Below are 230,686 nucleotides of genomic sequence, written 5' to 3'. Positions count from 1 at the left end.
GCCGGCTTCCGTGAATACGGCCATGGCTGAGGCGCTGCGGAAGGCGGGGCTGGGCAAATAGCCCGGCGCGTAGCTTGACGTCTATCGTGCGGTTGTGGCCTGGTAGTTGATGCCTAGGCCAGCGACAGCACGAACGCCAGGACGAATCCCGCTGCCGTGCTTAGGGCGACGGCCGGGCCACCGTGTTCGTAGGCTTCGGGCATCAGGGTGTCAGCGAGGGACGCGATCACCGCGCCGGCGGCAAAGGCCAGCGGCACCGAAATCGTCTCAGGGTCGGTTCCGGACAGGGGTCCCGCTCCCACCACCACCGCGATAACGAGCAGGGCCGCACACGCCAGCCACAGTCCGAGGATGCTGCCCGTCGACCGGCCCTGGCTGCGCATCGACGCGGAACCTACCAGAGCTTCCGGGAAGTTGGAGACGAAGATGGCTGCAAGGAGCGCCAAGCCGCCGGTTCCTTCTCCCAGCGAAATTCCGAGTGCAACGTTCTCCGGCACGCCATCCAAAGTGACTGCAGCCAAAAGTGCCAGCCCGGCCGCTCCACGTGTTGAGGCAGAGGTGGCAGCTTTATCGCTGGCCGCGGCATCGGTGTCAAGCTTTGCGCTGCCCTGGAACTCATCGGCCGGTGTTGCATGCTTTTGTTCTCCTGCCTGGGCCCACCGGTCCAGCAGTGCGCTGAGGACTGTGAACACCACCGCGCCGCCTATCAGGCCAACCGCTGCACGGATGATGCCGCCACGTTCGTAGGCGTCCTCGAACAATTCGAAGGCGAGGGCGGTGATGAGCGAACCCGCGGCGAAAGCCAGCAGCATGGCTAAAAGCCGCTTGGGAAGTTCGAAGCGAACGCCTATGAATGCACCCATCACCAAAGCGCTGGATGCTATGACGCCAAACCACAGCGACATCATCATTCCGCAAGTATAGGAGTGCGCCGTTGACGTGGGAATACGTCATTGCCCTGACCTCTGGGCGCACTTTCGATGGCGATGGGTTTCTGCAAAGGTGGATTCATGACTTATTTCCTGGAGTACACCATCCCTGCCGCCGCCAACGATGCCGAGTTTGAGTTCCCGCACGACGAAATCAACTCCGGCACTACCATCCCGCTGACCCAGACAGGTGCGGAGGTGGTGCACACCGCTGAGCTCCCGGCGCGCACCGGCATCATTGGCGCCACGGTTCCGGAGGCGAAACTGGAAGCGGAGCAGCTCATCACCCACAGCCGTGCTTCTGAGGCGTCCCTGTATTTCGACCCGTCCAACTCCCTCAACGCTGGAGTCGGAACCCTCGTGGCCACCTTCAGTGAGGGCCGCGGCTGGCAGGACGTCTAGGCCACTGCGCTTCGGGCCCAGTTAGTGCCCGAGGAAGTGGGGCCGGCCAAATTGGGTCCGGACACCGGGGGAGTACAGAACGGACTCCGGCGGGCCGTCCACTGTGATCCCCGCGGCTCCCATCAATTCATCGTTCAGTTCGAGTAGGTCCGCCGCATAAAGGGGCCACGGTTCGTGCGTGTTGGGGATGTAGATGGTTTGGCCCCTGAAAACGCTGTGCAGCCCGAACCGGGCAGTTAGATGCGTCGATAAGGGATCATCCACGGGCACGTCACGATGGGGCGCAGCACGAAAAATGCTGTGGGTGCCGCGCCGGAACCTGCGGACGGAGTAGCTGGTGACCCAAGGCTGGGACGAACTCGCCTCGTAACGCGTCTGCGACCAGACGTACGGGATGGCGGCCGCCCGGGCGGCAAGGACCACAGGCAGCCGGTTAGCATCCAGACTCAGAAATACGACACCTCGGGTTCCGTCGGGTTCCCTGGAGTACAGGCGGACGTTGACTTCATTAAAGCTGCCCAGGTACGGGATGCCGGGTCCGCGGCCGATCCCTGCACCCTTCATGCGGAAGCCGATGAGGCCAGCCCAGGAGCTTCCGTCGAAGGTGTCTGGCTGCACGCCCCGGGGCATAAAGCGGGCAGCAACAGATTCCGGAATGCGCCAGTGGAGGAAGATGGCGTCCATCCAGCGCTGATCCATGATGACAGGGCGAGGTAGTTCCTCTGGCAGCGGCCATCGTGCCCCGTCCTGGTGCTGATCCACTGCCCGCTCCTGCTAATTCAGGGCGCGGGTACCGGCGGGAAGCTCCCCGCCGCCCAGAAGGGTGGCAGCGGCGTCCGCCAGTGCTGTGAGTGCAACCCGTTGCGTCCATGGGCCATAAGAGATTCGTGCGACACCCAGTTCCTGCAGTTTGGCTGGGGGCAGGGAACCCGGGACGTTGATAACAGAAACCTTGTTCCAGCCGATTCCGTCCACCAGCGCAACCACCGAGGCTTCGTCGAGCAGGCCGGGTACAAAGACGTTGGTGGCACCAACATCAAGGAATGCCCTGCCGCGTTCGATGGCGTCGGTGAGTACGTGGGCGGGATCGCGGTCTTTGCCCTTGAGGAAAGCATCTGTTCGGGCGTTCAACACGAAGTCGATTCCTTCGGATGCTCCAGCTTTAACTACGGCCGCCATCTGTTCCACAGCGTCCTTGAGCGGGCGCATCTGATCTTCGATGTTCGCACCAACAACGCCTACGCCGATAGCCTTGCGGGTTGTCTCGCCCGGGTTGCCGTAGCCGGATTCAAGGTCGGCGCTGACCGGCAGGTGGGTAGAAGCAGCGATGCGGCCCACCGCACCAATCATTTCGTTCACGGGAATGTTCTCACCATCCGGGTAACCCAGCGAAGCCGCAATGGAATGGCTTGCCGTTGCCAATGCCGCGGTGCCCGGGACGTCGGTGATGACCCTGGCTGTGATGGCATCCCAGACGTTGATCACCTGGAGGATCTCATCTGATTGGTGGAGTCGGAGAAGCTCGGCGGCCTTGGCACTGGTGGTTTGAGTCATGCTGTGAAGCCTAACGGAGCCCGTCGGAAAGCAGCAGGCCACTCCGCGGACGGAAGCCTTGTTCAACGCAGAGTGCTGGGCAACGCGTCTCACTGGTTTCAGCCTTTTCGTCCACTCATTCCTGGGGTGGGGGTGGTGGTTTGAAGTAGGTGTTTTGTTGGGGTTTTTGGTGGGGGTCGAGGTGTTTTGGGGGTGTGTACCAGGGGGTGTTGTTGATGGTGGTGATGGTCCATTGTTCTTTGTGGATGAGGTGGTGGTGGGCTGAGCAGAGGAGTGTGCCGTTGTTCGGGGTGGTGGGGCCGCCGTGGGACCAGTAGGTGATGTGGTGGGCTTCGCACCAGGGGGCGGGGATGGTGCAGTTGGGGAAGGTGCAGCCTTGGTCGCGGGCGGTGAGGGCTTGGCGTTGGGTGGGGGTGAAGAGCCGGGTTTTGCGGCCGAGGTCCAGGATTTCGCTGTGGGTGCCGAGGAGGGCGGGGATGATGTCGGCGTCGCAGGCGATTTTGCGGATTGTGGCGGCGGTGACGGGGCCGGTGAAGGCGAAGTTCCCGGTGCCGGTTTCCGGGGGAGTGTGTCGGGGGTGGGGGAGGAGGTCCTGGTAGTTGATGGTGGCGATGATTTGGGGGCGGTTGCCGCCGGTGGTGGGCAGGGTGTTGGTGGTCAGGGCGGTTTTGACGGCGCCGATGATTCCGTCGAGTTGTTTCTGGGGCCTTGTGCGCTGGTCCAGGTCCACGTCACCGTCCGGCAAGGAGTCCTGGCCGGTGCCGTTGCCGGGGGCACCGCCTGCACCAGCACGAGCATCGGCGCTGGTGGTGGTGGTGGTGCGGGGGTTGGTGGCGGTGTTCATGACGGTGAGGAGGTGTTCGTATTGGTCGGTGGTGGCGAAGATTTCGAGGTGGTGCAGGCCGTGGCGGGGTTTGCGGATGAAGGCGCCTTGGGTGTGGCGGAGGGCTTCTTCGCTGGGTTCGGTGCCGTCGGCGTCGATGGTGTCGGCCCAGCGGCGGGCGAGGCGGGTAAGGAAGTCCGGGTCCGTGGTCGCGGCGGTGGTGGTGAGGTTCTCCTCGATCAGGGCCAGCCGCTCTGGTGTGACGAGGTGGCGGAGCCGGTTCAGGGTCAGGGCGATGATGGTCCCGGCCCGGGAGGAAACAACCGGGCTGGTAGCGGCCCCGCTAGTTGGCGTGTCCTCGTCCTCGACGTTGCTGCCGGCGGGTGCGGGTGGGGGTGTGGGTGTGAGGGCGGCGGCGAGGTGTTCGCGGGTGGCGGGGAGGATGTCGCCGGTGAGGGTGTTGGTGGGCAGGATGTCCGCTGCGAGGGCGAGGCGGCGGTGGGCTTCGCTTTTGCCGATCCGCAGCCGCAGCCGCAGGAACTCCGCGGTGTTGGCGCACCCGTCATCAGCCGGCGAGGTGATGACCGGGTTGGAACGGTCTGAGCCCATCTGGCTCCCGGGAGCACTGGCCGTTAAACCGCTGGTCCCGGTGTCTTCTGGCCAGGCGGTGTCGGTTTCGTTCAGGGTTTCTGCGCCGTTGTGCCAGCCGGTGACCCAGCCCTTGCCTGTGCGCGACCGGCCGGCCCGGGCGGCGTCCGCCGCGGCAATAGCGTGTGTGCGGGTCCGGTCAACGATCCCGGCGGAGAGGATCTGCAGGTACTCCACGGACCGGGAGAGGTCCTCGACCTGCCCGGTAAAATCGGCGGCCTCGACGTAGTCCGCACCGGCAAGCCTTGATGGTGCTGCGGCAGCGGCAGCAGCCAGGAGCCCGCCAATCTCGCTCAGGCTAAGCGGCTCATCAGCACCGGCCGGGTTGCCAGTCGGGAGCGGCGCCGCAGCAAGCGGCTGAGCCAAGCTGGACGGGTTGTCCACGGGAGGCAACTCAGCAGGAAGCGGCGCAGCAGGAAGGGGCCCAGCCGCGTCGGTCGCGGGCAGGCCGGGAACGGCCTGGAGCCGGCCCGCAAAACCGACGCCGGGACCACCGTCGGACGCCCCTGAACCACGGAAGGAAACACTGCCGGCCCGGGTCAGCACAGCGGTAGAACCGCAGTACTCCGCAATCTGCTCCCCAATGGCTTCCATAGCCCCACTCTGCCAAAGACCACTGACAAAAGCGCCGGCCAAAGCAGCTATGTGGATAACCTATATGGCGACCGCACTAAGGAATCAGCGCGCTGGTGCTCCAGCGGAATCCGAGGTGCGCGGCTCCTTTTGCCACGGCCACCGGCCCGTAATTTCCAGCTCCAACGAAAAGCTAAGGAAGGTCCGGATCAGCACAATGATGGCCAGAACCCCGACGCTCTCGAACGTAGGAGTGACAGCCACGGTGCGGATGATGTCGGCGGCCACCAGGAGTTCCAGGCCCAGCAGGATGGACCTGCCCAGCAGCTGCCGGTAGAGACGGTAAACGCTGAGGTTTTCAGCCCCCGCGGGCAAGTTACGAGGCTGGTACCCGCGGAGTGCCAGAGGAATGGAAACCAAGGCACCAATGACCATGACGGCCACCCCGGCAAAGTCGACGAACTCTCCGACCGTCTCAATGATGTGCCGAAAATCCACGGTTCCCTGCCTCGCTCGCGTCGGGTCCAAGTTGCTGCCGTCCAGGGGAAAGCCTAAGCGCTGGCAACCTCGGGAACGACCTTCGGGCTATGGGTGGCGTACCCCGTTGCCGGCGAGAATGTCCCGGTAACCCTCACGGAACGACGGAAAGATGAACTCGAAACTAGTGCTGTGAAGGAGATCGTTTCGGCAGCGCTTGTTGCCCCCGCGGGCCGGACCTGCATCTCCAACTGGGGGCTCAACCAGACCCATCTCGGCCGCCAGAAAGCGGAGCACGGCGCCGAGGTCGGCGGGGTCGTCGTCCACACCGATGTAAGCGGGTGCCGGCTCCGAAGGCATGGTGGCCAGATGGACGATGGCAGCAGCAGCGTCGTCGCGATGGATGCGGTTTGTGTAGCGGGTATCTTCCGGGATGATGGCAGAACCGCTGCGTACCTGGTCGATCAACCGGGTCCTGCCGGGACCGTAGATGCCGCCAAGACGCAGCGCTACCGTCTTGGTTCCCGTCCCAGCAAACCTGGCGTGCAGGAGTTCCTCAGCCTCCAGAAGGACCCGCCCGGAGAAGCCGCCGGGAACCGCCGTCGTACCCTCATCAACCCAGCCGCCGCCGGCGTCGCCGTAAATAGCGGTGGAGGAGACGAAGAGCACCCGCTCCGGCGTCACGCCGTCGCGCTCCAAGGCGTTAAGGACATTGGCGAGGCCCTGCACATACGCGGAGCGGTAGGCGTCCTCCGTTGGTGAGTCGGCCGCTACGGCTATGACGACGGCGGTGGTGTCCGCCGGGACCGGCGGCAGGTCGGGTGCGCTGAGGTCAGCCGCCGCACCTTCGATAGCGGCCGGCAGCTTCTGGGGCGAGCGGCGCCAGCCAACCACATGGTGGCCTTGGGCAGCGAAACGTAATCCGGCTTCGGTTCCGAGATCGCCACAACCTGCCAGGAGGATTGTCATGGCTGACAGTCTGCCATTCCCACTGCCTCGACTCGTATTTCGCCGGGCCCGCTCAGGGCGCCGGAAGGGTCGAGACTACCGCGGGTGGAGGAACCGGGGCCCTTTGCGGCTGGGGTGAAAGTTGCGAAAGCACATTAAGTAGCACTCCGAGGGCGAAGATGATCAGTGCCAAACGGAAGAACACCCCAACGCAGCCCAATTGTTTCCTGCGTGCAGTCCTGCTCTGGGGTATATCGGGAGGGCGGATGGTGCGCGGGTCGTCTGCGGGATCACGGGCCGTGCGCCACTGCGCCAAGGACGCGGCTGGGCCAGAGGCGTGGGCGAAATCGGCCGACCCAGTGGGTACGTTTCCTGTGGTTAGCAGCGAGGGACTCGTACTGCCGGCGAGCAGGTTGGTGAGGTAGTGGTGGATCGCCCCGATTGTGTTCAGATCGAGCACGGGCGGGAGTGCGGCTACGGCGTCACGCAAAGTATCAATTCCCTGGATCCGTGCACCGGTGGCGGTTGTCCCTTGAAGGACCGGCTGCCCGACCATGCACAGCCACGCCTGGACATAGCGGCGGTGTTCCGGCTCAAGGAGCGCGGCGACTGCTGCTCCCTGCTGCAGCACGCCGCCAACTTCCCGCTCCCGGGAGTAGCGGTTCTGGCGGAGGACGCCGTTGCGAAGTTGCACGTCCCCTGACCAGTTTTTCGCATCGACAACAATGACGCCGCCGGGTCCAATCAGGACATGGTCCAGGTTCGCTTTCGGCCGACCGGGCCAGTGGACGTCGTGCAGGATCAGCCAGCCTTGTGATTGAAGCGTCTCGAGGATAGCGGCAACCCGGGCTTCACCAGCGGCTCCCGCCGCCCAAGCCCGCTCGGACCGTTCTGCATAATCCAGCTGCCGCCGAAGCTTAGCTGCGCGTTCAGCCGCTATTCTCGCCTGCTCAGCAGCGCCGCCGCCTGCACCCATATTCTGCCCCCATGCTGATGGTGCGGTCACACGCACTCTGGGCACTACTGTATGCGATCAGCTGATGCACGAAAGGTCTTTTACGGTGCCTCCACCGGGAAGAACACGCGTGGGTCCTGCAGGAGTGCCGGATAGGCGAAAGCGGACCGGTCAATGATCTCCGTGACCGTGAAGTTCCGCCCAAACCTGCCGTCGTCCAGCGTGATGGGCCGGCCCACCACCTGCCCCACGGCAAATTTGGCCCCGTGTTCGAACGGGACGGCCACGGGCGTCTTTCCGGGCAACGTGGAGAAGGCCTCCTCCTGCGCCAGGCGCTTGCGGGTGGGCTTCTTCACCAGCTGCTTCGGCGGGGCCTTCCGGGGCTGCTTAGACGGGCGGCGGGATCCGTCCTCAATGTAGACGGGGGTGTAGTCGTCATCGGAATCAGCAGCCACGGCAGCGGTAAAACCATGCACGGGAGGCAGGGCCACGGTGTCCAGCGTCTGGGGATCGACCTCGGCATGCGGCGAACGGAGGATCCAGAGAATGTCACCTTCGGGTTCATGCGGCAGGAACTCGTGCTTGGGTTCGGGCCAGAGATAATCCATGTCCGGCACCGCATCAGTAAAGACGGAGCTGTAGAACTTGGGTTCCTTGCGCACCAGCTTGGAGCGGTGGCTGAGGTGGAAGTCCGGATCTCCAAGCCACGGCGGCATGGGTATTTTCGAGGCGTAGTCCGGGTGGGCCGCCTGTGGGGCGAACTCAGTAATGTTTTCGCGGGTGTTGTCCGGGTGTCCGCGCTTGGTCCACTCGTCCACCATCGCCAGGCCGTACATCGTCAGGGCGGGCACGTAGCCCATCCACATCCGGATCGCCGGGTGGGTTTGCCAGCCGTATCCGGGAATCACCAGGGACCGGAGCGTCTGCAGCGCTTCGACGCGCTGCTTGCCGAGCCGGGCAGTATCCAAGGCGGCGGCACTCTGCCAGAAATCGGGGTACGGGAGGAAAGTTTGCATCCCTTCAGTCTGACGGCAGCGGGCGGATGTGCCAATTGCAGTGCCCGGCGCCACAGGCCCGGCATTCAAATGTTCACATAGTGGACCTATGCATACACCGGGTGGACGAAACCACTAAGATCACCGCAACCACCCCAGCGTTTTGGAAGCCCTCTCATGACATCTTCAGTTGAAAATCCCGCCGGAATGACCCACTCCTTCGTGCCCCGCTATGGGCAGATGCTGAGTCCGGAATCAAAGGGCATCCTGGTCCTTGACGAATTCACCCTGGACGCAGAGGCGGCGCGCAAGGAGCAGCACGGCTTCCGTGCCGGCATGGCCGCCGTCGCCACCACAATGCGCCGCATTGCAGCTGCGCGCGTCGTCATCGCGATCGTTGCCATCGCCAATCTGCCGCTCTTCCTGCTCTCCAGCGGATGGTGGATTTATGCCGTTTCGCTCGCCCTCGTGGTCGGAGTTCACGCCGCAGTCACCTGGCTGAACCGCCACGAGCCGCGGCTCAAGCAGAAGTCGGCGCTGGAGCTGCACCTGCACCGCGAACGCAGCGCCAACTACCGCAAGGTCCGCGACGCCGTGAAGTACATGATCGACACCCCCAGCCGGATGAACGAGCACCTCTACCTGGAGCTCCTAGCCGCCAAACGCGTCGCCCTCAACCTGGCCCACGGCACCGTTGCCCTCCTGGACACCAGCGACGACGCCGCCTGGAAAGTCAGGATCGTCCGGGAACTGCCCGTGGCCCGCTAGGGCGTCCGGCTACAACAACATAAAGTACGACGCCGGCCCGCCCCTTGTGGGAGCGTGCCGGCGTCGTTCTGTGGTCAACGGAATTTGTCTATCGCCGACCGAATAGGGAGCCCCGTGCGGGGCTCAGGCACTAACGTGCCGTCGCTTACGCGGGAAGCTGGATGACCTGTCCCTCAAAGACGAGGTTCGGGTCAGAAATGGTGTCCAGGTTCGCGTCGGCAAGGTGCTGCCAGCCGCCGTCGACACCCAGCTTCTCAGCCACGATGCTCAAAGTGTCGCCAGCCTGCAGAGTGTACGTCTCGCCGCTCAGGGCAACTGCAGTGACGTGCTTGGCAGCCGGCGCCTGAACAGCCGGCGCCTGAACAGCGGGCGCCTGGACAGGCGGAGCCGGGGTGACGGGCGCTGCCTGGACTGGCGCGGACTGGACCGGCGCGCTCTGGACGGGAACGCTTTGCGGTGCAACGCCGGTGGCGCCTCCGCTCAGGCCGAGTTGCGCGGCGCAGGACGGCCAGGCACCCCACCCCTGCGACGCCTGGACCTGCTCGGCCACGGCGATCTGCTGTTCGCGGCTGGCGTCAGCGGCTGATCCGGTGCCGCCGTAAGCTGCCCAAGTGCTCGGGCTGAACTGAAGGCCGCCGCTGTAGCCGTTGCCCGTGTTGATGGCCCAGTTGCCGCCGCTCTCGCACTGGGCAAGGGCATCCCAGGTGGACGTGCTGGTGGCGGCGTTGGCCCCGGTGGCGGAAAGGGCGATGCCTGCAGCCGAAATAGCGGCCACGGTGGCTCCACGGCGTGCGGCAGTACGGAAAGTGGTGTTTTTCATGATGGTGATGCTCCTGAAGGCCACCTGCGCTGGTTCCGTCCCCGGAGATCATCGCGCCACTGCCCACCCCTGACGAATAGAGGTCAAGTTCGGTGGCTGCCAGCTGGGCAGTTCTGGTGGAGGCAGCACCGGGCATTCATGCGCCCACGTTCGCGGGCTTGCACTTCACGCTAGGACATCACCCGGCCGTTATCAAATCGAGATTTTTCTGGGCGTTGGCTGGTGTTTCCCTGACCGAGGGCGGCGGCCAGATACGGGGCAGTGCGGCTTTCCAGGGAGTGCGCGACGGCGGCGGGGGTGCCCGTAGCCATGATCTGCCCGCCTTTGTCCCCGCCTGAAGGCCCCAGATCGATCACCCAGTCGGCACCGGCGACCACTGCCATCTCGTGCTCAACAACCACCACCGAGTTTCCGGCATCCACCAGTCCGTGGAGCTGGGCCATCAACAATTCCACGTCGGCGGGGTGCAGGCCGGTGGTGGGCTCATCCAACAGGTACAGGGTGTGGCCGCGCTGCGCCCGCTGAAGCTCCGTGGCCAGTTTGATGCGCTGCGCCTCCCCGCCCGAGAGCTCCGTGGCCGGCTGCCCGAGCCGGAGGTAGCCAAGCCCCACGTCCTGGAGGCTTTTCAGGCTCCGCGCGGCGGCAGGGACGTGGGCCAGGAACTTCGCGGCGATGTCCACCGTCATGGCCAGCACGTCCGCCACGTTTTTGCCCCGGTACTCCACCTCGAGCGTTTCCGGGTTATAGCGTGACCCGGCGCATTCCGGGCATGGGCCGTAACTCCCGGGCAGGAAAAGCAGTTCCACTGCCACAAAGCCCTCGCCCTGGCAGGTCTCGCAGCGCCCGCCTGCCACATTGAACGAAAACCGGCCGGCACCGAAGCCGCGGAGCCTGGCTTGTTCGGTGGCAGCAAATTCCTTGCGGACAGCGTCAAAAAGTCCCGTATAGGTAGCCAGGTTGGAGCGCGGCGTCCGCCCGATGGGCTTCTGGTCCACAGTCACCAGGCGGTCAATATGGTCGTTTCCCGTGACGGTTCCCAGCTCCAGGGGCTCCCCGGACTCCTCAAGCTCCACGGCTGCCCTGAGTCCGGAGCCCACCACCTCGCCGAGCACCCGGCTGACAAGGGTGGACTTTCCCGAGCCCGAGACGCCGGTCACGGCAGTAAGGACACCAAGGGGAAAACGGGCATCCAGTCCCCGCAGGTTGTGCCGGCTGACATCCGTCAGCTCCAGCCATCCAGCCGGCTCCCTTGTCTGCACCTTGCGCGCAACACCGGGCACTTGCGGCATGGCGTCCCTAAACAGGAACGGCCTGGTGACGGAGGCCTCGATATCCGTGAGACCAACCACCGGCCCGCTGTAGAGCACCTCGCCGCCGCCCCCACCCGCCCGCGGGCCCACGTCCACCAGCCAATCAGCCCGGCGGACCACGTCCATGTTGTGCTCCACCACGAACACCGAGTTGCCGGAGGCCTTCAGTTGCTCCAGGACGTCCAGGAGGGGCTCGGCGTCGGCCGGATGAAGTCCGGCTGACGGTTCGTCCAGCACGTATATCACGCCGAAGAGGCCGGAGCGCAGTTGGGTGGCGATACGCAGCCGCTGCATCTCACCCGGCGACAGCGTGGGCGTGGCGCGGCCCAGGGCGAGGTAGCCGAGCCCGAGGTCCAGCAGGACGGTGATGCGTTGGAGCAGATCCCTGGTGATCGCAACGGCAACCTCGTTCGACTCGCCGGAAACGTGCGTGCGGGAGGCCGTCCCGGCGTCGTGCAACTCCGACGTCGGGCGGACGATCTCCGCAAGGTCCGCCATGGGGAGGCGGTTGAGTTCCGCGATGGTCCTGCCGGCAAACGTCACGGCCAGTGCTTCCGGCGTCAGGCCGGTGCCGGAACAGCGCGGGCACGGCCCGGACTGCATAAACGCCAGCACCCGTTCCCGCATGGCGGCGCTTTGTGAATCCGCCAGCGTATGCAGGACATAGCTGCGGGCACTCCAGAACCGCCCTTTGTACGGTTTGGCCACACGGTCGCGCTGGGGAGTCACCTCCACCACGGGCTGTTCCTCCGTGAAGAGGATCCAGTCGCGGTGCTTCTTTGGCAGTTTGCGCCACGGGACGTCGACGTCGTAACCCAGGTGCGCAAGGATGTCCCGCAGGTTCTTTCCCTGCCACGCGCCCGGCCAGGCAGCGATCGCGCCATCACGGATGCTCAATGACGGGTCCGGGACCAGCGAGGATTCGGTGACGGTGTGCGCGATGCCCAGGCCGTGGCATTCCCGGCAGGCTCCGGCGGGTGTATTGGGAGAAAAGGCGTCCGAGTCCAGCTGTGTGCTGCCGGCGGGGTAAGTGCCCGCGCGGGAAAAGAGCATGCGCAGGGAATTGGAGAGCGTGGTGACCGTTCCCACCGTGGACCGGCTGCTGGGTGCGCCGCGGCGCTGTTGAAGCGCGACGGCGGGCGGCAGGCCGCTGATCAGCTCCACCTTGGGATTGTGCCCCTGCTGAATGAGGCGGCGGGCGTACGGGGCTACGGATTCGAAGTAGCGGCGCTGGGCCTCGGCGTAGATTGTGCCAAAAGCAAGTGATGACTTCCCGGAGCCGGAAACCCCGGTGAAAGCCACGATTGCATCGCGCGGAACATCGACGTCCACGTTCCGGAGATTGTTCTCGCGGGCTCCGCGCACCCGGACAAAGCCGTCAGTTGCGTGGGCAGGAGGCGGATACTGCAGGTCATCAGCGTGCTTGGTGTTCTGCATTGGTTCGACTCTAGTGGCGAATCCGGTGCAGGGCATTATCCTGACCGGATGGAAAACTTTGCGGCCGGTGCTGCCGCGCCTGAAACCGAACCCGTCGCAGCTGAGCCTGAGGTCCCTGCCAGGCTCCTTCCGGTGGCGGAACTGCACCTCCACATTGAAGGGACACTCCAGCCGGAGTTAATCTTTGCGCTCGCGGAGCGAAATGGCATCGTGTTGCCGTACAGCGGCCTGGACGAACTGCGGGAAAAGTACGAGTTCACGGACCTGCAATCGTTCCTTGACCTGTACTACGCCAACATGGCGGTCCTGCAGACGGAACAGGATTTCGCCGATATGACCCGTGCGTACCTTGAGCGTGCCGCCGCTGCCGGGGTGCGGCATGCCGAAATCATGATGGACCCCCAGGCGCACACCTCCCGCGGCGTCCCCCTCGAAACCTGCGTCAACGGAGTGGCTTCGGTCCTGGCGACCTCCGAGCAGGACTACGGGATCTCCACCATGCTGATCGCGGCCTTCCTGCGGGATCTGCCAGAGGAGTCAGCGCTGGAAATCCTTGGCAGGCTCCTGGCCATGAACGCGCCGATCGGTGCGATCGGACTGGACTCGGCGGAGGTGGGCAACCCGCCGTCGAAGTTTGAGCGGCTTTACGACAAGGCACGCGAAGCGGGCCTTCGGCTGACCGCCCACGCAGGGGAGGAGGGGCCGGCGTCGTACATCATTGAAGCCCTGGACATCCTCGGCGTAGAGCGGATCGACCACGGCATCCGCTGCATGGACGATCCGGAACTCGTGGAGCGCCTCGTTGACGCGCGGATCCCGCTGACCGTGTGCCCGTTGTCCAACGTGCGGCTGCGCGCCGTGGACACCCTTGCCGACCACCCGCTGCCCGCCATGCTCGCGGCGGGGCTCAACGTCTCGGTCAACTCGGACGATCCCGCCTACTTCGGTGGCTACGTGGATGACAACTTCGCCCAGCTGGAAACGGTGTTCGAACTCTCTGATTTCGATAAGGCCCGGCTGGCAGCAAACTCCATCCATTCGTCGTTCGCTTCGGAGGAGCGGAAGGCGGAGTTGCTGGACGAATTGAACGGCGGCGAAGCAACGCACTGATGCCTGCTGTGTCTCACGCAACGTCCTTGCCCTGATACCGCTAAACTTGGTGCCGCAGGCGTATCTGGGAAGGCGCGGAGCGGCACCCATGCCAGCGCTACGGGGTTGTGCAGTCAGCCCTTTACCCGATACTCCAGACTCACTTGGTGGAATGTCCGCTTCATAGTCGGTCACGACACGCAGAGTTAACCATTTCAAGTCGCGCGATTTAACGGGCAGTTGGCATGATGCCTAAGACCGATCGCTTTATAAAAGGGGAATCATGGCCAAGTCCACCGCAGAAAACACCTTCCTTCGACTCAAGACCGTGCTGGATGTCCTGACCGAAGGCGTGTGGTCCGGTGATGCACTGAACGCGGGCCAGGTCCTCGCTGAGGCTACCGCCCGCGTGCCGTTCAATGATCACGAGCGCGAACTGCTCAGCGGCGGCATTCCCCGCGGCCACAAGACGCTGACTTCAGCCACGGCGAAGCTGGTCAAGGCCGGCTGGCTGGTCAAGGGCCGCTCCGGCTGGACCATCACCGAAGACGGCATGCGGGCCACGGTGGCTTTCCCGGATCCGGTGTCCTTCGCCTCCGCGCTCGACGCCGGCACCCCTGTTCCTGCCGAGACCCCGGTACCCACGGCTCCCGCAGGATTCGTGCGCCCCGCCTTCGCAACCGCCGGAACCACGGTGCCGGCGGAGGCAGCCGCCAAGACGGAGACCAAGAAGCCTGCGAAGAAGACCCCTGCCAAGAAGGCCGCTGCAGCCGTAGGCAAGGCAGCCAAGGTGCTCGAAGACGCCGTCGAGCCGGTGGTAAAGGCTGTGCGCAAGGGCAAGGCTCCGGCCGCGACCGGGGAGACGGAAGCGCCCGCGGCTGTCGGTTCCTTCGAGGACCCGGACGTCGAGACGCACCCGCAGCCCGAAGCGGTGGCCGTCGCGGGCGATTTCAACACCATCCTTGGTGCACCCGAGAACTGGGCTCCGCAGTACGACGAAGCGCAGATGCAGTTCGACTTCCTGGACCAGCTCTGGAAGAAGAGCGCCGAGCTGCCGGCAGGCCACTACACTTTCAAGATCGCGCTGAACCGGTCCTGGGACGAGAACTACGGCGCGTTCGGCACGTTCGACGGTCCCAACCACGAACTGCACCACGACGGCGGCACGGTGACCATCCGTTACGACCACCGCACCCGCGACATCACCATCAACTAGGCGCCACCACCAGCCCAACTGGGTCGCAATTAACGTCGTCAAAACCCGTTTTCGGAGCGTTAATTGCGACCTGGTTGGGAAAGTGGCCGCGAAGCAGTTGGGCGCTGACAGAGGGGAGCCCCGATGACTGGCAGGGAAGCTTCGTCAGATACTTCCGATGCGTCCGATCCTTCGGACGCAGGGGCCGTGCGGCTGACTGCCCGGGTTTTCGGCGTCGTCCAGGGGGTCGGCTTCCGCTTCTGGACCATGGGCAAGGCGGAAGAGCTGGGCCTTACAGGTGAGGTGAAGAACCTCGACGACGGTTCGGTTGCGCTGGTGGCCGAGGGCCCCCAGTGGAAGATCCACGAGCTCCGCGCGTGGCTGAACTCCGACGCCACGCCCGGCCGGGTGGAGCGCGTGGAGGACTCGATGTCACCCGCTGAAGGCAGCTTCCGCAGTTTCAGGGCCCGCTGACCGGCCTGCAGGCCTGCTCGTCCCTCACGGGATTGCCTTTCCCTGTTACCTCACTCCCGCGGGCTGAGACCGATGAAGGCGCCGAGCTCCTCCAACGCGGCGGGCCGGTGCGGCATGTAGCTGGCCAGCTCGGGGGAGCGAATGATGACCGCCCGCCACTGCCCGCGCGATACCGCCACGTTGATCCGGTTCCTGTTCAGCAGGAACTCCGCCCCGCGGGGTGCCTCGGCGACAGCCGAACACGCCATCGAAACAAGCACCACGGGTGCTTCCTGGCCTTGGAACTTGTCTACTGTCCCCACCCGAACCCCGGTGAGGCCTTCCTCTTCGAGGGATTTCCGTATCAGGTGAACCTGCGCGTTGTATGCGGCCACCACCAGGAGGTCTTCCTGTCCAAGGGGCCGTGACTCTGCATCCGCGCAGGGAGTCCACTTCAGCCCTAGATGCCGCCGCGCCTGGCGCACAACCTCGGCAGCTTCCTCCTTCGACGCGGTGGTGTTGCCCGTGTGGCTGACGAAGGCCGTCTCAACCCCTGCGGGCAATCCCTCAAGCTGGCGCTGCAAAGCAGCAGGGGCAGCCTGAAGCTTCCCTTCGTAGCTCAACCGGGAGATTGCACGGCACAAATCCGGGTGCATCCGCCAGCTGTCGGCCAGGAAATAACCAAGGTTGGCAGGCAGGGTGGCGTGCCCTGCGGCGAGCCAGCCCAAAGCTGATTCATCCACCGGCTCCGGGTGCGCGCCCTGCGAGACCTGCGGCAGCTGCTGCGGATCGCCGAGCAGGAGAAGCCGTTTGGCCGCGCGGGAGACAGCCAGTGTGTTGGCCAGCGAGAACTGCCCCGCCTCGTCAATGACCAGCAGATCCAGGGAGCCGGCCGGAACTTCCTTGCCCGTCATGGTCCAGGCGGTGCCGCCCACGAGGCAGCCGCCGGGAGAAGCCAACAGCCTGGCGACGTCGCCGTCGGCGGAGGACTCCCATGGAACGTCATGCGGCGACGCAAGTTTCTTGGCCACAACAGCCGGATCCACGCCGCCGGTTTTGATGGCGCAGCAGAGCAGATTTTCGACCACGTTGTGCGACTGGCCGACCACGCCGACCTTCCAGCCTTCACCAATGAGCCGGGCGATCACATGGGCGCCAACGTACGTCTTTCCCGTCCCGGGCGGTCCCTGGACTGCGAGGTAGGAACGGTCGAGGTCGCGGACGGAATCGGTGATCGCGGCGGCGTAATCCGCGGAACCGTCCGGCCCGTGCGGGACTTCCACGGGCTCCTGGCGGGTGCGGAAACGCGGCGGCTGTTTGCGCAGGATGTCCAGTCCTGGCTGGGCAGGCAGGTGCGGCACGGAAGCGCCGACGCTGCCAGCGATTTCTGCGATGGCAGCTTCGATGCTGGCGGTCGCCAGGGGCTGGTCCTCCGTGAGGGCAACGGGAAGGTGCGGGTAGGCAGCAACCTTTCCCGACTCACGCTCGGCGATGGTGATGATGGTGTGCTCCGGGTTGTCCGGCGCCGGCACAACCTCGCTGATCCTGGTCCCGAATGTGAATGCCCGGGTGCCGGGAGCGGCGTCGGGATCGGCCATGCCGTCCGGCGGCGGCGCATCGTAGAGCCGGCACCAGCTGGAGTCCGCCCGAAAGTCCGATCCCTCCGTCATGGTGCCGCGAAGCCGCAGTATCCGGGTGCGCATCCGTTCCCGCGGCTTGGCAAGGGCCCACTCGGACGTCACTTCCGCTGAAGACACCACAAACACATTCCGCTGGTCGGACCAGTTCTCGATCGGCGCTTCCACCCTGTCGAAGTGTTGCCACCAGAACTGCTTGCGTTCCCGGCGGTGGTATCCGGTAGCGGCTGCCACCATGGCGATGGCGCGTTCGTCGTCCGTCCAAAAACGGTTGTCCGGCAGCCCGGCGAGGTATTCGCGCAGCCTGGACTCCTCGGGAGTTTCTTCCGGGGCCGCCGGGCGTTCCGCCGGTACGGTGGCGGGGCGCTGTCCCGTATCTGCCTCCAGGGCGGCCCCGGCAGCAGGCTGACCGGCCACCTCCAGGAGCCAATCGCGCAGGCGGAGGGTGGAAAGGCAGTCGTACTGGTTGTAGTCCGAAATCGAGGTGAGGATCTTTTCCGCCTCGGCGGCGTTCCCCGCATCCCGGGCTGCACAGTATGCGGCGTAGGCGACAACGGAGGCCCCCGCGTCCTTGACGTCCCCGGAGCGGAGGTTGCTGCCCATGTATAGCGGTTCGAGCTTTTTGATGGAGTACGACGCTTCGGAAATGCGCAAGGACTGCCGGACCGTGGCGTAAAGGTCTACGAGCAGGCCTTCCCTGAGCCAGGCGTCCACCGTTTCCTCCCCGGCCTGATGGGCAAGGGAGAGGTTTCGCAGCGCCGTCTTTTCGTAGGAAGCGTAGTGGTAGACGTGCATGTCCGGGTAGCGTGCCCGCCGCTCCTCCACGTATTCCAGGAAGTCCAGGAAGGCGCGCCGTTCCTGGGACCGTGAGTGGGCCCAGAACGGGCGGAAAACAGGACTACCGGAATCACCTGGATCCGTGGCCTCAATCACGCCGAACAGGTACTCGATGCCCCAGGCTCCGGTGGCAGGGTCCTGCCAGAGCGGGTCGCCCTCGAAGTCAAAAAAGATATCGCCAGGGCTGGGAGCGGGAAGGGATTCGATGGTGTTCTCCGGCAGCACCGTGAACGAGACCGTGTGCGGCTGACCGTCCTTCGTGAAGGTCCGGGATCCGGCCGGAGCATCCAGGCCTAGCTGCATCCGAGCCTGGGCACGCAGCCGGACCACCGAATTTCTGGCTTCCTCCGCGGGCATTGCCGCCAACTGGTCGATGGTGCGAATGCCAACAGCATTCAGCTTCCTGCGCTGCACCACGGACATGCCGGCCACCATCAACAGGTCCCGGTTGACCTGAACCTGCTCGGCGCAGTAGTCACATCGGCCGCAGTGGACGATTCCGGGCTGCTGCCACTGCACGGCGGTACTGGCCGCCCGGTGGTGCGCCGTCAACTCGCGGAAGCGCCGCCGCCGTTCCCGGAAAACCGGCAACAAATCCGGAAGCGAATGGCTGCTGCGGAGCCAGTCGTCACCCACGCGGGTGCCGAGCACCAAGGTGACTGTGGGGGAGGGCTCGAGCCCCATCCCAAGAAGCTGGTCCCCGTACGCCGCCAGCTGCAGCAGGGCGCCCACTTTGGCGTGCCGGGCCAGCTTGGTGTCCCAGACTTCGTAACGCCCGGGGCTGCCGGAGCCGGCAGCTTCGTTGACGAGGAAGTCCGCGTACCCAAGGAATTCGCCGTCGAAGAAGGTGGCCTGGAAAACGACGTCGGCACCGGAGCGGAGGGCGAGCTCGGTTTCGGCGTGCTTTGCCTGCAGGTCCCCGCGCAGGTTCTGTCCCCGGTCCAGGGAGTAGACGCCTGCACCGCGGCTGGCGTCCCATTTTCCGTACCTGGCGATCAGGCTGGCCAGGACGGTTTGCTCGTGCTTGTCACCGAGCTCACCGGCACGGACCTGCATCTCGTCAGCCTCGAATTCGGCCTTCGGCGCGCGGCCCAGTTTTTCGTCCAGGATCCGGAGCGTGCGGTACTCGCACTCGCTTGCCGCCACCAGGTCGCTGGCGGAAAACACCAGGTCCGGCGGCGCGCCAGCCTCTGCAGGTTCGAGCAAAAACACGGGGCCTCCCCATCGACAGCCGGGCTGTGATCATCAGCCAAGGAGGGTTTCCCCGGCCATGAACCAAACCTAGCAAGAGGCCCTGACAATGCGGCCGGGTCAGCCCTTCGCGTCCGCGCGCACCTGGGCTTTGTCGTGCTCGATGTGGGCCTTCCGCAGCAGGTCCATGAACTGGGTCTCGTTCCGGATGAGCTTCTTGTACTTCACTGGCAGCTTGCGGATCTGGTCCTCCTCGCGGCACATCTTTGCGAAGATCTTGTCCCGCTCCACCATGTCCGTCTCGTAGTTGAGATCCAGGTATTCGTTGGCGTGGCGCCTGGCGCCACTCACAGCGTTCTTGGCCTTGCCCTTGGGGCTGAAGATGGATGCCAGGACCGTGACCAGCAGGACGCCGAGGATTACGCTCAGGGAGACCTGGGTGCTGACTTCCACCACGTTGACGTGCTGGCCGTCGTTGATGAACGGAAGTGTGTTCTCGTGGAGGGCGTGCAGGATGAGCTTTACGCCGATGAAGCCAAGGATTGCTGCCAGGCCGTAGGAAAGGAAGATCAGCCGGTCCAGCAGGCCGTCAATCAGGAAGAACAGCTGCCGCAGGCCCATCAGGGAGAAAGCGGTGGCGGTGAAGACGATAAAGACGTTCTGGGTCAGGCCGAAGATCGCCGGAATGGAATCAAGGGCAAAGAGGATGTCCGTGCCGCCGATGGCAACCATTACCAGGAGCATTGGCGTGAGGACGCGCTTGCCGTTCTCGATGGTGAAGAGCTTGTCGCCATCGTAGTGTTCCGACGCGGGCAGGAACTTCTTGGCGAGCCGGACCACCAGCCCTTCAGACTCGTCGTCGTGGGCGTTCGGGCGGAGCAGGTTGCCGGCGGTGACGAGCAGGATGAGTCCGAAGATGTAGAACACCCAGGCGAAGCTGTTGATCAGCGCGGCTCCCAAAAAGATGAACGCGGTGCGGGCGATCAGCGAGAAGACGATGCCGAACAGCAGCACCTTCTGCTGGTCCGCACGCGGCACCTTGAAGCTGGCCATGATGATGAGGAACACAAACAGGTTGTCGACGGACAAAGCCTTCTCCGTCACGTATCCCGCGAAGTACTCCGTGCCCATGGTCGGACCGCCGAAAACCAGCACACCCAGCCCGAACAGCAGCGCAATACCCACATAGATGGCAGACCACGTGGCGGATTCCTTGAGCGACGGCGTGTGTGCCTTGCGCACGTGGAAAAAGAAGTCGAAGGCCAGCAGGCCAACAATTCCTGCGATGGTCAGGGTCCAGACATAAGAAGGTACTTCCACGCGGCGGGCCTTTCGTCGTCAGTGTCCTTCCAGCGTACCTAAGCGGGCAGCACCTAAGCAGGCTTCAGGAGTTCATGCTCCACGACGGCGGTACGGGACAGCGTCTTGTAGCCCTCCTGTTCGAACAGGACGGTGATGACGTCGTCCTCGTGCCGCATCACCAGCCCCGGACCCCACTCCTTGTGGACCACGGCCGATTGGAGGGGGAACGGATCTGCGGCACCTGAGGCGGCTGGTTCCGCGGACGCCGGCCCGCCGTCGTCGTGCTTCCCGGTTTCCAGGCCACGAGCATCCGCGCGGCCCGCAGCATCCGCGCAGGCATCGCAATTGCCGCACGGTTCCGGCAGGTCCTCGCCGAAGTAGGACAACAGGAACTGCCGCCGGCAGCTGTCCGTCTCTGCGTAGGCGCGCATCATGGTGAGCCGTGACTGGTCAACGCGCTGCCGGGCTTCGGCCATGTCGACGGCGCGGTCCACCAGAGCGGGCAGCTTGGCTTTGGAGGTGAGGCGGATGCCCCGCTTGCCGGTGGCTGCCGCCCCCGCCTCCTCCAACTGGTTCACGAGCCCCGTGACGCGCCGGACCGGGAATCCGGTGAGCTCCGCCAGGGAGGTTTTGGGTGTGGGTGCCCCGGCGGACTTGAGGACCTTCAACACGGCCAGCAGCGAGTCCGGATCCGGGGAGTGGGTACCGAAGAACTTGCGCAGGCCAAGGTCCTCGGCACGGTAGTGCAGCACTGCGGAAGCGGGGCCGCCGTCACGGCCCGCCCTGCCGATCTCCTGGTAGTACGCGTCCAACGATTCCGGGATGTCCGCGTGGACCACAAACCTCACGTTGGGTTTGTCGATGCCCATGCCGAAGGCTGTGGTGGCAACCACAACATCCAGCTGGTCGTCCAGGAACTGCTCGTGGATGCGCTCGCGGTCTCCTGCGGACCGGCCCGCGTGGTACGCCTCCGCACGCAGGCCTTCCTTGTCGAGCCTGGCGGCATACTTCTCTGTGTCCTTGCGGGTGGCGGCGTACAGCAGCCCCTGCCCGTCATCCCGGGCCAGCGCCGCAACCTGCTCCAGCACGGCCTTGCGCTTGCCCCTGTCCTCCTGGTGGCGGACCACGTCGAGGGAGATGTTGGGACGGTCGAAGCCATGGACCAGGACCAGCGGGTCCTCCATGCCCAGCCGTTCCGCGATCTCGTCCCGCACGGGTGGAGAGGCAGTGGCGGTCAGGGCAGCAACTGGCGGGTTGCCCAGCCGTTGGCGGACGTTGCCGAGGTTGAGGTAGTCGGGCCGGAAGTCGTGGCCCCACGAGGAGACGCAGTGGGCTTCGTCCACCACGAACATGGAGACGTCCAGTTTGGCGATGCGGTCCACCGTTTCCTGCTTGGCCAGCTGCTCGGGCGCGAGGAACAGGAAGGTTGCCCCGCCGGTCTCAGCAGTCTGCCAGGCGGCCTCCACCTCGGCGTCGCTGCGGGAGGAATTGACGGCGACGGCGGCCCCTTCGCCCAGCTCGTCGGCCAACCCGTCCAGCTGGTCCTCTTGGAGGGCAATGAGCGGGGAAACCACAACGGCGGGGCGGCCTGTCGTGGTGTGAAGATGCCGGGCGGCCACTTGGTAGATGGCGGATTTGCCGTAGCCGGTGGGCATCACGGCCAGGACATCGCGGCCTTCGGCAAGGGCGCGGATTCCGTCCAGCTGGCCGTCGCGCAGGTGGGGTAAGGAAAAGGAGGACGCCGCAAGGGCGCTGAGGGCAAGATCGTCGGACATTTGGGAGCGGCTCCGCACAGTGGGTCCTGCGGCCGCTTGCTTCAGCCGAGGTATCAAGCCTAGCGCGGGCCGGGACCCGGCGTCGTCCCGGTCCATCTGCCATGTGGACAAACCGGCACTCCGGTTTTCCCGTTGTCCACCAACGGGGCGCCCCATCCTTGACTTCCCAGCCACCCTGAACAACTGTGGAAGGAACTGGTCCGCCGGCGTGTGCCGTGGCTTGTGGGGACCAGGAACAGCCAAGGAGTGTGCAGCGTGACGCGGAAGAACCCGAAGGTCGAAGAAGCCGACGAGTCCGAGCTTGAGGTGACCGGACACCCCAAGTCCTGGGCGGCCGGAGTGCCCGGCGTCTACTACTCCATGCAGCCTGCACTGAAGCATATGGGCGTGGACAGGACGCGGAAAACCCTGTTGGCGTTGAACCAGAAGGACGGCTTTGACTGCATGAGTTGCGCGTGGCCGGACCCGGGCCACCGCAAGACGTTTGAATTCTGTGAGAACGGTGCCAAGGCAGTCACCTGGGAGGCCACCCCTGTGGTGGTCAGTTCGGAGTTCTGGGCGGAGCATCCGGTCTCCGAGCTAAGGGAGCGGTCCGAGTACTGGCTGGGCATGCAGGGCCGCCTGACCGAACCCGTGTACAAGAAGGCGGGGGAGGACCACTACCGGCCGGTCAGCTGGGATCAGGCCTTCGGCATCATCGCCGACAAGCTGAAGTCCCTTCCGGATCCCAACCAGGCCGCGTTCTACACCAGCGGCCGGACGTCCAACGAGGCCGCCTTCCTCTACCAGCTGTTCATCCGCGCCTACGGCACCAACAACCTGCCGGACTGCTCCAACATGTGCCACGAGTCGTCCGGCTGGGGCATGGGGCAGACCATCGGCGTGGGTAAGGCCACGGTTTCCTATGACGACTTCGCCAAGGCGGACCTGATCATCATCATGGGCCAGAACCCGGGCACCAACCATCCGCGGATGCTCACCGCGCTGGAGGAGGCGAAGGAGGCCGGGGCGAACATTGTCGCCGTGAATCCGCTGCCGGAGGCCGGCCTGATGCGGTACAAGAACCCGCAGAAGGTGAAGGGCATCATCGGGCACGGCACGGACCTGGCAGACCAGTTCCTGCAGGTGCGGATCGGCGGCGATATGGCGCTGCTGCAGGCCGTCTCGAAGCGCGTCCTTGACGCCGAGGCAGCCAACCCCGGGACCGTGCTGGACCATGAGTTCCTGGCGGAGCACTGCGACGGGCTGGAGGAACTCAAGGCCCACCTCTCCCGGCTGGACGAGTCCGCCGTCCTGGAGGCTACCGGGCTGCGCACAGAGGAGATCGACGAGCTTGCTTCCCGCTACCTGGCCGCGGACAAGGTGATCATCACCTGGGCCATGGGCATCACGCAGCAGAAGAAGGGCGTAGCCACCATCAAGGAGATGATCAACCTCCTGCTGCTCCGGGGCAACATCGGCAAGCCGGGTGCCGGCGCCTCGCCCATCCGCGGGCACAGCAACGTGCAGGGCGACAGGACCATGGGCATTTGGGAACAGATGCCGCCGGCCTTCCTGGACGCCCTGGGGCGGGAGTTCGATTTTGAACCGCCGCGTGACCACGGGCTGGACGCCGTCCAGACGGTCCGGGCAATGCGCGACGGCGGCATCAAGGCTTTTATCGCCCTCGGCGGCAATTTCGTGGGAGCCATTTCGGACACGCATGCAGCTGAAGCAGCGATGGAAAAAACGGAGCTGTCGGTCCAGATCTCCACCAAGCTCAACCACTCGCATGGCGTGACCGGGGCCGAGGCGCTGATACTGCCCACGCTGGGCCGGACCGAGATCGACCGGCAGGAATCCGGACCGCAGTTCGTTTCGGTGGAGGACACCGTCTGTGCGGTGCACGCCTCACACGGCACCGTTGAGCCGGTGGCGCCGGGGCTGTTGTCCGAGGTAGCCATCGTCTGCCGGCTTGCCGCGGCCACGCTGGGGGACCGGACGTCGGCCGACTGGGCCGGCTTCGAAAAGAACTACGACCTGATCCGGGAGCACATTTCGCACGTGGTGGTGGGCTGCGAGGACTACAACCGGAAGATCCGGCAGGAGGGCGGCTTCGTCCTGCCCAACGGGCCGCGCGACTCCCGCACCTTCAACACACCAACTGGAAAGGCCATCCTCACGGTTAACGAACTGGAGCATGTGGAACGCCCCGCGGGGAGCCTCATCCTGCAGACCATGCGCTCGCACGACCAGTTCAACACCACCATTTACGGGCACAACGACAGGTACCGCGGCATCAAGAAGGGCCGCGAAGTGGTGTTCGTAAACCCCGCGGACCTCACCGAGCTGGGCCTTGAGGACGGGCAGCACGTAGACATCCACGGCGTGTATTCGGACGGTGTGGACCGGGTGCTGCGGAACTACCGGGTGGTCTCCTACCCGTCCGCCAGAGGATGCGCCGCGGCGTACTATCCGGAAGCCAACGTCCTGGTGCCGCTGGAAAGCGTGGCGGAGGGAAGCCAGACGCCGGCGTCCAAGGCCGTGATCGTCCGGCTGGAGCCCGTTCCCGTACTTGAAGAGGAGCCGACGGCGGCGGGATAGCTACTGCGCGGTGTCAGCTACTGGGAAGTGCCTAGCTACTGCGCGGTGTCGGCCCAGCCCTTGCTGGCGGGGCCGCCGTCGTGCCCGTCGTCGCAGAGCCCGAAAGCAACGCCGGCAGCCCTGGCTACCGCAGCGCTTGACGCCTCCCGGGTCCCGGCGCTGCCGGTACCAGCTTCCAGTCCGGCGGCATAACCCACCAGGAAGGTGGTGACCGGGGCGGCCGGGTGGATTATCGAGTCCGCTGACCTGCGGGCCAGGTCAAGGAGTAACTCGTTGTCCACGTCCAAATCCAAAATTTGCAGCGCCTGGGCAAGCCGGTTGCTCCACTGGTCCAGTACCCGTGCTTCTTCGTCACTGACTGCCATGAGTTTGCTCCTGTCGTGAGGGCCATTGCTGCGTACCTGCATTCCGGTGCCGACACTACAAGGCTTGGCAACGGAAGTCATGGGGTTCCTAAAACCCCTAATCCAAAACAGGGTAGCTGCCTATCACTACTGGCTCTGGAACTGCCTTCCGGCCACGCCTAGACTGGCCGAACCTCAGCCCAGGAGCATCCAAGCCCGATCACGTGGCACCAAGGAAGGCGCATTGTGATCAGGCCCGGCCCTGCCTGAAGGGGTACTACACCTACCCGGAACCACGGCTGCCCCACCGGGCCGGCCTGACTACAGGAGAAACTGATGACAGGGAACAAAGCAGTTGCCTACAAAGCGCCAGGCAAGGTTGAACTTATTGACATCGACTACCCCACCTTTGAACTCAAGGACGGCCCGGGCGTCAACCCGGCGAATGTGGGGCGGGCGGTCAACCATGGCGTCATCCTCAAAACAGTGGCCACCAACATCTGCGGCTCCGACCAGCACATGGTGCGCGGCCGCACCACAGCCCCACCCAACCTCGTGCTGGGCCACGAGATCACCGGCGAGGTGGTGGAAGTGGGCCGCGACGTGGAGTTCATCAAAGTCGGTGACCTCTGTTCGGTGCCGTTCAACATTGCCTGCGGCCGCTGCAGGAACTGCAAGGAACGCAAAACCGGCATCTGCCTGAACGTGAATCCGGACCGTCCGGGCAGCGCCTACGGATACGTGGACATGGGCGGCTGGGTGGGCGGACAGGCCAACTATGTGCTGGTTCCGTACGCCGACTGGAACCTGCTGAAGTTCCCGGACAAGGACCGGGCCATGGAAAAAATCCTGGACCTGGCCATGCTCTCGGATATTTTCCCCACGGGGTTCCATGGCGCCGTGAGTGCCGGGGTTGGTGTCGGTTCCTCTGTGTACGTGGCAGGCGCCGGTCCGGTAGGCCTCGCAGCGGCAACAAGCGCGCAGTTGCTGGGCGCCGCCGTCGTCATTGTTGGCGACCTCAACGAGGACCGACTGGCGCAGGCCCGAAGCTTTGGCTGCGAAACAGTGGACCTCACGAAGGGCGGCCCGGCGGAGCAGATCGAACAGATCCTCGGCGTGCCGGAAGTGGACTGCGGCGTGGACGCCGTCGGCTTCGAGGCGCGGGGACACGGACATGGAAAGAACGCAGAGGAGGCGCCGGCTACGGTGCTGAACTCGCTGATGGACATCACCGCGGCGGGCGGCGCCCTGGGCATCCCAGGCCTCTACGTCACCGGTGACCCGGGCGGGATTGACGAGGCCGCAAAGAAGGGCGCCCTGAGCCTCAGCCTGGGCACCGGCTGGGCCAAGTCGCTGAGCTTCACCACGGGGCAGTGCCCGGTGATGAAGTACAACCGGCAACTGATGATGGCCATCCTGCACGACAGGGTGAGCATCGCCAAGAACGTCAACGCCAAGCCCATCACCCTGGAAGAGGCACCACAGGGTTACGCCGAATTCGATGCCGGCGCAGCCACGAAGTATGTCCTCAACCCGAATGGATACCTGAACTAGGGCGTCAACGGCGGGCGGTGGTCCAGCCGGGAATGGATGCGGAAATAAGGGCTGCCCGGCCCGGGTTAGGCTTTGCAGGGGCAGCACAGTCACCGCATCGAAGGAGTTCCCTTGAGCCAGATCACCGTCCGCCACAACCCCGACCGCCAGCGCTTCGAAATCCTCGACGCCGGCAACGTGATCGGCAAGGCAGCGTACAAGGATTACGACGGCGGCGCCTCACCCCAGCGGATTTTCTACCACACCGTCATCAATGAGGAATACGGCGGCCAGGGCCTGGCAGGCCAGCTCGCCACGGCGGCCTTGGATGAAACCGTGAGTGCCGGGCGGGGCATCGTTCCCGTTTGTCCCTACATCAAGAAGTTCCTTACGAAGCACCCTGAGTACGATGGCAAGACGGTCCGCACGGCTCCGGCCCATCTCGAGTTCCTGGACACAGCGCTCTCCGCCCGCACCCCCTGACAGGCAGGGGCGTTCAGGCAGCGCCCAAGATCATGTGATTTAATCAGGCTCCTTAGCATCGGTGTGCGCTGGGCACCCGATGCGATCTTATGATCATCGAGCTTGCAGGAGTTCTATGTCTGCGGACCCAGCGCTGCGCCCGGCCGGGCGGCACTTCCGAGCGCCCCGGAACGGTCGAAGGATTCTGCTGCTGGCGCTGTTGTTCTCAGCCGTCGCACTCGTCATTGGAGCCAGCCTCGTCTTCGCCTCCGTCCGGTCCGGGCCGTTAACCGGCGTAGCCGGCCCAGTTCCCGCCGCTGTCCCCGAAGCCCCAGTGGCTGTGGCCCCGGCTGCACTCAAGGACCGCATCGATTCCGTCCTGGAGCGATACGATGACTACCGGATCGGCGTGGCTTTGGCGGACGTGTCCGGCGATGCCGCACTGACCTTCGGCGACCAGGAAGCCTTCACAGCCGCCAGCACCGCGAAAATCATCACCGCGGCCGCCTACTACCACTTGGTGGAAACCGGCGAGGCGGCGCTGGACGAGCCGTTGGGCGATTATGACGCGGCGTTCCAGCTCGAGGCCATGGTGAACGATAGCAACAACGATTCCTGGCTGCTGCTGATGGATGCGGTGGGATACCCCCAGCTGACCGAATACGCCGCCTCGATCGGCGTCGCCTACGATCCGGAGGAGAATCTCCTGACTCCTGCTGAGATGGCCCTGGTCCTTAAACAGCTCTACACCGGGGACCTGCTTAACGCGGAGAACACGGCGCGGTTGCTCGGCTCCATGCAGGACACCAACAACGAGGAACTGATTCCAGCGGGGTCGCAAGCCGGCGTCGAGGTGTTCCACAAGTACGGGGAATTTGGCGGCGAACTTCATGACGCTGCAGTCCTGACGTACCGCGGATCCTCTTTTGTGCTGGTGATCTACACCGAGAACCCCGAGGGCGTTGAAGAGCCCCGGCAGGCTGAGGCCATCCGCGAGCTCACTGGCCTCGTTGAAGAATCGCTGTTCCCGCCCGTGCAGGCCGGCGGCCAGGCACGTTAGTTCATCAAAGTCGCGCATGCCGGTTCGGGTGCACCAGACTGTTTCCGTGAGCAACAAACCCCGGACTGCCTTGGCCGTCGCCGGCCTCAGCCTGGGCACGGCACTGAATCCCTTGAACTCTTCAATGATCGCCGTGGCCCTTGTGGTGCTCCGCGCCGACTTCGGGCTCGACGTCGCGGCTGTCACGTGGGTGGTCACGTCCTTTTACCTCGCCTCGGCGGCCGGGCAACCGGTGATGGGCCGGCTGGCCGACAGGTTCGGACCGCGCCGGATGTTCATGCTGGGCATGGCACTGGTTGCCCTCACCTGCGCGCTGGCGCCGCTGGCACCGAACTTCGCCCTGCTCTGCGTGGCGCGGGCCGTGATGGCACTGGGCACAGCCACCGCCTATCCAAGTGCGGTGGTGATGGTGGGGGCGATAGCGCACCGGGCAAACGTCGATTCCGCGCGCCCGCTGGGCCGGCTCCAGATGGCCAACACGTCGGCGGCGGCAGTGGGCCCGGTGGTGGGCGGTCTCCTGGTGAGTTTTGTGGGCTGGGAGGCGTTGTTCCTGATCAACGTCCCCCTGGCGTTGGCAGCATTGCTGATCGTCCGGCAGGCGGCACCGCGGGACGGGACGCGGGAACGCGGCAGCGTCGCCGAGCTTGTCAGGGACTCGGACATCCCGGGAATCCTGGGTTTCGTGTCCGCCCTGCTCCTGGTGATGATGGCCGCGCTGAACGTAGCGCCCGGCTACCGCTGGTGGATGCTGGCCGCCGGAACTGTGATTGCAGCCTTGTTCGCCTGGCGTGAGCTGCGTTTCAACCGGCCGTTCCTGGACCTGCGGCTGCTGGGCCGCAACCGGCCGCTGATGCTGGTCTACCTGGGCTTCGCGGTGTTCAGCAGCGTCTACTACTTTGTGTTCTTCGGCCTGCCCCAGCTGCTGCAGGAAGCGGGCGGCTACGATCCCGGCGTGGTGGGCCTGCTGATGCTGCCGCTGGCCGCGATGTCCGTGGTAGCTACGCCGTGGGCAGTCAGTGGGATAGGAAAGTTCGGCGTGCGGCGGGTGCTGATTGCCGGCGTCGTGCTCCTGACCGCGGCGGCCGCGCTCATGTGGCTGCTGACCGGCACGCTCGTGATCCCGCTGGTGGTGGTGCTGACAGCCCTGATGGGCGTTCCTTACGGAACGGTGAGCATTGCCACGAACCAGGGCATGTTTGTCTCCACCCGGCCGCAGGAGCGGGGTGTTGCGGCAGGAATTTACCAGACCTGCAGGTACGTCGGCGCGATCACCGCCACCGTGATGATCGGTGTTTTCGCGGCCAGCGGTGTGGACCAGGAAAGCTGGGAACGCATGGTGCTCGCCATGCTGGTCCTGTGCCTGGTCACGTTCGGCGTGTGCCTCATGTGGAGGCAGCGTACGGAGTAAAGCGCTCCGAAGGCCGCTGCGGCCATCACCAGCGAGGTTTATCGTGGAGCTATGGACAATCCAAAGGTGCAGCTGTACCTGGATATCACCGCGAAAGGCCTGTGCATTCTCGGCGCCGCGTTGATGATCTTCGGCCGGGGCGGATGGTTCTATGTGGGCGTCGCCACCGTGGTCCTGGGGGTGCTGTTCATCGGCGGTTCGCTGGTGGCCACGCGCAACCTGCGGCGCAGGGGCTGGGACGGCACCAACCGGCCGCCGGCCGGATAGCGCACCCCAGCCCGTTTCCGCTGCCGACAATCTTCGGTCGGCGACCCTCAGGTGTACATCAGTGAGCCGGGCGTGGTGAGCTTCTCGCCCGTTTCCAGCCAGGTCTTCAGGCCGGAGAGGATCATGGGCCAGCCGCCGTAGAGCTGGTCGTTGGCACCTTCGCGGAGATCGCTGTGGGTCACGGTGAGGCGGCAGGAATCGCCCACCGGCTCGATGTCCCAGGTGACCTTCGAGGTTCCCTCGGCCTTGACGTCCTCGCCCCACAGGGCGCGCATGGTCTGAACGAGCCGGCGCGGCGGGTCCACTTCCAGGTTCTCGCCTTCGCCAAGCGGTGCGCCGGCTTTGGCGTTGTTCATGGTGAAGCTGCCGCCCGGAGTCCAGTCCGATTCGATGGTGTTTCCGAACTGGTATTTGCTGCGGATCTCGCTGTCCGTGATGGCCTCCCAGAGCCGTTCCGGCGTGGTCTTGATGTAGATTTCGAAGATTTTTTCCATGGGACTTTCCAATCTGGATTTGAGGTCGCTGAGGCCAGCGGCCCATGGTTCTGCATATTTGCTCACCCAGCGGTCGTGGACGAGCCGGATGGGGACCGGGTTCAGGAAGTGCAGCTTTTCACGCCCCCGACGCCGGGTTACCACCAGCCCGGCCTCCTCCAGGATCTTGAGGTGCTTGGCGATCCCGAATCGGGTCATGTCGAAGCGTCCTTCGAGGGCACCCAGGGTTTGGCCGTCCTCGCGGAACAGCTCGTCGAGCAGGTCCCGGCGGGTGGGGTCGGAGAGCGCCTTGAACACGGCATCCATAGGAACAATGATAGGTGACCATATGGTCACGTATCAAGGGGTTTTTTAGTTCCTTGAGGCCAGCGTCTGGTCCCGGTCCTGGAACACATCCTCGCCGGGACCAGTAAAGGCCCGAGAGCGTTGTACAGCTTCGATCGACCCGGTGAAAAGTTGCGATTCCTGTGGCTCAGCCAGAGTCCTCGAGCCGTCCCGGGCAGAGGCGCCCAGCATGCGCACTGGCTGCTGACGGCGGTTGGAGGTGCCGCCGTCGGACGCTGCCGCAGTCCAGCGCTGCTGGGGAAGGGCCTCGGGATGGCCCTGCTGCAGGAAGCTGACCATGGCCTCGCGGATGAGGCAGCGCAGGTCGAACAGTGCGGCGCTGTCCGCAGCGCTGACCAGGATGCGGACCCGCACAAATCCGCCGGTGGCGTCGGTGATCTGCAGGATGCCCACGCGCTCGTCCCACAGCTCCGTGCCGGCAAGGACGGTGCGCAGTTCGGCGCGCATGTCTTCCACGGGGCGCGCCAGTCGAGGTCGAACTCCACGGTGCCCATCACCTCCGACTGGCGGCGGGTCCAGTTCTCGAAGGGCGTGGTGGTGAAGTAGGTGGAGGGGAGAATGAGGCGGCGGTCGTCCCAGATGTGGACCACCACGTAGGTGAGGGTGATTTCCTCGATCCGGCCCCATTCCTTCTGGACCACCACGACGTCGTCCACGCGGATGGCGTCCGTGAAGGCCAGCTGCATACCGGCGAAGACGTTCACCAGGGAGGTCTGGGCGGCCAGGCCTGCCACGATGGAGATCACGCCGGCTGAGGCCAGCAGCCCGGCGCCGAGGGCCTGGATGGCGGGGAAGGTGAGCATCACCGAGCCGACGGCGAGCACCACCACCAGCGCCACCCCGATCCGCCGGGCCAGGATCATCTGCGTCCGAAGCCGGCGTGCCCGCCGGTTGTCCGCGACGTCCACGCTGTACCGGCCCAGGACCACCGCTTCGATGATCAGCAGCACTGCCACTGCCAGCCATGCCAGGGAACCGACGAGGGCAATCAGGAGCAAATGGTCGACGGCGGGAAGCCAGCTTTCGGCGGCGGCGGTCAGTCCCAGCGCGGTGCGGACGCCGATGAGGCACAGTGCCAAACGCAACGGCTGCCGGGCCACCCGGGAGGTGGCCTGGAGCTCCGGACGCCTGCGGTTGAGGCGCAGGACGAGCTTGCGCAGCAGCCAGGACAGGACCAGACCTGCGGCCACGGCCAGCGTGACGGCAATGAGGGGCATGGCGGGATTCAGTAGGTCTTGCATTTATTAACCCGTATCAAGTTCCGGAGGAGGGGCGGAATTTGACGCGGGCCCGGCGTGGTGCGTGGCAGGATGGTCAACATGCTGCCGCTGAGTCAAATCGCCGCGTTGCGAACCACCGTCGACGACGAGTGGCGGTCTGCGGTGGCGGACGCGGTTGGCCGGCCTTGGGGCATTCCCGCCGGTGGCTTGCGGTACTGGCGGTCCTCGGCAGCGCACGTGTTTGTTGTCCCGCCTGGCGGTGACGTCCGTGGAGTCCTCTACGCGCGCTTCGCTCCGGCCGGGTCCACGGCAGGAGCGCGCCTGCAGCGCGGAGCGCAGCTGCATGCCCGGCTCAGCGAGGCCGGGGCGCCCGTGGCGGAACTGGTGAGGTCAGGCGCGGGCCGGGCGGTGGAGCTCATCAAAACGCCTCTCGGTGAGATGGCCGCGTCTGTGGTGCGAAGGATTGACGGGGACGAGTTGGACGTGGATGGGCTCGACGCCGGCGCTGCCGCCGCCTGGGGTGCTGCCCTCGGGCGGTTCCACCAGGCCGCTGGGCGGGTGGAATCCGTGGGCGGCCAGGAACAGGTGGACGTGTTTGCCCGCCTGGTTGGACACCCTGACCAGGACCTCGCGGACGCTGCCCGGGCCCTGAAGATTTTGCCTGAACGCCGGGAGCCGGGTCCCCTCGTGGTGGGCCATGGGGACTTTGAGCTCGACAACCTCCGATGGTCGCAAGGTAAAGCAACCTGCTTCGATCTCGACGAATCCGGCGTGATGCCCGCGGCCGCCGACGTCGCCTCGGCGATCCGTGACCTCATCGGCACCTGTCCGGGCACGCCGGAGCACCCTGAACTCCTCGAAGTGTTCCTGGCGGGCTACGGGCGGGAATCGGGGCTGGCGGTAGGTATGGGGGACTTGCTGCTGCACGGTGCGGCGCTTGCCGCGCAGCAAATCCTCGAGGCCCGAGCAGTCTTTGACCTGGACGGAACTCTCCTCGAATCCAGGGGCAACGACTGGCTCGAGGAGCTGACGGGCTCCCTAACCGGCCATTACGCAGGTCAGCGGGACATCGTCCTGGCAACGGCCCGGGTGCTGGCGTAAAGCGGGCTGGTGAGAGCAGTCATGTAACTGCTCTTCTGCCGGACAGCCCACTAGGATCACCTTTATGACTTCCTCACTCAAGCTCGTGGTGCCCGCATGAGCCGGCCGCTGCGGGTGTGCCTGCCCAGCAAGGAACTGTTGGATGCGCTGGAGCCGATCGACGGCGTCGACTTCGTTCTCTGGGACCTGACCGGCCCTGCTCCGGAGGGCCGCCTCGACCTGTTGGTTCCGGCCTACATGGGCAAGTCGACGGCGTTGGCCGCCTTGGAGGGCGTGGATGTTGGGTTGGTCCAGAGCCAGTCCATCGGCTACGACGGCGTCGCGGATGTCCTGCCCAAGGGTTGCGTTTTCGCCAACGCGGCGGCGGTCCACGAGACCTCGACGGCGGAACTGGCCTTGGGCATGATGATCGCCAGCCAGCGCGGGATGGCCGATTTCGTCCGGAACCAGGCCAGCGGGACGTGGGACAACAGCCAGCGGCCCAGCCTGGCGGACCGGCGCGTGCTGCTGGTGGGCTACGGGGGAGTGGGCAAGGCGATTGAGGCGCGGCTGCTGCCGTTCGAGGTACACGTGACCCGGATGGCCAGCCGCGAACGCGAGGACCCGGCCGGGAAGATTTTTGGAATCGACTCGCTGTATGAACAGCTGCCGCTGCACGAGATTGTGGTGGTGACCGTGCCCCTGAGCGAGCAGACGCAGCAGCTGGTGGACGCGAAATTCCTGGCTGCGATGCGCGATGGTGCCCTGCTGGTCAACGTGGCCCGCGGCCCGGTGGCGGACACCGACGCCTTGCTGGCCGAGACGTCATCCGGCCGCCTGCGTGCCGCTTTGGACGTCACGGACCCCGAGCCGCTGCCGGCCGATCATCCGCTGTGGACTACCCCCGGAGTGCTGATTACGCCGCATGTGGGCGGGGCCAGCTCGGCGATGTTCCCCCGGATGGTCCGGCTGGTCCGGCAGCAGATCGGGCTGATGCTCGAAGGCAGGGAACCGGTGAACGTGGTGCTGGGCGGGGCGTCCCAAAGCTAGGTACCGAAGAGCGCCGATATCAGGCGGGCGGTCTACACCGCCGGCTCGCGGCGCCTGCCGAACACGATTCGCAGGTTGTCGCGGAATGTTAGCTGGTTCCGCCGGCTGACCACGATCACTGCGGACAGGGCGGCCACTAAAACGACTGCACCGCCGGCAGCCACGGACCAGCGCGCGCCGAACTCGGAGCCGATCCAGCCCATCAGCGGCGCCCCCACGGCCGTCCCGCCCTGCAGGACCGCCAGGTACAGCGCCAGCACGCGCCCCCGGAACTGGGGCTCCACCGAGAGCTGGATGCTGGTGTTGCAGCTGTTCAGGAAGGTGATGGACGCCAAGCCAACGGGTATCAGCACGGCGGCATAGAGCCAGAACGACGGCGACATGCTGCCAAGGAGCGTAAAGAACCCGAGCCCGAGCGCCCCGCCCAGCAGGTACCGCAGCCGCGGCCCGGCCCGCCGTGCCGCGAGCAGCGCGCCGGCCAGTGTTCCCACTGCCATGATGGAACCGAGGAGCCCGAATTCGCTGGGACCCACACCGAACTCGGTGGTGGTCATCAGCGCGTTGATGATGGGAAAGTTCATGCCAAAGGCGCCGAGGATGCCCACCAGGACCATAATCAGCACCAGGTCCGGCCTCTGGCGGACATAGCGGATGCCTTCGGCCACCTGATGTTTGCCGCGGCCTGCCTGGGCAGCCGGGGCCAGCTCCGAAATGCGGATCAGGAACAGCGAGATGATGACGGCGGCGTAGCTGGCAGCGTTGAGCAGGAAGACGGGGCCGGTGCCCACCCAGGCGATGAGAACACCGGCGACGGCGGGCCCCGTCAGCCGGGCGGTGTTGAAGGATGCGGAGTTCAACGCCACCGCGTTGGAGATGTTGTCCTGCCCCACAAGCTCCGAGACGAAGGACTGGCGCGCCGGGGCATCGATGGCGCTGGCGATGCCCAGGCAAAGGGCGGCCAGGTAGGCGTGCCACAGTTGCGCGGTGCCGGTCACCACCAGCAGTCCCAGCGCCAGTCCGGTGAGGCCCATGGCCACCTGCGTCCACAGCAGGATCACCCGCTTCCGGTAGCGGTCCGCCAGCACCCCGCCGTAGGGGCCGAGCAGCAGCATGGGAAGGAACTGCAGCGCGGTGGTGATACCGACGGCGGCGCCCGAGTGGTTGGTGAGGACGGTCAGGACCAGCCAGTCCTGGGCCACCCGCTGCATCCAGGTGCCGACGTTGGACACCAGCGCACCGCCTGCCCAGATCCGGTAGTTGCGGTTTTCCAGAGCCCGGAACATCGCACTCATTTGCCGCTCATCTCCTGCATGATGTGAGCGGCCCGGCTCAGCACCAGCCGGTCCTCTTCGCTCAACCCCGCCACGCGCTGGGCCAGCCAGGCAGTCCGCTGGTTCCTTGCCTCTGCCAAGACGGCCCGGCCGGCGTCGGTGATGTCCACGTGGACCTGCCGCCCGTCGTCGGGATTGGCGGCCCTGGACACAAAACCCTGCTCGGCCAGGGCATTGACGATCCGGGTCATGGACGGAGCCTGCACATGCTCCCGCTCGGCGAGGGTGCGGAGGGTCTGTGCCCCGTTCCCGTTGAGCTGGGCCAGGACGGTGTACTGGCCCGGGGTGATGACGTCTCCCGTTGCCTCGACGCGGAGCCGGCGGGATGTGCGCATCACGGCCGTGCGGAGGTCTATGGCCAAGCTGTCTGGACTGATGGGTTCCGTTGTTTCAGTGTTCTCGGTGTTGGTGGTGGTCACGCTTGCGTTGCGCCTCCTGAAGATGCTTAGCAATGCTAATTAGTCCTGCTAATAAGTATGCTGCGGTCCCTCCGGAAGGGCAAGGCCGAGGAGGTTGATGTGCATCACCAGACGACGCGGGAGCCCTGTTGTGCTGCGGACGGTGGCAGGGCATGGTCCTGGTTAGGCTGAAGCATGGACTATCAGCTGCGCCAAGCCACCCCGGACGACGCCGAGGCGGTGGTGCTGATGCACACGCTGTCGCACGAGGAGTGCTACCCCCACCTGCTGTCCCCGCAGTTCTTCGCCGCCCGCCGGGACGCTATTCCGGAACGGGTGGAACGCCGCCGGAAGCACCTGGACGGTCCTGACCCGCGGATCATCGCCGTGGATTCCAGCAGTGATGTGGTGGGATTTGCCGACGCCGGTCCAGGCCGCGAGGAGGATGGGCCCGTTCCGCTGGAGCTTTACTCGATCTACATCCTGAGCGGGGCCCAGGGGATGGGTTTAGGAGCGGCCTTACTGCACGCCGCGATCGGGGACTCGCCGGCGTACCTCTGGGTGCTGGAGGACAACCCAAGGGCCCAGGCCTTCTACCGCCGGCACGGCTTCCGGCAGGACGGCAAGCGGGGCCTGCTTCCGCCTGAGTGGGAAAGCGTGCCCGAGATGCGGATGGTCCGGGTAGCGCAGCAAGCGGAGCGGCCGTTCGGCGATTAACCGGATGCGGCCGGTTCCGTCACCAACAGGTCGCCATCCTTCGACAGGACTACAGATCGTTCCGCACCACCGCCCCCTGCGCCACCACGACGCGGACCTTTTCCAAGGCAGACGCGTCAGCCAGCGGATCGGCATCCACCACTACGGCGTCGGCGAGGCCACCGCGGACCAACCGCCCGGCGTCGTTCCGTCCAATCAGGCGCGCTGCGTGGATGGTGGCCGACTGCAGGGCCTCCAGCAGGGACAGTCCGGCCTCCGCGAGGAGCCGTGCTTCGGTGCCGATAGGGGTGACGTCGGTGCCGAAGGAATCAGTGCCGGCCACGATGGTCACTCCGGCCTCCTTCGCTGCACGGACCGCGGCCTGCAGGACAGGCGTGTACTCCCGGCCGCGGGCCGCGAGGACCGGGTTGGGGGACGTTGCCAGGCTGGTCACGGCGTCCATAGTGGGCGTGAAGTAGGTACCGCGGCGGGCCATCTCGGCGATGGTGGCTTCGGAAACGAAGACGCCGTGTTCGATGCTGCGCACCCCGGCCCGGACGGCGCCGTCGATGCCCTCTGCGCTGTACGCGTGGCAGAGGACCCCGGCCCCGTTCGCAGCCCTCACCACCGCGGACAGCTGCTCCTGGTTGTAGACCAGTTCGCGCGGATCCTGCTCCGGCAGCCCGGCGCGCGGGTTGGCGCGCGTCTTGATGACCTCAGCGCCGCGCTTGAGGTTGACGCGGGTGAGGTAGGCCAGGTCCGAGGTTTCGGTGACACCGCCGGGCAGGGTGGCGAGCGGTGCCAGGTCCGGGTCGGCCAGGAGCGAGTCACCGAGATCCGGTGAGATGAACAGTCCCGCGGGGGTCATGCGCGGGGAAACGCCGGGCGCCCAGCCAGGGAGCGCGGCGAGCGCCACATCCTGGTAGAAGGTGCTCGAGCCGCTGCGGACGCTGGTGGCGCCGCCTTGCAGAAGTGCGCGGGCGTCGGCAAGTGCGTTTGCGTGGACGTGGACGTCCACCAGCCCCGGGAGTACCCACTTTCCCGAGGCGTTCAGGACCTGGGCGCGGCCGGCTACGGCGGCCACAGCCCTGCGTGTCTGGTCGCGGGTTCCGGCGGCGGTGACCTTGCCGCCGTCGAGCACCAGCACGCCATCTTCGATAGCGTCTCCGGTCGCGGGATCGACGATGGTGCCGCCTTCAATGATCAGCGGCGAAGCGACGAGGGGGCTGCCGTGGAAGTTCGGGCCGGACTGGTTGCCGGTTGCCTGTGCGGCGGGAGCGGTGCCGAGGTGGGCGGCGACGCTGGCGACTGAGATTCCGGCGAGGGCTGCAGCGCCGGCCAGGATTCCGCGGCGGGAAAGGTTGGCCGGGGGTGTCGGGGCAGACATGTGGTCATGAAGGCACATCATTGACTCCTTTGTCGGACTCGCCCGGACCGAACGCGGGCTCCGATGATGCTACTTGCCTACCAGCGGGTACTGAATGGTCCGTCTGGGATTCCAGCCAAAGGAAAATCCGGGACACAACCTGGCTGCCGGTGCCATCCTGCTGTTGCACCTATCCACGGAACGGTGCGGGCTATGGCTGCCCCACCCGGCTGGATCTCACCCTCCGGGAGGCACTACAAAAGCGAACACCCTGACTGGGAACCACCGCACTGGCCCGGGGAACTGAACACCCGGCAGATCCGGAACTGAAACGGGAGGTGACCCGAAACTGACAACAGGCGGGCATGTCGGCGGTCTGTTACTGTCCAGCCTTGATCTTCCGCCAGCCGCCCGCGCGGTTGTTGGCGATAATGGCGCGGAACATCTCGACGAGGGCGTCACCGTTAAGTGGTTCGCCTTCGTAGTATGAAATCATCCGGCCGGTCTTGTTGCCCTGGCCTCCAGTGATGATGTTGTTCGGGTCCGGAGTGATGCCGCCGTCGTACAGGAAAACGTTGACGTGGTCCTTCGCCGCGAGCAGCGCGCAGATGTTGCCCTGCAGGACGAAGTACGGCTGGATGGTTCGTTTGATGGTTTCCTCGACGGCGGGATCGGCGGCGTGGACCAGGTCCCGCACCTGCCGGCAGATGTCCTGCTGCCAGGGCGGGAGCGCGTCGATGTAGTGGTCAACCCGGGGATCCTTTTCGTAGCTCATCGGTGAACTCCTTTTCCAAGGCCTATGGTTCCCCGTTCCGGCCGGGAGGGGAAGGGGCCATCCCCGCAGGCGATGCGTGTGGGCAGTACCCCGCACCCAAACCGAGGCCGGGGGAGGAATCCGGGTCCCGACGTCGGACGCCCCTGCAGGACTAAGATGACCCCATGGGTGCCGTTGGCGATTCCCTTGCCGCAATGTCGGAGGCGGACCGAGCCTGCCTGCAGCGCGTCGTTGAAATAGCGCGGGACATGTCCCCGGATGCGGAAGAAGGAATGAGCTACGGGATGCCGGCTCTGAAACTGGACGGCAAGCCCCTCATCGGAGTGGTGGCGGCTGCCAGGCACCTGTCCATCTTTCCGTTCTCGCCCGCCGTGGTGGACGCCGTCGCACCCAAGCTTGAAGGCCATTCCCTGTCCAAGGGGACCGTCCGGTTCACGCCGGACCATCCCGTTCCCGATGATGTGGTGGAAGAGATGGTCCGGCTGCGACGGGCGGAAATCCGGAAGTAACCGCTGGAGCTGCGCCGGGCCCAGGGGCAGGGGAGTGAGCGGCTGGTCATTCGCTACGCCGGGCGCGGCATTTCCTGCCGCCGCGGGCATCCCTGAGGTTCCGAGGGAGGGTCTGGGCCTGTTGCCTTGCGATGCGGTGTGAGACCATCCGGTATGGCTGAAAACAACAAACCGGACGAGGCCGCTGTGCCTGTAACCGGGGTAAATGACCATGCGTGGGAGCGGGAGCACCGCCATCCCACCGCTGAGCAGGCCCGGTCCATCGGCTACCGCCGGAGGGATGCAGAGGCCAAGTTGGAGCAGCATCTGCGCGAGGCCCGCGACAAGTCAGACGAGGAAATCGGCGGCCAAGAGAAGTAGGCGGCGGTCTGCCGGCAGGGCCCTGCGATCACCGCAGAACCGTTGAAAGGGGTAGCCACGTGCTGACGAACAGCAGGGCATACAGCGGTCTCGCCGTCCGTGATCTTCAGGAGGCGCGGCGTTTCTACGCCGAAACACTCGGCTTAAAAATTACGGAGGAGTATGGCCTGATGTGGTTGAACCTCGCAGGGGGCCGGGACACCCTCGTTTACGAACAGGCCGGCGCCGTCCCCGCCAGCTTCACTATCCTCAACTTTGAAGTTGACGACATTGAGGAGGAGGTGGCCGGCCTGGCTGCTCGCGGCGTCCGCTTCGAGCGCTATGACGGCCTGTCCCAGGACGAAAAGGGCATCTTCCGTGATGAAGGGCCTTACATTGCCTGGTTCAAGGACCCCTCCGGGAATGTGCTGTCGGTTTTGCAGGAAAAGTAGTCAGTTCGGCGCTCAAGCGTTCCGGCTGAATTCGGACCATCAGTCGAAACTCTAAACACTGGAACGCGCGCCAAATAAAACGCCGGAATAGAATAGGCGCCACAGGGCCGCAGGGGTTGCACGGAAACCCGGGAGCAGGCCCGAACCGGCGAAGGGGCACCAATACCAAATGAAATCCAACGAACTGCTCCTGGACTCCTTTGGCAGGATCAGGGAAACAGTGGAAGCCACGCTGAAAGGGCTCGACGACGGGTCCCTGGTCCGGCGGCCGGGCGGCACTGGGAACTCGATCGCATGGCTGATCTGGCACCTGGCCCGCGTGGAAGATGTGCAGGTGGCCGACGCGGGCGGACTGGAACAAGTGTGGACGGCGCAGGACTTCGTAGGCCGCTTCGGCCTTCCTCTGGCAAGGAACGATACCGGCTACGGCCACTCGAGCGGCCAGGTGGATGCCGTGCAGGCAGCGCCGGAACTGCTGTTGGATTACTACGACGCTGTCCACCGGCAGACGGTGGAGTTTGTGCAGTCACTCAACGATGGGGACTTGGACCGCGTAGTGGACACCCGCTGGGACCCACCGGTGACCCTGGGCGTTCGGCTGGTGAGCACCATCGCGGACTGCCTGCAGCACGTAGGGCAGGCCGCGTACGCCAAGGGCTTGAAGCAGGCATAGCGGAAAACGAATTGCCTATTTCCGTTCAGGGAATTCGCTTCCATAATGGCCACGTAGGCGTCGGGGGACTCCTGCGGTGATTATTGCTGGGGGGCGCAGCAGGGGTCCCAAATGGCCGGCCCGGTGATGGCGGAACGGACGGCCACGCGCTCCCGGAATAGGGATTTGCCCGGGAACGTCAGAGGGGGAGAGCATCCCCGCCAACGCGAATAATGCACAAAGGAATTCATCATGCTCAAGGACTCGGCAATCATGGCTGTCCTGCCTGCGAAGGACATTAATCGGGCCAAAGATTTTTATCGGGACAAGCTGGGGCTGGAACCCTCAGGCTCCATGGAGGAGGACAGCCTGATGTACCGCTGCGGCAGCGGGACGGGTTTCCTTATCTACCAAACAGACAATGCCGGTACAGCCAAGAACACCCAAATGGGATGGGAAACGGACAACTTCGACGCCGAGATGGAGGAGTTGCGGCGCCGAGGTGTCGTATTTGAGGATTACGACCAGCCCGGCCTGAAGACGGAAAACGGCGTTGCCTCTTCGGATTGGGGGAAGTCTGCCTGGTTCCTTGACAGCGAGGGGAACATTCTCAATATCACGCAGCGCGCGTAGCCGCCCCACCTGGATGGATGGTGACTCCGATGGCGTGGCCTGCGGGCGCTAATCGACTGCGGTAACCAAGGCCGTGGATACCTCCGTTTGGGAGGTATCCACGGCTTCCTAAACTAGACGGGTGTCGCCGCCTTTCAGTGTGACGTCATTTCAGGTATCAGTCCGAGCTGTGCCCCCAGGCAACTTTCAACGAGCCGGGACTAGCCCTAGAACGGCAACGCCATCAGCGCAATGAGGGCCGGAACGGTGGCGCCCAGGGTCCCCGGGATGCTGTCGCCCTTCTTCGGGTAGTGGCCCTGCATGTCCGCCAGGAACATGGCCGGACCGGTCAGCACCATGTTCGTGCAGCAGTAGATCACCAGGGTGTAGCCCACCACCAGGTAGCCCAGGTTCACTGCGACCACCCCGGCGAGGACTCCCAGGCCGATCACCAGGTTTCGGAACCCGGTGGGAATGGACCACATCATCACGGCCGGAACGTTCTGCGGTGGCGTGCTCAGGAACTTCTGCGCCCCCGGCCGGTGCATCAGGAAACTCTCCAGAGGGAACACCACGATGTAGATCACGGCGGCGAGTACCGCGAAAATCTGGGATACGGCGTTCATGAAGGAAGAGTACGACGGCGGTGTGCCCCGGCCCCATCCCCCGCGAGGGGGTTCCGGGGTGCTTGAAGAACCCCCACTTTGGGGGATTGCGGTACCGCCCCCCGGGCGGATACTGGAGCTATGTGGGAGGAGCGCGCCGAGCGTGCCCGGCGGGAAATTGCCGCCTTTGCCGCCAGCGGAATGAGTCTGGCTGACCTTTATCCGTCGGCGCTCGCCGTGGTGCAGCAGGAGGTGCCGTTCGAGCAGGGCTGCTGGGCCGGCGTCGACCCCGACTCCCTGGTGATGACGTCCGTTACCAATTACCGGCCGTGGCCGGTGGGGAAGGACGGGTATGAGGAGTACGGCCTCCGCTTCGCCGAATCCGAATATACGGGCCAGGAACCGAACACGTTCGCTGAGCTTTTGCGGTGGCCACGACCATCTGAAGTCGCTCTTCGAGAAGGTGGGCGTGGGCAGCCGCGGGGAGCTCGTGGCCAAGCTGGTGGCGTGAGAGCGGAAGGAGCCATGCAATGGTCAGCTACTGGTTCATTACCCACTGGAAGTTTGACCTGCCGATAGAAAAAGTATGGGCTGCCGTCGGCGACTTTTCGACTTATCCGAAGTGGTTCTCCTACGTCAGGCAGGTCACGCGGATCCGGCAGGGCAACGATGCTGGTGGTGCCGGATCCGTGCTGGAGATCAGGGTGAAGACCAAGTTGCCGTTCACGCTGGCATTCGTCGTGGAGACGGTCCGCCGGGAGCCGCCTCGTTTAATTGAAGTGAGGTCGCGGGGTGATCTCGCTGGCATGGGCCGCTGGGAACTGTCCGAAGAACAGGGCGTCACAACAGCTGTCTACCGCTGGAACGTGCAAACGACGAAACGCTGGATGAACCTGAGCGCCCCACTGCTTCGGCCGGCTTTCGCGTGGAACCACAAAAAGATGATGGACGACGCCGGGCGGCAGTTGGCCCGTTACCTGGCCGCGCGGGTGCTTGTGAACGAGTCGCATGAGGAGAAGCCGGCGAACGTCGCTTGAGTGGGGCGACCGCCACCTTCGTGCAGTTCCCGCAACGGGAACGGAACAACTAGCTCTTTGCGGGTCCGTCCATAGGGGTCACCCGGATCCGTGCGATCCGCAGCCGGTCCATCGCCGTCACCGTCAGGACGTGACCTTCCGCCTCCACGCTGTCGCCCGTCCGCGGCAGCCTCCCCAGCCGGTCGATGACGAACCCGGCCACCGTCTCGTAGTGGCCCTCCGGCAGTTCGATTCCGGACACGGAAGCGAACTCCTGAAGGATCAGTCCGCCAACGACGTCAACTGAACCGTTCGCCCTGGTGACACGGTCCTCGGGGTCGGCGCCGGCGTCGTACTCGTCGTAGATTTCACCCACCAGCTCCTCCACCAGGTCCTCCAGGGTGACGATGCCGTCCGTCCCGCCGTACTCGTCCACCACCAGCGCGATGTGCTGGCCCAGCCTGCGCATCCGCTGCAGCGACGGCACCACTTTGTTGGTTCCCGGTAGCGGAAGGATTTCCCGCACGATGTCCCGCACCTGCCCGTCGTCGTGCTTTCCGTCCCGGGGCACAAGGTCACGGACGTGGATAAAGCCCAGGACGTCGTCCGGCGCCTTGTCCATCACCGGATAGCGCGAATACGGGCCATCCCTGACCATGCTGAACGCCTCGGCGATGCTGAGGTTGCCGTTGATGAAGGTCACTTCCGTGCGGGGGCGCATCACCTCCTGCAGCGAGCGGTTCCCGGCCCCGAAAACGTCCGAGAGGATGGTGCGGCTGTGCTCCTCCAACATGTCGCTCTCGGCCACCATGTCCCACAGTTCCTCGGAGCTGACGCTTTCCTGCTTGGCGTTCGGATCACCGCCGAACAGCTTTACGACGGCGTCCGTGGACACGGACAGCAGCCAGACGGCGGGCCGCATGACTTCGGAGAGGACGCCCAGGGGAGGGGCCAGGACTTTGGTAAAGCCGACGGCGCTTTGCATGGCAAGCCTCTTGGGCACGAGTTCGCCAAGCACCAGGGATAGATACGCCACCAGCAGCGTCATGCCGATGAAGGCGACGGGTTCAGCCGCGGCGCCGAAGCCGATGCCTTCGAGGAGGGGTTCCACGTCTGGCGCGATCGTGGAGGCGCCGTAGGCCGCCGAGAAGAAGCCGGACAACGTCACGCCGATCTGGACCGTGGAGAGGAAGCGGTTGGGGTTGCCTGCCAACGCCGCGATCCGGGCGCCGCGCTTCCCTGATTTCTCCATCCGCCGCACCTGGCTCTCGCGGAGGGACACCAGCGCCATTTCCGTGCCGGCAAACACCCCGCCCAGCAGCACAAAAAAGAGGACCAACAGGAAATTGAGCAGGGTGTCGCTGTCCATGAACTGACACTACCGAATGGGAAAGCCCGGCAGCAGCTTGGGGAAGCGGCCGCCGGGCCGGACACGCAGGGGGAGTCAGCCCTTGACTTCGTAAGCCTTCGGCAGCTTCAGGCCCCGCTCCTCCATGAGGGTGCGCAGGCGGGTGGGGTAGTCGGTGATGATGCCGTTCACGCCCAGGTCCATCAGGTGCTCCATATCGGCGGTGGTGTTCACGGTCCACGGGATAACGGGCAGGCCCAGTTCGTGGGCTTCGGCGATCATCTTGGGGGTGACGGAGCGGAACGTGGGGGAGACGACGTCGTACCCCTGGGCAGCTGCGGCCTTGGGCAGGGAACCGTCGTAGTCGTCGATGTCGATGCCGCCCAGGTTGCGGCTGGCGCCGGGCTGGCCCACGCCCATCCAGGCATCACCGCTGGAGAGCGCCACCAGCGGAAGCTCCGGTGCGATCTCCTTGGTGAGGTTCAGCGAGGACCAGTCGAAGGACTGCAGGGTGGTCCGGTCCGCCATGCCCGAGGCCTGGATCTCTGCCACCACGGCCCGGGTGAGGGACTCCATTCCGGCGCCGCCGATCTCGCTGCTCTCCACCTTGGTCTCCACGTTGAAGCGGACCTTCGCGGCCTTGGTGTCACGGACCAGCTGGTAGACTTCCTTGAGCTCGCCGATCCGGTTGCCCTCGATGACGTCCTGCTCCGGGTACCCGGGCAACTGCACGAAGCCGCAGTCGAGCGTCTTCACCTGGGCCAGCGACAGTTCGGCCACACGGTCGCCCACGTACGGGAACTCGGGGTCGCCTGCGGTGGCGGGTGCAGTGTCGGTGCACTTGGCGGCCTGGATGGTGTCATCGTGCCAGACGGTCACCTTGCCGTCCTCGGTCAGGTGCGTGTCCAGTTCCAGGGTGGTCACGCCCAGCGCCAGGGAGTTGGTGAACGCGGCCAGGGACTCCTCGGTCCACTCGCCGCGGCCGCCGCGGTGGCTTTGCAGGTCGAAGGAGCCGTTGCGCTCGTTCGTCTTGATCAGGCTTGTTGTCGCCGTTGGGACCGTCCCCGAAGCGTTCGACGACGGCGCGCCGGCTTCTTTCTCAGGGGCGGCGACGGCGGGGCTCGCCATGGCGGCGATCAGGGCGGCGGCTGCCGCAGCAGTCAGGACTGTGCGCATGGATAAATCCTCCTGGGATGACGGGGGACCGGCTGTTCGCCGGTGACCCGCCAACGCTAGGGAGGGCAGGTTGCGTGTTTGGTGCGGGGAGTTGGAGGGCGGGTTAACGGCCTTGATCCAGGCGTTAACTTTGAGGGCTGCAGGCAGCCTTGACACCCTTTCCGGCGCTGAGGAACATCGAACATGCCGGTGCACCTGGCGCACTCCCAGGGTCCAGCTGTGGTCCGGCGTCTTGAAGGGGTTGAGATGCGGCCAGGGCGTTTCCCGTTGTTCCGCACCGCGGCCGCAGCCCTCGTGTTGTTTGCGGTGGGCGGCTGCACCAGCGCGCCTGACCCGCCGGACCAGCAAACCCGGACGGGGACCTCGGCCGCCGCAGCCACTGCCTCTGCCACAGCAACGACGCCATCCTTTGCCGCCGTCCTCAAGAAGTACAGCGAGGACGTCCGCGCCGGGGGAGCCACCGCCGTCGTCATCCAAATAAAGTCCCGGCTTGGCGAGTGGTCCTCGGCGGAGGGAGTCCGGAACCTGGAAACCAATGAGCCCGTGCAGCTGACCGACCAGACACACGTTGGCGACATCACCATGACCATGGTGGCGGTGTCCGTCATGAAGCTGGTGGAGGAAGGCAAAATCCGACTCGACGACCCTGTCCAAAAGCACCTTCCGGATTTCGAGGGCATCATCAAACCACCCGGACCCATCGACATCCGCAGCCTGCTCAGTCACCGGTCCGGCATGCCGCACTACTGGGAAAACCTGCCCAACGTGGGCGATCCGGGGGACAGGAAGCGGACCCACAAGGAACGCCTGGCCGCGGCCGCGGCGAAGCCTTGGACGGGAGGATCAGGGAGCCTGTTCAGCTACTCAAACACCAACTACTTAGCCTTGGCACTGCTGGTGGAAAAGTTGCGCGGCCAGGACATCGGGACGGTCATCCGCGCGGACACCATAGAGCCGCTGGGGCTTAAGGACACCTCCATGACGGGTGACGGGCCCGCTCCGCAGAACCTGGTTCACGGGTACACGAAGACGGCAAGCGGTGAACTGGTGGACAACGCCCTCGCTCCGTTCCACAGCGGTTCCCCGGACACCGGAATGATCTCCACTGTCCCCGAGCTCAACACGTTTTTCGCCGCACTTCAGAAAGGGACCCTGCTGGCTCCCCGGAGCGTGGAAGAGATGCACCATCCCAAGTACGAGCAATTCGGGCTAGGTGTCCTCCGCCGCTATGACTCCTGCTCCAACAATGACTACTTCGGCCACATGGGTGTGGTCCGGGGATACGTTGCGCTGGCGCTGATCAGTGCTGACGGATCGCGGCAGATTGCCATGGCCGTGGCGCGGGCCCCGAAGCCTGATGTGATTGGCTTTGAGGATCCGGAATCGCTCGAGATGTCAGACGTGGCGGTGAACGCGCTCAGTCAGGCCTGCTGAGAGCAGCTGCCTGAAAAGGAACCGGATCGCGGATCAGTGTGTGCTCTCGCGCTCGGCGACGGGCCGGGGCCGCTTCCACGTGGATTCACGCGGGCCCGGAGGATAAGCCGCCTTCCGGCCGGCGTACGTGATGACCAGTGCCGCGATCACCGGGAGGGCTGCGGCGGCGGGGACCAGCAGAGGGCCGGCCACCACCAGGGCGGCCGAGCCGTAGAGGGCGCCGATGGTGATGCCCAGCTGGATCGTGAGGACCGTGAGCCCGTTCGCGGCGTCCTTGTTCTCCCGGCCGGCGCGGAGGATTGCCGACTGGTTGTAGATGCCGATGGCTCCCATTCCCGCGCCCCATACGGTCATCAGCGCCAGGGCGAAGGGCAGGCTGCCGCCCACGAAAGGCAACAGGAGCAGTGACACGGCGATTGCCGCCGTCGTCATCAGCAGCGAACGCCGCGGGTGCGAGTCCACGGTGAGTCCTGCGATCCAGATGCCCACCAGGCCCGAGACGCCCAAAACCGTGAGCGAGAGGCTGATGGCGTAGTCGGGCAGGCCGGCGTCGCGGATGTACGGGGCAATATAGGTGAAGAGTGCGAAGTGGGCCAGGATCAGCAGCGGCCAGGCGATGGCAACGGGCTTGACGCCGGGCTGGCCGATGGCAGCGCGCATGGAGGGACGTGTTTCGCCGGCGCCGCGCCGGACGGACGGCAGGAACAAAAAGCCCAGAACCGCCAGGAGCACGCCGAAGCCGGCAAGGGCGAGGAACGCCGCACGCCAGCCGAGGACCGTGCCCAGCGCGGTACCGATCGGGGCACCAATGGCCAGGCCCAGGCTGTTGCCGCTGAAGACGATGGCCAGGGCCTTGCCCACCTTGTCAGCCGGGACCACACGTGTGACATACGGGGCCATGGTGGTCCAGAGCAGTCCGTGCGCCAGGCCGCCCACGAGCCGCGCCACCATCGCGAACGTAAAATCGGGCGCGAGGCCCACCAGGGCGTTGCTGAGCGCGAAGGTAAGCACGAGTGCCACCAGCAACGGCCGCTTGGGCACGTTGGCCAGCAGCCGCGCGGCAGGCACCACGGTGACCACAATGACGGCGGCGTAGGCGGCGGCGAGGTAACCCGCTACCGGCTCGGAGACATTGAGTGCCGTGCTGATCTGCGGGAGCAGGCCGGACGGCAACAGTTCAGTAGTGATGGCCGTGAAGGCGATGGTGGCCAAAACCATCATGGCGGCCAGCGGGAAACGCTGGGGTGCCGGCGCGGAAATCGCGGAGGACATTAAGAGAAGTTCCATTCAAGGGGGAGGGGAGTGGAACCGGGCGCTGCTGGCCGAACAATTCCTCCAATTAGTTTACCTGATGAATTTACTCGCCGGTAGGAACCCCTTGGGATGGACAGCTTCTATCCGATACCTGCGCTCCCTCGAAGCCGGGACGACATGAGAACCACGTACACCTATGGCAGCCGTTAAGTGCACACGCCATGCCCAAGGGTCCATAGAGTCGGAGGAACAGCGGAAAAGCGGGTGGTCCGCCCTCCAGTGATGGAGGGCGGACCATCCGCAGTGTTCAGCCGGGCCGGAGGTCCCGTTTGGGGTAGGACTTAGCGGTTGGTGCGGCCGTCGTCGTCGAGTTCGATGTTTTCCTTGCGGACTTCCTCGGTGACGGTGTGTTCCTCGGTGACGGTTTCCTTGTCCAGGCGGACGCGCTCGACGGGGACGGTTTCCTTCTGAACGACGGGGCGTTCCTCGTGGAGGATCACTTCGTGTTCTTCCTCGCTGATGTCCGGACCACTGGTAGCTGCACCGATGTTGGCGTCGGTGATGGGTTCGCGTTCGATCCGGACTTCTTCACGCTGGACCGGGACGGTCTTGGTGACGTTCTCGGTGACGACGTACTTGCGCAGCCGTGCCCGGCCGGTAGCTTGCTTTTCGGTGCCGACATGGAGCTGCTCTTCCGAGCGGGTCATCGCGTCATCAGTGGTGGGACCTGAAGTGTCCCGGCCAACGGTGCCCCGGGCCGAAACGTCGTCGGTGGTGTCCCGATCAGTGGTGGTGGTCCGGTCCGTGCCGGTATATGCGGCGCCGCCCGAGCGTTCGTAGTAGGTGTAGAGCTGGTCTTCTTCTTCGGGTTCCAGGTGGCCGTCGGGGGCGACGCGGGGTGCGTCCTTGACCTTGTCCTTGGTGTAGGGGACGACGATGTCGTTGCCGTCCTGGGTGGCAGAGTCCAGCGGAACGAAGGACTCTGAGGTCCCGAAAAGACCGGTTTTGACCGTGACCCAGGTGGGTTCCGAGGTGTCGTCATCGGCGTAAATCTGTCCAATGGAGCCGATCTTGGTCCCGTCGGAGCTGACGACGTTGCCGCCACCGGTGGCAAGTGCAGAAAGGTTTTCAGTGTTGAGCATGATCTTTTCCTTTTTGTGCTGGGTTTCGTGCTGGGTGGGGATCAGCGCGGGGGAGTAAGTGGTGGGCTTCGCTCGGCTGGCTTAGCGCCGTGTTGAACCGGCGGTGCGCGTGGTGCTGCGGGAGAGCAGAATGGCCAGGGCGATCATGGCGATGCCCAGGATCAGGTGCAGCCAGTTGTCGGCGCTGTTGACGGGCACGAAGTTGGCGGCGGTGTCGTGGCCGATGATGGTTCCGTAGAGCCAGAGGATGAGGTAGATGACGCCGCCGTAGAGCAGGTAGTTCCGTGCCTGTGTGTTGGTGCGGGACATCAGGATGCCCGCAACGCCGAAGAGCAGGTGGACGATATTGTGCAGGATCGAGACCTGGAAGATGCCCAGCAGGAGCGCTTCGGAGCCGTGCCCGGCGAAGGACAGCGCTTCGTAATTGCTGGTAATGCCCGGGATGAACCCCAAAACTCCCACCAGCAGGAAGACGGCCCCTACTGCCTGGGCTGCCTTTTGTAGGTTTGTTTTGGCTCCGGTAGCCCGGTTTGTTGTAGCCATAGGGTTGCTCCTGTCTCTTTGAGGTGTGGTGTTCGCGGTTCCTGCCTGTGGCCGGAGCCGGTGGTGTGCTGCGGCTGCCGGTTCTTGGCCGGATGCCGTGTGATCGTGTTGAGCTCGGCCTTCCTGAGATCGCGGATGTGTTGTTCCAGCTGGCGGCGAAACAACACATCATCTTTTCCCTCAGCTCCCGTCCCGTCACTGATGAGGTCTTCAGCGGCGGACAGGACTTCATGTCCTTCCGGGGTGAGGCGGAGGTCCGCGCTTCTGCCGTCGCGGGCCGGTTCCTTTGTCAGGAAACCCAGGCTCTGAAGCCGCCGCAGTACTTTGCCCATGCTTTGCCGGCTGACACAAAGTGTTGCGGCGAGATCGGTGACTGTGGTGGGTTCGAGGGCTGCTGCTGTCTCCAGCGCATCCAGTGCGGATGTGGTAAGTCCGAGTTTGGCCAAGCGGCGGTTGAGGCGTAGTTCGTTAAGTCGGGTCGCGATGCTGAGGAGCCGGTGGGTAGTCCATTGTTCCGGGGCCGGGCCGTGACGTGACGTCATGTGCCGCGGTCCGCCCACGAGTGGTTGTTGGTCCTGGTCCGATGGCCGCCCCGCGGGGTCGCGGGGCGGCTTGGGGACCCTGTCCTGGCCGCTCACGTGTTTTGGACGTTGTCCTTGGCGTCTGCGGCGCGGTCTTTGACGTCGGTGACGGCGCCTTGGCCTTCGGCTTTGACGTTCTGGACGGCGTCGGTCGCGGTGGCTTTGACGCTGTCCATGGCTTCCTGCGCCGGTTCTTTCAGGTCCTGGACCATGTCCTTAGCGGCGTCGGTGACCTGCGTTGCGAGCGGTTCGGCGGCGGTTTTGAGCTGCTGGGCTGCTTCGCGTTCCTTGGTGCTGGCCGGGATCAGGGACGAGATGAGCATCCCGGCGCCGAAGGCGATCAGGCCCGCTGCCAGCGGATTGCCTTGGGCCTGGGCTTTCACCTGTGCCGGGGCGTGGGAGATTGCGGTGCCGGCATCAGAGAGTTTGGCCGAGACGGTGTCCTTGGCCCCGTGCAGGCTCTCCCCGGTGGAGTGCAGGGCGCCGCCGGTGCTGCTGGTGCCCGAGGAGACCTTGTCCTGGACAGTGGAAACCTTGTCCTGGACGGTGGAGACCTTGTCTCCGACTGTGGAGGTAGCCGAATCCGCGACTCCCATCACCTTCTCCTTCACACCTGTGACGGCGTCCTTGACGCTGCCCTTGACCTTGTCGGTCTGGTGCTGCACGACATTGGCCGGGGTGACCTTGTCAGCGAGGGCGTCCACGTTGGTGCCAAGCCGTGCGCGGGTTTCTTCAATTTCTGAACGGATTGCATCCGGGTTATCGCTCATCGGTTTACCTCACCTGGTTTTAGGGTTGGGGGGATTTCAGAAAGTGTCTCGCTGGTCTGCGGGATGCCCTTGATTTGCTTGAGTTCCTTGCGGCCGATCGAGGCCAGGACCGCGGCGATGATGCCCCAGATCACGGCGACGATCACGGCGGCCCAGCCCAGCGGCATCAGGGCGCCCAGGGCGAACATCAGCGCCAGGGAAAGGAACAACAACACGAAGTGCCCTGCCACACCGGCTCCGGCGAGCATGCCCGCGCCCTTGCCGGCCTTGGTGGCGGACTGCTTCGCTTCAGCCTTGGCCAGTTCGACTTCCTGGCGCATCAGGGTGGACAGGTCACGGGTCACATCACCGAGCAGATCACCCAACGAGGTGTTGTCCGCCTTCATATGCGCCTCGCTCGGAGGCGGCTCAGGAATAGAACTGCTCACAGCTGGCGTCCTTCCTTCGACTGGTAGGGGTCATCCTCGAACCGCAGGGGAGTGTCTTCAGTCGTGCCCGAGGGCAGGGCCGAAGTGGATACCGGAGCACCGCCGGCTACAACGGGCTCCTCGTAAAAATCGGTGGCGCTGCCGGAAGCAAATACAGCCTCAGTGCGGACCGGGGCTCCCACCGTCCGCTGGGTTTGCCCTGAAGCGAGGGTCTGCGGGGCAGTGGAACCCTGGGATGCCGGGGCTCCTGCCTGGAGACCGCGGCCGAGCCGGCCAACGAGGATGCCAGCCCCTGCTGCCAACAGCAAGAAGGTTCCCGGGCGGTTACGGGCAAACCTTTGGACCTCGCCAAGCAGATCGCCGGGCTCCTTGTTCTCGATCCAAGAAGCCACAGATTCGCTGCGCTGCGCCGCCTGCCGAATCAGGTCACTGGCCATGCCCTGCTGCTCGGGCGCCTCGGCCATGGTCTGCAGCTGGCTGGAAATGGTCCGGATGCCCTCGGCAGCCTTCTGCTGCTGGGTACCGGCCTGGCTGGACAGGCCTGACTTGGCCTGGGACAGCAGGTCCTTAGCGCTGGACTTCGCCTCGGACGCTACGTTGGCAACCTCTTCCTTCGCGGTCTGGGCGACCCCCTGCGCGGCGCCGGCGGCATGCCCGGCGACGTTCGATGCTTCTTCCTTTACGGCCTCCTTTTTGGAAGGGGGACCGTCCTTGGCTGCCGGCGTAACTGCCGGGGTTGTTTCCACCGTCATGATCTCGGTGTCCTGCGAGGAGGACCCCGAAATGTTGGTCCACTGATTTTCAGTCATCATTGCTCTCTTTCCGTCAGGTCAGGTGCTGTTGATGCGCATCACCACTGACGCAATAGTAAGCATGTTTACTAATAAATAGTAAGTACCCTTGCTAATTGATGTTTGGATGGCAATCGTCGGACTGTGAGTGACACTCCTGCGCGGCGCACTTGCCGGCGCGGATTGGGATGGAAGTTTGTCACGGCCGGGGAAGCCTGTATCTGTGGCGCCACCCGCCGTAGGCTATGGGCATCCATAACACCCAGGAGGCAGCATGCGCACGGCACATTCCACGACCGAAACTGAGCAGGTCCACCGTCTTTCTGAAAACCTCATGGCCCACCTGGCCAAGGGCAGGGAATGGGCCACCCCTGGGGTACAGATTGCACTGCAAAGAGCGGCGGCCGGTCTTGATACGGGCATCGAAACTGCATCCCCCCGCCTGCAGGCGTTGGTGCGGCAGCTCGCTGACGAGCTTGCGGGCGGAGTGGAGACATTGACTCCCCGGGTCCAGGAACGCCTGAAGCGGGTGGCACCGAAGGCTTATTCGGGCATCGTAGATGATCCTGTTGAGGCTGGGCCGCGCACGTCGAGGAAGGCATGGTGGGTCGCCGGTCTGCTGACAGTTGTTGGGTTGGGCGTCCTGCGCTCACTAAGGAAAGTCAGCGATGTGCCCATGTCCTCGCCCCGTACGCAGGACCAGGGCGCTGAGGAGTTCGATGCCCCGGACCTTGCTGCCGGTCGGATATAAAAGGCCCCGCGCAGCGGCCACCACGCACCAAGAGGTTACTGCCACGCCCGCTCCCGGGCGGCGGGTGTGGCTGCCCAAATCGTAGCGAGCAGCCAGACCGTCCGCGGGATGGACCAGATGACAGCGAGCCCGAGCACGGGAATCAGTGAGACGCCGACGTCGGGAAACTGGCGGATGATCACCAAGAGATCAGTATCGAACCTGGCGGGTGCGTAGCTGAGGCACAACCACAGGGCGAAGACGTCGAGCGCCAGCGTGCCACCGGCCCACACCAGGTTGGCCCCGCGCTTGCCGGCACCGAACCGGCCGTGGAGCAGGACCGAGAGCACCAGCCATAGACTGAGCAGTTCGGCCAGCAGCAGCGCCAGCGAGACCGCCCAGCTGTAGCGCTGCAGCCAGTCCTCATGCACAACGGCGGGCACCGGGGACTGTCCGTGGAGGATCCGCAGGATGTTGGTGTCGATGGCCTTGAGCCGGGAGGGGGCGGCGGTGTCGTTGCCGTTGATGACCAGGGCGACGCCGAGGCCGGACTCCGGAACCATGGCCAGGTAAGTGTGGCTGTTGCCCCATTCCCCCTGGTGCTCCAGGAGCTCCGGCAGGTCCCCAGCCGGAGCGGGGCCAGCGGGATCCAGGGACTCCACGAGCGGCCGGATGTACCAGCCCATCGCATAGCCCTTCGCCTCGTCCACCCGGGTCCGGGCCTCGAGCATTTCCGCAATGCTCCCGGGCTCCAGGATCCGGGCATCACCGTATGAGCCGCCGTTCAGCAGTGCAGTCAGTTCGCGGCCCAGGTCCTCGGCTGAGGAGTACATGGTGCTGGAGGGCATCCCGGCGATGGGTGACGGGACGTCGGTTTGGAGCCAGAAGGAGCTGAACCAGCGGGAATACCCCGCAGCCGCGCTGTCCTCCCTGGCCGCAGCCGCCGTCGGATGGCTGTGGACCATCTCCAATGGACCGAAAACGTGCTGCTTCAGATAGTCCCCGAAGGGCTGGTTGGCGACGGTCTGCACCAGGACGCCCAGGACGTTGTAGTTGGCACTGGCATAGTGAAAGCGCTGCCCCGGTTCTCCCGCAAGCGGGGAGCCCGCCAGTGCGCGCACCGCTTCTTCAAGGGCTTCCGGGTCTTGAGCCAGGGACGCTTCGAAGGCCGTGTCTTTGGCTGACATGCCACTTGTTTGATGGAGCAGGTGCCGGACGGTGATGGCCGACGAACGGGGGTCATCCAGGGTGAACCAGGGCAGGTAGGTCTGGACCGGCTCATCCAGCCGCAGGCGCCCGGCCTCCACCTGCTGCATCACGGCGATGGCCGTTAGCGACTTGCTGGTGGAGGCGAGCAGTACCGGAGTCTGGGCCGTCATCGGCCGCCCGGAGGGGTCCGCGCGGCCGAAAGCGGCGGCGTGAACCTGGGTTCCATCCCGTACGACGGCGACCGCGGCACCGGGGATCCCCAGGGTTTCGAGCTGTTCCCGCAGGAAGGAGTCCACAGCTGCGTAGGTTTGGGCAGGGTCCGCGGGGCCAGTGGGAGCATCTGTGGGCAGGGCTGCCATCGCGGCAGCGGAGCCGGTAAGGATCCCGGCCAGGAGCAAGGGCAACAGCAGGCAGTGCCGTAACCACGAGATAGTCCGCATGGCTGCACCTGCTTCGGCCGACCGTCCCTTCACGGTATTGCCCCGACCACCGGAAAACAAACACTTGCAGTTGTCATGGGAAAACCGAAACGAAGTTCCGTGAGATCACCCACCTTATTGTGAGTTGCTCACATTAGTTCCGTAGACTTGTTGGCAGGCCGCCGAAGCCCTTAAGTGCTGCCGCAGGGTTAACGTCCCAGCGTGCCGGCAGTCGGCCGCCGCGTCTGACTGCCCGTGCTTGCGCCCCCTTCTCAGATGACGTGCGGGCGGCACTGCAACAGCATCGGTGACGCCGCCAAGCCCCACAACCACAGGAGATCACATGACTCTGCAGTCCGAACTGGCCGTAACTCAGGAAACACAAACGACCGTCAGGAACAGCATCCCGCGTGGCGGCAGCTACGTCAGCCTCCCGGCCGACCGGGAAGTTCCGCTCCGCCGCGTCGAGGGAAACTACGTTTCGATTCCCGGCGTCCTTCCCGGCAATGCGAACAAAGCCCAGGGCACGTACGTGACGCTTCACTCGGCTCCTGCGGGAAAGACGGAAATCAGTTACACCCGCGTCGGCTAACTCACGCAAAAGACAACAAAGCGCCTGCTGCCCTTTCCGGAAGAAAGGGGCGGCAGGCGCTTTTTGGTGTGGGCAGCTAAGCCGGCCCCGGCTGGAACTTACTCCCTAACAGCCACCGGAGTCGATTCGCCGACGCGCACAGCAGGAGTACTGCGACGGCGCCAGTAGGCCGCCAGGACAGCGCCTGAAACGTTGTGCCAAACGGAGAAAATAGCGCCAGGCAGGGCGGCTTCGGGAGTCAGGTACTGTCGAGCCAGCCCTGCTGCAAGGCCTGAATTCTGCATGCCGACCTCGATCGCAGTAGTACGCCTGGAGGGGATCGGCAGCCGGAACAAGCGGGCCGCTGCGTAACCGAGGGCGTAGCCCAGGCCGTTGTGAAGGATGACAGCGGCGAGAACCAGCAGTCCGGCTGCGAAGATGGCCTTGGCGCTGCCGGAAACCACGGCGATCACTACAACAGTGATGGCGAGTACCGAAATCCAGGGAAGGGCGGGCAGGGCCTTGTCGACGAGGCGCGGCAGGAAGAGGCGGACCACCAATCCGAGCAGCACAGGGAACAGAACGATCTGGACGATGGACCAGGCCATGGAACCTGCGTCCACCGGCATGTACTGACCGGCGAGCCACAGTGCCAGCACCGGGGTCAGCAGCGGAGCGATCAGAGTGGAAACGGTGGTCATCGCCACAGACAAGGCCACGTCGCCCTTCGCCAGGTAAGAGACCACGTTGGAGGCAGTTCCACCGGGGCAGCAGCCCACCAGGATGACGCCCGCGGCCAGTGCCGGAGGCAGTCCCAGCGCTGCCGCGACCAGCCAGCCGAGGAACGGCATGATGGCGTACTGCGCCACGACGCCGATCACCACCGGGACAGGACGTTTGGCAATGATGGCGAAGTCAGGGGGCGTGAGTGTCAGCCCCATCCCGAACATGATGACGCCCAAAAGGGGGTTGATCCAGGGGCCCAGCCCGGTGAAGGCTGCCGGCGCGGCAAGCGCTACGGCTCCTCCGGCCAGGATCAGCACGGGAAAAAGGGTGACGGCGATGCGGGCGCTGCGTTCTTCGGCGTTTGATGCCGGCGTGGGCGTTTGGGATAAAGAAGACATACCTACCGGATTATCACAGCGAAGCTCAGCTGCAGGAATCAGCGTGGATTGATGACGGACGCGCGGCTGGGGCCGGGTCTGCCGAATCTGGTCAGGGCCGAACGGCTCCGGCATAAGGAGACGCGGATGCCGCTGTGGCTGGTACCCGCGGGGCACAATCTGCGCCAGACTGGAATTCGGCCCCCACAACGAAAGCAGAATCCCATGATTACTCTCCAGCAGGATGCAGAAGGCTTTATCCGGATGAACCGGCACTACCCCGCCAGCGTCCGCATCCGGATCACCTTCACCGACGGCAGCACCGGTGAGTTCACGGGCCTGACGCTCAACAACGCCTACGATGCGGCTCTCGCGGAATTCCGGGCGAAGAACGACCTCGACGCGCGGGGATACTCGAGGACCACAGCAGGCCGAACGAACTCCGGCAACAAAATTGACTTTGTTCCGGTGCATCCCGGAATGGGGGAGTAGACCGCCGCCTTAGAGCGGGAGGCCGGCCCTGATCTGGATGAGGGTGAGGTCCAACAACGGCGTCGGGACGTCAAAGTTCCGGGCCCGGCGGGCGAGGTCACCGAGGATGTGCTCGGCTTCCGAGGGAAGCCCGGCGCGGAGGTCCCGGTACAGGGAGGACGTGAAGGCCGATCCCGGCTCGGTGAGGATTCCGACTGCTTGTGCATGACCGGCGTCGGAAACGGGATGTCCTGCTGCGGCCGCCACCCCTTCTGTTTCAGCGATGGCCTCCAGGATCTTTGACCGGCCGCCGGCACTGATGATCCGGCCAACCGGCGCTTGGAACAGGCAATTGACGATTCCTGCGGCAGCGATGAATGCCCACTTCTCCCACAGCGCGCCCAATACGTCCTCGGCTACCGAGAAGTCGACGCCGGGCACGTCCAGGGCCCTGGAAATTTCCGCGGGGACAGTGTTGCCAGTAAGCCCGCCCACCGTAAGGGAGGTGATGGCCACCTGCTGGCGGACCACATCGCCGTCAAGGGTGGCCACGATCCGGGCCAGGCCGCCGAGCACCTGACCCGGGTACAGCTGCTCAAGGCGGTCCACATGGGCCATGCCGTTGAGAATGGGAATGATGGCGGTTCCAGGCCCGACGAAAGCGCCGAGCTCACCCAACACGCCATCGATCGCGGTGGCTTTGACCGTGACGAGGATCAGGTCGAACGTCCCGGACCCGTCCTGGGCGGTGATGGTTTTCACGGGATGAGTACGGTCAGCGGCGGGGGAGATGAAGCGTAGCCCGTCACGGCGAAGAGCCGCCTGCCTACGCGGCCGCACCAGATATGTGATATCCCGTCCCGCTTCCTGCAGAAGCGTGCCGAAGGCCCCGCCTGTGGCTCCGGCTCCGACGACGAGTATCCGCATGAGTGCGTTCCTTTCCGGGGTGTGTCCAAGGGGAGTGACCGGGCAGAGGAACCAGCGCATGGGGCTCTATGTCCGATGCTCCAAGGCTAGGGGGTGTCACCAGGACCTCGCACCCGGGGCACCTGAACGTCCAGGCCGGAAGAGGGGCCGTAGACTCGGAGCCATGTCAGCTCTTGGGGGGATGCCGGCGCGGCGCGGGGTAGTCCTGTCCGCTGCGGCCGCTTTGGTCATGTCAATTGCCGCGTGTGAGTACAGCGGCCCGGCCGAGCAACCGGCTCAACCATCCCCGCCGGCGGCATCACCGCAACCCCGGTCCTTCGAGGAAAACGTCGATGAAGTGGCGCGTTTGCTGGAGGCTTCTCCAGCCGACCCGGGCATGCCATCAGGGGCGGAGCCTGCCGGGAAGCTGGCCCTGGATCTGGCGCCTGGAGACTACATGGTCACAGGAGCCTGTGCCGGGGTGTACGGGGCCAAGCTCACCATTGTGAAGGCGGACGGCGTTCCGGAGGCGGCGGGCTTTGAGTGCACCTCCACGCTGGACCGCTTCGTCAGGCACGACGGCGGGCCCATCACCATCAGCGCCGTTCCGCCGACGGGCAAACCTTCCGCCACAGGCGTCAAAGTGCAGACCAACCCAGACCGCAGGGCTTCGGAGCTGGAAGACTTGTCGGAGTGGTCGGCACAGCAGCTGCAGCCGCGCCTGCCCGGTGAACTACGTGGCACCAGCAGCGCGGCAACAACCACCACGGCAAGCCTGACGGCCGAACCGGGCCAGTACGAGCTGCACTTCGTCTGCGCCGGACTGCCGGTGGCTGAGCTTTCCGTCTCCGCCTGGGGTGGTGCTCAAGTTCTCGCCCCCGTGCAGGTCCCATGCAGTGGGCAGGTGTTCAAGGCGCCTGTGCTGCTGCCCACCGAAGGGGTAGACCTCAGGATGGGCCCCGGTGGCCTGGACAGCCGCTTCGCCTACAGGTTCGTTCCAACCGGCACGTCTACGCAGGCTGGATAGCGGGGCGGCGTTTTTGTGCTGATCCATGTGCCCGCCGGTAGATAAAGTACTCGGCCACCGCCAGGCTCAGCACCCATGATGCCCCGATCAGCAGGGCCCGGGTCAGCTCGTCCACCGGTCCCACCAGGACAATCCAGGGGATGGTCACCACAACGATGGTTCCCTGCGCGATGCCGATGGCGTACGCCCGGGACATCCACTCGCTGTGCCGGACGTAGTTACGGCGGCGTACGGCGATGAATCCCAGGACGATGAACGCCACCATCGCGGACCCGAACACCAGCCGGAGGATGAGCAGCAGCGTCCCATCCAAAGGCGGGAGATCATAGAAAACGGCCATCCACAAACCCGACAGGGCAGCCAGCAAACCGGTGGGGGCGAGGATGCGTCCGGCAATTTTGTGCCAGCTTGCCCTGCCCGGCTTGCCGCGGCGGAGCGAGGGAACGAACTGGAACGCGCCCAGCACCAAGTACACGGTGACTGTGGGGATATGGATCAGCACGGGGACAGGCGCATCAAAGAACCGCGCGTTATCGGGGGTTACTTGGCCTCCCGTGAGGTCGGCCAGGCGGACAGCCCCGGCGATGATCGGCACGAGGCTGAGGAAAATCAGGGCGGCGGGCACGAGCCACCGGGCCCTGGAGTTCGGGCGGGAGCGGGGAATGGTTGCAGATGTCATGAGTTTGCTTTTCTGAAATGGCTGAGCTTTTGCCCGCGAGGACATCATTGTTCATGCCTGGCTGGCGGTGTGGGTCCAAACGGTGGTGGCCGGAATGACAGTGCCCAGCAGCACCTACTCGTACGACGTACGCTCAACGTACTCCACTTGGTTATGGCAAGCGATAGGCAAGAGGTCCGTTGGGTGGGGCAATCTCGGAAGGCCTTGAAGATGGAACGGCGGCGGCCCATCCTTGCAGGAAACGCTCAGCCCAAACAGCCGAGGTGCGTATGTTCGAGCTTGCCCCAGGGGTCCGTCAGCTGGCCGGGTTTCCCCGCAACCAGATCAACGTCTACCTCGTGGAAGACATCCGGGTGGACGCAGGAACTGTGGCGGCGAGGCGCCGCATCCTGCGTCAGATGCGCGGGGTCACTCTGAAAGCGAACCTGGTTACGCACGCCCACCCTGACCACTTCGGTTCGTCGCGCGCCATCTGCACCAGCCTCGACATTCCGCTCTGGGCCGGGGCATTGGACGCCCCGTCCGTCCGATCAGGCAAAGCAGTCACAGGGCCGGGCCGGCTGTCCCGGCTCATGGGAAAGTACAAAATGGCGCCGGGGCACCAGGTGGACCGGTTGCTGAAGGAGGGCGACGAGGTCGCCGGCTTCACTGTCCTGGATGTCCCGGGGCACACCCCTGGACACATCGCCCTGTGGCGTGAAGCGGACGGGGTGCTGATCTGCGGGGACGTCTTCTTCAATCTCCGCCGCCTTTCAACGCCGCCGGGCATCCTGACGTGGTCGCCGGAGCGCAACAGGGAATCCATGCGCCGCCTGGCAGACCTCCGGCCACGGCTTGTCCTCTTCGGTCACGGCAGGCCGGCTTGGTACGGCCCCACAGAACGCATGGACTTCTAAGAGCTGACCACAGCCGCCAGCCGCGCCGAACTGTTAGGCGCCGACGACGTCCCCTCCCGGCGTGGCATCCGCACCGGCCTGCCGCTCGATGGTGACCGTGCCGGCGTCGCCATCCACGAGGACCTGCTGGCCGGTGGCAAGGCGCTGCGTGGCCACCCCGGTGCCGAGGACGGCGGGAATGCCGTACTCGCGGGCCACGATGGAGCTGTGGCTGAGCGGGCCGCCCACATCAGTCACCACGGCGGAGGCCATCGCGAAAAGCGATGTCCAGGCGGGAGTGGTGACCCGGGCCACCAGCACGTCTCCGGGCTTCATCTGGCCGAAGTCCTGCGGCCCGGCCAGGACGCGGGCGGGAGCGCTGACCCGGCCGGAACTGGCCCCCACGCCCTTGATAACGTCGCCGCGCTGGTGCTGCGAGCCGGCCGGCATCATCGACCCGAAGGCCCGTTCCATCCACCGGCGCTCGGGAAGCATTTGCGGGGCAGCAGCCTTCACCTGCCCCCGCCACAGCATCCTGCGCTCCTCGACGGCGGCGGCGCGCACAGGCCGGTCAGCACCGGAAATAACGACGGCGGCCCGCGCCCCAGGCGCGGCGAGGCCAAACTCGACGGCGCTGCGCAGCTCCTGGTAGCGCAGCCAGAACACGTCATCCGGTGAAGCGACGACGCCGGAATCCACCAGCCGCCGGCCGAGTTCGAGCAGCATCTGCCGCAGCAGTGGCCAGGCCAGTCCGACATCGGCCAGCGCGTCCTCGCGGATCGGTGCCGTGTCCTGGGCCCACCGGAGCAGCCGGAGGAAGGCTGCCCGGCGGCGCGGCCCGAGCCGGCCGGCCATCTGGTCTGTGAGCGACTCCCGGCGCTCGGTCAGCTCCCGCTGCCGCTCATGCGGGTCGGTGCCTTGCCCGCGCAGGTAGAACTTCACCGTTTCCAAGAGGGCGGATGGGTCGTCCGCCGCCACCGGGCTGGCGAAATCAAGGTTGTAGACCGCGTGGCCGAAGAGGTCCAGATGCTCCTGGAAGGCGAATCGCCATTCCTGCCACAGCGCATTGTCCACACCGGCGGGCGGGGAGCCGGTGCGCTGGGACTCGGCGAGCACCGCCGTCGGCCTCTCCAGCAGGCCCGATGTCAGCCCGGGGTCGCTGCGGGCCCATACGGCCAGGTCGTACAGTGACTTCTCCGCCCGGATCGGTTCGTTGTCGTAGCCAAGGAGGAACGTCTGGGCCGGGGGATCGCCGTCGCGCCGCACCAGCTTCTCGTAGAACGCGCGGAAGGAGAGCTCGCTGGTGGCGGCGAGCGGAATGATGGACTGCACGGCGGTGTAGTACACGGTGCCGGCGTCCAGCAGCACCTGCACTCCCTCCAGCAGTTCCTCACCGGTGAGCTCGGCCGGGGGCTTCGCCTGCCAGTCCTTGATCACGCGTTCGTAGCGGGGGTGCGAAAACCCGCGCCAGCCGGCCACTCCCATGTGCGCCTTGCCGCGGGCCAGCGCGCCTACGGCGGCCAGCGCCTTGCCTGTCATCCGCCACATGCCGGAGGTGCGGTAATAGTAGTAGGCGTAGCCGTTGATGGTGGGCATTCTGACGTCGCCGTCGCGGATGACGTTCCTGCCCAGGGCCTCGGTCAGCAAGGCCGTCAGCGACCTCGCTACGGAGCCATCAACCATGTCGGCGAACAGCGGCGAGAGCGGGTCGGGCAGCTGTTCCACGATGCTCGCCCGGAAGTAGAGCCCCTTCGGGTAGGGGAGTGGCCACGTCTCCGGGACGTCGGCGGCGGGTTCGGGCAGCGCCGTGATGGGGCGGGACTGCAGGATGAAGAACCTGCCTCCGGCGCGCGCCCACTCGATGTCCTGCGGTGCCCCGAAATGATCCGCGATCCGCTTCCCGTAACCGGCCAGCTCCGCCGCAGCCCGGTCATCCAGCACCGGCTCACGACGGCGGGCTGCCGCCACCGGCTGTTCCCGGGTTCCGTTCTCCGCGTAGACCGTCATCACTTCCTTGTCGGCTGTCTGCCGCGACACTACGGTGCCCGACCCCGCGTGGACCACCACGTCATCGGTGGTGACCGTCCCGCTGACCACGGATTCGCCCAGGCCCCAGGCGGCGCTGATTGCTGTCTCGTTGCGCCGGCCATTGGAGGGGTTCGCGGTAAACATCACCCCGGCCGCGCCGGCCTCCACCATCACTTGGACGACGACGGCGAGGCGTACCTCCTCCGGCCCCACGCCTTCCCGGGCGCGGTAGGCCATGGCTCGCGCCGTCCACAGGGAAGCCCAGCAGTCGATTACAGCGGCGGCAAGTGCCTCCGTGCCGCGGATGTTCAGGTAGCTGTCCTGCTGGCCGGCAAAGCTGGCTGAGGCGAGGTCTTCGGCCGTGGCGGAGGAACGCACCGCCACCGGTGCGTCACCGCCGCCGAGACGCCCGTAGGCGGTGGTGAGCTCCGCTGCGATCCCGGCGGGCATGGTGCCGGTCTTGAACAGCGCGCGGATCCGCTCCGAGGCAGCGTCATAGTCCTGCGGGGCTGCCTGCGGTGTCAGCGTGGCCAGTTCCTGGATGGCTGCCGCGAGGTGGTTTTCCCTGACGAAATCCGAATAGGCGGCGGTAGTGAGGACGAACCCCGGCGGGACCGGCAGCCCGGCGTGGATCACGCCACCGAGTCCAGCGGCCTTGCCGCCCGCCACGGCGACGTCACCAGGACCCACGTCGCCTAAGTCGCTGATATAGGTCATGACCGCACGCCCTTGCTGCCCGGGACCGGGCGCCTGGAGGGAACTGGTGCTCAACATACTGGCACTGCCGTGGACAGGAGGCCACAGCCTCGAAGCCCTCCACCAGGACCAGTTCCGCGGGATACCCACCCCGGCCGTCAAGGTTAGGTGGGACGAGCCGGGCCAAGTCCTGTAACATACCCTAAGCATGCTTACCATCGCGTTCGAGGTCAGTCGGCTAACGTACTGTCAGCGCATGGCTGCAGGACGGACACGAACAGGGGCTTGAATTGGCAGGAAATGCAACATTCCGGCACAGCAACACCGCGCTGCTTTCGGTAAGCAGCGTCGAGGCTCCGAGGATCGTGAGCTCCACGGATTTCGACCGCAGGCTGGCTTCGACCCTGCAGCGGTTGAAGTTCCCGCCCCGGCTGCTGGAGCGCGTAGCCGGCGTCACGCACCGCCGCTGGTGGGCGGCCGGGACGTCCTTTGATGATGCTGCCGCCGAAGCGGGCGCGAAGGCCCTGGCCGAGGCGGGTGTCGAAGCCTCCGAGGTCGGCCTGCTGATCAACACCTCCGTCACGCGGCGCAACCTTGAACCGTCCGTCGCGGTGAAGATCCACCACGGACTGGGCCTGCCGTCGTCGGCCATGAACTTCGACCTCGCCAATGCCTGCCTGGGCTTCGTGAACGGCCTGACCCTGGCGGCCAACATGATCGACTCCGGCCAGATCAAGTACGCCATGATCGTCAACGCCGAGGACGCCGAGGCCACACAGGAGGCCACGCTCGCCCGCCTTCAGCGGCCCGAGACCACGCGTGAGGACTTCAACCGGGAGTTCGCCACCCTCACTTTGGGCTCCGGGGCTGCTGCCGCCGTCCTCGGCCCCGCCGACCAGCACCCCGGCGCGCACCGGATCGTCGGCGGTGTGATGCGCGCCGGCACCGAACACCATGAGTTGTGCGTGGGCGGCATTGACGGCATGGCCACCGACACAAAGGGACTGCTCGACGGCGGCCTCCAGCTCGTCGTCGACGCCTGGCATGAAGCCCGGCCGGAGTGGGACTGGGCGGACATGGACCGGTACGTCACGCACCAGGTGAGTAACGCGTACACGCAGGCCATCATCGACGCCATCGACCTGGATCCTGCCAAGGTGCCCATCACGTTCCCGCACTGGGGCAACGTTGGTCCGGCCTCCCTCCCTATGACCCTGGCCGCCGAAGCGCAATCCCTGGAAGCGGGGGACCGGGTGCTCTGCATGGGTGTGGGATCCGGCCTGAACACCGCCATGATGGAAATCGTTTGGTAATCGCGGACTGGCCCGGCGTGGACCCGGAATGGTCACGAGAGATCGATGTGCCCTCCACGTCCGACGCCGATGCGCCGGGCACATCGCGCCGCTGGCACCTGCTGGACAACGGCGCCCGGCTCTCCCGCCTGGGCCTGGTTCCCGCCGGTACCCTGCTGTGCGTGCACGGCAACCCCACCTGGTCCTATCTGTGGCGGACGCTGCTGGCCGCCGGATCGGATCCGGCCCACCCGTGGCGCGTTGTGGCGGTGGACCAGCTGGACATGGGCTACTCGGAGCGCACCGGCGCCTTCCGGCGGCTGGCCGACCGGATCAACGATCTCGGTGACCTGACGGATGCACTGGGCCTGGACGGGCCGGTAGTGACGGTGGGCCACGACTGGGGCGGTGTGATCAGCCTGGGCTGGGCCCTGGCGCACCCGCAGCTCCTTACCGGTGTGGTGCTGACCAACACCGCCGTCCACCAGCCCTCCGGTTCGGGCATCCCGCCCGCCCTGCGCCTTGCCCTGCACCCCGCCGTGCACCAGTGGGGGACCACGACGTCGGACGCCTTTCTCCGGGTGACGCACTCCCTGGCCCATCCGCCGCTGCCCGCCGACATCCGGAACGCCTACATGGCGCCCTACCGCGGAGCCGACCGCCGGGCAGGGGTGGGGAACTTTGTCGCGGACATTCCGGTGGACGCCTCCCACCCGAGCTTCCCGGCGCTTACGGATGTGGCAGAAGGACTGCGCGGGTTGACGGTCCCGGCGCTGATGCTTTGGGGTCCCCGGGATCCCATTTTTTCGGACCGGTACCTCAAGGACCTCGTCAGCCGGCTTCCGCAGGCCGATGTGCACCGCTTCGAAGGCGCCGGCCACCTTGTGGCGGAGGACCGGAACATTGCCGCACCGGTTTTCCAGTGGCTCGCGGAGAACCTTGGTGCCGGCGGCAGTGCAGCCGAAGTGAAGAACCTAACGCCCGGCCATGGGCTAACGGATGCGCCCGAGCCGGAGCAGCCGGAATTCCGGCCCCTGTGGCACCTGCTCGGCGAGCAGGCGGCAGGGCCGAAGGGAGGCGAGACCGCGGTCGCGGAAATGGCGCCGGACGGCACGGTGGCCCGCTCGCTCAGCTGGCAGGAGCTGGACGGGAACATCCTGGACCTCGCCGCGGGGCTGCAGGAAGCCGGAGTAGGAACCGGCAGCCGCGTGAGCCTGATGGTTCCGCCCGGGGTGGACCTGACGGTAGCCCTCTACGCCTGTTTGCGGCTGGGCGCGGTGGTGGTGGTGGCCGACGCCGGACTGGGAACCAAGGGCCTGAGCCGCGCCGTGAAAGGCGCCACCCCGGACTTCCTCATCGGGATCGACAAAGCGCTCGCAGCTGCCTCCGTACTCGGCTGGCCGGGACGGCGGATCAGCGTACGGGAGCTCCCCGCCGCCCGCCGCCGGGTGCTTGGAGTGGAGGCCTCTCTCGAGGCCCTGGTCCGTTCCGGTGCCGCACACACATCCGAACAGCTGACGGAAAGCGTGGATCCGGACGCCCGGGCCGCCGTCCTCTTCACCTCGGGTTCCACCGGCCCCGCCAAAGGTGTGCTCTATACGCACCGGCAGCTGGCCGCAATGCGGGACACGGTGGCCGCAACCTTCGGGATCCGTTCCGATGCAGGGCTGGTGGCAGGCTTCGCACCGTTTGCCTTGCTGGGAGCAGCGCTCGGAGCGGTGTCGGTGACGCCGGCCATGGACGTCTCCGCGCCCCGCACCTTGACCGCGACCGCGCTCGCCGATGCCGCCGCGGCGATAGACGCTACGGTGGTCTTCGCCTCGCCGGCCGCGTTGCGCAATGTCCTCGCCACGCAGGATGCCTTGACGGCTGCAGGGCAACAGGCGTTGGAAGGCGTCGAATTGCTGCTCTCTGCCGGCGCGCCCGTCCCGGAACCGCTGCTGGCCGAGGTGCAGCGGCTGCTGCCCCGGGCCTCGCTGCACACCCCGTACGGGATGACGGAGGCGCTGCCGGTCACCGACATCAGCCTCGTACAGATCCAGGCTGCCGACGCCGACGCTGCCGCCGGTGCTGAGACTTCTGCCGGCACGGTGGCGGGAGCAGGCAACGGCGTGTGCGTGGGGTGGCCGGTGCATGGCGCCCGCGTGGCCATCGTCTCGCTGGCCGAAGATGGCTCCGCGCCCGGGTCCCATTTCGCGACCGAGCCCGGTGTGACCGGGGAGATCCTGGTCAGCGCCCCGCACGCCAAGGAAGCGTACGACCGGCTGTGGCTGACCCAGCAGGAGAGCGCCAGCCTGCCCGGATGGCACCGCACCGGTGATATTGGGCATTTCGACGGCGCCGGCCGGCTGTGGGTGGAGGGCCGGCTCGTGCATGTTGTGACGGCGCCCGGTGCAGTGGTGACGCCGGTGGGCGCGGAACAGGCGATCGAACGCCTGGACTCTGTCCGGCTGGCGGCGATCACAGGCGTCGGACCGGCGGGCACCCAAGCCGTGGTCGCCGTCGTCGAGACCGTTCCGCCCGCACGGAAAGCCGGCCCTGCGGCGCCGCAGCTTGCCGGGGATGTCCGCAAGGCGGCCCTCGAGGCCGGCGTCCAGGTCTCCGCTGTGCTTGAAGTCCCTGGGCAGCCCACGGATATCCGGCACAACGCCAAGATCGACAGGAGCCGCCTGTCCCGCTGGGCATCGCGGGTGCTGGCCGGCGGGCGGCCAGGAAAGCCGTGAGGGTCCTCGTCACGGGCGCCAGTGGGCTGCTAGGGGGAGAAGTGGCCCGGCTGCTGGTGCGCCAGGGCCATGACGTGGCCACCTTCCAGCGCCGGCCGTCAGGGGTCGACGGCGCCATGGACTTCTCCGGGTCCGTCACGGACAGTGAGGCGCTCCGGGGAGCAGCCGAGGGCGCCGAAGGAGTCATCCACTTGGCCGCGAAGGTTTCCTTTACGGGCCGGGCCGCCGAGTTCGATGAGGTGAACGTCGAAGGGACCCGCCTCCTGCTTCAGACTGCCCGGGCAGCCGGGGTCCGGGACATGGTGTTTGTCTCCTCCCCGTCGGTGGCCAATTCCGGTGCGGCCATCGCCGGGCTGGGTGCGGAGCCGGCAGACCCCCAGCACGCGCACGGGGACTACTCCCGCACCAAGGCCGAGGCGGAACTCCTGGCACTGGCGGCGGACGCTTCGGAATTCCGGGTCGCATCGGTGCGCCCCCACATCGTCTGGGGCCCGGGGGACACCCAGCTGGTGGAACGGGTCCTGTCACGCGCCAGCCAGGGACGCCTACCGTTGCTCGATGCCGGCGCGGCACTGATCGACACCACCTACGTGGACAACGCTGCCGCGGCCATCGTTGCGGCGCTGCACCGGATGGAATATGTCCACGGCAAAGCGGTGGTGGTGAGCAACGGCGAGCCCCGGCCGGTGGGCGAGCTGCTGGCGGGCATCTGCGCCGCGGGAGGCGTCCCGGCGCCGTCGTGGTCTGTGCCGGGTGCGGTGGCGCGGGCGGCGGGAGCGGTAGTGGAGAAGCTCTGGACCCGGGCCGGGCGGGAAGAGGAGCCGCCGATGACCAGGTTCCTCGCCGAGCAGCTCTCCACCGCGCACTGGTTCGACCAGCGTGAGACCCGGGAACTCCTCAACTGGACGCCCGCCGTCTCGATCGATGAGGGGCTGGCGAGGCTGGCGGAGCACTATCGGTCCCATTCAGGAGCGAGGGTTTACAATCGTTTACCAATGTCGTCCAATAGGGCGAGCAATATCTGAATATTTGCCTTTGGGGAGCGATGACTGGGACATCAGCCGTGAACCCGAAGGCAACCGAGAAAGCCGGGTCTATGGAATCGGGTCGCGGCCCTGGGCAGGAAGCTACGTACAGTCTCATCGAGAACCCAGGGAAGCTGGATCACCTGGTGTGTTGCCGGGACGTGGAGTGGCGCCGGGCCCTGTGCGGCTACATCGCGCAAGACCCGTCACTGCTGCACGACTCGGATACCGGGTGCACGAGGTGCATCGAGGCTGCCGGGAGCATGGGTGGCGGTGCGGGGGACCAGCAGTGCCCTGTCGACAACCAGCCGTGTCCGGATGAGGCCGAAATGCAGCGGATGATGAATGAGCGCCTCTCCGGTACTTATGGCACTACCTAGGGTTTTTCCAACCTCCGGCTTGAATCATGATGTGGGATCTCACCAGCGCAAACGGTTTCCGTGCAACCTGCTTCCCCAACCCCAGCTGCGTATCCGCTGAACAGTTTTTGCGTAGCCGTGCCCCCAAGTAAGTACTCGGCGGAAAGTCGCCGTTAAAGAAGCGAGTACCGAGCACTGTGGTCTGTGTGTTTACCTGCCAGTTCAATGGGAACCACAAAGCACCAAGCTACTGGGGGTACCACCGTGATTACCTTGGAACTGCCGAACACCACCGGCCGGGCAGGCCGTGTTTCCGAAGTGTCGCCGCAGACGCCGGCGCTTCAGATTTCGGTTTTCGGCCCGTTGACCATCCGCCGCGGAGACATCGAGCTCAGCGCCAACGATCTTGGCGGGCCCAAGCCCCGCCAGGTCCTCGAAATTCTGCTGATGAATTTTGGCTCAGCAGTTTCCAAGACCCGGCTGATGGACCTGCTGTGGGGCGGCAACCACCCGGCCGTTGCACTGCCCACCCTTGAAAGCTATGTCAGCGTCCTTCGGCGCCACCTGCAGCCCGGCACCGGACGGACAGGCCCCCTGAAGACGGTCACTGGCGGCTACGCCATCGACCGGTCACTGGTCGAACTGGACCTGGACCGCTTCGAGACACTGACCAGGAAGGCCGCCAAGGCCGAGCCCCGCGAAGCGCTTGCGCTGCTGACGGAAGCACTCGACCTGGCCTCAGCTCCGCTGCTCGGGGACGAACTGCTGCCCGCCTGGGCAGAGGAGGAGCGGGCCGCGCACGCAGCGCAGGTGGGCCTGGCCCGCGTTGCAGCTGCGGAAGCCGCACTCGCGGTGGGGGAAGTGGGCAGGGCTATTGCCTGGGGCGGGGCTGCGGTCAAGGAGGATCCCCTCAATGAACGGGCGTGGACCGCGTTGATCCTCGGGCTAGAGCAAAACGGCGAGAATACGGAAGCCTTGCGGGCTTATGACCGCTGCCGGAGGGTCATGGATGAGGAACTGGGCTGCGCCCCCGCTCCCGCGCTGAGGGAGGCTCAGGCGAGACTCCTGAGGAGCACCGCCTCTTCAGGGCCTGCGGAATTCCGGGCTCCCCGTCCCGTGGCCACGAAGAGCCGTCTTGTTGCTCCGGTGGCCTCCCAGGAAACAGGGCGCCTGCGAATCCTGATCATTGATGACCACACCACCTTTGCCGATCTTTTGGCGGGGGCGCTGGACCGTGAGCCGGACCTGCAGAGCGTAGGAGCGGCGAAGTCCGTTGCAACTGCGGTGACCATGTTCCGGGACCTCCGGCCCGACGTCGTCATCATGGATTTGCATCTCCCCGACGGCTCCGGACTCGAAGCTGCCGGGCGCATCCTGGCGGAGGCCCCGGAAACGCGGATCATCATGCTGACGGGAAATCCGTCGCAGGAAGCGCTGCGTGAGGCCGCGCGCACGGGCATCTGCGGTTTCCTTCCGAAGGACGGCTCCCTGGGAGCCATGCTGGACACCCTGCGGCATGCCCACACCGGCAGCATGATTGTGACTCCGTCCCTGCTGGCCGGCTGGGGCAGCACCGCAGACTCCGTGCCAGTGCCTTCAGCGGCGTGACCTGACGGCTAACCTTCCCGGAAGCGGAGCCCGGACGGGCTGCGCGTAGGGTGGGAGGTGGACGAAAGGAGCACTTCATGAAGAAAATCCTCATGGTACTGACCAGCGTTTCCGAGATCGGCGATACGGGAGAGAAGACCGGCTACAACGTGGCCGAGGCTGCGCACCCGTGGAAGGTGTTCAAGGATTCCGGGCATTTCGTCGACTTTGCGTCCATCCAGGGCGGCCAGCCGCCGCGTGACGAGGTGGACACAAAGGATCCCATCCAGGTCGCGTTTACCGAGGATGAGACCACGCGCGCCGGCCTCTACAACACAGCCCGGGTGGACGTGGTTGATCCGCGCCAGTACGACGGCGTCTACCTCGTGGGCGGCCACGGCACCATGTGGGACTTCCCGGACAGTGAAGGCCTGCAGAACCTCGTGGCCAGCGTCTACAACAACGGCGGACTGGTGGGCGCGGTCTGCCACGGACCAGCCGGACTGCTGAACGTGGAACTGGAGAACGGGCTTCGCCTCGTCGAGGGCCGGAGGGTTGCCGCCTTCACCAATGACGAGGAGGTTGCCGCAGGGAAGGACAAGGTCATCCCGTTCTTCCTGGCAGACCGGCTGGAGGAACAGGGTGCCACCCACGTCCCGGCTGATGTATTCGAGGAAAAAGTCGTGGTTGACGACCGGCTGGTGACCGGGCAAAACCCGGCGTCAGCCGCCGGCGTGGCCAAGGAGATGGAAAAGCTCTTCGCAACGGTCATCCACCAGGAAAAAGCCGAGGAACAGCACGACGCCGAGGCCCTGCGCGCCGAGAAGGACGCCATCAAGGCTGCTGCCGCCGTGGAAGGGGAGCAGTAACCCGCGTAGCGCACTAAGACTGGCGGCCACCCCGGCTAAGGGGTGGCCGCCAGTATTCTGTACGTGCGGCGACATACGGGGTGCAGCATAGGGTTGGCCTATGTCTACTGATGATGAGAAGGACCCTCCCTTGCCCGCTGACGTTGAGGGAAAGATCCCAAAAAAGGTTCACGACAAGCCAGGCGCAGATGATGGTGAGGTACGGGCCGAGGAACCCAACGACTAACCAGTCCGGACTGAAGGAGCTTACGGACCGGACGATTGTGACGTGCCCTGGAGGACTCGTCTCCAAGGTCGTCAGGGACAATGATGCGGTGAACACCTTCCTCAGCCCTCGTCCGTTCAGCGAGAAGGGGGCGCCGTGGGTCTGGGGACCCCCGGGCTCGAAGTCACTCATGGACCAGCCTGGACATCCAGGAGAGGTCAGGGTCAGGCGAGCGGTAAAGAGCCCGGCCACAGCGTCTGCCCTGTTCCTCTGGCTGTGCCAGCTTCGCCGGGCCCCCTACAGCTACGACTGGATCGACAACTTCGGGAAACGCAGCCCGCGCGTGCCTGACAGGGGTCTGGTTGATCTTGCCGTCGGCCAGGAGTTCATGACCATCTTCACCCTGGTCAATTTCGCCGACGGACAGTTCGTCACGCTAAGGATGAAACCCGGCTTTCCCGCAAAGGTCTTCGGTGACATTCGGCTGACGTATGCGGTAGAGGAAGCCGGAACCGGCGGCACGTTTCTCCATGTAGAGATGTGGATTCCTTTGGTGGGAAGGCTCCTACCCAGGCTGAGGCGATACCTCTTTGTGTGGGGCGACCTGATCATGATGAGGAAGCAACTCAAGGTCATCAGCGACCTCGCCTCCAGGGAAGGACAGGGCACCTGAACGATCGGGTGCAGGACGCCAAAGGCGGGGTCCCATGGACCCCGCCTTGCACACTTGTCAGCGGACCCCTGTCAGGTCCTCATCCTTGGGTGCGTCCAGGTTAACGCTGGCCTGCTTCTTGATAAAGAACAGGACCAGGCCGACGGCCAGGAATTCGACGGCGGCGATCAGGTAGAGTCCGCCCGTGTAGTCGCCCGTGGAGGCTTTGATTCCGCCCAGGACCTGGGGTGCGAAGTAGCCTGCCAGGTTGGCGATGGAGTTGATGACAGCGAGTCCGGCGACGAGGGCCGTGCCGGACATGAAGCGGGCCGGCAGGTTCCAGAACACCGGTATGGCGCCCATGGTGCCGGCGGCCGACAGGGCCAGGGCAAAGATGACGCCGAGCGTGCTGCCCTGGTTCAGGAAGAATGCGGCCAGGACGAGGCCGGTTGCGCCCAGCCCTGCTGCGAAGGCGGTGTGCCAGCGTGATTCGTGGTTGCGGTCCGAGAGCCAGCCGTTGCCGACCATGCCGATCCAGCCGCAGGCGTAGATGCCGGACATGACCCAGCCCAACGTGGTGATGTCCGTGATGCCGACGGCTTTGACCAGGCTGGGGCCGTAGAAGGTGAGGGTGGCGTTGCCGGCAACGATGCAGAAGAAGGTGAGGATCAGTACCCAGGTGCTGGGCTTGCGGAGCGAGGACCAGAAGTTGTGGTCGCGGTTGCCGAGGGTGGTGTCTTCAACAGCGAGTTCGTAGGCGACGTGCTCTTTTTCCTGCGGGGAGAGCCACTTGGCGTTGATTGGCTTGTTGGTCAGGATGAAGACCGCGGCGATGCCCACCACCACCGACGGGATGCCTTCGATGATGAAGAGCCACTGCCAGCCGGCCAGATCCAGGGAGCCGTTGAAGGTGTCCATGATGAATCCGGCCAGTGGGGACCCAATCATCAGGGACATCGCTGAGGCGGACATGAAGATCGCCATCGCCTTGCCGCGGCGGTGCGCCGGCAACCAGAAGGTCAGGAACAGGATCACACCTGGCTGCAGTCCGGCCTCGAAGGCTCCGAGCAGGAACCGCAGAGTGTAGAACTGCCATTCCTCCTGGACGAACGCCATCAGGATGGAGACGACACCCCAGCCCAAAGCGATCCGCATGATGGTTTTCGGTGCGCCGATCTTCTGAAGCAGCAGGTTGCTCGGGACTTCAAAGAAGAAATAGCCGATAAAGAAGATGCCGGCTCCGGCACCGTAAACGACTTCGGTCCACTGCAGGTCATCCATCATCGTCAGTTTCGCGAACCCGATGTTGACCCTGTCAATCCAGGCCAGGAACCAAACCAGCGTCAGGAACGGGATGAGGCGGAAAACGACGCGCCGGAAGGTGCGGTTTCTCTCCTCAAGAGTTGATGTTGTCGATGGGGGATGGCCGGTCGATTGCGTTTCCATGATGCCTCCAAGGGTTCTCGTCCGGCACCTCGTTGTGCACGGATCGAAAGTAGTCCGCATTATGGAAGTAGATATCCGCAATGAGGAATGTGAGCTAGGTTACGTTCGGCTCAGGGGGCGGTCAAGGAATTCCCTTGTTCGCCGATTGTGACCGGGAGGGCATTCCGGATCGTGGAGTTTTGGCTGGTCAAACCCGTGTAAACCGCAACCGTTGTTGCCCTGGTCCGGCAGTGGGAAGATGAACGGAATGCTGGGCCGCTGCCGGTCAGGGGGGTAAGAAGGACGACGACGTGTGCCCGGCTTGATGAGCGAGGCGCGGTGAGCGGGCCATGACACAACACAGCGGGCAGAAGCGGCGGTTGCAGGTATCCGACGTCAATGTGGTCAACCGCCGGACGCTGCGGAAGGCGCTTGGCGGGACCATCGTAGGTAACACGATGGAATGGTACGACGTCGGGGTGTTCGGCTACCTCATCACCACCATGGGGCCGGTGTTCCTGCCCGAGGCGGACAGGGCGGTGCAGAACCTGTTCCTGCTGGGGACCTTCGGCGCCACGTTCATCGCCCGGCCCCTGGGCGGCATCTTCTTCGGCTGGCTGGGCGACAGGATCGGCCGCCAGAAGGTGCTGGCCATGACGCTGATGCTGATGGCCGTGGCGACGTTCGCCGTCGGCCTGCTTCCCGGGTACGCGGTGCTGGGCATCTGGGCGGCGGTGCTGCTGGTAGTCCTCAAGCTGGTGCAGGGCTTTTCGACCGGCGGCGAGTACTCGGGCGCCACCACGTTCGTGTGCGAGCATTCACCGGACCGCCGCCGGGGCTTCTACGTCAGTTTCCTGGACATGGGCAGCTACCTCGGGTTCGCGGCGGGTGCGGCGGTGGTGTCCGCCCTGCAGCTGACGCTGGGCCAAGAGCAGATGGAGGCGTGGGGCTGGCGGATCCCGTTCCTGATCTCCGGTCCGCTGGGTATCGTTGCCGTCTACTTCCGGATGAAGATCGAGGAGTCGGCCGCCTTCAAGGCCACGATGGAGGCTGAAGCCGTGGCGGCCAAGCATCCAGAGACCGGGGAGGAGCTCCGCCCCGTGGGCCCGATCGGGATCCTGAAGGCACACTGGCGGCCCATCGTGCTGGCCATGATCCTGGCGGCGGCCGCCAACACCGTGGCCTATGCCCTCACGTCCTACATGCCCACGTACCTGACCAGCAACAAGGGCTACAGCGAGGTGGAGGGGACGATGCTGACCATCCCGGTCCTGGTGGCCATGGCGTTGTGCATCCCGTTTACCGGGCTGCTTTCGGACCGGATCGGCCGCCGCCGCGTGCTGTGGATCGGGGCCTTCAGTACGGTGGTGTTCGCGGTGCCGGCGTTCCTGGCGATAGCGGTGGGCAGCGTCCCCATGACTTTGCTGGGCCTTGCCCTGCTCGCCTTCCCGGTGGCGTTTTCGGTGCCGAACCTGGCGTCGGCGCTGCCGGCGCTGTTCCCCACCGAGCACCGGTACTCTGCCATGGGCATCGCGTACAACCTCGCGGTGGCCATCTTCGGCGGGACGGCACCGTTTATCATTGCGGCCCTGATCGAGCTGACAGGCGACGACATGGTGATTGCGTACTATCTCATCGCTGTGGCCGCCATTGCCGCCGTGGCCATCCGGTTTCTGCCCGAATCGGCCGGGCGGCACCTGCCCGGGTCCATGCCCAGCGTGGAGTCGGAGGACGCCGCCCGCAAGCTGGTGGCCGCGCAGGACAACAACCCGCTGCTGGACGTGGACTCGCTGCCGTTTGAGAGCAGCTTCGAGATCGCACGGGCGGAGCACAAGGGGCGGCCCGGAAAGCCGACGGTGATGTAAAGCGGGAAGGTGCGACGGCGGCAGCTGCCTGTTAGGAGTTCTGGTCCACGGCAACGACGATCTTGCCGCGGGTATGGCCCTCCATATTGCTGCGGAAGGCATCCGCGGCCTCCTCCAGTGCGAAGACTCCGGCAACTTCCACGCGGATCTTCCGGCTGTCCACCAGTTCGGCGAGTTCCTGCAGGTCGGCGCCCACCGGGTTGACCCACATCCAGTCCCCGCCGTGCTGTTCGACGTCACTGTCGGCGATGGAGGCGTGCCGGCCTCCTTCGGCCAGTACGGCCAGCGTTGCCTCGAGGTTTCCGCCCACGAAGTCGGCAACCACGTGCACACCGTCAGGACGCAGTGCGCGGACGCGGTCTGCGAGCCCGTCGCCGTAGGCAACCGGCTCGGCGCCCAGGGAGCGGAGGAAGTCGTGGTTCTTTTCCGAGGCGGTGGCAATGACGCTGGCGCCCATGGCCACGGCGATCTGGATGCCAAGCGAGCCCACGCCTCCGGCGCCACCGTGAATCAGGACAGTTTCACCGGCTTTGAGGCCCAGCCGGTTGAGGACCTGGTAGGCGGTCAGGCCGGCGAGCGGCAGGCCCGCTGACTCGTTCCACCCAAGCGAGGCAGGCTTCCGCGCCAGGAGCCGCTCCGGCAGCGCGATGTACTCCGCGAAGCTGCCGCCGTGGACGTAGTCCTTGCGGGCATAGGCAATGACCTCGTCGCCCGGCGTGAACTGCCGGGCGTCGATTCCCACGGACTCCACGACGCCGGCTACGTCCCAGCCGGGGATGGCGGGAAACTGCAGGTCCATGACGGCGTCCAGTCCGCCGGCCATGATCTTCCAGTCCACCGGGTTCACTGCCGCCGCCTTGACCTTGACCAGGACCATGCCGGGCCCGACCTTTGGCATCGGCTGATCGCCGTATTCGAGGACGTCCGGGTTTCCGTATGCGTTGTAAGTGATTGCCTTCATGCCTTCCACAACGGCATGGCCGAGCATCGCTATTCCGGATCAGGCCACCAAGTGGCGCATCGCACGGGCAGATAGTTCCGGTAACGGCTAGCTGGTTCTGGGGGCGAGGAGGATCTGCACGGCCTCGATCCGTTTGCCCAGACCGGACGTGCCTGCCGTTCCGCCGTCGGCCACCCATGCCTGCCAGCCCACATCCTGCACGTGGGCGCGGTAGTAGATCCTGTAATGGTTCGCCAGCTCACCGGTCAGCCTGATTTCAAACGCTTCCAATCGAAGCCCTTGCCCGGTGGTGCCGATGGCTTGGGCTGAGGATGACATCGGCTGCCAGCCGATGTTTTGCACATGCCCCCGCCACGCGATGTCTCCGGAATAGGCCGTGCTGGACACGTTGAGGCGCAACGCCTCGAGCCGAAGGGCCTGGCCTGTGGTCCCGGCGACGGTCCCATCCGAAACGTTCGCCATCCAGCCGAGGTTCTGGGCATGGGCGGCGTACACGGCAGTAAATGCCGGTGCGGCCTTCGGAACCAACTCGATGGTGACTGCCTCTATCCGCAGGCCCTGCCCGACGGTGCCGGCCGTCGCTCCGTCGATCGAATAGGGCTGCCAGCCGACGTTCTGCACGTGGGCGCGGTACCGGATGCTGTACTGCGAGGCGAGGTCCCCGGTCAGCCGCAGGTCGAAAGCCTCCAGGCGCAGACCGACGCCGGTGGTCCCAATGGGGGACGCCGCCGTCGTCCATGGCTGCCAGCCGATGTTCTGCACATGCCCCCGCCACAAAATGTCGCCGGACAGGCGGTCTCCTGCCACGGACAAGCGCAACGCCTCCAGTGGCAGTGACCGGCCGGTGGTTCCTGCGGTGGCGCCGTCCGAGACGCTCGACTGCCAGCCGATCGTGGCGACGTGGGCCTGGTAAACCCCGATGCACGTCATGTTGTAGTCGTAGGTGCCGTCGGTCCATTGCGCCAGGTGGACGGTGCCGCCGGAGAAGCTGGGATTCACACAGAGGTCGGATGCTTCACTGGCGAAATCGAGACGCCCTGCCGGTGACCAGACGGGCACATCGGGAACCTGCCACGATCCGGTGATGGCTTCCCACGCGCTCGCATACGAGTAGATGCCGTGCGGATACCCGGCGTCCGCCAGTGCAGCCAGGAGCCCGGAGATGACGTACCGGTTCTCCTGCCGCTCCGCTGCTGTTGAGCTGGGCCAGGGCTGTTGCGGGCGGGGTTCGACGTCGACCCAGATTCTCTCCGGCCGCCATCCCACCCGTTCGAGGGACGAGAGAGCCGCACGGCCCTCGGCGTACCCGACGTTGCGCAACCGGTCCGGCCGGGTGCTTGCGGGGAAGGGGCCGTCGTCGCCGTAGGTGTCGTATTGCGCGGTGGTGGGGAACGTGGCCATGGCGTAGGCCTGAGCCCGGACGCCGCGGTCAAGCACCCACTGGTACTGCTGCGCCAGGCAGGGGTTTTCGGTGAAGGCGAGTCCGCGCGTCAGCCCCACCACCAGGAACTCCGTGTTGTCCGGCGGCATTGGCAGACCGCCCGGACACTGCGGCCACGATACGTCATGTCCATAATCGACTGCCCTGGCGGGCGGAGCGAACAGCACACCGAGTGCGAGTACAAGCAAAACCGCCAGGAGCCGGGGCGCGGACGCCCGGGAGCGGCGGCCGGGTCGAAGAGCACCAAGGCCGGCCATGATGGCCCCTCCTGTTCGAAGGATGACCACATTATCCCACCGGGTTTGCCTCGCTGCCAGCGCAGCTCAGGGAAACCGGCTCTGTCCGCGATTCAGAGGCCGTCTTGGGGAATCAACCTGCCACGGGAGCCTTCGCCCCTTCCTTGGCGTTCATCCACTCGGTCAGCCACGGCGCCCGGACGCTCGACGTGATCCGGCAGTCGGCCACGAAGGTTCCTTTGGCACCGGCGTCGATCCACTCCGTCAGCGCGGACAGGTCCGCCAGCGATCGGATGACTGCCGACTCAGCTCCCAGTGCCCGGGCGACACCGCTGAAGTCCACCTCGGGGATCAGCATCGGCTTTTCGGTCAGGCCTTGGGAACCGTACTGATGGATCTCGGCCCCGTAGGCGGCATCGTTGTAGATCACCACGACGGCGCTGCTTGCCGTACCGATGAGCGATTCGAGGTCGGGCAGGCCCATCAGGAAACCGCCGTCGCCGGACGCCAGCACCAGGGTGCGGCCGTCCTCCAATGCACGGGCCGCCCCGACGGCGCTCGCAAGTCCCAGCCCAATGGACTGGAAAGCGGTCCCCACCATCACCAGGTCCTGCGGCCGCGGGATGTTCCAGTACATGGGTGCCCAGCCGATGAAGTGCCCGCCGTCCTGAACCACCGTGCGGCGCTCCGGCAGCACGGCATTCAGCGCGGTGGCGAGGGAGCGCGGATCCAGCCGGCCGTCCTCGGTCACATCGGAACCGGGGCTGTGGGCCGGTCCTTCGGCCAGGCGTTTGCGGGCTTCCGCACGCCACCCTTCCGCCGCCGCCTCACCATCCAGCAATGTCAGGAGACGTTCCGCGGCGGACTTCGCGTCCGCGCTGACGAAGAGGTCCACCCGCTGGTTGGTCGGCTGCAGGGCGGTGTCGATCTGGATGACCGTGCTGTCCGGGCCGAGCAGGTGCCCGAACCGCATGGTGAAGGGGCTCAGGCTCGCCCCAACCACCAGGACCACGTCGGCCTCGCCCATGAGCCCGGCCGCGGTGTCGGTGCCGAAACCGCCGGCCACGCCCAGGTACCCCTCGCCATTGAGGAGGTTGAGCGCCAGGGCGGTTCCGGCAGCCAGTGCGCCGAGCCGGTCGGCGAGTTTGCGGAGTTCCGGGCCGGCGCCGGCGAGGTGTGCGCCCCGGCCAGCCAGGATCAGCGGCCGCCTGGCTCCGGCGAGCAGGCGGGCCACCTGTCCAAGGTCGGCGCCGCCGTCGTGCGCTGCCTGGGGTGTGGCCGCCGGCGGAAGTTCCTCGTCCGCAGCCTCCAGTGCCGCGAGGTCGTAGGGAATGGCAATAACGACGGCGGTGCGCTTCGTGAGTGCGTACTCCACCGCCTGCCGGGTGATGGAGCCCGCGGTTTCCCGGGTGACGGTGAAGGTGGCAGCGCCGAGGCCGGCGGCAATGGCCGCCTGGTCCACGTCCTGCGGCCGGACGCCACTGCTCGGTGCGTCTCCGGTGACGAGCACTACGGGGATCTGCGCCTGGACTGCCTCGGCGAGGGCGGTGAGGGCGTTGGTGTAGCCGGGGCCGTAGGTGGTGGTGCCGGCTGCGAGACGTCCCGACGTGCGGTACTAGGCGTCGGCGGCGGCAATGGCGGCGCCTTCGTGCCGGACGGGGGAGAAGCGCAGTCCCAGCTTTTCCGCGGCGTCCAGGAAGTAGACGTTGCCGTTCCCCATAACGCCGAAGACGTCGCTGAGGTAGCTGCTGAGAACCTGTGCCACGCGGCCGGAGACAGTGAGAGTGGTCATGCAGGAAGCTTGCGAGCCTGCGGTCAGATAAGCAACAGGAGCGGGCTGGAGTGGGATTTTTGGCAGCAGGCAGCAGGAGGAACTGAAAATATTCCTACTTGTGGCGCGCGTCACCCGCTGTTTCATCTGCAGCCTGGGATTCCTGCTGGGACAGCCGGGCCAGGAGGCCGTCGTAACGGGGCGGCATCAGTTCAACCACGGAAATGGCGGTGCTGGTCCGCTGGATCCCGTCGATGGCCAGGATCTGATTGGTGATGCGGTAGAGGTCGGCCGTGCTCCGGGCCACCACCTTGGCCATCAGGTCCGCGTCCCCGGTGGTGGCGTGCACCTCGATCACCTCCGGGATGGCCGCGAGTCCGTCTTCCACCGCCCCCGCCCGCGTCTGGCTGATGGCCAGTGAGAGGAAGGCCATCAGGTCATAACCGAGGGCGGCAGGGTCCAGCCTGCGGCTGAAGGAGCGAAGGGCGCCGCTGCGCTCGAGCCGTGCCAGCCGGGCATGGACGGTGTTGCGTGCGACGCCGAGGGTCCGGGAGAGTGCCAGCGCACTGGCTTCGGGGTCCTTGTCGAGGGCGAGGATGATCCTGCCGTCGAGGGAATCCAGGGTGCGAGAGTTCGCGATGGTCATATTTTCACCACATGCAGTAGGAGTTGAGCAGAAGTCCCAATGGCATGAGCGTATCTTGCAATGTGCCCCGGGTCACAATCATGATCGGTCCTCATGACCATCACTCAGTTCCGGACTTCACCGGATACCGCGCGCCCCACCCTCCGCGACGCGGTGACCGGCCTTCCGTCCTACGTCCCGGGCAGGCGCGGCACCGGCACGGACATCGCAGCCCTTGCCAGCAACGAAAGCCATTACGAGCCGCTGCCCGCTGCCGCCGCTGCGGTGGCAGCCGCGGCCGGTACCATGAACCGCTACCCTGACGCGGCCGCCGTCGGACTCCGCGAACGTATCGCCAGCCACCTCGGCGTCACGGCAGGGGAAGTGGCGGTGGGATCTGGCAGCGTCGGCGTCCTCCAGCAGATCATCACCGGCCTGTGCGACGCCGGGGATGAAGTGATCTTCGCGTGGCGCTCCTTCGAGGCCTACCCCATCCTGGTGGAGCTGGCAGGCGCCCGGCCGGTCCGCATCCCGCTGGACGACGCCGAGGGCCATGACCTCGATGCCATGGCCGCTGCCGTCACCGAGCGCACCAAAGTCATCCTGCTCTGCACTCCCAACAATCCCACCGGCGTGCCGATCAGCCACGGACGCATTGATGCCTTCCTGCGCGCCGTCCGCTCCGACATCCTCGTGGTGATCGACGAGGCCTACGTGGAGTACGCCGAAGCGGGCAGCGGGCCCGATTCCTTGGAGCTCTACCACGAGTACCCGAACGTCTGCATCCTGCGGACCTTCTCCAAGGCCTACGGACTCGCCGGCCTGCGCGTCGGCTATGCCGTGGCGGCGCCGGCCATCGCCGAGGGGCTACGCCGGACCGCCCTGCCCTTCTCGGTGAGCGCGCTGGCCCAGAAGGCAGCCATCGCGTCGCTTGACGCGGGGGAGGAGATGGAGGCGCGGGTCGCCGTCGTGAAGCAGGAGCGCGGACGGATGGCCGCGCAGCTGGAATCCCAGGGCTGGAAGCTGCAGGCGAGCCAGGGCAATTTCTTGTGGATTCGTGCGGATGACGAGCTTCGGGCGAGGCTCGTGGAGGCGTTCGACGGCGCGGGCATCCTGGTGCGGGCGTACCAGGGTGACGGCGTGCGGATCACCGTTGCCGACCCCGGCTCCAACGACCGCGTGCTTCGGCTCCTGGCAGCCCACGCGGCCTGATCATTCTCTGATCCCTTACTACTCCGTTCCGCCTACTAACTAGAGGAATTCCCATGGAACAACAGACAAAGACGTCTGCCCGCGCCCTCGGCGCGGCCCTCAAACCACGCCAGCTCACGATGATGGGCCTCGGAAGCGCCATCGGCGCTGGCCTCTTCATCGGCTCCGGGGCCGGCATCCAGGCGGCCGGTCCAGCCGTGCTGATCTCCTACCTCGTGGCCGGCACGCTCATCATCCTGGTGATGTGGGCGCTCGGCGAGATGGCCGCCGCCAATCCGGACAGCGGGGCCTTCTCCGTCTACACCGCGAAGGCCTACGGGCCGGTGGCCGGTGCCACGGTGGGCTGGCTTTGGTGGATCCAGCTCGTGGTGGTCATCGCAGCGGAAGCGCTCGGTGCGGCCGGCCTGCTGGCCACCATCTTCCCGGCCCTGCCGGTGTGGCTGATGGCCTTCGTGTTCATCGTGGTGCTCACCGCGGTGAACCTGACGAGTGTGAAGAACTTCGGCGAATTCGAGTTCTGGTTCGCCCTGCTCAAGGTGGCAGCGATCGTCGCGTTCCTGGCTGTCGGCGCTGCCCTGCTCTTCGGCTGGCTTCCGGGCGTCCAGTCGCCGGGCCTGTCCAACTTCATGGGCGATGGCTTCGCGCCCAGTGGTTTCGCCGGGATCGCGACGGCGCTGTTTGTGGTGGCGTTCGCGTTTGGCGGCACCGAGATTGTGTCCGTGGCGGCAGCAGAAACCGCTGAGCCGGCCCGGAGCGTGAAGAAGGCAGTCCGCACGGTGCTGTGGCGCATCCTGGTGTTCTACATCGGCGCCATCTTCATCATCGCGGCTGTGGTTCCGCTCGGTTCTGAAGGGCTGAAGAGCCCCTTCGCCGCGGTGTTGGAGGCCGCCGGCATGCCCGGTGCGGCCACCGCCATCACCCTTGTGGCTGTCGCAGCGCTGCTTTCCGCCCTCAACGCAAACCTCTATGGCGCGTCCCGCATGGCGTACTCCCTGGCCGAGCGGGGCGAAGCACCCCGCCTGCTCGCTTCCGTGTCCAAAGCCCGGGTGCCGGTGGTCGCAGTCCTGGCAAGCGTCGCTTTCGGCGTTGTCACGGTTGTGCTGGAGCTGGCGTTCCCCGAGATGGTCCTTGGCGTCCTGCTCAACATCGTGGGCTCCACCTGCCTGCTGGTGTGGACGTCCGCGCTCCTCGCCCAGCTCGCACTGCGCCTCCGCGCAGACCGCGACGGAACGGAGCTTCCCCTGCGGATGCCCGGGTTCCCGTGGCTCACATGCTTTGGCCTGCTCATCCTCGCGGCGATCTTCACGGTGGGCTTCATAGGCGAGGACTCCCGCCCCCAGCTCCTGAGCACCTTCGCGCTCGTGGCGGTTCTGGCGGTGGGGTGCTGGCTGAACCACCGGAAGCGGGACGCTCAGCCCAGTGTGGAATCGACGTACGGTGGCAAGCAGCCCGTGCTCATCGACTGAATCAACCGCCGTGAGCCCTTGCTAGGGTCCGTGTGACACGAAGGCGCGTCCGGCTTTACCGGGCGCGCCTTTTCGTGATTAGTGCCCGGCTAACGCACGGACTGCCACCGTGTTGAACCACTTGAATTCACAACACGCGAAGCGGCCCCAAAGCCGTTTGTTTGATACCACGAGAAAGCATTAGCGTCTGGCATATGGACTCACTTCTGGGCGGATGTAACAGCAGAAGACTGAGCATGACGTTAGCGCGTTCAACCCTTCGCCGTCCGGGCTTGCACTCACCTTCCTGCAATGCGGGTCGTCGTGACCAACGAGAATCTAAACCGAGGCAAGCTGCTCACCAATTCCAGGCGACTAGTCGTCGGCTAAGGATGAGAACATGAGATGGATCTCAGCGTCCTCCGGCTCTGAGGAAAAGGCGGTGCCACTATAGCCCTCGTCGTAACCCTCAGCCTCCCGTTCCGCTTCCTCCACGGCAATCGCGGCCGTCATGTAAGCACCCGGCTCGTCCACGCCAAGTTCGTCTAATAAATCTCTCCAACTGTCAACTTCTTCGCGCAACTCGTGGAGGTTATCCTTTCCATATATACCCTCCCACTCCATGATTGCCGCATCTTTGGCCAGCTGTTGCACCGTCTGCAAGGTAAGCGGCTCTGAGTGGACGGCGTATACGGTAAGGCTTCCCAGCTCGAAGAGATTCGTTAAAGCGATCATGGCGTAAAAATCGGCTGGAGTATTATTAGGCGACTCCGCTATGAAAGTTACGGCGGCATCGACAAGCCGTTGCCGCTCCTCGTCTTTCAGCATGTCATCATTCTCAAGCAAGAGTGCCAAAAGCTCTGATGCATGACTTTTCGCGCCTCTCTCCTGAGCCCAACTGTCGATCAGAGCGATGACGAGCTTATCGAAGCCAACTTCCTCGCTGACACCTGGATCCGCATAACGGCACATGATTAGCAGATTTAAAAGTTGTTCTTCATCAACTCCCTCACGTTTCCATAATGCTTCAACTCCCGGAATTAGTTGCGGAATATATTCTGCTATCAGCGAGTCGACAACCATTTGCAGGGAGGGTCTGCTTGATTCGCTCGAGCGGGTAGTCATATGTGGCGTGAACCAAAGCCGGTAACGACGTCTTTGCTTTTGTCCCGAATCATCGTTGGCATGGTTCCAGAGCACAAGGCAGCGTTCGTAACCGCTGCCACCGATAAGCGGTCGAAGCACACTTTTCATCGGCAATACGTGGTCGAGTACTGCATCTTCTACTCCGGGGTTAGTGAATACCACGGAATCAACGCCTCTAATCTCGCGAAGTTCAATCGCGGAGCCTTCCAACCCGCGCATAGCACTATCAAAAGATTGCGCTTCTTGCAGTGAGCCCTCAGCAGAAAGATAGAACCGCTCGAGCTTCTCCTTATCGGTAGCGCCCCCTTCCAACGCAAGAAAAGCCAGGATAACTCGTTGTTGGTGCGATATCTGAGCCGTGAGTTGTCCACGCCAAAGCTCACTGGGATTTTCGATAGAATCCACAAGAAACTGTGAAACATCTTTCGGGGCTACCGAGTTTTTGAGTGCAAAAGCAATGGCCGATTCTACAGCGCGAGGTGTGAAGTTATCACTCGCCACCATCTCCGGGTAGAGCCTTGACTCGACAATTTCCTGCTTATGAGCGCGCGAGAGAGAAGAAAAGTACAAGTGGTTGTATAGGATGTGCGCCTTGTTCGACTTCGAGTAAGCCTTCATCTTGAAAAAGTATTCTGCCTGTTTGACGTGCGGCCTTTCCAACGGTTCGTGAACGACCGTTGCTTGTTCAAGGATATACTGGCGAGTCGTCATGAGCAGACGTTTAGAAGGGCTACGCCCTATTGCTCGGATGAAGTTTGCAATCCGGTCATCTTCACTCTTGCCCAACTTGTCCAGGCCTGTGGTTCGCCCGAGGAAGTCGTCGTATAAGAATATCTGCTTACTTTCTTTAGAGTAGACCCGCTGTACCTCCGAGAAGTTCTCACTCGCCACAACCGGTTCAAAGCCCTGTCCGACATAGTAGATAAGCATCATGTTTGCCAATGTGGTCTTGCCTACACCGGCAGGGCCAGTAATAATACAAACATGCTGCTTTTCCAGCATGTCTTGAACGTCCGCAACACCACTATGGTCGACAAAAGTCTTGGCCGTCTGTTCGAGCTCTTCAAGGTACACGTCTGTTTGTGCGAAGATGTCGTTGTGCAGGACCTTTTCCAGTACTGCGGTGCTATTCAGCCAAAGCCGGAAATGACTCTTCTCAACTTGCGGATGGTCGCGTATAAGTGAATCGATGTCACTCTGGGAGTAGATGTCAGATTCGGAGGATATCAGAGGATGCAACTCATTCAGGAGCGACGACTTATTCTCGGGCGTCATTGTAGCAGTTGTCGCAAGTATATATCTCTTCGCGCCAAGACCGAGCGCTTTCTCTTTCTCCGCCAGCATTTTTGACCTAAGCGCGGTGAAACCGCTGCGCTCATAGTGTTTACATTGGATTATGACTTCGGGATCTTTTTTCGTACCATTCCCGATGTACCGAATGTCAATTCCGCCGTCACGACCCGTGGCAAAGGTCTCAAAATGAACACCTTCTTTAGCTGTGAATAAATCACGGCAAAGGCTTTCAAAGTCGTACGGAGATAGGTTTTCGTACTTGCTCAAATTTTGTCCTTGACTTCTTAGTGGCTGCCGCGCAATGTCAGGAGCTGGCGCCGAGTAAATTGCGCATTCGGAGCACCACGGACGATTCCCCTTGACTGAATGTGTTTTGCATCAAGTGCATTCTATCTACCAAGGCCACGATCTTTCCTACCGGACAGGCTCGTTGCGTTAGGCTCCGTCTGCTAAGGGTCCTTGCCTGAAAGATGGCCCTGCCTAGGATATGCGCTGTGCATGGAGAAGAAGCTGACTAGGAGTGGTCATTACCCGGTCTTTCGTCTCCAGTGGTATGGCGAGTCAGTTTACTTCGGGCGGCCAGCAGGGAGAAAGCCGGGGTAGCACGTATTCGATCGGTTGTTGCGGCCTAGACCCCGCCCTGAGTCAGCCCCATAAACATCGTCCGGTGCAGGATGTCCACGTGCTTCCGTGCGACCTCCACGGCGTCCTCAACGTCACCGGCACGGAGGGCTGCCACGAGAGCGACGTGGTCGCGGTTCGACTTGTGCAGCTTCTCAATGGGGTAGGGGATGAAGTAGTCGTAGAGCTCAGCGAGCGTCTCGTGGTACACCTCGACTGCGGTGCCCATCCCTGACGCCGTACCCACCAGCTGATGGAAACGCTCGTCCGCCTGATGGTAGACGGACCAGTCGATAGCCTTCGCCATATCCCGGGTCAGCTGCTCCAGCTCATCCAACTGCGAAGCGGTAGCGTTCACCGCCGCATAGTGCGTCACCGCGCACTCGAACAAAAGCCGCCGGTCCACCAGCCTGTTAACAGCCTGGGACTCCGCAGGTGAAGCTGAGAGCTCGGCCAAAACATCCGGAGGCGGCGAATCCGCCACAAACGTTCCGCCAGCCCGGCCGCGCCGGCGCACCACCACGCCCTGCTCCGCAAGGCTCGCCAAAGCACGCCGTGCCGTAATCGGGCTGACCGACAGGCCCAGAGCCACATCTTCCTGGTCCGGCAACCGCTCGCCCGGCTTTAAGAGTCCCAGCGAAATTGCCATCCCGATCCGCATCCGCACCGCGTCCATGGCGCTGCGGCGCTCCATTCCGGGCATCCTGCCGGCACCAAGGCGCGGGGGGTCGAGGGTGTCCTCCAGCTGACGGGTCATATCCGCTACCTTACGGCCCATGCCGCCCCCTTTCCTTTATTAGTTCATTCTGATCTAATATAACCCGGATCACACCCCAACGCGGAGACAAACCCATGCAACGCACCCTTCCCCTCATCGCTGCCCAGGCCCGGCCGCGGCTCATCGGCGAACCCGTCTCGGCCTTCGCCGACGAGGTCAAGAAAGCCCTCGAAGCCCAGCCGCACAGCAAGCTGGTCGTCTTCCCCGAGCTCCACCTGTTCGGCGACGAAGACCCGGACCTGCAGCGCACCGAAATGCTGCAGGCATCCGCAGAACCCCTGGACGGCCCACGGGTCAAAGAACTCAAAAAGCTCGCCAAAGACCTCAACATCTGGCTGGTCCCCGGCAGCGTCTGCGAACGCGGCCCGGAAGGCCAGCTGTTCAACACCCAGCTGGTCCTGTCCCCGGAAGGCGAGCTCGCCGGCTACTACCGGAAGATCTTCCCCTGGCGCCCGTTCGAGCCCTACGATCCCGGCGACAAGTTCACCACCGTGGACCTGCCCGGCACCGGCAGGCTCGGACTGAACATCTGCTACGACGCCTGGTACCCGGAGGTCTCCCGCCAGCTCGCCTGGATGGGCGCCGACGTGATCCTCAACGTCGTCAAAACCACCACCCCGGACCGCAAACAGGAACTGATCCTCGCCAAGGCCAACGCCATCGTGAACCAGGTGTTTATGGTCAGCGTCAACTGCGCGGGCCCCACCGGCCAGGGAAAGAGCATCATCGTGGACCCGGAGGGCAACACCCTCGCCGAGGCCCCGGACGATCAACCGCAGCTGCTCACCGCGGAACTGGACCTCGCCGCCGTCGACCGCGTCCGCACCCACGGCACGGAGAACCTCAACCGCCCCTGGTCGCAGTTCCGCCAGGGGGAGCCCGCCGTCGAACTTTCCGTCTACCAAGGCCGGATCAATCCGGCCACCTGGACACCGCCGTCCTACAAGCCTAAGGAAACACCGTGACAACCACCCTCACCCGCACGCTGAAGCTGCCCTCGCTGGTCCTGTTCGGGCTGGCGTACCTGACCCCGATCATCGTCCTGGGGATCTTCGGCATCATCGCCGAAACCACCGGCGGCGCCGCGCCCGCCGCGTACCTCGTGGCGCTTGTGGCCATGCTGTTCACCGCGCACAGCTACGGCCGGATGGCCATCGCCTACCCCGTCGCTGGCTCCGCCTACACCTACGTCCGCCGCTCCATCGATCCCCGGGTCGGGTTCCTGGTGGGCTGGGCCGTGCTGCTCGACTACCTCTTCCTGCCCATGGTCATCTGGCTGATCGGCGGCTCCTACCTGAGCGCCCAGTTCCCCGGCATTCCCATCGGCGTCTGGATCGTGGGATTCATCGTCATCACCACGCTGCTGAACATCCTCGGCATAAAGGTGGCGGACAAGGCCAACTACGTGCTGATGGCCTTCCAGCTGCTGGTCCTGGTGTTCTTTGTGGCGCTGGCCATCGGCAGCGTGGTGTCCGCCAACGGCGCCGGGGGACTGGCCAGCGGGCAGCCGTTCTTCAACAGCACCGCCAGCTTCGCAACGATCTCCGCCGGCGCCGCCATCGCCGCGTACTCGTTCCTGGGGTTCGACGCCGTCACCACCCTCACCGAGGAAACCATCAACCCACGCCGGACCGTGCCGCGCGCCATCATGCTCGTGGCCCTGATCGGCGGCGGCATCTTCGTGGCCGTGTCCTACGTGACCCAGCTGGTCCACCCCGGCGGCCTATTCGAGGACTCGGCCTCCGCGGCCAGCTCCATCGCCCTGCAGATCGGCGGGCAGCTGTTCGGCGCCGTGTTCCTGGCCGGCCTGGTGGTGGCGCAGTTCGCCTCCGGCCTCGCCGCGCAGGCCAGCGCCTCCCGCCTGCTGTACGCGATGGGCCGCGACTCCGTCCTGCCCAAGGCGGTCTTCGGCCGGCTCAGCGAGAAGTTCCACACCCCGGTGGCGAACCTGGTGGTCACCGGCGTCGTGGGCCTGATCGCGATCTTCCTGGACGTGGCCACGTCCACGTCGTTCATCAACTTCGGTGCCTTCACCGCCTTCACGCTGGTGAACGCCTCGGTGGTGTTCCACTACGTGCGCCAGCGCCGGGCCGGGCAGCAGCTGAACCCGGTGTCCTACGTGGTGGTCCCGGTGATCGGCGCGATCATCTGCGCCTACCTGCTCTCCCGGCTGGACAGCAACGCCATTACGCTGGGGGTGTCCTGGCTGGTGCTGGGCGTGGTGGTCCTGGCCCTGATCACCCGCGGGTTCAAAGCGTCGCCGCCGGAGATGACCGCCACCGAGAAGGCGACGGTCGAGGCAGCCGCCTGACACTCGCCAGTTTGTAGTGTGGCCGGTGGGCCGAGGGAAGGAACGGCTATGAGGATAGCGCTGGGGCAGCTGGAGTCGGGCGCCGACATCCGGGCCAACCTCGCCGCGATCGACCGGTTCGCCGCCGCGGCAGCGCGCGACGGCGCCGCGCTGGTCGCCTTCCCGGAGTACGCCACCTACGAGAAGAAGAAGGTGGACGCGACCTTCCCGGCGGTGGCCGAGCCGCTGGACGGACCTGTGTGCCGGAAGCTCGGAGATATCGCCCGCCGCCACCGCATCGCGCTGGTGGCGGGCGTGGTGGAGACCTCTGACGAGCCGGGAAGGGCCTACAACACGCTGGTGGCTTTCGGGCCCGACGGCGGCCGGCTGGCTTTTTACCGGAAGATCCACCTTTTCGACGCGCAGGGCTTCGGGGAGTCGACGTTCATCAAGCCGGGCCCGTCCACCGACCCGGTGGTATTCGAGCACGGGGGAGTGCGGTTCGGCCTGATGACCTGCTATGACCTGCGGTTCCCGGAGCTGGCCAGGTCGCTGGCCGACGCCGGCGCGCAGGTCCTGCTGGTTTACTCGTCCTGGGTGCCGGGCGAGCACAAGACGGAGCAGTGGCTCGCGTTGAACGCGGCACGGGCGATCGAGAACAGCGTGTACGTGGCCGCTGTGTGCCAGGCGCCGCCCATATCCGTGGGGCGGAGCGTGCTGGTGGACCCGATGGGAGTTGTTGAGGCGGACCTGGGGCTGGCTGCTGATGTCCGGACAGTGGAGGTTTCGCTGGAGACGGTGGACCGGGTGCGGGAGTCGTTCCCGATGTTCCGGCAAAGAAGACTGTGACACTCCCCGGCGCGCAAGTCCTGCTGCTCTGCTCGTCACGGGGTGCCGGGCAAACACATGACGGAGCAGTAGATGGCGCTGCACACGGCGCGGGCACGTTGCTAAGCCACTGAAATACTCTTACATCCCATACGTCCTGAGTGCACTTAGGCTTCGTTTCAAGAACGTCCTCCTAATGATCTGTCCTAAACTTGCGTCGGACTCGAAGGTTGACCTAGTTGAACTCGGACTGAAGTTGGTCGAAGGTTTGATGATGGACTTTCATATTCAGGAGCGTTTCGTTATTGCTCAATCATGGTGGATCGCTACGGAATTAGTTAGACGGAACACCCAGTTGCGTATCTTGGAATGGCATCCGGGCGGGGGGCAATACGATGCCCTGGGTGTGCTTGATGAGACCGGTGGAAAAGTTCTTGTTTCTTTGAACCGGAGAGGTGGGCGAATTCATGTTGAAGAGTCCGCCGACTTTACTCCGATCGAATGGGCGGAGGTATTTGCCAGTGCACCTCACGCGATCGTAAAGAGGATCGAAAGGGGCGCGGGCCTCACGCCTCCCGCTCGCACGCCTCCTACCGGAAAGGCGGCTCTTACATACAGAGTCCTAACGTCGATCCTGGCGCAGATGGTGAATTCTAAGAATATGTGGGACGTAAGGAGCGCGTTCGTCGATACTTCTGGCTACGGTGGCGGACCTACCGAGAGCCTTTTTGCACGCTTTCCTAGCGCTGCGAGGCAAAGGGAAGCTGCCGAAAGGCCCGCCGCTCTCGGTGACGCAGCGGCGGGGTTCTGGTCGTTGAACCGAAACGGGGTTGCAGTTGCCGTTCTCGATCAGTGGGGACTATTACACCAGCAAGAGGGTGAACCTACCGATCTCATGCGGCACTTTATAGCGAATCAGCGCAGTCTCTCAGCAACAATCGGTCAGTCTCTTGGAGAGATTCTAAAGTAGTGCTCAGCCCCGGACCTGTCGCCAATTGAAGCCGTCACCACGCTCACCAAGGAAACCGTCAACCCGCGCCGCACCGTGCCGCACGCCATCATGCTGGTGGCCCTGATCGGCGGTGGCATCTTCGTAGCACTGTCCTAGTCACCCGGCTGGTGCACTCGGGGGCGTCTTCGAGGACGCGGCCTTCGCAGCCAGCTCCTCTGCAGATCGGCGGGCAGCTGTTCGGTGCCGTGTTCCTGGCCAGCCTGGGTGACGCAGTTGGCCTCGGTCCTCGTCGCGGAGGCCAGCGTCTCCCCCGACAGGTGCCCGGCCGGTCCGCGTCCCGCTGGATCACCTTGAGGGCCACGACCTCGATGCCATGGCCGCGGCCGTCACCGGGCGCAGCAAGGTCATCCTGCTCTGCACCCCCAACAATCCCACCGGCGTGCGGATCAGCCACGGCCGCATCGAGGCCTTCCTGCAGTCCGTCCGCTCCGACGTCTTGGTGGTGATCGACGAGGCCTACCTGGAATACGCCGACGCCGGCAGCGGCCCCGATTCCCTGGCGCTCTACCGCGGGTACCCGAACGTCTGCATCCTGCGCACCTTCTCCAAGACCTACGGGCTCGCGGGCCTGCGGTTCGGGTATGCAATTACGACGGCGGCAATTGCCGAGGGTTTGCGCCGCACCACCCTGCCCTTCGCCGTGAGCGCGCTGGCCCAGACAGCCGCCATCGCGTCGCTGGACGCGGGGGAGGAGATGGAAACCCCCGTCGCCGCCGTCAGGCAGGAGCGCGCACGGATGGCGGTGCAGTTGGAGGCCCAGGGCTGGAAACTGCAGCCGAACCAGGGCAACTTCCTGTGGATCCGGGCCGTTGACCGCCTGGCGACGCTGAAGGACGCATTCGACGGCGCCGGCATCATGGTCCGCGCGTACCAGGGCGACGGCGTGCGGATCACCGTTGCCGATGCCGCCTCCAACGACCGGGTGCTCCGGCTCCTCGAAGCCCACGCGGCCTGACGGACTGACTCCAAATCCCCAACACCATTCCACCTACTAACTAAGAGGAATCCCCATGGAACAACAGACAAAGACGTCTGCCCGCGCCCTCGGCGCGGCCCTCGAACCCCGCCAGCTCACCATGATTGGCCTCGGAAGCGCCATCGGCGCGGGCCTGTTGCTCCGGCGCGGGCATCCAGGCGACCGGCCCCGGCGGTGCTGATCTCCTACCTCGTGGCCGGCACCCTCATCATCCTGGTGATGTGGGCGCTCGGAGAGATGGCCGCCGCCAACCCGGACAGCGGCGCCTTCTCCGTCTACACCGCCAAGGCCTACGGGCCGGTGGCCGGTGCCACCGTGGGCTGGCTCTGGTGGCTGCAGCTCGTGGTGGTGATCGCGGCCGAAGCGCTCGGTGCGGCAGGCCTGCTGGCCACCATCTTCCCGGGCCTGCCGGTGTGGTTGATGGCCTTCGTGTTCATCGTGGTGCTCACCGCCGAGAACCTGACCAGCGTGAAGAACTTCGGTGAGTTCGAGTTCTGGTTCGCCCTGCTCAAGGTGGCAGCAATTGTGGCGTTCCTGGCTGTGGGCGCTGCCCTTCTCTTCGGCTGGCTGCCGGGTGTCCAGTCGCCGGGCCTGTCCAACTTCATGGGCGACGGCTTCGCGCCCAGTGGTTTCGCCGGCATTGCCACGGCGCTCTTCGTTGTGGCGTTCGCCTTCGGCGGCACCGAGATTGTGTCCGTGGCGGCAGCTGAGACCGCTGAGCCGGCCCGGAGCGTAAAGAAGGCAGTCCGCACGGTGCTGTGGCGCATCCTGGGGTTCTACATCGGTGCCATCTTCATCATCGCGGCTGTGGTTCCCGTGGGTTCTGAAGGTTTGAAGAGCCCGTTCGCGGCAGTGTTGGAAGCGGCCGGGATGCCGGGTGCGGCCACGGCCATCACCCTGGTAGCCGTCGCGGCACTGCTTTCCGCGCTCAACGCCAACCTCTACGGCGCCTCCCGGATGGCGTACTCCCTCGCCGAGCGGGGTGAAGCATCTCGCGTGCTTGCTGCGGTGTCCAAGGCGCGTGTTCCGGTGGTCGCAGTCCTCGCCAGCGTTGCTTTCGGCGTTGTCACGGTGGTGCTGGAGCTGGCGTTCCCCGAGATGGTCCTTGCCGTCCTGTTGAACATTGTGGGCTCAACCTGCCTGCTGGTGTGGACATCAGCGCTCCTCGCTCAGCTGGCGCTGCGCCTCCGCGCCGACCGCGAGGGGACGGCCCTTCCGCTGCGGATGCCCGGGTTCCCGTGGCTCACGTGCTTTGGTCTGCTCATCCTCGCGGCGATCTTCACGGTGGGCTTCATCGGCGAGGAATCCCGTCCGCAGCTCCTGAGCACGTTCGGTCTTGTGGCTGTTCTTGCAGTGGGCTGCTGGATGAACCAGCGGTCCAGGAAAGTTGCGGTCGCCGTTGAATCGTCGGATGGTGCTAAGGAGCCGGTGCTCGTTGACTAAATCCGCGGCTTAGACTACTTCGCGGTTTCCGTTCATGCTGAGGGCACGCCTGGCTTTGGCATGGCGCGCCCTCAGTGCTGCATGCCAAGACCTATGCCAGCATGGCCTGGGCCTCAAGACTGGGCTGACCCTGTCCGAAAGATTCCGGCAATTAGTGGACCTTTGTCACAACTGGCCGTCGTGAGACCCGCAGTCTTCGATTCAGTCGAACGAAGCCAGGAGTTTGATCACGCAGCCCATGCGAATGCCGTTGCAGCTGCTGGAAGCATGAAGCGTTGCCACTCCGCTGATTCGAGGGCGCCCCGAAGGCTGGCAGGAAGCGGTGAAGCCCTCGAAGTTACTTTCCTGCACGGCGCTGCGGCCGTGAAACATAATCCGTTGGCGCGGCCATCGCGGCGTACTCGTTCCTGGGGTTCGACGCCGTCACCACCCTCACCGAGGAAACCATCAACCCGCGCCGCACCGTGCCGCGTGCCATCGTGCTCGTGGCACTGATCGGCGGCGGCATCTTTGTGCCCGCCGACATCGGATCACGCTGGTGGCGGGCACAGTGGAAACGTCGGACGGTCCGGACCGGGCGTACAACACGTTGGTGGCTTTGGGCCTGACGGCGACCGGCTGGCTTCCTTCCGGAAGATCCACCTTTTCGATGCGCAGGGCTTCGGGGAGCCCACGTGCATCAAGCGGGTCCGTCCACCGATTCTGCGGTTTTTGAGTACGGGAGAGTGCGGTTCGGGCTGATGACCTGTTACGCCCTGTGGTTCCTCGAGCTCGCCAGGTCGCTGGCCGATGGCGGCGGGCAGGTCCTGCGGGCCTGCTCGTCCTGGTGCCTGGGAGCATAAGTCGGAGCAGTGGCTGGCCGTGAACGCGGCCCGGGCAATCGAGAACAACGTACGGGGCGGGGGTGTTCGCGGCGTGAATCCCAGCGTGAAGAACTGCGTTCAACCTTGCTTCAGCTGGCGGCCATCATCGGGTTCCTCCTAATGATGGCCGCGCCGCAGCTGCGATGCGGAACCGGCGCGCAAGCGAGCGGAAAGCAGTCGGCACGAGTACGTGGCGCATCTTGGGGCGACCGCGCACTCGCGGTGTTCGCACCATCGTTGCGGCCACGGTAGCTCGCCGGATAAGGCAATATTGGGAGAATGACGGAACGAGCCGGCGGGAAAGCTGCCCGCATGGAGGAAACGGCCCGCCTACTTAAGCAGGGTGCGCCCAAGGAAGACATTGCAAGTGAGTTAGGAGTTAGCGTTTCCACCATCAGGAAGTATGTTGCTGAATTAGAAGGTCGCATAACCAAAGCTGCCCCAGTGACAAAAAAACCTACCAGCGAGACCAGACGATGGTTCGAGTCAATTCAAGAGGAGATAGCACGAGATTACTCTGATGCTCAGTCAGCTCACACAGTGGATATCCAACGGTCGGGGCATGAAGGAGAATCTACGTGGGCGGACCTCCTAGCTAAGTGGCTCCCGCCTGCATATGGGGTGGGGCTGAGAAAATACATCATCGGAAAGGACGATAGAGTCCAGCCGTTCGAAACGGACATTGTTGTCTTCGAACCTGGCTACCCGCAACACCTTCGTTATAGAGCCAAGGTTCATGTGGGTGGGGTAGCGGCAGCATTTTCCGTGAAGCTCACCGCCCGAAAGAAGCACTATAAAGAAATAGCAGATTGGGCGGCCGCGCTTGCTAATTTGAGTAACGTCGACAAAACAACAGTCGAAGGGCAACTCCTGCCAGGCATCCCCACAGGGTTCCTCGCCCATTCTCACGTTCTTGGCGAAGATCCAGTCCTAGCGCTTGCTGAGGGTTTCGATCGCAGAGCGGAGCTTGCGGCACACCCTCGAGACCTTGTGGATCTCGTCTGCATCGCGGACGCGGGAACCCTGACGTGCAAGCGAGTGTCCTATATCCCTATGTCTGGGCTTCAACCAGCAGCGGAGGACTTCACGATGTCGTCGTACCTGACCATGAATGACTCGCTGCAATATGGGGCCGTGGCTCATTTTGTCGTCGCGCTCTATACGGCATTAGGGCGACGTGACCCTTCTCTCAACAAGCTTGCCGTCGAACTTGCTCACGCAACGGGAACAGGCGAAGGACAAGGGACGATTCGCAAATGGGACCCCAAAATCGTTTACGAGGAGGATTTCTTGAATACCCGTTTTCAAAAGCTTTTCCTAGATGGGAACCCTCGCCATTTCTGAAAGTTTCGGCTCTCTCGGAACCCCGATTCCTGACTATTGATTGCAACTTGTCTGCATCCAAGGCCAGCTGGACATATTTAGACCTGAGAGCGTAGGCATCCAGGTTGAACCGGTTCACGAATCCCAAGGTCTTCAGGATTCCCAGTTCGTAAAGGTGGGAGGCTCGGGCGAGTCGGTGCACGTGATGGCACCCACGACGGCAGACTCCCTTGTCATCGCGAAGTCGGGGAGTACCCGCCATGGATGTCCTTCCTCTTTCAACGAGACACTGTGAAGCTGGGATAGCGAGCTTGGGCTGCGCCGCTTCAATGTGGGTCTCCTCTCGGGCGAGCGCAGAGTCGGTGATCGTTGAGGCCTTACTGGGCAGCGTGAACTGGGTCCGGAGTGGTTCACTATTTTCCGGCAACAGGACTATCAAGGCGTCGGCGTCAGGGTGCCGCCCCTTTTCGTCCCTGGTCCGTCACTAAGGGTAAGGGGCGACGAGTCGGGTACAAGTCAGTGCCGCCGATGGCGCAGGCGTGGATTTCGGTGACGACAAGGCGGGTGAGGGAGCGCATGCTCTTGTTCTCGGACTGTCATCCGTAGCCCTAGTTAGTAGCCTTGATCGGGGCCAGTGACAATCACGTATTGCGGTCGCCGGGCTCGCCGGCCCACAATGGTGAACGCCAGCGCGCCTGCTCGGTCTCATGGCAGCGGAAATGCACCGCAGGTCAGCACGCTGCTCTGAACCCGAGCTAGCTGGTGCCTACCGCCGCTTTGGGGTTGTCGGCATACCCGCCCTGTTTGAGGACCTGGTACTCGTGCCACAGTGCGCCGATCTTACGGCCGTCGGGCAGAGCCCAAGCATCCCATCCGTCTTGGGCTTCGATTCCGGCGGCCTCCTTGGCTGCTCGAGACGGCGTATCAAATAGCCGCCCGTCTTCCAATAAGATTTGGCCCTGAGCAGTCACTGAAGCTTGATGCACTTCACCCACACGAGGTCTCTTCCATACGAGTCTCGTATCAGCTTCGAGTAATCCTGCCGCTAGAAGAGCCACGAGGGTTACACGTCGGTCGACTGGACTAGAGCCGCGTGAGGGCTCATTTGTGGAAGCGAGCTCATTTTCGGAAAGCCGCGCTAGGTTCATACCGGAACTATCGCGCCCGATGTCCCAAGCCTTAGCGAGAGTTTCTACAAGCTGCGTTTGTCTGGTCTCCAGCAGTTCCGGTGTCCAGGACGGGGAATCGATAACCCCCATCGTGAGCGCGAAGGGGGTTATGCCAGTAGTGGATCTGAAGTAGCGCTTCTTCTTCTCGTCGAAGTCATAATTTTGAGCCTCTGAATTCTTCTTCTTGTCGAGAAGGACCAAGTTTGCCAAGCGGTGGACCCAATACTCCCGGTCTTCGTCGCTGAAGTCATGCATCCATTTCGAGTCATGGCGAGGAGTCTGCGGCAACACGTGCTCGACTGTGACTATTTTTGGATTGAACGTGACAGGGGCGCTGGCGAGCAGTTCATTGAGACGGAGAAGCACGTACCTCCGAACTGGGGCCATGTCGTAGATCGGTCCAACGAGTTGGAGCAGGGCTGACCGCTTGTCTTGATCGGAAACCGCAAACTCTGGTGCGTCGGTTCCGTAGCCAGCATCGAGACTCTTGAGCAGGTTTGCGTACCGAGTGCTCCGGGGAGTCTGGTAAGCGCGCCGAATGAGCATGATTGATGCGATGCGTTCCAGCTTCATCAGCATTGCGGCAAGCCGCGCTGGGTCCGTCTTGAAGTTATGCAGCAGCCATAGGGCAACTGGCTTCCAATCGTTGTTGTCAATTTGATTTAGGCGCCTGAGCCATGCATTGACCTCGGTGGCGCCGTGGGGCCACACGTAGCTTTCATTTTCGATCGTCGCATAGGCATCGGCATAAGGAAGGAGCACCTCGTCCACGAAAGCTGCTGCCCTGTCAGGGAGGAACTGGTCAAGGACCTGCACGGGAAACTCCTGCAGAATTTCTTTCTGGGCACGGGTCTTGGCATAGATAGTTCGGATGTGGAGAAACAGGTCTTGGAAGGCCTGACGGCCGAGGCCATCTTCGGCGTCTTCCCATTTCGTCGCGTAAAGCTCCGATTCTGCCTTGGGAAGGGCACCGATCACTCGAGACTTGAAGATGTCTGCGGCCGACAGATCCAGGCCGCGTGAATTCATTACATTGAAGATGCGGTGGGCGCTAACGAGATCAGTAGTCGCTACGGCAACGAGGAAAGTGCGGTTCCCAAGGAGCCTTGAAAACTCGGTGCGCCTTGCGTCCGTCCACGTGGCTAGTTCATCGTATATTGCCTTGGCATTGTCGCGGATGTTCCGTTGGGCATCGGTCTTCAGACTACCGTCCGGCAGGGCGAACAAGTCGGATAGATGACCGTCCTGAACGTAGTGGCGATAGAACTCTCTGTCGCGCGACCGGAGGCGTAGACGGGGCTGCTCTAGGCGCTCAAGAAGCTCATCCCCGGGTTCGCTGATCATCGCCTCAAACGATGTCCTAAGCCCTGCCGATTCCGTGAGGCTGCGGAGAACAGCGAGGAGCATTGTTACGGTTGTAAGTCGCTGCTGACCGTCAATCACTTCCGCAGCTGAGTCATCTATGTTTTTCACCAAGACTATGGAACCTAAGAAATAGGGTTCGGACTTGGATTCTCTGTCGAGCGCGTTCGTCAGATCCTCAAGTAGCTGAAGTGACTGTTCCGTTGTCCAGGAGTAAGGACGCTGATAATCGGGGATCGAGAATTGGTACTGGGCACTGAAGATTTTGGACAGGGGCTCTTCATGCGCTGACAGACGACTCATTCCCCAAGTATGCAGGGGGCAACTCCGACATCCCTAAATCGACACGAGGCTGGTCATCGCATCATTGGTCGAGACTGTGCCTCAGGGTCAGAGTGGCATAACCAGATTCAATCGGTGAGGCAGCCTCATGCAGTGCTGAAGCCAGCGTAGTTTGCTCAAACACAAGAGAGTGCCCGCTCGAACAGGAGCGGGCACTCTCTAGAAATTCAATTAGGCGTTTTCTAACACGAGCGATGAAATTTCGGCCTCGAACTCACTACCGCTGGCGCTATACATCTTTCCCTTAGAGGACCGAGCATTTGAAAGCCATTCGCGCACCGTCAATCCTCCCGGAACATCCACTGATTCATGTGAAGCCGAAGCCCTGTAATGGCCTTCGAAAGTGGTGATGGTCAGCTTTCCGTCTATCTCGGTTACTAAGGTCGCATGTCTTTCACCCACGGTTTCCATCCTATGGATGGTAACGACTGCAGATTCGAAGTCAGCTGCGACGATCACGGTGTACTCTCCGTTCGAGTCCGTCGGCAGGTTCTTTGCTGGCGCGGCCAGAAAGTCCTGCTGCCGCATCAAGATGCTGAACTTGGCGGCGATCCGCGCGCGAGACTTCAGTGTTTCTTTGTTCGCCACTCTTCCCTCCAATCAACCGCTCCGCCGACGATGTTCACCGTCGACTCGTTGTAGGCCTTGTTCGCTTGCTCCTCATTGTCCAGTGTCCCGAAGGATTTGGAAACCTTTGGATTTTTTGGGCGTAAGTAGTCGCCGCGATGTAGGTGGTAGTTGGCATGGGCAGAGCACGCGCGCACGACGTGCTCCATACATTTCGTGACGGAGTGACTAGCCATCAACCCTACGCTGAAGTTCCACACGTACTGTCCGCAAGATATGTGTCTGTCTATCGCTATGAGTGGATCTTCGTCGTCTATGTGTATCCGTAGGGCAGGACGCGTCTCCTTGCAGTTGTCGCACTTTTCGTGGTGCAGGAGGCCCTGTTCCAATTGCCCATGGGATATGTCGCTCACGCCAAGACTCTAGTCCATGGAGCACCCGCTCTTGAACTCAGAGTTCTCCTGCCGGTTCCAAGAGTACTCAAGAGCGACTCGCTAGTGGCTACCCTCCGGAGTGCCCGTGATAGTGACGGGAGTCTGCGCCTCGCTAGAAAGCCGATTCTACAAATGCTTGTGGGACTCCTGATTCGTTTTGCGATAGAAGAGGCGCAACTCCTGCTCTGGGAAGTGCCGAATCGCCATGCCAGACGCGTTCCCGGACATAATGGCATGGAAGGGGCTGCTGCCGATGCTGCAGCGGATCCTTCTTATGGGGAAGCAACAAGCACAGGAGCAGGTCTTGACAGTTACAGCCGAAAACCGGGAACTCAACGTCGCACCCGGTTCGGTGGTCCACGTCCGTGATGAGGAGTGGCTGGTCACCAGCCTCGAGAAGTCCGTGGACGGCACACTCGTCAGGGTCCAAGGCCTCAGCGAGCTAGTAAGGGACACCACAGCGGCCTTCTACTCCGCCCTCGACGACATCGAGGTCGTGGACCCGGCCAAGTCCAAGGTCGTCGCGGACGACACCCCGAACTACCGCAAAGCACGGCTGTTCCTGGAGACGACGCTCCGCAAGACCCCCACACCGCAGTCCGCCGAGCACCTCACAGTCTCGACCCTAATGCTGTCTCGCAATCTGAAGTACCAGCAGATCGCCGTCGCAAAAGCCCTGGACACCAAGAACATCAGGCCCCGCATCCTCATCGCGGACGCCGTCGGCCTGGGCAAGACCCTCGAGATCGGCATGATCCTCAGCGAGCTGGTCAAGCGCGGCCGCGGCGAACGCATCCTGGTGGTTACGCCGCGCCACGTCCTGGAGCAGATGCAGCACGAACTCTGGTGCCGCTTCGCCCTCCCCTTCGTCCGCCTTGACTCCGCCGGCATCCAGAAGGTGCGCCAAAAACTGCCGGCCACGCGCAACCCTTTCACCTACTACAAGCGCGCCATCATCTCCATCGATACCCTCAAGAGCGCCCGATACCGAGCTCACCTCGGAAAGTTGAAATGGGACGCCGTTGTCATCGATGAATCCCACAACCTCACCAACACCGGAACCCTCAACAATGAGCTCGCCCGCATCCTCGCGCCCAACACTGAAGCGCTGATCCTTGCGTCGGCCACCCCGCACAACGGCCGCAACGAGTCCTTCGCCGAGCTCCTTCGCCTCCTCGACCCTACGGCCGTCCGCCCCGATGGGACCTTCGATCCCAAACAGGTGGAGAACCTCATCATCCGCAGGCACCGCCACAGCCCCGAGGTCGCCCAGGAAGTCGGTGCAGACTGGGCGGAACGAGAAGAACCGGACAACCGCCTCGTCGCCGCTTCTGCAGCCGAGAACGCCATCGCCGAGGAGCTCTCCGATACCTGGCTCTACCCTGAGGGCCGTCCCTCCCCGTACTCGGGACAGAACGGCTCCTTGTTCTCTTGGACCCTCGCGAAAGCCTTCCTTTCCAGTCCCGCCGCGCTGCTGGAGACGGTTACGGAGCGTCTGAAAAAGCTCGACGCCGATGCTTCCACCGAGGCCGGAGAGACTGAGGCGTTGGGTCGCCTCCGCCAGCTTGCAGAAAAGGCAAACACCGGCGAATCAGGCAAGTACAACGAACTCGTCAGCTACCTCAAAAAGATTGGCGTCGGCAAGGGATCACCAACAAGGGCCGTAGTCTTCGCGGAACGCGTCGCCACGCTCAAGTGGCTCCAGGAGACCCTGCCCAAGGCCCTCGGCCTGAAGCCCGAAAACGTCGGTCTCCTTCACGGCGGCCTCAGCGACGTCGAACAGCAGAGCATCGTGGACCAATTCAAACGCGGCAACAGCCCGCTCCGGGTCCTGGTCACGGGAGACGTCGCCTCCGAAGGCGTCAACCTGCACGCCGAATGTCACCACCTGATTCACTTCGATATCCCGTGGAGCCTCATCCGGATCGAGCAGCGCAACGGACGCATCGACCGCTTCGGCCAGCGACACAAACCGCAGATCACCACCCTTCTGCTGAACCCGAGCAACACCCGCTTCTCAGGTGACATCAAGGTGCTCACCCGGCTCATGGAACGCGAGCACGAAGCCCACGCCGTGCTGAATGACGTTGCCTCCCTTATGGGGAAGTACAGCGTCAAGCAGGAGGAGGACGCCATTCTGGATGTCCTCCTCGGCAAGAAGGAGTTCGAAGACACCGTCGGCGAGCCAGCCCCGGACCCCGAGTCAGGCGACGTCTGGGACTTCCTAGACTTTGAAGCCCTCAACCAGGATGGACCCAGCGACGGCGTACCGGTGGAGAAGCCGTCCGGCCTCTACGCCACGGACCTGGACTTTCTTGACGAGGCCCTGAACGAGGCCTTTGGCGAACCCCAGAAGAAACTCGGTTGGACCATCCACCCAGGCCACGGCCTCGCCGAGCTGAACCCGCCCGCCGATCTCCAGCACCGCCTCGGCTACCTTCCACAGGACTACCTCTCCGAACGCAAGGTCACCGAGCGCCTCAAGCTCGCCACCACCGTGGAAGCCGGCACCAGGGAACTGGACCGGGCCCGCGAATCCGATGACATGAGCTGGCCCGAGGCCCACTACCTCGGCCCGCTCCACCCCGTCCTGGACTGGGCCAGCGACCGCGCCCTGGGCTCGATGTCCCGCAGCGAAGTGCTCGCCGTCCGCGGCGACGTCGACGCCCCGCAGGTTCTCCTCATGGGCACGCTCATGAACCGCCGCGGCCAAGTCGTGTCGAAGGCGTTCATCGCCGTCGAGTTCCCCGATCCCAGCAATCCCAACTTCTGCATGGACCAGCCCCTCGAGGACCTAGGGGACCACCTGGCAGCTATCGGCGTGCACAACAAGACCACCAATCCCGGCCCCGTCAGCTTGGACGGTCTGCAGGCCCTCCTCCCACGCGCTGTGGAAAACGCCAGGCAGACCATGCAGATGACGTTCGAGTCCGCGGCCGCGGCGGCCGAGCAGCGACTGCAGTCATGGACGGACCGTGCCACCGGCTGGACCCAGCTGTCCTTCGAACTCACACAGCGGGTGGAGGTCAGGAAACAGCGGGAGCGGGTCACCGAGGAGCAGCTCATCGCCGAGTCGCTCGCGCCGGCCCAGCGCCTGGTCCGCCCGCTTCTGATCGTCGTTCCCCGCAATACCCCTGCCGCCGTACCGGAAGGTGCTGACCAGTAATGCCGTCCTTTGATTCGATCGTTGTCGGTGAAGACTGGATCAGCGAACACTTTTTCACCACGGATTCCACCAAAGAGTCCTTCCAGGCCGAAGTCATCAAGCTCCGGAAGTCCTGGGACGAACAAGCCAAGGAAGGCCACCCCACCACCCTGACCCGCTTCTCCGAAGCCCGCGGCCGGCTGCAGATCCTGCTCGCCGGGCTGGCCGAGGACCCTGCGGGCGCTCGCGAGGCATACGCCCTCCTGCGCACCGCGCTCGGGTTCAAAGGTACGACGGCGGCGGTAATCTTTGAGCGCAGCGGCACGGAGACCTTGGTTCCCGGCGTGTGGATGACGGACAACGCCGACGTCGTGTTTCTTGAGGCCGATGCCGCCGACGCTGCTGAAGATGTTTTGTCATCGGTAAAGCCGCTCGGCCGCGTGCTCGTCGACGGCAAGGAGATGCCGTCCCTGACGCTGGCCAGGGTCGTCTCGGAAATTTACCTTGCGGAACGCTCGCCCAAGTACGTCGTCGTCATGGCGGGGCGTTGGCTGGTGCTGACGGAGCAGGAGCGCTGGGCCGAGGGCCGCTATCTTGCCGCTGACGCCCTGCTCGTTGCCGACCGAAATGACACCCGAAAGCATTCGGAAACCGATCGCTTCCTCGCTATCTTTGGCCGGGACTCGGTCATGCCAAATCCCGACGGATCTATCTGGTGGGACGACGTCCTGGCGGCCTCTGTCAAACATACGGTAGGCGTTTCCCAGGACTTGCGGGAGGGCATCCGCCGCTCTATCGAAATCATCGCTAATGACGTGCTCAACAGGCGAGCCGCTCGCGGGTTCCCAGTGGACGATGTCGACGGTCAGGACCTGGCCCGCCAATCCCTGCGGTTCCTTTACCGCATACTGTTCCTGCTTTACGCGGAGGCTTCACCCGAGATGGGTGTGTTGCCCATTGGTGCGGGTGAATACAACGAAGGCTACGGCCTGGACCGGCTCCGGGAACTGACACTCGTGGACGTTGACTCATTCAACTCACAAGTCAAAGACGGGACTCATATCTACGAGTCCTTGGAACGGCTTTTTAAGCTCGTCGACAGGGGCCATCGACCGCAGCAAGACACGTCTGCCTCTCAGGACGCATCCGGGGATAACGAAGGGCTGGTCTTTCGGCCACTTAGGGCCGACCTTTTTAGGAACACGGCAACATCTCTCATCAATGACGTAAAACTTGGCAACTCGGCGCTTCATCGGGTTTTAAGACACCTCCTGCAGACCAAGGAAACTCCCGGAAAAGACCGCGGGTTCATCTCGTATGCAGAGCTCGGCATCAACCAGTTGGGAGCTGTCTACGAGGGACTCATGTCCTACACAGGATTCATCGCCGAAACCGACTTGTTAGAGGTAGCAAGGGATGGAGACCCGGAAAAAGGCTCCTGGGTGGTTCCCGTGGAGCGCGCAGAGTCCATTGAGCCCCGACATCTCGTAAAGGAGAAAGATGATCGGACGGGAGATTGGCGCCCGGTACGGCATTTGACGGGATCTTTCGTCTTTCGCCTTGCTGGCCGCGAGCGTCAGCAGTCTGCCTCCTACTACACTCCCGAGGTGCTGACTAAGTTCGTCGTGTCGCAGGCCCTTGAGGAGCTGTTGGATCAGGATGGCACCAACACTGCGGCAGATGACGTCCTGAGATTGACTGTCTGCGAGCCCGCACTCGGTTCAGGGGCCTTCGCCATTGAGGCCGTGCGACAACTGGCCGACGAATACCTAAAGCGCAAGCAAAAAGAGCTCGACCAGCAGATCCCAGCCGACGAATACCCGCAGGAACTGCAGAAGGTCAAAGCACAGATCGCCCTGCATCAGGTCCACGGAGTTGACCTGAATTCGACGGCGGTCGAACTTGCCGAAGTCTCACTGTGGCTTGACACCATGGTCAAGGACCTCCAGGCTCCGTGGTTCGGGCTGCGTCTGCGGCGAGGAAATTCGCTCATCGGTTCGAGAAGGGCCACGTACTCGCGTCAGTCGGTGAACGACAAAACATGGCTGAAGTCTGAGCCGGGCGAGGCCCCGCTCACTGGTCTCGTTGCGGCAATGGTGGACGGCTCGGATGACCCTAACGTTGTCAGCCGCATCCACCACTTCCTGTTGCCGGCGGAAGGCTGGGGCGCAGCCGCCGACTCCAAGGAAGTCAAAGACCAGACGGGCGAAGCACAGAAGAAGCTGAAGGCCTGGCGGACCAAGGTCAAGGTTAAGCCGAGCAAGACGCAGCTGGATCGCCTTGTCGCTTTGGGCAGCCGAGTGGAATCGCTGTGGCAGCTGACGCTCCGTCGTCTGCAGGTCGCTGAGGCTGAGGCGCGCCGAGAAATCGATTACTTCGGCAAGTCAACACAACCCGCCGTAGACGCCAATTCGGTGGTTGATCTTGTTGAAACCCCTGCCGTCGCACGCGAACAAATCGAGCGGTCGCTCAACGATGAAAACGGCTCCTATCAGCGCTTGCGCAGGGTCATGGATGCGTGGAACGCGCTTTGGTTCTGGCCGTCGACGGAACGCGCGACCGGCGGAGTTCAGCCTCCATCGCTCGACGAATGGATCTCCGCGCTCGAAGGTATCCTCGGGATCGAAGCGTCCGCAAGAAAGGCGTCACGGAAATACGGCTACGTCGAAGGCCAGACATCGGTGCTCTCCATGGCGTCATGGGGCGAACTGGAAGCGATTGAATCTTTCGACCACAGCACATCGCAGGTGAAGCCAATTGGCTCCGTTAAAGCGGGGCATCGCTGGCTCGACGTGTGCGAACGGGTCGCCAGGGATCAGGGATTCTTCCACTGGGAACTCGACTTCGCATCGGTCTTTGGCCGTGGCGGCTTTGATCTCCAAGTCGGTAACCCGCCGTGGGTGCGTCCTCGATCGGATGAGGCAGCACTGCTTGCTGAAGGTGATCCATGGTGGCAACTCGTAGACAAGCCGACTCAGGCGCAGGTGAAAGCAAAACGAGAGGAGACGCTCGCGCACGCGGGCATGCGTGATCTATTTATCGAAGGCGCCGTACCCACGGCCGTCGTCGCCGAGTTCCTGGCATCACCGGCTGACTACTCACTTCTGACGGGGTTGCAGCCGGACCTTTATCGGGCGTTCATGGTCCGTGCATGGCGTTCTGGCTCCACAACTGGTGTAGTGGCTCTGGTCCATCCGGAGTCGCACTTCACTGAAAAGAAGGCCGCCCATCTGCGTGCCGAAACGTACAGGCGCATTCGCAGGCATTGGCAGTTCATCAACGAGCTCTGCCTATTTGAGATCCATCACTTGGTGACCTACGGAATTCATGTTTACGGTGCTCGCCACGAATCACCGCACTTCAAGATGGCGGCGTCGCTCTACCACCCCGACACGGTCGCTCGCTCGGAGATCCATGACGGCTCAGGGGAGGTCCCTGGACTGAAGGATGCCGACGGCTCCTGGGACACCCGGCCGCATGCAGAGCGCATCATCGAAGTCGACGAAACCGTGCTGAAGGTCTGGGCTGGCATCCTTGATGAACCGGGAACGCCTGCCATCCAAGCGAGGATGGTCTATCCAGTCAATCGTGCAAGTTCCGCTGTTCTTGAAAAACTGAGCTTGGCACCTCGAGTCAGGGAACTTGGGTTGCAGTATTCGCGGGGCTGGGACGAATCCATTGACCGCAAAAAGGGCTACTTCGAAGTCGGATCCGCTGTGTCAGAATCCTGGGACGACGTCATTTTGCAGGGGCCGCACTTCACAGTCGCAAACCCGTTTGCGAAGGAGCCGAACCCGACTATGAAAAACAACCTCGATTGGAGCGAAATCGATCTCGAAGCGCTTCCCGAAGACTTCGTCCCGCGCACCAGCTACCAGCCCGCAGGTAGCACGGGCTCATACGCCTCGAGCTTTGGTAACTGGGTAGGCATTGACGGAAGACCTGTTCGGCAACGTCGTGAGTACCGGATGGTGTGGCGCCGGATGGCGGCGGTAACGGGGGCAAGGACGCTTCACGCATCGATCGTCCCTCCCGGAACCGCCCATGTGGACAATGTCTACGCCGCGGGAAGTCTTGCGGCGGGAGATGCGAGGGCGCTCGTCACTGTCGCTGGAATATCCTCCACAATTGTTGCCGACTTTCTCATGAAAGTCGTTGGAGCTTCAAAGATCTCAGGCGATGACATTGGGCGGCTTCCAATCGAGATGCAGTCCAGTGCTTCTGAAATGATTGTGGAGAGGTTCCTGCGGCTCATCTCCCTCACAAAGGCATTTGAACCGCTCTGTGCGGATGCAGGATTTGCTGACGCTGCTCAGCATGCGGCGCGCAAGGCAGGAGAGAGGCGGGCCCTCCTAGTAGAACTAGATGTCCTCGCCGCCATGTCGCTGGGGGTGACGATAGATGAGCTTTGCACAATATACCGAACACAATTTTCAGTACTTCGGGGTTACGAGCAATCCGATATTTACGACGCCAATGGACGGAAGGTTCCTGGAGAGCTGAACCGGCTTTATCGGCAGCGTGGTAAAGACCTTTCCAGCGATGATCGAACCTGGACGCACCCGCAGAGCGGTGTTAAGTACCTGTTTGAATTCCCGTTCCAGAGCTTCGACCGTGAAGAGGACATGCGTAAGGCTTACGCGCACTTCTCGAGCCTGCTGGGAGAACACTCCTGATGCCGGAACTGCTGCCTACGAGCCAAGCGGGCGATCTTCGCCGAGGTCTTTCGGACTACCTGGCCACGACCTTTGCTCTGACTGACGGCAATGCGCAAGCTGCAATCAAGGATTTCCTCGCAGACCCAGATCAGGGTCTCTTCAAGGGCGGGTACGTTCGTTTGCGATTGCCATTCGAAACGGCCGAATCCGGTTGGCGGGACTGCCTGGAGTGGTACGAGGGGTTCGAACCCTACGGTCATCAGGCCCGGGCGTTTCAGCGGCTGAGCAGCAAGGCCGTCGACCGCAAGGGTGCCAGGGCCAATCGGCGCCCCGAGCCCACCCTTGTCACGACGGGAACGGGCTCCGGCAAGACCGAGGCCTTCCTCTATCCCATTTTGGATCACGTTCTCCGAGCAAAGCGTGATGGTGTCACGGGCATGAAAGCGCTCATCCTCTACCCAATGAACGCCCTGGCCAATGACCAGGCCAAGCGCCTAGCCGAGATACTGACCACCTACTCTGAACTCTCAGGGATCAGTGCGGGCATCTACACTGGACAACAGGACACCAGCCGCACCAAGGTCGCCAAGGACGGGCTCATCAATGACCGGCAGGTATTCCGCGAAGATCCGCCGGACATACTGCTGACCAACTACAAAATGTTGGACATGCTCCTGCTCCGCCAAGAGGACGCGCCCCTCTGGCAGAAGTCGGCGACAAGCCTGCAGTACGTCGTACTGGACGAATTTCATACGTACGATGGCGCTCAAGGCACCGACGTTGCCATGCTGCTGCGCCGGCTCGGGCTGTCAATGAAGAGCTACTGGCCGGAAGACATCACCGACCGTCCAAACGGGCTGACGGAGGACGACCGGGCCCGGCCGCTCGGCCGCGTTACTCCCGTCGCCACTTCCGCCACCCTCGGCAGCAAGGGCGACCCCGAAGCAATGCTGCGGTTCGCCGAGACTGTCTTCGGCGAAGCTTTCCCTCATGAGGCCGTTGTCACCGAGTCCAGGCTGAGCTCTGAAGACTGGTCGGCGCTCGGCTCCGGCACAGCCCGGGCGAAGGATCTGCACGCCGTTGCACTAAATATCTCCGAAACGAACTCGGCCGTAGCGGCAATGCGGGAAGCCGGCGACGCTCCGGAAAACGTGGTTGAACCCATTCTCAAAGCACTCTTCGAGCAACGGCCTACGGACCTGCTTGACGCGATGCGTACGCATCCGCTCACCGCAGCCCTCCTCAGCCACGCAACAGTCGCCGTCGAGCTCGCCAAACTCTCACAGACAATTTTCCCGGCGCATGCCCTGCCGGAGGGCGTGAATGCTTCAGACGCCGAAGAATTCCTGTCCCATGTCATCGCGCTGCTCAGCCACATCCGTGCCAAGCATGGCCGAGAAGCCCTGACTGTCGAAACCCACCTTTGGATCCGCGAAATGTCCAGGGTGGATGCCGCTGTTGACACCGTTCCACGGTTCCGTTGGTCTGATGATGGCGTTGACCAGTCGAACGACATGTTCCTGCCCGCGGTCTATTGCCGGCACTGCGGCCGGTCTGGCTGGGGCGCCGTCCTGGCACCTACAGGCCTGGACCTGGAGCTAGACGACTCCAAGATTCGCGAGGCCCGCCTGGCGAACAACCCGAGGTTCAGAACTCTTATTTCCGCCGCCGCCGAGGCGGACATCATCGAGTTCCGTCAAGACGGCGCGGAGCAGGTCCAGGGACTGCACTGGCTGCATACAGTCAACCGGGGACTTTCAAAGACTCCTCCCGCGGCGGACAGTGCAGACCTGGCCGAAGGCCGCGTCATTCCTGTGCTGATGCTTACTGGCCAGGACGCCGACGACCAGTCCAAGCGGGACGTCTGCCCGTCCTGCCTGGCCAAGGAGGGCATCGCCTTTATGGGCAGTGCCATCGCCACGATGCTCTCCGTGAGCATCTCCAACCTCTTCGGGGCTGAGGGCCTGGACGAAGGTGAGAAGAAGGCTCTGGTCTTCACCGACAGCGTGCAGGACGCGGCCCACCGGGCCGGGTACGTCCAGTCCCGCTCGCACACCATGACGCTCCGCACGGCACTGCGCCGTGCCCTGGGCGAGAACACTGCGACACTCTCAGAGGTTGTCGACGCTGCCATTGCCAATGCAAAGTCGCCCGCAGAGCGTTATCAGCTGGTGGCACCCGAATACGTGGACCGGCAGAGTTTCCGGCAGTTCTGGAACCCGAAAGCGACACCTGCGGAACAGGCGCGCGGACGCCGGTTCGCCAGGCGCCGCCTGCAGTTCGACGCCCTGCTGGAGCTCGGCCTGCAATCCCGCACCGGCCGGACGCTGGAGCTCACCGGTTCTCTCGCCGTCGAGACGGATGCAGGCAGCGCCACACGCATGCTCGCCGTCGCCCGCCGGGCGTACGACTCGGTGCAGCACCAGACGATGGTGGGGGACGCTCCGCCTACCGACCAGCAGTTGCTGCAGTGGATCCGCGGCAGCGTTGAGCGGATCCGCCTCCAAGGCGGCATCAACCACGAGTGGCTCAAGGGATACATCGCCACGGACGGCAAACGGTGGCAGATCTGGGGAGGCCGGCCCAAAGGGGAAGGCATGCCTGCTTTCCCGTCCGGGCGACCCGCGCCGGCGTTCCCGCGGATCGGCCGCGCGGACGCCTCAACCGACAACCTGGACACCGTTACGCCATCGACGTCGTGGTATTCCCGGTGGACAGCGCGCTGCCTCGGCATTGCGCCGTCGGACAGCGGTTATCTTTCCAGGGCTCTGATGACCGCGCTGGAAGAGGACGGTGTGCTGGGCAAGACCAGCACCAACTCCGGAGCTGACGTCTACTGGCTGGATCCCGCAAAGATCATGCTCTCCGTTCCAGCCGTGGACGACCTCGAGTCCGGCCGCCATGTCCTTGCCTGCAAGGTTTGCAAGGCCGTGACTCCGGGGAGCCTAACCGTCATCGACCAGCTCGACGGCGCCCCGTGCACTCTGGTCCGGTGCAGCGGCAGGCTGGAACGCCAAGCGGGCGACTCCCGGAACTTCTACCGGGACCTTTACTCGTCGCGGGAAAGCAAACGCGTGGTTGCTCGTGAGCATACGTCCCTCCTGGACGACAAAACTCGTATCACCTACGAGACCCAGTTCAAGTCGGGATCTGACAATCCGCAGGCGCCCAACGTCCTGGTGGCCACTCCCACGCTGGAGATGGGCATTGATATCGGCGACCTCTCCTGCGTCATGCTTGCCTCGCTACCCACCTCAGTCGCGTCCTACCTGCAGCGCGTCGGCCGTGCCGGCCGTCTCACCGGCAACTCGCTGGTGCTCGCTTTCGTGCGGGGCCGCGGCGAGCATCTGCCCAAGCTGCATGACCCGCTGTCTGTCATTAACGGTGAGGTCCGTCCGCCTGCAACTTACCTGGACGCAGAGGAGATTTTGGGGCGCCAGTATGCGGCCCACGTGGCGGACCGGTTCGCCCGGACCGCGGGCCGCCCGCACCCGCGTGACGCGGTCCAGGCGCTCGGAAGCGTTGCATTGGGCTCGTTCATCGGGGACCTGATCCAGGACGCCACGGCGAATGCAAAGACGTACCTGGCTGAGTTCCTGGGCCAGTTCGGCGAAAGGGTTTCCGAGGGAAGCCGTCAGCGGCTGATTGCCTGGGCCTCCGAGCACGACGACGGCGAGCCCAGCGGTCTCGCCCGCCACCTCGTCCGGGCGGCAGGGGAGTGGAAAGCCGACATCGACGAGCTGGAGGCCCGCCGCAAGGAAATCGAGAAGGCTCTCGCGGAACTGGAGGCTGCCGCCAAAGAAGCAGAGCGGTTGGACGACAAGTCGTCTGATGCAGTTCAGGCCCTCCGCACTGCTAAAGCGACGCTCCGCATGATCGGCGACCAGCTCAAACAGCTCCGCGGCGACTATTGGATTTCCGTGCTGGAAGCGTACGGCGTCCTGCCCAACTACACCTTGCTGGACGATTCCGTGAGCCTGGACGTGGGGCTGTCGTGGAAGGATGCCGACACGCAGGAGTTCGTCACTGACACCGTGACGTACAACCGCGGCGCCTCCATAGCGCTTAGCGAGTTCGCTCCGGGTGCGACGTTTTACGCCCAGGGCATGGAGATCCTGATTGATGCCGTGGATCTCGGGCCGCAGCAGAGCCACGTTCAGAAATGGCAGGTGTGCCCACAGTGCGGCTGGATCAAGACAGACGTGGGCACCAGCGCCCCGGTCATCAGCTGCGTCAGGTGTACGACGGCGGCAATCGCCGACATGGGTCAGATCTTCGACGTCGTGGTCATGAAAAAGGTCTCCGCTGAAGTCCGTCGGGACGAGGCTGCCATCAATGACCGCCGCGATAACCGCGTCCGTGAACGATTTACGATCGCAGCCGCAGCTGATATTGACCAGCAGCACCTGCAAAAGCGCTGGTTCGTGGAAGGGTATGAGTTCGGAGCGGAGTACTTCAACCGGGTGGACATCCGGTGGATCAACACAGGACGGACCGCGTCCAACGGCGGGGTACGGACGATTGCCGGCGACGACGTCCGCACACCGATGTTCCGGCTGTGTTCCTACTGCGGCCAGCTGGACCAGTCAGCTAAAGAGAACCGGCCGAACGAGCACCGGTTCTGGTGCAAATTCAGGAAGGAAACCCAGGAGAGCATCAAGGAAGTAGTCCTGGCGCGCGAGCTCAATACCCAGGGTGTTGTGCTGCACCTTCCACTGGACGTGACGTATGGCGACGATTTCTCGGTGCCGAGTCTTCAGGCCGCGCTGCTCATGGGTCTCCAGAAAGTCCTGGGCGGTGCACCTGACCACCTCGGGGTGCTGAAGATTAACGATCCCGCGCATGGCGGTGGCCGCATCGCCCTCATGCTCCACGACAAGGTGCCCGGAGGCACGGGATACCTGGCAGAGTTCGCTGATTCAAAGCGGGTCTGGGAAATGCTCCACGCAGCGTGGGAGACGGTTCGCGACTGCAGCTGCCGGTTCGAGGAACGCCTTGCCTGCCACCACTGCCTCCTGCCGCACGCCGAGCCATGGCAGGTTGATAAGGTGGCGCGGGCAAGTGCCGAGCGGCTGCTTGGTCTCCTGCTGCGCTCCGGGCAGAAGGCCGCCGACGGTGAGGCCCCGCCGTCGTACTCGGACTGGACCGTAACCAAAGAAGCGCCCAGCGTCGAAAGTTCCATCGAATCGCTGCTGGAAAAGCGGTTCCGGAAAGCCTGGATGGATCGGCTCAAAGCAGTGGGCGCGCACACTAAGGTCACCCCCGGTGCACTCGCCGACACTATTACCTTCCGCATCCCCGGTCAGAACTTCCAGTGGCAGCTTCTGCCGCAGGTTGATGTTGCCGGCACACGGCCGGACTTCCTGCTGAAAGGGCCGCCGGATCCGAACTTTCCGGTGTTGGCGATTTACACCGACGGTTTCGCATTCCACGCGTCGCCGGAGCATAACCGGATCGCGGACGACGCCGAGAAGCGCGACAAGCTTCGGCACACCTCGGAGCTGTCTTCGGCTGTGGTTCCTTGGGCCGTCACATGGGAGGACGTGACTGCGTTTGAGGCGGGTCCGGCAGCGCCGGTTGCGCTGCCGTCCTGGGCAAATGCCAAGTTGAACGCACAGCTGATGGCCAAGTTTCCTGTGGACGCGTCCATCATGGGTGTGCTGGGGCGGGATGCCATGAGCATGCTCTGGCAGTGGGTCAACAAGCCGGATCCTGAAGCCTGGACCAAGTTCTCGGAATTGGTGCCGCTGATGCTCATGCAGGAGAAGCCACAGCCTTCGGACGCGGACGCTGTTTACGGGCACGCTGTGGCCTTGGCCCGTGGAGAAGAGCCACCGCTGCCCACCGGCAGTGTGACCGCCTGGACGTGCAGATCCGGCAGCGTCGGCTTTGCTGCCGCGGGCTCGCCTAACAGCCTGTCCACGATCGCCGTCGGCCTATGCCTTGATGATCGGCAGGATGCACTGGCTGCGTCTTCGCACGAAGCCTCTTGGCGTCTTTGGCTGCAGCTCTCGAACCTCCTGGCATTCAAACCCATAGGTTTGACCATCGGATCCGTAGCTTCCGACGTGAGCGCCGGCGGCTCGGTTGCTGCAGAAGTCGCGCGCCAGGAAATGGCGGATGAGGTCGGACCCGCGTGGAAGCCACTGTTGGATCAGGCAACTGAATTCGAAAAGACACTGCTGTTGCAGCTTGCCACTGCAGGTCTGGATATTTTGCCGGAGCTCGGATATGAGGTGGACGGCGTGCCAGTTTCAATCGCCTGGCCGGACCATCGCCTTGCCGTTGTATTCGACGGTGATGAACGTGAAGGGTTGGAAGCCTCGGGATGGACCACGGTGGGAATTGACGTTGATGAAATACGCGAACTGCTGAAGGCAAAGGGGGCTTGACGTGGCACTGGTGACATGGATCAAGCAGAAGGACAAGATCGACGGCGCAATGAAGGCCAAGGTCTACTCCTTCTTTGAAAAGTTGCAGAGAGATGACACTGCACCGGGCCTCCACATCGAACCGATGCATACGCCTGCCGACCCCCGCGTCCGCACGGGCCGTATCGATTTGAACTACCGCGCCGTGCTGTTCAAAGTTGCTTTCGAGAACATCCCGCATTACTTCTACTACGGTGCATGGCCCCACGACCAGGCAATCGACATCGCCCGGTCTAGCGTGCTGCAGGTGAACTCTGTCAACGGTGTCCTCGAGGTGGTGCGGGCGTCAACTCCGGCTGCCGTGCCGCCGTCAGACACTGAGGCCGAGGAGCCAGTCGAGGTGATCGAGCCGGAGGCTCCCGAGGAGGAGGTAGAGCCCGAATCACCACAGCTCTGGACGAACCCGCTCTCAACGTGCGGGATGGATCAGGGCGAGTTGGTGGCAAACCTTGGTCTCGCTGCCGATCTCGTGAGCAGGGCCTTCGCTGCTTCATCTGATGAGGAGCTTCTGGATGTACTGGGTGATGCCCCGGAGTGGCAGGCCACAGCGTTGCTGGAGCTTGCCGCTGGGACATCCGTTTCAGAGGTGCGGGACAAACTGGCCCTGAGCCGCTATGTCGACGACCCGGAGGAGTCCGAAGAGGACAAGATCAAGCGGGCGCTGGAGCATCCGGCAACCAAGATGCAGTTCACCTTTGTCGGGGACAACTCAGAGGAGCTGAAGAAGGTCATCGAAGGCGGCGACTTCGACTCCTGGCGTACCTTCCTCCACCCCGAACAGCGTATCTACGCTGAACGGCGCTACAGCGGATCCTTCAGGCTCTCGGGCGGCGCCGGCACAGGCAAAACTGTTGTGCTGCTGCACCGGGCACGGGCGCTTGCTCTCGCCGAGCCTTCTTCTCGCATAGTGCTGACAACGTATACCACCACCCTTGCTGAGTCGATTGAGAGCGGACTGGCAAAGCTCGACGCCGCGCTTCCTCGTGCGTCCAGGCCTGGTGAATCGGGAATCCATGTCGCCGGTGTGGATTCGCTTGTCAATAAGGTCTTCCGCGCCGCTTCCGAAGTGGAACAGCGGCAGTCGATGAAGGATCTGTTTGGCCTTGAGGCTGCAGCTCCGGGCAAGATACTAGAGGCCGATCGAGCGCGCCAACAATGGGAATCCGCGCTTAGCGACGTGGAACACGAACTCGAGTCTGAGCTCGCCAACCCCACATTCCTACAGCAGGAATACGAGACCGTCGTGCTGCCAAACTTCATTACGGGTAAAGACGAGTATCTCAAGGTTCCCCGCGCGGGGCGCGGCACGGCACTCAACCGCGCCAAGAGGCTGGCCGTGTGGAAGGTCATCGAGGGCTACAGGTACTACAACCGGATCGACATGCATGCCTCCTTTGTTGAGATGGCACACCTCGCAGCGTTGGTGCTCCGGCACCGTAGTGCGAATGGCATGATGCGGATGGCGGACCACGTGCTCATCGATGAGGCCCAGGACCTGCACGCCGGTCACTGGCTCTTCCTCCGGGAACTGGTTCAGCAACGTTCGGACGACTTGTTCATTGCAGAAGACTCACACCAGCGCATCTACGGACAAAAGGTGCCGCTGTCCCGGTTTGGAATCAGCATTGTCGGCAGGTCTCGGCGGCTGACGCTCAACTACCGCACCACACAGCAGAACCTGGCGTACGCCGTCGGACTGCTGAAAGGTATTCCGGTCACGGACATCGAGGGCGCCGATGAATCCGTCAACGGATATACCTCTTCCCGGGTGGGACCGAAGCCGCAGGAGCACGCGGCAACGTCTTATGTGGAGGAGCTGGACAACCTCGCCCAGACGTTGCGGGTATGGCAGGAGGAAGGCGTGCCGCTTGAAACAGTCGGCATCCTGGTTCGCGCGAACTTCCAGATCGGCAAGGTGATCAGTGGACTCAACGAACGGGGAATTGAGTCCCGTATCGCAGGATCCTCGGCCGCTTCCAGCGTGCCGTCTGTGATGACCATGCACCGGTCAAAGGGAATGGAATTCACCCGAGTTGTTCTGTTCGGTATGTCGGATCAGTCGATGCCGGCCGCGTACCAGCTGCAGAATCTGGCTCCCGCCGAACAAGCGGATGCGCTTCTGCGGGAGCGTTCGCTCCTCTACGTGGCTGCTACGAGGGCGCGGGACGGGCTTGTTGTGTCATGGAGCGGCAAACCGTCAGAGCTGCTTGGTACAAAGTAGTTTCGATACATCAACGGTGATTGGGGGAGAAATGGTGGCAGGAACGGCGGCGAAGAAGTCCCGATGGTGGGACGGGGACGCCAAGCAGCGGTACTGGATGGAACTGGTCAATGTGGACACGTGGGGGAGTGAACTCATTGCACCCGATACACCACGTTATGACTTGATGCGGGATGTTCGCGTTGGAGATGTTGTTCTCCATTGGGTGGGCAAGAACAACCCGATGCGCTTCAAATCCGGTATGTACGGCGCGTCGATCGTAGCGGGGGAGCTTCAGCCCCGCGCGGGCGATTGGTATGGAAAACCTGCAAACACGATTCCCCTGACGGATTACACGCCCCTGCCTCGCCCCTATCTGCTGACTGATCTCCGTGCAGATCATCAGTCCGACATTCTTGGCATCAAAAGCGAACTTGAACGTGATTACTCCGGGCGCGGCAAATTCACCATCTATTTCCCATTTCAGGAGCACCCGACAAGCGGGCTGAAGCCCAACCAGGGGTATCTGTTCAAGCTTCCGGCGGAGGTCATCCACGCCGCGCCGGACCTACTGCCGGACAGCGATTGGGGTGGCTTTGACCGGCCTCTCGTTGCACCTCCTGTGAGTGGGCAAAACGGTGTGCGCCAGCGGTACGCTGGCTTCTGCGCGGATCCGGTCCTTAAGAAAGCCATCGAGGTGCAGGCCGTGCGGCAGGCGATCATTCATTACGAAGCTGCGGGTTACGCCGTCGAGGATGTCGGAGCCTTTCGGTCCTACGACCTCGAAGCAGTGCGCGGGGACGAAGTTCGTCGCGTCGAAGTGAAGGGCTCTCAAGGTCACGTTGAGAAGGTCATCCTCACCCGCAATGAGGTGACAAATGCCAACGAGTTCGCCCAAACAGACTTAGTTGTGGTTGCGGAGATTCAATGGGAGCGCGATCTGGATGGCAAGATCACTACCGCAGACGGGCTGATGAATGTGTATTCGGACTGGAAGCCATCACCTGAAAATCTTGTGCCCTTGAGCTACGAGTACTTCCTGGATTAGAACCCCTTGCGAGGTGGGTGGGGGTCGGACTCCCGACCCCCACCCATCTGGCCCTAGTAAACCTTGTCCGCCAGCTTGTCCGCGAGATCAGAAGGCGCAAAGTCCTTCGTGTGATATGTGGTCCACTCCTGCTCCGCAAGCCAGTCGTCCCGTTCGTCGTCGCGATCCACGAGTACTGCCACTCGAGAGGAAGGCCACAATAGATCTACCTGCCACTGGTTGTCTGGGCCGATGTCGGCCCCCCAGTCTCCGAGCTCTACCTCGACTTCTACAAGTTCGGGGATCAGTTCCTTCAAGTCGGGACCGGATTCGGCAAAGACGGTCAGCCAGGCGCTCTGTCGAATGCTCTCCGGAATGCCCTGCTCTTCGGCGTCTGCCGATTTCCCTGTAGCCACTGCGCCAAGAGTCCCTAGTGGATTCAACTTTGCCCATTCAAGAAAACCGAGCCCAATCTGCCCGTGCACGCCGAACAGACTGCCCCGGTCCAGATTGGAATTGAACAGCTCGCAGCTGGTTTCCGGGACGAGGACGCAGCAATGGCAGGCTGCGAGGTTTCGCGCATCCGTTCCCGAACCTCGCGACTCGATGCAGACAGGGTCGGCCGAGCACCACGATGTACGGAACAAGCCTTCATCCAGGGCAGGACCAAGCCGCTTCGGGCTCGCTTGCGCTGCGATGCCGCCCAGGCTGCCAGCCGAGTCCGATGATGCCGTGTAAAGAAGCACTCCGACCTGATCCTGACCCACATAGAGACGTTCCCGGATCGAAGATGCCGGGTAGCCTGCGTCGAGAGAAAGCTGGTCGATGATGATGTGGGACAGTGTGTGGACCAGAGTCTCCACAATGCTCACAGGGGCGGGGTCCAGCCCCCGTTGCTTCGCTGCACGCTTGGCGTTGATCCACAAGGTATTTTCCCGGCCTGCGGCGAAGTCAGTTTTTGCCCACGCTTCAACTTGTGACCTGTCCAGGGCTACGAAGAGTCCCTCGCCGAGCGTCTCGATTGCGGGCAGCCAGTTCTGCCGGTCGTCGTCAGGGGAGAGCGGTGACAGCTTTGCGTCCGGCTTGTCCTCGCCTCTCGGTTGCAGGCGGCTGAACCCGTAGAGTGCCCGGACTTCCCTTAGCCGGGTGATTTTTCGTCCGGCCTTGATCCAATGCTGGTGGGCGGTCGGTACGGCTACTTTCTCAGCGACAAAGTCCGTGTCCGGGCTGTCCTTCCGGCCGTTCATCAGCGCAAGGAACTCTTGCTCACGAAGCTGGTCTTCCGAGAGCTCTGTCTCTTCACTGCCGTGGAACTGGCGTCTAATTTCCGCCCGCAGCTCGTCGACAGAGAAGCGCCCATCAAACTCCTGAACAACGCCCTCCAAAACCCACGCGGACGTCGGTTCAAGTGCCTGTGGTTGGCTGAGCTGTGAAGCCTTCGACGTCACGACCTTCGCCAGGAACTCCGAGTACGGCGGAATCGAGATTGCAGATCTGACTACTGGAAACCAGACGTTAGATGCACCACGCTGCACCGTCTTTGGAGGCTTACCGCATTCACGCTCCCGGTATCCCCAGCCGAGCCACGGCCGGTTTCCCTGGCATTTCATCTCCTTCAAGGCGATGGAGTTGAAGGCGTCGGCCATTGTCCGGGATTTTCCGCATGAACACCGGACCACCATGTCGGCCAGGGATGATGTCCGGCCTTCCGAGGCAAGCGAAAGCAAGTGGTTGGCATCCTCTGTCGGGGTGAAGCCATGAACCCAATAGGAATAGGGAAAGTCATCGATATGTCCGTCCTCGCATGCGACGACGAATCGCGATGGAGTCAGTGGTGCAAGCGACTTACATAGGCCGCACTTGGGATCCTCGTAGGACGCCTGTAACTGCTGGACCCTCCCGATGCGGTTGCAATTCGGACAAACAAGCATCTGCGGGAAACGAACTACCGGGATCTTCCCCCGGGCTCCTGCAGGGGGCAGCAGGAGCTCAGATACTTTCAAGCTTCTGGCCAGACGTGGCTCACTGACTGGCTTCAGATGCTTCCGGTCCCACTGATCAATGCTGGTGATCATGAAGCTGTTGTTTTCGGCAGGGAACAGGCTGCCGACTCCGAACGTGGAGATCAACTGACTGCGCCGGGCCGCATAGGTCTTTTTAGCCAAGGGTGGCATCCTTCCTCATAGGGGCCGGCCGGAGGGCGGTTTCTGCGTCAACGTCACGCATGCTGCGGGGCGTAGGCCACGGAACGGTGCTTGTGCTGTAGACGAAATCCGGATCTTCAAGGGCTTTGCTGGAATCGATGAGCAGCGAACGGGGTGAATTGCGCTTGCCTTCATATGGCAAATCAGCGTCCGCGAGGGCTGCTTTCCGCCATATATTGAGAAGTCGCTCTAGTTCCTCGCCTGTGGCTACTGATTCCTCCGGGTCAACAGACGCCACACGGTTGGCTATCCAGGTCATAACTTCGTCTACTGCGGGGGATTCGTCTCGGACATGCCCCGCTGTGCCACGCAGCTCGGGGACAAGCATCCTCAGTGCAGAGACCAGCGTTGCATGAAGCCCGCGGTCCCGCGACCGGGCAGCGAATGGCGTGGCACTGGTTGCTTCAACGGCCCGATACAGAGCTCCATGGAAGTCGTTAAAGGATTCGTAGTGTGAGCGGTCCCGTGTGCGCGCTGCGTTGAAGATGGTTACCACCAACCCCGGGTGCTGTCGCCCGACGCGGCTCGTGGCCTGAATGTACTCAGCGCTTGACTGAGGCTGTCCCATGACTGCCATCAGACCCAGACGATCGACGTCCAAGCCAACTGAGATCATGTTCGTGGCCAATACGACGTCTTCAGGTACCTGGCTACTCATCAAGCTCTTCTCCAAGGACTTGAGTGCCTCTGGAATTCTGTGGTTTTCCACGCGGCTTGTCAGCTCACTCAGTTGAATTCCACGCCCCTCCAGCCTGCCGTCGCGTTTCGCCAGTAGATTAAGGCGGGCCCGGACGTCGTCGTATACCTGAAGGTAAGCCGAGCCAAGAACACGGAGACTGTTGAAGTACCCGATGAGCGTCCAGTAGGGGTCACGGTCTTCGGCCGTTGCCCCCTCAATAATGTTGGCCGAGTGCAACAACGAGGCGTAGGTGCGGACCATCAGCGTCGCATGACTGGTGCCGGACGCGAGCACTCCAACGTATTGGCGAGTCCCGAATTGGTCGGAGGGGGCCTTCTGGGCAAAGAAGGAATCGTCAGGATCAAGTCCCGGGGGCGGGAATAGGCTGGATTGGCGGTTGAAGACGGACCGAATCTGGTCCTCAGCCCTTCGAATCGTAGCCGTGGAGGCAACGATCTTTGGCTTTCTGGCTTCTGAACCCCCTTCACGCCCGATGCCGCTGGCGGCCAGGTCAACAGCAGTTTCAAATAAGCCCACCGTGGAACCCAGGGGGCCGGAAATAAGGTGTAGCTCATCCTGGATGATCAGGTCCGGGCCGAGATCAGTGGGGGAGAGGCGTCCAAAAAGGGTTGCAATTTCGCCCCGCCAGGACATGCCGGCGAACTTGTCGACAGTGCCGATCACGAGCTCCGGGCGCTCCCTATAGACATCCGTGTCGACTATATGAACTGGAAGGCCGCCAGCGAAGTCGCATGAGCGATTGGAGCACGTCACAGTCATGCGATCTGTCGGTACCTTGGTGATCCGGTAGTCGTCGACTGAGAGTCGGGTGCCACACCAAGGGCATGCTTCTATCTGTTTTGGATTGCCCTCGATGACTTCCTGGTTGCTCCTGAGCTTCCCGAGGTTCGTCCGTGCCGTCGCAAGGTCGTTCGGTGTCGCGCCTCCGCCAACCCAGAGGCCGATGCTGAATGGTGCTTCACCTATGCGGCTCTCGTTGTCCAGCCGCACGGATTCAAGAGAGCAAATGAGCATAGCAGCGCGCTCGAACTGCTGGATGGTCAGAAGCCGCAGCGTGTAGCGCATAATCACGGCAACGCCGCGAACGTTGCTGTCCCGAAGCCGTCGAAGTAGTAGAAGGTATGCGATAAGCCCGAGATACGCTTCGGTTTTTCCACCACCGGTGGGAAACCAAAGGAGATCGGCTATGTCCCTTTCCTCGTGTTGGTCGTCCGTTAGCGACGGCAGATTGATGAGGATAAAAGCGATCTGGAACGGGCGCCAACCCTGCTCGCCAAGTGTGAAATCGCCCTTGGCTCCTTTTCGTACCCAGTCCTGGCGGGAACGCTGCATGTGCATTGCTTTGTTCGCCAGCTGAAATGCCTCGAAGGCCTTGGTATCCTCAGCAAGCAATTTGATTCCAGCCTTGATGCGACTGTGGGCGAGCCCCGCCTGCTTCATGTGTTCGTCCGCGACCTCACGTAGGTGGGGTGGCACGTACGCAGGCCCGTCCTGTGTTGCGGATGCAGTGGATGCCGCAATCCAGGACGAGTAATCCTGTGCGAGGCGGTTAAGTTCGGCAACAACTTCGTTGCGAGAGGCTGTTGCCATGAAAGGCAGCGACAGATTGGCGGCACTGCCGCCGGCCATAGATCTGTGGACGTCTTCCCGGGGGATAAACGTTGACGAGACTCGTTGGCAAAGCCGCCCGTCGACGTCGGCCTCCTGTACTTCAATAGCGCACCCGTGGCCTGCGCCGAAGACCATGTGGTTGCGGTAGAGAAGCTCCGAGGACGCCAAATCGGGGTCGGACGGGACGCTGGTGCGGAGCTTGGAACGGTCCACTAGTGCCGGGACTGGAGTGTGGACTGAAACGCCTGTTTGGAACCAGCACGCCACATCCTTGTCGGAGGTCGGGTCCGGCTTGGGCTGCGTGTTCCGGAGAACAACGGTGACAGTAACAACAGCATCTTCCGGGGGACGCACTAAGGCATACAGTTCCAATGCGCCGCCCTCAAGCAGGTGGCGCTGCGGACCAGCTGCCGCGAGATCTACCTCGATCTCGGCCATATCAGCCGCAGCTCGCTGCCAGTCATAAGTATCATGCCGTTTGCTGCCACTATCCCGGACAGTAGGTACTGGCGTATACCGCGCTGCCGTTGGCGAAACTGCCAGAGACGTTGAACGCTCCGTATCCACGGAGACGGTGACGCCCACACTGCTGGGGTAGGTCAGCCGGGCGTTCGCGACGGAGCTGTCCACGGAAGCCTCGCCGGAAGCTGCAGCAACTGATTCGGGCTCATCAGGGGCTTCAACATAGGTGTCGTCAGCTGCGGGCCAAAGCACGCCCGTCACATAGCGCTCCAGCGGACGTTCCGTTATCAACTCGTCCGGGTCCCCCGGTCCGTAAAGGTCGGTCTCGAGGCGGTCCACCATTTCACGGCGGAAGGTGTACTTGGCATCCAATATCGACACTTATTGCTCCTAGTTCTTCGTCCGCGTGATCAAACCGGTCAGCCGAGGGACCAACCACATGCCCGAGGAGCCCAGCCCCGTCAGCTTCGTCTCTTCAGGGTGGCCGGTAGCGCATTCGATGGACGTGACGCGCGCGCCGGTGAATCCTGCGGGCCATTCGTCCCTGCGGTGAGTCTTGAATGCAAAGTTCTTCTTCAGTGCGTACGCGAAGGATGGGCTGGTTCGCCCGATAACCTTGCCTTCACTGGTCGTCAATACATAGCGGGGCACTTCGCCGGGCTCCGGCTCGGATTGTAGGGAGCCAGACACTACCTGGCCCAAGAGGTCCTCCAATACGAGGTTGTCCTGGATCGCCTGGGCGTCGCCGTCTTCGGGGTAGTAAGGGGAGACGTCATCGATGTCCGAGTTTAGGAACTCCATCCGGGCGTTGTACGCGCCATACTTTCCGTAGGCCTTTTCCAACCAGCGCCCAGTTGATCCGTCGGCGCGCTGAAGCAGCTTCTTCGGCAACTTCGTGGAAATGATCTCTTCCCGTGCGCGGGTCAGCGCAACGTATTTTTGCTTGAGCGTTGCCTCGTTCTGCTCAGCGGCCGGCGATCCAAACTCGGGCTGCAGATAGAGGACGTTGGTGAACTCAAGCCCCTTGGCTCGGTGAACGGTGGAGACTATAAGGCTGGCAGTATCTGCCACTGTCAGAGTTAACGGGATTGAACGGCTGCGGAGTCGCTGACTCAGCTGGGGAACATTCAAGGAATTGTAAGCCGTGAAATTCCCTTCAGCCGTCTTTAGCGCAAGCCATAGGCCAGCTGCTGAGTCGCCAAAGAGAGCGGTAAGGCGTGACTTGATCTCGTCCGCATCGTACGTTCGATCTTCGAGGTCTTTGAAGACCTGGTGAACCCAAGGCGCAACACTCATGTCCTGAGCTTTGCGACGAACCAGATGCGGGTAGCCGTTCTGCCACAGAAGTTCGCTCGCGATTAGCACCTCGTAGTTTGTCGAACAGAGGAGGGCAGTCGTCTCCCCGGCATTCGGGCTTAGGGCCCCCGACTCATTTAACACCGAGGTGCTGGACACTTGCCTTCGGAAGTGGTCAAGAAGTCCGTGTGCTGTCTCTGAACCTGAATCATCGAGCTCACCGAGGCTCCGTATTTCGTCACCCACAGAAATGAGGTCCCGGGTACGGTCAGTGACCGCCCGATAATGCCTGGCCAGTTTCTGGTGTTCAGCACCAAAATCGTTTTTTAGCTTCTCGATAAGCTCTCCAGAGGTCAGCTGCGAGGCTGACTCTTCCAGCTGGAAATCGTATATACCTTGCAGTGGATCCCCGAGCACAGTGAAGCCTAGGTCCTCGCCTATAGCGGCGAACAAGGCCAAGACAAGTTCCGCGCGGTCTCCCACGAGGTCCTGGGCTTCATCAATCAGAATGTGCTTTAAGTGCAAGATGCGGTCGGGCGTCTCTTCGCTGGCAATGTAATGCGTCGCTTTCCTGATCCGCGCATCGAAGCTGTCACCGAGAGTATCTTCGTCCATGTCGATCAGTATTTGCGCGGCAAAGGAGTCGAACGTCCTGATCTGCAAGCCGTCCAGGTCATGCACGCGAGCACGTTTCCGTACTGCTTCGACGGCGGCTCTTGAAAAACTCAGCACAAGAATCTCGTCGGCCGGATTCAGACCGTCTTCTACGAGTGTTTTCACTCGGGCCAGAAGCACCTCGGTCTTGCCTTGCCCCGCCGCGGCCGTGACAAAAAGCCTGTCCTCTGGTTCCGCTTCCGCTACCGCCCGCTGACTCTCGTCCAGCTCAATCTCAGCGAGCACTTATTGCCTCGTTCCTCCAAAGGTAGTCCAGCTGCGTGAAAGCGAGCTGGTGCCCATACTGATCCAAGTTGTCCTTCACATTCACAATCAAAACTTCTTCGCTGCCGCCGTTCAACGGACCACGAAGGCCCCGCCCAATCATCTGTATGTACTTATTGGGGGAGAAAGTGGGACGGCAAACGTATACGGCATCCACCTTGGGTGCGTCGAAGCCCTGGGTGAGTACGTCGAAGTTAGTCAGAACGCGAATTCTTCCGTTTCGGAAGTCTTCAATGATGGAACGTCTGTGACCAAGATCGGTTTTACCCGATATTGCGGCTGCGGGAATGCCTTCCACCGTGAGGACGGCGGCGAGAGCTTCGGCGTGTTCCACGGAGGCCGCAAAGACAAGAGTTGGTCCTTTCGTGTCCGATGCCTTGATGTGGTCAAGAATGGCCTCATTGCGTTGCGTGTTGTCTGCTACGTGCTGGAGGTCGATACGGGCCTCGAGCATTGCACTTTGTGAATCCTGGTCCCGGGCTGAGGGCATATCTTTGAGTTTGAGTTCGATGCCCTTCAGCTCCCGATGCTTCACCCGGGCCAAAACACCCATTTCCTGGAGATACTCGTGGGCGTTTTCCGCGCTGAACTCATCGGGCTCGATGAGATTGCGTCCAAATCGGGCCACGAGTCGCTCGGTCTCCTTTTCGTTGGTGCCCCGATAGGGTGTGGCCGAAAGGCCAAGCAGCGATCGTGACTTTTCCATGAATGAGCGGCCGAACCAGGAAAGGACGGGTGTGTAGGAAGTTGCCGTCGCCCCGTGGGCCTCATCGATGATCACGAGGTCTGGATCAGACATCCATTCATACATAGATCGACGTGTCTGTTGGATGCTGGCAAGTGTTTGGATTGTCGCAACGACCAGGTGGAGTTTGGTTTCCTCTCGAACGGCGCTGTTGCCGCCCCAGAGCCTACTAACTGCCATCCGTTCACCGGGAGCTCCTGCTGCTTGCCACACGTAGGTCCAGGTTTCGATGGCCTGCTCGCAGAGTTCCTCGGATTGAGCGATCCAGATGACTAAGCGATGTTCTTCCTTTGGCGCTTTTTTGATCTCACGGATCACGGATTCAACGGCTACACGGGTCTTGCCGGCTCCCGTGGGCAACTGAACCAGGCCACGGCTGTGCTTTGTGTCTCCCGCCAGGAGGTCGACGATTTTCTTGCTGGTTGTCTCCTGGTACGGGTGAAGTGGGTTCAAACCCACAGGTCCGACGAACTCCTCGCGCTCCGGTTTCTTCTTGATGGATTCACCGGCCATTGCGGGGGAGAACCCGAGCTCTTTGACGAACTCTTGGGCCGTTTTGCCGCCACGGAACTGATCCGGGGTCTCGATACCTGCCTCTGACAGTGCGGGCTTGAGTACCTTGAGGAGACTGCTCCCGTGCAAGTTGCTAACGATCTCGAACATGCGCTCGTCAGTCAGCTGCAGACCCCTGGCCTCCAGCATGTTTGTAACTGCGTCGGGAATAAGTCTCCGGAGGGTGTCGCGGCCGACGAGCTCAGCAATCTTCCCGGCATCTGTTTTTTGCTTGTTGACCCGTCCGATGCGAGCCTGGGCTTCGTCGTCTTTCTTAAGCTGTCGCATTGCCTGCATTACTTGCAAAGTGGATCGTTTGCTTCCAAAGGCTCCCAGGATTGTCGTCAGCAACGCCTGATCGCCCTGAGGTGCCCGGTAGTACAGCATCCCATCATGCAAGTATGAAGCTCTGGGAGTTGCCAGTGAGTGGGAGTCGTAGCTATTAGTCTGGACTTCGTTTACTGACATGCAGGGGACACACAGAGTCTGCACCGTGACTTCACTGGCCACCCGCTTGAGGTAGGGGAAAAGCGACTTAATACTCTTCGGTTCTTCGCCTTCTACGGGTACGGCATCAGCCGACTTTAAGAATTCGATAGCTATCCGCTTAATCCCCCAGTTCTCTTCCAACGCCTCATCCAGTTCCGGATGACCTGTGTAGAGCGCTGGAGCGCTGGCGGTCTCTACTAAATGCTCCCGAGATGCGAGATTGGAAGCGAGGACCACGTCCTTGGTCAAGTATCGAGTGTTCCGCCCTCCGCTGAAAGGGGTGAGAAGTTCCTTTGGCGGACGTACTTCGAGGGCGGCCAGTGCGCCGTATAGTTCGTGCAGTTGTTGCATGGGCAACTGATGCTCAGCCAAGGAAAGGACGAGGGCCCATTTAATTCGGGCGGGATCGGATGGGAAACCTAGCGCTGCTGCTGCTTCTTCTCCGGGGAAGGGCAGATAGTCCGAGGGAATCCCTTCGACTTTTCCAACGCACTGCTGGGCATCCACTGTTCCAAGCGGCGTTTCGAAGGCGCCGTACTTCTTGACCCACCAGAGATCGGGCCCGTCTATCGTTTCTGCCGGTCGAAAACCGCTGCTGAATTCAACCTTCGAGGGATACTGTGGCCGCCCCAGAATCGTCCGTGTCACCTTGGCTCGAGTCGTGGCTGACGCATCGATGAGAAGGTGAAGGCCCCCCGTCGTAAGGGCCTGGTTGAAGCGTATCCCGGCCTCGGAAAGGGGCGCGGGGCCGTTACGAGATGCATCGGCAAGACGGCTTGCCTCAGAGTGCTTCCAGAGTTCGTAGGTTTCACCGGCGCGCGTCATCTTGGCGTCTACGAGCAAGGTCCTCGCGCCGAGGTTCTTGAGGAGAGCGAGGTCGTTGGCGTGGAACTGGTCGTCCACTACAAGATGCTCATCGCCAATACTGTTTTGGGCGAATAGTCCACCTGCGAGCCACACGTTGCCCAACTGACGCCACTGATGATCCCGGCAACGAACCAAAATTTTCGCAGGGTCTGTTCTCTCGTTGATAACGGCCAGACTCTCGGGGACTGCTATCGATCGAGTAAGCCTCCACAAAGACTGCGCGAGCTCGATGTCCGAGTAGTCTTGACCGACTTCGCTGGCGACTCGGCTGACGATGCCGCGGCCGTCTTGTGCTTGGAGGTCAAGGGCACGAAGGTAGCTGTTCGCGTTGCCATGATGCATCAAGTCATAAGACACGACACTGGCTGACTCGTCGTCGGCGCTCATGGGAAGAAACACTCTTGACGTGATCGGCGCCTCCACGCCGCCGTCAGACATTAGAACAATACGGCTTCGGCGCATCGCTGGTCGGTAATCCGCATAGGACTTGTCAATCATGGCGGCTAGCTGCAAAGCATTCTCGTAATCCTGGAGCTCGCCTCCTGCAACAACTTCTTCCAGCCATTCCTCAAGGGACGCGCGCTTAAAGTTCGCTTCCTTCAGAATTCGCATGACTTGGGATTCTCGTCTTAAGGCAGACGAGTGTAACCATAGCCGGTCCGCAGGGACCCAGGACTCCCACAACGCGATAAGGCGGGTTGCTTCTTCTAGCGCAGGCTGCACTTTTATTTCACTGGGGAGCCTGAGGACGCCTGATCTATCCGGTAGGCAGGGCGCAAACGGCAAAATTTCGAAGATCGGTTTGTTGATCACGGAGTCTGCCCAGGAGCTTGACTCTTTGTCACGCGAGGGAAGAATATCCAAAAACAGTGCCGGATCTCCGGGTGTTCTGAGGTCGCTCAGCGCACTTGCCACCATGCGCGGTATTGTGCGGGTAAGGATTTCCCGATTGTAGAGCGTCTCAAGCATGCTGTGGCGGTCTTCGTTCATCTTGAAAGCCGCATTAACGATGCCGCGAAGCGAGGTCTCGTGCTGAGTGGGAAAGTAGTTCCAGAATCTGCCCAACTTTCGGCGCTGATTGTCCGTCAACGGGACCGCCCAAGTTACATCTACTTGCTTGCGCGCGACGATGCTCCCAGCCTCGATGGCTGCCTGGCTACTGACGACATGTTTGTCCCGGAAGATGCGCCATTCATTTGTTGCGGTGCCGTCACTGAGGTTGACGCGGTTACCGTCCCTGTCAGCGGACCAGGTGAGTGAAGACCTTTCGACCCGGTCCTCGAACTCCAGAGATCCAATCTTCTCGGAGAAAAGAAGAAACTCCCCGGGGAATTTCGCAATCTCATCGGACAGCCAGGAGACATTACCTGTCAGAGGCAGTTTCACAACGGTAGAGGCCCAGGGGAAGAGCTCGGCGAGAACACCGTCGTCGGCTGCTGCGATGTCCGGGTCTACGGGCGTGGCTAGTCGAAGAATTGGGTAGGTTTCGAGGTTCGGGTACAGGCCCTGGAGAAGCTCCCGGCTTCGGGTCTGGCTCCACGAGACGGAGCCGCTCCGGCTGTAGATCTTTGGATCAGAGGTTATTTGGATAACCGACTTGAACCCTAGCCCAAAACGACCAATCTCATCGTCACGCTTTTCAGATGAGTGGGAGAGCATTAGAGTCCGAAAGCCCGCCTCCGAAAAGGCCTGGCCCTCGTTGGCGCAGTAAAGCGCATCCTCCGTCAAGACCACTTTGATGCGACCCCCGGCATCCTTGATGGCGTCGGCCGCGTTCTGTATAAGTTCGTTTAGCTGCTTCCGGCCGTAGCCGCCTTGGGAGATAGCAGCTTCAATGTTGCTGTGTTCGCGGACAAGGTCAGGACGGGCCCTGTAAGCGTTAAGTGCGCTCTGTGTTTCAGCCGCAACAAACTTGCTGAGCGGCGAAGTCACGCCGGCCCATGAATCCCGAACCGTCATCGGTTCTGTCCCCCATATCGAGATCACTGCTATCGGCCCACGCCGAAGTCTTCTCGACAATATTTACCACCAAGATGCGACTTTTTCCCGCAGACTCTTGATACAGCGAGGCCTCTCAGAGGTGCTACACGAGTTAACGGGCTATGGCACTACCTAGGGCTGTGGGGACCGCGGCGTTGGGTTGGTTCATGAGTGACCGTCATCAGTCCCAGTGATTCACGACGCGAGGTATGACAAACGAACACATTTGGGAAGAGAAATTCTGGAGTGACGGTCACTCAGATTTGCGACGATACGAGGCTGGGGGCCCGCCGGGTACGTCCGCCGATTGGTCGTGCCGGCACCGGTCCAGTCCTCGGCACAGGATAGTTGTGGGAACCCTCGTTGTTTTGTGGTGCAGTTTCGCGAGCCGTGTCGGTCCACCGTTTTCTTATCATCGTGTCGAAAAAATTTGCGTCAAGATCTCGACCGAGAGCTGCTGCCAGGACGTGGGCAGCAAGTCGCGGTGGAATGGCGTTACCAATCTGTTGCGAGACGTCCTTGCCCGACCACGGGTAATCGGCGGGGAACGTCTGGAGCTGGCCAGCCTCCGCAAGTGTGAGGCGGTCGAGTTCGTTCCCGTTGAAGAACAACCGGTTCCGGGAAACCTTTCCAGTGACCGTGAAAGCCGGTTCCTTCGAAGTGCGCTGACCTCGGGCCTTTGGGTCCCCGCCGGTTCCATAATTGGAGATCATCACGAAGGGCTCCACCCGGCCTAACGTTTCGCCGATGCTCAGGCAGGGCAGCAACGAAGGCCGGCTCGTAAAGGCTTTCACCTCTTTTTTCCTGAATCGGTGATGCGTGGGTGCGGGAAGTACGGGGGTGCGGTGACGGCTCGCGATCAGGATCGCGCGACGGCGCGTCTGCGGCACCCCGTACTCATCTGCGTGGAGTACGCCAGTCACCGTCCCATAACCCAGTGGTTCCAATACCTTTGCCATGGCCTCCCACACGGGCAGAACCGCAGGCACCTGCTCCAACACAATAACCTCGTAGGCGTTCCCCGCCTTATGGGCCTCCAATGCCCATCGCAGCGGCTGCAGCACTAGCCCGGTCCGCTCATCATCCAACCTGGCTAGCTCAGTTGTGACGTCGTCCTCGTCGGCCATGCGCGTAATGAAGGACAGGACCCGGTCCAATGCCTTACGACCAGCACCTGCCCCGGCAACGGTGTACGTCTGACACGGCGGCCCCCCGGCGAGAATCGTCGCATGGGGAAACTCGGCGGGACCATGATCCCGTACGTCACCTTGCACGGTTCCAAGCCCGGCAGCCCGCCTGGTGGCGCAAGCATTTTCGTCCCACTCAATGCCGGCTACAGACAATCCCAGCCAGCGTGCAGCGACATCCAGTCCACCAGGACCGGCGAAGAGATCCACCATTTCAGCGTCAGAAAGAGGTGGGTCCGATTGCGCGAAGGTCATGGGACACAATCTTATCGGGCGACGGATCACCGATGGGCCAGCATCCTTCCTGTCGACCGCCTTCGAACTCAACAAGGTGAACGGGCAGCGGGCAAGCTTCGTGCTCGGCGTCCTTGATAGCTCTGCCCACTCCCGCGACGCGGACGGCTTCAGCTGGGATGTCTCGGTCGACAGGGAAAGGTGGGATCAATTCCGGCCGAATGGAGCTGATGTGACCAGGAAGCCTGAACACATCAGCGTGGTCGAGCTTCGGAACGCCATGGTTGAGGTTGTCCGCACGACAGGCGGCATCACCGTGGACGAGCTGCACCGGGAAACCATCCGGACGTTCGGCGCGAAGCGCCTGACTGCAGGAGTAGCCACCCGCCTAAATCAAGGCTTGCAATACGGTAGACACTGGGCGGCTGGAACTGCGCGGCGAGTTCCCGCTAACTGGCCAGTTAGCGGGAACGCACCCCAAATGGAGGCAGCAGAAGGTCGCCCTGGCTATTTCTTCCGCAATTTATTAATAACTTCGGCTGCTTGCCGGTAGGCTTCTTTTGCCTCGGGGCTTATTGCTGCCCGATACAACTTCTTGCCGTCCTCAAAAAGCTCACCGGCCTTCGCCTGCACTTCGGGGTCCCTCGCGAGCGCGTAGGCCTTGGCGGCGGTAGCCTTCACTTTCTGCCCGCCGATCTTATGAGCGGCAGCGGCTTTGTCTGTTCTTCCGGCCATTATTTGCTCCGTATCGTTGGGTTGTGCTGCTTCCGTAGTCGGCAATTACGCAGCGATCGCAGGGAAGACGACGAGTGATCCGTCGCTGTTTCGCTCCATCTCGATGGCGACATCGCCTTGGTGACTATCGGTGTGAAGACCGTCTCCCAGTGCACGAAGGCGATAGGCGGCTTGAAGTAGTTGGTCTACCTCTCCCGGTGTAAAGGCTGGAAGCCGGAATCCGCCGTCGCGCTTCAACTCAAGATTGGCCAGTCGGTGCAAAACCTCGGTGATGCCGGACTCCAATTCGTCGGTGCTGCGCCCGTCGTCGCGCAGTGTTCCGATGAAGCTCGTAAACGGGTTGCTAGTATCCTGCTGGGCGTGATCGACCGCCTGCAGCACGAGCACCCGCCGTTTGAGAGCGATGGCAAGCCTCGCGATTTCCAAGTGTGCTCGGAAGGTGCCGCCTTCCTCGGTGACGCCGGGGAACGACTTCTTCAGTTCGCTCACTTCGACTGCGCCGTCAGGCAGGGCATCTAGCGCGGCTTCCCACTTCTTCAGCCGCCTTCGGGTGGCAGCGATGGCAGTGTTAATCCCGTGCACGGAGGAATCCAAGCCAAGGGAGAAGCCTATTTTTCCCTTGTCAAGGAGAATGGAAGTGGCCTTATCGATCGCTTCGCGAGAACCGTCGAGTTCGTTACGCTCCTTATCGAGGGCGTCCTCGTGCAACTGCTCCAAGAGGTCAGTGATGCGCTCGATGGCTTCCTGACGTTGTTGTTCGGCGTGCGCGCTGACGCCGACGGCCACTGCCATCAGCACGAGCGGCGCCGCTACAGTCAAAGCGCCGGCGCTAGCTACCGCTACACCAGCTGTCGCGGCCGAACCAGTTGCCGCCCCGGCCGCACTGGCACCCACAGCTGAGGCTTTACTACAAGCCACAGGGACAAAAGTAGCGTTGGCTACGATACCGTGCGAGTCGCGCAGCGCGCTGTGGACGCCTCCTGCAACTGTCTTGGACACCATCGGAGTGACGAGACCGCTGCCCACCTGGGACGCAACTTTCGCCGGTACCACCATTGTATAAAGCACTTCGCCTGTCTCGGCGAGATTCAGCTTCTGCGGAGCAGATTTAGCCGTTTGTGATACAAGTTGTGCCAGCTGCGTAGCGAGCGGGCTTGCAGCATCAAGCGGGATCCCACCCTTCCGATTGCGTGCTGGAGGCATCGGATGCATCTCAAGCGTGGCGATGGGGGAATCTGCCAGTGCTGCCAACACCGTCCTTAGCTCAGAAAGGCGAGCAGGCGTGAGGCCTTCGCTGCCGAGCACGTCAGTCACGCTAACTTCGGTTGTCGCAAGTGTCCATACCGGCACGAGCGCGTTGTTCTTGTTTGTCATGTGATGTCCCCTCCCAGACCAAGTTCCGCCTAGGCGGGTGACCCGGCAGCCAGCAGGATTTTGAAGCCCCCGCGTTTCGCTACCGTTCGATCGATATCGTCCCACACAGAGATCCGCAATCACGAAAGTGTCGCGCCCGTGTCTGTCTGCCTCTCTCGTTACACTGAAGCTGCATCCAGCACTCCAGCCCAGCTGGGGGTTAACCAACAGGAACGGAACCTATGCCGTTCAAGGCAGATGGGGTCCGATGTCCAGAGTTAGATCGTTCAAGTCCTTCGCGGTGGTGGCGTCCCTGACGGCCGCAGTTCTGGCCGCACTTCTCGTAGCAACGATGCTTGGAGTTGGCCCGTTGATGAGCAATAGCGAGCGCAACCAGACCGCTCTCCTGAAGTCGGTTAAGGATGTAAGCCAGTACCATGCCGCAGTCGGAAACTTCGAGCTTGTTTTAGACGAGCGAGAAGGAGCTGGGGGGCTGCCAGATTTCATAGCGGGGCGACGCACGCTCTTCGTAGCCGCCGGAACGGTAAATGCCTATGTGGATCTTGCAGGTCTCGCCGAGGACGACCTCACGTTGTCAGCCGATGGCAAGTCAGTAACGCTGCGACTGCCCGAGCCACAGCTCGACAAGCCCAATATCGATCATGAACGGACCTACGAGTACAGCCACGATCGAGGCATTGCCGATCGCGTCGTAGACGCCTTTACGGCACCCCAGCAGGCCGAGCTCTATGTCCTCGCCGAGGCCGATATGGCTGAGGCTGCTGAAAAATCCGAGTTGCGGCAGCGCGCAGCGGAAAATACCAAGACGATGCTGACAGGTCTGTTTAGTTCGCTTGGATACGAGGTCATCTTTAAGGACGGCGCATCTAGCTAGGGACGGTCTTCCCCGAAGCGCCAGTGGTTTCTGGGTACCCGCGGGAGGAATCAGGCCGTAATGACCTCATCAGCGGTACACCTTTATCCCCACCTACGGCCGCGCACACCTCAACTGCACATTTGAATGCGCATTCAGCCGCTAAGCTGCGAGTGTTCACGGGACATAAAACTGATGGGGACGGAAAGCCGAATAGCTGATAACGACGAGCAGTATGAGTTTGATTAAATGCGTGCGATACGCGCCACCAGCGCCAGGACGATAAGAAAGTGGCAGGACTCCGGCTGGGCGCCCATTTCACGCCGCAGCGCGCTCTATCAGAAGGGATTGGGCCCCGCGGCGGTGGTTAGGTATGTCCGGAGTTATGGCCCGGTTATTGAGTTCTGTGCCGCCCGTGGGGTGCGGACCGAAAAACCAAGGGGATGGTTTGTCGGGAATGCCGAAGTCACGCCGCCGGCCAGAAACATCGCTTGCGCCGCGATTTCCGGAATTGGCGGCGCAGCGGGACCCAGACTTTAATGGCGATTGACACCCACGACGGGAGCCCCTATCTCAATCAACGAGTGTGGTCACTTTGCCCCAACGGACATTCGAGTCACGACACGCCGAACGCCCGGTCGCGGGGAAGGGTATGCCAGGAGGGCCTAGGGCGCGGACGCGCAGATCAGCCGGCGTCCACAGAGGAAGTAGCATGCAGCAGTAGGTCGTCGCCGTACACATTCGTAGACAGACTCCCGCAGCGGCCAAATCACAGCCTGCGCGCCAGCGTCAAAGGGCCACCACCACAAGTTTTGTACACACGTTTCGATTAATTGCGTTCGTGACCGTGTGCCGGATGTGGGCCAGGAACCGCGAGACCAGCATCCCATCGTGGAAGAGAGTTCACGAACGCTCCCGAAACCGATAGATTCAGCGATTCAGGACCGGGACAGCAGTCATCGACATATCACCCTGCCACGATAGATAGTCTTTCGCGCTCCGCTGCCACCACACGTCGTGCAAGCTCGACCTCAGATACGTCAACCGCATCGGGAGCCTGCTTTGCGATAACACTGTCCCGCGCGAACTCGTCAAAGAGCTGCCTCTTGTCTTTCAGAATGTCGCGGATGCGCTCGTCAACGCTGTCTTCCGTAAGCAGACGGTGCACCTGGACAGTGTCGGTCTGACCCATGCGGTGAGCTCTCGCGATCGCCTGTGACTCCATCGTGGGTTTGATCTGCGGCTCACAGATCACAACGACCGACGCCGACTGGATGTTCAAGCCGACACCGCCCGCGGTTATTTGCGCAACGAGAACGGCCCCGTGCCCGGCCTGTGAGAAGCGGTCAACGAGCTTCTGTCGGTCCGCCGCAGCGATGGACCCAGTGAGGGGGCCGAAGACCTGACCGGGTAGTAGGCGAGTGACCTGGTTCAGGACTTCTCGGAAGTATGAAAAGACGATGACCCGTCGGCCGTTAGCTTCGGCTTCTCCTGCAATTTCTAGCAGTCGGCTGACCTTCATGGATTGTTCCGACATCATGGCGGCGCGTCGCATTAACATAAACTGGCCCTCCCTTACCGCTCGGCCGTATACCAGCTCATCAGAATGCGACATCCCCATCCACTCGTCTATCTCGACCACTTCGGGAAGCTCTGTGAGCACATCCTCCTGGTTACGGCGTAGGTAGGCTGGCGCGACATGCTTGCGAAAAGCCTTGGCGAGAAATTCAGGCGCTTCCTCCGCGAGGTCGGGGCGGATATAGCTGATCAGATTGCGGAACTCGGCGACACTGTTCTCCAACGGCGTGCCAGTCATCAAGATTGCATACTTCGTGGAATTGATGATCTCCGCCGCCGCGAGCGAGCGCTTTGCCCTGGGATTCTTGATGTAGTGCGCCTCATCGAGAATGACGCACCCCAGATCGACTCCGCTCAAGTGCTCCTCTATCCACGGCAGGAGATCATACGTGGTGACGGCGACGCCGCCGTTCTTTACCCACGCCTTTGCCGCGTGGTTTCGCTCCCATAATGGGCCGTGGAGGCGTAAAGCCCTTAACTTGGTGTGCTTTGCTGTCTCGCGAGTCCAGTTACTAACGACCGCGGCCGGACAGACGACGAGGAAATGCGACTGACCGCGCGCACGGAGATGGGCGAGAACGGCAAGGGCTTCAACTGTCTTACCCAGCCCCATTTCGTCTCCGATGATCACCTTTTCTTGCACGAGGGCGAATCGCGCACCGAAGCTCTGATAAGCACGAAGCGAGGCGGTGAGGTAATCCCGTCTAAGTTCCTTGGCGCGCACTGCTCCAACGATCTCTTCCGGGAGATCGCCGTGCATGCTCTTCTCATCCTCGGTCATGAAGCCAAGTTCAGTAAGCATGCCGAAATAGTCAGCCGGTCGGGAGAGGAAATCGGTCCAAATGCTCGCAGTACCGAGAGGAAGAACGACGCGATTCAACGCGTCATTCAACACAGCTGAAACGGCGGTGGGGCTTTTAGGAAGCTTTCCTTTTACGATCGCCAGAACCCCGAGCGGCGTAGAGCTACTCTTCTTCTTGACGAGTCGAGATAGACCGCTTGCCAGCGCCACTTCGTCCTCAGTCGGGCTGAACTTCCGTGCGTTGTCCCAGCGCGCGAGCGACTCCAGTAGCGCGGTAGTAGCCTTTCCCTTCCGCTTTACGTCGATACGGACGGGGGTTTCCTCTCGCACAGCCTCGAAAAGACGCAGCGACGCCTGGGCGATAGGCCACGCGGAGGCTTCGCCGAGACCGGGCAGGGATTTTAGTGAATATTCGTCTTGGAAGCGCAGTACGTCCCAAACGTTGTTCAGCTCGTAGTCCTGCAACGGAGCTGTCCGAAGCTGCCGCTGTGGAGCTGCTTTGCGTAAGACTTCGAGATCCATCGCCTTCAGCGCATCGGAAACGTCTCCGGCTCGGACTTTGTCGGCCGCTGCACGTGCCTCAATCGCTGCCTCTTCCGCGGCGTTGTCTGCGTTAGTGATGAGCGGGAGCTTGCCCCACGCGCCCCTCAGTAAGTTGAAAGGGAGAGCCTCGGCGATCGTGTAATTCGCGGGCAGATAGGCTTCCAGCCCAAGGGAGGGATCGAGTAACTGATTGGAGTCAGTCGGCGTATTCTGAAGGTTTACAGACAGTCGGGCCAGCTGCGCTTTGACGAAGTCGGCGGCCTCAAAGGCTTCCAGGACAACTTGGTGAGCAGAGTCACATTTTCCTCCAGCCTCGCATTCCCACTCGGGGTTGAAGCCGTCACCAACCACCGCGGCGACCCGGCCAGCCAGCGCTGCGGTTTCAGTCAGGAACTCGTTGTCTCTTTGAGTGAGTGCGGCGTCCCGAAGCACAGAGAGGCTGGCAACCAAGACTTCACTGCTCTCGTGCAGCGGGAGCAACCTTATGGCTGTGCGGCTGATCTTAATTGAGGCCGAGTCGTCAATCAGTTGCTGGACGATGGCTTTTGCGTTGGCTAATGCATCCTTGCGAGTGGCGTGAATTTGTTGCACCAATTCCGGCCAACCTAGGACATCCTGGTAGAGAACTGCGACCTTCAGTCGCTCGTCCTTAAGCAGATTCCCTACCCGATCACAGGCCGCTACGACTGCTTGCCCCTCGTCCGATGCCAACAGATCCGCATGACCCTGACCTAGCAGAGACGCAGATTCATGGGCACCATGGCAGCCGTCCCCATCGCATGAGCTCGGGTCGAGGAGGCGCCGGGCTTCCGGGCTATGCGCCTCGCGGAGGTCTCGGACCCTCGCCACAGCAGTGCGCTCGAATTCTGAGAGAGCGCCGGTCCGTGTCAGAGGCAGATGTTCGGCCTCGATCAACGCGAGTGACGCTGCCATCCCCCACTCTTCAAGGTCATCTAAAGCGGTGCGCAATCGCGCCCGCTCATCCTCCATCTGTTCCTGTATGCAGGCGCTGGCCGCCACAACTGCTTGCCCGCCGCCCGATGTGAGCAAATCCACATACGCCTCATATAAGAGCGCACCGGCTCGGTGAAGGCCACAACAATGCCCAGATTCACACGAGGCGGGGTCAAGGAGCTGACGTATCTCAACACTGTGTTCAGCTAACACTTCTCGAATGGTGACCGCCGCCGTTCGCTCTCCTTCGGTAAGAGCGTATGTCCTCGTTAGGGGCAGATGTGCGGAGCGGCTCAAGACGAGTGAGGCTGACCTATCCCAGTCCTCGAGGTCATCCAACGCCGCGCGAAGCCGCTCCCACTCATCCGATCGCGCTGCCTGGAGCCGTCCGGCCACGCTAAGTATGGGGTGATTCGTTCCGTGCGCGGTGAGTGAGGCGTGCAAAGCTGCCAGTCGTGCTGATGTTTCGTGGGTCTGCGAGCACGACTTGCTGCTACAACTCATCGCCGCTGCAACAACGTTAGCTGTACCAGCATCTGTATCGTAGGTCTGGATGAGAGTCTGAATGGCATTCGATTCAGACTCCGACAGCACCCCTGCAGGATTGATTGGCATGTGCTCCGCGGCGAACTCGGCCTGCTGCGCGGCCGCTCGCCAGGTCGCCAAATCTTTAAAGATCTGAGGCAGTCGGGATCGCTCGAGCGAAAGTTGAGCTGACACGCGGGTCGCGGCAGCACTTATCCGCTCTGCGGTCCCGCCCTTGCGTCCCATGATCCACGCTTCGTGCAGAATGCGGGTGGATGCGTGGGCCTTAGCGCAGGCGCCTGCCGCGCACCAGGACGGATCGAGAAGCTTCATCGACTCATCGTGGTGCTCATTAAGAAGGTCGATGAGTGTTAGGCCAGCACTACGTTCGTCATCTCGGAGGGACCGGTCTCGGGTGATTGGCAGATGAAAGGCCTCATCGAGCATCTGTGACGCCTTGCTTCCCGTTTCGGTTAGGGAGCTCAGAATGTCGGCGAGGGCGTCGCGTTCAGCGACTCCGCGTGCTGTCAGCTCATTCTGGAGTTGCTCGAGACGTTGTGGGGCGCCGATCGAACAGTACCAATCCCGGAAGTGAGCAAGTCGGGCAGCGGCGTCATGCGCGGGTCGGAGTCTCTTGCCACTCGTGAGCCAGGTTGTCTGTGTCAGACGGTCGGCTTCGTAGGGGTCGCCAGACGCAGCTGCTTCCTCAACCCTGACCAAGAGATTCCGGTCATCGTCCGCTAAGTTGGCTGGGCCTGAAAGCGGCAAGTGCGCAGCAAGTTGCCGGACTTCTTCGACTGTCTGGATCCAACCCCGCACTTGTTCGATAAGCACGCTTAATTGTTGGCGCTCGGCGCGCTTCATCGAGCCCCCTTGGCAGTATTCTTCAAGATGGTTGAAGGTCCGACGCGAAGTGGGCCGGCTGGATAGAATCGTACGCGAAGCTGGAGAAAATCAATTGAAGTTAGAGGACTTGGCGCCGGGCCTGCAGATTACTGGCGTCGTGCCTCATGAGGTAGTGCAGGTGATTTTCGGTCAGCCTCATGGCCGGGACGCAGTTGAGCTGACGTACAAGACATCGTCGGGTGGCTTGGGACAGCGCGTGATGTTCCGGCGTGACGAGGATTCGCTTGCGGTCTCAACTTCGGGAAGCCGTCCATTCGATGCTTCTTCCATCGACTATAAAACCGTCGCTGAGGCGCAGAGAATCAAGCTCGCAGGTCTGTATGATCCGATGCTCGCCGTCGCGACGAGTAACGTTCAGCCGCTTCCTCACCAGATCCGTGCCGTATACGGCGACTTGTTGCCGCGCACCCCCTTGCGATTCCTGTTGGCGGATGACCCGGGGGCAGGAAAAACGATCATGGCGGGGCTCTTCATCAAGGAGCTGATCCTTCGTGAAGACGTGCAAAGGTGTCTCATAGTTGCGCCAGGCGGTCTGGTTGAACAGTGGCAGGACGAGTTGTTATTCAAGTTCGGTCTGTCATTCGAGATCCTCACAACGCAGATGATTGATACAAGTCCGGGCAACGACGTGTTTGAGAATCATCATCTGCTTATTGCGCGCATGGACCAGCTCGCACGCAACGAGGACCTCCAGCAGCGGCTACGGAATAGCCACTGGGACTTAGCGATTGTAGACGAGGCGCATCGAATGGGTGCGCACTACTTCGGCAATAAGTTGGAAAAAACCAAACGGTTCCAACTCGGTGAGCTGATCGGCGAGGTATCTCGGCACTTCCTCCTCATGACCGCGACGCCACACTCAGGTAAAGAGGAAGACTTTCAGCTTTTTCTTAGTTTGCTCGATAAAGACCGCTTCGCGGGTAAAAACGGTGTCTCCGTCGACACCAGTGACGTCATGCGCCGAATGGTAAAAGAAGACCTTTTAACGTTTGAGGGTCGCAAGCTCTTTCCGGAAAGGATTGCCGAGTCTATCCCCTATGAGCTCACCGAGCTGGAGAATGACCTCTACCAGCAGGTGACCGACTACGTTCGTAACGGCATGAATCGAGCAGCCAAGCTCGATGGCAAACGTCGAAACACCGTCGGTTTTGCGTTGACTGTCTTGCAGCGGAGGCTTGCTTCGAGCCCAGAGGCTATTCACCGTAGTCTGGTTCGTCGCGCGCAGCGGTTGGACCTCACTAAGCGTGGCATTGAGAACGGCACCTATCGCGAGGATCGCGATGTCCTCAGGCCCGAGCGCTACAAGTACATAACTTCGGACATCGATATAGTCGAGGTGTCCGCCGAAGATCTTGAGGAGTTCGAAGAGAACGTAGTTGACGCTGCGACGGCCGCAGAAACGATTGTCGAGCTGGAATCAGAAATCCTCGAGCTTGCGTCATTAGCGGAGGTCGCGAGGGAAGTACGCGACCGAGGGGAGGACAAGAAGTGGTCAGAGCTTCGCTTGATCCTTGAGGACAACGTCATGCCGCTGGATTCCAATGGGAAGCCACGCAAGCTCATCATCTTCACTGAGCACCGAGACACCTTGAGTTATCTCATGGAGCGCATAACGCACCTGATTGGCCGCCCGAAGGCTGTCGTCGCGATCCACGGTGGCATTCGCAGGAACGATCGCCGTGCCATAACCGAGGAGTTCACTAAGAATCCGGACTGCCAGATAATGTTGGCAACGGACGCAGCGGGCGAGGGTTTGAATCTCCAAGCCGCACATCTGATGGTCAATTACGACTTGCCTTGGAATCCAAACCGCATCGAGCAACGCTTCGGGCGTATTCATCGCATCGGGCAGACGGAGGTTTGCCGGCTATGGAACCTCGTCGCCGCTAATACGCGGGAGGGCGAAGTCTTCACAGCGCTGCTTAATAAGATTGAGGAGCAGCGCAAAGCCTACGGTGGCAATGTTTTCGATGTCCTAGGTTCGGCTTTTGCAGATACGCCCCTCCGGGATCTGCTGATTGAGGCGATTCGCTATGGTGAACTACCTGAAACCAAGGCACGTATGCACCAGGTTATCGACCGAAGCGTGTCCGAGGGGTTGGAAGAACTGCTCAACGAACGCGCCCTAGCCAGCGAGCACCTGTCCGATGCCGATCTTGCCAGCCTCCGAGCTTCGATGGATGAAGCTCGTGCTCGTCGTCTTCAGCCCCATTACATTGAGTTGGCTTTTAAGGAGGCCTTCACACGGTTCGGCGGCAAAATAGTAAGGCGAGAGAAGGGCCGCTACGAGATTGGTCATGTGCCGTCCACGCTTCGCAACGGCAAGTACGGTCCCGTCGCCACAAGATATGAACGCGTGACTTTCGACCTCAGCCTCGTACACGATGAAGGGGGAACCAGCGCGGACTTGCTGGCACCAGGTCATCCTCTCCATGATTCGGTGATGGACCATGCAGTTACCACTCTGGCCGGAGTCCTCAACCGGGGCACCGTGCTTGTCTCCGCGAGAATCGAGTCGCCCTGCCTACTGGTAGGGGTAGTCGAAGAAATCGTTGACTCGTTGGGCGCTTCGGTCGCGCGCAGATTCGGTTACGCCTATGTGAGCGAGGACGGCGCAGTGACCGACGCCGGTCCGGCTCCCTACCTTGACTGCACGTCGGCGCCTGACGTTGCCTCCGTTCGACAGGCGAAGGCACTTCCGTGGTTGCACAGTGCAGAATCAAATGCGGTGAGCTGGATTATCGAGAACGAATTGCCCAGCTACCTCACTTCTATCCAGCCTCGCCGGTCGGCCGAACTCGACAAACAACGCGGGTTAGTCGAGGCACGTCTCAAATATGAAATTGAACGACTTCTCTCGGAGGCGGTGGCCGCAGCCGAGCGGGAGAACCTTGGGGAGAAGCTCAAGGAATCCTCGGAGAGCTTGAGCCGAAGGGCGACGGACCTTCATATGCGACTCGACCGTCGGCTCGAACTCATAGACCAACAGGGCAAGATGTCCACCAAATCGCCGCTAATCGTCACAGCGGCGCTTGTTCTTCCTGCTGTGATGCTTGATTCCGATGTTCCTATCGATAGCAGGCCGATGAACGGGGTGCCATCGATGTCCGTTCAGCGTCGCAGCATTGAGCTTGTGCTCGCACAGGAGCGCGCAATTGGCCGGATCCCAGAACTGCAAGTGGGCGACACTCATGGCTACGACATCCTGTCGACCGACCCTGTGTCCGGTCAGACCTACCGCATCAAGGTCGTCGCACATGTTGCTGAAATGGCCGACTTCTGGGTCACACACAATGAGGTTGTTACGGGGAAGAATGCTAAACCCCACTATCGCCTTGCTCTCGTTCGGCTTGATTCAGGTCACTTCAGGGGCGGTGACGTCCGCTACCTTGACAACCCCTTCGCAAACGTTGAAATGACCGATTTTCAGGCCACAGGGTATGCGGGGAACTGGAACCATAGTTGGACGCGCGGGAAGGCGCCTTTCTGACACCTGGATATAGCGACTGCAACGGCCGCCCTGCTTCACACGCGGGAACCGTTACTTGTAGCGCTTTCTGTTCAGCTCTCTGGCCCGACTACCACTCCAAAAGTAACCGGGAGCCCAGCACGGCCGGGACCTCCACCGCCACCACGGCGGTCGCGGCCGCACGACTGTCGGCTCCGGTTTCGACGACCAACGGCACGGCACGGGTCGGCTCAACCCTGACAGCGGTCCCGGGATACAACCGTGAACAGATCGAGGCTGCCGATATTGTTCTTTCGAGGCGGAACTCCTTCGAGGGCTTCAGCGAATAATGGCCCGCCGCGGCCGACACTGCGCCGGACCAGGCAACCGCGCCTTTAGCGAGGACAACCGGCGGATCAGCCGTGCCTATAACTCTGTCGCTTAAGGTGTCTCTCCGACAGCCTCAAAATCTCCCCGAACCATCCTGCCACTGGCGGCGCTCCGCCCGCAGCCTGGGGAAGCTAAGCAAGAGGGTGGGGCAGGAACCGGAGCAGGACCCGCGCCAGCAAGCAGCCACCATCAAGTCGGCTAGTTCCTCGTGAAGCGCCGCGATCTGCCGGTGGCTTGCACTGATCCGCTGTACGACGTCGGCGTTCCCCACCGGGCGCTCACGGGCCAAACGGGCCTTTGAAAAAGTCCTGGGCTTCCAATCCATTTCCGTATAACAGGGCTGGAAGCCCAGCGACTCGTACAAGCCGTGCGCCCGTTCCATAAACTTGGCGCTGGTGATGCTGATCGCCCCGATGCCGGGCAGTTGCCGGGCGTACTGCACTATCTCGCTAACCACTGCCCGGCCCACGCCGCCGCCCTGGCACGCGGGGTCCACGGCCAGCATCCGGAACTCCAGCTCCCCGTCGGTGGCGATCTCGCTGTACGGCTGGCCGGCGAATGTCAGGGCCACCGCCGCCACCACCCGCCCGGCGGTTTCCGCCACCCACACCTGCGCATGCTCGGCGCGGTGCTCCACATCCTCCAACACACTCATGTACGGATGGTCCGCGGCAAAGTGGCCGGCCCGCAGGTAGGCGTCGCGGGTGATCCGGCGGACCTCCGGAAAGTCCGATGGCACCGCCTGCCTGAACACGATCGTCATCGGGCCCCAGCAGTCGCAGTGGTCCGCTCGACGTAGTAACCCAGCGGTGCCAAATCCGGCTGCGACGATGGATCGCCCACGGCGTCACCGCCTACCGCGTTCGCCGCCGCCAGCGCGTGATCATAGTCCAGCCCTTTCCGCAGCACCAGGACCAGGGCGGCGCAGAACGCGTCGCCTGCGCCCACCGTGTTTGCCACCGTCACCGCAGCGGACGGTGCCTCGGCCACCTTCCGGCCGTGCTGGAACATCGCCGCGCCGTCGCCGCCGTAGGTCACCGCCACCAGTTTCGCCTCGACGAGGGCCGGGATCAGGGCGTACTCGCTCTCGTTGACGATCACCAGGTCGCAGCGCTCCAGCAGCTCCGCCGGCAAATCCATGGCCGGCGCCGCGTTCAACACGAAGAACCCGGTGTGCCGCCGGGCGGCCTCCAACACCACCGGCAGGCCCACCTCCAGCTGACACAGCACCGTCTCCTCCGGGTCGAACTCCACCCCGTCCAGGGACAGGTGCGAGTTGGCGCCCGGGCACACCACGATCTGGTTCTCGCCGTCGCGGTCCACCACGATCAGGGCCGTCCCGGTCGGCTCCGGTAGGACGGCCACGTCCGCAGTATCGACGCCGACCGCCGCCAGCGCGTCCAGCATCCGCTGTCCCTGAGCGTCGTTGCCCACGGTGCCAATCATCCGGGCGCTCCCGCCCAGCCGTGCGGCTGCCGCGGCCTGGTTGGCGCCCTTGCCGCCGGGCTGCTCGGACAACGCCGCGCCGCCGATGGTTTCGCCGGCGGTGGGCAGCCGCTCTGCGGTGGCGATCAGGTCCAGGTTGATGCTGCCGACAACGGTGACGGCAGGAGGTCGTGTGCTCATGGAAGGTCCTAACGGGGGAGGGGCCGGAAGCGGCCGGGTTGAGAAATAGTGTAGACCATGGTTGTACTTGTGCGTCATACATGGTTGTATAACAACTCACATCCCAAGCGCAGGACCCGCCTGCAGAACAAAGGAGTTTGATGTGAACACCCCAACCCCGGCGGCCGCCACGCCTTCCGCGGAAGCCGCCTCCGCCGTCGTACTTCCCGACGACCAAGCCAAATTTGCCGGCCGCCGCGCCGCCCTGCTGATCTCCACCCTGCTGCTGGGCGTGCTGTCCTTCCAGCTCAACGCCAGCATGGTCACCCCTGCACTGCCGCAGATCGCCGCCGAGTTCGGCCAGGGTGCGGACAGCGCCGCCCCCGTCCAGTCCATGTTCTTCCTGGCCGGCGCCATCGCCGGGCCCGTGATCGGCCGGTGGAGCGACTTCATCGGCCGCCGCGCCGCCCTTCTCCTGGTCCTCGGGATCATGGGCGCCGGCACCATCCTCTGCATCGCGGCCCCCACCCTGCCGCTGCTGGTCACCGGCCGGTTCCTGCAGGGCGTCTCCAGCGCCGTCTTCGCCCTCGCCTACATCGTGCTCAGCGAAAACCTGCACGCCAAGGTCTTCGGCACCTCCGTGGGCATCATCGCCGCCATCAACGGGGGAGTGGGCGGCGTGGACGGCTACGTGGGAGGGCTCATGGCCGAAACCCTCGGCTTCCGGTCCATCTTCGTCGTCGTGCTCGTCCTCACCGCCATCGCCGCCGCATGCATCATCAAAATCGTCCCCGCCGGCCGGCCGCAGGGCGTGCTCGGCGCCATGGACTGGTGGGGCGCCAGCTCCCTCTCGCTGTTCCTGGTGTTCACCACCTACTTCGTCTCCGGCGGCTCGGCCGCCGGCTGGACCGCACCCGGCACCCTGGCCCTGCTGGCCGGCACCATCGCGTCCTTCGCCGCCTTCTGGATGATCGAAAAACGCCGCAGCCACCCGCTGATAGCCGTCCACCACCTGCGCTCCCGCCAGGTCTGGCCGGTCATCGCCACCACCGTCCTCACCCTGGCCGGCATCTTCGCCATCATCAACTTCACCGTGGTGCTGCTCAGCCAGGACCCCGACGGCGGCTTCGGGCTCACCGCCTCCATCTCGGCGCTGCTGTTCCTCACCCCCGCCGCACTCATCGGCGTGTTCGCCGCACCACTGGCCGGCTGGCTGGCCGACCGCCGCGGCTGGATCAAGACCCTCCGGTTCGGCACCGGGCTCAGCCTGGCCTGCGCCATCGCCGCCGCCACCTTCTCGGACAACCAGATTGCGGTGCTGATCGCCGTCGCGGCCCTGGGCATCTTCTACAACGGCTTCTTCCTCACCGCCATCAACGGGCTCTCGGTGCTCCTCTCACCCAAGGAAGCCCCGGCTGCCCTGCCCGGCATCAACGGTGCCTCCTTCGGCATCGGGGCGAGCCTCGGCGTCGTCCTCGTGGCACCGTTCGCCGCCCAGGTCACCGCCGCCGGGTACGCCACCGCCCTCTGGATCTCGGTGGCCATCACCGCCGCCGCGTTCATCGTCAGCCTCTTCGTCGCCGCCCCCAAGGGCGAGACCGTCTAACCCCTTTTACCGTAGGAGAACCACCATGACCACGCCCTCCCCGTTCTACCTGGACTGCGACACCGGCATCGACGACGCCCTCGCCCTGGCCTACCTGCTGGCCTCGCCCTTTGCTTCCGTGGAGGGGATCGGGACCGTCAGCGGTAACGTTAGTGCCGCCGCCGGCGCCCGCAACACCCTGGACCTGCTGGCGCTTGCCGGCTCCGATGATGTTCCGGTGGCCCTTGGGGCGCACCACCCCCTTGCCGGTTCCTTCGGCGGCGGGGCGCCATGGGTGCACGGGGAGAACGGGATCGGTGGGGTTTCGCTTCCGACGGCGCCTGCTTCCGTTGTGGAGGAGTCCGCGGCGGAGATGCTGGTGCGGCTGGCCCGTACGTACCCGGGCACGTTGAAGGTGCTGGCAATCGGCCCGCTCACCAACATCGCCGAGGCGCTCCGGCTGGAACCTTCCCTGCCGTCTTTGGTGCAGTCGGTGACCCTGATGGGCGGGGCGGCCCTCGCGCCGGGGAACATCACCCCGGTGGCCGAGGCCAACATCTTCAACGACCCCGAGGCCGCCGCCCTGGTGCTGGCCGCCGACTGGGATGTGACCCTGGTGCCGCTGGACGTGACCATGACGTCCGTCCTGGAGGAGAGGCACCGGCAGTCGCTGCTGGCGTCTTCGTCGCCGGTGGCGCGGGCGCTGGGCGAGATGCTGGGCTACTACTTCCGGTTCTACGAGGACATCTACGGCCGGCCCTGCTCCGCCATGCACGACCCTTTGGCTGCGGCGCTCGCGGTCGGTGCTGTGAAGGCCGCCGTGGCGCCGGTGGTGCGTGCCGCCGTCGACATCTCTGACGGGCCGGGCCGCGGGCAGACCATCTGCGACCTCCGCGGGCTGTATGCGGGCTACCCTCCGGTGAACGGGGCGCGGTGCCGCGTGGTGCTCTCGCTCGAGGAGGACTTCGTCCCGCACCTGGTGGAGACGCTGCTTGGCCTCGAGCAGCGCACGACGGCGGCGCTCGCCTCAGCAGGGTCGGCCGCCTGACGACCCGCCCACCCACTAAGATTTTTTGTCCAGCTACGCAGGGTTCCGGACGGTTCAAGTCGGCATAGCTGGACAAAAACCCGGGGCACAGCCCGTCTCGGTTGGCTGAGCCCTTCTCGGCGGCTCCTTCTCGATCTGCGGTTACGAGTCGGGCGCGAGCAGCCCTGCTACAACAAGCAGACTCAGCAGAAGAGCAATGATGCCGATCGCCGCTACAACCCAAATCCAACCCGATCGTCCCTTCGGCGCCCGCCAGATCGCAATCACCGCCGCCAGGAGCAGCCCGATGGCCACCGGAATAAACGCCAGTTGGCGCGGCTGAGTATTGAGGGGCAGCAGCCGGTCAGCTCCGTACAATGCCAAAACGAGGGCCGGAATTCCCAACCCGAGCGATACCACCGCGGCAAGGGTATTGAACGCCGATTGGCCGTCTGCCTCCCTCGAGTTTGAGACGCTGGCGGCTGCAGCCATGAGATTCCTGGCCGAACCCGCCTCGGCGTCCAACTGCTTGCGCATTTCCATGCACTGCCGGACGCCAGCGTCGTGAAGCCGCATCCAAGGGCGGGTGGCAGAGGTGGCGGGCTCGGCCGCATTGATGATGGAAGGATCCTGCAGGCGCCGATAGGAATGGTACGCGCTGGAATCCGAAAGGTGGAGCCACAGGCCTTCGCGTACCGCTTCCCGGGCTTCGTCCGCGGCCCGTCCGCAGATAATGCTCAGTTCGAGCAGGGACGCGACAATCGGCGTGCTACTCGACGTCGGAAGGCCGTTGCTGCTGAATTGGGCTAAGCGATGTTCCAGGTCGTAGCGGATTTCCCTCACGCTGTGAACGGCGACAAGGCTGTGGCCGACTACAACGACACGCCGTCCTTTTCGTCCCGCCACGTGAAGAAGTGGCACAACGCGCAGGATGCAGGGCCCGTCATTTGCACCGCGCAGACCTGCCCGGGCGAAGGCCACCATATCTGCATGGACAAGGACATGGGGCCCGAGCCGCGTCGTGACGGTTGCAGAAGGGGTTGACGCTACATCAGGGGCGGAGGAAGCCGGCATGGCCCCATCCTAATGACGCCAGCCACGAAACCGGCGCAATGACGTAGCGACCCAAACTGCAACAGGTCTCTATCAAGACTGGAGTTTTTGGGCGGACTCTAGGATTGCAGCGACTGCATCACCGAGAGGTGCCCCGCCCTGGCGGCGATCAGGCATTTGGCCAGGTAGAAGGGCTGGTTGCCGTAGCGAACGTACTGGGTGAGGACCAGCACGGGATCGGACGGGCGCAGGTCCAGCAGCTTGGCGCGGCTGGGGCCCACCTGGCTGAGGCTGATCTGGCACTCGCCGGGGCCGGGCAGCCGGCCCAGCTGGGTGTTGAGCGCGGCAAGCAAGGTGGCACCGCCGTCGTCCTTTATGTCAAGGGGCGCCGCGGCGTTCTTGGCGAGGCTGACAGGCTGGGCCGAGATGTTTTCCTGCAGGTGGGCGATGGCCTCGCCGTCGCGGATCAGGACCGATTCCCAGAGCCAGCAGTCGGTGCCAGGTTCGACGCCGACGCCGGGAGCGGCGAACTCGGACGCGGGCTGTCGTACCACCTGGATGCGCTTGACCTCGAGCTGCTGCCCGGGGCTGCCGAGGACTTCCTCAAAGGGGCGGATGCGTTCGATGCCGATGCGGGGGAGCGTGTCCGAGACGAAGCGCCCGACGCCGCGCCGCGCCCTGATGAGCCCGTCCTCCTCGAGCAGCATGAGGGCTTCACGGACCACCGTGCGGCTGACTTTCATGTCGGCACCGAGTTCGGTTTCGGTGGGGATCATGGAGCCGGGCGTGAGGAAGCCGTTGCGAATGGCCTCGGCAATCCGGGAGTACACCGCGACGCGGAGGGGTGAGCCGGCCTGGGTGGCCACCGGCTGGGACAGGAACCGGGCGGCGTCCTGGTGCACGTTATGCCTCGCTCGTTGTCGTTGGTCCGGGGATTTCCAGCCTACTTCAACGTCCGACGAGTTTGTTGGACAAGCGGCCCGTTTACCCTGCCCCGACGCTGGGAACCGCTGTCGCCAAGTACCTTAGTCCCGTCTTCCGCCCAGCACGTCCACGTGTACATGGTCGAGGTGACGGAGGATCTCGTTGCCGGGTTCGGGTGCGTCGTAGTCTCCCCATCGTCCACGCGAGCTGTGGGCGCTCCAGAACCGGTCGTCGAAGATGACGTACTGGATGTCCAGGTTTTCGGCGTGAGCAACGAGCCAGTGCGCGAGTATCCACCCCTTTCGCCGGTTCTCCTCGGTGACGGGGCGGAAGAAGATGTCGATCGCCCGGCCATCGTAGTGCGTCGAGTTAGCTCCATGCCCCTGATCCACGCCTCCCGGGGCGAACCCGCCTAGGCTTTGCTCGCCGAACACCTCTGTCATGGCCCCGCGCAACTGCTCGGCGCGCGGTGTCAGACCGGTGGCACTCGCCTGCTGTTCCTGGAGATCACTGGCCGCGGACCCGCGGCAGGCCAGAACAGGGCCGGCGTCTCCGGGCGGCCCGTCGGCCAACCGCTGTAAGACCGCCGCGTCGATGCCGGTGGTATCCGGAGCTGCCATCCCGCGGGAGAGGAGCGCCACCGCTGTGGTGGCCCGTTTCGCTTGGTCACGATCGAGTCCCACCTCGCCCTCCGAGGTTTCGACCACGCACTCCGGGCGTAACACCAGCGAGCCATCTGCAGTGCGCAATCCATTAAGTAAGCCGGGACCGAGGAATGCCAGCACGGACGCGAGCGCTCCGAGCAGGACAAGACCCAAGAACAGCCGGCGGGCGCGGTGCTGGCCCCGACGTCCTTGGTCGTGGCTCATCGTGACGTGCCCTTCGGTTGCTGGATGCTGGCTTGTTCATTATTTCAAACCAGCGCGCAGCTAAAGGGTCCCGGGGACCGGACGCGGGAGGCCCCGCCATGGACGAGATCGGCAAGGTTGACCCATGGGAAGACCTGTGGTTCTACACGAACCCCATCTTCGTGGAGGTCAGCGACTAGGCAGTCGTGAGCCTGTCAGGGCAACGGCTGCCGTTCGCCGACGCTGACGGAGGACGACGGCGGAAGGTAGTTCCGCCGTCGTCGTTCCATCCGCTGCTGCTGGCCGGGCGAGGGGATGTTGGCACGCTTGGCGCGGTTGCACCGGGCGCAGGCTGCGACGAAGTTTTGCAGGCTGGTGGAGCCGCCCTTGGACCACGGGTAGAAGTGGTCGCCGTGCTCGGCGGGGCGGGAGCAGCGCCGCCCGAAACCGGCCTCCAACTCACACCGTCCGCCGGCCCGGGCCATCCCTTCGCGGCGCTGCTGCCGGGTGAAACGCCGCACCGGGTCCCGCCGCCGGACATCCTGCGCAGTGATGACGGCGGCGACGATGAACATCACGATGACGGCCAGTCCGGGGAGCGTGACCGCGGCGGCGACGCCCTCGACCAGGCCGCGCAATACCTCCGCGGGGGAGGACGGCCTTGCACCAGCGACAGGTGCTGCCTTGGGCATGAGTGCGGTCATCACCGAGATGGCGAGCCATACCATCACCGCCGAGTACGCCAGGCGAAGGCCCTGACGTGTCCAGTAAATCCGGCTTAGTTCCTGCATCGATTCCCCAAAGTTTTCGTCCGCCGGAAGCGCGGGGCCCCGGATATCCAGGGGAATCGTATCTGCCGGAGGCAGGTTGCCGGCCCAAGTTTTGCTCAGTTTTTGCCGAGCTTTCCGGCTTGGGCACCTCAGTCTGCCGGGCGGGCAAAAATGCGTCTAGCCCACGGCGACAACCTTCCCTATGGCAGTACCCCGGTGACCCGCCAATATCCTTCTGTGGTGTGGGTGGCAGGCATACAGTTTTTAGAAGGGCCTGCGAAGGTCCTTCTAGGGAGGCAGGACCATGACGCGTCTGCGAACCGCCTGGGGGCATCGGCAGCGCCGGTTTACTGGATGGGCTCGTCGTCACCGATCAGTGGTGGGGTTTGGCGGCGCGGCTGCTGCTTCGGGCATGACCACACTATGGCTGGTGGTCGTACCCGAGAAAGCTGATCAAACCGCCGGGCTGCAGGAACTCGCCATCCGTTGGGGGCACCCTTTCTGCTGGGCGTTCCTCGCCGCAGCAGGCATCCTCTTCGCCCTGGACGCCCCCAAGCGGATCATCGACGCCGCCTTCTTCGCCGCGGCCGGCTGCTATGCGGCCTTTTTGGCCGGGATAGTGCTGTAGCGACTAAAATACGGCGGCCTCCAGCCGTGTCTGGGATGCAGGGCTTCTCTTCACGAGCGGTGCAGCCTTAAAAGACGTCATTGGTCGACGATGCCATCGCATACTAACTGCGGCACCTGATGTCTTGCTGCGGGAGAAGCGGCGTCCAGGGGCATCTCGTGTTCCCGCCCCCTTGTAGGCGGAGTGTCCGGGGCGCCCGCCCTGCAGGTTTTAGCGGCTTGGGGTGCATCCGGGGTGTGTGCCCCGACATTTGTAGGTTCCGCCGGGCTGTAGTTCGATTGCGGCAAAGAGTTGGGGCAGGGTCACTGGGTAGTAGCCGTGGCTTTTGAGCTGGGTAATTAGTTCGTCCTGGCCATCGACAGTGGTGGCGTGGACGTCGTGTAGAAGGATGATGGAACCGGGCTTTACCAGGCTCATGATCCGTGGAATGAAGATGTCTTTGTTCCGGGACTGCCAGTCCTGTGAGTCGATGTCCCAGCTGACCTGCGGCAGTCCCACCAGGGCGGAAACAGTGGCATTGGTTGCCCCGTAGGGAGGGCGGATGAAAGCCGGTGTCACGCCGGCGGCTTGTTCGATTGCGCTTTGGGTTTCCTGTACTTCCCGGACGATGCTGTTTGCTGACAGCTGCGTCAGGTATGGGTGGGTCATCGTGTGGTTGCCGAGGGTGTGGCCGGCGGCGGCGACCGAGGCGGCAATGTGCGGGTTGGAGGTGACGTAACCACCTTGCTGGAAGAACGTAGCCGGCACGTTGTGCTTTTCGAGGATCTCCAGGAGCCTTGTGGTTTCGGCATTCGGGCCGTCATCGTATGTCAGCGCAACACAGGCAACGATGTCACAGTTGACAGGCTTGCTTCCGGCCGGACTGGGTTCCGGAGTCCTGAAAACCGCGCCGGTGATAATGGATTGCCGGATTGCCTCACCGGCTGGTGACAAGACGTCCCATGTGGCTTTCGGGCTGAGAGTCACGGTCACGGAAGTCTCCAGCGCCGAACCGTTCTCAGGGTGCCGGGTAATGATTACGCTGATGTCCCCGGTTTCCGTGAACGAGATTGCGGAGAGCAGTTCAGCATCAGGTATGGGTCCATCGCTCGGTGTGCGGTTGCTCGTTGGCGCGTGGGCCGGAGAGGCTGATGGTGCGGGACTTGGTGCGAGGCTTGGGACGGAGATTTCCACCTCGCGGAGCATCTCGCGCAACGTCCCTGTTTTTTCAGCGCTGATTAGCGTGGCACTGGGTGTCACGAGGCCCGTGTCGAGATCTTCGTAGGTTATCTCTTCAAGGTGCCCCTGCCGGACGCCGCCAGTCACGGCGGTCTGCACGAACCGGGTACCTACGATGTTTCCGGTTGCCAGAATTACCTCGTGGGTAATGGAAGCGTTGGTGTCCTCGCTTTGGATACTTGCAGTTGTATGCGCAGATGGCTCATGGCGGCCACCGGGCCGGGCATCCAACACGCTTAAGAGGCGTTCGTCGAGCTTTGTGTTAAAGGCCGTTGCGCCGTCGATGTACTGCCATGTTGCGGTCATGGGGGAGGTGCCTGAAGTCCGTGTTTTCATCTCGACGACGGGCAGAGCGCCGATGACTATTTTTGCCGGGGCGCTATCGGTGACGTCGTGGACGGGCGATTTAGCGTTGATCGGCCCCGACCCCGGGTTTTCGAAGAATCCCAGGGTATGGGTACATCCGGAGATCACCAGACAGCACACCATCAGCAAGCCAACAAGTGGTAACCGAACGTATCTAGTCCTCATCAGTTTCCCCTAGTAAGAGGCGACGCCGCATGAATGCCGTAATTACGATGCGGCCACGTTAGGCGACGACATCTCAGAACGACCGCAAGCGCGCCGCGAGTCACCAAGAGAGGGGACCCCTAAAAAACGAAGGAAAGGAAAACCGGCAAGGCAGGCCCCAGCACATGTCCGGTTGGTCGGCTAGGGTCGTTGGCGCCGGCGCTGCCTGCCGTATTCGTGCCAGGTCAGGAGTACGACCAGGGCATCAAAGATGGTCAGGGCGGCCAGGCCTGCCGTCGGCGCGACCGCAAACTGGTAAAGCTGGTAGGCAATGAAGGCAAGGAGCACCCCGATCATCCACGGGTAGGCCCAGAGCCTGTTCATCAGCAGAGCTACTACGAGAACCACCTTTACCGCGCCGTGAGCGAGGAGGTATAGCGCCGCGTAGAAGGCGGTGCTACCGGTCAGGGCGTCGGCAGCGTGTAACAGATGAACGGCAAAGAAGTCCTTCGGGTGCGCGGACAGCTCCGGCTGCGCGAGGCGTAAGACAAAGCGGTGAATCCGTGCAGGTTCCAGCAACAGCAGCAACAATCCGCCGGTCAGTTCCGCCAGGCCGTCGACTCCCTTGAGAACAACCGCGATAGCGAAGAACCGGTCCCACCAATCGCGGGGTCTCAGGCGTCCCATGGCTCCCTCACTTCGTCGGCCAAAGACTAGGCAGATTTGTGGTGCTGGGCAACCTTTCCTAGGCTGGCAGAGCATGCTAAGCACGCTTAGTATTTTCGGTCATTGCCCGAGGACTGCCAGTTTTGCCCATCCTGAGGAGAAAAATTCGTGCCAGAAGAGAGCAACATCCAGATCCCCGGAGTCCCCGCAAGCGAGCCTGCCAGCCTGGAAGAACCGACAAACCCACGCGAGCCGCTGCCCCCAAAGCCGGACCAGCGAGGACCTGAGGCGGTCTCTCCCACGGGAAGCCCAACTGGGGCACCGGCCACGGCGCGGGCTCAGTCCGGTCAGTACCTGACCACTGCCCAGGGGCTTCGCCTTCGGGATACGGACCACTCCCTGAAAGCTGGTTCGCGCGGGCCTATTCTGTTGCAGGACCACCACCTGCGGGAAAAGATCACGCACTTTGACCACGAGCGCATTCCCGAGCGCGTAGTCCACGCCCGTGGCGCAGGAGCCCATGGCGTGTTCCGCTCCTACGGGACTGCAGCCAATATCACCCGCGCAGGCTTCCTGGCCAAGGACGTGGAGACTCCCGTCTTCGTGCGCTTTTCCACCGTGCTGGGTTCCCGCGGCTCTGCCGATACAGTCCGTGATACCCGGGGGTTCTCCACCAAGTTCTACACCGACGAGGGCACGTACGATCTGGTGGGCAACAACATCCCGGTCTTTTTCGTCCAGGACGGCATCAAGTTCCCGGACATCGTGCACGCGGCCAAGCCGCACCCGGACCGGGAAATTCCCCAGGCGCAGAGCGCCCATGACACGTTCTGGGACTTCGTTTCCCTGCACACCGAGGCCCAGGCGCACACAATGTGGAACATGTCCGACCGGGGCATCCCGCGTTCCTACCGGACCATGGAAGGCTTCGGCGTGCACACCTTCCGGTTCATCAACGCGGAAGGCCAAACCACCTTGGTGAAGTTCCACTGGAAGCCAAAGCAGGGCGTCCACTCGTTGGTGTGGGAAGAAGCGCAGATCATCAACGGCATGGATCCGGACTTCCACCGCCGGGACCTCGCCGACGCCATCGAAGCAGGCGCCTACCCCGAGTGGGAGCTCGGCGTCCAGACGTTCCCGGACACCGAGGACCAGATGTTCGAGGGCATTGACCTGCTCGATCCCACCAAGTTCGTTCCGGAAGAACTCGCTCCGGTCCAGCCCATTGGCGTCATGACCCTGAACGCGAACCCCACCAACTTCTTCGCTGAAACTGAACAGGTGGCGTTCCACCCCGGCCACCTCGTCCCAGGAATCGACGTCACCAACGATCCTCTGCTCCAGGTACGCCTCTTCTCCTACCTTGATACCCAGATCTCCCGGCTGGGCGGACCCAACTTCGGCCAGATCCCCATCAACCGCCCGCAGGCCCCGGTCAACGACATGCTGCGGGACGGCATGCACCAGCAGGCGGTCCATGGGGGAGTGGCTCCCTACCAGCCGAACTCGCTCGACGGCGGCTGCCCGTTCCTCGCCGGACAGGATCTTGGCGCCTTTATCGACGTGCCGGGGGAAGTGGCTGCTTCTATCAAGGAGCGGAAGAACCCGGCATCCTTCGATGACCACTACAGCCAGGTGGGCCTCTTCTTCCGCAGCCTGAGCCCGGTGGAGCAGGATCACGTGATCCAGGCCTACACCTTCGAGCTGGGCAAGTGCTACGAAAAGTCCATCCGCGAACGGCAGCTGGCAGCCCTGGCCAACGTGGACGCGGGCCTGTGCGCCGCCGTGGCCCAAGGCCTGGGCCTTCCGGCGCCGCAAGCGACTGAGCAGGTCCCGGAGTCCGACCCCAGCCCTGCCTTGTCACAGGTAGGCAGGACCTGGCCGGTTGCCGGCCGGATTGTCGGGATCCTGGCCGATGAGAACAGCGACCTTGCTGCCATAAACGCAGCACGGAAGGCCTTGGACGCCGAGGGCATCGTCCCCCTGGTCATCGCCCCGGCGGGCGGATACCTGGGGACAGAAAGCGACGGTGGCGTTCCTGTGCAGCGGACCTACCTCACCGCCCGCTCCACCGAGTTTGACGCCGTCATCGTTGCTGCTGCTGCCGCTCCGGCTCCCGACGCCGCACCTGGGCTCGACGCCAAAGCCGGTGCCCCCGGGGATGCATTGGACCCACGGGCCGTATTGCTGCTGACTGAAGCATTCCGCCATGCCAAGGCCATTGCCTCCCTGGGCGCCGACTCCGCGGTCTTGACGGCGGCGGGCCTGCCCCTTGATGCTCCGGGCATCGTCTCGGGCAAGGAGCCTGAATCCTTGGTCCAGGAATTGACCGGGCTGTTGGCAGCACACCGGGTGTGGGAGCGGTTCCCGGCAGCCTCGGCCTAGAGGCTACCTGCACAGTCGCCGATGGGAAGGGGTGAAACCCTTCCCATCGGCGCAGCTGGCGCGGTGTTCCGGTCAGTCAGGGGCTCACCCGCCGACTTGCGCCACCTCAACCGCAACCCCCGCGTCCCGGAACTTCTGCACCTGCCCGGGGTCGGCGCCGTCGTCCGTCACCAAAGTCCAGGGGAGAGCCAACCTTGCCCAGGCGTGGAAGGGCCGCAACCCCAGTTTGGACGAGTCGGCCAGCACGTACACGTCCCGGCCGCGCCGGGCCATGAGCTCCTTGAGGCGGGTCTGGGCGTGGTCCGCTTCGCAGATGCCGTCCTCGGCGGTGACGGCGTCGGCGCCCAGGAACACCCGGTCAAAGCTCATCCGCTCCAGCGCGGCCTCGGCCAGCGGCCCCACAAAGCTCTGCGACAGACTCCGCAGCCGCCCGCCCAGGCAGTCCACCTCGATGCCCTCCGAATCGGCGAGCTCCTGCATGGTGTTGATGCCCGGCGTGGTCACGGACAGCTTCTCGAACCCGCGCAATTCATGCGCCAGCGCACCCACGGTGGAGCCGGCGTCGAGCAGGATGTTCTCCCCGGGGACGATCACGGACGCGGCCCAGCGGGCGATGGAGTGCTTCTGCTCGAACGCCTCTCCGGTGCGCTGCCGCAGCGACGCTTCCGGGTGCGCGCCCAGCGCCATGGCGCCGCCGTAGGTGCGGGCCAGCCGGCCCTGCCCGTTCAGCAGCGCCAGGTCGCGGCGGATGGTGGACGCGGTCACCTCGAACCGGGCGGAGAGTTCCTCCACGGAGGCGAGGCCGGTGGTTACGGCAAGGTGGTAGATCTCCTCGCGCCGCGCGTTTGCGCTGAGCATTCCCGGTCTCCTTCCCGTGGCAGTGCTAACCATGCTAGTTCCGGCCCCCGCCCAGTCCCCGCAGCAACGCCTACACGGCCACGGCAGGCCGGGTGGCCATCTCCGCCGCCTGGTGCAGTGCCTCCACCATGGACCGCGAATCGGCGATCGCCTTGCCGGCGATGTCGAACGCGGTGCCGTGGTCCACGGAGGTGCGGATCACCGGCAGGCCCACCGTGATGTTCACGCCGGCCTCGATGCCCAGCACCTTCACCGGGCCGTGCCCCTGGTCGTGGTACATGGCCACCACCAGGTCGTAATCGCCCCGGCCGGCCAGGAAGAACAGGGTGTCCGCCGGCAGCGGGCCCACCGCGTTGATCCCGGCAGCCTGCGCGGCCTTCACGCCCGGCTCGATCTTCTCCGCTTCCTCGCCCTGCCCGAACAGGCCGTTCTCGCCGGCGTGGGGATTGATGGCGCACACACCGATCTTGGGGTTGGGGATGCCCGCACGGACCAGCGCCTCGTGGCCGCGGCGGATGGTGCGCTCCACCAGGTCCGGGTTGATCTTGCGGATCGCATCCATCAGCCCGATGTGCGTGGTCACGTGGATCACCCGGATCTTGGGCGTGGAGAGCATCATGGACACTTCCTCCGTGCCGGTCAGGTGTGCCAGCAGCTCGGTGTGCCCGGGGAAGATGTGACCGGCCGAGTGCAGCGCCTCCTTGTTCAGCGGCGCGGTGCAGATGGCCTGCACCTTGCCGGCCATCGCCAGCTCGCTGGCCACCCGAATGTACTCGTACGCGGCGTGCCCGGCCACGGGGGAGAGCTGCCCCCACGCCAGGTCCTCCGGCAGCAGCGCCAGGTCGATCACGTTCACCCGGCCCGGCGTAAACACCGCGTCCTCCACGTTCTCGATGCTCTGGATGTCCGCCTCGATCCCCAGGACGTCCGCGGCCTGGCGCAGTCGCAGCGCATCGCCGATCACCACCGGCCGGCACTCGGCGTTGCTCTGCGGATCCAGCACGGCGGCCACCACCACCTCCGGCCCCACCCCGGCGCCGTCGCCCATGGTCACGGCCACGTAGGGGAGGGCGGTCTGCTCGGTCTTGCTTGCTTCGGTTGTCATGTCTGCTCCAAATCGTTCGGAAGTCTTGCGGGGAAGGGTGTTGGCGGGAATCTGCGCGGACCGGCCGCGACGCTCCCGGATTTCGTCGTAAAGCTGTAAGAGGGCGAGGTCATCGCCGAAGCTGCCGGGCTTGGTGCCCACCAGCGTCCCGTCTTCGGCGCGGCCGAGCACCGCGCCGTGCTGCACGGCCGCGAGCGGCACCAGGCTGTGGTGGCCGACGGCGTCCAGGACTTCCCGGGCCGTCTCACCGCCGGTGAGGATCAGGTCTGCTTCCAGTCCTTCTGCTGCCTTGGCTGCGAAGGTGGAGAGGGCCTGCACGATGCTGGCGGCGCGTGCCGGGTCCACTTTTCCTGCGGCCAGGGTGACGGCCAGGTTGGTGCCGGCGGCCAAAGCCACCCGTGCTTCCTGCAGCTGCGGTCCGTACGCACCAGTGGCGCCGGCGTACTGCGGATGAAGCCTGATGACTTCGAAGCCGCGGCCCTCCAGTGCGGCCAGCTGCGCCTGGGCAGTTCCAGACGCGGAGCCGACGACGGCGAGCACCGGTACGGCGCTTCCCTGCCGTTTCTCGCTGGCTGCTTCAGCTTGTGCCTTAACTTGCGCATTTCGCGCAACTTGTGCAGCCAGGCGCTGCGCTGCAATTCGTCCGGCCAGGACGTCCGCCGTACCGCCCGTGCCGACGAGCACGATGCGGCGGTTGCCGGACTGGAAGTCCAACTCGAGCAGGGCGTCCACAACCTGCTCCAGGTCCTGGACGGTTTCGCCGTCCGCCACCACCAGGGTGGGCTGGTCGGAGTCCAGTAGCGCGGACAGTTTTGCGGCGAGCGAGCCCGAGCGGATCTCTTCGAGATCCAGTGTCCGTACGGAGGACGGATCCTCCGGGCGGAGGAGCGACGGAATGTCAGCCGGTGGGGCCGACTGTTCGGCCTGCCACAGGTCCGTCTCCGCCAGGGGAGTGTTTGCCACCAGAGGTCGGCCGTCCACGACAGAACGCTGCAACTGGGGGAGTGCGCCCGCAACAACGGCGTGGAAACCAAGGCCTGTCAGTGCGGCAACTTCCGCGCGCACGTTCCCGCGCCATAGCGAGTCGATCTTCTTGAACACCACCTGCCTACCCGCAACTTGAGGGCCGGAGAAGGCTTCCTTGGCCAAAGCCTTGGCATCGGATTCGGAAAGTCCCCGTGAATGCGTATCGGCAACCACCACGTCGGTGACGGGCCCTACGAAGGAGGCATCGCCGTCGTGCCTTGCTGAAGCACTGCCCGTTCCGAGCAGGACCTGCGCGGAGAGCCCATGCTGCACAAAGCAGTAGCCAACCTCGGCGGCGCCGGAGAAATCGTCGGCCTGCACAAATACGGAAGCCACGTTGCTCCTCTCGTCCGTAGTCGGCTCGAACCCCGCTCAAGTGCGGGATGCTTTCAAACATTCTGACACGGCTGCGCGGATCACGCTAGAGGGGTTGCGCAATTTGCGCAGGAGTGGCAAAGTGATGGACACAACATTCGGCGCAGCCATCCGGCCGGCAGCCGTCCCCCGATCTACCGAGAGGTCAACGATGACCGTTCTTCCTCAAGGAAGTGAGATTTCCCGCCGCCGCCTCCTGCAGTTTGGCGCCGCGGCAGGGTTTCTGCTGGGCACCGGCAGCCTCGCCGGCTGTGCCGGCCCCACCGGCTTGCCGGGACCCAGCACGCTGACCCTGGCCCTCAACCGGTCGCTGGTCAGCCTGGACAACAAGCTCAACCAGTTTGACGCCGCCGTCACCGTCCAGCGCGCCGTCCGCCAGGGCCTCACCGCCATCGGCCCGGAAACCAAACCCGTGCTGGTCCTGGCCGAGCGCTTTGAGATGACCGGCCCCACCGAATGGACCGTCACGCTCCGCGAAGGCATCCGCTACTCGGACAACAGCCCGGTGCAGGTGGAGGATATTGCCACCGCCCTGAAGATGTACCAGCAGGTGCAGGGCTCCTTCGTGGCCGGCTTCTTCCCCGAGTTCCCCGACGTGGTTCCCGTGGATGACCGCACCTTCAAGATGGTGTCCAAGAAGCCCATCCCCATCCTGGACTCGCTCATGAGCATGATCCTGATTACCCCGGCCGCGCAGAACAAGCCGGAAGAACTGCAGGAAGGCGTGGGGACGGGCCCGTACGTGGTCACCAAGTTCAACCGCGGCGCCGGCACCTACAGCCTGGAGCGCAACAAGAACTACTGGGGCCCGGCACCCGAGGTGGACAACGTGGAAGTCCGGTTCCTCCCCGAGGAATCCAGCCGCGTGATTGCCCTGCGCAGCGGCGAGGTGGACGTCATCGACTCGATCACGCCCGACTCCCGGGAACAGCTCGCCGGACTTCCCGGCGTCGAACTCCAGGAAGCGTCCAGCCTCCGCCTGAACCAGATCTTCTTCAACTTCCGCAAGCCCGCCGGCCACCCGCTGGCCGATCCCCGCGTCCGCCAGGCACTGAGCATGGCCATCGACGGCGAAGCCCTGGTCCGCGACGTGCTGGTGGACTCCGTCACCCAGGCCGAAGGCGTCACACCCTCCAGCCTCACCGGCTACTACAAGACCGGCGAATACGTTTACGATCCCGAGAAGGCCAAGGCCACCCTCGCCGAGCTCGGCGTGAAGGACCTCACTTTGAAGATCATCTGGGAAACGGGCGAGTTCGCCTCCGACACCTCCGTGATGGAAGCCCTGGTGGAAATGTTCGGCAACATCGGCGTGAAGGCCGAGTTGCAGCAGTTCGAGCCCGGCGGCAACATCCTGGCCTGGCGCCAGGGCAAGCAGGGCGACTGGGACCTCCTCGGCAACGGTTACCCCAGCCCCACCGGCCTGGCCATCACCATGCTGCAGGGCATGTACTCCGGCACCCCGGAGAAGGAAGCCACCCGCGACACCTACCAGGGCTACGTGATCCCCGAGGTCACCGCCAAGATCCAGGCCGCCTCCGCCGAAGCGGACCCGGCCCGCCGGACGGAACTGCTGAACGAAGCACAGCAGGCTGTGTGGGACACCTGGCCCTGCGCCTGGGCGTTCGTTCCCAAGTCCGTCCTCGCCCACCGGGAGCGGGTGTCCAACATCAACCTGGCGCCCACCAACTCCTACCCCCTCGTTGATGTCCGGCTGGAGGCCTAAGCCATGACGAACTACATCCTGAAGCGCCTGGGACAGGGCCTGCTGACCGTGTTCCTCACGGTGTCCACCGTGTTCATCCTGATCCGCATGGCCCCCGGCGATCCCGCCGTTTCCTATGCCGGCCCGCTGGCCACCTCGGAGCAGCTCGCGAAGGTGCGGGAGCAGTTCGGACTGGACCGGCCCGTGCTGGAGCAGTACTGGATCTTCCTGCAGCAGCTGTTCACCGGCAACCTGGGCCAGTCCTACTCCTTCCAGGCCCCGGCCATGCAGGTGGTGGCCGAGCGGATGCCGTACACGCTGACCCTCGCGACGGCGTCCATCCTCCTCACCGCCGTGGTCGCCATCCCGCTGGGCGTGTGGATGTCCCGCCGCCCGGACACCGGCAAGGAACTCGGCGTTAACGTGCTTACCATCGCCGGGCAGTCCATGCCCGACTTCTGGACCGGCATCATGCTCCTCACCGGCTTCGCCGTCCTGATCCCGATCTTCCCGGCCTCCGGCTTCGCCACCTGGGGCGGACTGGTCCTCCCCACCATCACCATCGCCATCCTGCAGATCGCCCTGATCTCCCGCATGGTCCGGCGGGAAATGACCAACAACCTCGCAGCCCCGTTCCTCACGGTGGCCCGCTCCCGCGGCGTCCGCAGCTCCGCCCTCACCTGGCGCTACGCCATGGGCAACTCCGCCATCCCCGTCTTCACCGCCCTGGGCACCCGCTTCGCCGCGATGCTCAACGGCGTGGTGGTGGTGGAAGTGGTGTTCGCCTGGCCCGGCGTCGGCTCCCTGATTGTCCGGGCACTCGAAACCCGCGACTACCCCCTCATCCAGGCCACGGTCCTCCTCACCGCGCTGCTGGCGGTTGCTGTCCAGCTGCTCATCGACCTCGCCTACCCGCTCCTTGATCCCCGCGTTCGTCTTGGAAAGGCGGCAACAGCATGAGCCTCGACACCGCAACCCCTACTGCAGCGCAACCGGCCCGGCAGCCGAGCCCCAGCGCCGTCACCAAGGCGGACATCGCCAAGGCAGGCGCCACCCGCCGTCGTAATGCCGCCAAATGGAAGCTCATCGTGGGCACCATCTGCACCCTCCTGGTGATCATCCCGATCATCCTCGCCCAGGTGCTCCCGCTGCCGGACGCCAACTTCCAGGACCTCGGTGCCCGGCGCCTGCCGCCGCTCACCGACGGGCACCTGTTCGGCACCGACCAGCTGGGCCGCGACCTCCTGTCCCGCGTGCTGCACGGCGGCCAGGTCTCGCTGACCATCGGCCTGCTGGCGGTGCTGGTTTCCGGCGCCATCGGCATCATCCTCGGCGCGGTCGCCGGCTACTTCGGCGGGTGGGTGGACACCATCGTCTCCCGCCTCCTCGAAGCCCAGATGTCCCTGCCGCTGCTCATGATGCTGCTGCTGGTGGTGGCCCTGTTCGGCCCCTCCATCCCGGTGATCACGTTCGTGATCGCCATCGCCCAATGGCCCGAGGTTGCCCGCCTGACACGCTCCATGGTGCTGGTGGAACGCGAGAAGCCCTACGTCTCCGCCGCCCGGATCTTGGGCCTGCACAAGATCCAGATCCTGATCCAGCACATCATCCCCAACGTCATCAAGCAGGCAACCCTGGTGGTCCTGCTCCTGCTGGCCCAGGCCGTGCTGCTCGAGTCCGCCTTGTCCTTCCTGGGTGCCGGCCCGCAGCGGCCCTTCGCCACCTGGGGCCGGATCATCTCCGACGGCCAGGACTACATCACCACCTCCTGGTGGATGGTCACCCTGCCCGGCCTGGTGATCGTGCTCATGGTGGTGGGCGTCAACCTGCTGGGCGACGGCCTCCGCGACCGTCCCCGCCGCAAGAAGAAGGGTGCCTGACATGACTACTGCTACCTCTTTCAAGGAGCAGCCGCTGCTGGAGGTCCGCGACTTCCAGGTGGAACTGATCACCGATGCCGGCATTATCCGCGCCGTTGACTCCGTCAGCTTCAGCATCCACCGGGGCGAGACGGTCACCATCATCGGTGAGTCCGGCTCAGGCAAGTCCACGACGGCGATGGGCATCCTCCGCCTGCTGCCCGAGGACCTGGCGGTACTGTCCGGCACCGTGATGATCGACGGCGTCGACATCAGCGCCGATCCCAAGGCCATCGACAAGGTGCGCGGCAAGACCCTGGCGCTGATCCCGCAGGACCCCATGACGGCGCTGAGCCCGGTGCACTCGATCGGCAGCCAGCTGTTCGAGGCCATCCGGATTGCCGGTGCCGCCTCCGCCAAGGACAAGGGCGCGCTGCAGGCCCGGGCCATCCGGCTGCTGGAGCAGGTGCACATCCCCACCCCGGAGAAGCAGCTGAAGAAGTACCCGCACCAGCTCTCCGGCGCATGCTGCAGCGCGTGCTGATCGCCATCGCGCTGGCCAGCGAGCCGCAGCTGCTGGTGGCGGACGAGCCGACGTCGGCCCTAGACGTCACCGTGCAGGGCGGCATCCTGGACCTGCTCCTGGAACTGCAGGAGCAGCGCGGCATCGGCATCCTGATGATCACGCACGATCTCGGCGTTGCCCGGCTGATCTCGGACCGCATCCACGTCATGAAGGACGGCTCGTTCGTGGAGTCCGGCGAGGTCCAGCAGATCGTGGACCACCCCGCCACCGAGTACACCCGCACCCTGCTGGCCGCCGTGCCGGTGCTGGGCCCGTGGGACGAGACACCTGCCGCTTCCCCCGGCCGTCCCCGCGGGGCGCACGCCGCCGCGGGTTCGTCCGCCACCGCCGGAAGCAGCGCCACTACTGACCCAGCCCTCACCCAAACCGGAGCAAAGCCATGACGAAGCCGTTCCTCGCCGTCGAAAACCTGGTGGTGGACTACCACGTGCCGGGCGGCACCTTCCGGGCCGTGGACGACGTCTCGTTCTCGGTGGACAAAGGCCAGACGATCGCCGTGGTAGGTGAATCCGGCTGCGGCAAGTCCACCGTTGCCAAGGCGCTGATGCGGCTGGTGACGCCCACCAGCGGGCGGATCGAGCTGGACGGGACGGACATCGCCGGGATGAGCGAGTCGAAGCTGCGGCCGATGCGCTCCAAGTTCCAGATGGTGTTCCAGGATCCGTACGGCTCGCTGGACCCGCACATGACGGCGCAGGAGATCGTGGCCGAGCCGCTGAAGCTGCAGGGCGTCCGGTCCAAGGCCGAACGGCACAAGGCGGCCGCGAAGCTGATCGACCAGGTGGGTCTGCCCGTCCGGTCCCTGGACAAGCACCCGGGGGAGTTCTCCGGCGGGCAGCGCCAGCGCATCGGGATCGCCCGGGCGCTCGCCTCCAAGCCCGAACTGCTGGTCTGCGACGAGGCCACCAGCGCGCTGGACGTCTCCGTGCAGGCGCAGGTGCTGCGGCTGCTGAAGTCCATCCAGGACGAAACCGGCATCACCTACGTGTTCATCTCGCACAACCTTGGCGTGGTGCAGGAGATCAGCGATAGCGTCATGGTGATGCAGCGCGGCAAGCTGGTGGAACACGGCTCCACCGCGTCCGTCCTGACCGCCCCCAAGGAGGACTACACCCGCAAACTCCGCCGCGCGGCGCTGGACCCCTCCACCATGACGGGCCTCAAGCCACGGCACCTGGTCCGCTCCCTGGCGCTCGCCAACCAGGCTTAGTCCCCATTGAATGACGCAACCACGAGGAATCAACGCATGAGCACTCAGCCCGAAGGCGCCCAGGTGGACGGCCTGAAACTTCCCATCTCCCGGCTGGTCCTGGGAACCATGACGTTCGGCGACACCGTCGACGAGGCCACCGCGGGGCGGATGGTGGAGGAGGCGCTCGACGCCGGCATCACCACCATCGACACCGCCAACGCCTACGTGGGCGGTGTGACAGAGGAGATGCTTGCCCGCCTTCTGAAGGGAAGGCGCGACGGCGTCATCCTGGCTTCCAAGGCCGGCATGCCGCACGCCGACGCCGGCGGGAACCCGCCGCTGTCCCCGGCGGCCCTGCGCGCCAGCGTTGAGGGGAGCCTGCGCCGGCTGGGCGTGGACAGCATCGACCTGTTCTACCTGCACCAGCCGGACCGGGCCACCCCGCTTTCTGACACCTTGTCCACCGTGGCCGAACTGGTTGGGGAGGGGAAGATCGGCGCGCTGGGCGTGTCCAACTTCGCCGCCTGGCAGATCACCGACGTTATTCATACGGCGCGTGAAGTCGGGGCGCCGCAGCCCGTCGTCGCGCAGCAGCTGTACAACCTGGTGGCCCGCCGGCTGGAGGAGGAGTACCTCGAGTTCGCCGCCACCCACAACGTGCACACCATGGTCTACAACCCGCTGGGCGGAGGCCTGCTCACGGGCAAGCACAGCTTCGAGGCCAAGCCCACCGAGGGCCGCTACGGCGATTCCAAGCTTGCCGCGATGTACACGCAGCGGTACTGGGACAAGCAGCTGTTCGACGCCATTGAGGAGCTGTCCCGCATCGCTTCGGACGCCGGGGTTTCCTTGGCGGAGTTGTCGCTGCGCTGGCTTGCCTACCGTCCCGGGGTTGGTTCGATGCTGCTGGGCGGGTCCAAGGTGGAACAGCTGCGTTCCAACATCGCTGCCGTGGCCAACGGGCCGCTGCCGGCCGACGTGGTGGAAGCCTGCGACGCCGTGGGCACCTCGCTGCGCGGCCCGATGCCCGCCTACAACCGCTGACCCTCTTCTTACTGACTGAACCGACTTCTTTCCTGACCGACACTGACTGAAGGACTCTGATGACCTCCGACCTGGCCCTCGAATTCGCCCGCAAGATCCGCGCCCGTGAGCAGGCGGTGGGCTACTGGGCAGTGCTGGACGCGCCCGTGGCCACCGAACGCATCGGCCGGCTCGGCTATGACTACGTGGCGCTGGACGCGCAGCACGGACTGCTCGGCTACTCGGGCGTGCTCAACGGGCTGATGGCCATCGACGCGGGTCACACCGCCGTCGGCATGGTCCGGGTGGAGGCCAATGATTTCACCGCGATCGGCAAGGCACTCGACGCCGGCGCCGTGGGCGTCATTGTCCCGCTCATCAATAACGCCGAGGACGCCGCCGCCGCCGTGGCCGCCGCCAAGTACCCGCCGCTGGGCGGCCGCTCGTACGGGCCGATGCGCTCCGCCCTGCGGATCGGTCCGAAGCCGGCCGACGCCAACGCCACCACCTTGGTGTTCGCCATGATCGAGACGCCCGAGGGGCTGGCCAACGTCAAGGAAATCTGCGCGACTCCGGGCCTGGACGGCATCTACGTCGGACCGTCTGACCTGTCGATCGCCGTGGGCGGGGCGTTCCCCGGGGATCCCGCCGTCGACGCCGAATTCAACGCCGCACTGGAGTCCATTGCCGAGGCCGCCGGCTCCGCCGGGATCGCCGCAGGCATCCACACCCCCGCCGGCACGGTTGCCAACCAGCGGCTGAAGCAGGGCTACACGTTCACCACCATCGCCTCGGACCTGACGCACCTGGAACAGATTGCCAAGTCTCATCTGGATGCCGCCCACCTCGACGCTGCTACTTCCAAGGACCAGTAACCATGACGAAGACCACCACCGACGCGTACAGCACCATCACCCCGGACGGCCAGGTGAAGCGGGCTGACGGCGCCGACTACGCCTACCTGCCGGCCCCCACCGTGCAGAGCCACGCCGCCAACCTGCTCACGCTACCGGACGGCCGCCTGGGCTGCGTCTGGTTCGGCGGCACCCAGGAAGGCGTGCCGGACATCTCCATCTGGTTCTCCGCGCTGGAGCCGGGCAGCAGCCAGTGGTCCGAACCGCAGCAGCTCTCCGACGACTCCACACGCTCCGAGCAGAACCCCATCCTCTTCACCGCCCCGGACCAGACGCTGTGGCTGCTGTACACCGCGCAGAAGGCGGGCAACCAGGACACCGCCGAGGTCCGCCGTCGTATTTCCACGGACAGCGGCCGCACCTGGGGTGACGTGGAAACACTCTTCCCCGCCAACGAAACGGGCGGCGTGTTTGTCCGCCAGCTGCCTGTGGTGCTGCCGTCCGGACGCCTGATGGTCCCGATTTTCCGCTGCATCACCGTGCCGGGGGAGAAGTGGGTGGGCAACAGCGACGACAGCGCCGTGATGATTTCCGACGACGCCGGCGCCACCTGGACCGAGCACGTCCTGCCGGGGAGCCTGGGCTGCGTCCACATGAACATCCAGCCCGTGGCCGACGGCTCGCTGCTGGCCCTGTTCCGCAGCCGCTGGGCCGACTCGATCTACGAATCGCGCTCAACCGACGACGGCTCCACCTGGAGCGAGCCCGTCCCCACCGAGCTGCCCAACAACAACTCCTCCATCCAGTTCACTGCGCTCGCCGACGGCCGCCTGGCCCTGGTGTACAACCACAGCCGGGCGGGGGAGAACACCGAGCGCCGGCTGTCCCTCTACGACGAAATTGACGACGACGGCCTGGCCGAGGAACAGGGCCAGCTGGCTGAGCCGGATGCGGCTGCTGTTGTTGACGACGGTTCGCGTAAGGCTTTCTGGGGGACGCCGCGCTCTCCCATGACGCTGGCCATCTCCGAGGACTCCGGCCGTTCCTGGCCCATCCGCCGCAACCTGGATGTAGGGGATGGGTACTGCCTGTCCAACAATTCCCGCGACGGACTCAACCGCGAATACTCCTACCCGTCCATCCACCAGGGTCCGGACGGTTCCCTGAACATCGCGTACACGTATTTCCGGCAGGCCATCAAGTTCGTCCGGGTTGACCCGCAGTGGGCGTACGAGGGCACCGCTACTCCTGGTGGGGACGAATGACCGGAGCCTCAGTGCCTGAACAACTGCACGCCGTCGTCACCGGCACAAGCTCGGGTATCGGCAAGGCGATCGCTGAACGGTTACTCGCCGACGGGTGGCGGGTAACCGGGCTCAGCCGCACGGAGTCGTCGCTGGACGGGAAGTTCGAGTGGCTGCAGGCTGACCTTTCACAACCGGAATTATTGGGTGACGTTGTAGAGGCCCTCGCCCCGGCTGACGCCCTGGTCCACGCGGCCGGCTTCCAGCGGACCGCGCCGCTGGGGAAGTTGGATCCCACGGCGTTTGCCGGGATGTTCGCGGTGCATGTGGCAGCTGCTTCCGTCCTGGCCAACGCCCTGGTGCCGTCCATGCCCGACGGCGGCCGGATCGTTTTGCTGGGCAGCCGCACCTCGACTGGGTCGCCGGGCAAGAGCCAGTACGCCGCCACCAAGGCCGCGCTGATGGGACTGGGCCGGACGTGGGCGCAGGAGCTCGCACCGCGGGGGATCACGGTCAATGTGCTGTCCCCGGGTCCGACCGATACTCCGATGCTGAACGATCCCGGCCGGGCGGCAACCCCGGTGCGGATGCCGGCGCTGGGAGCACTGGTAGACCCGGAGGACGTAGCCGCCCTGGCCGCGTTCCTCCTGGGCCCGCACGGTAAGTCGATCACGGGCCAGAACTACGTGATCTGCGGAGGCGCCTCCCTCTAATCCCACCCCCATGGGACGCTCTCTCACTTAATGGGCATTTTCTCAAAACGCTCTCTCACTTGATGTGGCTTTTCTGGGAACGCTCCGTCACCTCTGACGTGCGGAAACTACGGACACAAGTCCGACGGCGGACGGCCGGCACCAAAGCCAGCCGTCCGCCGTCGGACGTTCCACCCAACCCTGCGGGGATGCAAGGCGAGGGCTACATGATGCCCGTGGGCACCAGCAGCGCCCACGCAAGAACCGGGGCGGCCAGGACGATGGCCCCGGCGTAGAACATGAGCTGCCGGTACACGCGCTGCCGGTCCGCTTCCGGCGCGTTGGCCACCACCAGCGCGCCGTCGGTGGAGAAGGGGGAAACGTCGACGACGGTCGCGGCGATGGCCAGGGCGGCGACGGTTCCGGAGGCGCTGAGGCTGCTGGTGGCAAGGAGGGGTCCGGCCAGCGGGATAAACGCGGTGAGCAGTGCAGTGGAGGAGGCGAAGGCAGAACCGATGCCAATCACGTAGCAGAGGACAAGGGCGATCAGCAGCGGAGCCCCGAGGGCGAGGGCCTGCTCGGCGAGCATGTCGATGACGCCCACATGCTGGAGCAACGACACGTAGGTGATCATGCCGGCCACCAGCAGGACCGTGGACCAGGAAATGCCACCGATGAAGGTCTGGTGCTCCTTGATGTTGATCAGTGCCAGCAGGAGCCCGGCGGAGAGGGCGACGAAGCCGATCGGCATGTGGAAGCCCAGGGTGCACACGAGCATGGTCAGGATCAGCACCAGGGTGAGGATTTGCTGCCCGTGGGGACGGGTGGTCTTCGAAATATCCAGGTCAATGAGCTGCCCGCTGCCACCCTCGCGCAGCCGTCCCAGCAGGGCGAACACCACGATCGTGAGGACGGACAGGATGAAGTTAACGGCGAAGCTGGCGACGAAGAGTCCGCCCTGGGAAATGGGAAAACCGTTCTCCTCGGCGATGTTGTGCACCAGCACACCGGCCACGGACAACGGGGAAAAGCCGCCGGCGTGGGCTCCGTTGATGATGAACGCACCCATTACCACAGGGTGGATGCGGGATTCGTAGGCGAAGCCGATGGCCGCAGGCGCAAGCAGCGCGACGGCGGCGGGCGAGAAAGTGCCCAGCGACGTCAGCGCGGCGGCCAGCAGGAAGAACACCCAGGGCAGCACCATGGTCTTGCCCCTGACCAGGCGGACACAGGACTGGACGATGATGTCGATGGTGCCGTTCTTCTGGGCCATGCTGAAGAAGTAGGTGACACCGATGATTGTCAGCACGATGCTGGCGGGGAAGTCTGCGAGGATTTCCCGGTCGGTCATCCCGAGCATGAAGTAGCCGACGCCGAAGGATGCCACCAGGCCCATCACGCCAATGTTCAACGGCCACTTGGTGGCAATGATGAACATCAGGACGAGGATCACGAGCGGGATGATCTGGGTGGCGGTCAAGGTCGGCTCCGAGGTCGTGGCGGCCGCCGGGGTGAAGAGGCTCCCTCCCAGCACGAGGGCGACCAGACTCAGGATCACAAAAGCGGCCACCGCAATGAGTAGGATACGGCGGCGCGGACTGCGCGGGGGAGATTGCTTCGTGGTCCCGGCGTCGGAGGCCGTGGTGCCTTGTGCTGTTTTCGTCATTGCTTTCCTCGGTGTTCAGGATTTGGGAAGGAGGCAGGGGGACCGCGGGGTTCCCCTGCCTCCTTCTTGTGCGTGGTCCCGTCCCGCGCCCGTCCTTCGGGGTTCCTGTTGCGATGGAATGCGGGTTGGACACGCCTGCCGGCGGAGGCCGGCAGCCACAGCGGGACCAGGGCAGATCCGGTCCCGCTGGGTGGCTAGTTGAGCCGGTCCGGCCGGACCGCGAGGACCGGGCAGGTGGCGTCAAGCAGGATGCGCTGCACGGTGCTTCCCAGGATGAGTTTCCCCACCATGGAGCGGTGCCGCAGGCCGACGACGATCATGTCCACGTTCCGGTCCTGTGCGATCTGGATCACCGCATCACCGGGGTCCGCGAGGATGGAGGACTCGATGGTCAGTTGGCGCCCTGCTGCCTGCAGTTGGTTTTCGATGTCCCTCATTTCTGCGGGCTCGAGGCCGTGGTGGCCGCGGCCGACGTTCACGATCAGGAGGTCCGAGGTCCGAAGGACTGCTTCGGTGATGCCCTGGGCCAAGGCTTCGCGGCCCTCGGGCGAGGGGACGTAGGCGACGAGAACCGTCATGGTTTTGCTTCTTTCCTGTGGGTCCTGTGGTTCCGGTAGTGTTCGGGCGAGGCCGCCGATTGCCTAGACAAGCGTGTTCAGCCAGCCCTGCGGCAAGTCGATGGGCAGCAGCGACGGGAGCGCGAGAAGCACGATGTACAGGGCGGCGGTGTAGATGATGGCCACCTTGAGCCGGGCCCTGGCGACGATGAGCAGGAAGGCCGGGATAAAGACGGTCACGGCGATGAGGTAGCCGAAAGCTGCGGTGAGGGCGAGGAAGGCTGTCATCCACAGGAAGGTCTTCATCGCGAAGCCGGCATCGAGGGTCCAGCGGGCCGAGGCTGTCCTGGCTCGGAGCCGTGTCCGGATTTCCGTGAAGAGCAGGATCCCGGAGAAGACCAGCCCGCCGATGCTCACCAGTTGCGGCACCAGGCGTGCCTCCGGTGAGAATTGCGCGGAGGAGATCAGGGCGGCAGCAAAGGCGACGGCGAAGATTCCGGCGGCAGCCAGGGACCATACGGAGTTTTTCAGGGGGCTCTCGTCGTCTTCCGGGCGCTCGTTGCGGTGGCCGTCGTCGAGGTTGGTGTTCCGGCGGGCACGGATGAACTTGATGAAGGCCCAGAGGATGGGCAGGACCAGGATCGCGAGGAAGACCAGCACGCCGGGGCGGGCCATCCAGTCCAGCCCGTTGTAGAGGCTGTCCGTCAGGAAGTAGTAGCGTTCCAGCGGGATGGCCAGGACGAATCCGATCAGGAACGGGGCCCGGGGGAATCCGGTGGACTTCAGGAGCCAGCCGAAGACGCCGAGGATGATCATGACCCAGAGGTCCCCGAGCTGGCCGCCTTCCTGGAAGGAGCCGAGCAGCATCACGGCCACGAGGCCTGCGGCCAGGACGGCGAAGGGGACTTTGGTGAGCTTGGCGAGCTGCTTGACGCTGAGGAAGCACAGCAGGGCGCCCAGGACCGAAGCGATCGCGAAGGACCAGACGATCAGGTACATCAGGTCCAGGTGTTCGGTGATGATGGAGGGGCCCGGCTGGATTCCGTAGGTGAGCAGCATGCCCAGGAGCATCGCCGAAGGGACGCCGCCGGGGATGCCGAACAGGAGGGTGGGGATGAGGTCGCCGGCTTCCACGGAGTTGTTGGCGCTTTCGGGACCCACGATGCCGCGGGGGTCGCCCTTGCCGAACTTGCGCTTGTCCTTGGCCGTGGCCACTGCCTGTCCGTAGGCCAGCCACGTTCCAGCGGTGGCGCCGACTCCGGGCAGGACTCCTGCCCAGATACCGATGAGCGCGCCGCGGATCACCTGGGTCCAGTGGGACAGCCATTCACGGATGCCCTTGCCCCAGCCGCCGCCGAGGGTGATGTTTTCCGTCTGGCCGCGCCGCTGGCTGGCACGGGACGCGATTTCAGCCAGGCCGAAGATGCCCAGGGCCACGGCCACCAGTGAGAGGCCGTCGCCCAGGAACAGGCTGCCGAAGGTGAATCGCTCCTCGGCCGTTGTCGGCGAAGTGCCCACCATGCCGAGGACCAGGCCGAGCAGGCCGGCCGACACGCCCTTGATGATGTTGCCGCGGGAGAGGACGGCGGCGAGGGCGACGCCGAGGACTGTCAGCATAAACAGTTCCGGGCTCGCGAAGGACAGCACCAAGGGGCGGGCCAGCGGGATGGCGAGCGTCAGCCCGATGGCGCCGATGATGCCGCCGGCCATCGACGACAGGAAGGCGAGTGTCAGTGCTCTGGCGGCCTGGCCCTTTTTGGCCATTGAGTAGCCGTCCAGCATTGTCACGCTTGCGGAGGCTGAACCGGGGGCGCCGAGCAGGACCGCCGAGACAGTGTCTGAGGTATGGACCACGGCGAGGGCGCCGATGAGGAGCGCCAGGGCCTGCGGCGGTTCCATGCCGAAGGTGATGGGCAGCAGGATGGCGACGGCACCGGTGCCGCCGAGGCCGGGGATGAGGCCCATGACCAGACCGGCGACCGTGCCGATCAGGAGCATAAGGAGCAGGGACGGGTCAGCGAGTGATGCCAGCGCTGCCATAGCGGAATCAAGCATGATGGTCCTTATTCAACGTGGATGTTGTATTTGCTCTCGAGCAGTTCCTTCACGTAGGACCTGACGGAGTTGCTGACGGTGTAGGCGTCCCGCACGCGGTCGGCCATGCCGGCGTCCGCTACGAGGGGGTAGCCGCCGAGGACTTTGGCGGCCTTGGTTTGGAATTCCGTGTCTGCGCCGAGCTTCTCGCTTGATTCACGCAGCAGTGTCACGGCTTTTTCAGCCGTTTCCTGCGGGACCCAGAGGCCTTTCTGGTAGGTGTAGGTCAGTCCGAGCAGCGTCTTGTACGCCTCGAACTTCTCACCGGAGGGCTTCTTGCCGTGCAGCTGCTCGTAGGCCTCTGCAACCGTGGGGATGTCGGGGAAGTTGGGATCGCGGACCACATCCCCTGACCCGTCCAGCTGCCCGAAGGACATCAGGACGGTGGCTTTGCCCTCCTTGGCGATGCCCTCGACGGCGGAGCCGTAGGCGGAGGTGGTTTGGTAGTCCAGGTCGATTTCGCCGCGCTGGAGCGCCAGGTTGACCGGGCCGCGCCCTTCGAAGCCGAAGGTGGACGTGACGCTGGCTTCGAGCAGGTCGAAGGCCACGAGGGTGGTGATGTCCAGGCCGGTGGCGCTGATGCCGCCGAATTCGAGGGGCTTGTCCCTGTTGATGAGGTCACCGATGCCGTTGACGCCGGCTTCGGTGCGGGCGTAGATGACTCCGCCGGTGCCGTTGACCACCACGGGTTTCAGGTCCTCGAACGAGTACTTGACCGCGGAGCGGCCCAGGACCCACGGAACCACGGTGGAGGCGGTTCCCACCAGGATTTCCGTGCCGTCGGTTGTGGCGGAACGGGCGAACTTGTTGGTGCCCGAGATGCCCTCGCCGCCGGGTTCGTTCACCGGGGCGAAGCCGGGACGGCCCGGAATGTAGTTGGTCAGTTCGGTGCCGATGAAGCGCGCCCAGGTGTCCGTACCGCCACCTGATGCCAGCGGAATCAGGAACTCAAGGGTTTCACCGCTGAAGTTCCCGTCTTCGGTGCTGGAGGGCGGGTTGAGGAGCCCTTCGCCCAGAACTGTGGTGGCCAGGCCCAGGACGGCGAAGGAGGCGACTGCGCCCAGCACCGTCCGTCGGGTGTGTTGCGGCGGGTCAGGCAATTCGGAAGCCGCTGTATCGTCAATGCCCAGGGGAGGCTCGAGGGAAGACTTTTGACTCGTCATTGAGGTGTCCTTCGTTTGTGCCGTCCCGGTCTACGGGTGTCGCCGGGACGGCAGGGTTTGGGGTGGCGCTACCAGACGTCCGGCAGCAGGAGTTCAGCGTCGGCCAACCGCCGCGCACTACGCAGGGCGCCGACCACCGGGGTTCCGTCACTGGTCTCGGACCAGGTCTGAACCAGGCCCGCCGGCGTCCGCAGGGTCACTCCGGAGGCGACGTCGCCCGTGATCAGGTCAGCCACCACCGTTCCCTGATGCTGGGCGGCCATGGTCAGGGCAACACTGCCGGTGATGGCCAGGGCGGGGTGCAACCTGCCCATGGAGAGCATGCGGACCACCACGTCGGCGTCGTCGTCATCATCGGCTTTCGCCACCAGGGCCAGCTTAGGGATGGCTCGTTCGGCGTCCGCCCGGCTTTCCGCCAGGCCCATGCTCACGGCGGCGTCCCTGCGGACATCGTCAAGGTGCACCAGCAGGTCTGCTCGGCTGTCGATCTCCGCTGCCGTCTCGTGCCCGGTCAGGCCAACAGCTTCAGCCTCCAGCACGATGACGGGCGCACCGGCGTCGATCAGGGTGGCAGGCACCTGGCGACCGTCAAACGTCACCTTGTCCATCGGGTCGCCGGTGGGGAAGAGCTTGCCCGTGGTCTTGCCGGCGGGGTCAAAAAAGCCCATTCCCACTGCGAGGCCGGGGAAGGGAACGCCCGGGATCATCTGGTCCCCGGCGTCGGCCAGCACACCGCCGGGGGTAGCCACCTTCTGCAGGATGAGCTGGTTGGTGTTGGTGTTCAGCGCCCGGACGGCAGTACTTTCCTCGCCGGGGGTCACCCAGCCTCGCTGGATGGCATAAGGCGCGACGACGGCTGAACAGTTTCCGCAGTTACTGCCCCAGTCCACGCGCTGTTCCTCAATGCCCACTTGGGCGAAGGTGTAGTCCACGTCGGCTTCGTCCGAGATGGAGCGGGAAAGAATGACGGCTTTGCTGGTAGTGGACGTACCACCGCCAACGCCGTCGATCTGGCGGTTGTCCGGGCTGCCGAACAGACGCAGGAGAACCTCATCCACGGTCTTTCCGGGGACCTGCAGGCTGTCCCATTCAAAGACCCAGCACTTGCTGGTTCCTCCACGCATCCAGGTGGCGGGGATCTTTAACATGATTGCTTCAACACCTTTCCCGGGGGCCTCGTCGGGGGTCACTGGCGGCCTCGGATAACCCAGTGTGATGCCCATCCCAGATGAATTACAAACGCCAAAAAATGCATGTCCATGCACTTTTGCTTCAAACGCTCGTGCGGTTTTTGGCGGTTGACGCGGCGTCAGAGGAGGAGCGCGGGAAAACCGTAGTGCCAGTGTCCCGGTATGGCGCGGTTATTGAAGCCATTGCATAGAATCGTGAGGGGGTATTAAGGAAAGCTTCAAGGAGGCAAGGGCTATGCTGAACGTCAGAAGGCTGGAACTGCTGTTGGACGTGGTGGAACTTGGTTCGATCACGGCCGCGGCGGACAAGCACGTCTATTCACCCTCGGGTGTTTCGCAGCAGCTTCGGCGGCTCGAGGCGGAGGTGGGGCAGCCGCTCCTGCAGCGCACGGCCCGGGGGATGGTGCCCACAGACGCCGGGCATGTCCTCACAGCCCACACGCGCAGGATCCTCCGCCAGATGGCAGCGGCCGAAGCGGACCTGGCCGAGATTGCCGGCCTCAACCGGGGAAGCCTGACCATGGGGACTTTTCCCACACTGGGCGGATCATTCCTCCCGTTGGTGATCAGCAGGTTCAAGGCCCAGTACCCGGCGATAGACCTGCACGTGCGCAGCAGCCGGTTCAACGACCTGATCGAGATGCTCGAAAACGGACAGGTGGGGATGTCCCTGCTGTGGGATTACGAGTGGAACCGGATAAGCCCCGAGAACTTCGCCCTCACCACGGTCTTTGAAGATGCCACAGCTTTGATCGTGGGCAAGGACCACAGGTTTGCCCGGCGCAAACAGGTGGACATGGCAGACCTGGCCAACGAGGAGTGGATTGTCCGGGAAGAAGAACACCCCGTGGTCGAGGTGCTGCACCGCAGCGCCAGGGCCGCAGGTTTTTCACCCCGCATCTCATTCCACGCCAACGACTACCAGGAAGCCCAGGCCATGGTCAGTGTTGGATTGGGCGTTGCACTGGCCCCGCGGACCGCTGTGGTCAACAAGCACCCGGGTGTCAGCATCGTCTCCCTGGGCTCCAGCGCCCCATCCCGCCGGGTGTTGCTGGCGCACCGGCATGACCGGGTCCGTGCCGCTGCTGAAATTGCCTTTCAAGCCACGCTTCTTGAGGTAGCGACAGACAGAAGCGTCGATTTTCGCTGACAGCCCACACAACAATGGCCCCGGCGGCAGCGGAAGCTGCGGCCGGGGCCAATGCTGTAGTTCGGCGGGCATCCGCCGGGGGAGTGCCTTAGGCGCGTGCCTTGGCGCGGCCCTTGGTGAGGATCAGGGCCAGCGCCACCATGCCTACGCCGAGCAGCAGGTGCAGGATGTTGTCAGCGCCGTTCACCGGGACGAAGTTTCCGGCGGTGTCCTGGGGGATTACCAGGCCGTAGACGAAGAGGACCAGGTAGATGATGCCGCCGTAGAGCAGGAACGAGCGGGCGCCTGCCGCAGTCTTGGCCAGGACGATGCCGGCAACGCCGAAGAGCAGGTGGACGACGTTGTGCAGGGCCGAGACCTGGAAGAGGCCCAGCAGCAGGGCCTCGGAGTGGTGGCCGGCGAAGTGCAGCTGGTCAAAGTTGGCCGTGATTCCCGGAACGAAACCCAGGATGCCGACCAGCAGGAACACTGCGCCCACAGCCATCGATGCCTTCTGCACGTTGGTGCGGGTTGCCCTGCCGGTGTTGGTGTGTGTTGCCATGATGATCTCCTGAATGCGATATGCGTCGATGGACCAGCAAACTGTCGCCTGCAGACCCAAAGGGTTACGCCAGCAATTCGGGTGCTATCGCATGCCGGATGGGTGCGTTGGGGGAAAAATTTACAATGGGCGGTTCGCCTGGAAACTACGCAGGTGCGCTTCGAACGTGCGCGGTACTGATTTCTTCCGCCCCTCCCAGTGCCGCCGGAGCAACTCAGCCAGCCGCCCAGGCTCAATCCGATGCGGCGGATCGAAATGGTGGCGCTTGGGAAACACCTCCAGATGGAAGTCCGGGAAAAAGACCCTTGCCAGGCGGCTGGCCATCTCACCGTAATCATCCGGGTTGCTCAGGCCGCCGAGGGCGAAGAACACTGGCTGGGGAAAGGCAGCTAAACGCTCCCTGTCCAGATCAAAGTTTTTGAAGGTTTGCAGGAAGGCTTTGATGCCCGCGGGCCGTTTGGCCATCCATGGCGGCGGGGGACCCGGCGGTGGCGGCGGAAGGACGACGTCGGGCTTGACTCCCAGCCTCATGAAGGCGGGTATGAACTGCTCCGGAGGGAGTGTTTCCAATTGGTCGTACTTCTTCCGGAACTCCGTGTGGGCAGGGCTCCAGTCCCAGTTCCCGGCCCAGGCCGGCTCTAGCAGCGCCAGGCTCAGCAGCCTGCCAGGGTGCTTGGCGGCGAACGCCAGCGCCGCTGCGCCGCCACCGGAGTATCCGACGAGGTGGAATGTCTCCCAACCGAGGGCATCGGCGTCGCGCAGGACGCCGGCGATCTCCGTGTCCAGGCTCCAGCGTGGGGGAGGCTCGTCGTCCGCGTAGAGCTCCAGGTCCTTGGCGATGGCCTGTACCTCCGGTCCCAGGGCTTCAATCAGATCGCCATAGGCCAGCCGGGCCGGGAGAATGGCGCCCGGAAGCAGAACGGTTCGAATCCGATCCATGGGAAAACGCTACGCCTGCGGTTGGACGGGCTCAACCAGCGGTCCCGGCGGCCGGTGGTAATTGGTGCTCCAAATCTCCTGTAGGGTTGATCCTGTTGTTGTGTTTATGCAGTTGGTAGTTCAGGCAGTACGCGGGGTCGAAAGTCCCCGTTCTTCTGAAGTAGCGGTTTTGAACACCCCACACCGGAGGACCCGAAAGTCGGGACTTTTCCTCCACCTTCACGAAGGACAAAAATAATGGCTACTGGTACCGTCAAATGGTTTAACGCTGAAAAGGGCTTCGGCTTCATTTCCCCCGATGACTCCTCACAGGACGTTTTCGCACACTACTCTGCGATCGCTTCCTCCGGCTTCCGCTCACTCGAAGAGAACCAGAAGGTCTCCTTCGAAACCGAGCAGGGCCCCAAGGGTCCCCAGGCCGTAAACATCCAGTCCCTCTAATTTCCTAGAGAAACTGGGGCCTCCGGGTTTCAAAGTTTGAAAGCAGGGCCGGTCACTGACCGGTCCTGCTTTTGCTTAACCGACTGCGCTGGCCCGGCCGGCTCAGACCTGGTGCCGCTGCGCCAGCCACACACACCAAGCAGCAAAAAGGCGGGGCCGGTCAACGACCGGCCCTGCCTTTTGTTCAGCCCACCCGTGCTTTTTTGAGCGGGCCCACTGCCCAACTGACCAGCCCGCATACCAACGCGATGACTAACACGGCTGCCAGCGTGGACAATGCAGGATTCACCCAGCCCGGAACGATGTCGTAGGTGGCGTTGCATCTGTTGTGCAACGGGAAGTACAGGCTCCCGTCGTGCTCATGCAAGAGGCGGAAGTTCCGGTCCAGCACCAGGCCGGCGCCCTCACACACCTCATCGAGGTCCCTGCTCGCGGCGATGCTGTACTGGATCAAAAACACGGAGACCAGCAGAACGGCGGACGTCAGAGCCAGCCAAAGCCAGACAAGCGAGGCCTTTGTCCGCCGCATAGTGTCACCTTCAATGGGTCATCAGCAGCACGGGTTCCTGTGAGCCCGGAGCGTCAGACCAGTTAGGCCAACTTTAGTCCTCCTCACCCCGAAATTCGCTGGGAATTGGGTCAAGATCGGCGCCTCCCCGGCCCGGTTTCACCCGGGAAACAGCAATTCGCTAGTGCAGCCCCATTGCGTTCCGCACCTCGTCGAGGATGTGGTGCATCGCGTTCTCGGCAGCAACAGCGTCCCCGCCGGCGACGGCAGCAGCAACGTCCTCGTGCGCCTGCAGTGCTTTGTTCCGCGGCTTGAAGGGCATGAGCCCCTGCTTGGTGCGGCTGGTGAGCACCTCGGCCACCATGCCCTCAAGGGCAAGGAACATCTCATTGCCGCAGCTCTCCAGCAGCAGGCAGTGGAATTCGATGTCTGCCGCCAGGAATGCCTCAAGCTCCCCGGCCTCGCCGAGCCGCCGCAGATCCGCCGCGAGCGACGTCAGCTTTGCCCGCTCGGCGGCGCTCGCCCGGCGCGCGGCGCCGGCAGCAGCAATAGGTTCGACGGCGATGCGCAGCTCCGTGAGGCTGCTGTACTGGATCTCGCGCCGGTCCGAGGCCAGCCGCCAGCGCACCAGCTTGGGGTCAAAGACATTCCAGAGCCGGCGCTCCTGCACCACGATGCCCACCCGCCTGCGCGAGTACACCAGGTTCATGGACTCAAGGACCTTCATGGTGTCGCGGGCTACGGTGCGGGAAATGCCGTATTCCTGCTGGATCCCCTCCAGGGTGAGCCGGCTTCCGGGCGGTAAGACGCCGGAAGCAATGGCAACGCCAACCGCCTCCAAAACACGTTCGTGCATGGCGGGGGAGGCCCCGCCGTCGTGCGCGTGGTCCGCGTCCTGTGGTGTCGCCGTCGACATCTTTCCTGCCTTCCTCTGCGCCTGCGCGCACTTCCAGCTTACTCAAAAAGAAGCAAAAGGTATGACTTGTGACGCGAATAGATAGTATCTGTTTGACCGAAAGGTGCTACCTTATTTCCAGCGCACCTCCTCAAAGGATGCGCGAAGAGCTTTCTTCACTAAGCCAACGGCGTCTTCTTCGGAGGTAAACATGCAGTATCCCGCCACGCACCTGGTGGTGATGGGTGTTGCCGGTTCCGGCAAGTCCACCATTGCGGCAGCTCTCTCCCAGCAGCTGGGCTGGGCCTGCGCCGAAGCGGACGAGTTCCATCCGCAGTCCAACATCCAGAAAATGAGCCAGGGCATTCCCCTGCAGGACGAGGACCGCTGGCCCTGGCTGCAGGAGATCCAGAACTGGATGACCACCCAGTCCAGGGCCGGCAAAAGCACGGTGCTCACCTGCTCCGCCCTCAAGCAGAGCTACCGGCAGCTGCTCGCCCAGGCGGAGGGCCGCGTCCTGTTCCTGCACCTTCACGGTGAAGCGGACCTGATTGGCCAGCGCATGCAGGGCCGGGAAGGGCACTTTATGCCGCCCACGCTCCTGCCCAGCCAGCTGGCAACCCTGGAACCGCTGAGCGACGACGAACTCGCTGCCGGAAGCCTCCGCCTGGACATCTCCAAATCCCCGGAAGAGCTGGTGCGAACCATCATCACTTCACTGAAGCTTTCCGCAAACCGGCCCTAAACACTTTCGTTTCCCCGAAACCCCAACAAAACCCTGTTTCAAAGGAGAACCATGACCATCGAAGGATGGACTCAAACGATGGGTGCGGGCCCCCTGCTGCTCATCGCCGCAGCCGCGATCGGCGCGCTGCTGTTCCTGATCATCAAGCTGCGCATGCACGCGCTGCTCGCCCTGATCGTGATCAGCCTCGCCACCGCCTTCGCCACCGGTATCCCCGCCAACCAGGTGGTGCCCGTACTGATCAACGGCTTCGGCACAACCCTGGGCACCGTGGCACTCCTCGTGGGCCTGGGCGCAATGCTCGGCCGCATCGTCGAAACCAGCGGCGGCGCCAAAGTCCTGGCCGACTACCTCATCGGCATCTTCGGTGAGAAGCGCGCCCCCTTCGCCCTGGGCCTGGCCTCCCTGATCTTCGGCTTCCCCATCTTCTTCGACGCCGGCCTGGTGGTTATGCTGCCCGTCGTCTTCGCCGTCGCCCACCGTCTGGGCGGGGGAGTGCTCCGCTACGGCCTGCCCGCCGCCGGCGCGTTCTCCGTGATGCACATCTTCCTGCCCCCGCACCCGGGCCCGGTGTCCGCGTCCGCCTTTTTTGAGGCCAACGTTGGCCTGGTAACGATCGCCGGCCTCATCGTCGCCATCCCCACCTGGTACGTCACCGCCTACCTTTTCGGCCTCTACACCGGCAGGAAGCTTGTCCTTCCGGTTCCGGAAATCCTGGGCCACGCCAGCGCCGAAGCCGAGAGCCACCCGCCGCGCTTCCGCACCATTGTGGGGCTGTTGCTCCTGCCGCTGGTCCTGATCTTCATGAATACCGGACTGAACACGCTGGCCTCCTCCGGTGTGTTGAGCGAAGGCGTCAGGGACGAGCAGTGGTTCCAGGTCCTGCGCACCATCGGTGAAACACCTGTTGCGCTGCTGATCGCCGTGATTGTGGCCATGTTCGTTTTGGGCGCCAAGCGCGGCAAGGATGCAGGCGCCCTGGAGAAGCTGCTCGAATCCTCGCTGGGCCCGGTCTGCTCCGTCATCCTGATCACCGGCGCCGGCGGCATGTTCGGCGGGGTCCTGCGCACCTCCGGCATCGGCAGTGCACTGGCGGACGTCCTGGGTGACCTGGGCATCCCGCTCATCCTCGCCGGCTTCCTGATTTCGGCCATCCTGCGCATCGCCCAGGGTTCCGCCACCGTGGCCCTCACCACCACCGCGGGCCTGATCGCCCCGGCCGTGGCGCTGGCGGGACTGAACGGCATGCAGGTCGCCTCCCTGGTCATCGCCGTCGCCGCGGGCTCCGTGGTGGTTTCCCACGTCAACGACTCCGGCTTCTGGCTGGTGGGCCGCTTCTTCGGCATGGACGTCAAGACCACCCTGAAGACCTGGACCGTGATGGAAACCCTCATCGGTGTGATGGGCTTCGCCATTGCCGCCGTGATCTTCCTGCTCGCCGGACTGGCGGGTTAGCTCTCCGCAAAGCACGTAGCGCCAGGTGTGGTTGTGAACCGACACCTGGCGCTACGTGCTTTAAAAGGCAGGCCGGTTACGCCTGGAGGCCGGGCACACCGTCCTGGATCTCGAAGGAGGCGAGGGTCCTGACCGGGGAGCCCGGCGTCGTGACATAGTCCAGCACCCGGAAGTCTGCCGTCATCGCATCCCTGGTGATCCTGGTGTTCACGTACCCGCGCGAATCATTGTAGAACTTCAGGTGCGGGTTCCACGCCATCACCGGGTCGGTGGTGGCGCCGGAGCCGTTGCCGGTGGACGTGATGGAAGTGCACACCAGCTCCGAACCGACCACCGGGGAGGCGGGATCCTTGTAGTCCACCTTGAGGTCGTTCGCCCAGTTGCGGTGCACGTCGCCGGTCAGTACGACGGCGTTGCGCACCTTGGCGTCCAGCCAGCCCTGGGTGATCCGGCGGCGGGAGGCGGCGTACCCGTCCCAGCCGTCCATCGAGACGTCGTCCACCTCGAGGGCCTGGGCGCGGTCCCGCTCAGCGAAGAACACCTGCTGGCCCAGGATGTCCCAGCGCTGCGCGGAGTTCTTGAACCCGTCCAGCAGCCACTTCTCCTGCTCGGCGCCGGTGATGGTGCGGTTTTCGGCGAGGCGCTCGGCCACGTTCTTCTTCCAGCCGTCGCCCGCGAGCTGGTCGTCGCGGTACTGCCGGGTGTCCATCATGTGGAAGTTGGCCAGCTGGCCCCACTGGATGGTGCGGTAGATCTTCATGTCGAAACCGGCCGGGACAGAAGAGGCACGCAGCGGCATGTTCTCGTAGTACGCCTGGAACGCGGCCGCCCGGCGCTGGCGGAAGCGTTCCGTGGTGTCATTGAGCTGGTTGGCGTCCCGGTTCTCCGGGATTTCGTCCGCCCAGTTGTTGTCCACCTCGTGGTCATCCCACACCACCAGCCAGGGTGCGATTGCGTGTGCGGCCTGCAGGTCGGCGTCGGACTTGTACTGGGCGTGCCGCTGCCGGTAGCCGTGGAGCGTGGTGGTCTCCGGGCCCTGGTGGTCCCGCGGGTTGCCGCCGCCGATCGCGTAGCTGTCCCTCTTGTATTCGTAGAGGTAGTCGCCCAGATGCAGGACCAGGTCCGGGTGGTCCTCGGCCAGGCGGGTGTAGGCGGTGAAGTAGCCGTGCTCGTACTGCGAGCAGCTGGCGAACGCCATGGCCAGCGCGGCCGGCATCTCGTGCGGCGCCGGCGCAGTGAGTGTGCGGCCCACCGGGCTGATGTGGCGGCCGCTGCGGAACCGGTAGAAGTATTCACGGCCCGGCTTCAGGCCCTTCAGTTCCACGTGCACGGAGTGGGCGGTTTCGATTCGGGCGTGTTCGACGCCGCGGGCTACTACGGTGCGCATGCCGGGGTCCTCCGCGACTTCCCAGGCGACGGGGACCTGCCGTGACGGCATGCCGCCCAGGCCATCCTCGGCCAGGGGATCCAGCGCGAGGCGGGTCCAGATCACGAAGCCGTCCGGCCACGGCTCACCGGAAGCGATGCCCAGCAGGAAAGGATCGGTGCGGAGCCCGGCGTCGTCTGCTGTCGAAACCGCGACGGCGGCACCCGGGAGGGCAGCGACAAGGCCGGCCCCGAGGCCGGCGGAAATCAGGGATCTGCGTGAGATGTTGTCCATGACCTCGACCGTAGGGAGGCCGGTTGGACAGGTTCTGACGAGCATATGAATGAGTGGTTAACTGCGTGACAGGAGTTGTTTGTCTTGGGCTACTTCTTAACGGTGCGGGGTTTCGGAGCCTTGGGTTCCTTGGGCGGTAGTCCTGCCACGTAATCAAAAGCCTTGCGGATCCAGGCTTTCGCGCGGGCGTCGTCGCCGTCGCCCTCCTCGTTCCACATGTCCGGCAGCCCCGTGTAGTCGCCCATGGGGCGTTCGGAAGGACCGAAGGGGACCGTCCGTTCAGCGCTTTCGAGTTCCTGCCGGTCCTCGGGCGAGAGTTTGACGCCGATGGTCGGCCCGAAAAGCCCGGCGAACATGTTGCCGTTCACGAATGCGCCCAGGTTCCCGAACATCGGCTTGACCACGACGTCCGGATGGTCCGGGACCAGGGACCGAAACCGTTCCTTGTCCCCGTCCGTCGCTTTTGGCATCTCCATGGTGGTTCCTCCCTGGGCACGTGCTGAGCTGGTGTGTGCAGGATATGCGGTGCTGGGCTAGTGCAGGTAGGGCCGCTCCGGCTGGCTGGTGGGAGTGATCGTGTCCGGGACGAAAATGGTGGGGGTTTTTGCGGCCGCATCGGCGTCCGGGTTTCGGCGGAAGGTCCCGGCGACGGTGACCCACATGTCCGTCTTATAGTCCTTCTGCCAGCCCGGGTGGTGCACCGGAACTCCCACCGGCTGGGCGTCGACCGTGCAGCAGGTGGTAACGAACCGCGTCACGAAAAAGACGGCTGCCGGGTTGGCCTTGTCCATCGTGACGAAGCCGGTGATGGTGGCCGTCCTGCCGTTGAGGTATTGAAGTTCGGCGTCGTGGCGGAGCAGGGACGCCCAGTCCCGGACGTCGAAGTCCTTCCCGTCGCCGTTGATGAGTTGGCTGGTCTGGTGGCGGCTGAGGGTGCCCGAACTGTTGAGGTCGCGCTGGTCGGCCGTTGCTGACGTCAAAGCCGACGGCGGCAGGACCAGCAGTCCGACGACGGCGCCGGTGACGGTGAGGAGGCTCCCGGCAACCCGAAGCCGGCTGTGCCCTCCGCCGTCGTGGTGATCGTCGCCGTCGTCCTCGTGGGCATGGCCGCCCCGGAGGACCAAAGCCGCCACGGCCAAGGCGGCGGCAATGAGGGACATGGCCAGGGTGAACACGATATAGCGGGGATGGATGTAAAGCTCCAACTTTCCGGTGGCCCCCAGCCCCAGCGTGGAGATGATCCCGATAAGGCCCAGTAAAAGGCCCGACCCGCCGGCGAATCGCTTAAACAGCAAGGTTGACCACCCACCCGAGTATGGCCGAGCACACCGCAATCAGCAGGGTCAGCTGAATCAAGGTCCTGGCCTTGTACGTTGTGCGCAGCAAGGCCAGCATCCTGACGTCGATCATCGGGCCGAAGACCAGGAACGCGACGATGGCGCCCGGCATGAACGTGGAGCCGAACGAGAGGACCAAGAAGGCGTCAACGGTGGAACATACCGCCACCACGAAGCCCAGCAGCATCAGCGCCAGCACGGACCATACGGGATCGTTGCCCACTGCCACGAGCAGGTTGCGGGGCACGCCCACCTGGATGAGGCCCGCCAGTGCGGCGCCGATGAAGAGCGCAGGCATCATCGCGTTGGTCTCCCGCGCGAACAGTGCCACGCTGCGGCCAACCTTTCCGCCCTGTTCATGATGATCAGCTGTGGCACACATTGCCTCAAAGCGGGGTGTGAGCAGCTCCTGGGGCCGGCGGTGCCGGCTGTAGATCCAGCCGATGAGGTTGGCAATGAGGAAACCGCCTGCTATCCGGGCCACAAGGATGTTGTTGTCCCAGCCGAAGGCCTGGTGCGTGGTGATGATCGTGACCGGGTTGATGATGGGGGCGGCGAAAAGGAAGGTCATGGATTCGCCGACTGACAGCCCTCTTGTCATCAGGGCGCGGGCCATGGGGATGTTGCCGCACTCGCAGACCGGCATAAGCATGCCGAGGACCGAGAGGCACACGCGGCGAGAACCGGGTTCTTCGGGAGGCGGCGCAGCAGGAAGTTTTCCGGCAGCCAGACCTGCACGAGGATCGATACCAGGATCCCGAGGAAGAGGAACGGCATCGATTCGATGACCACACTGATCGAAAGTGTGAAAAAGTCCCGGGCCGCGCCTTCGATCCCGGTGGTGGACGAGGGCATCAGGGTACGGAAGAAAAAAGCGATGGCCACCAGGATGATGGCCATCAACACCAGATTCAGGCGGCGCGTTCTTGTTTGCGCCTGGCGCAGCGCGTCTCCCGGGGGCTGGATTTTCCCCCGGTCCGCCAGCTGTTCAGGCACGTTCTCCGGCCCACGATGCGGTTGGCCCATGCAGCGAGGCTAATGTTCCCGCTGACCGGTTTCAAGATATTGGTCCAGATGTCCGGGACGTGACCGGGCACCCGTTAGGCAGGGCGGGGAACACTTGGCCTGCCGGCGTCGTTGTGTCAAGGGCAGCACGCTCCACCGTCGCGCCTGACGTTCCACCGACCAAAGGACACTCCTTGACTCCTCGCACCATCGTGATCACCGGCGCCAGCGACGGCATCGGCGCAGCAGCCGCGCGGACGCTGGTGAAGGCAGGGGAGCAGGTGGTCGTCGTCGGCCGTTCCGAAGAGAAGACCCGCGCCATTGCCAAGGAGCTGAATGCCGACTACTTCGTGAGCGACTTCTCCGAGCTCGCGCAGGTCCGTACCCTCGCCGCGCAGCTGAAGTCTGACTATCCGCGCATCGACGTCCTGGCGAACAACGCCGGCGGCATCATGGGCAAACGCACTCTCACCGTTGACGGCAACGAATCCACCTTCCAGATCAACCATTTGGCACCGTTCCTGCTCACGACGCTGCTGATGGATGTCCTGGTTGCCAGCAATGCCAAGGTAATCAACACGTCCAGCGCCGCCAACGGCTTCGGCAGGCTGGACCTCTCCGACCTCACCGCCGAGCGCAGCTACTCCACCAACCGTGCCTACGGCACCGGCAAGCTCGCCAACATCCTGTTCACGTCCGAACTCGACCGCCGTTACGGAAACCAGGGCATCACGACGGCGGCGTTCCACCCGGGCGTGGTCCGCACCAACTTCGCGGCCGAGTCCACCAGCCCCTTCCGGCATGCCTACACCACGCTGCTCAACCGGTTCATGCTTACTCCGGACCAGGGCGCCGACACCCTGCTCTGGCTCATCAACGGCACCCCGGGCAAGGACTGGTTCTCCGGCGCCTTCTACGCCAAGCGCGCCATATCCAGGGCAAACCCTCAGGCCTATGACGCCGAACTGGCGCGCGGGCTGTGGGAAAAAAGCGAAGAGCTGGTCCGGGCTTTCTCCTAAGACGGAGGCTGTCACTCGCAGCCGAGGCCGTCGTTGTCCTTGCCGTCCAGCTCGTAGATATCGACGCCAATAACGCGAACGGGTCCCTGCACGTAGGCGGGTCCGTTGCCGCTTCCCCCGGCACAGTCGACGTCTGAAGCGATGGGAACACAGCCTGAGTAGTTCGGGTCGCATCCTGAAGGAGCGGGTGGAGCCCCGGGGGCAACGAATCGTGGTGCGGGTGCTGCCTTCGCGGCGGCTTCCTGTGCAGCTTTGGCCTCCGCTGCCTTGGCCGCTTCAGCGGCTGCGGCATCTGTGGCTGCTTTATCAGCCGCCGCTTGTTCTGCTGCCGCCTGATCTGCTGCAGCCCTCTCCTCAGCTGCCCTGGCCGCTTCAGCCGCGGCGGCATCTGCTGCTGCTTTCTCAGTAGCAGCTTTCTCCTCGGCGGCTTTGTCGGCTGCTGCCTTTTCGGCGACCGCCGTTTCCGCTGCTGCCTTTGCTGCAGCGACCTCCGCAAGCTTTGCGGTAAGCCGCTTTGACTCAGAGGCTTCAAGCCAGACCAACTTGCCTGCCTCATCGGCTGTGCAGACAAATGTAAGCCCGGCAACCTCTTCTTGACTCTGAGGCGAAGCGCAAGCGGTTCCGGCGATAGGTGTGGGAGTGGACGTAGCAGTTGCCGTGTTGGTAATGGTTTCTTCCCGGAGCGCCCCGCTCGTGTTGTGAGGGTTACTGCAAGACGCCAGCAAGACGGCCGCAGCGGTCACGGCCGCAAACTCAGCGGTTCTTGGCCATCTCCGTTGGGCGATTGGTTTAGGTGATGATTCTGAGTCGCTCGAATGGAGCTGCCGGTACTTATTGTGACTCGTACTCATTGGTACCCCACATATTGCGCAGCGCTGCGACTTGCAAGACGAGCGTAGCACCGGTCTTTCTGTGGAGGAAGAGTCGAACCAAAGCCCACGACTACCCCTCGTTGCAAACTTCCTAATGAGGCTAGCGGCCGCCGTTCTTGGCCAGCGCCTCGCCGATAATCCGGGCGCCCTCCGGATACGCTCCAGGGTTTGGCCCGGAGTAGTTGAGCCGCACGAACGGGCCCGCGGGCTCGGCCGGGAACCACTCGGTGCCGGCAGCAATCATCACGCCTGCGTCTTCACAGTCCCGCATCAGCCGCGGCAGGTCCGTCCCATCCGGCATCCGCAGCCACAGGTTCAGCCCGCCCTTGGGCAGCAACTCGATGTGGGCCTGCGGAACGTGTTCCCGGACGCTGGTGACCAGCAGGTCCCGCCGAGACTGCAGCTGCTGCCGCAGGCTCCGCAGGTGCGACTGCCAGCCCGGCTGGGTCACCACATCCAGCGCTGCCGCCTGCAGCAGCCCGCTCACATACATCGACTCCGCCGCCCGCTGGCCGAGGATCCGTTCCCGCGCCGGACCGCGCGCAATGACCGCGGCGATCCGGATGGCGGTGGAAACGCTCTTGGTCAGGGACCGGACGTAGATGACATGTCCCGAGTCGTCCCGCGTGGCCACCGGGACAGGATCTGATGTGATCCCGAAATCATGCGCCCAGTCGTCCTCCACCAGGAACGCCCCGTGCCGGCGCACCACCTCCAGGACCTCCTCGCCACGCCCCGGCGCCCACTGCGCACCCGTGGGATTTGCATAGTTGGGCTGAGCGTAAAAAGCCCGGGCACCGGTCTCCTCAAAGGCGCGCGCCAGAGCCGCGGAATCAGGACCATCGGGGCCGCTGGGCACCGGAACAACCCGGACACCCGTCTGCGCCGCCGCCAAAATGGCTCCCCAGTACGTGGGGGACTCCATCAGCAGCGGCTGGCCCGCACCTACCAGTGCCCGGAAAATCGAGCTCAGCCCGCTCTGGCTTCCCGGCAGCACAATCACATCACTCGGCGTCGGGGGAGAGACCCCGGCCGGCGTGGCCGACCCCAGCTCCTGGGCGAACCACTGCTGCAGCTCGGGCATGCCCGCCGCCGGCGGCCGCGACAGGGCAGCATCACCGCGGGCGGCGCGCGCCAGGGCCGCACGGACAAGGCGCTCGGGCAGCAGCTCCCGGTCCGGGTATCCCGAGTGGAACGGGATGACGCTGTTGGGAACATCCCGCATGGTGCCGGAAGCGGAGGGAAGGGCCGACGGCGGTGCCCCCAGCGCCGCCGTCTGCCAGCCGTAGTCGGCCGGCCGGGCAGTCCGGACCGCCCGCACGAATGTCCCCACGCCGGGCCGGCTCTCAATCAGCCCCTGCGCCGTCAGCGCCTGCAGCGCCTTCTGCACCGTTACGGGGCTCACCTGGTAATCCGCCACCAGTGACCTGGTGGACGGCAGCCGGGCACCCGGGGCAGCTGCGGAGATCCACTGCCGCAGTGCCAGAACGATCCGGGAACTGCTATCGTTGTTCATGAAAGAAGATAGTAGCGCTACTGTCGCAGAACGGCCAGTGATACTGCCCCGGACCCCGACCGGGCTCTGGTGGGGACTCCTGGGCGTGGCGGCCTTCTCCTTCACAGTACCCTTCACCCGGGTGGCGGTAGCAGGCCTGTCCCCGCTGTTCATCGGCTCGGGCCGGGCCGTCATCGCAGCAACCCTCGCCGCCGCAGCCCTCCTGCTGACCCGGCAGGGACTCCCGTCCGCACGCACTTGGGCGAGGCTGGCACTGGTGGCCGCGGGCGTCGTCGTCGGCTTCCCGCTACTCACCTCCTACGCCCTCACCGCCGTTCCCGCCGGGCACGGCGCCGTGGTCATCGCGCTCCTGCCCGCCGCGACGGCCACGGCGGCCGTGCTCCGCACCCGTGAGCGTCCGCCCGCAGCCTTCTGGGCAGTTATGGTGCTCGGCTCACTGGCCGCCATCAGCTTCGCGTTCCTGCAGTCCGGTGGGTTCGGGCACCTGCATTGGGCCGACCTTCTGTTGCTGGGCGCGGTCATCTGCGCCGCCGTCGGGTACGCCGAGGGCGGCCTGCTGGCGAGGGAGCTCGGCTCGTGGCAGACCATCGGCTGGGCGCTCGTCCTCGCTTCGCCGCTTATGCTCGCCCTGACGATGCTCTCGATCGCCAACCAGCCGCCGTCGGCCACTCCCGCCCAGTGGGCCGCGTTCGCCTACCTCGCCGCGGTCAGCATGTTCCTCGGCTTCTTCGCCTGGTACCGCGGCCTCGCCATCGGACCCATCGCACAGGTCAGCCAGATCCAGCTCCTCCAGCCGGTCCTCAGCATGTGCTGGGCCGCGCTCCTGCTGGGCGAGGCGCTGACCTGGACCACCGTCATCGGCGGCCTGGCCGTGATCGCGTGCGCCGGCGCCGCGGTCCGTGTCCGGTTCCGCCGGCCCGCCCCTATCTCCTGACCCGAAAGGACCACATCATGTACATCCCCGCCCACTTCACAGCCGACGCCGACGCCGTCCAGCACCTCCTCACCCGGCCCGCCGCGGCCAACCTGGTCACCATGACGGAACAGGGTCTACTGGCCACCCTGCTGCCCTTCGTCTACGAGCCGTCCGTGGGGGAGCACGGCGCCCTGCACGCACATGCGGCCCGGAACAACCCGCAGTTTTCCGCCCTGCCCACCGGCGAAGCCCTCGCCATCATCGAGGGGCCGGACGCCTACATCTCGCCGTCCTGGTACCCCTCCAAAGCCGAGCACGGACGCGTGGTGCCCACCTGGAACTACTCCACAGCCCACGTCTACGGCGAACTGATCATCCATGATGACGTCGACTGGCTGGGCCGCCATGTCCGCCGCCTGACAGGGCTGCATGAGGACGGCCGGGAACACCCCTGGTCCGTCGACGACGCCCCGGAGCGGTTCATCGCCGGGCAGCTGCGCGCCATCGTGGGCGTCGAGCTGGTGATCACGCGCATCGAGGCCAAGGAAAAGCTCAGCCAGAACCGCTCCGCAGCGGACGCTGCAGGGGTGGCCGAAGGACTTCGGGCGGGCGGGCAGGAAGCCAGCGCCGCCGCCGTCGAGCGCGTGCGCCGCTGACCTTCCGGAGGGAAGTGCGGCGGCGCCCGCGCGCCCCCCGTGGCGGGCCGGCAGCGCCGTCCTGCATTCCCCAAGCTGGTCACTGGAAGTAACAGCGTGCAATATAAGCATGAGTTCATGTCTTTGATGACTAAAATTCGGGACCCGTGCTACTTTCAGCACTGTCAACGTGCACTTCTTCGTTCCCCGGGACCGGGACCAGGATGAGTGTGCGGCCCTCAACGCACCGCTCGATCCCACCTTGGAGACGCCCGTGGAACCCTCAGCACCGCTCACGCTGGATGAGCAGCCAGCCGGTACGGCACTGCAACAAACAGAGTCCGGACTCCGTCGCTCGATGGGCCCGCGCCACCTGGTGATGATCGCCATGGGCGGCGTCATCGGTTCCGGCCTGTTCCTCAGCTCCGGCTACACCATTTCGCAGGCCGGCCCGCTGGGCGCCGTGATCGCCTACCTGGTGGGCGCGTTCGTGGTGTACCTGGTGATGGCCTGCCTGGGTGAACTTGCCATCGCCTATCCGGTGTCCGGCGCGTTCCACATCTACGCTGCCCGCTCCATTGGCCCCGCCACCGGCTTTGCCACCGCGTGGCTGTACTGGCTGTGCTGGGCGGTGGCCATTGGCTCCGAATTCACCGCTTCCGGCCTGCTGATGCGGCGCTGGTTCCCGGACGTTGAGGTCTGGGTCTGGTGCCTGGTATTCGCCGCTATCCTCTTCGACTTCAACGCCGTCTCCTCCAAGTTCTTCGGGGAGTCCGAGTTCTGGTTCGCCATTGTGAAGGTGGCCGCGATCATCGGCCTCATCGTCCTGGGCGGCGCTGCCCTGTTCGGCTTCCGCCCGCTCAGCAGCGGGGGAGAGCACCCGTTCCTGTTCGAGAATTTCGCCACTGAGGCCGGCCTGTTCCCCAATGGCTTCACCGGCGTCCTGGTCACCGTCCTCGCCGTCTTCTACGCCTTCTCCGGCTCGGAACTCATCGGCGTGGCGGCAGGCGAAACCAAGGACCCCGCTACCAGCATCCCCAAGGCCATGCGCACCACAGTGATCCGCCTGCTCATCTTCTTCGTCGGCGCTATTGCCGTCATCGCCGCCACCATCCCGTACACCGAGGTGGGCCTGGACGAGAGCCCGTTCGTGACGGTCTTTTCAGCCATTGGCCTCCCGTTCGCCGCCGACATCATGAACTTCGTCATCATCACCGCCCTCCTGTCCGCCGGCAACAGCGGCCTCTTCTCCTGCGCCCGGATGCTCTATTCACTCGCCGATGAAGGCCACGCACCCCGCGCCTTCAAGAAACTGACCCGCCGCGGCATTCCCCTGATCGCGCTCTCGGTGAGCATGGTGGGCGGCGTCGCGTCGCTGATCAGCAGCGTGGTTGCCCCGGAAACGGTCTACCTGGTGCTGGTCTCGGTGGCGGGCTTCGCCGTGGTAGGCGTCTGGATGTCCATCACGGCCTCGCACTTCTTCCACCGCCGGGCCTTCGTCCGCAGCGGCGGCGACGTGTCCACCCTCGCCTACAAAGCCCCGCTGTTCCCGCTGGTGCCCATCCTGGCGTTCACCCTCTGCGTGGTCTCCCTGATCGGCATCGCCCTCGATCCCACACAGGCCGCCGCGCTCTACTTCGGGATCCCCTTTGTGGCCGCCTGCTACACCTGGTTCCACTTCCGGCACGGGCGCAAGGCGCTGCCTGCCAAGTAGCTGCCCACCAAGTAGCGCGGACGACGGCGGCTGCGGGTCAGGTGCGTCCGGCACCTTCCCGTACGGTCGCCGTCGTTCATTCCAGAAACTCTTGCTGCCATTCCGAAGGGAACGTGCCGTGGAAGAATAGGGCGAGGTTTCCGGTGGGGAGGGGCAATGAGCGTGGATTCGTCCGCTGAGGCGTCGTCAATGGCGCAGGGCCTCCGGATTGTGCGGCTGGTGGCCGACCTGGAGAAACGGGGCCGTCAGCTGCTGGGTGTTTCGCAACTGGCCGCCGAGCTGGACATGGACCAGAGCCGCGTCTCCCGGCTGACCCAGGAACTGTGCGACCTCGGGCTGCTGGAGCGCGTGGACCGCGGCCCGTTCCGGACCGGCCGGCGCTTCTTCAGCCTCGCCGCCTCTTTGAACACCGGCTGGGTCCGGAAAGCGAAAACCGAACTTGAGGCGCTGGTAGCTTCACTGGGGCTGCGCGCACGGCTCTCGGTCAGGGACGGTTATCGCGTGATCCTGGTCAGGAGCTCGAGCAACGACGCCGTTCCCGGAAGCTTCGTGAAGCCGGGCATGGTGACGCCGGCCTGGTGCACCGGCGCCGGCCGGGCCCTGCTGTGGGACCACGACCGTCCCGCCGTCGAATCCCTGCTGTCCGATGTGAACTACATCGGCATCGGCGGCCCGGGTGCTGCCCACTCCACCAGCGAAGTCTGGGACCTGTTGGTCCGTGACCGTGCCGCCGGCTACATCGCCGCTGCGGAGGAATTTGAGCACAACGTGGTGGAACTCGCGGTGCCCGTGCGGGATGCCGGCGGTGCCATCCTTGCCTCGCTGAGCGTGCTCGGAAGCCGGGCCGAGCTCGGGTCCAAGGCCGAAGCTGCCTCCGCTGCGCTCACCGGCGCGGCGGAACGGCTTGGATCCTTCCAGGCGCGCAGCTAGTCCTGCGGCTGGTGGCCGAGCCTGCTTTCGAGCCACTTACCTTGGGCTACCAGCGCGGCCGCGCATTCTTCCCGGCGCGGTTCCAGCCGGTCCTTGATGCCAACGATCTGCAGCGCTGCCACCACGTCGCCCTTGAAGTCCCTTATGGGGACGGCCAGCGAGTAGAGGCCCGGTTCGGCCTCCTCGTCCACGATCGTGTAACCCCGTGCGCGGGCGGCTTCGCGCCGTGCCAGGAAGTCTTCGACGCCCGTGGGCGTCTTTGGTCCGTGACGGACGAAGTCCACCTCCGCGAAGACGGTACGCACCTCTGCCTCCGATGCCTCCCACAGCACTGCCTGCCCGGCGTCGCTGCAGTATGCGGGGTAGGGCCGGCCCAGCCAGGAACCCACCAGGTTGCTGCTGGGGGGAACGCTTTCGCCGATGGTTACGGTGCTGTCGCCGTGCAGGACCCCGAGGAAGCAGGCCTCGTCGGTTTCGTGGGCCAGTGTCTCCAAGGCGGTGCCGCCGTCGGACTGTAAGCGGCGTTCCATCAGCAGTTGCGCGTCGGTGAGCACGGACCAGTCCAGGGTGTAGGTGCGCTGGCTGGTCCGGCTCAGGAAGCCCTCCTGCTCGCCGCTGCGCAGGTTGCGCGACACCTGGCTGCGGTCCTTGCCGAGGTCCACGGCGACGTCGGCCACTGTTCCGCCCGGGTGTCCCGCTGCGTGGCGTGCGCCAACAGCAAGGACGGCCATGATTCCGCGGCCCATGCTGGAGGTTTTAGGCATGGAGTTGAGTCTAGTGGAGGGCTTTCCTGCCACTGCGACGGCACACCCGCGGTGCCGGTTCAGCAGATGGCAAACACCCGCGCCGGGAAACCACTGCCGCCCAGCGGCTTGGCCCAGGTTGCGACGACGGCGGCGCCGGATTCCGGAAGCCCGTCAAGGTTGGCCAGCAGTTCAATCTGCCAGCGGTCCTGCTCCAGGACGTAGGTTTCCAGGCTGAAGTCCTGGCGGGAGGTGGCGAGGCCGGGGTCCGTGTCTGTCTGCTCGTGGCCCACGGCTGCAACCGACCGCTCGGTGATCAGGAAGGACAGCACCTCGAAGGACCAGCCCGGCGTGTGGCTCAGCCCGTCCCTGTCCCGATTGGCCATGGCGTCCGGGTCCGGCCAGCGGCTGCTCCAGCCGGTGCGCAGGGCCACGAAAGCGCCCGACGGGATGGTACCGTTCCGGCTTTCCCAGTCCTGTAGGTCCTGCAGGGTGGGGGTGGCATCCGGGTTGGCGGCCACCCGCGCGGTGATATCCAGGACCACCAGCGGAAGGATCATCTCCTCCACCGGAATGTGGTCCAGGGTCCTGCCGCCCCGGATGAAGTGGGAGGGCGGGTCCACGTGGGTTCCCCACTGGCCAACGATCGTGTACCGGTGGGCGGTGAATCCGTCGCCCTTCTCGAGGTCGAAGAGCGCTTCCCGTTCCTCATCCGGGAAGGCGGCGAAGTGCGGCTGGCCGGGGTGGAAGGCGTGCGTCAGGTCGACGAACTGCCTGCCCGCGAGCAGCGGCTGCAGGCTCTCCCAGAGGGAAACGGTGGCGGTGTCTGTCATGATGCAGCAGCTCCTTGCGCCGCCAGCGCGCTGCTGGAGACGCTGATGGGTCCGGTGAGTTCGATGACAGGCACTTCCCACGGGTGGATCTCCACGATCTGGCGCATAAAGCGTTCGACGGCGGCGTCCTCCAGCGACGCATCAAAGTAGGTGGTGAAGACGAAGGTTGGCGACAGGGTCTGCTCGCCTACGCGTCCCAGGGTGGGGTTGGCGCCCTCGGCCGTGGTGAACCCTTCGAAACCCAGGCCGGATTCGAACACGTGCTTGTAGTTGCCAAAGTCGCCCAGCTCCCGGAACTGCGCCAGGGCCTGGAGCAGGTGGGCGATGCCCGGGTCATCCCGGAAGGCACTGGCCTTGCCTTTGGCGAGCTGCGCGAAGGTGGTGCCGCTGATGGGCCAGTGCACGCGCAGCTTGCGTACCGGGTGCAGTTGAACGTCCAAGGCTGTCCTCTTTCCTCCCGCCGGGCTGACGGTTGCCTGCCATCGTGACAGAAAGAAATAATCATTACAAGCATAAAGAAATGCGTATTATGACTGGCATGCCTTCGAATGCTCTGCTGACGTCCCTGCTGGAAACCAGCGGGTACCTGCCCGCCGACGGCGCCCTGGCCACCGAGCTGGAGGCCCGCGGCTGCGACCTCGACGATCCCTTGTGGTCCGCCAAGGTCCTGCTCGAACAGCCCCACCTGATCAAGGACGTGCACCGCGACTATTTTGCAGCGGGTGCCAGGATAGCGACGACTGCCAGCTACCAGGCGACGCCACAGGGTTTTGCCGCGCGGGGGATGGGCGAGCAGGAGGCGCTGGAGCTGGTGGCATTGTCGGTCCGGCTGGCGGACGAAGCCCGCCGGGAGCACCTTGCCGCTACCCCCGACGCCGGCTCCTTGCTGATTGCCGGCTCCGTCGGCCCGTATGGGGCATACCTCGCGGACGGCTCCGAGTACCGCGGGGACTATGTCCTGACGCCGGCTGAATTCCGGGACTTCCACCGTCCCCGCATTGCAGCGCTGGTGGAATCCGGCGCCGACTTCCTCGCGTGCGAAACGCTGCCGTCCTTTGCCGAAGCCGAGGCGCTGCTGGCACTCACCCGTGAGTACGACGTCGAATCCTGGTTCTCCTTCTCGCTGCGGGACGGCACCCACATCAGTGACGGCACGCCGCTGACAGCCCTGGCCGAACTCCTGGACGCGCAGCCCTTAATTGCTGCACTCGGCGTGAACTGCGTGCCGCTGGAGTTGGTGGCCCCCGCACTCACGGCCCTGCGCCGGGCAACTGACAAACCGTTGCTGGCCTATCCCAACTCTGGTGAGACCTACGATCCCGTAACGAAAACCTGGGCACCTGCCGTGCTGACGGGAAGCACCGGACCGGCTTCCGCCGGCGGCAATAGTGCCCAGCCCGGCAGCCTCGCGGAGGGGACTGCAGCGTGGCGGGAGGCCGGTGCCCGCATTATTGGTGGTTGCTGCCGGACGACGCCCGGCGACATCGCCGCCGTCGCCGCTGCCATCCAGGGCGCTTAACCCTCAAGCCGCCCGTAGGTACTGATCACATTGCCCTTGCTGGTGCGCGACTGGTCCTGCAGGACAAGACGCGTGGCTGGATCGCCGTCCTCAAAGAGACGGCGGCCGCTCCCGGCGATCACGGGGTGGGTCATCAGCGTGAGGGAATCCAGCAGGCCGGCGAACAGCAGCTGCCGGGTCACCGAGATGCTGCCGCACACCGCAATCTCGCCTCCGTCGCGCGTCTTCAACTTACCCACAAACTCTTCCAGCGGGGCGTCCATCAGCTGCGAATTCTGCCACTCCAGCGGTTCTTTCAGCGTCCGGGAAGCCACGAACTTTTCCACGGGATTGATGAACCCGGCGAAGTCCTCGTCCACGGAGGCGTTGGGCCAGTAGCCCGCCCATTCCTGGTAGCTCACCCGGCCCAGCACCACGGTGTCCACGGTTTCCATCATCCGGGTCAGCCCCACGCCGAGTTCATCATCGAAGCTGTCGAACTGGAACTTGTACGGATCGGACACCACGCCGTCCACGGAATGGAACAGGCCGGCTGTGACTTTACGCATGGGGAACCTCCAGTTGGCACCATCTGTACGGGCAAGCCGGCTCCACATGGCCGGACAGATCCACCGTATTAGCTGCATCCGTGGCAGGGAAGAGGGCTGCCGGCAGAACGGCAGGCCGGGCTCGCAGGCTGTTCAGCGTTAGGTTCATCACCACCACCTGCGTGTTGCCGGAATTCACGGCCCGGCAGCCCCATACTTGTCTTGAGCGGCTGTTGCCGTGCCCCGGCCAGGCAGGAGGAAGTGCATGGAAACCCTGAAAAAAATCGTGTCCAACCAGTATTTCCCGGCCGCCGCGGTACTCACCGCAGTGGTCCTTTTCTGGGCCGTTGGCCTCCTGGGCGGATTGTCGCTCCTGCACAACAACCAGCCCCCGCTGACCACCCTGACGTGGATCCTGTTCGTCTACGGGGCAGCAGTGCTCACCCCGTTGGCCGGAGCCCTGGCGGCCGTAGACCTGGTGCGGCGCTGGAAGCGCAACCGTGCGGCGGAAGCAGCTTACGCGGCTCAAGAAGCGTACGCCGGTGAAGAATCGTACGCAGTTGACGAAGCGTACGCAGTTGAAGAAGCCCAGCCTGCGGAAGCAGCGCGCGCTGAGCCGATAACGGGCCAGCAGGCGGCACCCGCCGCGCCGCGCCCCGCCCAGCCGGCGGCACCCGCCGCGCCGAAGAAGGACGCCAAGCAGGCCGGGCGCAAGCAGGCCGCGTAGCGGACCTTACGGTTCCGGGTTCGGGACCCTACCGGGCTTTAAGCGCATTGAGGGCTTCTTCCGCGTGGTGCAGGGCGTGCTCCAGGCGCGCGCCTGGCTCCGGCAGCGAGAACAGGTACCCCTGCAGCGAATCGCACTCCAGTGCCGTCAGGTAGTCAGCCTGCGCGGCTGTCTCCACGCCTTCGGCCGTCACTGTCAGCCCCAGGCTGTGCGCCATATTGATCATCGAGCTGAGGATGGGCAGCCGCTCCGTGCCGGTGCGGATCATCGAGACAAACGTCTTGTCGATCTTTACCGTGTCCACCGGCAGGTCCTGCAGCCGGCCCAAGGAAGAATAGCCGGTCCCGAAGTCGTCCAAAGCAACCCGGGCTCCGGCATCCCGCAGCGTGCTGAGCTGCTTGATCAGGCTGCAGTCGGCGTCGAAGAATACGCTCTCGGTCACCTCCAGCACCAGCTGGTACGCGGGCACTCCGCTGGCCTCGGCGAGGCGGAGGACCTGTTCGGCGAAATCCGGTTCCTGCAGCTGGACCCCTGAAACATTCACTGACAGGGACCGGGACGGGTCCTCGCTGAGCCAGGACGCCAGCTTCACCATGCCCAGTGCCATCACCTCAGCCCCGATCTCGCTGATCAGCCCGGTGCGTTCCGCCAACGGGATGAATACCGACGGCGGGACGCGCTCGCCGCCCCTGTCCCACCGCGCCAGCGCCTCGAACTTCGTCACCTGGCCCATGCGGTGCGAAACGATTGGCTGGAAGTCCACAGAGATTTCCCCCCGCGCCACGGCCAGCTGCAACCCGCTTTCCATGTCCGTCCTTTGCACCAGGGCCGCCATCATGTCCGGGTGGAACCGCAGGAAGCGGTTTTTGCCCGCAGCTTTGGCAGCGTACATGGCGATGTCCGCGTGCCGCAGCAGCTCGGAGGCCCCTACACTTTCCTGGCCCAAGGACGCAAGCCCCAGGCTTAGGCTAGGCCGAAGCACAGAGCCGTTGATGGTCACGGGCACGTGCAGGCAGCGGACAATACAGGCAGCAATCGCATCCGGGTTGGGGCAGGCGGTCAGCAGCACTACAAACTCATCGCCCCCGAGCCTGGCCACCACATCAGCGGTGGGTACGCAGCCGCGCAGCCGGCGGGCCACCTCGATCAGCATCTCGTCGCCGGCCTGATGCCCAAGGATGTCGTTCACTTCCTTGAAATCGTCCAAGTCCAGGAGGAGCACGTCCACTGCCTTCAACCGTGGCTCTGTCAGTGCGTCCACCAGTCCGTCATTAAAGACTGCCCTGTTGGCAAGCCCGGTCAGGGGATCCTGGAAGGCCATGGTGCGCAGTTTTTCGGCCTGCGCGGCGAGGTCGAGCATCGCCTGGTGGGCCTGCTCCTGGGCCTTGCGCCGCGGAGTAACGTCCCGGAAACTCCACACCCGGCCAACGATGTTCTGCCCCACCCGTTGCGGGCGGGAATACCGTTCAAAGGTGCGGCCGTCCTTGAAGTCCACCACGTCGTGGCTTTCCGCCGGCGGATTGTCCTTCAACTCGCTGATCCGGCCCAAAAAGTCTTCGGGATCTTCCACCTGGTCAATGACCAGCCGCATGATCGGTTCCTCGCTGTCACCCTCGAGCAGTTCGGGCGGGATTCCCCACATGCGAAGGAACTGATCGTTGAAACCGGCAACATGGCCCTCGGTACTCATGACCAGAATGCCATCCGCGGTGGACTCCAGGGTTGCGGTCAGCAGGGACATCGCCTCCCGCAGGTCCTCGTCAGCCGCCTTCCGGTGCGCAGTGCTGCGGACGGACAACAGCAGCAGGGGTGCCGTTTGGCTGCCGGCGCTGCTGTCAGCGGCAAAGTCCGGGAGCAGCGATGCTGCCACCTCCGCCGAGAACTCCGTCCCGCTGCTGTGCACCCCGTAAACCTCCCGTGGCTGCGGGTGTTCCCCGGGCTGGGCGAGGAGTTGCCGGAAGAGCTGGTCCACCTCGTCGCGGAAACCCTCGGCAAGCAGTGTGCGATGGTTCCGGCTTGTCAGTTCTTCCCGACTGGCCCCGAAAAGTCTCTCGGCAGCGGCGTTGGCCATGGTGATGGTGCCATCGGCCGCCAGTGCGAGGAGTGCGTCCGGGCTGGCGTCCAGCACTGCGCCAAATGCCTGCGCCGCAAAACTGCTGCTGTGGCCCTGAGAATCAGCCATGTCACACCCCCCTCGCACATCATAAAGTGCCGACGCGGAAAATTGCTGGCTCTTGCGGAAGCAGTTTCCTGAAACAAAAAGTTTTGCCGGTGACCGCCGGGCCAGGCGGGCAAGCAAAAGCGCCGTCCTCCGCATGTGGAGAACGGCGCCTGCCCTTACGGATATGTCTTGGGTGGCTACGCCCGGCGATGGCTGCGGTTGGTGACTGCCCCGTAAATAAGCAGCACGATAATCGCGCCAAGAATGGCCAGGAGCCACGTGCGGATATCGAAGAATTCCGCCAGTCCGCCACCGAAGATCAGGGAGCCGATCCAGCCGCCGAGAATAGCGCCGACAACCCCGAGGACCATGGTCATCAGCCACCCTCCGCCCTGACGGCCCGGCAGGATGGCCTTTGCTATAGCTCCGGCCATCAAGCCCAAAATGAGAAATCCGAGAATGCCCATGTTGTCACTCCTTAATTAGTTAAGTTGTGCCGGGCCCCCATTTCCGGTTCCATAATTCAAGCAGTGTGCCTACCACACTTCAAGACCTCAAATATCACGGGATGGCTGTCAGTTTGGCCGGCCGGAATGCAGGCATTTTTTGGGGACTCAGGCGGAGTGAACGCTCTTCGATAGAGTTGACTGTCCCGCCATCCAGCTAGGAGCCCCGGCATGTCCAGCCCGCAGACCGTCCGCCCACGCGCCATCTTCCTCGATATCGACGGCACCTATGCCGACCATGGGCTGGCTCCGGAAGCCCATGTGGAGGCCGTCCGCGCAGCCCGCCGGCTGGGGCACCTGGTCTTCGTCTGCACAGGGCGGCCGCTCTCGATGGTCCCCGGCCATATCCTGGAAGCGGGTTTCGACGGCAGCATCACCGGAGCCGGTGCCCGGGTGGAGTTCGGGGGTGAGGTCTTGAAGGACACGCGCTTCGAGCCGGACCTGGCCGCCAGGATTGTGGAGGCACTGGACGCAAATAACGCAGCCTACATCCTGGAAGCACCAGAGGCGTTGCACGGCCGCACGGGTGTGGACCGGAGGCTCCGGGAGGTGCTTGGACCTGTTTTCGCCGGACGCCCACAGCACGACGGAGTCCTCAGCACCGATGTGGACCCCCTCGAAGACATCCTGGGGCCCATGCAGTACAGCGATGACCTGCGCTCCACGTCGTACGCCAAAATATCCTGCTTCGATTCGCCGGTGCCGCTCCAGCAGCTGGTGGACGGGCTCGGGCCGCAGGTTGGACTGATCCCCAGCTCCCTTTCCGCCCTGGGCGACAGGGCCGGCGAAATCTTTATGGCCGGAACCCACAAGGCTGTAGGCATCCAGGTGGTGGAGTCGCATCTCGGCCTCGACCGTGCGGACATCGTGGCCATCGGGGACAGCGCCAACGACATCGAAATGCTTGAGTACGCCGGGGTAGGCATCGCAGTGGAAGGCGGGCATCCGGCTGTGCTGGCGGTCGCCGACCGCACTACGGCCGGTCCCGCCGGAAACGGAGTGGCGCTCGCCTTCGCCGAGCTCGGCCTCCTGAACCAGCCCTCCTGCCTGGACTAATCTCCTTCCTGAGCTAGTCTCCTTCTTGAACTAGGCGCGGGGGAGTGCCCTCTCCAACGCCTGCTGCTCCGTGCTTCCCGTCCCGAGGCCACGCACCAGCCAACCGTCTGCCTCCCAAGCCGCAGCGTCCAGCGCGTTGCGCGCGTCCAGCACCACCCGCCGTCGTACCAGCCCGCCCGCAACGGCGGGGGAAAGGCGGCGGTACTCGTCCCACTCGGTGAGGACCAGTACCAGTTCCGCGCCCTCGAGCGCCCGTTCCGTGGAGGCTTCGAACCGGAGGCGGGGGTAGCGGCGCCAGGCGTGGTTCACTGCCTTGGGGTCCGTGACGGTCACATGCGCACCGGCAGCGGCCAGGCGGTCGGCAACGTCAAGGGCGGGGGAATCACGGATGTCGTCCGTGTCCGGTTTGAAGGATGCACCCAATACCGTAAGTGAACGCCCTGCCAGACTGCCGCCGCAGAGTTCAGCGGCAAGCGAGACGGTCCGAATGCGCTGCCCCAGGTTGACGGAGTCCACCAGGCGCATCCAGTCCTCCACGGCAGCGACGCCGAGGGCCGATGCCTGGGACCGGAAGCTGCGGATGTCCTTGGGCAAGCACCCGCCGCCGAAACCCAGCCCCGCGTGCAGGTACCGCCCGCCGATCCGCGGGTCCATCCCCATTGCCTCGCTCAGTTCCGCCACGTCCGCGCCGGAGGCGTCGCACAGCTCGGCTATGGCGTTGATGAAGCTGACCTTTGTGGCCAGGTAGGCGTTTGCTGCTGATTTGATGAGTTCCGCGGTGGCGAAGTTGCAGACCAGGCGGGGAATCCCGGCGGAGAGCAGCGGCTCGTATACCGCGTCCAGGGCGGCCGCCACTCCCAGGGGCGCTCCGGTCCGGAGGTTGAACGCGGCGGTGCGGCCGCCATCCACGCCGTAGACCAGCCGGTCCGGCACCAACGAGTCCTTGACCGCGGTGCCTTGCCTCAGGAACTCCGGGTTCCAGCCCAGCAGCACATCGGGCCGCGCGGCCAGCAGGCCGCGAAGCATGTCCACCGTGCCCACCGGCACCGTGGATTTTCCGACGACGACGGCTCCCGCCGCCAGGTGCGGCAGCAGCGCCTCCACCGCGGAGACCAGGTAGGTGAGGTCGGCGGCGTCGGACGTTTTGTGCTGGGGCGTGCCCACGCACAGGAAGTGCACCTGCGCGCCCTTGGCGGCAGCCGGCGTGCTGGCAAAGGTGAGCCTGCCGGTGGCCAGCCCGTCCTGCAGCAGTTCGTCCAGCCCGGGTTCGTGGAAGGGGGCCGCGCCGCGGGCCAGCTGCTCCACCTTGCCGGGGTCGACGTCGATGCCCACCACTGTGTGGCCCATGGACGCCAGCGTGGCGGCGTGCACCGCGCCGAGGTAGCCGCAGCCGATGACGGAAATTTTCACTGTCCCCACCCAAGCCCCAACTTCGCAGGGCCACCCCGGCTCCCTGCCCTCGCAGGCTCGGGCTGGGGCCCTCGCCGGGTCGGCTCCACGGCCGGGGAACCCGGCGGGCGTGGGCCCGGCGCAGCCACCGGCTTGCCACTGACCACCGAGTGGTAATGCCCGACCAGTTCCCTGCAGAGTGCCGGCCACGTCCTGTCCTGCACCGATGCGTGGGCCGCTGCCGCGAATGCGCGGCGCTTGGCGTCGTCCCCCATCAGGTCCAGGACCCGGGCGCGCAGGCCGGACAGGTCCCCTGGTTCGTACAGCCAGCCTGTCCGCGAATTCTCCACCAGGTCCAGGGGCCCGCCGCGGCCTGTGGCCACCACCGGCACCCCCGATGCCATGGACTCTTGGATGGTCTGGCAGAATGTCTCGAACTCGCCGGGGTGGACGAACAGGTCAAAGGATGCAACAGCGCGTGCCAGTTCCCCGCCGCCCATGAACCCGGTGAAAACTGCGGCCGGCAGGGCTTCCTGCAGTGCCGCCCGCTGCGGCCCGTCGCCCACAATCACCAGTTTGGTGTTGGGCACTCCAGCCAGGGCAGCCAGGTCCTCCACCTGCTTCTCCACGGCCAGCCGGCCCACGTAGCCGATGATCCGCTCACCGCCGGGAGCCACGGCTGCGCGCCACCCATCGTCGCGCTTTTCCGGCGAAAACCGTGCCGTGTCCACGCCCCGGCGCCACATCTCTACTCGAGGAATGCCGCGGCCGCGCAACTGGTTGAGCGCGAACGTGGACGGCACCAGGGTGCGGGTGGCGAGCAGGTGGATGTTTTCCACCCGGTTCCAGGCCCAGTTCTCCAGGAACGGCACCCCGTACCGGGCCGCGTAGCTGGGAACTTCGGTCTGGTAGATGGCCACGGTGGGGATGCCCAGCTGGTGGGCCGCCTGGGCAGCCCGCCAGCCGAGGACGAACGGGGAGGCCAGGTGGACGACGTCCGGTGCGTAGTCGGCAAGGATTCGCTTGACCCGGTACACACCGCCCATCGCTACCCTGACGTTTGTATATCCGGCCAACGGCACCGCAGGCAGCCGGTGGATCTCCGCTCCCTTTACACGGTCCGGCGCGTCCCCCTCCAGCGTGGAGGGCGCGATAACCAGGACGTCGTCGCCCCGGTCCTCGAGGTGCTCCAGCACGCGCAGGATGGAGTGCGTTACGCCGTTCATCAGCGGCAGGAATGATTCAGCGACAATTGCGATCCTCACCCCTCCACGGTGGGCGGGCGGCGTTGCCGCCCGGGGGACCGGATGTGACGCCGGGGGAAAGGTTTGGGAAACATCAGGACGCCGGCCCGCACCGTTTGAACACGGATCAATCACGAATAGCCAGGGGCCCGCAGAATCTATTGACCGTGCTGTACGGCGGAATTATGATTCAAATCACTTAGATGGTGTGAAACGATTCATTAGCGACGCATAAACCTCAGAGACGCGGTTCATTGATGCAGCAAGATCGCAGTGGAATTCCGGAGCCCGGCCACGGGACCGGGCAGGGCGGGCCGGTGCTCTCGTTGACCGGGGCTGCCAAGACCTTTGGCCCGGTGGTCGCACTGGCAGACGGCACCGTCGAGATCCGGGCCGGAGAAATCCATGCACTGGTGGGGGAGAACGGGGCGGGGAAGTCCACTCTCGTGAAGATCCTGGCGGGCCTTTACCATCCGGACTCCGGGGACTTCCGGCTCAGCGGTGAGCCCGTCCACTTTCGCAGTGTGGCCGAGAGCAAGGCCGCCGGCATTTCTGTGATCTACCAGGAGCCAACCTTGTTCCCGGACCTCACGGTAGCTGAAAACATCTTCATTGGCCGGCAGCCGAAAGGGCGGTCGCGGCTGATCAGCCGTGCCGAAATGCGCCGGCAGGCCAGCGAACTGTTCGACCGGCTGGGAGTCCCCATTGATCCGTCCCGCGTGGCGGAGGGGCTTTCCATCGCGGACCAGCAGATTATCGAGATCGCCAAGGCCATTTCCCTGGAGGCCAAGGTACTGGTGATGGACGAGCCCACTGCAGCGCTGAGCGGGGTGGAAGTGGACCGGCTCTTTGCCGTGGCCCGCGCTCTGCGGGACAAAGGGACCGGAATCCTGTTCATTTCGCACCGCTTCGATGAGGTGTTCGATCTCTGCGACCGGATCACCGTGATGCGGGACGGACGCTACATCGCAACCCACCGGACCGCCGAGGTGACCGTGGAAAAAATCGTCCGGGAGATGGTGGGCCGGGACATTGGAACGCTCTTCCCCAAGGCCGAGGCGGACATCGGACACACCGTCCTCAAGGTTGACGGCCTCAGCAGGTCCGGGGTTTTCCGTGACATCAGCTTCGAAGTCCGTGCCGGTGAAATTGTTGCCCTCGCCGGCCTGGTGGGCGCCGGCAGGACCGAAGTAGCGCGCGCCGTCTTTGGCATCGATGCCTACGATTCGGGACAGGTCTCGGTTGAGGGCAAGCCGCTGAAAGCCCGGAACCCCCAGGCCGCCATCGCCGCGGGCCTCGGCTTTGTCCCGGAAGACCGGCGCAAGCAGGGCCTGGTGATGAACCTGTCGGTGGCCCGGAACGTGACGCTCACTCTTCGGAACAAATTCGTGACCGCCGGGCTGATCAACGGCGGCAAGGAGCGTGCGGCGGCGGACGAGTGGAGCAAACGGCTGCAGGTCAAAGCCGGCTCCCAGGAGCACGCCGTCTCCACCCTCTCCGGCGGCAACCAGCAAAAAGTGGTGCTGGCCAAGTGGCTGGCCACCGATCCGAAACTGCTCATCATCGACGAACCCACCCGCGGCATCGACGTCGGCACCAAGAGCGAAGTTCACCGCCTCATCTCCGACCTCGCCGGCCGTGGCATCGCCATCCTGATGATCTCCTCGGAGCTCCCCGAGGTCCTGGGGATGGCAGACCGTGTCCTCGTGATGCGGGAGGGCAGGATCACCGCCCAGCTGGACAGGGCGGATGCTGACCCGGAATCCGTGATGCACGCGGCAACGTCCCCGGCAGGAGTGACGGAATGAGTTCGACCGTAAAGCACGAGGAAAAGGGCACGACGGCGGCCCGCGCCGGCGGCGGCCGTGGCGGGTTCGGTTCGCTGCTGCGGCTGCGCGAACTTCCCGTGCTGATTGCACTGGCGCTTCTGGTGCTCATCACCTTCCTGAACAACCCGCTGTTCCTGTCCCCGCAGGGAATCAAAGACCTGCTCCTCAACGCCACCATCATCGTGATCCTCGCGGCCGGGCAGACCCTGCTCATCATCACGCGGAACATCGATTTGTCGGTCGGTTCCATGCTGGGGCTCGTAGCTTTCGGCACAGGCTCGATCTTCGCCGCAATGCCCAGCCTTCCCATCCTGGCGGTCCTGCTCCTGGGGATGGCCTTCGGGGCTTTGCTCGGGATGTTCAACGGGTTTCTGGTAACGGTGGCGAAGGTGCCGGCCCTGGTCATCACCCTGGGCACTCTGTACGTGTTCCGCGGACTCAACAACGCCTGGGCCGGCGGCAAGCAGTACTTCGCAGGAGACCGGCCGGAAGCCTTCGGGGCCCTGTCCGTGGACACCGTGCTGGGCTTCCCCATCATCACCCTGCTGGCCATTGCTGTGGTGGCAGCGGTAGCGGTCTACATGGCGGGCACCCGTCCCGGGCGGGACCTGTACGCCATCGGCTCAGACCCGGACGCGGCGAAGGTGCTCGGCATCAAAGTATCCAAACGCGTGTTCCTGGCCTTCCTCGCCAACGGAGCCCTGGCCGGCCTGGCCGGTGTGCTCTACGCCAGCCGTTTCAACTCAGTCGGCGCCACCACCGGGACCGGGATGGAACTCGACGTGGTGGCCGCCGCCGTGGTGGGCGGAGTGGCGATCTTCGGCGGCAGCGGGACGGTGGCCGGCGCGGCCCTCGGAGCCCTGCTCCTGACCACCATCACCAGTTCCCTGACCGCTCTCCGGGTGGACAAGTTCTGGCAGCAGGCCATTGTGGGCATCCTGATCCTCACGGCCATCGTTATTGACCGCCTGGCCAGCCTGCGCACGGCCCGGAAACTGCGGATCAGCGAGGCGCGGAATGTCTGAAACCACCACTCCCAGCAGCACTCCGGCCACGGTGCCGGTAGCCGACAGCACAAAGCCGCTGGCCACCGAGCCAAAAGGAAAGACGGGTGCTGCCCGCATCCTGGCCAGCCGCGACGCCGTCACCATCTACGTGCTGTTGGCATTCCTGATCTACGCCGCCATCGCCATCCCGCGCTTCGCTTCGCCGGTCACCACGGGCTTCCTGCTCCTGGACGTCATCCCCGTCCTGCTGATCGCGATGCCAATGACGCTCATCATCATCACGGGAGAAATCGACCTCTCGGTGGCGAGCATCGCCGGGCTGACCAGCGCGTTGATGGGTGTGCTTTGGGCGGCCGGGCTGGACATCTGGCTGGTGCTGGCCCTTTGCCTGCTGGCGGGAATAGGTGCCGGCATGTTCAACGGCTTCCTGATTGCCGTCCTTGGCCTGCCCTCACTGGCGGTCACCATCGGTACGCTGGCGCTCTTCCGGGGCCTTGCCCTGGTGGTCATCGGGGACAACGCGGTAGCCAACTTCCCCAAGCCGCTGACGGCCTTCTTCACCTCCAAGCTCAGCGGCACCGGCATCCCCACGGTGATGATCGGCGTCGTACTCATCATGGTGTTCTTCGGAGTGCTGCTCCATTTCACCCCCTTTGGGCGCGGGCTGTACGCGATGGGCTACAGCAAGGAGGCGGCCAACTTCGTGGGAATCAACGTGGCCCGAAGCAAATTCTGGTTGTACGTTGGCTCCGGCGCGGTGTCAGCCCTGGCCGGGATCTACTGGACCCTGCGCTACACCAGTGCCCGGAGCGATAACGCCTCCGGTCTGGAACTGGCCGTTATCGCTGCTGTGCTCCTCGGCGGCGTCTCGATCTTCGGCGGCAAGGGCACCATCCCCGGCGTGGTTGCCGGTGTGCTGCTGATCGGCAGCCTTAACTACGCCCTGCGCCTGGGCCGGGTGTCCGACGTCGTCCTCATCACCGTGACCGGCCTGCTGCTCATCCTCTCGGTGGTGGCGCCCAGCATCGGCGCCGCCGTCCGGGAATGGCGGCACACCCGCCGGGTCCGGCAGAGCTTCAGCCAAGGCGCACCCTCAACCGACCACCCAAGGGAAAAGGAAAAACAATGATGTTGAACCGAAAAAGCACCGGCAGGCGCACCCAGCTCGCCCCGTTGGTGGCCATCACTGCCGCCGCGGCGCTGGCCCTGACCGCGTGCAGCGGCGGCGGTGGAACAACGGGGGAGACCTCCGCTGCGGTGGAGGAGCAGAAAATCACGTTCATTCCCAAACAGCTGAACAACCCCTACACCGACGTCGTCCTGGGCGGCGGCAAAGACGGCGCCCAGGAAGCAAGCTTCGCCTCCTCCCAAGTGGTTGGCCCCCTTGAAGCCTCGGCGTCCAGCCAGGTCTCGTTCATCAACGCCGAAACCCAGGCGGGGACCAATGTCATCGTCATCGCCGCCAACGATCCCGACGCCGTCTGCACCGCCCTGGGCGAGGCGCGCACCGCCGGTGCCAAGATCGTCGCTTTCGACTCCGACGCCAACCCCGACTGCCGGGACGTGTTCATCAGCCAGGTGGTGGCCAAGGAAGTGGCCCTGATCCAGACAAAACTGATCGCCGACCAGATCGGCGGATCGGGTGAAATCGCCATCCTGTCCGCTACGGCAAACGCCACCAACCAGAACGAGTGGATCAAGTTCATGGAAGAGGACCTGGCCTCCAACCCGGCGTACAAGGACATCAAACTGGTGGCCAAGGTCTATGGCGACGACGATGACACCAAGTCGTTCCAGGAAGCCCAGGGCCTGCTGCAGGCGCACCCGAACCTGAAGGGGATTATTTCGCCCACCACCGTGGGTATCGCCGCCACCGCCCGGTACCTCTCCACCTCGGCCTACAAGGGCAAGGTTGCACTCACCGGGCTGGGACTGCCTAACGAGATGCGTCCGTTCGTGAAGGACGGGACGGTCAAGGAATTCGCCCTTTGGGATCCCGCCCAGCTCGGCTACGTCGCGGCATTCGCCGGCAAGGCCCTCGTGGAGGGCAAGATCACCGGTGCCGCGGGCGACACCTTCACGGCAGGGGAACTGGGTGACCGGACCATCGAAGAGGGCGGCGTGGTCATTGTTGGCCCGCCAACCGTCTTCAACGCCCAGAACATCGACCAGTACAACTTCTAGCGCTGCCGTGCCCGGACCGGGCGGGCTCCTCCGGCCCGCCCGGCCTTCCGTGCCCCGCGCTGCCTGAAGTCAGCGGAATGGAAGGTTGCTATGCCGCCCATCAAGAGGAATGCTCCTGCCTTACTGGAGCCCCACCGGCGGCGGCCCACACGGATCGGGCTGGTGTCCGGAGGACTCGGAGCCTACTGGCCCCAGTTCCCTCAGCTTTTGCCGCAGCTGCAGGAATCCGCCCGGTACGTCACGGCGCGCTTCAAGGAGCTGGACGCGGAAGTCGTGGATGCAGGATTCATCTCAGATGCCACCCAGGCCGTTACGGCGGGGGAGAAACTCCGGCAGGCTGACTGCGACCTGATCGTCATCTTCCTCGCCACCTACCTGACCTCCTCAATGGTCCTACCCGTGGCCCAGCGGTCCGGAAGCCCCGTGCTGATCATCGACCTCCAGCCCACCGAAGCGATGGACCACGGGAACTTTGATACGGGCGCCTGGCTCGCCTACTGCGGCCAATGCCCAGTGCCGGAGGTGGCAAACGTCTTCCGCCGGGCAGGGATCGACTTCCAGTCCGTCTCCGGGCACTTGAAGCAGGAGTCCGCCTGGGAACGGATTAATCAGTGGGTCCACGCCGCCGGCGTCCGCGCCAGGCTTCGGAACGCGCGCCACGGCCTGATGGGCCACCTCTATCCGGGCATGCTGGACGTCGCCACCGACCTCACCACAGTCTCCACTACTTTCGGATCACACGTCGAAGTGCTTGAGTTCGATGACCTGCGTGAGCGTGTGAAGGCCGTGACCGACGCCGAGGTGTCCGAACGGCTCGCCCTGGCGCGGGAGCTGTTCGTGCTGGATGACTCTGTCAACGGCGACGACTTTGCCTGGGGTGCCCGGGTCTCCGTAGGCCTGGACCGGCTGGTGGAGGACTTCGACCTGGACTCCGTGGCCTACTACCACCGGGGGCTGGCAGGGGAACAGCACGAGCGGCTCGGCGCGGGCATGATTTTGGGGTCCTCCATCCTGACGGCGCGCGGTATCCCCATGGCCGGGGAGTACGAGCTGCGGACCTCCATCGCCATGCTGGCTGCCCAAGCCATCGGCGCCGGCGGTTCCTTCACCGAAATCCAGGCATTGAACTTCTTCGACAACGTGGTGGAGATGGGGCATGACGGCCCGGCCCACCTGGCCGTCTCTTCCAAGGATCCACTTTTGCGTGGCCTTGGCGTCTATCACGGCAAGCGTGGTTGGGGAGTTTCAGTGGAGTTCGACGTCCAGCCCGGACCGGTCACCACTCTGGGTCTCGGCCAGGACCCCGACGGCAGCTACGTCTTCGTCACGTCGGAAGGGACCGTGGTGCCGGGCCCGCTGCTGGCCATTGGCAACACCACGTCGCGCGTGGATTTTGGTGGCGACCCGGGCCTGTGGGTTGACCGGTGGAGCCAGACCGGAACCGGCCACCACTGGGCCCTGTGCCTGGGGCATCGGGCGGCCGATCTCAGGGCTGCCGCGTCCCTTCTGGGCATCGAGCACCGGCACGTGTCGCTCCAGTAACAGTCCTAAATTTTTTTCCGGCAAACAGGCTCGTCAGCGGGGGTTTTGACGTTTCGGTACGAAGAAAAAGTACTAAGTAGACTTCCCTTTTGATGCTAAGCATGCTTACGGTATGGGGGCAGCCAGCGCAAAGCCTTCAGCAGAGGGGGCGGAGGCCGGAGCCGGGGCAACCGGGGCCGGAACATCCAGGGCTGGCTAAGCCCAGCGCAACGACACATCCAAGGAGACGTCATGCTCAACCGGGAAAACATTGAAAGCCTGCTCAACAAGGGCGGCAACGTCGTCGGTTCCGATGGCGAAAAGATTGGCTCGATCGGCCAGCTGTACGCGGACGACGACACGGGCGAGCCCACTTGGGTCACCGTGAAGACGGGACTGTTTGGCACGTCCCAGTCCTTTGTCCCCGTTGAAGGCGCCCACAGCCAGGGCGACGACCTGGTGGTTCCGTACACCAAGGAGCACGTCAAGGACGCCCCGCGCGTCGACGTCGACGGGCACCTCACCCCTGAGGAAGAGGACCGCCTGTACACCTACTACGACCGCGGCGCGCGGACGTACTCCGACACCCGCGGGGACACCGGCGACTATGACACCCGCGGCGATGTGGACCTGCAGGGCGACGCCGACCTGAACGCCGGCACCCCGAACGCCGGTACCTCCGGTTACGCATCCGGCACCGGCACCGCAGGCTACGCTTCGGACCGCGACACCGTGGGCCACGATACCTCCGGGCCCACCACCGATGACGCCATGACCCGCTCCGAGGAACAGCTCCGCGTGGGCACCGAGCGTGAAGCTGCGGGCCGGGCCAGGCTCCGCAAGTACGTCACCACGGAAAACGTCACCAAGACGGTACCCGTGCAGCGTGAAGAGGTCCGCCTGGAGCGTGAGCCCATCACGGACGCCAACCGCGGCGCTGCCCTTGATGGTCCGGACATCAGCGAGGAAGAACACGAGGTGGTCCTGCACGAGGAACGCCCCGTGGTGCAGAAGGAAGCCGTACCGGTGGAGCGCGTCCGCCTGGACAAGGACGTCGTCCAGGAAGACGTCACGGTCAACGATGAAGTCCGCAAGGAGCACATTGAGGCTGATGGCCACGGCGTGGACCGCGACCAGCGCAGGTGACACTTGCCGCTAGCGTCCTGCTGAAGCGCCGTTGAACGGACCGGTGCTAAGGCAACCGCACAGCGAACGACGCCGGGAGTCTACTTGGGGGCTCCCGGCGTCGTTGTGCATGCGGAACTTTTTCAATGATGTTGCCGGACCAGCCTGCTGCTGGTGCAAGCCGGCCGCGGAGACGCTGGTGCAGCCGCACTGAAAGCGTGACTGCACCAGCCAGTAGGACGAATATCTTCAGAACTTAGGGTTCTTCTCTCATTCGCGGCTCCTGTTTTCCCGGGTTACGGATTCCGGGTTATGTCCTGTCCGCGGTCATATCCCGCGAGAACAGCCAGCCAGCAACAATCATCACGATGCCCAGTGCCAAGTGCGCCCAGTTGTCCGTCATGTTCAGCGACAGGAAATTCGCCGCTGAATCCACTCCGACAATGAGCCCGAAGATTGCCAGGACGATGTACAGCGCGCCCGCTCCCAGGAGGAAGTTCCGTGCTCCATGTTCTGTCCGGGACATTGCCCAGCCGGTTGCACCGATGGCCAGCTGCACAATGTTGAGCAGCATGGACACCTGGAACAGCCCCAGGAACATGGCATGCGAGGCCGGTCCGAGGAGCATCAGTTCGCTGTATTGGGTGGTGACCCCCGGGATGAAGCCCAGGACTCCCACCAGCATTAACACAATCCCCAGTCCCATGCCCACGTTCTGGACGTCTGCCCGTCCAAAATGAACGCCGTGCGCATGGTGGGATGCGGTAGTCATTCTTGCCTCCAACCACTAATTGTGGACGGTTAAATTTTACGGCGGTTGCAGCTGAAAAGCGCTTGTGCAGGGCCCCCTGGAGGTTACGGCTCAGGGTTTGGCGCCTGTCGGTCCCGGGCCGGGAGGCGCCGCCGTGACACCATGGAAAACGATGAAACTGCGCGCTGATCAGACCGGAGACCGTGGCCTTCCCATGCCCTTATGGCTGCAGGGTGCCCTCGAAACGGCCCAGGCAGCCGTCATCTCTGCGCTGGTGGTGCTTGCCCCGATCATTGCCGTCTGGGCTACCGCCGGGTTCCAGGACGGCGCCGTCGATTTTCTCGCACGCCTCGCGGGGCAGTCCTGGCTGCTGGTCCACGGCGTTCCCCTGGAACTTATTGCCGCGGGTTCGGACGCGGCCGCCACTTCCGGGCCGGGACTGCTCACGCTCATTCCGCTGGGCTTGACCTTGATCCCGTTCCTGCTCGCCTGGCGCGCTGGCCGCCGGCTGGCCCGGGCCTCCTATACGGACCAGTTGTGGCAGGCGCTCCTCGGTTCGTGGCTGGTGTATTCCGCCTTCGGAGCGGCAACAGGCTTCATCTGCCGCACGCCCGACGTCGGCATCAATCCCTGGCATGCGATGTTCATCCCGCTCATTCCCTACGCCCTCGGCATGGTGATTGGGGCCCGCCGTGAGGCAGGATCCTGGAGCCGGCTGATCGGCGTCGACGCCGTGGATTGGATTTCGCGCACCAGCCAGCATTCGCGCTGGGCCGGGTCCTACCTCGCCTCCGCCGCGAAGGCGGGGTTTGTGGCGGTCCTGTCAGCACTGGCGTTGTCCGCGTTGCTGCTGGCCGCAGACCTGTTCATCCACTGGAACCTGGTGATTGCGGTTTATGAAGCGCTCGACGCCGGGGCGGTGGGAGGCGCCGCCCTCACCGTCGCGCAACTGGGGTTCCTGCCCAACCTTGTCGTCTTTGCGTTGGCGTGGACATCCGGCTCCGGCTTCGCCATGGGCCTGGGTTCCCAGGCGGGCCCGCTGGGCACTGCTGTTGGGCCGCTGCCTTCCATTCCGGTGCTGGCTGCCGTCCCGTCCGGATCCCTGGATTACGCCTTCGTGGCGCTCATGGTGCCGGTGCTGGCGGGGGTCCTGGCTGGGTGGTGGTTCCTCCGGGAAGGTGAAAACCATTTCGACGAGTGGCTTGCCATCAAGGTCCGTGCGCGCTGGTTCACAGCCACGGTTTCAACTCTGGTGCTCGGGGTCCTGTGCGGGCTGGCGGCCGGGCTGCTGACTGCCGGCCTGGCCTGGCTGGCACGTGGTTCGGCCGGGATCGGGCGTCTCACGGACATTGGTCCTGACCCATTCTGGACGGGAGTGTGGGTGGCGGCGGAAGTGGGTGCCGGCGTCGTGATGGGGTACGCGGCGGGACCTTGGCTCGAACGGGAGCATGCCGCACAGGAAGCGGACGCCGAACTGGTCCGGTAGTTTTTGGGAGCTGTCGCCGTCTGAACGGCAGGGCCTGCCCTCAGGGGAGCTGCGAGGGCAGGGACCCCTCCAGCTGCACCCGGCAAGCCGACTGCGCCTGGTCCGTCAGCGCGCGGCCGACGCATGCCTGGTACTCGCGCACCTCGTCGAGGAACAGGGCTGTGACCAGGATCAGCAGCACCATGATCGCGGACACCACCAGCCCCGAAATGGTGCCGATAAGGACAAGGCGGGACTCCTTCAGGCGCGCCGCCCGGACCAGCAGCACCACTCCGAGGGCAATGCTGGCGGCCGTCAGGATTGCGGTGAGCCAGAGGTAGCTGACGTTCAGCTGGTAGACGAAAAAGGCGCCCAGCACCGCCACCACGAAGATCCGGAACAGGGTGTAAGTCTTGGCGAGCGAGACCTTTGCTGCCTCGCTGAGCGGCTGTTTTGTGCGCTGCCGCCCGGCCGGTTCCGGTGTGCTGTTCATGTTTTCCAGCCTACGCGAGCCTGCCCATAAGCTAGTGCCATGCGCATCGTAGTCCTCGTTTCCGGCACCGGGTCCAACCTCCAGGCAGTTATAGACGCCGTTAAGGCAGGGGGCCTCGATGTCGAAATCGCCGCAGTGGGGGCGGACAGGCCGGGCACTTTCGGGGTGGAACGGTCAGCCGCAGCGGGCATCCCCACTTTTGTGGTCGACTTCAAGGCCTACCCGGACCGGGCTGAATGGAATGCCGCGCTGACCCAGGCCGTAGCGGCGTTCGAGCCGGACATAGTGGTTTCCTCCGGCTTCATGCGGATCGTCAGCCCGGAATTCATTGACGCGTTCAACGGCAAATACCTCAACACCCATCCTGCGCTGCTCCCGGCCTTCCCGGGCGCCCACGGCGTGCGGGACGCCATGGCGTACGGCGTGAAAGTGACAGGCTGCACGGTGCACTGGGCCGACGCCGGCGTGGACACCGGGCCCATCATCGCCCAGGAAGCCGTAGCCATCGAGGAGTCCGACACCGAGGAAACGCTGCACGAGCGCATCAAGGTGGTGGAGCGCCGGCTTCTGGTGTCCACCCTGGCCACTCTCGCCGCCACCCACCCGACGCACGCCTGACCAGTTCCCACCGGACGTCTTCCCCACCCAACTAGCTCGCAATTAACGTCCTCATTCGCGCTTTTCACAACGTCAACTGCCAGTCAGATTTGTCCGAGGAATCAATCCTGTGGATAACCCTGGGTAGGAGTCCGGATTTTGCAACCATGAGGGATGAGAAATCCGAGCCCGTTGCCTAGCGGTCTGGCCGAAGTGCCGTTCACCGTATATGAAGCGGCAGAGGCGGGCATCAGTGTAGGGCGTTTGAGGTACCGCGGGCTGAGCATTCCGTCGCATGGTGTGCGCACGCCTTCTGCAGACGTTGGCTCTGGAGATTTAGCCCACATTCGTCCAATTACAGTCGTGACCCCCTTCTCCGCAGCCTCTCATGCCACCGCTTTTGCCCTCTGGGAATTTCCCGGGTTTCTCACGGGTAGGGACAAAGGGCTTATTCACATCTCACGGCCTGACACGATGGCGGTAGCACGGCGACGTGGAGTCGTTGGGCACGTCGGCCAATTTTTCGCGGATGAGATCGTGGACTTGAACGGCGCGCTGATCACGTCGCGTGTGAGGACGTGGCTGGACTGCTCCCGCAAGATGAGCATCGAGGAGCTGACCGTCGTGGCGGATCACCTGCTGCGTATTCCGCGTCCTGGCTTCGAAGCCAGATCCGAACCCTATGCAACGCGGGAGGACCTCGCGGACATGCTGGACCGCCATAAGGGGACGCCGGGCATTCGGAAGGCGCGGCTCGCCCTTGATCTGGCGCGGGTGGGAGCGGACTCGGCTCCGGAAACGAGGCTTCGGCTTGCGCTGGAGGACGCGGGCCTGCCAGAACCTTTGCTGAACGCGCCCACGGAGCTGGTGGCCGGCGTCGTACGGCACCCTGACATGAGCTATCCGGAACAGAAAGTGGCAGTGGAATACGATGGCGAGGGACACTCCGACGCAGCCCAGATCGTTCGCGACATTGCACGTGAAGAGGACTTCGCCCATGCCGGTTGGCTGCTGGTCAGGATATCCAAGCGACATATGGAAGATCGCGCCAAGCCGGCCGTGGCCAAGGTCCGTTCAGTCCTCTTGAGCAGGGGCTGGTTGCGAAACTGACCAGCACTAAACGTCGCGAAAAGCGAAAATGAGGACGTTAAATGCGAGCCAGTTGGGGGGGAGGACCGGGCAGGCTACTCGAGGCGGCGCTGCTTGGTTTCGGGGGAGAAGAACGCCATCCACAGCACGGCGATCAGCACCAGTCCGCCGGCCAGGGCGAAGGACGTGGCGAGGCCAAGCTCCGGCCAGAAGTAGTTCGCGAAGATCAGCGGCCCGAAGCCTGCCCCGAGGCGGGAGAACGTGGAGGCCCACCCGAAGCCGGTACCGCGCAACTCGGTGGGGTACAGCTCCGACACGTAGGCGTACAGCACCGGGATGGCCACCTGCACCACGAACCCGAACACCAGGAGCCAGAAAACGGCCGCCGTGGGGATGTCCACCACGATCGCCACGATCACCAGGGTCAGCGCTGACAATGGTCCGGTGATGGCAAGGATCCATTTACGGCCCACCCGCTCCACCAGAAGGGCGGCCACAACAACGCCCAACAGCCCGACGGCGGCCATGGACGCGGTGGTGACGAACGCCTTGTACTCCGCAAAGCCGGCACCAATAAGGATCCGCGGCATCCAGGTCAGGGACAGGTAATAGACCAGCAGGATCGAGAAGAACAGGGACCAGGCCGCGGCCGTGATCTTCCAGTTGAACTGCCACACCAGGCGCAGCTGGTGCCAGGCGCTGCCGGCGGACAGGCGCGGCACTTCCTTGGCGTCGGGCAGGCTGTAGGCGCGGGCTTCCGCTCCCGTTGCTGCCACCAGGCCATCGATCACCTTGGCCGCTTCTTCCCGCCTGCCCTTGCGGATCAGGAACAGGGGGGACTCCGGGACGCTGCGTCGGACCCAGAACACCAACAGGGCGGGCAGGACCATCACCAGCATGGTCAGCCGCCAGTCCCCGTAAAGGGCCACGAGACCGGCGGACACAAAGCCTGCCAGGGCCGCCCCCACCGGCCACCAGCCATCCATCGCGGTGAGGACCTTGCCGCGCTGCTTACGGGGAGTGAACTCACCCACCAGGGCGTAGTCCACCGGGATGCAGCCGCCCAGGCCGAAGCCGGCCATAAACCGGAACACACAGAACCAGATGAAGTCGGGGGAGAAGGCCCCCAGCACGGTGAAAAGGGAGAAAATCAGCAGCGTGGCCGTAAACGCCTTCTTGCGTCCGATGGTGTCCGCAATGGTGCCCCAGATAAAAGCACCGAGGGCCATCCCAATGAGGTTGGACGTGCCGACCCACGCCACCTCGCCGGGGGTCAACGCCCAGTGCGTGGAAAGCAGCGGAATGAGGATGCCGTTCAGCGTCACATCCCAGGCATCAAACATAAAACCAAGGCCGCCGATCACAAAGATCCTGCCCTGGACTTTCCATCGCCAGGGCAGTTCCTGGACCACCTGCTCGCCGCTCGGCACAGTGGTGTAAGTATTCATCGCAGCCTCCTGAAAGAACTCTATCCGGGCCCGCTGACCTTCACACTTCCGCCTGCACCGGGGGCTGACTTCACTTCGCGATAAACTGGCCCTATCCCCACCAACCGCGGCACTGTTCCGCGACATAAGACGGAGACATTTGTGAGCTTCACGCAGCATGAGCGCGTAACCATTGACCGTGTTCCCATCCGCCGGGCCCTGATCTCGGTGTACGACAAGACCGGTCTGGAGGAGCTCGCCAAGGGCCTGCATGCAGCTGGAGTGAAGCTGGTATCCACCGGGTCCACGGCCAAGAAGATCGCCGCGGCCGGCATCCCCGTCCAGGAAGTCGAGGAGGTCACCGGCTCGCCGGAAATGCTGGACGGCCGCGTCAAGACGCTGCACCCGCGCGTCCACGGCGGCATCCTTGCCGACCGCCGCGTGCCGGCACACATGGAAACTCTCACCAAAATGGAGATTGAACCTTTCGACCTCGTGGTGGTGAACCTCTACCCGTTCGTGGAAACCGTCAAGTCCGGCGCTGCCCAGGATGACGTCGTTGAACAGATCGATATCGGCGGCCCCGCCATGGTGCGCTCCGCCGCGAAGAACCATGCCGCCGTCGCCATCGTGGTGGATCCCTCTTTCTACGGCCAGGTGATCGCCGCGGCCGCTGAGGGCGGCTTTGACCTGAACACCCGGCGCCGGCTGGCCGCCAAGGCCTTCGCCCACACGGCGTCCTACGACAACGCCGTAGCCACGTGGACCGCAAGCCAGTTCCTGGATGAAGACGGCGACGGCGTCATCGACTGGCCCGCCTACGCAGGCCTCTCGCTGGAACGCTCCGAGGTGCTCCGCTACGGCGAGAACCCGCACCAGCAGGCAGCCCTCTACGTGGACAAGGCCGCTCCGGCCGGCATCGCGCAGGCTGACCAGCTGCACGGCAAGGCCATGAGCTACAACAACTTCGTGGACGCCGACGCCGCCCTTCGCGCCGCCTACGACTTCAGCGAACCTGCCGTGGCCATCATCAAGCACGCCAACCCCTGTGGCGTAGCCGTAGGCTCCGCGGATGCCGCTGATCCCATCGCCGACGCACATGCCAAGGCCCACGCATGCGATCCCGTCTCCGCGTTTGGCGGCGTCATCGCAGCTAACCGCACCGTGACCGCCGGCATGGCAAACACCGTCAAGGACATCTTTACCGAGGTTGTCATCGCCCCGGGCTTCGAACCTGAGGCTGTTGAGATTCTGTCCAAGAAGAAGAACATCCGACTGCTCGCCCTGCCCGAGGGCTATGGCCGCTACCCGTCGGAGATCCGCCAGGTATCCGGCGGCGTCCTCGTGCAGGTCAGCGACAAGGTAGATGCCGACGGCGACAACCCCGCCAACTGGACCCTTGCTGCCGGCGAAGCCGCTGACGAAAAGACCCTCGCCGACCTGGCGTTCGCTTGGACCGCCTGCCGCGCAGCCAAGTCCAATGCCATCCTCCTTGCCCAGGACGGAGCCGCCGTCGGCATCGGCATGGGACAGGTCAACCGCCTGGATTCCTGCCGCCTGGCCGTGGAGCGGGCGAACACCCTGGGCGTGAAGGTGGAGTCCGGCAGTGCTAGTGGGGGCGATGCCCCCGGCGGTGCCTCAAACACCGACGCGAGCGGGGCACCCCAGCGCGCCCGCGGCGCCGTCGCAGCCTCCGACGCCTTCTTCCCGTTCGCGGATGGCCTGCAGATCCTGGTCGACGCCGGCGTCCGCGCCGTCGTCCAGCCCGGCGGTTCCGTACGGGATGAGGAAGTCATCGCTGCAGCGAATGCTGCCGGCGTCACCATGTACTTCACCGGCGCGCGGCACTTTTTCCACTAGTCCCCACCGGCTCCCTAACCTCGCTGCGTCCGCACCGGCTCCCCGCCCTCGCAAGCTCGGGCCGGGGCCCTCGCCGGAGCGGCTCCACGGCCAGGGAACCCTGCCGGCGTGGGCCCAACCGGCTCCCTAACCTCGCTGCGTCCGCACCGGCTCCCTGCCCTCGCAAGCTCGGGCCGGGCCCTCGCCGGAGCGGCTCCACGGCCAGGGAACCCCGCCGGCGTGGGCCCAACCGGCTCCCTAACCTCGCTGCGTCCGCACCGGCTCCCTGCCCTCGCAAGCTCGGGCCGGGCCCTCGCCCGAGCGGCTCCACAGCCAGGGAACCCCGCCGGCGTGGGCCCAGTAAACGAACGACGGCGCCTGTCCCCCGCGGAGGGGACAGGCGCCGTCGTTGTTTCTGGATGGGTTACGAAGCTTGGGCGAGCTGGTACGTCGCCTGAATTTCCGGACCCCAGTAGGGCCCGTAGAGGACCTTGGAGCCCTGGTTGTACCCGTAGCTGTTCACCGAGTTCTGAAGGCCTTCCGAGCCGGAGCCGATGAACCACGGGCCGCCGGATGAGCCGCCGTTCATGTCACACGGGATGCCTTGGGTGCCGAAGCCGGGGTTGGTGGAGTCACGGCTGGCCGTGCCGGTGCAGCTCCTGAGGGTCTCGCCGTTGAACGGGCTCGAAGCGGGATAACCATAGGACGTGTACTCCAGCCCGTAGCCCTCGTTGAACGCTAAGCCGGATCCACCAACCACGTCGGTCAGGAAGCGGCCATGGATGTCCTGCTCCATCACAGCGAAACCGGTGTCGAAGGTCATGTCGCCTTTGGAACTCCACCCGATGGGTGTGTACAGGGCCCTGGCCGCCCATTTGCCGTAGGGTGCCGCACCGTTGTCATAGGCCGGGACAAACGTGAACTTGGTGGCTTCCTGCCCAGGTCCGTTGATGACGCAGTGACCAGCAGTGGCTACGGTGCTTTTGTTGTTCGAGGTGACCGCGTTGCCGGAGCAGACGAAGTTGGTGGTGCCTATGGTGAAGAAGACTTTGCCGATGTGGCTGACCGCCGTCAGGTTCCCGGCCCTGGCGCTCGTTGCCTTGACCTTGGTGCTTTTTCCCTTTTTCACTGTGTCGACACTCGAGCGGGTGCCGCGCTCGCGGGCCTTTTCGCCCAGGACCTCGCCCGAAACCGCTTGCCGCATCCGGTCAGCGGTCCAGTAATCGGCCACGCCGGTGCTGTCCACGACCGCGCTGACGACGGAGGGGTTCTTCTTTTCGTCGGAATTCGTGGGTGCAGCGGCGGCTCCGGCGGCGCCGCCGAGCATGAGGGCGGCTGCTGCCGAAAGGCTCAGCAAGCCGGAAACAAAGGGCCTGTTGCGAGTCATTGGTGTCCTGTCTTAGCGGGGGAAAGGGCCCCGGGAAGGGCCAGGAGGGACGGGGCGGATTGTCTCCGCCTGACAACAGTGTAGATAGTAGTGATGTGTCTTGTGGCACTTTCTGGCGTCAAATGTGAACCAGGGACTGCGGGAGCGCACCATGGACCGGCGCTTACGCGCCTGACGCCGTCGGCCGTTCTCCATCGCTGTAATCCTGCCCGCCGGCAGGGTAACCCTGATGCTTCAGTAGGGTTCAAACCGGTGTCCTCGGGTAAGTTGTACATGGTGAAATAGACCGAATTTTCACAACCAAGCCGACCCACAGGGAGACGCCCGCGCATGTCCAAGATTATCTACACCCACACCGACGAAGCGCCGATGCTGGCTACCTATTCGTTCCTGCCGATCATCGAGGCGTTCGCCTCGACAGCAGGTGTGGAGGTGGAGACCCGCGACATTTCGCTCGCCGGCCGCATCATCGCCGTTTTCGGTGACTACCTGACCCCCGAGCAGCAGATCGGTGACGCCCTTGCTGAACTGGGTGAACTGGCGAAGACGCCGGAAGCCAACATCATCAAGCTGCCCAACATCAGCGCCTCGATCCCGCAGCTGAAGGCCGCCATCGCGGAGCTGCAGGGCCAAGGCTACGCGCTGCCGGACTACCCCGACAACCCCTCCTCGGACGAGGAAACGGCCGTCCGCTCCCGCTACGACAAGATCAAGGGCTCTGCCGTGAACCCGGTCCTGCGCGAGGGCAACTCGGACCGCCGTGCGCCCCTGTCCGTCAAGAACTACGCGCGCCAGAACCCGCACTCCATGGGCGCCTGGACCGCCGACTCCAAAACCAACGTGGCCACCATGGGCCAGAACGATTTCCGCTCCAACGAGAAGTCAGTTGTCATCGAGTCCGAGGGCACCATCGCCATCCAGCTGGTCCGCGAGGACGGCTCCGTGAAGGTCCTGAAGAAGGCCTTCCCCGTCCTGGCCGGCGAGGTCATCGACGGCACCGTGATGCGCGCCGCCGCTCTGGACGAATTCCTGAAGGCACAGGTTGCCCGCGCCAAGGAAGAGGGCGTGCTGTTCTCCGCACACCTCAAGGCCACCATGATGAAGGTCTCGGACCCCATCATCTTCGGCCACGTGGTCAAGGCCTACTTCTCAGAGCTGTTCGAGACCTACGGCAAGCAGCTGGCCGCCGCCGGCATCAGCCCCAACAACGGCCTCGCCGCCATCCTGAGCAGCCTCGAAGACCTGCCGGAGGACGTGCGTGAAGGCGTGCAGAACCTCATCAAGAAGGGCCTCGAAGAAGGCCCCGCGCTTGCCATGGTCGACTCGGACAAGGGCATCACCACCCTGAACGTTCCCAGCGACGTCATCGTGGACGCGTCCATGCCCGCCATGATCCGCAGCTCCGGCCACATGTGGGGCCCGGACGGCAAGGAAGCAGACACCCTGGCTGTGCTGCCGGACAGCTCCTACGCCGGCATCTACCAGGTGGTCATCGATGACTGCCGCGCGAACGGCGCCTACGATCCCACCACGATGGGAACCGTGCCCAATGTGGGCCTGATGGCGCAGGCCGCCGAGGAATACGGCAGCCACGACAAGACTTTCGAACTCCAGGAAGCCGGCACCGTTCAGATCGTGGACGGCTCGGGCAATGTCCTGATCGAACACCAGGTCTCCGAAGGCGACATCTGGCGCGCCTGCCAGACCAAGGACCTGCCCATCCGCGACTGGGTCAAGCTGGCCGTCACCCGTGCCCGGGCATCCCAGACCCCGGCCGTGTTCTGGCTGGACGAGGAACGCGCCCACGACGCCAACCTCATTGCCAAGGTCAACGAGTACCTGAAGGACCATGACACCGAGGGCCTGGACATCCGGATCATGTCCCCGGTGAAGGCCATCGCCTTCACGCTGGAGCGCATCCGCAAGGGTGAGGACACCATCTCCGTTTCCGGCAACGTCCTCCGCGACTACCTCACGGACCTCTTCCCCATCCTGGAGCTGGGCACCAGCGCCAAGATGCTCTCCGTTGTTCCGCTGATGAACGGCGGCGGGCTGTTCGAGACCGGCGCCGGCGGATCCGCCCCGAAGCACGTCCAGCAGCTGCTCAAGGAAAACCACCTGCGCTGGGACAGCCTGGGTGAGTTCCTGGCCCTGGCCGTCAGCTTCGAGCACCTGGCAACCACCACGGGCAACGCCCGCGCGCAGGTCCTCGCGGATACCCTGGACCGGGCCACCGGCACCTTCCTGCTGGAAAACAAGTCTCCCAGCCGCCGTGCCGGTGAGCTGGACAACCGTGGCAGCCACTACTTCCTGGCCCGCTACTGGGCAGAGGAACTGGCCAAGCAGACGGACGACGCCGAGCTGGCCGCTTCGTTCAGTTCCATCGCCGGGGAGCTCTCCTCCAAGGAGGAGACGATTGTTGGGGAGCTGGCTGAGGTCCAGGGCTCGCCGGTGGACATCGGAGGCTACTACCACCCGGACGACGCCAAGGCTTCCGCCGTAATGCGCCCGTCCGCCACGCTGAACAAGGTCCTCGCAACCCTGAGCTAGGGGAGGGCTGCGGCAGCAGCCGGACACACATCGCAAGGAGGCGGCGCCCCGGGTTCATCCCCGGGGCGCCGCCTCCTTGCTGTTGGGGCTGGAACGTTGGCGTCGCTCGATACCCAAGCGGCGTCGTCGTGCGTTTAAGGCTCAGCGTTCAGTCTTTGCCTTTGCCCTTCCCCTCGTTGTCCTTCTTGTCGTCATCATTTCCCGTTTCGGGTGCGGGGGCCGGAGCGGGAAGGGGAGCCGGTTCCGGAGCAGGCGCCGGCGTCCCGGTGGAAGGTGCCGGCGTCTCGGCCGCCGCCTGGTCTGCTGCGATTTTCGCTTCTTCTGCTGCCTTCGCGGCCGCCGTAAGAGCTTGTTCAAGGTCGGCGCGAACGGCCGCTGCGATGGTGGTGACGGTCTGCCGCCGCTCCTCTGAAATCTGGCCCCTGCTTTGTGCCGCAGCCAGCTCCGCCTCAAGACCTTCGAGAGCCGTCATGGCTGTGGCGGGATCATTCCGGGAGGAAGCCTCGCTCACTTCCAGGACCCGCGCCTGGAGCTGGCGTGCGGCGGCGGGCTGCAGGCCAGTGTCGCTCTGAGCACAGCCAGCCAGCAGCCCGCTCACAAGCACGGCAGCCGTCCACATCACGAACCGCTTCTGCCTGCCATCCGGGTTGTTCGCCAGGGCCAACGTCAAGGCTCCACGCTCTTCTGGAGTTCCTCAAGATGGTCCCCGAGGACTCCGGTCACCGTGGGATAGGGCACGACGTCGGGCGTGGACTGGGTGGACAGGCTCGCCAGCACGGCCGCTACGGCGGCCGATATCAGCACCACCGCAAGAAGCACTGCAAGCCACAAGCGCCTGCGCCCGCTCCCCGTGGGGTGCTCCTTCCTGGGCTGTTTACCCTTTATCCCCTGCGCAGGTGCCGGAGAAGCCTCGCCGACTGGTCCTGCCGCCTCACGCAGTTCATCCACCGATTCCTCGGCAGTGATGGAAGGCGGGTGGAAGGGCATCGCGGGAAGGACCCTGGTGGTCTCCGGTGCGAGTTCTCCCGGGGTTGAGGCGGGCGAAACCAGTGCCTGCCTGAGCACGGTTTCGATATCGGCGGCGGCGGGGCGCTCCAGCGGTTCGATGGCTGTCATGGAGCGAATGAGGTCCGCCCATTCGGACGGCAGGTCCTCAGGAATTTCCGGCGCACGGTGGAGGCGGGCCACGGCAGATTCAACAGCGCCGCCCGGATATTCAATCGTGCCCTTGATGCATTCGAGCAGCACAAGGCCGAAGGAGTAGATGTCCGACGCGGGGGAGAGGGGCTGGCCCAGGGCCTGCTCAGGGCTGAGGTAAGCGGCAGTGCCCACCATTGTTCCCGTGGCGGTCAGCCGTGTGGAGTCCGCAATGCGGGCAATGCCGAAGTCGGTGAGCTTCGGGCGCAACGGCTCCCCGGGGCGGATCTGTACCAGCAGGATGTTGGCGGGCTTGATGTCGCGGTGGATGATCCCGAGACCGTGGACATATGCCAGCGCATCAGCGATGCCGGCACCGATGACTGCCAGTTCCTCCAGCGGGACACAGCTGTGCCGGATCCTGGTACGCAAGTCCTGGCCGTCCACGAGCTCCATGGTGAGGAAAGGCCTCGGCTCATCAGGCACCCGGGTGTCGATCCCGGCGTCGAACAGCGTCACCAATCCCGGATGGTTCAGGGTGGCAAGAAGCTGGATTTCTGCTTCCTGCCGCTTCAATTCGTCCGCGTCCGGTGCCTGCGGGGCGAAGAGCTTCAGGGCAACGTCGCGGCCCAGATTTTCATCCCGGGCACAGTAAACGGACGACATACCACCGCGGCCAATAACTTCACCCAACCGATAACGTCCGCCGACCACTTCATTCTTGATGGAGCTAGGCGATTCCGCCACCATAACCCGTTCCTCCCGGTGCGCTGCGGCACTGTCGTACAACAAATTATACGGGCGGTGGAGTAAACGGACGATTGGCCCCGGCCTCGGTTCGATGACGCGCCGACGGCCCGGCGGCGAACTTTGTAACTTTTTCGCCGCCGGACCACCGGCCACAAGGACATGTGTGCTGATGACATGTTTGCGTTGATGTATCTGGTTGATTCTTAGGTTGTGCGGGGTCCTCCTTCCGCTCCGCCTGCTTGCTGCCGCCGCTTCAGGCGCATGGTGCAGGCACGGTCAGCAAACGTCCGTTGTCTTAGGAAACCCTGCGCTTGCGGAGCATCAGGAGGATTCCTGCCACCAGAAGAAGCAGGGCCAGCGGGACCAGGGAGACGTCCACGCCCGTATTGGCCAAGGCGTTGGCACCGTCGGCAGCGCCACCTCGGGCGGGGGTGCTGCTAGTGGTGGTATCAACGGCGATGGCGCCGCCAACTGCGGTGGAGCCGGCCGGTGCTGCTGAGAAGGCGGCAGTGCCCGCCGTGCCGGCGTCAGAGGCGTTGTTTGAGCCGGTGGTGCCGGTGCCGTTGGCGGTATCGGTGCCATTGTCGGTGCCGGGTGTGTTCGTGCCCGGGGCGTTAGTCCCGGGGTCAACGGTGCCCGTGCCTCCCGTGTTGCCGTCACCCGGGGTCTCGGTACCGGGGTTCTCCGTGCCCGGAGTGCCCGCTCCCGGGTTCTCCGTGCCATTGCCGTCACTGCCCAGCCCCAGGCCAAGGTCCAGCCCCAGGTCAACGACTGCGGCCAGTCCACCCGTGTTACCGGTACTGCCAGCACCAATGCCAACCACAGCATCCACTGCGGCATCCAGTCCGCCGGTGGTGGTGCCGTCGGTTCCGTTGGTGCCGCCGAGGTTGACGTCGACGAGGGCGTCTACGAGGGTGCCGGTTCCGCCGGTGGTGGTTCCGTTGGTGCCGCCGAGGTTGACGTCGACGAGGGCGTCTACGAGGGTGTCGGTTCCGCCGGTGGTGGTGCCGTCGGTTCCGTTGGTGCCGCCGAGGTTGATGTCGACGAGGGCGTCTACGAGGGTGTCGGTTCCGCCGGTGGTGGTGCCGTTGGTTCCGTTGGTGCTGCCGAGGTTGATGTCGACGAGGGCGTCTGCGAGGGTGTCGGTTCCGCCGGTGGTGGTGCCGTCGGTTCCGTTGGTGCGGCCGAGGTTGATGTCCACGAGGGCGTCTGCGACGGTGTCGGTTCCGCCGGTGGTGGTGCCGTCGGTTCCGTTGGTGCTGCCGAGGTTGATGTCGACGAGGGCGTCTGCGAGGGTGTCGGTTCCGCCGGTGGTGGTGCCGTCGGTTCCGTTGGTGCTGCCGAGGTTGATGTCCACGACGGCGTCTACGGCGGCATCAGGTCCGCCGGCGGTCAATCCATCGGTGGAACCCTCGGTTCCTGCGACCGTGCCGAGGTCGACTGCAACGTCTGCTGCAACTGCGAGATCGGTCGTGGTCGGTGCAGTAGCGTCGGTAACCGCGTTGCCAAGACCGAGGCCGAGATCGACGACGGCGGCCGCGGTGAGGTCGGGGCTGCTGCTTTGGCCGGACGCGTTTCCGAGGCCGACGGCTACGTCTGCTGCGACTGCGAGATCGGTCGCGGTGGACGCAGCCGCGCCGCCGACAGCATTACCGAGACCAAGGTCGAGGTCGACTACGGCGGCGACGCCTGTTGACTCCGACGGCGTTGGGTCACCCAGCAGGCCCAACGACGCCGTGTCAGCGGACGCCGCCGCCGAGATGAAGGCAGAAGCGGAAAGATCCGATCCGCTGGTGGTATCCGCGGCGTTCGCCGCGGTGCAGCCGAAGGCTAGAAGCCCGCCGGCAAAGAGGGTGCCGAGCATCCCCCTGCGAAGGTTGGAACTCATGATGATGTCTCCTGAAAGTTGAGGTAAAGGTGCCTGTCAGCAACCCGTAATGCCGCGTTCTGCCGGAAGTGGGCAGGCGGGGTCTCAACTAGTCAGGAGACGAACCGGGGTCGAACGACACCGGTGCAGGGATGTGCTCAGAGGTCTCACCGGCGCGGACAGCACCGGCAACAGGAAGATCAAAGGTGAAGGGGCTCAGCCATGCCGCCGAGCCGGATGAGCCGGACATGGAAGTCCCACTTCCCGTGCCCGAACCGGGGGCGGCAGGAGCCTGGGCGGGGACCGGCGAAGGGTCCGCCGAGTCCTGCTGCTCTCCCGCAAGGCCAGAGGCTGCCTCAGTGCCAAATGCCGCAAGTGAAGCCCAAAGAATGGAAGAAGTACCCGCAGGGGCAACCCGGCCGGCAGGGGAGGCGGCGAAACCCGGTCCTCCCACAGCGTCAGCAATGGGCACGTCCGCAGGGGTCCGGCTTACGGACGTCGCGTCCGGATCTCCGTCAGCAGCATGGTCGTCTGTCGGGACCACCGCACGCTCGGAGGAATCTGCGTCAACCGGAGCGACGGGCAGTTCAGGAACCTCCACCGGCAGGGGTGCGGTGCCTGTCACCAGGTCCGAGACGGGCTGCAGAACGGGTTCAAGAACCGGAACGGCCTCGGCAACGGGTGGAACGACGACGTCAACAACGGCAGCAGTGGCTCCGTCAGCAACTCCCGCGACGGGAGCCGAGACAGCAGTGACGGTACCGGCGGGAACCACCTGGTTCACAACCGGAACAGCCGCGACGATGTTGTCCGCAAGCCCGGAAAGCTGGCCCACTACTGGCTGAAGCAGGCCAGTAGACGGTGCCGCAGCAGGAGGTGCAGCAGTGGCCGCGCCTGCGGAGCCGGCAAGCTTGTCGGTCACCGAAGAGACCGAACTTGTAACGTCGCCCACCAGGGAAGTTGTGTCAGAAAGCACGTCTGCTGAAGCGGCAGGAGAGGAGAACGTCAGCCAGGTAAGGGTTGCCGCGCCGGCGAGGAGCACAGGGCGCAGGGCACGCCACGGAGAACGAGCCTTAGCCATGCGTACCACCCCCAGTACCGTTGCAATCGACGGATGCCTAAAGGGTAAGACCAAATGTTTCCGGAAGTCCAGAAAATTCCCTAAACAATTCGACTTAACGATGCTGCTTTTCTTCTATGCCGTGGCGGGTCCCGCGAAGCCTGTCATGGCATTTACTGCATTCTGCCGCTCTTGACAGCAGTGTCACCCTTGTCATTGTGCCGCTCATCGTTCGGGTAGCTGACCCCCAGCTGCGCCCGCACTCCATCGAAGAGGCGCATGGTGTTCAACGTGTCCTCCAGTGGCATCACGGGGCTCTCCGTGAGGCCCTGCTGGATGCAGCGCATCACTTCGCGGAGCTCGTAGGTGTAGCCGCGGCCCACTGCGTCGAAGGATTCGACCCGGCGTTCGTCCCAGCCAATTCCGACAACCAGTTCCCGGGGGTTGTTGATGGATCCAATGCTCTGCAGGAAACCTTTGCTGCCGGCGACGGTGGCCGTGCGCGGCCCATGCGCGAGCAGCGACGACGTGAGCTGCACCTGCGCTCCGTGGTTGTAGCCGAGGGTCATTGCATTCTGGGCGTCCACGCCGTCGTCATTCACGTGTCCTGTGGCACTGACGGTTTGGGGAAAACCAAGGGTTCCCAGCGCCCAGAGCAGGGGGTAAACCGAAAGATCGAGCAGTGCGCCGCCGCCGTCTTTCCTGGCCCAGAGCCTGGCGGTGGGTGAGTACGGGGCGGGGAAGCCAAGGTCTGCCGTCACCCAGTGGATATCCCCGATTTCGCCGGAGGCGGCGATTTCGAAAGCCCGCTGCATGCCCGGCAGGAACCGGCTCCAGACCGCCTCCATCAGGAAGAGCTTCCGGGACCGGGCAACGTCAATGAGCTCCGCGGCTTCCCTCGCGTTGACCGTGAACGCCTTCTCGCACAGGACGTGTTTGCCGGCGTTGAGCGCCGCCAGCACGATTTCATGGTGCTGCGCGTGGGGCGTTGCCACGTACACCACGTCCACTGCATCATCGGCGAGCAGCCGCTCGTAGCCGCGGGCGCCGCCGTCGTCCCCGTAGGCCTTTGCAAAGTCGTACGCCACGGCAAAGGCATCTGCTGTGTCTTGCGCCCGGGAGCTGACCGCATAGAGTTCTGCATCGGCCAGCAGCGCCAGGTCCTGTGACACCGAGCGGGCAATTCCGCCGGTGGCGATGACTCCCCAACGAAGGGGGGCTCCGGTGGCGGAACGGGGATCCTGATCGGGCTGGCTGGACAACCATGGCTTGGCGATTGGGGCGCTCATGGTGCCCATCCTCTCACTGCAGTAGGCGGGTGCTTCGGATATTACCTGCAGGAAGTGATGGAGGGTCCGTGGAAAGCGCGCATCACGTGATGGAGCGTTGGGAAGCGGCTGTGCAGGGAATGGACGGGGGACTTCCGGGACAGGACACGGAAAAGCCCGGCCTCCCAAACGAGGGGACCGGGCTTTTCGGTGATCTGATGACTTACTTGGTGATCGGTTCGAGTACCGGATCGCCGGCGTAGGCCGTCTTCACGTTTGCAGCGGTGACGATGACCGGCTCCAGCAGGTAGGCCGGAACGGTCTTTACGCCGTTGTTATAGGAGTCCTTGTCGTTGATTTCCAGTTCCTTGCCGGCCTGGAGGTCCTTCACCATGGTGATGGCGTGCTCAACGAGCTTGCGGGTGTCCTTGTTGATGGTGGAGTACTGCTCGCCCGCCATGATGGATTTGACCGACTCAACCTCGGAGTCCTGGCCGGTGATAACCGGCGTCGGCTTGCCGGCGGCCTTGACGGAGGTCAGGACTGCGCGGGCAAGGGTGTCGTTCGGTGAGAGGACTCCGTCCAGGGGTTCGTTGGTGTAGCTGCCGGTCAGCAGCGTGTCAGCGCGCCGCTGAGCGTTTTCAGCCTTCCAGCCCTGGGTCACAGCCTGCTCAAAGCTGGTCTGTCCGGACACCACCTTCAGCGTGCCGTCGTCGATCTTCGGCTGCAGGACGCTCATGGCGCCGTCGAAGAAGACCTTGGCGTTGGCATCGTCGGGCGAACCGGCGAACAATTCGACGTTGTACGGGCCCTCCGGCTTATTGGCCTTGAGGCCATCGAGCAGTGCCTGGCCCTGGAGCTCGCCCACCTTGAAGTTGTCGTAGGCCACGTAGTAGTCCACGTTCTCGGTGTTCAGCAGCAGGCGGTCGTAGGCGATAACGGTGGCGCCGGAGTCCTTGGCCTGCTTGAGCTGGGTGCCCAGCTGCGAGCCGTCGATGGCGCCCACGATGATGACCTTGGCACCCTTGGTGACCATGGCGCTGATCTGGTTCTGCTGCTCTGACACGCCGCCGTTGGCGAACTGGACATCAGCCTTGAACCCGGCGCCGTTGAGGCCGTCATTGAACAGCTTCTCCGCCAGGACCCAGTTCTCACTGGTCTTCTGGGGGAGTGCGACGCCGATGGAGGAGTTCTGTTCGAACCCTCCTGCGCCTTCGGTTCCGCCGCCCGTGCTGGGCTCCGAGCGACCGCAGCCCGTCAGCGCCAGTGCTGCGATGGCAGCGACCGCTGCGGCCTTTCCTGCTTTACCAATCATTCGCATTGTTGGTTCTCTTTCTTTGTGGTGGTGTAACGCTATTCAGGCTGCAAGGCTCAGGCTTCCCTGGCGATCGCTTCCTTGGTGGAGGTGGTCTCATCGGGCTGGAGCGGGTTGCTGGGTCCGCCGCTGGCCGGGCGGTTGAAGTTCCTGGTCAGCATGCCGATGATCGACTTCTTGCCCTGGCTCTTGTTGTAGACATCGAAGGCGACGGCGATCAGGAGCACCAGGCCCTTGATGATCTGCGTGAGGTCGGCGCCGACGCCGAGGAGCTGCAGGCCGTTGTTCAGCACAGCCATCACCAGGCCACCAATGATGGAGCCGACGACGGTGCCCACGCCGCCTGTCACCGCAGCGCCGCCGATGAAGACTGCCGCGATGGCGTCCAGTTCCCAGCCGACGCCGTCGAACGGGCCCGATGCGGTGGAGCGGCCCACGAAGATCATGCCGGCCAGGCCGGCAAGGATGGACATGTTCATCATGACCAGGAAGTTGACCTTCTTGGACTGGACGCCGGAGAGCTCTGCAGCGTGCCGGTTGCCGCCGACTGCATAGACGTGCCGGCCCAGGATGGTGCGGGAGGAGATGAAGCCGTAGACCAACACCAGGACGGCAAGGATGAGGCCGGGGATGGGGAAGGAGGTGCCCGGGCGGCCCGTTGCGAAGAGGTACGTGGCGTAGAGGATGGCGCCGCTGATCAGGACCAGCTTCAGGACGGTCACCCACATTTCCGGAACGTCGGCTCCCAGTGCCTTGGCGCGTG

Annotated in this window: 184 protein-coding genes and 5 pseudogenes (2 of these 189 only partly in view); 91 read left to right on the top strand and 98 right to left on the bottom strand. The window is 64.0% G+C overall.

All coding sequences use genetic code 11. The features are described from left to right. On the top strand, window positions 1–61 hold the final stretch of the coding sequence (locus M1D32_RS14905; protein WP_458779415.1) for a Tex family protein. Its footprint begins 2,441 nt before the window's first position; only the last 61 of its 2,502 coding nucleotides appear in the window; the start codon falls outside the window, past its left edge; the stop codon is at window positions 59–61. A gap of 52 nt (window positions 62–113) precedes the next feature. Here the strand turns inward: M1D32_RS14905 and M1D32_RS14900 are convergent, their stop codons facing one another. After that, window positions 114–911, bottom strand: a complete 798-nt coding sequence (locus M1D32_RS14900) for a ZIP family metal transporter (protein WP_458779414.1) — start codon at window positions 909–911, stop codon at window positions 114–116. 99 nt (window positions 912–1,010) lie between these two features. Between M1D32_RS14900 and M1D32_RS14895 the strand changes: the two genes are divergently transcribed. Continuing rightward, window positions 1,011–1,331, top strand: coding sequence for a hypothetical protein (locus M1D32_RS14895; protein WP_458779413.1), 321 nt, complete (start codon window positions 1,011–1,013; stop codon window positions 1,329–1,331). Between the two features lie 21 nt (window positions 1,332–1,352). On the opposite strand, the gene M1D32_RS14890 is transcribed toward M1D32_RS14895, so the two are convergent. The 7 genes from M1D32_RS14890 to M1D32_RS14860 all read right to left on the bottom strand — a co-directional run bounded on the left by M1D32_RS14890 (window position 1,353) and on the right by M1D32_RS14860 (window position 8,325). After that, a complete protein-coding gene (locus tag M1D32_RS14890) occupies window positions 1,353–2,030 on the bottom strand; it encodes a YqjF family protein (protein WP_458779412.1) in 678 nt (225 codons plus the stop codon). Between the two features lie 75 nt (window positions 2,031–2,105). After that, window positions 2,106–2,885, bottom strand: a complete 780-nt coding sequence (locus tag M1D32_RS14885) for an isocitrate lyase/PEP mutase family protein (RefSeq protein ID WP_458779411.1) — start codon at window positions 2,883–2,885, stop codon at window positions 2,106–2,108. A gap of 115 nt (window positions 2,886–3,000) precedes the next feature. After that, window positions 3,001–4,950 carry an HNH endonuclease signature motif containing protein gene (locus M1D32_RS14880; protein WP_458779410.1) on the bottom strand — a complete coding sequence of 650 codons (1,950 nt, stop codon included), beginning with the start codon at window positions 4,948–4,950 and terminating at the stop codon, window positions 3,001–3,003. 84 nt (window positions 4,951–5,034) lie between these two features. Further along, complete coding sequence (locus M1D32_RS14875) at window positions 5,035–5,427, bottom strand: DUF1622 domain-containing protein (RefSeq protein WP_458779409.1); 393 nt, start codon at window positions 5,425–5,427, stop codon at window positions 5,035–5,037. Between the two features lie 87 nt (window positions 5,428–5,514). Then, complete coding sequence (locus M1D32_RS14870; RefSeq protein WP_458779408.1) at window positions 5,515–6,375, bottom strand: SDR family oxidoreductase; 861 nt, start codon at window positions 6,373–6,375, stop codon at window positions 5,515–5,517. Window positions 6,376–6,427: 52 nt separating this feature from the next. Continuing rightward, window positions 6,428–7,360, bottom strand: coding sequence for a nuclease-related domain-containing protein (locus tag M1D32_RS14865; protein WP_458779407.1), 933 nt, complete (start codon window positions 7,358–7,360; stop codon window positions 6,428–6,430). A gap of 50 nt (window positions 7,361–7,410) precedes the next feature. After that, window positions 7,411–8,325 carry an MSMEG_6728 family protein gene (locus M1D32_RS14860; protein ID WP_458779406.1) on the bottom strand — a complete coding sequence of 305 codons (915 nt, stop codon included), beginning with the start codon at window positions 8,323–8,325 and terminating at the stop codon, window positions 7,411–7,413. A 156-nt stretch (window positions 8,326–8,481) separates the two neighbouring features. Between M1D32_RS14860 and M1D32_RS14855 the strand changes: the two genes are divergently transcribed. Further along, window positions 8,482–9,072, top strand: a complete 591-nt coding sequence (locus tag M1D32_RS14855) for a hypothetical protein (RefSeq protein WP_458779405.1) — start codon at window positions 8,482–8,484, stop codon at window positions 9,070–9,072. 145 nt (window positions 9,073–9,217) lie between these two features. On the opposite strand, the gene M1D32_RS14850 is transcribed toward M1D32_RS14855, so the two are convergent. Both M1D32_RS14850 and uvrA read right to left on the bottom strand, forming a co-directional pair. After that, on the bottom strand, window positions 9,218–9,892 hold the full coding sequence (locus M1D32_RS14850; protein ID WP_458779404.1) for a transglycosylase family protein: 675 nt from the start codon (window positions 9,890–9,892) through the stop codon (window positions 9,218–9,220). Window positions 9,893–10,062: 170 nt separating this feature from the next. Continuing rightward, complete coding sequence (gene uvrA, locus M1D32_RS14845; RefSeq protein WP_458779403.1) at window positions 10,063–12,639, bottom strand: excinuclease ABC subunit UvrA; 2,577 nt, start codon at window positions 12,637–12,639, stop codon at window positions 10,063–10,065. A gap of 48 nt (window positions 12,640–12,687) precedes the next feature. Between uvrA and M1D32_RS14840 the strand changes: the two genes are divergently transcribed. The 3 genes from M1D32_RS14840 to M1D32_RS14830 all read left to right on the top strand — a co-directional run bounded on the left by M1D32_RS14840 (window position 12,688) and on the right by M1D32_RS14830 (window position 15,397). Next, entirely contained in the window at window positions 12,688–13,749 is a 1,062-nt protein-coding gene (locus tag M1D32_RS14840) for an adenosine deaminase (RefSeq protein WP_458779402.1), read from the top strand. 262 nt (window positions 13,750–14,011) lie between these two features. Continuing rightward, window positions 14,012–14,944: a pullulanase X25 domain-containing protein gene (locus M1D32_RS14835; protein ID WP_458779401.1), complete on the top strand. Its 933-nt coding sequence runs from the start codon at window positions 14,012–14,014 to the stop codon at window positions 14,942–14,944. A 123-nt stretch (window positions 14,945–15,067) separates the two neighbouring features. After that, the gene (locus M1D32_RS14830; RefSeq protein WP_458779400.1) at window positions 15,068–15,397 is read left to right on the top strand and encodes an acylphosphatase; all 330 of its coding nucleotides are present in this window, start codon (window positions 15,068–15,070) and stop codon (window positions 15,395–15,397) included. Between the two features lie 50 nt (window positions 15,398–15,447). Here M1D32_RS14830 and M1D32_RS14825 read toward each other — a convergent pair whose 3' ends face one another. The 3 genes from M1D32_RS14825 to M1D32_RS14815 all read right to left on the bottom strand — a co-directional run bounded on the left by M1D32_RS14825 (window position 15,448) and on the right by M1D32_RS14815 (window position 22,118). Then, window positions 15,448–19,062, bottom strand: a complete 3,615-nt coding sequence (locus tag M1D32_RS14825) for a TM0106 family RecB-like putative nuclease (RefSeq protein WP_458779399.1) — start codon at window positions 19,060–19,062, stop codon at window positions 15,448–15,450. Between the two features lie 99 nt (window positions 19,063–19,161). Then, on the bottom strand, window positions 19,162–20,361 hold the full coding sequence (locus M1D32_RS14820) for a TerC family protein (RefSeq protein ID WP_458779398.1): 1,200 nt from the start codon (window positions 20,359–20,361) through the stop codon (window positions 19,162–19,164). Between the two features lie 53 nt (window positions 20,362–20,414). Further along, window positions 20,415–22,118 (bottom strand): RecQ family ATP-dependent DNA helicase, encoded by a 1,704-nt coding sequence (locus M1D32_RS14815; RefSeq protein ID WP_458779397.1) that lies wholly within the window; start codon window positions 22,116–22,118, stop codon window positions 20,415–20,417. A 255-nt stretch (window positions 22,119–22,373) separates the two neighbouring features. On the opposite strand from M1D32_RS14815, the gene M1D32_RS14810 reads away from it, so the two are divergent. Beyond that, a complete protein-coding gene (locus M1D32_RS14810; RefSeq protein ID WP_458779396.1) occupies window positions 22,374–24,701 on the top strand; it encodes an FdhF/YdeP family oxidoreductase in 2,328 nt (775 codons plus the stop codon). A 35-nt stretch (window positions 24,702–24,736) separates the two neighbouring features. Here the strand turns inward: M1D32_RS14810 and M1D32_RS14805 are convergent, their stop codons facing one another. Next, entirely contained in the window at window positions 24,737–25,066 is a 330-nt protein-coding gene (locus M1D32_RS14805; RefSeq protein WP_458779395.1) for a DUF6457 domain-containing protein, read from the bottom strand. Window positions 25,067–25,381: 315 nt separating this feature from the next. Here M1D32_RS14805 and fdhA point away from each other — a divergent pair, with 315 nt between their 5' ends. The 5 genes from fdhA (at window position 25,382) to M1D32_RS14780 (ending at window position 29,775) form a co-directional block, all read left to right on the top strand. Further along, window positions 25,382–26,599 carry a formaldehyde dehydrogenase, glutathione-independent gene (gene fdhA, locus M1D32_RS14800; RefSeq protein ID WP_458779394.1) on the top strand — a complete coding sequence of 406 codons (1,218 nt, stop codon included), beginning with the start codon at window positions 25,382–25,384 and terminating at the stop codon, window positions 26,597–26,599. Window positions 26,600–26,710: 111 nt separating this feature from the next. Beyond that, the gene (locus tag M1D32_RS14795; protein ID WP_458779393.1) at window positions 26,711–27,061 is read left to right on the top strand and encodes a GNAT family N-acetyltransferase; all 351 of its coding nucleotides are present in this window, start codon (window positions 26,711–26,713) and stop codon (window positions 27,059–27,061) included. A 115-nt stretch (window positions 27,062–27,176) separates the two neighbouring features. Next, complete coding sequence (locus M1D32_RS14790) at window positions 27,177–28,100, top strand: serine hydrolase (RefSeq protein WP_458779392.1); 924 nt, start codon at window positions 27,177–27,179, stop codon at window positions 28,098–28,100. A gap of 46 nt (window positions 28,101–28,146) precedes the next feature. Further along, a complete protein-coding gene (locus M1D32_RS14785) occupies window positions 28,147–29,508 on the top strand; it encodes an MFS transporter (protein ID WP_458779391.1) in 1,362 nt (453 codons plus the stop codon). A gap of 51 nt (window positions 29,509–29,559) precedes the next feature. Then, window positions 29,560–29,775, top strand: coding sequence for a hypothetical protein (locus M1D32_RS14780; RefSeq protein ID WP_163165516.1), 216 nt, complete (start codon window positions 29,560–29,562; stop codon window positions 29,773–29,775). A 47-nt stretch (window positions 29,776–29,822) separates the two neighbouring features. On the opposite strand, the gene M1D32_RS14775 is transcribed toward M1D32_RS14780, so the two are convergent. Next, the gene (locus M1D32_RS14775) at window positions 29,823–30,575 is read right to left on the bottom strand and encodes an ArsR/SmtB family transcription factor (RefSeq protein WP_458779390.1); all 753 of its coding nucleotides are present in this window, start codon (window positions 30,573–30,575) and stop codon (window positions 29,823–29,825) included. Window positions 30,576–30,620: 45 nt separating this feature from the next. Further along, window positions 30,621–31,831: pseudogene (locus M1D32_RS14770) on the bottom strand (mechanosensitive ion channel family protein). Between the two features lie 102 nt (window positions 31,832–31,933). Here M1D32_RS14770 and M1D32_RS14765 point away from each other — a divergent pair. Both M1D32_RS14765 and M1D32_RS14760 read left to right on the top strand, forming a co-directional pair. Continuing rightward, window positions 31,934–32,935 carry a phosphotransferase gene (locus tag M1D32_RS14765; RefSeq protein ID WP_458779389.1) on the top strand — a complete coding sequence of 334 codons (1,002 nt, stop codon included), beginning with the start codon at window positions 31,934–31,936 and terminating at the stop codon, window positions 32,933–32,935. 96 nt (window positions 32,936–33,031) lie between these two features. After that, window positions 33,032–33,964, top strand: a complete 933-nt coding sequence (locus tag M1D32_RS14760; protein ID WP_458779388.1) for a 2-hydroxyacid dehydrogenase — start codon at window positions 33,032–33,034, stop codon at window positions 33,962–33,964. A gap of 32 nt (window positions 33,965–33,996) precedes the next feature. Here the strand turns inward: M1D32_RS14760 and M1D32_RS14755 are convergent, their stop codons facing one another. After that, window positions 33,997–35,256 (bottom strand): MFS transporter, encoded by a 1,260-nt coding sequence (locus M1D32_RS14755; RefSeq protein WP_458779387.1) that lies wholly within the window; start codon window positions 35,254–35,256, stop codon window positions 33,997–33,999. Next, window positions 35,253–35,714, bottom strand: coding sequence for a MarR family winged helix-turn-helix transcriptional regulator (locus M1D32_RS14750; RefSeq protein ID WP_458779386.1), 462 nt, complete (start codon window positions 35,712–35,714; stop codon window positions 35,253–35,255). The genes M1D32_RS14755 and M1D32_RS14750 overlap by 4 nt, the downstream gene beginning before the upstream one ends. Window positions 35,715–35,888: 174 nt before the next feature. Between M1D32_RS14750 and M1D32_RS14745 the strand changes: the two genes are divergently transcribed. After that, the gene (locus tag M1D32_RS14745) at window positions 35,889–36,410 is read left to right on the top strand and encodes an N-acetyltransferase family protein (protein WP_458779385.1); all 522 of its coding nucleotides are present in this window, start codon (window positions 35,889–35,891) and stop codon (window positions 36,408–36,410) included. 49 nt (window positions 36,411–36,459) lie between these two features. On the opposite strand, the gene M1D32_RS14740 is transcribed toward M1D32_RS14745, so the two are convergent. Next, a complete protein-coding gene (locus M1D32_RS14740) occupies window positions 36,460–37,776 on the bottom strand; it encodes an amidohydrolase family protein (RefSeq protein ID WP_458779384.1) in 1,317 nt (438 codons plus the stop codon). Between the two features lie 201 nt (window positions 37,777–37,977). Here M1D32_RS14740 and M1D32_RS14735 point away from each other — a divergent pair. Further along, a pseudogene (locus M1D32_RS14735) lies at window positions 37,978–38,055 on the top strand (HNH endonuclease); the annotation flags it as partial. A gap of 79 nt (window positions 38,056–38,134) precedes the next feature. On the opposite strand, the gene M1D32_RS14730 reads toward M1D32_RS14735, so the two are convergent. Further along, window positions 38,135–38,530 carry a DUF1801 domain-containing protein gene (locus tag M1D32_RS14730; RefSeq protein WP_458779383.1) on the bottom strand — a complete coding sequence of 132 codons (396 nt, stop codon included), beginning with the start codon at window positions 38,528–38,530 and terminating at the stop codon, window positions 38,135–38,137. A 164-nt stretch (window positions 38,531–38,694) separates the two neighbouring features. On the opposite strand from M1D32_RS14730, the gene M1D32_RS14725 reads away from it, so the two are divergent. From M1D32_RS14725 to M1D32_RS14705, 5 genes are all read left to right on the top strand, one after another. Beyond that, window positions 38,695–39,039, top strand: coding sequence for an iron chaperone (locus M1D32_RS14725; RefSeq protein ID WP_458779382.1), 345 nt, complete (start codon window positions 38,695–38,697; stop codon window positions 39,037–39,039). Between the two features lie 153 nt (window positions 39,040–39,192). Next, window positions 39,193–39,399, top strand: coding sequence for a hypothetical protein (locus tag M1D32_RS14720; RefSeq protein WP_458779381.1), 207 nt, complete (start codon window positions 39,193–39,195; stop codon window positions 39,397–39,399). A gap of 59 nt (window positions 39,400–39,458) precedes the next feature. After that, window positions 39,459–39,830 carry a VOC family protein gene (locus M1D32_RS14715; RefSeq protein ID WP_458779380.1) on the top strand — a complete coding sequence of 124 codons (372 nt, stop codon included), beginning with the start codon at window positions 39,459–39,461 and terminating at the stop codon, window positions 39,828–39,830. A gap of 169 nt (window positions 39,831–39,999) precedes the next feature. After that, a complete protein-coding gene (locus M1D32_RS14710) occupies window positions 40,000–40,503 on the top strand; it encodes a mycothiol transferase (RefSeq protein WP_458779379.1) in 504 nt (167 codons plus the stop codon). Between the two features lie 231 nt (window positions 40,504–40,734). Continuing rightward, a complete protein-coding gene (locus M1D32_RS14705) occupies window positions 40,735–41,115 on the top strand; it encodes a VOC family protein (protein WP_458779378.1) in 381 nt (126 codons plus the stop codon). Between the two features lie 206 nt (window positions 41,116–41,321). Here M1D32_RS14705 and M1D32_RS14700 read toward each other — a convergent pair whose 3' ends face one another. Beyond that, window positions 41,322–41,720, bottom strand: coding sequence for a DUF1304 family protein (locus M1D32_RS14700; protein WP_458779377.1), 399 nt, complete (start codon window positions 41,718–41,720; stop codon window positions 41,322–41,324). 509 nt (window positions 41,721–42,229) lie between these two features. On the opposite strand from M1D32_RS14700, the gene M1D32_RS14695 reads away from it, so the two are divergent. After that, the gene (locus M1D32_RS14695) at window positions 42,230–42,736 is read left to right on the top strand and encodes an SRPBCC family protein (protein WP_458779376.1); all 507 of its coding nucleotides are present in this window, start codon (window positions 42,230–42,232) and stop codon (window positions 42,734–42,736) included. Between the two features lie 49 nt (window positions 42,737–42,785). Here the strand turns inward: M1D32_RS14695 and M1D32_RS14690 are convergent, their stop codons facing one another. Both M1D32_RS14690 and M1D32_RS14685 read right to left on the bottom strand, forming a co-directional pair. Next, the gene (locus M1D32_RS14690) at window positions 42,786–44,084 is read right to left on the bottom strand and encodes a hemolysin family protein (RefSeq protein WP_458779375.1); all 1,299 of its coding nucleotides are present in this window, start codon (window positions 44,082–44,084) and stop codon (window positions 42,786–42,788) included. A 75-nt stretch (window positions 44,085–44,159) separates the two neighbouring features. After that, window positions 44,160–45,239 (bottom strand): glycerophosphodiester phosphodiesterase family protein, encoded by a 1,080-nt coding sequence (locus tag M1D32_RS14685; RefSeq protein WP_458779374.1) that lies wholly within the window; start codon window positions 45,237–45,239, stop codon window positions 44,160–44,162. A gap of 183 nt (window positions 45,240–45,422) precedes the next feature. Between M1D32_RS14685 and M1D32_RS14680 the strand changes: the two genes are divergently transcribed. Continuing rightward, entirely contained in the window at window positions 45,423–46,673 is a 1,251-nt protein-coding gene (locus M1D32_RS14680; RefSeq protein WP_458779373.1) for a serine hydrolase domain-containing protein, read from the top strand. Between the two features lie 33 nt (window positions 46,674–46,706). Here the strand turns inward: M1D32_RS14680 and M1D32_RS14675 are convergent, their stop codons facing one another. From M1D32_RS14675 to M1D32_RS14645, 7 genes are all read right to left on the bottom strand, one after another. After that, on the bottom strand, window positions 46,707–47,945 hold the full coding sequence (locus tag M1D32_RS14675; RefSeq protein WP_458779372.1) for an MFS transporter: 1,239 nt from the start codon (window positions 47,943–47,945) through the stop codon (window positions 46,707–46,709). Between the two features lie 323 nt (window positions 47,946–48,268). Continuing rightward, window positions 48,269–49,069 (bottom strand): DUF2382 domain-containing protein, encoded by an 801-nt coding sequence (locus tag M1D32_RS14670; protein ID WP_458779371.1) that lies wholly within the window; start codon window positions 49,067–49,069, stop codon window positions 48,269–48,271. A gap of 81 nt (window positions 49,070–49,150) precedes the next feature. Further along, on the bottom strand, window positions 49,151–49,612 hold the full coding sequence (locus M1D32_RS14665; RefSeq protein WP_458779370.1) for a DUF4383 domain-containing protein: 462 nt from the start codon (window positions 49,610–49,612) through the stop codon (window positions 49,151–49,153). After that, a complete protein-coding gene (locus tag M1D32_RS14660; protein ID WP_458782201.1) occupies window positions 49,549–50,154 on the bottom strand; it encodes a MarR family winged helix-turn-helix transcriptional regulator in 606 nt (201 codons plus the stop codon). Before M1D32_RS14660 ends, M1D32_RS14665 begins: the two co-directional genes overlap by 64 nt. Window positions 50,155–50,246: 92 nt before the next feature. Then, window positions 50,247–50,963: a DUF3618 domain-containing protein gene (locus M1D32_RS14655; protein ID WP_458779369.1), complete on the bottom strand. Its 717-nt coding sequence runs from the start codon at window positions 50,961–50,963 to the stop codon at window positions 50,247–50,249. Further along, entirely contained in the window at window positions 50,960–51,349 is a 390-nt protein-coding gene (locus tag M1D32_RS14650; RefSeq protein WP_458782200.1) for a phage holin family protein, read from the bottom strand. Before M1D32_RS14650 ends, M1D32_RS14655 begins: the two co-directional genes overlap by 4 nt. Before the next feature lie 38 nt (window positions 51,350–51,387). Further along, window positions 51,388–52,203 (bottom strand): hypothetical protein, encoded by an 816-nt coding sequence (locus tag M1D32_RS14645; RefSeq protein WP_458779368.1) that lies wholly within the window; start codon window positions 52,201–52,203, stop codon window positions 51,388–51,390. Between the two features lie 253 nt (window positions 52,204–52,456). On the opposite strand from M1D32_RS14645, the gene M1D32_RS14640 reads away from it, so the two are divergent. Next, on the top strand, window positions 52,457–52,933 hold the full coding sequence (locus M1D32_RS14640; protein ID WP_458779367.1) for a hypothetical protein: 477 nt from the start codon (window positions 52,457–52,459) through the stop codon (window positions 52,931–52,933). A gap of 35 nt (window positions 52,934–52,968) precedes the next feature. On the opposite strand, the gene M1D32_RS14635 is transcribed toward M1D32_RS14640, so the two are convergent. Further along, window positions 52,969–54,561, bottom strand: coding sequence for a serine hydrolase domain-containing protein (locus tag M1D32_RS14635; RefSeq protein WP_458779366.1), 1,593 nt, complete (start codon window positions 54,559–54,561; stop codon window positions 52,969–52,971). A gap of 322 nt (window positions 54,562–54,883) precedes the next feature. On the opposite strand from M1D32_RS14635, the gene M1D32_RS14630 reads away from it, so the two are divergent. Beyond that, window positions 54,884–55,132, top strand: coding sequence for a hypothetical protein (locus M1D32_RS14630; RefSeq protein WP_458779365.1), 249 nt, complete (start codon window positions 54,884–54,886; stop codon window positions 55,130–55,132). Between the two features lie 98 nt (window positions 55,133–55,230). Here M1D32_RS14630 and M1D32_RS14625 read toward each other — a convergent pair whose 3' ends face one another. Beyond that, window positions 55,231–56,235: a bile acid:sodium symporter family protein gene (locus M1D32_RS14625; protein ID WP_458779364.1), complete on the bottom strand. Its 1,005-nt coding sequence runs from the start codon at window positions 56,233–56,235 to the stop codon at window positions 55,231–55,233. Window positions 56,236–56,439: 204 nt separating this feature from the next. On the opposite strand from M1D32_RS14625, the gene M1D32_RS14620 reads away from it, so the two are divergent. Then, a complete protein-coding gene (locus M1D32_RS14620; RefSeq protein WP_458779363.1) occupies window positions 56,440–56,706 on the top strand; it encodes a hypothetical protein in 267 nt (88 codons plus the stop codon). 9 nt (window positions 56,707–56,715) lie between these two features. Here M1D32_RS14620 and M1D32_RS14615 read toward each other — a convergent pair whose 3' ends face one another. Then, window positions 56,716–57,612, bottom strand: a complete 897-nt coding sequence (locus M1D32_RS14615; RefSeq protein ID WP_458779362.1) for a 2-dehydropantoate 2-reductase — start codon at window positions 57,610–57,612, stop codon at window positions 56,716–56,718. Window positions 57,613–57,775: 163 nt separating this feature from the next. Between M1D32_RS14615 and M1D32_RS14610 the strand changes: the two genes are divergently transcribed. After that, window positions 57,776–58,618 (top strand): hypothetical protein, encoded by an 843-nt coding sequence (locus M1D32_RS14610; protein WP_458779361.1) that lies wholly within the window; start codon window positions 57,776–57,778, stop codon window positions 58,616–58,618. Here the strand turns inward: M1D32_RS14610 and M1D32_RS14605 are convergent. Beyond that, entirely contained in the window at window positions 58,602–59,297 is a 696-nt protein-coding gene (locus M1D32_RS14605; protein WP_458779360.1) for a DUF2306 domain-containing protein, read from the bottom strand. The genes M1D32_RS14610 and M1D32_RS14605 overlap by 17 nt on opposite strands. A gap of 269 nt (window positions 59,298–59,566) precedes the next feature. On the opposite strand from M1D32_RS14605, the gene M1D32_RS14600 reads away from it, so the two are divergent. Further along, window positions 59,567–60,193, top strand: coding sequence for an MBL fold metallo-hydrolase (locus M1D32_RS14600; RefSeq protein ID WP_458779359.1), 627 nt, complete (start codon window positions 59,567–59,569; stop codon window positions 60,191–60,193). Between the two features lie 33 nt (window positions 60,194–60,226). Here M1D32_RS14600 and M1D32_RS14595 read toward each other — a convergent pair whose 3' ends face one another. After that, the gene (locus M1D32_RS14595) at window positions 60,227–62,917 is read right to left on the bottom strand and encodes a PEP/pyruvate-binding domain-containing protein (protein ID WP_458779358.1); all 2,691 of its coding nucleotides are present in this window, start codon (window positions 62,915–62,917) and stop codon (window positions 60,227–60,229) included. Between the two features lie 269 nt (window positions 62,918–63,186). Between M1D32_RS14595 and M1D32_RS14590 the strand changes: the two genes are divergently transcribed. The 7 genes from M1D32_RS14590 to M1D32_RS14560 all read left to right on the top strand — a co-directional run bounded on the left by M1D32_RS14590 (window position 63,187) and on the right by M1D32_RS14560 (window position 71,629). After that, entirely contained in the window at window positions 63,187–64,209 is a 1,023-nt protein-coding gene (locus M1D32_RS14590) for a 3-oxoacyl-ACP synthase III (RefSeq protein ID WP_458779357.1), read from the top strand. Further along, window positions 64,203–66,911 (top strand): alpha/beta fold hydrolase, encoded by a 2,709-nt coding sequence (locus tag M1D32_RS14585; RefSeq protein WP_458779356.1) that lies wholly within the window; start codon window positions 64,203–64,205, stop codon window positions 66,909–66,911. Before M1D32_RS14590 ends, M1D32_RS14585 begins: the two co-directional genes overlap by 7 nt. Beyond that, window positions 66,908–67,936 (top strand): NAD-dependent epimerase/dehydratase family protein, encoded by a 1,029-nt coding sequence (locus M1D32_RS14580; RefSeq protein WP_458779355.1) that lies wholly within the window; start codon window positions 66,908–66,910, stop codon window positions 67,934–67,936. Before M1D32_RS14585 ends, M1D32_RS14580 begins: the two co-directional genes overlap by 4 nt. A 623-nt stretch (window positions 67,937–68,559) precedes the next feature. Continuing rightward, window positions 68,560–69,903 (top strand): BTAD domain-containing putative transcriptional regulator, encoded by a 1,344-nt coding sequence (locus M1D32_RS14575; protein ID WP_458779354.1) that lies wholly within the window; start codon window positions 68,560–68,562, stop codon window positions 69,901–69,903. Between the two features lie 77 nt (window positions 69,904–69,980). Continuing rightward, window positions 69,981–70,751: a type 1 glutamine amidotransferase domain-containing protein gene (locus M1D32_RS14570; protein ID WP_458779353.1), complete on the top strand. Its 771-nt coding sequence runs from the start codon at window positions 69,981–69,983 to the stop codon at window positions 70,749–70,751. Window positions 70,752–70,851: 100 nt separating this feature from the next. Further along, entirely contained in the window at window positions 70,852–70,977 is a 126-nt protein-coding gene (locus tag M1D32_RS14565; protein ID WP_458779352.1) for a hypothetical protein, read from the top strand. A gap of 88 nt (window positions 70,978–71,065) precedes the next feature. After that, window positions 71,066–71,629 carry a hypothetical protein gene (locus M1D32_RS14560; protein WP_458779351.1) on the top strand — a complete coding sequence of 188 codons (564 nt, stop codon included), beginning with the start codon at window positions 71,066–71,068 and terminating at the stop codon, window positions 71,627–71,629. A gap of 57 nt (window positions 71,630–71,686) precedes the next feature. On the opposite strand, the gene M1D32_RS14555 is transcribed toward M1D32_RS14560, so the two are convergent. Next, window positions 71,687–73,054 carry an MFS transporter gene (locus M1D32_RS14555; RefSeq protein WP_458779350.1) on the bottom strand — a complete coding sequence of 456 codons (1,368 nt, stop codon included), beginning with the start codon at window positions 73,052–73,054 and terminating at the stop codon, window positions 71,687–71,689. Between the two features lie 329 nt (window positions 73,055–73,383). On the opposite strand from M1D32_RS14555, the gene M1D32_RS14550 reads away from it, so the two are divergent. Beyond that, window positions 73,384–74,898, top strand: a complete 1,515-nt coding sequence (locus tag M1D32_RS14550; RefSeq protein ID WP_458779349.1) for an MFS transporter — start codon at window positions 73,384–73,386, stop codon at window positions 74,896–74,898. Between the two features lie 31 nt (window positions 74,899–74,929). On the opposite strand, the gene M1D32_RS14545 is transcribed toward M1D32_RS14550, so the two are convergent. The 4 genes and pseudogenes from M1D32_RS14545 to M1D32_RS14530 all read right to left on the bottom strand — a co-directional run bounded on the left by M1D32_RS14545 (window position 74,930) and on the right by M1D32_RS14530 (window position 79,953). Then, window positions 74,930–75,859, bottom strand: coding sequence for an NADP-dependent oxidoreductase (locus tag M1D32_RS14545; RefSeq protein WP_458779348.1), 930 nt, complete (start codon window positions 75,857–75,859; stop codon window positions 74,930–74,932). Window positions 75,860–75,946: 87 nt separating this feature from the next. Then, window positions 75,947–77,389, bottom strand: a complete 1,443-nt coding sequence (locus M1D32_RS14540; protein WP_458779347.1) for a hypothetical protein — start codon at window positions 77,387–77,389, stop codon at window positions 75,947–75,949. A gap of 280 nt (window positions 77,390–77,669) precedes the next feature. Further along, window positions 77,670–79,328: pseudogene (locus tag M1D32_RS14535) on the bottom strand (thiamine pyrophosphate-binding protein). 94 nt (window positions 79,329–79,422) lie between these two features. Further along, entirely contained in the window at window positions 79,423–79,953 is a 531-nt protein-coding gene (locus M1D32_RS14530; RefSeq protein ID WP_458779346.1) for an Lrp/AsnC family transcriptional regulator, read from the bottom strand. A 93-nt stretch (window positions 79,954–80,046) separates the two neighbouring features. On the opposite strand from M1D32_RS14530, the gene hisC reads away from it, so the two are divergent. Together hisC and M1D32_RS14520 are read left to right on the top strand one after the other, a co-directional pair. Then, on the top strand, window positions 80,047–81,144 hold the full coding sequence (gene hisC / locus M1D32_RS14525; protein ID WP_458779345.1) for a histidinol-phosphate transaminase: 1,098 nt from the start codon (window positions 80,047–80,049) through the stop codon (window positions 81,142–81,144). A 53-nt stretch (window positions 81,145–81,197) separates the two neighbouring features. Beyond that, window positions 81,198–82,610 carry an amino acid permease gene (locus M1D32_RS14520; protein ID WP_458779344.1) on the top strand — a complete coding sequence of 471 codons (1,413 nt, stop codon included), beginning with the start codon at window positions 81,198–81,200 and terminating at the stop codon, window positions 82,608–82,610. 354 nt (window positions 82,611–82,964) lie between these two features. Here the strand turns inward: M1D32_RS14520 and M1D32_RS14515 are convergent, their stop codons facing one another. After that, entirely contained in the window at window positions 82,965–85,295 is a 2,331-nt protein-coding gene (locus M1D32_RS14515) for an nSTAND3 domain-containing NTPase (RefSeq protein WP_458779343.1), read from the bottom strand. Between the two features lie 361 nt (window positions 85,296–85,656). Next, the gene (locus tag M1D32_RS14510) at window positions 85,657–86,406 is read right to left on the bottom strand and encodes a FadR/GntR family transcriptional regulator (protein ID WP_458779342.1); all 750 of its coding nucleotides are present in this window, start codon (window positions 86,404–86,406) and stop codon (window positions 85,657–85,659) included. Window positions 86,407–86,501: 95 nt separating this feature from the next. Here M1D32_RS14510 and M1D32_RS14505 point away from each other — a divergent pair, with 95 nt between their 5' ends. From M1D32_RS14505 to M1D32_RS14480, 6 genes and pseudogenes are all read left to right on the top strand, one after another. Then, a complete protein-coding gene (locus M1D32_RS14505) occupies window positions 86,502–87,392 on the top strand; it encodes a carbon-nitrogen hydrolase family protein (RefSeq protein WP_458779341.1) in 891 nt (296 codons plus the stop codon). Further along, a complete protein-coding gene (locus M1D32_RS14500) occupies window positions 87,389–88,738 on the top strand; it encodes an APC family permease (protein WP_458779340.1) in 1,350 nt (449 codons plus the stop codon). Before M1D32_RS14505 ends, M1D32_RS14500 begins: the two co-directional genes overlap by 4 nt. A 48-nt stretch (window positions 88,739–88,786) precedes the next feature. Next, window positions 88,787–89,566, top strand: coding sequence for a carbon-nitrogen hydrolase family protein (locus M1D32_RS14495; RefSeq protein WP_458779339.1), 780 nt, complete (start codon window positions 88,787–88,789; stop codon window positions 89,564–89,566). A gap of 175 nt (window positions 89,567–89,741) precedes the next feature. Beyond that, complete coding sequence (locus tag M1D32_RS14490; protein ID WP_458779338.1) at window positions 89,742–90,515, top strand: TY-Chap2 family putative peptide chaperone; 774 nt, start codon at window positions 89,742–89,744, stop codon at window positions 90,513–90,515. Between the two features lie 355 nt (window positions 90,516–90,870). Next, a complete protein-coding gene (locus M1D32_RS14485; RefSeq protein WP_458779337.1) occupies window positions 90,871–91,512 on the top strand; it encodes an aminotransferase class I/II-fold pyridoxal phosphate-dependent enzyme in 642 nt (213 codons plus the stop codon). Between the two features lie 55 nt (window positions 91,513–91,567). Then, window positions 91,568–92,976, top strand: a pseudogene (locus M1D32_RS14480) (amino acid permease). Window positions 92,977–93,313: 337 nt separating this feature from the next. On the opposite strand, the gene M1D32_RS14475 reads toward M1D32_RS14480, so the two are convergent. Then, entirely contained in the window at window positions 93,314–93,502 is a 189-nt protein-coding gene (locus M1D32_RS14475; protein ID WP_458779336.1) for a hypothetical protein, read from the bottom strand. 148 nt (window positions 93,503–93,650) lie between these two features. Between M1D32_RS14475 and M1D32_RS14470 the strand changes: the two genes are divergently transcribed. Further along, window positions 93,651–93,818, top strand: coding sequence for a hypothetical protein (locus tag M1D32_RS14470; protein WP_458779335.1), 168 nt, complete (start codon window positions 93,651–93,653; stop codon window positions 93,816–93,818). Window positions 93,819–94,151: 333 nt separating this feature from the next. Further along, window positions 94,152–95,183, top strand: a complete 1,032-nt coding sequence (locus M1D32_RS14465) for a DUF6602 domain-containing protein (protein WP_458779334.1) — start codon at window positions 94,152–94,154, stop codon at window positions 95,181–95,183. A 734-nt stretch (window positions 95,184–95,917) separates the two neighbouring features. On the opposite strand, the gene M1D32_RS14460 is transcribed toward M1D32_RS14465, so the two are convergent. Beyond that, a complete protein-coding gene (locus M1D32_RS14460; RefSeq protein WP_458779333.1) occupies window positions 95,918–97,996 on the bottom strand; it encodes a GmrSD restriction endonuclease domain-containing protein in 2,079 nt (692 codons plus the stop codon). A 210-nt stretch (window positions 97,997–98,206) separates the two neighbouring features. After that, entirely contained in the window at window positions 98,207–98,623 is a 417-nt protein-coding gene (locus M1D32_RS14455; RefSeq protein ID WP_458779332.1) for a hypothetical protein, read from the bottom strand. Window positions 98,624–99,340: 717 nt separating this feature from the next. Here M1D32_RS14455 and M1D32_RS14450 point away from each other — a divergent pair. The 5 genes from M1D32_RS14450 to M1D32_RS14430 all read left to right on the top strand — a co-directional run bounded on the left by M1D32_RS14450 (window position 99,341) and on the right by M1D32_RS14430 (window position 116,518). Further along, window positions 99,341–102,202, top strand: coding sequence for a helicase-related protein (locus tag M1D32_RS14450; RefSeq protein ID WP_458779331.1), 2,862 nt, complete (start codon window positions 99,341–99,343; stop codon window positions 102,200–102,202). Further along, window positions 102,202–106,857 (top strand): DNA methyltransferase, encoded by a 4,656-nt coding sequence (locus tag M1D32_RS14445; protein WP_458779330.1) that lies wholly within the window; start codon window positions 102,202–102,204, stop codon window positions 106,855–106,857. Before M1D32_RS14450 ends, M1D32_RS14445 begins: the two co-directional genes overlap by 1 nt. A gap of 167 nt (window positions 106,858–107,024) precedes the next feature. After that, the gene (locus tag M1D32_RS14440) at window positions 107,025–113,231 is read left to right on the top strand and encodes a DEAD/DEAH box helicase (protein ID WP_458779329.1); all 6,207 of its coding nucleotides are present in this window, start codon (window positions 107,025–107,027) and stop codon (window positions 113,229–113,231) included. 1 nt (window position 113,232) lies between these two features. Then, entirely contained in the window at window positions 113,233–115,491 is a 2,259-nt protein-coding gene (locus tag M1D32_RS14435) for a 3'-5' exonuclease (protein ID WP_458779328.1), read from the top strand. 31 nt (window positions 115,492–115,522) lie between these two features. Continuing rightward, complete coding sequence (locus tag M1D32_RS14430; protein ID WP_458779327.1) at window positions 115,523–116,518, top strand: protein NO VEIN domain-containing protein; 996 nt, start codon at window positions 115,523–115,525, stop codon at window positions 116,516–116,518. A 53-nt stretch (window positions 116,519–116,571) separates the two neighbouring features. Here M1D32_RS14430 and drmB read toward each other — a convergent pair whose 3' ends face one another. The 7 genes from drmB to M1D32_RS14395 all read right to left on the bottom strand — a co-directional run bounded on the left by drmB (window position 116,572) and on the right by M1D32_RS14395 (window position 131,872). Further along, window positions 116,572–118,662 carry a DrmB family protein gene (gene drmB / locus M1D32_RS14425; protein ID WP_458779326.1) on the bottom strand — a complete coding sequence of 697 codons (2,091 nt, stop codon included), beginning with the start codon at window positions 118,660–118,662 and terminating at the stop codon, window positions 116,572–116,574. After that, window positions 118,655–121,855, bottom strand: a complete 3,201-nt coding sequence (locus tag M1D32_RS14420; protein ID WP_458779325.1) for a helicase-related protein — start codon at window positions 121,853–121,855, stop codon at window positions 118,655–118,657. The genes drmB and M1D32_RS14420 overlap by 8 nt, the downstream gene beginning before the upstream one ends. Before the next feature lie 9 nt (window positions 121,856–121,864). Then, window positions 121,865–123,670 carry a UvrD-helicase domain-containing protein gene (locus tag M1D32_RS14415; protein ID WP_458779324.1) on the bottom strand — a complete coding sequence of 602 codons (1,806 nt, stop codon included), beginning with the start codon at window positions 123,668–123,670 and terminating at the stop codon, window positions 121,865–121,867. Continuing rightward, complete coding sequence (locus tag M1D32_RS14410) at window positions 123,660–128,321, bottom strand: DEAD/DEAH box helicase (protein WP_458779323.1); 4,662 nt, start codon at window positions 128,319–128,321, stop codon at window positions 123,660–123,662. Before M1D32_RS14410 ends, M1D32_RS14415 begins: the two co-directional genes overlap by 11 nt. 278 nt (window positions 128,322–128,599) lie before the next feature. Further along, complete coding sequence (locus M1D32_RS14405) at window positions 128,600–129,784, bottom strand: DNA cytosine methyltransferase (RefSeq protein ID WP_458779322.1); 1,185 nt, start codon at window positions 129,782–129,784, stop codon at window positions 128,600–128,602. Window positions 129,785–130,270: 486 nt separating this feature from the next. After that, the gene (locus M1D32_RS14400; protein WP_458779321.1) at window positions 130,271–130,498 is read right to left on the bottom strand and encodes a hypothetical protein; all 228 of its coding nucleotides are present in this window, start codon (window positions 130,496–130,498) and stop codon (window positions 130,271–130,273) included. Window positions 130,499–130,543: 45 nt separating this feature from the next. Then, window positions 130,544–131,872 carry a hypothetical protein gene (locus M1D32_RS14395; protein WP_458779320.1) on the bottom strand — a complete coding sequence of 443 codons (1,329 nt, stop codon included), beginning with the start codon at window positions 131,870–131,872 and terminating at the stop codon, window positions 130,544–130,546. 352 nt (window positions 131,873–132,224) lie between these two features. On the opposite strand from M1D32_RS14395, the gene M1D32_RS14390 reads away from it, so the two are divergent. Continuing rightward, window positions 132,225–132,746: a DUF4230 domain-containing protein gene (locus tag M1D32_RS14390; RefSeq protein WP_458779319.1), complete on the top strand. Its 522-nt coding sequence runs from the start codon at window positions 132,225–132,227 to the stop codon at window positions 132,744–132,746. A gap of 946 nt (window positions 132,747–133,692) precedes the next feature. Here the strand turns inward: M1D32_RS14390 and M1D32_RS14385 are convergent. Then, window positions 133,693–137,991 carry a DEAD/DEAH box helicase gene (locus tag M1D32_RS14385; RefSeq protein ID WP_458779318.1) on the bottom strand — a complete coding sequence of 1,433 codons (4,299 nt, stop codon included), beginning with the start codon at window positions 137,989–137,991 and terminating at the stop codon, window positions 133,693–133,695. 49 nt (window positions 137,992–138,040) lie between these two features. On the opposite strand from M1D32_RS14385, the gene M1D32_RS14380 reads away from it, so the two are divergent. Beyond that, window positions 138,041–141,523: a helicase-related protein gene (locus tag M1D32_RS14380; protein ID WP_458779317.1), complete on the top strand. Its 3,483-nt coding sequence runs from the start codon at window positions 138,041–138,043 to the stop codon at window positions 141,521–141,523. Window positions 141,524–142,187: 664 nt separating this feature from the next. Here the strand turns inward: M1D32_RS14380 and M1D32_RS14375 are convergent. Together M1D32_RS14375 and M1D32_RS14370 are read right to left on the bottom strand one after the other, a co-directional pair. Continuing rightward, a pseudogene (locus tag M1D32_RS14375) lies at window positions 142,188–142,634 on the bottom strand (GNAT family N-acetyltransferase); the annotation flags it as partial. Then, the gene (locus tag M1D32_RS14370; protein WP_458779316.1) at window positions 142,631–143,497 is read right to left on the bottom strand and encodes a ribokinase; all 867 of its coding nucleotides are present in this window, start codon (window positions 143,495–143,497) and stop codon (window positions 142,631–142,633) included. The pseudogene M1D32_RS14375 and the gene M1D32_RS14370, both read right to left, overlap by 4 nt. A gap of 142 nt (window positions 143,498–143,639) precedes the next feature. On the opposite strand from M1D32_RS14370, the gene M1D32_RS14365 reads away from it, so the two are divergent. After that, window positions 143,640–145,082, top strand: a complete 1,443-nt coding sequence (locus M1D32_RS14365; protein ID WP_458779315.1) for an MFS transporter — start codon at window positions 143,640–143,642, stop codon at window positions 145,080–145,082. A 25-nt stretch (window positions 145,083–145,107) separates the two neighbouring features. After that, on the top strand, window positions 145,108–146,109 hold the full coding sequence (locus M1D32_RS14360) for a nucleoside hydrolase (RefSeq protein WP_458779314.1): 1,002 nt from the start codon (window positions 145,108–145,110) through the stop codon (window positions 146,107–146,109). A gap of 141 nt (window positions 146,110–146,250) precedes the next feature. Here the strand turns inward: M1D32_RS14360 and M1D32_RS14355 are convergent, their stop codons facing one another. The 3 genes from M1D32_RS14355 to M1D32_RS14345 all read right to left on the bottom strand — a co-directional run bounded on the left by M1D32_RS14355 (window position 146,251) and on the right by M1D32_RS14345 (window position 148,748). Then, window positions 146,251–147,162: a hypothetical protein gene (locus M1D32_RS14355; protein WP_458779313.1), complete on the bottom strand. Its 912-nt coding sequence runs from the start codon at window positions 147,160–147,162 to the stop codon at window positions 146,251–146,253. Window positions 147,163–147,260: 98 nt separating this feature from the next. Further along, window positions 147,261–148,043 (bottom strand): GntR family transcriptional regulator, encoded by a 783-nt coding sequence (locus M1D32_RS14350; RefSeq protein WP_458779312.1) that lies wholly within the window; start codon window positions 148,041–148,043, stop codon window positions 147,261–147,263. Window positions 148,044–148,166: 123 nt separating this feature from the next. Then, window positions 148,167–148,748: a hypothetical protein gene (locus tag M1D32_RS14345; protein WP_458779311.1), complete on the bottom strand. Its 582-nt coding sequence runs from the start codon at window positions 148,746–148,748 to the stop codon at window positions 148,167–148,169. A gap of 218 nt (window positions 148,749–148,966) precedes the next feature. On the opposite strand from M1D32_RS14345, the gene M1D32_RS14340 reads away from it, so the two are divergent. Continuing rightward, window positions 148,967–149,113 carry a hypothetical protein gene (locus tag M1D32_RS14340; RefSeq protein WP_458779310.1) on the top strand — a complete coding sequence of 49 codons (147 nt, stop codon included), beginning with the start codon at window positions 148,967–148,969 and terminating at the stop codon, window positions 149,111–149,113. Between the two features lie 15 nt (window positions 149,114–149,128). Here M1D32_RS14340 and M1D32_RS14335 read toward each other — a convergent pair whose 3' ends face one another. After that, window positions 149,129–149,704 carry an HNH endonuclease gene (locus M1D32_RS14335; RefSeq protein ID WP_458779309.1) on the bottom strand — a complete coding sequence of 192 codons (576 nt, stop codon included), beginning with the start codon at window positions 149,702–149,704 and terminating at the stop codon, window positions 149,129–149,131. Between the two features lie 391 nt (window positions 149,705–150,095). On the opposite strand from M1D32_RS14335, the gene M1D32_RS14330 reads away from it, so the two are divergent. Further along, window positions 150,096–150,311 carry a hypothetical protein gene (locus M1D32_RS14330; protein WP_458779308.1) on the top strand — a complete coding sequence of 72 codons (216 nt, stop codon included), beginning with the start codon at window positions 150,096–150,098 and terminating at the stop codon, window positions 150,309–150,311. 210 nt (window positions 150,312–150,521) lie between these two features. On the opposite strand, the gene M1D32_RS14325 is transcribed toward M1D32_RS14330, so the two are convergent. Next, window positions 150,522–151,835, bottom strand: a complete 1,314-nt coding sequence (locus M1D32_RS14325) for a polysaccharide deacetylase family protein (RefSeq protein WP_458779307.1) — start codon at window positions 151,833–151,835, stop codon at window positions 150,522–150,524. Between the two features lie 405 nt (window positions 151,836–152,240). Next, window positions 152,241–152,726, bottom strand: coding sequence for a DUF2127 domain-containing protein (locus tag M1D32_RS14320; RefSeq protein WP_458779306.1), 486 nt, complete (start codon window positions 152,724–152,726; stop codon window positions 152,241–152,243). A gap of 147 nt (window positions 152,727–152,873) precedes the next feature. On the opposite strand from M1D32_RS14320, the gene M1D32_RS14315 reads away from it, so the two are divergent. Next, entirely contained in the window at window positions 152,874–155,090 is a 2,217-nt protein-coding gene (locus M1D32_RS14315) for a catalase (RefSeq protein ID WP_458779305.1), read from the top strand. A gap of 84 nt (window positions 155,091–155,174) precedes the next feature. On the opposite strand, the gene M1D32_RS14310 is transcribed toward M1D32_RS14315, so the two are convergent. After that, the gene (locus tag M1D32_RS14310; protein ID WP_458779304.1) at window positions 155,175–155,948 is read right to left on the bottom strand and encodes a DeoR/GlpR family DNA-binding transcription regulator; all 774 of its coding nucleotides are present in this window, start codon (window positions 155,946–155,948) and stop codon (window positions 155,175–155,177) included. Window positions 155,949–156,018: 70 nt separating this feature from the next. Further along, a complete protein-coding gene (gene pdxA / locus M1D32_RS14305; RefSeq protein ID WP_458779303.1) occupies window positions 156,019–158,415 on the bottom strand; it encodes a 4-hydroxythreonine-4-phosphate dehydrogenase PdxA in 2,397 nt (798 codons plus the stop codon). Between the two features lie 124 nt (window positions 158,416–158,539). Here pdxA and M1D32_RS14300 point away from each other — a divergent pair, with 124 nt between their 5' ends. The 10 genes from M1D32_RS14300 to M1D32_RS14255 are packed head-to-tail and all read left to right on the top strand — an operon-like array spanning window position 158,540 to window position 167,630. Continuing rightward, entirely contained in the window at window positions 158,540–160,180 is a 1,641-nt protein-coding gene (locus M1D32_RS14300) for an ABC transporter substrate-binding protein (RefSeq protein WP_458782199.1), read from the top strand. A 3-nt stretch (window positions 160,181–160,183) separates the two neighbouring features. Then, on the top strand, window positions 160,184–161,119 hold the full coding sequence (locus M1D32_RS14295; protein ID WP_458779302.1) for an ABC transporter permease: 936 nt from the start codon (window positions 160,184–160,186) through the stop codon (window positions 161,117–161,119). Then, on the top strand, window positions 161,116–162,039 hold the full coding sequence (locus tag M1D32_RS14290) for an ABC transporter permease (protein WP_458779301.1): 924 nt from the start codon (window positions 161,116–161,118) through the stop codon (window positions 162,037–162,039). Before M1D32_RS14295 ends, M1D32_RS14290 begins: the two co-directional genes overlap by 4 nt. A gap of 1 nt (window position 162,040) precedes the next feature. Beyond that, window positions 162,041–162,562 (top strand): ATP-binding cassette domain-containing protein, encoded by a 522-nt coding sequence (locus M1D32_RS14285; RefSeq protein ID WP_458779300.1) that lies wholly within the window; start codon window positions 162,041–162,043, stop codon window positions 162,560–162,562. Further along, window positions 162,556–162,987 carry an ABC transporter ATP-binding protein gene (locus M1D32_RS14280; RefSeq protein WP_458779299.1) on the top strand — a complete coding sequence of 144 codons (432 nt, stop codon included), beginning with the start codon at window positions 162,556–162,558 and terminating at the stop codon, window positions 162,985–162,987. The genes M1D32_RS14285 and M1D32_RS14280 overlap by 7 nt, the downstream gene beginning before the upstream one ends. After that, window positions 162,984–163,814: an ATP-binding cassette domain-containing protein gene (locus tag M1D32_RS14275; protein ID WP_458779298.1), complete on the top strand. Its 831-nt coding sequence runs from the start codon at window positions 162,984–162,986 to the stop codon at window positions 163,812–163,814. Before M1D32_RS14280 ends, M1D32_RS14275 begins: the two co-directional genes overlap by 4 nt. A 36-nt stretch (window positions 163,815–163,850) precedes the next feature. Continuing rightward, window positions 163,851–164,840 (top strand): aldo/keto reductase, encoded by a 990-nt coding sequence (locus M1D32_RS14270; RefSeq protein ID WP_458779297.1) that lies wholly within the window; start codon window positions 163,851–163,853, stop codon window positions 164,838–164,840. A 59-nt stretch (window positions 164,841–164,899) separates the two neighbouring features. Then, window positions 164,900–165,694 carry an HpcH/HpaI aldolase family protein gene (locus M1D32_RS14265; protein ID WP_458779296.1) on the top strand — a complete coding sequence of 265 codons (795 nt, stop codon included), beginning with the start codon at window positions 164,900–164,902 and terminating at the stop codon, window positions 165,692–165,694. Between the two features lie 2 nt (window positions 165,695–165,696). Beyond that, complete coding sequence (locus tag M1D32_RS14260; protein WP_458779295.1) at window positions 165,697–166,938, top strand: sialidase family protein; 1,242 nt, start codon at window positions 165,697–165,699, stop codon at window positions 166,936–166,938. Window positions 166,939–166,949: 11 nt separating this feature from the next. Next, window positions 166,950–167,630: an SDR family NAD(P)-dependent oxidoreductase gene (locus M1D32_RS14255; protein ID WP_458779294.1), complete on the top strand. Its 681-nt coding sequence runs from the start codon at window positions 166,950–166,952 to the stop codon at window positions 167,628–167,630. Between the two features lie 202 nt (window positions 167,631–167,832). On the opposite strand, the gene M1D32_RS14250 is transcribed toward M1D32_RS14255, so the two are convergent. The 5 genes from M1D32_RS14250 to M1D32_RS14230 form a co-directional block, all read right to left on the bottom strand. Next, window positions 167,833–169,275, bottom strand: a complete 1,443-nt coding sequence (locus tag M1D32_RS14250; protein ID WP_458779293.1) for an SLC13 family permease — start codon at window positions 169,273–169,275, stop codon at window positions 167,833–167,835. Between the two features lie 194 nt (window positions 169,276–169,469). Then, on the bottom strand, window positions 169,470–169,853 hold the full coding sequence (locus tag M1D32_RS14245) for a universal stress protein (RefSeq protein ID WP_458779292.1): 384 nt from the start codon (window positions 169,851–169,853) through the stop codon (window positions 169,470–169,472). A gap of 63 nt (window positions 169,854–169,916) precedes the next feature. Continuing rightward, window positions 169,917–171,887 carry a tripartite tricarboxylate transporter permease gene (locus tag M1D32_RS14240; RefSeq protein ID WP_458779291.1) on the bottom strand — a complete coding sequence of 657 codons (1,971 nt, stop codon included), beginning with the start codon at window positions 171,885–171,887 and terminating at the stop codon, window positions 169,917–169,919. An 8-nt stretch (window positions 171,888–171,895) separates the two neighbouring features. Then, a complete protein-coding gene (locus tag M1D32_RS14235; RefSeq protein ID WP_458779290.1) occupies window positions 171,896–173,089 on the bottom strand; it encodes a type 2 periplasmic-binding domain-containing protein in 1,194 nt (397 codons plus the stop codon). A gap of 68 nt (window positions 173,090–173,157) precedes the next feature. Then, complete coding sequence (locus M1D32_RS14230) at window positions 173,158–174,237, bottom strand: PrpF domain-containing protein (RefSeq protein WP_458779289.1); 1,080 nt, start codon at window positions 174,235–174,237, stop codon at window positions 173,158–173,160. Window positions 174,238–174,514: 277 nt separating this feature from the next. Between M1D32_RS14230 and M1D32_RS14225 the strand changes: the two genes are divergently transcribed. Continuing rightward, complete coding sequence (locus M1D32_RS14225) at window positions 174,515–175,429, top strand: LysR substrate-binding domain-containing protein (protein WP_458779288.1); 915 nt, start codon at window positions 174,515–174,517, stop codon at window positions 175,427–175,429. 88 nt (window positions 175,430–175,517) lie between these two features. Here the strand turns inward: M1D32_RS14225 and M1D32_RS14220 are convergent, their stop codons facing one another. Further along, window positions 175,518–175,970, bottom strand: coding sequence for a DUF4383 domain-containing protein (locus tag M1D32_RS14220; RefSeq protein ID WP_458779287.1), 453 nt, complete (start codon window positions 175,968–175,970; stop codon window positions 175,518–175,520). 120 nt (window positions 175,971–176,090) lie between these two features. Then, window positions 176,091–176,909, bottom strand: a complete 819-nt coding sequence (locus M1D32_RS14215; protein ID WP_458779286.1) for an alpha/beta fold hydrolase — start codon at window positions 176,907–176,909, stop codon at window positions 176,091–176,093. Between the two features lie 237 nt (window positions 176,910–177,146). Between M1D32_RS14215 and M1D32_RS14210 the strand changes: the two genes are divergently transcribed. Next, window positions 177,147–177,350: a cold-shock protein gene (locus M1D32_RS14210; RefSeq protein WP_066274236.1), complete on the top strand. Its 204-nt coding sequence runs from the start codon at window positions 177,147–177,149 to the stop codon at window positions 177,348–177,350. A 184-nt stretch (window positions 177,351–177,534) separates the two neighbouring features. On the opposite strand, the gene M1D32_RS14205 is transcribed toward M1D32_RS14210, so the two are convergent. Together M1D32_RS14205 and M1D32_RS14200 are read right to left on the bottom strand one after the other, a co-directional pair. After that, window positions 177,535–177,879, bottom strand: a complete 345-nt coding sequence (locus tag M1D32_RS14205; protein ID WP_458779285.1) for a hypothetical protein — start codon at window positions 177,877–177,879, stop codon at window positions 177,535–177,537. Between the two features lie 160 nt (window positions 177,880–178,039). After that, a complete protein-coding gene (locus tag M1D32_RS14200; RefSeq protein WP_458779284.1) occupies window positions 178,040–178,774 on the bottom strand; it encodes a FadR/GntR family transcriptional regulator in 735 nt (244 codons plus the stop codon). A 190-nt stretch (window positions 178,775–178,964) separates the two neighbouring features. Between M1D32_RS14200 and M1D32_RS14195 the strand changes: the two genes are divergently transcribed. Together M1D32_RS14195 and M1D32_RS14190 are read left to right on the top strand one after the other, a co-directional pair. Beyond that, a complete protein-coding gene (locus tag M1D32_RS14195) occupies window positions 178,965–179,498 on the top strand; it encodes a gluconokinase (RefSeq protein WP_458779283.1) in 534 nt (177 codons plus the stop codon). Between the two features lie 51 nt (window positions 179,499–179,549). Then, window positions 179,550–180,953 carry a GntP family permease gene (locus M1D32_RS14190; protein ID WP_458779282.1) on the top strand — a complete coding sequence of 468 codons (1,404 nt, stop codon included), beginning with the start codon at window positions 179,550–179,552 and terminating at the stop codon, window positions 180,951–180,953. A gap of 76 nt (window positions 180,954–181,029) precedes the next feature. Here M1D32_RS14190 and M1D32_RS14185 read toward each other — a convergent pair whose 3' ends face one another. The 5 genes from M1D32_RS14185 to M1D32_RS14165 form a co-directional block, all read right to left on the bottom strand. Beyond that, window positions 181,030–182,613 carry an alkaline phosphatase D family protein gene (locus tag M1D32_RS14185; protein WP_458779281.1) on the bottom strand — a complete coding sequence of 528 codons (1,584 nt, stop codon included), beginning with the start codon at window positions 182,611–182,613 and terminating at the stop codon, window positions 181,030–181,032. Window positions 182,614–182,702: 89 nt separating this feature from the next. Then, the gene (locus M1D32_RS14180) at window positions 182,703–183,089 is read right to left on the bottom strand and encodes a TfoX/Sxy family protein (protein WP_458779280.1); all 387 of its coding nucleotides are present in this window, start codon (window positions 183,087–183,089) and stop codon (window positions 182,703–182,705) included. A gap of 57 nt (window positions 183,090–183,146) precedes the next feature. Next, window positions 183,147–183,908 carry a TIGR03943 family putative permease subunit gene (locus M1D32_RS14175; RefSeq protein ID WP_458779279.1) on the bottom strand — a complete coding sequence of 254 codons (762 nt, stop codon included), beginning with the start codon at window positions 183,906–183,908 and terminating at the stop codon, window positions 183,147–183,149. Then, window positions 183,898–184,566 carry a permease gene (locus M1D32_RS14170; protein ID WP_458779278.1) on the bottom strand — a complete coding sequence of 223 codons (669 nt, stop codon included), beginning with the start codon at window positions 184,564–184,566 and terminating at the stop codon, window positions 183,898–183,900. Before M1D32_RS14170 ends, M1D32_RS14175 begins: the two co-directional genes overlap by 11 nt. Then, the gene (locus M1D32_RS14165; protein WP_458779277.1) at window positions 184,551–184,976 is read right to left on the bottom strand and encodes a hypothetical protein; all 426 of its coding nucleotides are present in this window, start codon (window positions 184,974–184,976) and stop codon (window positions 184,551–184,553) included. The genes M1D32_RS14170 and M1D32_RS14165 overlap by 16 nt, the downstream gene beginning before the upstream one ends. A gap of 173 nt (window positions 184,977–185,149) precedes the next feature. On the opposite strand from M1D32_RS14165, the gene M1D32_RS14160 reads away from it, so the two are divergent. Beyond that, window positions 185,150–185,974 (top strand): SDR family NAD(P)-dependent oxidoreductase, encoded by an 825-nt coding sequence (locus M1D32_RS14160; RefSeq protein ID WP_458779276.1) that lies wholly within the window; start codon window positions 185,150–185,152, stop codon window positions 185,972–185,974. An 11-nt stretch (window positions 185,975–185,985) separates the two neighbouring features. Here M1D32_RS14160 and M1D32_RS14155 read toward each other — a convergent pair whose 3' ends face one another. Continuing rightward, window positions 185,986–186,516 (bottom strand): hypothetical protein, encoded by a 531-nt coding sequence (locus tag M1D32_RS14155; RefSeq protein WP_458779275.1) that lies wholly within the window; start codon window positions 186,514–186,516, stop codon window positions 185,986–185,988. Window positions 186,517–186,946: 430 nt separating this feature from the next. Beyond that, a complete protein-coding gene (locus tag M1D32_RS14150) occupies window positions 186,947–188,362 on the bottom strand; it encodes an aminotransferase-like domain-containing protein (RefSeq protein WP_458779274.1) in 1,416 nt (471 codons plus the stop codon). Between M1D32_RS14150 and M1D32_RS14145 the strand changes: the two genes are divergently transcribed. The 4 genes from M1D32_RS14145 to M1D32_RS14130 all read left to right on the top strand — a co-directional run bounded on the left by M1D32_RS14145 (window position 188,361) and on the right by M1D32_RS14130 (window position 192,557). Beyond that, on the top strand, window positions 188,361–189,296 hold the full coding sequence (locus M1D32_RS14145) for a DMT family transporter (RefSeq protein WP_458779273.1): 936 nt from the start codon (window positions 188,361–188,363) through the stop codon (window positions 189,294–189,296). The two genes, M1D32_RS14150 and M1D32_RS14145, sit on opposite strands and share 2 nt — an antisense overlap. Window positions 189,297–189,313: 17 nt before the next feature. Further along, window positions 189,314–189,934, top strand: a complete 621-nt coding sequence (locus tag M1D32_RS14140; RefSeq protein ID WP_458779272.1) for an FMN-binding negative transcriptional regulator — start codon at window positions 189,314–189,316, stop codon at window positions 189,932–189,934. A gap of 253 nt (window positions 189,935–190,187) precedes the next feature. Continuing rightward, on the top strand, window positions 190,188–191,627 hold the full coding sequence (locus M1D32_RS14135) for an amino acid permease (protein WP_458782198.1): 1,440 nt from the start codon (window positions 190,188–190,190) through the stop codon (window positions 191,625–191,627). A gap of 162 nt (window positions 191,628–191,789) precedes the next feature. After that, window positions 191,790–192,557: an IclR family transcriptional regulator gene (locus tag M1D32_RS14130; RefSeq protein WP_458782197.1), complete on the top strand. Its 768-nt coding sequence runs from the start codon at window positions 191,790–191,792 to the stop codon at window positions 192,555–192,557. Here M1D32_RS14130 and M1D32_RS14125 read toward each other — a convergent pair. Genes M1D32_RS14125 through M1D32_RS14115 form a run of 3 tightly spaced genes read right to left on the bottom strand, consistent with a single transcriptional unit; the run spans window position 192,554 to window position 194,573 of the window. Continuing rightward, window positions 192,554–193,321, bottom strand: a complete 768-nt coding sequence (locus M1D32_RS14125) for an IclR family transcriptional regulator (RefSeq protein WP_458779271.1) — start codon at window positions 193,319–193,321, stop codon at window positions 192,554–192,556. The two genes, M1D32_RS14130 and M1D32_RS14125, sit on opposite strands and share 4 nt — an antisense overlap. Window positions 193,322–193,380: 59 nt before the next feature. Next, entirely contained in the window at window positions 193,381–194,133 is a 753-nt protein-coding gene (locus M1D32_RS14120) for a cyclase family protein (RefSeq protein ID WP_458779270.1), read from the bottom strand. Continuing rightward, window positions 194,130–194,573 (bottom strand): hypothetical protein, encoded by a 444-nt coding sequence (locus tag M1D32_RS14115; protein WP_458779269.1) that lies wholly within the window; start codon window positions 194,571–194,573, stop codon window positions 194,130–194,132. Before M1D32_RS14115 ends, M1D32_RS14120 begins: the two co-directional genes overlap by 4 nt. A gap of 98 nt (window positions 194,574–194,671) precedes the next feature. Here M1D32_RS14115 and mmuM point away from each other — a divergent pair, with 98 nt between their 5' ends. Then, window positions 194,672–195,652 carry a homocysteine S-methyltransferase gene (mmuM, locus tag M1D32_RS14110; protein ID WP_458779268.1) on the top strand — a complete coding sequence of 327 codons (981 nt, stop codon included), beginning with the start codon at window positions 194,672–194,674 and terminating at the stop codon, window positions 195,650–195,652. Here mmuM and M1D32_RS14105 read toward each other — a convergent pair. Then, entirely contained in the window at window positions 195,649–196,200 is a 552-nt protein-coding gene (locus tag M1D32_RS14105; RefSeq protein WP_458779267.1) for a dihydrofolate reductase family protein, read from the bottom strand. The genes mmuM and M1D32_RS14105 overlap by 4 nt on opposite strands. Before the next feature lie 244 nt (window positions 196,201–196,444). Here M1D32_RS14105 and M1D32_RS14100 point away from each other — a divergent pair, with 244 nt between their 5' ends. Continuing rightward, window positions 196,445–196,906, top strand: a complete 462-nt coding sequence (locus tag M1D32_RS14100) for a hypothetical protein (protein WP_458779266.1) — start codon at window positions 196,445–196,447, stop codon at window positions 196,904–196,906. A gap of 28 nt (window positions 196,907–196,934) precedes the next feature. On the opposite strand, the gene M1D32_RS14095 is transcribed toward M1D32_RS14100, so the two are convergent. Both M1D32_RS14095 and M1D32_RS14090 read right to left on the bottom strand, forming a co-directional pair. Beyond that, on the bottom strand, window positions 196,935–199,088 hold the full coding sequence (locus M1D32_RS14095) for a putative bifunctional diguanylate cyclase/phosphodiesterase (protein ID WP_458779265.1): 2,154 nt from the start codon (window positions 199,086–199,088) through the stop codon (window positions 196,935–196,937). Between the two features lie 176 nt (window positions 199,089–199,264). Further along, entirely contained in the window at window positions 199,265–199,534 is a 270-nt protein-coding gene (locus M1D32_RS14090) for a GlsB/YeaQ/YmgE family stress response membrane protein (RefSeq protein ID WP_458779264.1), read from the bottom strand. Between the two features lie 210 nt (window positions 199,535–199,744). On the opposite strand from M1D32_RS14090, the gene M1D32_RS14085 reads away from it, so the two are divergent. Then, the gene (locus M1D32_RS14085; RefSeq protein ID WP_458779263.1) at window positions 199,745–200,629 is read left to right on the top strand and encodes an HAD hydrolase family protein; all 885 of its coding nucleotides are present in this window, start codon (window positions 199,745–199,747) and stop codon (window positions 200,627–200,629) included. Between the two features lie 30 nt (window positions 200,630–200,659). On the opposite strand, the gene M1D32_RS14080 is transcribed toward M1D32_RS14085, so the two are convergent. Together M1D32_RS14080 and M1D32_RS14075 are read right to left on the bottom strand one after the other, a co-directional pair. Next, window positions 200,660–202,039 (bottom strand): UDP-glucose dehydrogenase family protein, encoded by a 1,380-nt coding sequence (locus M1D32_RS14080; protein WP_458779262.1) that lies wholly within the window; start codon window positions 202,037–202,039, stop codon window positions 200,660–200,662. Further along, on the bottom strand, window positions 202,036–203,283 hold the full coding sequence (locus M1D32_RS14075; protein WP_458779261.1) for a glycosyltransferase family 4 protein: 1,248 nt from the start codon (window positions 203,281–203,283) through the stop codon (window positions 202,036–202,038). The genes M1D32_RS14080 and M1D32_RS14075 overlap by 4 nt, the downstream gene beginning before the upstream one ends. A 236-nt stretch (window positions 203,284–203,519) precedes the next feature. On the opposite strand from M1D32_RS14075, the gene M1D32_RS14070 reads away from it, so the two are divergent. The 6 genes from M1D32_RS14070 to M1D32_RS14045 all read left to right on the top strand — a co-directional run bounded on the left by M1D32_RS14070 (window position 203,520) and on the right by M1D32_RS14045 (window position 210,949). Continuing rightward, entirely contained in the window at window positions 203,520–205,070 is a 1,551-nt protein-coding gene (locus tag M1D32_RS14070) for a sugar ABC transporter ATP-binding protein (RefSeq protein WP_458779260.1), read from the top strand. After that, window positions 205,067–206,116: an ABC transporter permease gene (locus tag M1D32_RS14065; protein WP_458779259.1), complete on the top strand. Its 1,050-nt coding sequence runs from the start codon at window positions 205,067–205,069 to the stop codon at window positions 206,114–206,116. Before M1D32_RS14070 ends, M1D32_RS14065 begins: the two co-directional genes overlap by 4 nt. Further along, entirely contained in the window at window positions 206,109–207,227 is a 1,119-nt protein-coding gene (locus M1D32_RS14060) for an ABC transporter permease (RefSeq protein ID WP_458779258.1), read from the top strand. Before M1D32_RS14065 ends, M1D32_RS14060 begins: the two co-directional genes overlap by 8 nt. Then, the gene (gene rhaS / locus M1D32_RS14055; protein WP_458779257.1) at window positions 207,224–208,282 is read left to right on the top strand and encodes a rhamnose ABC transporter substrate-binding protein; all 1,059 of its coding nucleotides are present in this window, start codon (window positions 207,224–207,226) and stop codon (window positions 208,280–208,282) included. The genes M1D32_RS14060 and rhaS overlap by 4 nt, the downstream gene beginning before the upstream one ends. Before the next feature lie 90 nt (window positions 208,283–208,372). Further along, entirely contained in the window at window positions 208,373–209,824 is a 1,452-nt protein-coding gene (locus tag M1D32_RS14050; RefSeq protein WP_458779256.1) for an arabinose isomerase, read from the top strand. 231 nt (window positions 209,825–210,055) lie between these two features. Beyond that, a complete protein-coding gene (locus tag M1D32_RS14045) occupies window positions 210,056–210,949 on the top strand; it encodes a PRC and DUF2382 domain-containing protein (protein ID WP_458779255.1) in 894 nt (297 codons plus the stop codon). Between the two features lie 289 nt (window positions 210,950–211,238). Here M1D32_RS14045 and M1D32_RS14040 read toward each other — a convergent pair whose 3' ends face one another. Then, the gene (locus M1D32_RS14040) at window positions 211,239–211,700 is read right to left on the bottom strand and encodes a DUF4383 domain-containing protein (RefSeq protein WP_458779254.1); all 462 of its coding nucleotides are present in this window, start codon (window positions 211,698–211,700) and stop codon (window positions 211,239–211,241) included. A 151-nt stretch (window positions 211,701–211,851) separates the two neighbouring features. On the opposite strand from M1D32_RS14040, the gene M1D32_RS14035 reads away from it, so the two are divergent. Then, window positions 211,852–213,165 carry a cell division protein PerM gene (locus M1D32_RS14035; protein ID WP_458779253.1) on the top strand — a complete coding sequence of 438 codons (1,314 nt, stop codon included), beginning with the start codon at window positions 211,852–211,854 and terminating at the stop codon, window positions 213,163–213,165. 40 nt (window positions 213,166–213,205) lie between these two features. On the opposite strand, the gene M1D32_RS14030 is transcribed toward M1D32_RS14035, so the two are convergent. Then, window positions 213,206–213,637, bottom strand: a complete 432-nt coding sequence (locus M1D32_RS14030) for a hypothetical protein (RefSeq protein WP_458779252.1) — start codon at window positions 213,635–213,637, stop codon at window positions 213,206–213,208. Window positions 213,638–213,676: 39 nt separating this feature from the next. Here M1D32_RS14030 and purN point away from each other — a divergent pair, with 39 nt between their 5' ends. Further along, window positions 213,677–214,255 carry a phosphoribosylglycinamide formyltransferase gene (purN, locus tag M1D32_RS14025; protein WP_458779251.1) on the top strand — a complete coding sequence of 193 codons (579 nt, stop codon included), beginning with the start codon at window positions 213,677–213,679 and terminating at the stop codon, window positions 214,253–214,255. Between the two features lie 516 nt (window positions 214,256–214,771). Continuing rightward, complete coding sequence (locus tag M1D32_RS14020; protein WP_458779250.1) at window positions 214,772–215,344, top strand: hypothetical protein; 573 nt, start codon at window positions 214,772–214,774, stop codon at window positions 215,342–215,344. Between the two features lie 74 nt (window positions 215,345–215,418). Here the strand turns inward: M1D32_RS14020 and M1D32_RS14015 are convergent, their stop codons facing one another. Continuing rightward, complete coding sequence (locus tag M1D32_RS14015; RefSeq protein WP_458779249.1) at window positions 215,419–216,771, bottom strand: MFS transporter; 1,353 nt, start codon at window positions 216,769–216,771, stop codon at window positions 215,419–215,421. A 141-nt stretch (window positions 216,772–216,912) separates the two neighbouring features. Here M1D32_RS14015 and purH point away from each other — a divergent pair, with 141 nt between their 5' ends. Further along, window positions 216,913–218,610 (top strand): bifunctional phosphoribosylaminoimidazolecarboxamide formyltransferase/IMP cyclohydrolase, encoded by a 1,698-nt coding sequence (purH, locus tag M1D32_RS14010; RefSeq protein WP_458779248.1) that lies wholly within the window; start codon window positions 216,913–216,915, stop codon window positions 218,608–218,610. Window positions 218,611–219,013: 403 nt separating this feature from the next. Here the strand turns inward: purH and M1D32_RS14005 are convergent, their stop codons facing one another. Further along, window positions 219,014–219,976 (bottom strand): trypsin-like serine peptidase, encoded by a 963-nt coding sequence (locus M1D32_RS14005; RefSeq protein WP_458779247.1) that lies wholly within the window; start codon window positions 219,974–219,976, stop codon window positions 219,014–219,016. A 330-nt stretch (window positions 219,977–220,306) separates the two neighbouring features. Between M1D32_RS14005 and M1D32_RS14000 the strand changes: the two genes are divergently transcribed. Next, on the top strand, window positions 220,307–222,526 hold the full coding sequence (locus M1D32_RS14000) for an NADP-dependent isocitrate dehydrogenase (RefSeq protein ID WP_458779246.1): 2,220 nt from the start codon (window positions 220,307–220,309) through the stop codon (window positions 222,524–222,526). A 148-nt stretch (window positions 222,527–222,674) separates the two neighbouring features. On the opposite strand, the gene M1D32_RS13995 is transcribed toward M1D32_RS14000, so the two are convergent. From M1D32_RS13995 to mmsB, 7 genes are all read right to left on the bottom strand, one after another. Then, entirely contained in the window at window positions 222,675–223,196 is a 522-nt protein-coding gene (locus M1D32_RS13995) for a hypothetical protein (protein WP_458779245.1), read from the bottom strand. Then, on the bottom strand, window positions 223,193–224,413 hold the full coding sequence (locus M1D32_RS13990; RefSeq protein ID WP_458779244.1) for a serine/threonine-protein kinase: 1,221 nt from the start codon (window positions 224,411–224,413) through the stop codon (window positions 223,193–223,195). The genes M1D32_RS13995 and M1D32_RS13990 overlap by 4 nt, the downstream gene beginning before the upstream one ends. A 295-nt stretch (window positions 224,414–224,708) precedes the next feature. Next, window positions 224,709–226,301, bottom strand: coding sequence for a hypothetical protein (locus M1D32_RS13985; protein ID WP_458779243.1), 1,593 nt, complete (start codon window positions 226,299–226,301; stop codon window positions 224,709–224,711). Between the two features lie 88 nt (window positions 226,302–226,389). After that, window positions 226,390–227,361, bottom strand: a complete 972-nt coding sequence (locus M1D32_RS13980; protein WP_458779242.1) for a hypothetical protein — start codon at window positions 227,359–227,361, stop codon at window positions 226,390–226,392. A gap of 152 nt (window positions 227,362–227,513) precedes the next feature. Further along, window positions 227,514–228,629: a Gfo/Idh/MocA family protein gene (locus M1D32_RS13975; RefSeq protein WP_458779241.1), complete on the bottom strand. Its 1,116-nt coding sequence runs from the start codon at window positions 228,627–228,629 to the stop codon at window positions 227,514–227,516. Between the two features lie 202 nt (window positions 228,630–228,831). Beyond that, a complete protein-coding gene (locus tag M1D32_RS13970; RefSeq protein WP_458779240.1) occupies window positions 228,832–229,929 on the bottom strand; it encodes a substrate-binding domain-containing protein in 1,098 nt (365 codons plus the stop codon). Between the two features lie 50 nt (window positions 229,930–229,979). Beyond that, a protein-coding gene (mmsB, locus tag M1D32_RS13965) for a multiple monosaccharide ABC transporter permease (RefSeq protein ID WP_458779239.1) crosses the window boundary here: on the bottom strand, window positions 229,980–230,686 show its 3' portion. The gene runs 580 nt beyond the window's last position; the window shows 707 of its 1,287 coding nt (coding positions 581–1,287); its start codon lies beyond the right edge, outside the window; its stop codon occupies window positions 229,980–229,982.

The sequence above is a fragment of the Arthrobacter sp. D3-16 genome, from assembly GCF_054408515.1.
Note: the sequence above shows the minus strand (reverse complement) of the source record. Positions and strands in the feature narration are given on the sequence as shown.

Bases quoted from the DNA above. Each gene is read 5' to 3' on its own strand.
- M1D32_RS13970 (WP_458779240.1), bottom strand. From the start codon at position 229,929: ATGCGAATGATTGGTAAAGCAGGAAAGGCCGCAGCGGTCGCTGCCATC.
- M1D32_RS14855 (WP_458779405.1), top strand. From the start codon at position 8,482: ATGACATCTTCAGTTGAAAATCCCGCCGGAATGACCCACTCCTTCGTG.
- M1D32_RS14005 (WP_458779247.1), bottom strand. From the start codon at position 219,976: ATGACTCGCAACAGGCCCTTTGTTTCCGGCTTGCTGAGCCTTTCGGCA.
- M1D32_RS14285 (WP_458779300.1), top strand. From the start codon at position 162,041: ATGACTACTGCTACCTCTTTCAAGGAGCAGCCGCTGCTGGAGGTCCGC.
- M1D32_RS14505 (WP_458779341.1), top strand. From the start codon at position 86,502: ATGCAACGCACCCTTCCCCTCATCGCTGCCCAGGCCCGGCCGCGGCTC.
- M1D32_RS14710 (WP_458779379.1), top strand. From the start codon at position 40,000: ATGAAATCCAACGAACTGCTCCTGGACTCCTTTGGCAGGATCAGGGAA.
- M1D32_RS14060 (WP_458779258.1), top strand. From the start codon at position 206,109: ATGTCTGAAACCACCACTCCCAGCAGCACTCCGGCCACGGTGCCGGTA.
- M1D32_RS14670 (WP_458779371.1), bottom strand. From the start codon at position 49,069: ATGCTCAACACTGAAAACCTTTCTGCACTTGCCACCGGTGGCGGCAAC.
- M1D32_RS14100 (WP_458779266.1), top strand. From the start codon at position 196,445: ATGGAAACCCTGAAAAAAATCGTGTCCAACCAGTATTTCCCGGCCGCC.
- M1D32_RS14185 (WP_458779281.1), bottom strand. From the start codon at position 182,613: ATGGACAACATCTCACGCAGATCCCTGATTTCCGCCGGCCTCGGGGCC.
- M1D32_RS14650 (WP_458782200.1), bottom strand. From the start codon at position 51,349: ATGAAGGCGGACAACACCTCGTTGGGTGATCTGCTCGGTGATGTGACC.
- M1D32_RS14600 (WP_458779359.1), top strand. From the start codon at position 59,567: ATGTTCGAGCTTGCCCCAGGGGTCCGTCAGCTGGCCGGGTTTCCCCGC.
- mmuM (WP_458779268.1), top strand. From the start codon at position 194,672: ATGCCTTCGAATGCTCTGCTGACGTCCCTGCTGGAAACCAGCGGGTAC.
- M1D32_RS14775 (WP_458779390.1), bottom strand. From the start codon at position 30,575: ATGGATGCCGTGTTCAAGGCGCTCTCCGACCCCACCCGCCGGGACCTG.
- M1D32_RS14595 (WP_458779358.1), bottom strand. From the start codon at position 62,917: ATGACCTATATCAGCGACTTAGGCGACGTGGGTCCTGGTGACGTCGCC.
- M1D32_RS14035 (WP_458779253.1), top strand. From the start codon at position 211,852: ATGAAACTGCGCGCTGATCAGACCGGAGACCGTGGCCTTCCCATGCCC.
- M1D32_RS14360 (WP_458779314.1), top strand. From the start codon at position 145,108: ATGACCACGCCCTCCCCGTTCTACCTGGACTGCGACACCGGCATCGAC.
- rhaS (WP_458779257.1), top strand. From the start codon at position 207,224: ATGATGTTGAACCGAAAAAGCACCGGCAGGCGCACCCAGCTCGCCCCG.
- M1D32_RS14205 (WP_458779285.1), bottom strand. From the start codon at position 177,879: ATGCGGCGGACAAAGGCCTCGCTTGTCTGGCTTTGGCTGGCTCTGACG.
- M1D32_RS14430 (WP_458779327.1), top strand. From the start codon at position 115,523: ATGGTGGCAGGAACGGCGGCGAAGAAGTCCCGATGGTGGGACGGGGAC.
- M1D32_RS14645 (WP_458779368.1), bottom strand. From the start codon at position 52,203: ATGATGACTGAAAATCAGTGGACCAACATTTCGGGGTCCTCCTCGCAG.
- M1D32_RS14675 (WP_458779372.1), bottom strand. From the start codon at position 47,945: ATGTCCTCCGCGATTTCCGCGCCGGCACCCCAGCGTTTCCCGCTGGCC.
- M1D32_RS14895 (WP_458779413.1), top strand. From the start codon at position 1,011: ATGACTTATTTCCTGGAGTACACCATCCCTGCCGCCGCCAACGATGCC.
- M1D32_RS14850 (WP_458779404.1), bottom strand. From the start codon at position 9,892: ATGAAAAACACCACTTTCCGTACTGCCGCACGCCGTGGAGCCACCGTG.
- M1D32_RS14190 (WP_458779282.1), top strand. From the start codon at position 179,550: ATGACCATCGAAGGATGGACTCAAACGATGGGTGCGGGCCCCCTGCTG.
- M1D32_RS14900 (WP_458779414.1), bottom strand. From the start codon at position 911: ATGATGATGTCGCTGTGGTTTGGCGTCATAGCATCCAGCGCTTTGGTG.
- M1D32_RS14265 (WP_458779296.1), top strand. From the start codon at position 164,900: ATGACCTCCGACCTGGCCCTCGAATTCGCCCGCAAGATCCGCGCCCGT.
- M1D32_RS14215 (WP_458779286.1), bottom strand. From the start codon at position 176,909: ATGGATCGGATTCGAACCGTTCTGCTTCCGGGCGCCATTCTCCCGGCC.
- M1D32_RS14840 (WP_458779402.1), top strand. From the start codon at position 12,688: ATGGAAAACTTTGCGGCCGGTGCTGCCGCGCCTGAAACCGAACCCGTC.
- M1D32_RS14180 (WP_458779280.1), bottom strand. From the start codon at position 183,089: ATGGAGATGCCAAAAGCGACGGACGGGGACAAGGAACGGTTTCGGTCC.
- M1D32_RS13985 (WP_458779243.1), bottom strand. From the start codon at position 226,301: ATGAGTTCCAACCTTCGCAGGGGGATGCTCGGCACCCTCTTTGCCGGC.
- M1D32_RS14490 (WP_458779338.1), top strand. From the start codon at position 89,742: ATGATCTGTCCTAAACTTGCGTCGGACTCGAAGGTTGACCTAGTTGAA.
- M1D32_RS13980 (WP_458779242.1), bottom strand. From the start codon at position 227,361: ATGGCTAAGGCTCGTTCTCCGTGGCGTGCCCTGCGCCCTGTGCTCCTC.
- M1D32_RS14815 (WP_458779397.1), bottom strand. From the start codon at position 22,118: ATGTCCGACGATCTTGCCCTCAGCGCCCTTGCGGCGTCCTCCTTTTCC.
- M1D32_RS14520 (WP_458779344.1), top strand. From the start codon at position 81,198: ATGGAACAACAGACAAAGACGTCTGCCCGCGCCCTCGGCGCGGCCCTC.
- M1D32_RS14550 (WP_458779349.1), top strand. From the start codon at position 73,384: ATGACACAACACAGCGGGCAGAAGCGGCGGTTGCAGGTATCCGACGTC.
- M1D32_RS14615 (WP_458779362.1), bottom strand. From the start codon at position 57,612: ATGCGGATACTCGTCGTCGGAGCCGGAGCCACAGGCGGGGCCTTCGGC.
- M1D32_RS14805 (WP_458779395.1), bottom strand. From the start codon at position 25,066: ATGGCAGTCAGTGACGAAGAAGCACGGGTACTGGACCAGTGGAGCAAC.
- M1D32_RS14230 (WP_458779289.1), bottom strand. From the start codon at position 174,237: ATGTTAAAGATCCCCGCCACCTGGATGCGTGGAGGAACCAGCAAGTGC.
- M1D32_RS14890 (WP_458779412.1), bottom strand. From the start codon at position 2,030: ATGGATCAGCGCTGGATGGACGCCATCTTCCTCCACTGGCGCATTCCG.
- M1D32_RS14120 (WP_458779270.1), bottom strand. From the start codon at position 194,133: ATGACAGACACCGCCACCGTTTCCCTCTGGGAGAGCCTGCAGCCGCTG.
- M1D32_RS14665 (WP_458779370.1), bottom strand. From the start codon at position 49,612: ATGGCTACAACAAACCGGGCTACCGGAGCCAAAACAAACCTACAAAAG.
- M1D32_RS14325 (WP_458779307.1), bottom strand. From the start codon at position 151,835: ATGACCGCAACATGGCAGTACATCGACGGCGCAACGGCCTTTAACACA.
- M1D32_RS14095 (WP_458779265.1), bottom strand. From the start codon at position 199,088: ATGGCTGATTCTCAGGGCCACAGCAGCAGTTTTGCGGCGCAGGCATTT.
- M1D32_RS14140 (WP_458779272.1), top strand. From the start codon at position 189,314: ATGTACATCCCCGCCCACTTCACAGCCGACGCCGACGCCGTCCAGCAC.
- M1D32_RS14250 (WP_458779293.1), bottom strand. From the start codon at position 169,275: ATGACGAAAACAGCACAAGGCACCACGGCCTCCGACGCCGGGACCACG.
- M1D32_RS14310 (WP_458779304.1), bottom strand. From the start codon at position 155,948: ATGCTCAGCGCAAACGCGCGGCGCGAGGAGATCTACCACCTTGCCGTA.
- M1D32_RS14835 (WP_458779401.1), top strand. From the start codon at position 14,012: ATGGCCAAGTCCACCGCAGAAAACACCTTCCTTCGACTCAAGACCGTG.
- M1D32_RS14880 (WP_458779410.1), bottom strand. From the start codon at position 4,950: ATGGAAGCCATTGGGGAGCAGATTGCGGAGTACTGCGGTTCTACCGCT.
- M1D32_RS14015 (WP_458779249.1), bottom strand. From the start codon at position 216,771: ATGAATACTTACACCACTGTGCCGAGCGGCGAGCAGGTGGTCCAGGAA.
- M1D32_RS14760 (WP_458779388.1), top strand. From the start codon at position 33,032: ATGAGCCGGCCGCTGCGGGTGTGCCTGCCCAGCAAGGAACTGTTGGAT.
- M1D32_RS14150 (WP_458779274.1), bottom strand. From the start codon at position 188,362: ATGAACAACGATAGCAGTTCCCGGATCGTTCTGGCACTGCGGCAGTGG.
- M1D32_RS14690 (WP_458779375.1), bottom strand. From the start codon at position 44,084: ATGGACAGCGACACCCTGCTCAATTTCCTGTTGGTCCTCTTTTTTGTG.
- M1D32_RS14295 (WP_458779302.1), top strand. From the start codon at position 160,184: ATGACGAACTACATCCTGAAGCGCCTGGGACAGGGCCTGCTGACCGTG.
- M1D32_RS14685 (WP_458779374.1), bottom strand. From the start codon at position 45,239: ATGCGCACAGTCCTGACTGCTGCGGCAGCCGCCGCCCTGATCGCCGCC.
- M1D32_RS14320 (WP_458779306.1), bottom strand. From the start codon at position 152,726: ATGGGACGCCTGAGACCCCGCGATTGGTGGGACCGGTTCTTCGCTATC.
- M1D32_RS14370 (WP_458779316.1), bottom strand. From the start codon at position 143,497: ATGAGCACACGACCTCCTGCCGTCACCGTTGTCGGCAGCATCAACCTG.
- M1D32_RS14070 (WP_458779260.1), top strand. From the start codon at position 203,520: ATGCAGCAAGATCGCAGTGGAATTCCGGAGCCCGGCCACGGGACCGGG.
- M1D32_RS14405 (WP_458779322.1), bottom strand. From the start codon at position 129,784: ATGACCTTCGCGCAATCGGACCCACCTCTTTCTGACGCTGAAATGGTG.
- M1D32_RS14860 (WP_458779406.1), bottom strand. From the start codon at position 8,325: ATGCAAACTTTCCTCCCGTACCCCGATTTCTGGCAGAGTGCCGCCGCC.
- M1D32_RS14555 (WP_458779350.1), bottom strand. From the start codon at position 73,054: ATGGAAACGCAATCGACCGGCCATCCCCCATCGACAACATCAACTCTT.
- M1D32_RS14200 (WP_458779284.1), bottom strand. From the start codon at position 178,774: ATGTCGACGGCGACACCACAGGACGCGGACCACGCGCACGACGGCGGG.
- M1D32_RS13990 (WP_458779244.1), bottom strand. From the start codon at position 224,413: ATGGTGGCGGAATCGCCTAGCTCCATCAAGAATGAAGTGGTCGGCGGA.
- M1D32_RS14830 (WP_458779400.1), top strand. From the start codon at position 15,068: ATGACTGGCAGGGAAGCTTCGTCAGATACTTCCGATGCGTCCGATCCT.
- M1D32_RS14085 (WP_458779263.1), top strand. From the start codon at position 199,745: ATGTCCAGCCCGCAGACCGTCCGCCCACGCGCCATCTTCCTCGATATC.
- M1D32_RS14410 (WP_458779323.1), bottom strand. From the start codon at position 128,321: ATGACGGTTCGGGATTCATGGGCCGGCGTGACTTCGCCGCTCAGCAAG.
- M1D32_RS14195 (WP_458779283.1), top strand. From the start codon at position 178,965: ATGCAGTATCCCGCCACGCACCTGGTGGTGATGGGTGTTGCCGGTTCC.
- M1D32_RS14220 (WP_458779287.1), bottom strand. From the start codon at position 175,970: ATGGCAACACACACCAACACCGGCAGGGCAACCCGCACCAACGTGCAG.
- M1D32_RS14740 (WP_458779384.1), bottom strand. From the start codon at position 37,776: ATGTCTGCCCCGACACCCCCGGCCAACCTTTCCCGCCGCGGAATCCTG.
- M1D32_RS14090 (WP_458779264.1), bottom strand. From the start codon at position 199,534: ATGGGCATTCTCGGATTTCTCATTTTGGGCTTGATGGCCGGAGCTATA.
- M1D32_RS14275 (WP_458779298.1), top strand. From the start codon at position 162,984: ATGACGAAGCCGTTCCTCGCCGTCGAAAACCTGGTGGTGGACTACCAC.
- M1D32_RS14700 (WP_458779377.1), bottom strand. From the start codon at position 41,720: ATGAACGCCGTATCCCAGATTTTCGCGGTACTCGCCGCCGTGATCTAC.
- M1D32_RS14030 (WP_458779252.1), bottom strand. From the start codon at position 213,637: ATGAACAGCACACCGGAACCGGCCGGGCGGCAGCGCACAAAACAGCCG.
- M1D32_RS14720 (WP_458779381.1), top strand. From the start codon at position 39,193: ATGGCTGAAAACAACAAACCGGACGAGGCCGCTGTGCCTGTAACCGGG.
- M1D32_RS14745 (WP_458779385.1), top strand. From the start codon at position 35,889: ATGGACTATCAGCTGCGCCAAGCCACCCCGGACGACGCCGAGGCGGTG.
- purN (WP_458779251.1), top strand. From the start codon at position 213,677: ATGCGCATCGTAGTCCTCGTTTCCGGCACCGGGTCCAACCTCCAGGCA.
- M1D32_RS14240 (WP_458779291.1), bottom strand. From the start codon at position 171,887: ATGCTTGATTCCGCTATGGCAGCGCTGGCATCACTCGCTGACCCGTCC.
- M1D32_RS14385 (WP_458779318.1), bottom strand. From the start codon at position 137,991: ATGAAGCGCGCCGAGCGCCAACAATTAAGCGTGCTTATCGAACAAGTG.
- fdhA (WP_458779394.1), top strand. From the start codon at position 25,382: ATGACAGGGAACAAAGCAGTTGCCTACAAAGCGCCAGGCAAGGTTGAA.
- uvrA (WP_458779403.1), bottom strand. From the start codon at position 12,639: ATGCAGAACACCAAGCACGCTGATGACCTGCAGTATCCGCCTCCTGCC.
- M1D32_RS14635 (WP_458779366.1), bottom strand. From the start codon at position 54,561: ATGCGGACTATCTCGTGGTTACGGCACTGCCTGCTGTTGCCCTTGCTC.
- M1D32_RS14270 (WP_458779297.1), top strand. From the start codon at position 163,851: ATGAGCACTCAGCCCGAAGGCGCCCAGGTGGACGGCCTGAAACTTCCC.
- M1D32_RS14610 (WP_458779361.1), top strand. From the start codon at position 57,776: ATGTCAGCTCTTGGGGGGATGCCGGCGCGGCGCGGGGTAGTCCTGTCC.
- M1D32_RS14655 (WP_458779369.1), bottom strand. From the start codon at position 50,963: ATGAGCGATAACCCGGATGCAATCCGTTCAGAAATTGAAGAAACCCGC.
- M1D32_RS14755 (WP_458779387.1), bottom strand. From the start codon at position 35,256: ATGAGTGCGATGTTCCGGGCTCTGGAAAACCGCAACTACCGGATCTGG.
- M1D32_RS14105 (WP_458779267.1), bottom strand. From the start codon at position 196,200: ATGCGTAAAGTCACAGCCGGCCTGTTCCATTCCGTGGACGGCGTGGTG.
- M1D32_RS14170 (WP_458779278.1), bottom strand. From the start codon at position 184,566: ATGGCCCGCGCCCTGATGACAAGAGGGCTGTCAGTCGGCGAATCCATG.
- M1D32_RS14145 (WP_458779273.1), top strand. From the start codon at position 188,361: ATGAAAGAAGATAGTAGCGCTACTGTCGCAGAACGGCCAGTGATACTG.
- M1D32_RS14300 (WP_458782199.1), top strand. From the start codon at position 158,540: ATGGACACAACATTCGGCGCAGCCATCCGGCCGGCAGCCGTCCCCCGA.
- M1D32_RS14445 (WP_458779330.1), top strand. From the start codon at position 102,202: ATGCCGTCCTTTGATTCGATCGTTGTCGGTGAAGACTGGATCAGCGAA.
- M1D32_RS14460 (WP_458779333.1), bottom strand. From the start codon at position 97,996: ATGAGTCGTCTGTCAGCGCATGAAGAGCCCCTGTCCAAAATCTTCAGT.
- M1D32_RS14640 (WP_458779367.1), top strand. From the start codon at position 52,457: ATGCGCACGGCACATTCCACGACCGAAACTGAGCAGGTCCACCGTCTT.
- M1D32_RS14605 (WP_458779360.1), bottom strand. From the start codon at position 59,297: ATGACATCTGCAACCATTCCCCGCTCCCGCCCGAACTCCAGGGCCCGG.
- M1D32_RS14000 (WP_458779246.1), top strand. From the start codon at position 220,307: ATGTCCAAGATTATCTACACCCACACCGACGAAGCGCCGATGCTGGCT.
- M1D32_RS14885 (WP_458779411.1), bottom strand. From the start codon at position 2,885: ATGACTCAAACCACCAGTGCCAAGGCCGCCGAGCTTCTCCGACTCCAC.
- M1D32_RS14390 (WP_458779319.1), top strand. From the start codon at position 132,225: ATGAGCAATAGCGAGCGCAACCAGACCGCTCTCCTGAAGTCGGTTAAG.
- M1D32_RS14125 (WP_458779271.1), bottom strand. From the start codon at position 193,321: ATGCCTAAAACCTCCAGCATGGGCCGCGGAATCATGGCCGTCCTTGCT.
- M1D32_RS14725 (WP_458779382.1), top strand. From the start codon at position 38,695: ATGGGTGCCGTTGGCGATTCCCTTGCCGCAATGTCGGAGGCGGACCGA.
- hisC (WP_458779345.1), top strand. From the start codon at position 80,047: ATGACCATCACTCAGTTCCGGACTTCACCGGATACCGCGCGCCCCACC.
- M1D32_RS14545 (WP_458779348.1), bottom strand. From the start codon at position 75,859: ATGAAGGCAATCACTTACAACGCATACGGAAACCCGGACGTCCTCGAA.
- M1D32_RS14465 (WP_458779334.1), top strand. From the start codon at position 94,152: ATGGAGGAAACGGCCCGCCTACTTAAGCAGGGTGCGCCCAAGGAAGAC.
- M1D32_RS14395 (WP_458779320.1), bottom strand. From the start codon at position 131,872: ATGACAAACAAGAACAACGCGCTCGTGCCGGTATGGACACTTGCGACA.
- M1D32_RS14290 (WP_458779301.1), top strand. From the start codon at position 161,116: ATGAGCCTCGACACCGCAACCCCTACTGCAGCGCAACCGGCCCGGCAG.
- M1D32_RS14765 (WP_458779389.1), top strand. From the start codon at position 31,934: ATGCTGCCGCTGAGTCAAATCGCCGCGTTGCGAACCACCGTCGACGAC.
- M1D32_RS14335 (WP_458779309.1), bottom strand. From the start codon at position 149,704: ATGCAGGAACTAAGCCGGATTTACTGGACACGTCAGGGCCTTCGCCTG.
- M1D32_RS14530 (WP_458779346.1), bottom strand. From the start codon at position 79,953: ATGACCATCGCGAACTCTCGCACCCTGGATTCCCTCGACGGCAGGATC.
- M1D32_RS14245 (WP_458779292.1), bottom strand. From the start codon at position 169,853: ATGACGGTTCTCGTCGCCTACGTCCCCTCGCCCGAGGGCCGCGAAGCC.
- M1D32_RS14565 (WP_458779352.1), top strand. From the start codon at position 70,852: ATGTCTACTGATGATGAGAAGGACCCTCCCTTGCCCGCTGACGTTGAG.
- M1D32_RS14780 (WP_163165516.1), top strand. From the start codon at position 29,560: ATGGACAATCCAAAGGTGCAGCTGTACCTGGATATCACCGCGAAAGGC.
- M1D32_RS14705 (WP_458779378.1), top strand. From the start codon at position 40,735: ATGCTCAAGGACTCGGCAATCATGGCTGTCCTGCCTGCGAAGGACATT.
- M1D32_RS14165 (WP_458779277.1), bottom strand. From the start codon at position 184,976: ATGGGCCAACCGCATCGTGGGCCGGAGAACGTGCCTGAACAGCTGGCG.
- M1D32_RS14260 (WP_458779295.1), top strand. From the start codon at position 165,697: ATGACGAAGACCACCACCGACGCGTACAGCACCATCACCCCGGACGGC.
- M1D32_RS14630 (WP_458779365.1), top strand. From the start codon at position 54,884: ATGACTCTGCAGTCCGAACTGGCCGTAACTCAGGAAACACAAACGACC.
- M1D32_RS14400 (WP_458779321.1), bottom strand. From the start codon at position 130,498: ATGGCCGGAAGAACAGACAAAGCCGCTGCCGCTCATAAGATCGGCGGG.
- M1D32_RS14510 (WP_458779342.1), bottom strand. From the start codon at position 86,406: ATGACCCGTCAGCTGGAGGACACCCTCGACCCCCCGCGCCTTGGTGCC.
- M1D32_RS14625 (WP_458779364.1), bottom strand. From the start codon at position 56,235: ATGTCTTCTTTATCCCAAACGCCCACGCCGGCATCAAACGCCGAAGAA.
- M1D32_RS14225 (WP_458779288.1), top strand. From the start codon at position 174,515: ATGCTGAACGTCAGAAGGCTGGAACTGCTGTTGGACGTGGTGGAACTT.
- M1D32_RS14355 (WP_458779313.1), bottom strand. From the start codon at position 147,162: ATGCCGGCTTCCTCCGCCCCTGATGTAGCGTCAACCCCTTCTGCAACC.
- M1D32_RS14045 (WP_458779255.1), top strand. From the start codon at position 210,056: ATGCTCAACCGGGAAAACATTGAAAGCCTGCTCAACAAGGGCGGCAAC.
- M1D32_RS14540 (WP_458779347.1), bottom strand. From the start codon at position 77,389: ATGCCGCCGGACAACACGGAGTTCCTGGTGGTGGGGCTGACGCGCGGA.
- M1D32_RS14620 (WP_458779363.1), top strand. From the start codon at position 56,440: ATGATTACTCTCCAGCAGGATGCAGAAGGCTTTATCCGGATGAACCGG.
- M1D32_RS14870 (WP_458779408.1), bottom strand. From the start codon at position 6,375: ATGACAATCCTCCTGGCAGGTTGTGGCGATCTCGGAACCGAAGCCGGA.
- M1D32_RS14495 (WP_458779339.1), top strand. From the start codon at position 88,787: ATGAGGATAGCGCTGGGGCAGCTGGAGTCGGGCGCCGACATCCGGGCC.
- M1D32_RS14040 (WP_458779254.1), bottom strand. From the start codon at position 211,700: ATGACTACCGCATCCCACCATGCGCACGGCGTTCATTTTGGACGGGCA.
- M1D32_RS14730 (WP_458779383.1), bottom strand. From the start codon at position 38,530: ATGAGCTACGAAAAGGATCCCCGGGTTGACCACTACATCGACGCGCTC.
- M1D32_RS14570 (WP_458779353.1), top strand. From the start codon at position 69,981: ATGAAGAAAATCCTCATGGTACTGACCAGCGTTTCCGAGATCGGCGAT.
- M1D32_RS14210 (WP_066274236.1), top strand. From the start codon at position 177,147: ATGGCTACTGGTACCGTCAAATGGTTTAACGCTGAAAAGGGCTTCGGC.
- M1D32_RS14485 (WP_458779337.1), top strand. From the start codon at position 90,871: ATGGCCGCGGCCGTCACCGGGCGCAGCAAGGTCATCCTGCTCTGCACC.
- M1D32_RS14680 (WP_458779373.1), top strand. From the start codon at position 45,423: ATGCCGGTGCACCTGGCGCACTCCCAGGGTCCAGCTGTGGTCCGGCGT.
- M1D32_RS14050 (WP_458779256.1), top strand. From the start codon at position 208,373: ATGCCGCCCATCAAGAGGAATGCTCCTGCCTTACTGGAGCCCCACCGG.
- M1D32_RS14235 (WP_458779290.1), bottom strand. From the start codon at position 173,089: ATGACGAGTCAAAAGTCTTCCCTCGAGCCTCCCCTGGGCATTGACGAT.
- M1D32_RS14330 (WP_458779308.1), top strand. From the start codon at position 150,096: ATGACCACACTATGGCTGGTGGTCGTACCCGAGAAAGCTGATCAAACC.
- M1D32_RS14660 (WP_458782201.1), bottom strand. From the start codon at position 50,154: ATGACGTCACGTCACGGCCCGGCCCCGGAACAATGGACTACCCACCGG.
- M1D32_RS14475 (WP_458779336.1), bottom strand. From the start codon at position 93,502: ATGTCGGCGGGCACAAAGATGCCGCCGCCGATCAGTGCCACGAGCACG.
- M1D32_RS14065 (WP_458779259.1), top strand. From the start codon at position 205,067: ATGAGTTCGACCGTAAAGCACGAGGAAAAGGGCACGACGGCGGCCCGC.
- M1D32_RS13975 (WP_458779241.1), bottom strand. From the start codon at position 228,629: ATGAGCGCCCCAATCGCCAAGCCATGGTTGTCCAGCCAGCCCGATCAG.
- M1D32_RS14695 (WP_458779376.1), top strand. From the start codon at position 42,230: ATGGTCAGCTACTGGTTCATTACCCACTGGAAGTTTGACCTGCCGATA.
- M1D32_RS14790 (WP_458779392.1), top strand. From the start codon at position 27,177: ATGTCTGCGGACCCAGCGCTGCGCCCGGCCGGGCGGCACTTCCGAGCG.